This window comes from Pseudoalteromonas sp. NZS100_1, from assembly GCF_015864285.1.
In the GTDB taxonomy this organism is placed as follows: domain Bacteria; phylum Pseudomonadota; class Gammaproteobacteria; order Enterobacterales; family Alteromonadaceae; genus Pseudoalteromonas; species Pseudoalteromonas arctica.
The window spans coordinates 1-230,686 of sequence record NZ_JADYXN010000001.1 but is presented as its reverse complement, the minus strand read 5'-3'; the positions used below and the strand labels follow the sequence as shown (position 1 = coordinate 230,686).

Genomic DNA, 230,686 nt, shown 5'->3' with positions numbered 1-230,686 from the left:
ATATTTCGTCGACTCTACCTAGCGCAATTAGCTCCATTTGCTCTTCCCAGTCGCGCTGTAATAAAGCGTCCTGTTCAGGTGAGGGTTGCCACAAAAAGCCGCTGCCAATGGTTCTATCAAACGGGGCAATATCACGTTCGCTTAAAATTGGCAGCCATAAAACATGATTTAGTTTTTTACGTACAGAGCTGGTATGCCACGTCATTCCTGTAACGTTCATTAAGGGTGTAACCGATACAAAGGTCGTTTCTAGTGGCCTACCTTTATAGGAAATAGGGAGTGTTTTTAGCTCAATTCCTAAATCTTCAAAATCAGGAAGTGGTTTTGAGCCCGCAGTAGCACCTAGTACATATTCAATTAACTGACCAGTCCAACCTTTTTCGCGCAGTAAATCATCTGGCGTTTTAAAATTATACTTGTTAGCAAGCTGCCCTAGAGTTAATCCGGCAATATTATTAACGCGTTGCATTAAATCGTTTATTGAGTGTGGTTTTGTAGGTCGCATGTCATGCCAATTTTATTAAAATATGAATATTATAGAGGTTTAACAACTCACTAACTACGTTGAAATTACTTATGCGGAGAAACTGCATATGATAGTTTTTTGTTATTGAGCTACTTTTTATTGCGATTATAAATATCAATTCAACGTAATTAGTATTCTTAATTTCGGTTGTATAAATATCATAGCCATGATAGCAAATAGGCTAAGCCGTGGATATCACTAGAGCTGTATGTTTTTTGCTCACTTGTTGTTTGAGTTAATTTTGAACATATCGAAATTAAGCTGCTTTACTTTAAGTTACTGACTCAGTTGGTTTTTTTAATGTTGTACATTCAGTTTTGATTAAGCAATTTAAAAGTTGTAAGGATAAATACAACTATATGAACATGTTTATCCACAGAATCTGTGGAGAAGCCAAGTTTTTAGATCTAATATTGTGGATTTGTTTGCAAAATGAGCGTGTTTTACAAAAGTTATGCACAAACTGTGAGTAACTAGAGGAAAACAAGAACCGCAATAGCCTTGTTAAGTTATTTTCCAAATATTTACCCACTCTCCATAATTTATCAATGTACTAAAAGCTCAAACTTAGCTTACTAATCGGGTTGGGTATAATAGTATTTGCCGTATTGCGGCTAATGTGGAACAATCATAAAAAATCGACTTACAAATGAGGCACTAAGGTGATTGATGCCGAAGGTTTTCGTGCCAATGTCGGAATTGTGATTTGCAATAATCAGGGACAGGTTTTTTGGGCCAGACGTTATGGTCAACACTCTTGGCAATTTCCCCAAGGTGGTGTTGATGATGGCGAAACTGCAGAACAAACCATGTACCGTGAATTACACGAAGAAGTAGGGTTGCGACCAGAAGATGTAGAAATAGTCGCAAGCTCAAAACATTGGTTACGCTATAAATTACCCAAACGATTAATCCGCCGAGACTCTAGTCCGGTGTGTATTGGGCAAAAACAAAAATGGTTTTTACTAAAGTTACGCTGTAAAGACGAAGATGTAAATTTACTCAAAACCCATCACCCTGAATTTGATGATTGGCGCTGGGTAAGTTATTGGTATCCTGTAAGACAGGTTGTATCGTTTAAACGGGATGTTTATCGACGTGTAATGAAAGAGTTTGCTCCTTTCGCGATGCCTTTTAATAAGAGAGAACAACATAAAGATCATTGGCGAAGCAAAAGGTAGTTAATTTAGAATAAGTAAAGGAGCAGGACATGCTGGCTACACTGAGATCTATTGCGGAGTCTGTATCGCGACAAGCGAATTTAGACAGTGCATTAGTGTGCTTTGTGCAAATGGTTAAAGATGCCATGAAAACCCAGTGCTGCTCCATTTATTTTGCAGATTACAGCCAGGACAATTTTGTACTTATGGCAACCGAAGGGCTAAACCCCGATGCGGTAGGTAAGTTTAGAATTGGTTTTACCGAAGGTTTAGTTGGCCTAGTAGCGCAACGCGAAGAACCTATTAATATTGCATTTGCTAAATCGCATCCTCGTTTTAAGCTCTCCCCCGAAGTAAACGAAGAAGGCTATAACGCTTTTTTATCTGTACCTGTTGTTCATCAAAAAAAAGTACTGGGCGTTATTGTTGTCCAACAAAAAATGGCACGTGTATTTAGCCAAGACGAAGAGTCGTTTTTAATAACGCTTTCTGCCCAACTTGCTTCACAGTTAGCGCATGCTGAAATTAAAGAAATACTACGCCAAGATGAATCATCTCATCAAACATCTGTTTTAAAAGGTGTATCGAGCGCGCCAGGAATAGGTATAGGACAAGCATTTGTTGTATTACCAAAACTTGATTTTAAATCTATTGAGCTTTTAAAAGACAGTGACGTCACTGAGCAGCGTCGTTTGTTTACTCAGGCTGTAGCTGCAACGCGCAAAGAATTTAATACCCTATCGATGACGCTAAGCGATTCTATTCCGCACGAAGCTCTTGCGGTATTTGATGTGTATCAACAATTACTTGATGCTAAAAGCTTAGGTCATAATGTTGAAATGCAATTACAGGAAGGCTGGTGTGCTAAAAGCGCCTTAAAAATTGTAATAGAGCGTTTAATATCTCAATTTAATGCCATGCAAGACCCATATATAAAAGAGCGTGCTGTTGATGTTAAAGACATTGGCCTTCGTGTATTGCATCATCTTGTAAATACCGAGCACGCTGTTAAAAACTATCCACCCAATACAATTTTAATTGCTAACACTTTAACACCCGCCATGCTTGCTGAAGTGCCAAAAGGTCACTTAACTGGCGTTGTTAGTGTAAATGGCTCTGCAAATAGCCATGCGTCTATATTAACGCGTGCGATGGGCATTCCTGCTATTTGGGGTATAGAGGATTTACCCTTACTGCAGTTTAATGGCAAGCCGATGATTTTAGATGCATTTGCTGGGCGTTTATATATATCGCCTTCACAAATGCTGATGGACGAATACACAGAGTTACAGCATCAAGATAACCTACTAAATAACCGCTTTTTAGCAGAGCAAGATTCAGAATCAATTACGCTTGACGGTGAGCATGTTAGCTTATTATTAAACGCAGGCCTTGAGCTTAATACTGAGCAAAGTAGCGCGCATATTTGTGACGGTGTGGGGCTTTATCGAACCGAAGCGTGGTTTATGCAAAAGGGTCAGTTTCCTTCGCAAGCAGAGCAAGAAAACTGGTACCGAGAAGTACTAACTAGCTATCATCCTAATCCTGTGGTTATGCGTACATTGGATATTGGGGGCGATAAGGTACTTGATTACTTTAATATTACCGAAGAAAACCCATTTTTAGGTTGGCGTGGTATTCGTATTAGTCTTGATCATCCAGAGTTATTTTTAGACCAACTAAAAGCGATGCTTAAAGCAAATATTGGTTTGGGTAATTTAAAAATAATGCTCCCTATGATCAGTGGCACTGAAGAAGTTGATGAGTCACTTGCGTTATTTGAGCAGGCTTATTTTGAGTTAAGTGAAAAATACCCAGAGCAAACCATAGAAAGACCTGATATAGGAATAATGCTAGAAGTACCTTCAAGTGTATTTATGCTTCCAGAGTGGTCAAAAAAAGTCGATTTTTGCTCAGTAGGTAGTAACGATTTAACACAGTATTTATTAGCAGTAGACAGGGCTAACGCACGTGTAGCCGAACTTTTTAACCCTTATCACCCTGGTGTACTAAGAGTACTAAATAAAGTGGCGCACGAATGTGAGCAATATGAACTGCCATTTAGTTTGTGTGGTGAACTAGGCGGCGATCCTGAAGGGGCTATTTTACTTATTGCCATGGGTTACAGGCGCCTTAGTATGAACTTATCATCGCTTAATAAAGTAAAGTGGGTACTTAGGCGTTTAAATGTCAGTGACATGGAACAACTACTAAGTGAATGTTTAGCGCAATCGACAGCTAAACAAGTACTACGTTTAACGCGAAGCTTTATGCTAGAGCATAAATTAGGTGATTTGTTTTACACCCCCAAATAATACTGTACACCTAATTAATTTGCATACACAGATGCTATTAGTTTTATAATCCTTTAATATATAAACCTTCAAAGGGTACTTGAGATTACTATGTATGACTTAGGTTTGTTAGTCGCAAGCTGCGCACTACTAGGCTGTATTGTTGGGTTTTTAGCTGGGTTACTAGGCATTGGCGGCGGTTTAATTATCGTTCCAGTACTAAGCACTCTGTTACTCTCATTTAATGTAACGTCGGCTGAACATGTATTAGTAATTGCTATTGCAACCTCACTCGCTTCTATTTTATTTACTTCAACGTCTTCAGCGCTGGCTCATCATAAAAATGATAACGTGCCTTGGGCAATCGCCCCGTGGGTTATGTCGGGTGTGGCTTTAGGCGCACTTATTAGTGGCTTTGCAGCAAGTTTAATCCCTGAACAAATATTACGTACAGTGTTTGCTATAAGTGTTGTATTTATTGCAGCAAGAATGGTGCTCTCCGCGCGTAATAAACCGATGTCAGAAAAACCGTTGCCGGCAGGTCCTATTTTAGGGGGCGTTTCTGCAATAATGGGCGGGTTATCAGGTTTAATAGGGATTGGCGGCGGAGCTTTAATAGTACCGATGCTTAATTATTTTTCGGTTGATATAAAAAAAGCAATTGGCTGCGCAGCCGCATGCGGAATTGTTATCGCATTATTTGGTTCTATTGGTTACATCAGCGCAGGCTGGCAGGTTACCGATTTAGAACATGGTTTTGCTGGGTTTGTTTATTTACCTGCATTATTTGGAATTGTTATTACTTCGTGGTTTGTTGCGCCTATTGGCGCCAAAGCAACTCACTATTTACCTGTTAATACAATTAAGAAAGTTTTCGCGGTGCTGCTTGTAGTTATCGCAATTAAAATGGTTTTTAGCTAAAGGTTTATTTTTTATGGCACTTGAATTCCCTCAAATTGATCCAATTATTTTTTCTGTTGGACCGCTAAGCGTACGTTGGTACGGATTAATGTATTTAATTGGTTTTGCATTTGCAATGTGGTTTGCTAATCGTCAAGCATCAAAACCAAATTCAGGTTGGACTAAAGACCAAGTAAGCGATTTACTGTTTTACGGCATGTTAGGGGTAATATTAGGCGGGCGTATTGGCTACGTATTGTTTTACCAGTTTAGTTACTTTATAGAAAACCCATTATATTTATTTAGAATAGATCAGGGTGGTATGTCGTTTCATGGTGGAACGCTGGGCGTTATAACCGCCGTCGCAATTTTTTCGTGGACGCGTAAAAAGTCACTGCTTCAAGTGGGCGACTTTGTTGCTCCGCTTGTGCCTGTTGGCTTATTAGCAGGGCGTATTGGTAACTTTATAAACGGTGAGTTATGGGGCCGAGTTACCGACGTGCCATGGGCAATGGTATTTCCAACGGGCGGTCCGCTTGCGCGTCACCCATCGCAATTATACGAAGCATTTTTTGAAGGTTTAGTGCTGTTTTTAATCCTACAATGGTTTATTAAAAAACCACGTCCAGCAGGCAGCGTAGCCGGTGTGTTTTTATTAGGTTACGGCGTATTTAGATTCTGTATTGAATATTTCCGCCAACCCGATGCACAACTCGGTTTATTTGCCGACTTTATTTCAATGGGACAAATATTGTCACTTCCTATGATTGTAGGCGGCTTAGGTTTATTAATTTGGGCATATAAGCAACCACAACACGTTAAAACAGCTAAGGCATAATAAAAACAACATGAAACAATATTTAAAATTATGTCAGCGTATTGTTGACGAAGGTCAGTGGGTCGAAAACAAACGTACAGGTACGCGTTGTTTAACCGTTATTAATGCCGATTTAGAATACGATGTGGCTAATAATAAGTTTCCAATGATCACGACGCGAAAAAGTTACTACAAAGCAGCGATTGCTGAGTTACTAGGATATTTACGTGGTTACGACAGCGCTGAGCAGTTTCGTGAAATTGGCTGTAAAACATGGGATGCCAACGCGAACGATAACAACGCATGGCTTAATAATCCTTACCGTAAAGGCGAGGACGATATGGGCCGTGTTTATGGCGTACAAGGCCGTGGTTGGCAACGTCCAGATGGCTCAACGCTTGATCAGCTTTCCAAAGTTATTAATAACTTAAAAAATGGCATTGATGACCGTGGTGAAATAATCACGTTTTATAATCCAGGTGAGTTTGAGCTTGGTTGTTTGCGGCCGTGTATGCATACGCACACTTTTTCGCTACTTGGCGATACGCTATATTTAACGTCATACCAGCGAAGCTGTGATGTACCGCTCGGCCTTAATTTCAATCAAATTCAGTGTTTTGTGTTGCTTGCGTTAGTGGCTCAAATTACCGGCCACAAAGCGGGTAAGGCGTATCATAAAATTGCTAATGCACACATTTACGAAAACCAACTTGAACTGATGCGAGACGTGCAGTTAACGCGTGAGCCATTTGAATCACCTCAGTTAAAAATTAATCCAAAAATTAAATCATTAGAAGACATAGAAACGTGGGTAACACGAGACGACTTTGAAGTAATAGGCTATCAATGCCATGAAGCGATTCAATATCCATTTTCAGTATAATAAAAGATTAAGGAAAACATAAAATGAAAGCAGTGATCCCAGTAGCGGGCCTTGGTACTCGTATGTTACCAGCCACTAAAGCAATTCCTAAAGAAATGCTTCCAGTGGTAGACCGTCCTTTAATTCAATATGTAGTAAACGAAGCCGTTGCTGCAGGAATTAAAGAAATAGTGTTAGTAACGCACTCAAGTAAAAATTCAATCGAAAATCACTTCGATACAAGTTTTGAACTAGAAGCTACTTTAGAAAAGCGTGTTAAGCGGCAACTACTTGCCGAAGTGCAAGCAATCTGCCCTAAAGACGTAACCATTATTCACGTACGCCAAGGTGAAGCAAAAGGCTTAGGCCATGCTATTAGTTGTGCAGCGCCTATTATTGGTAACGAACCGTTTGTAGTTATTTTACCAGATGTAATTATTGATGATGTAGAGAGCGATCTTAAAAAAGATAACTTAGCAGAAATGATCGCTAATTTTGAGAAAACCAAGCACAGCCAAATTATGGTAGAACCAGTACCAATGGCACAAGTGAACCAGTTTGGTGTGGTTGATTTAGGTGATGTTGACTTAAAGCAAGGTGAAAGCTCGCCAATTCTTAATATGGTAGAAAAGCCGCCAGTAGATGAAGCTCCATCAAACTTAGCTGTAGTGGGTCGATACGTATTAAGCGAAAATATCTGGCCGTTACTTGCAAAAACTCCGCAAGGTGCAGGCGACGAAATTCAATTAACTGACGCAATTGCGATGTTAATGGAACACGAAAAAGTAGATGCATACGCTATAAAAGGCCGTAGCCACGATTGTGGAAGTAAAATTGGTTACTTAAAAGCAACGATTGAATTTGCACTTCGTCGCGACGAATTTGCCGATGAATTAAAATCATTTATCAAAAAACTGATTTAACAGTTAACGTAAAACATGAAAGGCGCCTATATCGGCGCCTTTTTTTATGAGTTTTATCAGGGCCTGTTTATCTTTCGAGGTTAAATTTGCAGCAGGCTGTTTGGTATTTAAGCAAGGCAGAGCCTATGTAGTGTGGTTATTCCCCATAAATAGGCGATAACGTAGCATAAATGCCAAACATGCGCTGCCCGAAGGGTTCTGCCTCGGGGCAATTTACTCTTTGTTGCCTACATGGATGTAGGTAAGGGGCGTGAGCAGGACGCGGAAGCTTTACTCGGTTTTTACTTATTCTTACATGGATGTAAGCCAGTAGAATAACGCAGGAGCAGTTATCGAGCCCACTAGGTTACAAACCTCGCGCCGCGATTAAATGGCCCCTAGATTGAACAAATTTTAATCCTGAAAGGTCAACAGGCCCTAGAATAAAATAAGAAAAGGAATAGCTCTAAAATAAAAGTTTTTAAGTCATTACAGACATATTGTTATTTATGTTGTAAAGTTTGTGTTAATTGGCATTGAATTTGTATTAAATAATGCTCTCAAGGAAGGGATGGAGTATGCAACGTTGTGTTTTACGAAATACTGACAAGCATGCGAAGAGCTAAGTTTTATAGCTCACAGCTTAAATAAAGTTAAACGCTTTCTTGTGAGAATGTTTAACTGAAATGTAGTGTAAAAACACTGCTTTCAGGACAACTAATACATGTTTATATATAAAAAAAATAACATTGGGCTTTTACTTAGCTTGCTAATGCTTTTATTTGGTACAGCATGCAGCGTCTCGCCTGAAATAAAAACCATTGATGAACAACCTCAAAGTAACTCGCCTGACTACGTATCAATTACAGCCCTTGAACTTGCACAGCTAAAAGATGCCGCAATGCAGTGGCAACAAGCTCGTGAAGGCATAGAGCGAATTTTAAGATTAGAAAAAGAAATAACTTACCTCGTAAATCATATCGATATTATAAACAGTAAAGCTATTGCACAGTCTAATCAAGGGTATAGCAGCAAGTCTGTACGCTCACCACGTAACACACGCAATGTTAAGTCACGCCAACAAGTTAAACAAAATTACAGTAATAAAAAACAAACTGTAAAATTAAATAAACCTAAACATGTATTTGCTTTACAGGTAGCTTCGGTTGACTCAGAGCAAGGTGTGGCTAAAGCATGGCAAGAGCTAAATACTAAAGCAGCACCGTTGTTTAGAGACAAAATATTGACTAACGTAGAAACCGCCAAAATAAACGACAAAATGTTTTACAGGCTGAAACTTGGCTCTTACCAAAACTTTAAAAATGCAAAAGCAGACTGTGACGTATTCAAACTGTACAAACTCGATTGCATAGTAAGTAACTACACTGATAAGCCAGTAAAGCTTTAGCGCACAGCATGTAATATCAATCTACAATAATACCTAATCAATTTGAAGGATTAGACCTGACGCTAACTTCGCTAATAATTTTTGATATACGACGGCATGTATGCCGGAGTTAGAGCAATGCAGCAACAATTAGTGATACCAACTAAATGATGAAATTTTGCCTTGTTATCGATATGGCTTTTCTTACCTCAAAATAAACTACTTAATTAAAAAGTTGCTATAAAGTGGCGCAAAATTTGCTTTGATTTATTATCTTGGTTAGTAGAGTGCATTTTGCAATGCGGTATTTTAAGTCTTGTCATTTAATATCAGTTTTATTCTTATCTTTTTATTTATATGGATGTAGCAGCGCAACTGTAAATAACGAGAGCGTGCAGCATTCTTTAATTACTGATAAACAAGTAAAAGAGTATGTTTCGCAGTGGCACTTACAGCAAGAAAGCATTGGTCGTTTAACTGCTATGGAAGATGATTTACAGCTGTTAATTATGGCGTTATCGTCTCGAAGTGAATTAACTGAAAACCCTCCTTTACTCATGCAAAGTAAAACCGATATCACCTATGGTAATCAGCCTTCACAGAATTTGGAACCGACGGCACTAAATAACACTCCCGAAGTAAAAACACCAAACTTACAAAATTCAGAACTCACCTTAACAGATGAAACTAAAATTGGAGCACAGCTTGGTTGGTATTTAAAGCCAGAGCTTGTTAAAGCAAGAGTCGAAAGGCTTAAGCAATTATACCCCAGTGCATTTACTCAATTTAATTTTACTATGTTTGAACGTAAAAATAATAATATGACTTTGTATGGATTACGTGTAGGTCCATTTAAAAACGATGCTCAAGTAAGTGCGTTTTGTTATTTAGCTAATCAGCTTGATCAAGTATGTAATATTGCTGCTTTTGTCGGAAAACCAATATAATTAATAAATTAGGCCTTTTAAACTTATATAGTATTAAAGTATTTGTACTAATAGTCGATACTAACTATAGTTGGGCAAATATTTGATAAAGCCCATTTTCTTATAAGGATTTAGCATGAAGTTTTATTTATCTGCATTAGCTGTAGCCACCGTGGTCAGCTCGTTTAGCACTTATGCTGCTACAGAGTCATTTGAAGCGAAAGTAACAGTACAAAATGCTGTAGTACTCACAAAAGATAACGATTTAAATTTTGGTACTATTCGTGCTATTTCAGATCCATTAGGCGCCGAACAAGCAACGCTGACAGTTAATCCTGATCCAGCTGCTAGCAATGTTACTTCACAAGATAATCCAACTGGTAACGCTGCGAGTATCTCAATAATTGAAGGTGGTGAAGCGGGCGCTTTTAGTGTTTCAGATGTAGTACCAAATTCTATTTTAACCATTAGCGACCCATTAAATACTTTAGTACAACCTTTAGCTGGTCAAGGGTTGAATGAACCTGATTTTACTGTAGGTGCTTGGACTTACTTTATAACGAGCGGCACTAATGCTGGTGGATTATATACAAGTGCTACGCCCAACCTACAAGCTGGCGTTGATGGCGCTGTATCATTTAATATAGGCGCGACTCTTTCTACTTCATCAAACGCATCAAGTGTGGATTACCCTGATGGTGAGTATTCTGGTAGCTTTAATATTGAAGTGTCATATTAATTAGTGTTTAAACAAACAATGCGCTTTTTGTATGTTTCTGCTTGGCTTTCGTTAATGTTTAGCGAGCAAGCCTATAGCGCAAGCATACAACAAGAAGCGCTTAATTTTGGCACTTTAGTTATCCCTCAAAATAATACTTTAAGCTCTATAACCATTAGCCATGAAGGTGAAATAATCACATTTGGTAGTATTTACGTATTAACTGAGGGTAATCCCGCAGAACTTTTATTTACTGATTTACCTCCCCTTACTCAAATATCGTTTAACAAAACGAGTGACTCTACATTGCAAAGTGAAGCGCTAGGAGCTAATAGTGCCAAGTTTTCGGTTGTATTAGTGGATTTACCAAGAACGCAAACTAGCGATGAATTTGGAGAGCTTTTACTCAAAGTAGGTGGCCGTTTAATAACGACAGGGACTAGCCAAAGTTACTTAGATGGTAGTTTTATTACTGACACCCAATTAGAAATTACGATTGATTACTAAAGGAAAAACATGCTTTATAAAGTTGTAGTGCTGCTCGCACTGAGTGTATGTATTTTAGGAAAAAATGCATACGCAAATTTACTTATCTCTCCAACCCGTATTAGTTTTGATGAACGTCAACGAACCGCTAAAGTTACCGTAATTAATGCGGGTGATGAATATCAAACATATCGTGTTTTATGGAGTGAGAAGCAAGCGCAACCTAGCGGTGGCTACATACAGTTGGCAGAGGCTACAAGCGAAAGTTTAAGTTCAATGGCACGTTTGTCACCAAAACAAATGCGTTTAGCACCTGGTGAAAAACAAACAGTAAAAATAGCAATACGTAAACCTAAAGGCCTAGCTTCTGGTGAGTACCGCTCTCATCTTCTATTTCAAGCATTGCCTGGTGAAAATACTAATAAAACAAGCTCAATAAAAGTTAATATGATTATGAGCTACAGTATACCTATTTTGTTACGTAAAGACATTAAACAGCCAGTAGTTGCCATAGAACAAGCTAAGCTAGTGCTAAATGAAAGCAATCAACGTCCTCAGTTTTTATTGAATATAAAACGAGAAGGTAAGTTTAGTAGCTACGGTAAATTAAGTGCTTACTTTGTTGATAGTAATAACGAGCAAGTTAAAATTGCAGAAATTGGTAATTTAAGTATTTATCCAGAAGTAGATAATGCGTTTGTAACCCTTAGTTTATTTAGTGACAAAAATTTAGATAAAGCAGGAAAAGTCATTTTTAAATATGAAGGCAGTCAAGAATATAAAGACCTTACATTTGCACAATACACTCTGCCTTTAACCTCACAATCACTTAATGTTTTAACAGTGAATGACGCTAAATAATTTATTGTATGCACTATTACTAAGCATAAGTAGTTTGCTTAGTAATAGTGTAATAGCTAATCCTTCCGTGGAGGATGCTTTAACAACACTACGCGCAATTGAACTAAAGCTAACTAAGCCCGTTGAAGTAATTGATTATAAAAACAAAGAAAATCAGCAACAGCGAATCGCCACAGGCGAGTTATTAATACTTTCGCTTTATTTAAACTCATACTACTTAGGTGAAGTTGCAGCAATTAAAAGCGAGCAAAGTGTACAAGTTAGTTTAAGCGACTTATTTGATATTCTACAATTTGCAATGAATGTTGATGCTAGCAATCGAATTGCTCAAGGTGTTGGAGCAAATCAACAACCTCTTTTTCTAAATGCAGCGGTTACACCCGCTGTATTTACTAGTCCTACACAGAGCTACTTATTAGCAAAAAATCAAATTACCATTGAAGATGATATTTATGTAGATATTCAAAGTTTACATAATGCTTTAAATCTAGAGTTTAATATTGATTACCCAGATTTAGAATTACTTATAAGCTCAGATAGCCCCTTACCGGTTGAACAACAAAGATACAGACAGTCGCGCAACCTTAAATCACCTAACAAAAGATCGCCACCTACGCTGCCATGGAAAGCTAGCCCATATAAAGCGCTATCTTCTCCGGTTGCCGACTTACAACTAAATTTTACCGCGAGCGATGATAGACATTCTACGAACTATTCACTTTTAGGCACTCAAGACTTTGCGTATTTATCTGCAGAGTATTTTTTGTCTGGACGAAGTACTGACTTACTTACCAACTCTAGGTTAACGTTTACAAAGCAAAACTTAGACAAAGAAATAAAAAACAGCTTCATGCCTACTGAAATATCTTTTGGTGATGTTATCGCCACGCAAGTTGGCAATAGCTACAGTAGTCAGTATGCCCGAGGTGTTAAAGTTTCTAATAATGTAACCAATAGAAAAATAGTCAATAATCAAATTAACTTAAGCGGTGCTATACAGCCAGGTTGGGATGTAGAGCTGTATCGTAATGAAATATTAATAGACCAGCAGCTTAGCCTCGCAGATGGGCGTTATATTTTTGATAATATAAACCTATTATTCGGAGCTAATAATTTTGAGCTTATTTTTTATGGGCCTCAAGGTCAAGTTGAGCGTAAAAGTGATTATTACTTTGTGGACGGAAATCAACTTAAGCAGGGACAAGGTAACTATGAATTGTCGGTTACTGAACAAGGCAAGCAATTACTAAATAACAATGTTTCAAGCTCGCAGGGGCAGGGTTGGCAAATTGCGGGTAGATATGAGCAAGGGCTTACAGATAATATATCTGTATACACTGCTACATCAGGTCAAAAAAACACAGATGACGATTTACTTAAGTATGCATTTGGTACCAACATAAGCTTATTTGACCGATTATTATTAAATGCGAATGTTGAAAAAAATAATAACAATGAACAAGAATTTGAATTTACAGCCCGAACTCAAATTGCCGAACAATCACTACTTTTTAGCGCTACAAATCGTACAGACGAACAGCAGCAAGATTTTAACAGCTACCAAATAAATTTAGCTGGTGGGCTAATGAATAATACCTATGGACGCCTTTCTTATCAAAATAACATCCTATATGACGATAGTGATACTAGAGGGCGCTTTAAACAAGTACGCAACCAGTTCAACTACTCATACTCAGGATTTGCACTAAGTAACCAATTGCTGTGGCAACAAGACGATAGCTCTAAGAGTACTTTTGGAACAACACGTTTTCAAAAGCGCTTTGGGAGAACCTACACAAGGTTTGGTATAGATTATAGTATATCGCCAGTAAGTGAGCTTGTTAGTTACGAGGCTGAGTTTAGCCGCAACTTGGGCCGAGATTTACAAGCGGAACTTACTTTAACTGATTCACTTCGTAATAATATTCAATCGGCCGAATTAGGGCTCAATTGGCAAAGCGACAAGTTTAGTTTAACGAGTAACTTAAACTACAACAGTAACGATGATTGGCGGCTCGGCATTTATAGCCGTTTTAGCTTAGGTTTTGATGTTGAACATAATACATATTTTGTCTCTAAGCGCACCTTAACTAACACGGGTAGCTTAATGTTACGCGTATTTTTAGATCAAAATAATAACGGTATTATGGATGATGATGAGCACGGCGTTGCCGGCGTAAAAGTAAAAGGCGTTCACAATTATCGTCAAGCAATTACAGACGAACACGGCGTTGCGCTATTAACTTCAATGCCAGCAAATCGTACAACAGATATAATACTTGATAGAAATAGTTTTGAAGATCCGTTTTTAATACCAGCTAATGAGGGTTTTTCTATTACACCAAGGGCTGGTTTTGTAGAGTATATGGACTTCGCATTAAATAATGCCAGTGAAGTAGAGGGAGTTGTTTATCAACAAAAAGGTGATACAACACAGATCCAACCCTTTGCAAATATAGCGCTGTTGAATGAGAAAGGGGATCAAGTTGCACAAACTCAAGCAGCATATGATGGCTATTACTTATTTACAGACCTTAAACCGGGGCAGTATAAAGCAGTAATTGATGATGAATATAAACAACGCAAGCAGCTAAAAAACACTCAAAATATAACAGTTAATTTATCGCCTCAAGGAGATGGAGTAATGGGCGTTGATTTAACATTAAAGGCGCTCAGTGCAACAACTGGAAGCATTGCCAATGCAGGAAGTTTTAGTTCGTTAAATATCTTAAAAATTTATTACCGTTTAATAGCACCACGAATAGAGCAGCAAGAAGCTTTTTATATGCATGATAAAGCTAAAAATAAATTTATTTTAGCCTTAGCGTACGCAACAAACAGTTCGCCAGAGCTTATTTCTGTATGCGACTCAGTAAAAGCGCAAGGATTAAAGTGTGTTGTTGAAACACATAAAATACTCCATTAAAGGAATTAGGATGAAAAGAGTTCAATGTATATTTTTAATCAGTGCAATGTTGCTAAGTTATGGTTGTGCGAATAATAAAGCAATTGATGGTAGTGCTACTCAGACCAACGTAACTGACGAAAAAAGCTACGTAAAAATAACAAAGCAAGAACTTGAAACTTTAAAAATAAGCTCCCAGCAGTGGCAAAATATGAAGCCAGAACTTGCGCGTTTATTACTTATTGAAGACGACTTAAGCTTACTAATATCGCAACTCAATACAATTGCAAAAGAAAATGAGCAGAAAAATGCACCAGTAATAAAAGCAGAAATCGTTAATACCAACACAATTAATCGCTCCAATTTACAAGTAACAAAACCAGTTGATCCTAAATTTGCTTTACAAGTGCTTTCAATAACGCAAAAAGAACAACTCTCTTTAGCTTTTAGGCAACTTCAAAAAAAGCTTCCTAGCTTACTAGGCGATAATTTTGTGATGAATGTTGAAACAATAAATGTAAAAGGAGTTATGTATAACCGCTTAAAGCTAGGCGCATACATAGACAAAAAAAACGCTATGGGTGACTGTCAAAAATTAAAGAGCCAAAATATAAATTGTTTAGTTAGTTATTACGTAGATCAGCCCTTTACCGCACAATAGCTAAGTCGGCATAAAAATTGCTTCATCCTCAGTATGTTTTGAAGAGGATGGCAATTATGCGCCTTTTACTGCCTTTATTATTTTTAAATTTAGCTGCTTGTAACTTGGTGCCGCCGCCAGAACCAAGTGTGCCTACAGATGCACCTAAAGCAGCCATGGCTCCTTTTACGGTTAATGACTATGTAGTTAATTTAACGTCGCAACTTAACCACCTAAACGGAGCATTAAATGCTAATGCACGTGTTGGCGTTAGTAGCTTCTTTTATGCAGATGCACTAGATACAAAATTAGTGACAGGGCAAGCCTCAGGCTTAAGTCAGCAGATCCAAGAAAGTCTGCTTACACAATTTACTCAACTGGGTTATCACACCGTTGAGTACAGACTTGGGAATAACCTCTCTTTATCAGAAAACTCAGACAGTATTTTAAGTCGCGATTTAAGTAAATTACGTAATCGCCAAAATATTGACTTAGTTATCACAGGAACAGTGACTCGTCAGCAGCATGCATACATAGTTAATGCACGACTTGTGAATATAGAAAATAAACAGGTGCTCTCTGCGGGAAGTACCGAGATCCCAATTAATGTAATGTGGGGCAATGAGAAAATTCAGCAGCGTGACGGACTTTTATACCGAAGCGAATACTAATTTGGAGCACAAAATGAAAAACCTATTAATTACATTATGCTTACCACTGGGCTTTGGTTGCTCTCAAATACTAGGCACAATGAATACAGACACCGCAACACCACAAAGTGAGCAAAGCAACCAACTGGTGAGTAACCAACGCGACGTTGCAGCGCCTGTTTCTGACGATAACTTATTTCAGTCAGGAATGGCTCCACAAGATAACTACACAAAAGCAACACCGCCAATGCGCAAAAATATTAACCATTATGTGCGCGGCATAATGCAAGACATGGTTGAAAACTTACAGTACGTAAGTGAACAAACACCGTTAGCTGTTTCTAGTTTTGTTTTTTTAGATGAAGACTACAATGATGGTAGCTTACTAGGGAACCAAATTGCAGAAAGCTTCATGCATGAATTACACAGCTTTGGTGTACCCGTTATTGACTTTAAAACAACTGATTATATGCGTGTTACCCCAACAGGCGACTTTGTATTTAGTCGCGACTATTTAGAGCTAAATCAAGATCAAAACTTTAAATATGTACTAGCCGGTACGCTTGTAAACCATCAAGGTGGTGTACTTGTCAATGCACGTATTGTTGGGCTAGAAAGTAAGGCCGTAGTAGGTTCTGCACAAGGGTTTATTCCACAGTCGGTTGTTGATGCGCTTAATAGTAGCTATCGCACTGATGGCATAATGTTAAAACAAGCAAGCAAGTGAGATAATTATGTATAGTAAATTATTTAACCGCTTTATCGTTTTTTTTGCTTTAGCTAACTTAACTGGTTGTGCCTTTACTCAAAATAGTGAAAGTGCTGAAATGAATGCATCTTCAACCACACAAGTAAATTATGACCTAGCAAGCATGCTTAAAACAGCCGAGCAACAATCAACTCAAGGTGATGTTAACGGCAATCAATTTACACCACTTAAGCACCATAAAACACTTGCTAACTATGTAGAACAAATGGCACTAGATTTGGTTGATACGCTTGAGTTTGAAAGTGATACCGACGCCAATATTAATATTGCTGTTACTACCTTGGTCGATCTTGATTCATCGCTTACTAAAAGCAATCAATTGGGTAATCAAATATCTGAGACGTTAATTCATCAGTTACAAAAGTTTGGTTATGGCGTGGTTGATTTTAAAACAACCCAAACAATAGATGTAAATAGCCGTGGTGATTTTGCTTTTTCGCGCGATATTGAAAAGCTTAGCGAAGATCAAATGGCGAGCCATGTATTAGCGGGTACATTAATTTATCGCAGTGATGCTGTTGTTGTAAATACACGTGTAATTAACGCGCATACAAAAAAAATTGTCGCGAGTAGTCAAAAACTAATCCCAATTTATGTACTAAATAAAGAAGATATATACTTATCAAGCAATTAAGTTCAGTTGTCGCTTGATATAAAAAACCAGATGCCGTTATAATTCACACTTCTAAGCACACAGCTTATTTGTGGCCTCTTAGTTAAATGGATATAACGGCCCCCTCCTAAGGGGCAGTTGCAAGTTCGATTCTTGCAGGGGCTACCAATTAAATCAATGGGTTACATTTTTTCAGTGTTGATGTTTCATTTCCGTGTAGCACATATGTAGCAGCGTAGATTGAATTTTAAGTATGCGCGAGCCGACCTTTATTGTCGAAACTTGGTATCTAATGAAGTACCATCATCATATAACCTTATCGGACTATAAGACCCTAAATAGATGAAAGAATATATTTTACCAAAAGGAACTTTGGTTAAGCACGGTACTACTCTATGCCAACTACCTAGTATTATGAAGTTAGGTATCAAAGGAGGGGGGGAATACCGAGATGAGAATAGAGTTAGGCGAGAGCTCATACCTGAAATTTCAGGTGTTTATGTTGGTAATGTAATTGCATATTTTGCAGCTTATTCTGCTTATTCATCTAAAATTTGTTCAGAATTAAATTTCAGTGATTATCAAAAAGCACTTAGGTTACATGAGAATAACCCTAAAGGGTTCGAATCGCTTGAGATACCTGTGCACCTTCCCGCAACATTACCAATAATATTAAATATTCGATTAGCTGAAGATTGCATACTTTATGCTGATGAAGATTTTGTTGATGATGGAAGGGCTCCTTTAGACAAAAAAATACCCAAAGATAGATTAGTTACTGAGGCTGAAAAGGTTTGGAAAAACTGGCAAACAGGATGCTTGGTTAGAGTTGGAGGAATACCTTCTAAATGGATAAAAAAAATTGAATACCCTGCTTTATTCAACCTACAAAATGTGAGTCGCACTCCTAAAGATTTAATTTCTGATTGTGACCATTTAGCATCGGGTTTGAAGCAATCTTATTTAAAGAAAAACCCTAAACCTATCCTAAAATATCTTCAAAAAAAATATAAAATAAAAGAGCTATCTAATAGTATTTCAGCAACTGAGAAAGAAATTAGTAATTTAATGTCTTGTGAGTTTATTTCGAATATTGAATGTCGATTATTTAATCATTTAAATATTCTTTTACTTACTCAGAAAATAGCCGAAGACTACGGCGTTAAATTGGAACAATAACAACAGAAATAATCATTGTAAGTATATCAAATACCTTACCTTCTAACCCATACGTCAATTTAGAGTTAGCTTTAGTGAGCTGTTAATACGAATGTTTTTAAAAATCAAGCTATGTAGATCAGTACAGTTATTTACAGAACTCCAAGTAAGATCTTTTTTGCCATTCTGGCAAATGGTAAGTTAAAGGTAATTTTTGGCTTTGTATGGGTGTTTGATATGAGCTAAAGCTTAATTAAGAGCTTTAGCTATTTGAAATGTTGTATTTAACTGCAATTTTATTTAACAGTGATAGCTTTAGCTCTTTTTAGATAATACTGAGCTTTAGCTGATACGTTATAGCTTTAGGTTATGCTTTTTCTACCTTCCATGAATAGTGCCTTGTGATTATAGCTTTACCAGCGAACCACAAGCCTTTTACTTTGAGTATGAGTTCACCATCGTAATAGCTTTGTAAGCACTCGCCAGTTTCTTCAACGATGTTTAAATCGTAATGTAATTTGATGGGTCTATCTTTTAGCTTTGTGTGTAAACCGCCCATAGCAAGTATGTAGCCTTTCCAATCGCTGTTATCAGCAGCAAAGCGCGCTTGTTCTAATAGATTATCTTTTTTATCATTAAATATAGAGCGTAAACGTCTAAGTTCGCGCCATACAGAAACGCTAGCACCGCCAATTTGCTGAAACTGGCGAATACACCAACACGATGCCCACGCATCAATACGCTGGGCTACAAGTAGCGAATCGTTACCGAATTTATCTTCGCCTACACCTTCACCATCTATATTCTTCGCTATGTATTTTAAAATATAGCCAGTTGCAGAGCCTTTGTTTGGGTCTATTTGTTTAAAGTCGCAACGGTTTTCCGCTGCGCCTTTTTCGTCACCATCAACTTCTAACGCGTAATGGCGAATAATTGCTTTTAATGCGTCTAGTTTTTCGCTCTCAATAAAAAACAGCATATGCCAATGCGGTGTGCCGTCATGCTGTGGTTCTGCTACGCGAAAACCATAAGGCGCTATATTTTGACGTTTAAACTCTGCACGGGCTTTTTGCCATTGGTGGTTTAAATAGCTATTGGCTTCATCAGGCATAAAACCTTCCCATTTCGGGTTAGCAGCGCCTGATTTAGAAAAAGCACGATGGTACTTAGAAGGGCACGTAACCGTAATAAAAAGTGCTTCATGTCCTAGCTCTTTCGCTAGGTCTTCAAAGCCTCTTGCTCTACATAGTAATTCATCTTTTCGTATCTTAGGGTTTGATACATTTAGGTCTGATATTTCTTTTAACGAATAGCGTTGCCCTTGCTCGTTAAGTATATAGGTTGAGCTAAGTAATTCGTCATTTCGTTGGCGCTGAGTAATGCGGTTTTGAGTTGTTATATTGCTCGCATATATTTCTCTTTTTCTGTTTACGAAATTTAAATGTAGGGCTGCTTTTTCGTTTGCTTGGGTAATGAGTTTACGAAACTTTCGTAGCCACCAACGGTTATCGATATAGCGCTTTATACAACCTGATATTTTAATGTTGTTATTTGGCTCTATAGGCGAAACACCAAACTTAATTGCATAGTTTGATAAAAAATCAAAAAGGGCTTTTTGCTTGGCATCAGTGAATTCGCTATTAATTTCGGTATTAGTAGAGCGAAACACAGCGGAATTTACGCTATTAGTTTCGCTATGAATCATTTCATTACTACGAAACTCATGCGAAACGGTTCGCTCTAGTTCGTTATCATTTTGCTGTTTGTGTTTAGCTTGATAGTAAAGAAAGTTAACTTTTTCGGGGTTTATAGCAATTTGGCGGCAATAGTTTGCACACTCTTTCGCTATGTTATTAATATCATCATCAAAGCAAAAGAATAGGTGAGCGAGTTTTTTAGGTAAGAGTTTATAAAGCTTATTCGTGGTATCTAAAACATGGCGATTGCGCTCAAAGTTATTAGGCTTTTTAAAAGCATCAGTTAAAATTGTACTTTTAATTTTATTGGAAAATGGCGCTAATTTTTTAGTTAAAAACGCCGCATCGTATCTATCAACTAATGCTAAATACGGCGTTAAAATATCGTCTTGTTCATTAATCGCTTTTGCAATTAATGTTTCTCTAAAAGTACCCATTGGCTATTTGGGGTTAGCGTAAGCAAATACAAAACCACGACCTTTTTTGGTCAAAAAGTAATGTTCATATTTAACGCCAAAATGATAAATTATTTCACTTGTTACAAGCTCTTCATCAACGAGTTTATCAAGTGTACGCGTATCAAATTTAAACGGCTGGCCATGCTTATTAACATAGGTATGTAGCCCATTCTTTTGCCGATATGAATAACCAATCTCACGGCAAATTTCGAAATACGTATTTTCTAACGATAACCAAATTAACAGGCGTGTTTGTTCTCTAGTTAACTTAGGCATGATCACCCCCGTTAGGGTTTTGACCCAAATGCTCTAAGCGACAAAAGTTATTTAACCAGTTATCTAAATCATCTTTTAAATAACGAACAGTGCGACCAATTTTAATAAATGGCGGGGCTGGGGTTCTATTTGTGCGGTTTCCTTCCATACGTGATTGACGTAAGAAAGAGCGACTCATACCGATATATTCGGCTGTTTCTATTTCTGATAGTGCGCGTTTGTTTGTGGTGGTTGGCATGATAGCCTCCATGTACGTTTAAGTTCATGGAGGACTTTAAGTGTGGTGTTAAGTCCTAGGAGTCCTTTGAGGAGTTATGACTTTAATCATTTTTTCAATCTACTGACTAAGTTATAAAAGCTCTTTCTTTTTATTTGTTGAATTTCAGCGCTATCGTCAAACCAATAAAGCGTATCTTTACCCACTTCATCTACTATCTCATCAGTATCGAACTTGCGCGGCTCATTACGTAAATCGTCTTTTAACCTTTCCCATATCTTACTAGGTCTATCATTAGGGAATTCAATAAGCATATTAATCAGCATGGTATCAATAGGCCGAAGTTTAGTATTACTTGCTGATTCTTCTTTATTGCCAAATAGGTAATGTTTAGCCCTTTCGAGTTCATCAGGCTCAATACAAATATCATCGAATGTGAATATTTTTGACGTTGGGAATAGTTCATCGGGAACGGGTTGTGATGGATCAAAAACAGCGGATGCTTTTTCTATTAGCTTTTCTTTATTATCAGATATGTCAAAAATCCCTTTGCAAAACTGCTTTAACATACTTTGTCGTTGTTCAGGCTGAAAATAGAAGGGAATAGTTGCTAGCGGTACTTTTTCAAAAGCCGCTGAGAGCCAACCTTCAAATATTTTGTTTGGTAGCTCTACGGTGAAGGGGTACTCACTATCATAGCCAGTTAATTTATCTTTTTGTAGGATGGTAGACTTAACTAAACTAAGCTTTTTACTTTCAAAAATTGTTGTTTGCTGTGGTTTAGTTAGTTTTATTAAACCTGAATAAGTAGCTTTACCAAAGCCAAAAAACTTAGATTCTTTGTAGCCACCTAAAATTATGTCTGAAGTTTTACAATATAAGCAAAAAGAAATGTCAGTTTCTGAATTAAGGTAATGAGTATCATCAACCGATATGTCAAAAGCCTTATCTAGCTCGGTCAGTCTGTAGTACTTCTTCACAGTGAAATCCTTTTTTAACTATATAGATTTTGGATATTTTATCTCAAGACACAAATTTACCATAGAGGGTGTATTACTTTTTATTATAAGGTTATGTTTACATCTGTTAGTTGAGTGGCTGGTAACTACAAACTTCGGATTAGGCCTTGTGAGTTATAAATTAATTGAAGTAGGAGAAAATCATGGATGACAAAAAAGTAATAGATTTGATACGCAATGGTCGATTCTCAATCTTAGACTTCTTCGAGGAGGATGATGTTTTAGGAAAAAATGAAAACTATTTGGGCTATCTCTATTTTATGAGAGATCTTAAATCTGAGCCTACAGCAGAGATTTTATCTAAAATATGTGAGGTTGAAGGTAGTATTGATCTTGCTTACGAGTATTTAGGTCAAATAGCTAAGAGAGTATTTTATTATGGAAACGAACGTTATATTTCGGATTCATTTTTTAAAATGGCTATTTCAAAAAATGATAAAAATGCAAATGCATGGTGGGCAATATTCACAAACACTAATGATGAAAATGCTTTCCTTAGGTCAATCATGATTGATTATGAGCAAGGTGATTTTTTAAACTTAAACAAGCGCTTGAGTGAGGTTTTAATTGAAAATTTCGACTTCAAAAAAGATGTATGGAACTTTTTAATTGAAACTTTAAATGACGAACGTGTAGATAAAAGTGAGTCTGTAAGTAATATTCTTTTTACAGCTTTCAGTAAAACAGGAAGGCACAACGAAGGCATTTACCTATTTGATGATGTTTCCTACTCTAAAGTAGGTGTATTGAAAAGCTATATTAGCTCTAATACTTTGTCATATGAATCAGCAATGTCAAAAGTTATAGATTATGATTTAGATGAATTTTTAGATTACAACTTTGCTCGCCTATTTGAAGAACTCATTAAGAGGAAGAATTCAGGTGCCATGTTCCTAAACAAAGCGTCAATTATTGAAACCGCTTTTAAAGCTGAGCTGTACAAGGAGGTTATAAAAATTTATAACGAAAACTGGGATGAACATATTATAAATAATTCAGAAACAAAGTGTTATTACTTGATGTCACAAATATTTCTAGGTGTTCATTTAGATCAAACTATTTATGATGAAGTAAAGCGAAGTAACTATGATGGTGCTTTAAAAAAAGCAGTTGAAGTTAAACTTCTCTTCATGAAGCTTATGTATAAGCTAGTTAAAGGGGGGGATTTAAAGTTTCGTATAGCAATCTGGAGTACATATCAAGCGGCGGAGAAGCTACTTGAAGATCCCGAGCTCATAGATCATTATTTATATAGCGATTTATACCATGAGTTATCAGCTATAGAGAAGCAGTGGAATAAAAAGTTTTATCAAGATGAGCTAGATATGCGGAAGCAGGATTCTTCCAATGATATTTCCACATTTGATACTTTTGTAGGCCAGTGTAAATCTTATTTGAGCAATCAGCTGTTTAAAGAATTAATTTATAGTATTCAGAATTACCATCAAACTAATAAACCTACTATCGTCACTTATAATTTGCTTGGGGTTGGTTTTGATCGAATGGGAGATCATGTTAAGGCTTGCGAATCATATTTAATGGCTCTGCAAATCATGGAAAAGTGCAAAGAATATGATTATATAGTCATAGGTAACTTTCTTTCCTCTGTCAGTAAAGTAAGTAAAGACTTGAAAAACGAAACATATTATTACTGGAGACGTAAGTTTAATATTGCTCTGGTTAATAGTTTTCAATTTAATAACAATCTTTCTCTTAAAAATACATCGCTGTTTAAATATTCACCGTTAAATCTGAACTATCTTGATTCACTGATTAATCAATATTTTTATCTTCCAGAAAAACAACAGTTAAACGATCCTATTGAGATGCCTAGCATTTCTGATATCGGAGAAGAGCATTTTATTGATAAAGATTATAGAATTTGTTCCTTTTCTAAAAATGATAAATCTATGCTGATGTGGTCACATTATACAGGTGATCATCAAGGTATTATGGTGGAATATGAGTTTGGGTATGGTTTACCTACAGGGTTTGGTATTAGTGAAGTAAAGTATACTTACGGTCAGAAGAGGCAAGTCGAGAAAGACAAATTTATCTTTGACCAATATTTGCTAACAAAAAATAAGGAGTGGGAGTATGAAGAAGAAGTTCGCTTGATATCTTATCAGGCAAGCAAGGTTTATTACGAAAGGTATAGCTTTCCAAATCCCGACAGAAGTAAAATAAACGCAAGAGTTTTAGGTATTACACTAGGATGCAACTTCCCGCTCTCTAAGCTTGATTTCATTAAAAAAATAATTATTGATCTTAATAAAAATAGAAATCAAGCTGAACCTAAAATCTACTTAAGAAAAGCTACAATATCAGAAGAGAAATTGTTTACACTAGAATATGACTATTTAGAAATATGAAAGTAATTTGATTAGTTATCATGGGATAAAAAGTTGAAACGTATAACAAAAGATTTCACTACATTATTTAATGTTCTATGGTATAGGGATTTCCCTTTAACAAAAGAGCACAAAGAAATAGCGTCAAGAGCTGAGTGGACAACACATATCGGTATTTGTGCTAGAACAGCCTCAGATCTTCTTGGTTATTTTATGTATTTCGAACACGGAAATAGGACTGATGCTGTAATTAAAGACAATGACGAGAAAGTAATTTCTAATTTAGAATGGGAGTGGACTGAACCTAGAAAAATTGAAAAGGTAAATGAGGTGCGACAACTTAAAGCTGCAAAAGAAAGCTGTGAGTTTTCTGTCTTTGTTTCGTATTCAGATAATCGTTACTACGAAGATAATTTAAATGCAGTTAAAGAGCAGTGGGGAGCTTCTCCTGAACCTCTTCTTTTTATATTAATTAGCTATAACCGCAAAGTTAAACGCGTTTTTGAGCTGATTGAAACATTTCATATCCAGAATGGTCGGTGCAAAAAAGTTAGAAGCCAACCAGCCCTACCATGGCATGCGAGAGGTAAGCGTTGGGAAGACTGGAGCTAATTAAAACTTATCCAATTAAATTAACTGCCGCAGCTTTATGTTCTGGCGCCAAGTGTGCATATCTTAGTGTCATTTTTAAGTCACTGTGACCTAGCAACTCTCGAACTGTATTCAAATCTACACTTGCCATGACGAGCTTACTTGCAAAGTGGTGGCGTAAGTCATGAAACCTAAAGTCGGTAATACTTGCATCTTCTAAAAGTGCTGCCCAATCATATCTAAAATCTAGTATTCGTTGCTGGTTACCATCTTTAAACACATGGCCACTATTCCCCGATAGTTTTTGCCAATCACTTAAAACATTAAATGCTTGTGTATTTAAAGGGATATGGCGAGTATTGCCTGATTTAGCATTTTGAAAATCAACAGTGAGCACTTTATTTTCTAGGTTAACGTCATTCCAATTAAGCGATAAAATTTCGCCTTTACGCATACCTGTATTTATAGCAAGAATAACGATAGTGGTTAGATGCTTAATATCAAACTTAGCAATACTTTCACGTAAACGTGATTCTTCATCTTTTGATAAATAGCGAACCTTTGCGTTATCTACAGTTTGAGCTTTTACTTTTTGTAAATCGTGGCTATCGATAACTTCCCATTCGATCGCGCGACTTAAGCAGCCTTTAATTAAATTTAGTTGGCGGTTTGTAGTTGCTGGTTTAATTCCATCTTCTAAACGTTTATTACGCCATTTTTCAACTTCCCATGCTGTAATAGCTGATAGCTGAAAATCCATGAATTTACTAAATGCTGATTGAAATGCCTTTTTTGTTTTATCTGCTGTTTTAGGGTTACGAGATTGCAGCCAAGGAAAGTACTTTTCATCTAAAAAGTGTTGCAAGGTAGATAGCTTTGATTCTTTTGTTTTAATGCGGTCTTGCTTTTTTACTTCGTGAACATTAGTACCCTGAGTTACCTCGGCAATTTTATTTTTTGCTAAATCTCTGGCTTGCGCTGGGGTAATTCGCCCATCATAGCCTAAGTGATAATTTACTTGTTTGCCTTTGTGCCTATAGAACAAGAAGTAAGATATTGCTCCTACACTAGATATTCGAGCATGAAAACCTGTTACTTCGGTATCATTTAATCGTTTATCGGCAGGTTTTAAAGCTTTAATACTCGATAATGTTATTTTGGCTTTGACTGGCATACTGTTTCTCACTGTGTAGCACATATGTAGCAAGTGCATTGTGCCGCAAAGAACAAGGGAGAACAATGGTGTATTTTTAGTTTTGTTTTTAGTTTATTTAAAACAATGGTTTATATTTGCTTTTTGTTTTTTGTTGTTCATTGGGGTATATAGGAATACATCTATAAAATGCACTCCTAAGGGGCAGTTGCAAGTTCGATTCTTGCAGGGGCTACCAATTAAATCAATGAGTTATATTTTAACCTCCCTCCCTTATACTTTGTGTATAGCGTATATGTAGTAGTGTTGCACTTTTTAATTGAAGGCGTTTAACACTTTTTGCTCACATTTTTCACGCTCTGTAATCATTGCTTCAAAGTCAGCTTGAATTTGCGTTAGAACGGCTGGTGGATTAAGTCGTTTGATTCTTTTAAATTGAATGCTTTCTTCTTCATCATAGGCGAGTATGGCTAAAGTGATTTTTTCGCGTTCAATACCATTTGAAAATAATCCTTCTGCATCTAATTGCATAAGTACTTTTTCCATTGCTGTAAGCCATTGGTGCCAATTATCCATCGCCTCTATATCTGATTGAAACAAATCAATGCTGTTTTCTAGTTTTTGGCATTCTAGCGTTGTTTCATCAAAGTATTCTGAATAATATTCAAGCGTCGGGTAGTCCTCAGGGTTCCATTTAGCCATGTAAAAGCTACTTACATCGTTGTTGTACTCTGTTTCAAATACTTCTTTTAAATCTGATAAAGTATTAAACATTGGCAGTAATGAGTAGCTACCTGTGTGGTAATAACCCATTACATAAAGATCGTTACCATATTTTTGAATGATGTCTTTAAATGCTTTTTTGGTATCTTGATAAAGTGTTTTTTCGAAGTTTTTAGTATCTAACATGAGGTCATTATTTCTTTTATGATTACAGAAATTTATATGAAAAAGAGAGTGATTAAAACTCACCCTGCAAAAAATAAAATAACCAGAGCTACTACTCTGGTTATTGTAAGTTAATATTAACCATCACTCGTAATTGTATTGATTAACTCACTCAGTACCGCTTCGGCCTTACTTGTTTCTACTTGGCAAGTACCGGCATTTAAGTGGCCACCACCATTATATTTTAAGCACAGCTCGCCAACATTGGTGTTCGAACTGCGGTTAGTGATAGATTTACCAACGGCATACACTACGTTTTGCTTTTTAAGGCCCCACATTTTATGAATCGAGATATTGCAGTCGGGGTACATTGCATAAATAACAAATCGATTTGTGGCGTAAATAGTTTCTTCTTGGGTTAAATCAAGGATCACTAAGTTTTTATGCACGGTAGCGCATTGAGAAATTTGCTCTTTTGCTTTTTCGTTATGCTCGTTATATAAAGCAACACGCTCGGCTACATCTTCCATTTTTAGAATGTCTTGTATGCTCTGATCTTTACACGCATCAATCAGTTTCATCATTAATTGGTAATTTGAAATTTTAAACTCGCGAAAACGGCCAAGTCCTGTACGCGCATCCATAATAAAGTTCATTAATACCCAATCGGTTGGGTTTAATATTTCGTCTTTTGAAAACTGAGCAGCATCGCCTTTATCTACCGCGTCCATCATTTCAACAGAAATATTTGGAAGTTTTTCAGCGCCGCCATAATAGTCATAAACTACGCGAGCAGCTGATGGGGCTTCTGGGTCAATAATATGATTTTTTATGTCGCTTGAGTTACGAACGGTTTCGCTAAGGTGATGATCAAATGCTATATGACAGCCTGCAACGTAGGGGAGGTTGGTCGTAATGTCATTTTCGGTAATGCCTATTTTGCCGTCTTGCATGTCTTTTGGATGAACAAATAAAATATCGTCAATTAGGTCTAAGTCTTTAAGCAATACGGCACACACTAAGCCATCAAAATCGCTGCGAGTGACTAGTCTAAATTTATTATTGGGCATAGCTATTCCATCTTTTTAATTGAATTATCAATTAAGTGTAACAGTTAAATTTTTTTTTGAGAGATCAGCTTAAAAAAATTATAAAAAAAGCCAAAACGTTAGTTTTGGCTTTTACTTAGCAAGTTTGTATGTGTAGTAAATAGGTTATGCGCCTGGGCCACATTCCATACATGAATTTACAATGTCTGGGCCAAATTTAAGTTTGGCATTTAAGTCGCGAAGGGCGGTACGTAACCCTTCTTCAATTACTGGGTGGTAAAATGGCATATCAAGCATTTCTGGTACGGTCATTTTGTTTTGTACAGCCCATGCTAGTAAGTGAGCGATGTGTTCGGCTTGTGGGCCAATAAATTCTGCACCTAAAAATAAACCTGTACCTTGCTCTGCGTATACTCGCATATGACCTTTGTTTTTAAGCATTACTCGGCTACGACCTTGGTTTTCAAAGCTGACTTCGCCTACTTCAAAACAACCGCATGGGCCTAATCGGTCAGTAATTTGCTTGTAGCTTTCGCCTACCATTGCTATTTGTGGGTCGCTAAATACAGCTGCAATTTTAGCTCTGCGCAGACCTATACGTACATCTGGGAAGCGCCCTGCATTTTGACCTGCAATAGCACCTTGGTCTGATGCTTCGTGTAACAATGGGAGCATGTTACTCGCATCGCCTGCTATAAATATGTTTGACTCACCACACTGCATTGTATGTGTGTCTGCGTGCGGTACGCCGCGTTCATCAAGTTCAATGCCTGTGTTTTCAAGGCCTAGTTTATCTACGTTAGGTACTCGGCCTGTGGCTGCAAGTACGTAGTCAAACTGTTCGGTGTGTTTTTCACCTTGTTTGTCGGTGTAAGTTAGCTGTGCTTTGTCGCCAACTTGCATCATGTCAGATACGTTTGAGTCGGTATCTACAAAAAATTCTTCAGCAAAAACAGTATTTGCGTAGTCTTTTACGACTGGATCTGTAAGTGGGCCAATTGCGCCGCCTACACCAAATAGTTTTACATTTACGCCTAGTCGGCTAAGTGCTTGGCCAATTTCAAGACCTATTACACCAGGGCCAAATACAGCGACTGATTCTGGTAGATCATCCCAATCAAATACGTCGTCGTTTATAATAAGTTTGTCGCCAAAGTTATTAAATACGCCAGGGTACGAAGGGCGTGAACCGGTGGCAATTACAAAGCGTTTTGCTGTAATAATTGTGTGGTCGTCTATTTGTATGCGGTTTGTGTCTAAAAATTTAGCGTAACCACGAATTTTATCACCATCTGGTAATTCATCTACGGCTTCTACTACGAATCCTGCAAAACGATCTCGTTCACTTTTAACGCGTGCCATAACTGCTTTGCCATCAATGATAGGCTTTGAGCTATGAACACCAAATGCAGGTGCCATTTCAATTGCGTGTGCAGCTTCAGCGGCTGCAATCAATAACTTACTTGGCATACAACCAACACGTGCACATGTGGTGCCGTATGGGCCTGATTCGATCATTAATACATTTTGTGTGAACTGTTTAGCATTACGATAAGCACTTAAACCAGCAGTGCCTGCGCCTATAACAACAACATCGGTTTGCAATTCTTTCATAGTATTTTTTCCTCTAATAAATAGGGGCATAAAAGCCCCTATTTTTTACCTACTAACGTTAGGTATTTAATTTACTTATTAATTAAGCAAAGTATTTTTCTAAGTCGTCTGAACCACCGATGTGTTTACCACCAATGAATATTTGTGGAACAGTGTCACGACCAGATACAGCTTTTAGGCTTGTTAGTGATGCGCCTGCACCCATAACAATCTCTTCATATGCGAAGCCTTTTTCTGCAAGAAGTTCTTTTGCTTTTTTACAGAAAGGACAGCCAGGTTTAGTAAAGATGCTTACTGGTTCTGGTTTAGCTTGCTTAGGGTTGATGTAATCAAGCATTGTGTCTGCGTCAGATACCTCAAACGGGTCACCTGGTAAATCTGGTTCGATAAACATTTTGTCAATCACGCCATCTTTAACAAGCATAGAGTATCTCCAGCTGCGCTTACCAAAGCCTAGGTCGTTCTTGTCTACTAACATGCCCATGCCGTCAGTAAATTCGCCGTTGCCGTCTGGTAATAAAGTAATGTTTTGCGCTTCTTGATGCTCAGCCCATGCGTTCATTACAAAGGTATCGTTTACTGATAAACATACAATTTCGTCAACGCCGTTTTGCTTAAGTACGCCTGCTAATTCGTTGTAACGTGGTAAGTGAGTTGATGAACATGTTGGTGTGAATGCACCTGGTAGTGAAAACACTACAACAGTTTTACCTTTAAAAATGTCATCTGTTGTTACTGATTTCCAATCGTTATTTTGACGAGTTGCAAATGTAACACTTGGGATTGTTTGACCTTCGATATTGTTTAACATAATTTTTGTTCCTCTTGATTTGTTGATAGCCATTATGGTGAATAATTAAATATAGTTCCAATCGTTTGTTTGTATTAAACTGATAGTTATAAACTATCACGTAGAGCTGAATATGAACTTAAAAGATTTTGAATATGTAAAAGCAATAGCGCAATATAAACATTTTCGCAAAGCTGCCGATGCATGTTTTGTAAGCCAGCCTACATTAAGTGGTCAAGTAAAAAAACTCGAAAATGAGCTTGGCGTTACTTTGTTTGATCGCTCAACCAAGCAAGTTACCTTAACAGCAAAAGGTGAACGTTTGTTGACGCAAATAGAGATTATTTTAGAGCAAACGCAAATACTCAAAGAACTTGCTGCTACTTCTAACGAGCCTCTACAAGGTAAATTAACTATTGGTATTATTCCTACCATTGCACCTTACTTGTTGCCTGCGTTACTAACATCGATGAAAGCGGCATTTATTGATAGCCAGTTTTCGTTTATTGAGATGCAAACAGCAACAATTTTAGAAGCTTTAAACAAGGGTGAACTCGACTTTGCTATTTTAGCCGATGTGCCAGAGCTTATTAATTACCATACGGTTGCTTTATACAAAGAAGATTTTTTAGTGGCGGTATCACACGATAACGCGCTGTCTAAGCATAAAAAAGTAGCGCTGAGCGATCTTCAAGGATGCAGCCTATTAATGTTAAGTGATGGCCATTGCTTTAAAGATCAAGCCCAAAAGTTTTGTTTTTCTGCAGGAGTCGATGTATCTAACCAGTATAAAGGTAATAGTTTAGAAACATTATTAGCGTTAGTGGCTATGGATGACGGTATTACATTTGTACCAAAGTTAGCATGTACCGACCGTGTAGGGATTGATTACTTGCCTATATTCCCTAATCAGCAGCGTAATGTGGTGTTTGCATGCAGAAAGCATTATCCGCATTTATCTGGTGTAGAACAATTGGGCGAGTGGTTATCGGCTCACCCTAATTTAAAAGCTAAATTAACTAAAAAAGTTAATTAAATATTTAAAGGTTTTGGCTGATTATTTCTACAACATCGTTAATTTGCACGCCAGGTAGTGGTTTGTCATCAATACTGACAGCTACTGCAGTTTGCTGATAAAGCTGCTCTACGCGAATTTTATTAAGCGTTGTGATGGTGTGTGGCATAACATTACCTGCCGCGTCGGTTAAATAGTTATGGTGCGCAATGCTTAGCATTTGGCCTTTTTTTAACCCATGAGCTTTACCTAAGTTAATAACGATTTTGCTATTTTCCATATGCATTATTTTACCTTGAGTAGGTAAACACGCCATAGCTGCTTGAATGTCATAACTTACTGATTGGTTGATATCGGTTATGCTTTGCCCATAAGGCGATTGCCAAAATCTATCACTATTAACATCAACTATGGTTGTTTTTTCAAATGGCCAAATTGCTTGAGTATGGTAACTATTTTGCCAAAGTTGCTCATAGGTAGTGCCATCAAATAATACAAATTCAATGTTGTAACTGCGCTCATACGCCTCGTCTTGCCAAAATGCATAATCGTTATTGAGTTTGTCGCTAGTCGAAAGGCTGGTTATTTGGCTAAGCAGAACATATTGAGCGTTACTGCGCGAAGATATTTCTTCTAATTGGGCATTTGAATAGTCGTGCTGCTGCGAAAAGTATTTATCAACGCTTATTGCATTATTATAGTAAGCAATAGGTACTGCGCTCATTTTTGATTTTTGCAGTGAGGTAAAAATATTTTTGCTAATCGCTTTGCTTACGTCAAATATTTGACCCATTTTGGCGTGTTCACGATGAACAAGTTGGCTTTGTGTAACGGCCACAAACTTATTAAAGCTATTTTGTGGGCATTGCTCTGTTTGAGAAAAAATATCGAGTCGTAATGTAACGGCAAATTTATTGTCGTATTTATTTTCGCTGATCAGTTCAATTTTTTGAATTTCGCCGTGGCTGCTAATTTTTAGCTGATCTTGCATTAACACGCCATCTACCAGGGTTTGTACAGAGCTAACCCGTGCGCCAGAGAACACTAACGCTTGTGTAATTGCATCTTTTATAGCGGCAGATTTAGCTGCGCTCGTATCACCATTTTGAACGTTCGCATGGCCTGTTGATTCATACCACTGCGCTTTAGTAAAAGGGGAGAACGTTAATAATGCCGTTGCACTTAACCCTGCAAATGCCAATAATAAAAACGACTTCATACTTTTACTCCAATTAAACGTTAGCTATTAACTAGGTAGAGCAAGGACTGTACCAATGTTATTTGGTAATTATTAGTAATGCTATAAATGGCATTAAACGTGCATATGTACTGCTAATTACTATACAAGGGCTAAATGCTATGCGAGCAATTTCATTACTTATTACACTTGGGTGTTTAACCTTAGGTGGTTGTAGCAGCGTTTTTGATAAGCATGTTGAATATAAATATGTAGAGCCAAATAATTACCCTGTTTTAAAAGCGATAGGGTATGCACCTATTAGCTTGCAAAAAGGCGCTAACCTGTCGCAAAAGCAACTTATGGCAATTAAGGCTTCTAAGCTTGAGGCTTATCGCGAGCTTACTGAGCAAGTATATGGGCAAAAAATTACCGCAGGAACAACGGTGGAAGGTTCAATTGCTCAAGACGATTACCTAGAAAGTAAAGTGCAGGGGCTTATTAAAGGTGCACAAATAATTAAAACTTACGCAGTAGATGACACTTACGTGACCGAGCTTGAGCTTAATATGAAGCGTGTGCACGATTTATACATAGGTGAAGTAAAACCACGCGAAGTTAAAAAAGTAACTTATTACTAAATAGCCCAGTTAATTAAAAAAGTTATTCAAAATATCTCATCCTCTTATATTGAGTGCTATGCTGTTGTTAGGATTAATTTTTAAGCAGATTGCGTAGTGCTCAACAGATGTATTTTATTGCCACTTATATTAACAGTGGCTCTGTAAATGGCGTTTAAGCCAACTTATTTAAATCCTAAATTATTTATATGGTGCAAAGCCAATTTGCGCTACCTATTACTGTTTTTTGTACTCTCTAGTGGTGTGCTTGCAAGCCGACTAACTATTCAATTTAATACCTTTATTGAGCTGATGGGTCAAAAATATGGACCTGCGCGAGCGGCTGTTGCACGTAACTGGCAAAGTATGTTGGTACAAACTCAAAACAAACCAGAGCAACAACAAATTCTTATTGTTAATGATTTTTTTGCGCGTAATTTACGCTATCAAACTGATATTTTGCTATGGAAACAAAACGATTATTGGGCAACCCCTTTAGAAACGTTAGGCAGAGGCTTAGGTGATTGTGAAGATTACGCAATAGCAAAGTATATAAGCTTGAGAGCCCTAGGGGTGAGCGACGACAAGTTACGTCTTATTTATGTAAAAGCAAAAATTGCGGGCACTAACAAAACGCAAGCACATATGGTGTTAGGTTATTTTGCTACACCAAACGCTCAGCCACTTATTTTAGACAGTTTAATAACAAAGGTTTTACCTGCTGCAAAACGTGTAGATTTAAGCCCTGTTTTTAGCTTTAACAGCCAAGGTTTATGGGCTAATAATTCAACCAAAAGTGTAGCCAGCCCAACAGCAAGACTTTCACGCTGGCGTAAAATTTTGGAGCAGACAACCAAAGAAGGAGTTATGTGGTAATGGCATCATTTTCCTTATCTAAGTACCTTAAAAAACGAAAAATAACACTCAGGCAAGAGCTGTGGATTGCATTATTAATTGTTATTTTTGTAGGCTTTATAAGTAGTGTTTTAATTAGCACTAATTCGGCTAAAAGTTATTTTTCGACCCAGCTGTACTTAAAAAATGTAGATAACGCCAGTTCACTCGCGTTAATGATCAGCCAATTAGACAAAGACCCCGTTGAGCTTGAGTTATTAGTATCGGCCACATTTGATACCGGTCACTATAAGCGAATCGAACTACAAAACCCTAATGGTGAGGTGATTGTTAAACGCACGTTTACCGATGAGCTTAAAGCGACGGCTCCGCAGTGGTTTAGAGCAATGTATGGATTAAATGTACAGCCAGGGGTTGGGCAAGTAAATGATGGTTGGCAGCAGTTTGGTACTTTGTTTATAGAAAGTCATAGTCAATATGCTGAGCAAGCCTTATGGGAAAGTGCGCTTAAACTATTTTTTAGTTTTTTAATTGTCGCTTTTTTTGCTTGTATAGTTAGCGCTTACTTTTTAAGTAGGATATTAAAACCACTAGATGATGTTGTGTATCAGGCTAATGCATTTGGTGAAAAACGTTTTATTAAATCCACCGTCCCTCGTACATTTGAGTTTGCACGTTTAGTGCAATCAATGAACCAATTATCTACCCGTTTTAGCCGTATTATTAAAGAAGATAATAAACGTTTAGAAGAGCTTAGATTTAAATCGCAACACGATGAGCTAACTGGTTTAGCAAATAGAGAATACTTTGGTGCAACGCTTGAGGCTCACTTACAAAAATCGAAAGATCATGCCCATGGTGCTTTGTTTTTATTTAGGGTTGTAAACCTCGATCGCGTAAGTGAGGAAGTGGGACGAGTAGAAATGGTTAACTTTCTACGTCGATTTTCACAGATGTTGGTTAGCTTCTTAGAGAGCAACCAAGAACACTTTTCTGAAAATTACATTGCACGTATTTCTCACAGCGATTTTACCGTTTTATTTAGTGATATTGATGATATTCAAGCAATCAGTGAACGTATTTTATTGATGCATCAATCGTTTGTTGAAGAGTATAAAAACGTTAAGCTAGCGATACCTCACAGCTGTACTTATATTCAAAAAGACGACACGCGATTTGATGTATTAAAGCGTGCGGATGAACTTTTAAAATCATCGGGTAAACAATCTGATGTACAAGCAAAAGTAGCTCAGATCAAGCAAGAAAGTGAGCTGTTTGATAATGCAACTAGCTGGAAAAATGCCATAGAAGAGGCACTCAATAATAATAATTTAGAAATAAATACTTACCCAGTAACTAGCTTTACAGGGCAGGTAATGCAAAATCAATTAGGGTTGAGCCTAAAGCTTGGTGGGCAAGTATACCGTGCTAGTTACTACTACCAGTGGGCTAACCGATTAAAGTTATTAGCGCGTTTAGATTGGGGTTTAATTAAGGCGTTGGTGGCTCATTATAGTATTGAGCCACCAAGTGAACTGATTTCGGTTGAATTATCTGCTCAAACGCTACTTGATGATGCTGCACTTGCTTCGATTCTTACGTACCTTTCGGCGTTTCCTGATTTAGCCTCTAAAATTTGTTTTGATATTCGTGAAAGTATTGCCGTTAGCGAAATTGAGATATTTAAAGATTTTTGTGAGCAGGCTCGATGTATGGGCGCTAAGGTAGCATTAAAACGTGTGGGCCCTGAATTTACTAAAATTAATAAAATTCAGGAATTTGGTCTTGAAATGATTAAGGTTGATAGCGTTTACGGACACAATATTAGTTACAGCCAAGATAACCAAACATTTCTGCGAGGAGTGTGTACGTTAGCGCATTCTATTGGTATTAAAGTGGTGGCTCAAGGTGTAACAAGCCAAGATGATATAGATACGCTTATTAACTTAGGTTTTGATGGGGTTATTAAAGAGTAAGTAATAGGCATTAACTGTGCGGTTAATGCCCTTTTACAACTAACATTAATTGAATTCGGTCGCGAACTTTTAGCTTATTAAATATAGAGCTCATATGCTCTTTAATTGTGCGTTCTGTAATATTTAAAGATTCTGCAGCTTGCTTATTAGTTGCACCTGTTACAACAATATCAACTACTTGACGTTCTCGCTTTGTGAGTACATCAAGCTCGCATGTGCTCGCATATTTAAACGGTGTATTTGATAAAGCTCCTACTAAGTTAGATAGTAATTGCCCTGGTAACCATATTCCGCCGGTAAAAATTGTCTCAAGTACTTGTTCAATAATTACTTTAGTAGCAAGTGCTTCTACGTACCCCCTAGCTCCTGCTTCAAGCGCACTTCTTAGTTGATTTATTTCTAGTTCGTTGGTCATAACTATAACCAGTAAACGTTGCTGAGAATACTTTTTAACAAGCTCAAGCCAATTAGGTGTGCCGGCCAAAACCCAAATAATACTTGATGCCGTGACTCTGTGTGGTTCTTTTGTGAATATCAAACAACCAGGAAACGCTGTATGCCAGTGTTTCGATTCAAATTCAGGCTGTGTAATAAAAATACTTTGGCGCATTACTTCTCCATTTATAAAATGTTTTAACGCTCTGTCATTGCTTGCGATGTAGCTCTAAGAACCGGTTTTAAAATATACTCAAGTACGGTTTTTTTACCGGTAATAATATCCACTTGAGTGGTCATTCCTGGAATAATAGTCAGCTCTTTTGAAAAATTATTTTTGGTGGTTTTTAGCTGCACCAAATAAAAGGTGTTTTCGCGGTCATCCGTAATTGTATCGGCACTTATATGTAATACTTCGGCTTCAAGGCCACCATATACGGCAAAGTCGTAGGCACTAAATTTTATCATTGCAGATTGCCCAGGGCGTAAAAATGCAATGTCTTTAGGCGGGATTTTTGCCTCTACTACAAGTTGATCGTCAAGCGGGACAATTTCCATAACATCACTACCTGGCTGTAAAATACCGCCAACAGTATTAACTAATAATCGTTGTACAGTGCCTTTAACAGGAGAGCGTATTTCAGTTTGAGTTACTTTATCGGCTAAGCCAGATTCAGTTTCTTTAATTGAATCTAGTCGCAGTAGCGCTTCGGAGAGTTCATTGTTCCAGCGGTTAATCATAACGAGCTCAACTTCGGTTACCTTATTTTTAGCTTCGTTAATGGCCGAAAGACTCCTATTTATAACTGCTTTGGTTCTGTTTATCTCGCCGTTTAAATCAACTATTTGGCGCTCTAAACGAATAATATCTATATCCGAAATAGCACCGGTGCGTAACAATGGGCGGGTCACTTTAAGCTCCCTGTTTGTTAAGCGTAGCGCGCTGGTATGCTGCTGAAGTGCCGCTTTTGCTTCAATATAATCTTGGTGTCGCTGCTCTAGTTGGCGTTTGTGAATACTTACCTGTTGCTCCAACTCTTGGCTGTTACTCAAATAAAGAGAGCGTTCGTGTTGAACCACCTGAGGTGCGTTTTTTATAACATCTTCGCTAAATATGAGTTCTTTTTTTTGAGTAAGAGCTCTGAGTCTTGCAACTTTTGCACTTAACGATTCAACCTTGGATTGATTTTCTCTAAAGCTAGAAATAAAGCGGGTAGGGTCTATTTTAATGAGTACATCCCCCTCGTTTACTATTTGGCCTTCTCGGACATTTATTTTTTCGACCATACCGCCGTCATAAGATTGAATAAGCTGTAATTTATTAGAGGGAATAACACGGCCCTCGCCACGAGCAACTTCATCCAAATTAGCAAAGCCAGACCACACAATAAGGCATATAAACGTTAAACAAATTAGATAAAGTAGTAACCTAGCGCTTGCTGGTTCCTGCTGCATTTTTTCCCACTGTGCATCGACTACCCAGTCTTGAGTATTTGGCGGTGAAATCCATCCTTTAAATAGTTTATTAAATACGGATGGCTTACCTTGTTTTCTTGCTTCTATTGCTTTGCTAACAGATTCAAAAGAGCGTTGTTCAAGTGGTTTTTTGTTATCACTCATGAGGCTTGCTCCACGGTTTTATTATTTAACGCCGCAATTACTTTTTGTTTTGGTCCATCAGCAACTACTTTTCCGTTATCTAAAACTATAATACGGTCAACAAGCTCGAGTAATGATGAGCGGTGAGTCACTACAATTAGGGTTTTATCTTTAGAATAATTTTTTAAATTGTTAATAATTTTACTTTCACTGTTGTGATCTAGCGATGAGGTCGGTTCATCTAGTAATAGTATTGGTGGGTCGTTAATTATGGCTCTTGCCATACCTACAGCTTGGCGTTGCCCTCCTGATAATTGGCGGCCTTGCTCGCCTACTTGTAGATCAAACCCGTCTGGGTGCGAATTAATTAAATCAAATAATTGGCTTCGCTCACAGGCTTCAATAATTTGCTCGTCTTTGGCATGCCAAGCGCTTATCGTAAGGTTGTCTTTTAAGGTCCCATAAAACAGGGCAACGGTTTGCGGTACATAACCAATATTATGGCGAAGCTCTGCAGGGTCAATTTGATGTATATCGTTATTGTCCATCAAAATTGCTCCTGAACAGGGTTCATATAGCCCTAAGATAAGCTTTTCTAATGTACTTTTACCTGAGCCATTACGTCCTAAAATTGCAACTTTTTCACCAGCTTTAATTTTAAAGCTAACGCCGTTGAGTGCATTATGAGATTCGTCAGAGTATTTAAAGCATACATCTTTAAATTCTATATCGCCCTTTAAAATAGGGTGGCTTAACCAATGCTTACCAGGTGGGCGCTCGACCTCTTTTTCCATAATCTCATTTAGTGATTGCATTGCTATTGCGGCATGATGATATTGCGCTAAAACAGCGGCTGACTGCCCAATAGGGCCCATAGCACGAGATGATAATAAGTAGGCTGCAATTAATCCGCCTTGAGTTAGCTCACCTTCAATAACGAGGTGTACGCCTATTATCATTATTATCACGCCTACACATTGCTGTATCCAAGATGCTGTATTTGATATAGAGCTAGAAACGAGTCTGCTTTGTGCGTTTACTTGCGCAATGTAAATGGTCGACTTTTCCCATACAGATTGTGTTTTACACTCTGAGTGAAAGCTTTTTACATCTTCAATATTGGTTAAACTTTCTACTAATACTGCATTTCGCATTGAGCTTGCTTTCATTGTTTGCTCTGAAAGGGCTTCAAGTTTGCGGTGTGCGGCTATAGCGTAAGCTAATAATATAAGTGCGCCCGCTATAATAGGTAAACTTAGAGGTACGCCAATAATGGCGATAACAATTAAATATAAAACTACGAATGGTAAGTCGACTAATGCGACAAGCGTTATGGAACTAAAAAAGTTACGTACAGCTTCAAATGATTGAATATTGCTAGCAAAGGAGCCAGCTGATGATGGACGGTTTTTTAGTTTCATACCTAATACCCGCTCCATAATTACAGCCGATACTTTTACATCTATTCTGCTTGCAGCAAGCTCTACAAAATAGCCTCTTACTAAGCGTAAAACAAAGTCAGCAGTGAGTGCTATCAAAATACCAATAGCAAGTACCCAAAGGGTTTCTGTTGCATGGTTAGGCACTACGCGGTCATATACGTTCATTACAAATAAAGGCATAGCAACCGACAAAAAGCCCAACGCAATAGCTGAAATAATTACGTCTTTATAAAGTGAGCGGCACTCTTTAATTACTCCCCAAAACCATCCGTCTTTTGATAGTTTTTCAAGTACGGGTGTTCGCTCATCAAATGCAAATTCTGGTTGTGCATAAATAATTAAACCAACACTGTTGCCTGCTAATTCATCAATGCTTTGTTCGATAACTGATTCGGTAAGCTCTGGGTAAATTACACTCACCAACTGCTTATCGTAATCAATAGAGTTAATAACACAGGCTTGATTGTCTTTTAAAATTAAGATGGCAGGTAGCAGTGCTGTATTAATTTTTTGTAGTGGCTTATTAACTACTTTCGATTTAAAGCCAATGCGCTTAGCTGCGCGCGAAAAACCTGATGGAGTAAGGTTTCCATCAGTTAGAGGAAGTCCATTTAATAGTGCTTCTCTTGAAAACTCTTTATCATGATGGCGACATAAAACTGCTAGGCAGTCAACGAGTATGCCACCATGATCAAGTACATCGTTTAATTCCATAAACCATCCAATGTTATGTAGAACTGCATGCGGTTGTTACTACTAAACCTAAACTCGAGAAATAAATTTAGCTTAAATATTTCAAGCCGAGTTTAGGGTCTGTTGATCTTCCAGGTTAAATTTGCAGCAGTCTGTTTGGTATTTAGGCAAGGCAGAGCCTATGCAGTGTGGTTATTCCCCATAAATGGGTGATAACGTAGCATTAATGCCAAACAGGCGCTGCCCAAAGGGTTCTTCCTAGGGGCTATTTACTCTTTGTTGCTCGGTTTTTACTTAGCCCACTAGGTTACAAATCTCGCGCCGCGATTAAACAGCCCCTAGTTTGAACAAATTTTAATCCGCAAAGATCAACAGACCCTAGTTATTTACATAACGTTAATTGACTTAGCTATCAGTAATTACAGCTTCGATACGTCGATTCGCAGCATTTGCTCTTACTGATATTTCGTTTACTCGAGGTTGATCAATACCGTACCCGAACGATTTAACACGTTTTGGTTTTATATCGAATTGTTTAATTAGAATTTCAGCAACGGCAAACGCACGTTTTTCAGATAGTTTGCGGTTATATGTTCGATCTCCATCTAGAGAAGCATGACCTTGTATTTCAACCTGCTTATTTGGGTTTTCTTTTAAAAAATCTGCAAGCCGACTAATTTCTTGAATATATTGAGACCTTACATCGCTTGAGTCAGCAGAAAAAGGGATACCAATCTCTATATTTGAGGTTGATGCGCTATAAATTGTACAGCCAGATAAATCAACATTAGTTGACAGCGGCGTACTCGGACAAGTGTCTTGCTCGTTTGGTACGCCGTCACCATCATCATCTAAAAAGTTACTTGGTGTAGTGTCGGTTTCCAACGGTATATCTAAGTACCTTGGCATAGCGGTTACACTCATGTAGGCATTATCTTGCTTCGCTTTTTTTTGTAGAAATGCCTTGCGGCTAAAGGTGGTTGCTACATCGTAACTCGGACAAATATTTTGTGCGTTATGCACAATAGGATCGTCAGTTAGCTCTTTTAATGTAGGGTATTTACCTGACATTACGTCAAGTGCTGGCAATAATTTCCCCATTTCTTTTAGCATAGTTAAAATAGCCGATTGGCGGTCGTATAGCGCAACTATGTATGAACGTGTTGATTGGAACGATTCGTTTTCGGCATCAAGCACGTCTAGTAGAGTTCGTTGGCCTATATCAAATTGATCTTTATATGCAATTTTAACTTTAGTTGATGATTCGCGGTGTTGATTAAGCGCTGGCAACTTTTGCTCTAGTATAGTGACGTTGTAGTAGGCAATTTGCAGACTTTGACGAATATCAATACAGGCTTGATCTCGTTGATATTTTGCAATGTTTATATCTTGATAAGCTTGTTCTAAATTAGCGCTATCAAGACCACCGTTATACAAGTTATAACTAATATCTATGCCGACTCGCGCTTCTGTTCTGGTTTCATTTTGACCAAGCTCATCTCTATCTTGGCTACCGTAGCGGGCAGATAAATCTACGTTAGGATGAAAGGCCGCTTTTTGTGCTTTGGCGTTCGCCTTTTGCGCTTCAATATTATACAAAGAGGCATAAAATGAAGGGCTGTTTTTGTAGGCGACGTCTAGCGCTTGGTTAACCGAAATTGGTATATTGTTTTCATCAAGGTCAGCTTGCTTTATATCGTTCATAGGTAGCTCACCTACAACTCTTAGGTAGCGAGCGCTTACATCATGTAAATTTGAGTACTCCGTTAATACATTAGATTGCGCTAGAGATAAACGGCCACTAATTTGTTCTAGGTCTGCTGCGCGCGCTACACCGGCGCTTACGCTTTGCTCTATTTGTTGGTATACAGACTCGTGCTCTTGTAAATTAGCTTCTGCAAGTTGTACTAACTCTTTGAATTTTTGTACGTCAAGTAGTGCAATCGAGGCTTCAAGTGCTGTTTGTTCTGTTTGAGAAATAAGCTCAAAGTACCTAATAAGTTGAATACGTTTAAAACGGTCAACTGTATTAGATGTTCTAAAACCGTCATAAAGCATTTGAGTAACGCTTAATTCGGCTGTATTACGGTTATATTCTTCTTCAATACCGTAATTTCTTCTTTCATATCCTGCACTTGCTGATACATCAACACTTGGTAAATAACCTGAACGGGCAGCATCCACTCCATAAATAGAAGATTTAAAAGCATGCCATGCTTCTTGTACTTCAGGATTGTTTTCAATCGCTTTACTTGAGACGTATGTAAGTGGCATTGCTGATTGTTCGTTTGCATGCACGTAGTTTGATAAAGTTACGGATGTAATCGCTAATCCGATTAACATAGTCCCTTGATGCTTTTTAAAAGTGTTTTTTATAATCATTTCTTCCTCTTAGATCCTGTTAAGACCGAAAATACTCTTTTAAATATTTAGTAAAGGAGTGCTAATTTTGCAAGTAATCTTTTCGGGTAGCATGAAAAAAAATTTCTACCACTTTTTTGTTGATTTTTTATTTTTGAATTTTTCTTCTAAACCTGTACTTGAGTCCAGTATCTATGTGCTTTTTTTGTTCTACCTTTAATTTATTAGATTGTTATTTTAAAAAGTTTGAGGGTACCTAAATGGAAGCAAATCAACTTGTAGTTATTGATATTCAGGGTTCGGCGGGTGTTGTGTTGGATGATGGCTCAATAAGAGCGTTAAACGTTGGTGACATTATTACCGTAGGTGATTTAGTTGTTACTGCTATTAAGTCGTCGTTACAAATAGATGTGCAAGGTGAAACCTTATCTATACCCGCAAATCAAAAGGTAAAAATAACACCAGACCTATTAGCTAAAGAAGCAAGAGACTCTAGCGAAACAACTGTTTTTGATGAAAGTTTAGATGAAGCAATCGCAAGCTTAGATTTTGGTACAGAACAAGACTCATCAACGGCGGCTAATTCAGATGTAACAGATTTTTTAGATGCATTAGAGGGTGATGAGGACATTTTAGATAATTTAGAGGCAACAGCCGCTGGTGGCGGTAATGCAGCTGGTGCAGATGGAGGTAGTTCGTTTGTACAGTTAACCCGAATTTCTGAAAGTGTTGATCCTAGTAGTGTTACTTTTGATTCTTCTTTTGATCAAAGCGCTACTGAAGCTTTTAATTTAAGAGATACCTCTGATGGTATTGTGCCTGACGCAACTTCGGCTTCTATTTCACTTAATGAGCTGGGCGTTACTAATTCATCACAACCAACAATTACCGGTACGAGTGAAAACTTAATTGGCGAAACGGTTAATGTGACGGTAACTGATGTTGATGGAAATTCTCAAGTAGTTAGTGTTGTGATTGGCCCTGATGGTACCTTTGAAATAACCCTACCAACTCCAGTTGCGGATGGCCCTGTGACCGTTGTTGTTGAAGCAACAGATCCTGTTGGCAACCCTATAAACGACACTATTTCTATAGAAATTGATACAACACCTCCGCTTATTGCTATTGATCCTGTTGCCGATTCTGCTTCGCAAACAGTGACAATAACAGGGACTGTATCTGGGTTGAATACTGGGGATAATGTGTCAGTCACGTTAACGGATAGTGCAGGTACGGTACAAACAATTGTTACTCAGGTTGATGCGCTAGGAAATTGGGTTATTACTACTACCTCACCTTTATCTGAAGGAGAGTTTAACGTAAGCGCAGTGGCGATTGATGCCGCTGGAAATCAAGCTGTAGACCAAGCTTTAGCTAATGTAGATTTAACTGCTCCGGTAATCACAGTAAATGTAACTGATGAAACAAATAACGCAACACCACCACTTGTTGGAACAACAAATGGGGTTCCTGAAGGCACGCAAGTAACAATTACTGTTACAGATAGTGCAGGACAAATACAAACATTAACAGCGGTTACTCAAGCCGATGGAAGCTGGAGTGTAGAAGTTGGGACTCCTTTACCTGAAGGTGATTTTACTGTTGATGCACAAGTAAGCGACAGTGTAGGAAACTTAGCATTAGCAAGTGATTCAGGAGTAGTTGATTTAACGGCGCCTACGGTACAAATTAATAATATTAACGACACTCAAGACACCACGCCAACTATTACAGGTAACGCGCAAGATGTACCTGCAGGCTCTATTATTAGTGTGGTTATTACCGATTTTAATGGTCAAACTCAAACATTATTAACCCAAACTAACGCTGATGGTGATTGGTCTATTGACGTAACTACGCCATTGGCTGAAGGGCAGTTTGAGGTTGATGCAAGTGTAAGTGATGCTGCGGGTAATCAAGCCCAAGCAAATAACCAAGGTGTTGTTGATTTAACAAATCCAGATATTACCGTTACTGCAATTGCTGATACTAACGATACTACACCAACATTTGTAGGTAGGGTAGAAGACGCCCCAGCAGGCTCTGTAATTACAGTATTAGTAACCGATATAAACGGTAGCGTACAAACTTTAACTACTTTATTAAATGAAGATGGCACATGGAGTGTTGATGCTAATGAAATCTTGCCAGGTGGTGAGTTTACAGCAACTGCGTCAGTAACCGATCCAGCGGGTAATGAGGCTACTGCGCAAACAAACGGCGAAATAACGTTTGCTCCTATTTCAATTCAAATCGATGCAATTGCTAATACTAACGATACCACTCCATTTTTAAGTGGTAACACCGGTAATGTGCCTGCAGGTACTACCATTACTTTAACTATTACGGCAAGCGATGGCAGTACATTTACATTACTAGCAGTGACGCAAGCAGATGGTTCATGGACTGCACAAGTAACAACTCCTCTGCCTGAGGGCGACTTTACTGTAGTTGCAGCGGTTATAGATGACTCGGGCAATGAAGCGCAAGCAAGTGCAGTAGGTAATGTTGATTTAACGGTAAGCATTAATTTTATTATTGATACTAACGATACAACACCAACAATTAGCGGCTCTACCCAAGACGTAGAACCTGGTGCGTTAGTAACCGTTACATTTACAGGAAGCGATGGCGTAGCAGAAACCGTGCAAGTAGTTACAGGTGCTGACGGAAGTTGGTCTGTTGAGGCAAGTAATGAATTGGTTGAAGGTCCGTTTAGTGTAATTGCAACAGTGACTGATGCTGCAGGTAATACAGCTTCTGCAAGTGAAACTGGAGAGATTGATTTAACCGATCCTGCAATCACGATTAATCCTATTGAGGATACGAATGATGTAACCCCATCTGTAAGCGGTAATGTAATTGATGTACCTGCAGGGACCGAAGTTACATTAGTAATAACTGACAGTGAAGGTAATGAACAAACACTTACAACAACTACAAATACAGATGGTACATATACAGCGGATATTATTGCAGATCTCAGTGAAGGTGATTTCACAGTAACAGCAAGTGTTAGCGACACTGCAGGCAATAGCAGTACGGCAACTGTTACAGGTACGGTCGATTTAACCGCACCAAGTGTCACTATCAACAATATTGCTGATACAAACGATACAACACCTACTCTTACCGGCTCTACTCAAGGTTTAGCATCGGGCAGTGAAGTAACTTTAATTGTTACCGATAGTCTAGGAGCAGAGCAACAGTTAGTGACTACTATAAGTGCTGATGGTACTTGGAATATTGAGATTTCAACTGCTTTAAGTGAGGGGGATTTTACCGTAACTGCTAATGTATCTGATAATGCAGGTAACGCAGCTCAAGATTCACAACTAGGCACAGTTGATACCACCCCTCCTTTAGTTGCAATAAATGACTTTGCTGATTCAAACGATACAACGCCTACATTTAGCGGAACAACAAGTGATGTAGCTCCGGGTAGCCTTGTTAGTGTTTTAGTTACTGATGCAAATGGTGAGTCTCAAACATTGACGGCGGTTGTGTCAGAAGATGGAACTTGGCAAGTTGGTGCAACTCAAGCTGTTGCTGAAGGCGACTTTACAATTACGGCAACAGTAACAGACGCTGCAGGTAATGAAGCAAGCGATACCGGTACTGGAACAATTGATTTATCAGCTCCAATTATAGCAATTAATGTAATCCCAGATAGCGCCGATACTACTCCAACAATTTCAGGTTCAGTACAAAATGTGCCAGCTGGAACAACGGTTACATTAATATTGACGGATGCTGGTGGTAATACACAAACAATTACAACACAAACGCTAGCTGATGGTAGCTGGACAGCTGATGCTATTAATGAGTTAGTTGAAGGTGACTTTAGCGTTAATGCCATCGTTAGCGATGAAGCAGGTAATCAAAGTGAAACCTCAGCACAAGGAACTATCGATAATACCGCACCAACTATTACGATTGATGCACTCGCTGATAGCAATGATACAACACCGACAATTTCTGGCACTGCAACGGGCGAGCCAGAGGGCACCGTTGTTACTATTACCGTGACTGATGAAGCAGGTAACCCACAAACCATCACCACAGAAGTACTCGCTGACGGCACTTTCACTGTTGATGTACCAGGTGAATTAAGCGAAGGTGAGTTTACTGTTGAAGTATCGGTTACCGATACCGCAGGTAATGAAACTACTACAACGACTACAGGCGAAGTTGATACCGCTGCGCCATCAGTGATTATTGACCCTGTAGGTGATACTAATAACAACACCCCAACAATTTCAGGGACTGCGACGGGTGAGCCAGAAGGTACAGTTGTTACTATTACGGTAACTGATGAAGCAGGTAACCCACAAACTATTACCACAGAAGTGCTAGCTGATGGCACCTTTAGTGTGGATGTACCAAACGAATTAAGTGAAGGTGAATTTACCGTTGAGGTATCGGTTACAGATACTGCGGGCAATGAAACCACAGCAACTACGACTGGCGAGGTTGATACTTTAGCACCGGTTATCACGATAGATGCACTGGCTGATAGTAACGACACCACTCCAACTATTTCAGGCACCGCGACGGGTGAGCCAGAAGGCACGATTGTTACTATTACAGTAACTGATGAAGCAGGTAACCCACAAATAATCACCACTGAAGTACAAGCTGATGGCACCTTTAGTGTTGATGTACCGAACGAATTAAGTGAAGGCGAATTTACTGTTGAAGTATCGGTTACAGATACTGCAGGGAATGAAACTACCGCAACAACAACAGGCGAAGTTGATACTGCCGCGCCAACAGTTATTATTGACCCTGTAGGTGATACTAATAATAACACCCCAACAATTTCAGGCACCGCAACGGGTGAGCCAGAAGGCACATTAGTTACAATTACGGTAACTGATGAAGCAGGTAATCCACAAATCATTACCACTGAAGTACAAGCCGATGGCACCTTCAGTGTTGATGTACCAAACGAATTAAGTGAAGGCGAATTTACTGTTGAAGTATCGGTTACCGATACCGCAGGTAATGAAACCACAGCAACTACGACTGGAGAAGTTGATACTTCAGCACCGGTGATCACGATAGATGCACTGGCTGATAGTAACGACACCACCCCAACTATTTCAGGCACTGCAACGGGTGAGCCAGAGGGTACAGTTGTTACTATTACGGTAACTGATGAAGCAGGTAATCCACAAATAATTACCACTGAAGTACAAGCCGATGGCACCTTTAGTGTGGATGTACCAGATGAATTAAGTGAAGGTGAATTTAGCGTTGAGGTATCGGTTACCGATACAGCAGGGAATGAAACAACCGTAACAACAACGGGAGAAGTTGATACCACAGCGCCAATAGTTACTATTAATGCGCTAGGCGATACGAGTGATACAACACCAACTATTTCAGGCACAGCTAGCGGTGAGCCAGCTGGTTCAACCGTAACTTTAACAGTGACCGATGCTAACGGTATAGTACAAATAATTACAGCAGAAGTAATTGCAGATGGAAGTTGGACTGTAGAAGTGTCCGCGGCTTTAGCTGAAGGAAGTTACTCTGTAGATGCAAGTATTAGTGATAGCGCTGGTAATGAAGGTACAGCAAGTGCTTCAGGCACAATTGATACAAGCGCATTGACCATTACCATTGATATTATTGGCGAAACTAACGATCAAACACCTCAAATAAATGGTGATACTTTTAATGCACAAGCTGGCTCTCAAGTTGAAGTTCAGATCACTGACTCAGCGGGTGCAATAATTACTTCAACCACAGTTGTTGATGAAAACGGTCTTTGGAGTGTTACTCCGCCTGCAAATTTAGCTGAGGGCACCATTTTAATTAGTGCAACAGTAACAGACATAGGTGGTGGAACGGCTAATGCAGAGCTTGATGCTGTAATTGATATTACGCCTCCAACAATACAAGTAAATGAACTAGAGACAAGTAATGATACAACACCGGTTATTTCTGGTAACACAACTGACGTAGCTTCAGGCACAGTTATAAATTTAACGGTTACTGATTCTCAAGGAGTTGTTCGCACATTTAGCACAACAACAGATGCCGATGGTAATTGGAGTGTTGAACTTTCTCAAGAGTTGGCCTCGGGCGATTATTCTGTAGAAGCTGAAGTATCTGATGCTGCAGGAAATAGCGCTTCAACTACGGCTACCGGTAATATAGACACATCAGGACCTAGCTTAACCGTTGACTTTGAAGCTGTAACCAACGACTCAACGCCTACTATTTCAGGCACTAGTGATGCAGACGTTGGTACCAGTATCACGGTTGTTATTACAGATGAAAATGGAGTTGAACAAACACTTACCACTACAGTTGATACAAATGGTAACTGGGAAGTAATTCCACAAGCAGATTTAAATGAAGGTGATAACACCATAGAAGTGAGTGTGTCTGATGAAGCAGGAAATACGACAACAGTTACAGATACAATTACGTTAGACACACAAGCGCCAATACTCACCATTCAAAATGTAGGTGATATCAGCGATTTAACACCAGAGCTGCAAGGCACCAGTAATGAAATTGGTGGCACCGTTACACTCACCATCACCGACAGCCAAGGCGCTGTGCAAACCATTGAGACCGTTATAGGCAGCGATGGACATTGGGCAATCGAAGTATCGACAGCCCTTGCACAAGGTGAGTTTAGCGTTGTTGCCAGCATTACTGATGCTGCAGGCAACGAGAGCACAGCAAACAGCAGTGGCAATGTGGATACCATTACACCGGTTGTCACCGTTGATGCACTGGGCTTAGGTAACGACAGCACTCCAGTGATTAGTGGTACCTCAACAGAGCCTGCAGGCACTGTTGTAAACATTGTTATTACCGACAGCAACGGTGATGAACACCCAATTACCGCTACTGTGGATGCAAATGGCGATTGGCAAGCAACCAGCCCTGAATTACCGGATGGCAGCTACAGCGTGCAAGCCAGTATCACCGATGATGCAGGCAACACAGGTGGCGCAATTCAATCAGGCACTCTTGATACCTTAGCACCGACATTAACACTGGATACCGTGGGCGCCACTAACGACAGCACCCCAACAATCAGCGGAAGCAGCAATGCGCCAGTGGGCACAGTGATAAACATCAGTGTAAGCGACGGCACCACAACAGAAACGTTTACCGCAACAGTGCAAGCCGATGGCAGCTGGTCAGCAGATGTACCGAACGCGTTAACTGATGGTCCATTAACTATTGAAGCAAGCGTCAGTGACAGTGCAGGCAACACCACCACGTTAAGTGAAACCGCAACACTCAACACCACGGCCCCAAGCATCAGTATTAATGCATTGGTTGATACCAACGACACCACCCCAACCATTAATGGTACAAGCGATGCGGCCGATGACACCACCATTAGCTTAACGTTTGAAGACAGTGCAGGGAATATTACGACTGTTGATACGACCGTAACGGGTGGTGTATGGAGCGTCGATGCACCAAGCGTGCTAGCCGAAGGCGAATATACTGTCACCGCAGAGGTAGACGATGGCCTAGGTAATATCGGCAGCGCCACAGAAGCAGGCGAGATTGACTTAACCGCACCAAGCCTTGTTATTGTAGACAATGGTGTTAGCAATGACACGACACCGACTATCTCGGGTACCAGCGATGCACCGCAAGGCAGTGAAGTAACCATTGTTGTCACCGACAGTGCCGGTGCACAGCAAACCATTACCGCGACAGTTGGCGGAAGTGGCGCGTGGTCAGTCCCTGTTACGACAGCCCTTGCAGAAGGTAACTTCACCGTAAGCGCAAGCGTGAGCGATGCCGCTGGCAACGAAGCCAACGGCACAGGCGCAGGAGAGGTGGATACAATTGCACCGACCCTTGTACTTACCAGCCCTGGTTCAAGTAATGACATCACCCCGACATTTAGCGGCACAAGCGATGCGGTTGAAGGCACGGTTATTAACTTCACCGTAGTGGATGATTTTGGTAGCTCACAAACGTTCACCACCACTGTGGATGCTGATGGCAACTTCTCAGTGGAAGTACCGACTGCACTGGCAGAAGGGCCGTACACGATCACCGCCAATATCAGCGATGTGGCAGGTAACAGCACCGATATTACAGGCAATGGCACCATTGATACCACAGCACCAAGTGTGAGTGTGGATGCGCCAGTACTCACCAACGACACCACACCCACGGTTACGGGCACCAGTGATGCACCTAATAGCACTATCACAGTTACGTTTACAGATGCAGCGAATACCACTCAAAGCATTGATGTACAAACCGATGCTAATGGTAACTGGAGTGCGACACCAACAGGTACATTAGCTGAAGGTGACTACAGCGTCAGCGCCAGCATCACTGATGCTGCAGGCAACACAGGCACCGGCACGGACAGTGGCGAAGTAGACGTAACCCCGCCAGCACTTGCCTTTACGCCAACGTTTGAGCTTGGCTTATTAGTCACATTAAGTGGTACGTCTGACTTGCCAGCAGGCAGTGAAATTATTATTACCGAGCAACTTGTTAACGGTGGTATTGGTGCAACATATACCACTACAACGGATGCGGATGGCAACTGGTCATTAGTCGGGTTGGATGTATCTTTACTTGATGTTGGCTCAGTGATCGCAACAGCGACCGATGCCGCAGGTAATACCCGTACAATTAGCTCAGATGACTTTGATAATACACCGCCGACACTCACTGTTGATGTTGCAGCACAAAGCGACAGCAATACACCGGTTATTAGCGGCACAAGCGATGCGGGTGAAGGCGCGCAAGTCACTATTGTAGTGACCGACAGCGCAGGCAACCCGCAAACCATCACCGCGCTTGTGGATGCAAACGGTGATTGGAGTGCCACACCAGCGACACCATTAAGTGAAGGTCAAAGCACCATTGAAGTAAGTGTACGCGACAGTGTCGGCAATGAAACCACCGTGAGTGATACCACGACTATCGACACGCAAGCGCCACTACTCACCATTCAAAACGTGGGCGATGTCAGCGATTTAACACCAGAGCTTCAGGGCACCAGTAATGAAATTGGTGGCACTGTAACACTCACCATCACCGACAGCGAAGGCATCAATCAAACCCTTAGCACTGTTGTAGGCAGCGATGGTCACTGGAATATTGAAATTCCAGGTGCCCTTGCACAAGGTGACTTTAGCGTTGTTGCCATCATTACTGATGCGGCAGGTAACGAGAGTACAGCGAACAGCAGTGGTAATGTGGATACTATTACGCCAATCGTCACCGTTGACGCACTAGGCTTAGGCAACGACAGCACCCCAGTGATTAGTGGTACCTCAACAGAGCCTGAAGGCACGGTTATAAACATTGTTATTACCGACAGCAACGGTGATGAACACCCAATCACTGCCACCGTGGATGCAAACGGCGATTGGCAAGCAACCAGCCCTGAATTACCGGATGGCAACTACACCGTGCAAGCCAGTATCACCGATGATGCAGGCAACACAGGTGGCGCAGTTCAATCAGGCAACTTAGATACCTTAGCGCCGACACTGACGTTAGACACAGTCGGTGCCACGAATAACAGCACACCAACAATTAGCGGGACATCGAACGCGCCAGTAGGCACGGTTATAACGATTAACGTCACGGATGCAGATAATACAGAAACGTTTATCGCAACAGTGCAAGCCGATGGCAGCTGGTCAGCAGATGTACCGAACGCACTGACTGATGGTCCACTCACTATCGAAGCAAGCGTAAGCGACAGTGCAGGCAACACCACCACGTTAAGTGAGGGCGCAACATTGGATACCAATGCACCGAGTATTAATATCGATGCATTAATGGATACAAATGATACAACGCCGAATGTGAGCGGTACCAGCAGTGCAGCAAATGGCACTATTATCACCGTCAGTATCACGGACAGTAATGACATAACAAACACGGTACAAACAACTGTTACAGACGGTATCTGGAGTGTTGAAGCTCCTGTTGACTTAGCTGAAGGCAGTTATGAAGTTGAAGCGAGTGTTACAGATGGAAGCGGCAATACAAGTACAGCAACAGAAAATGGTGTAGTGGATACGACCATTCCTAATATTGCCGTAAATGATGTAACCGTGACTGATGACACAACACCTACGATCACCGGCACAGCGAATGCGCCACAAGGCAGCACCGTGAGCGTTGAAATCACCGACAGTAATAATATTACTCATACCGTAACGACCACATTAGGGGTTAATGGCACATGGAGCGTAGCAGCCACGCAAGTACTGGCTGAAGGCACCTTTACAGTGAGCGCCAGTGTGAGCGATGCCGCAGGCAACGAAGCCACTGCCACAGGCACTGGTGAAATAGATACCATTGCACCGACACTTGTACTTACCAGTCCAGGCTCAAGTAGCGACATCACCCCGACACTTAGCGGCACAAGCGATGCCGTTGAAGGCACCGTTATTAACTTCACCGTGGTGGACGATCAAGGCAATACACAAACCTTTACGACCACTGTGGATGCCGATGGCAACTTCTCTATAGAAGTACCGACTGCCTTGGTAGAAGGGCCGTACACGATCACCGCCAGCATCAGCGATGCAGCAGGTAACAGCACCGGTATTACAGGTAACGGCACAATAGACACGACCGCGCCAAGCATTACCGTGGATGCGCCAGTACTCACCAATGACACCACACCCACAGTGACTGGCACCAGTGATGCACCTAATAGCACTATCACAGTTACGTTTACAGATGCAGCGAATGCCACTCAAAGCATTGATGTACAAACCGATGCAAGTGGTAACTGGAGTGCAACGCCAAGCGGCGATTTAGCGGAAGGTAATTACAGCGTCAGCGCCAGCATCACCGATGCCGCAGGCAATACAGGCACCGGCACGGACAGTGGCGAAGTAGACGTAACCCCGCCAGCACTTGCCTTTACGCCAACGTTTGAGCTTGGCTTATTAGTCACATTAAGTGGTACGTCTGACTTGCCAGCAGGTAGTGAAATTACTATTACCGAGCAACTTGTTAACGGGGGTATTGGTGCAACTTATACCACTACAACCGATGCGGATGGCAACTGGTCATTAGTCGGGTTGGATGTATCTTTACTTGATGTTGGCTCAGTGATCGCAACAGCGACCGATGCCGCAGGTAATACCCGTACAATTAGCTCAGATGACTTTGATAATACACCGCCGACACTCACTGTTGATGTTGCAGCACAAAGCGACAGCAACACGCCAGTCATAAGCGGCACAAGCGATGCGGGTGAAGGCGCGCAAGTCACTATTGTAGTGACCGACAGCGCAGGCAACCCGCAAACTATCACCGCCCTTGTGGATGCAAACGGTGATTGGAGCGCCACACCAGCGACACCATTAAGTGAAGGTCAAAGCACCATTGAAGTAAGTGTACGCGACAGTGTTGGCAACGAAACTACAGTGAGTGACACCACCACCATCGACACGAAAGCGCCAACACTCACCATTCAAAACGTGGGCGATATAAGTGATTTAACACCAGAGCTGCAAGGCACCAGTAATGAAATTGGTAGCACTGTCACACTCACTATCACGGATAGCGCAGGTGCTGTGCAAACCATTGATACAATAGTTGACAGCGATGGCCACTGGGTTATTGAAGTATCAAACGCGCTTGCCCAAGGTGACTTCACAGTTGTTGCGAACATTACCGATGCCGCAGGCAATGAGAGCACAGCGAATAGCAGTGGCAATGTTGATACGGTTACACCAATCGTCACTGTTGACGCATTGGGTCTAGGTAACGACAGCACCCCAGTTGTTAGTGGTACCTCAACAGAGCCTGAAGGCACGGTTATCAACATTATTATTACCGACAGTAACGGTGATGAGCACCCAATCACTGCCACAGTTGATGCCAGCGGTAATTGGCAAGCAACCAGCCCTGAATTACCAGATGGCAGCTACACCGTACAAGCCAGTATCACCGATGATGCAGGCAACACAGGTGGCGCAGTTCAATCAGGCACTCTTGATACCTTAGCACCGACATTAACACTGGATACCGTGGGCGCTACGAACGACAGCACCCCAGCAATCAGCGGAAGCAGCAATGCTCCAGCGGGCACAGTGATAAACATCAGCGTAAGCGACGGCACCACAACCGAAACGTTCACCGCGACAGTACAAGCCGATGGCAGTTGGTCAGCAGATGTGCCGACAGCATTAGCTGATGGAGAGCTTACTATTGAAGCCAGCGTGAGCGATAACGCCGGAAACACCACCACATTAAGTGAAACCGCGACACTCAACACCATCGCGCCGAGCATTAACATTAATGCCTTGGTTGATACCAACGACACCACACCAACCATTAATGGTACAAGTGATGCAGCCGATGGCACCACTATCAGCTTAACGTTTGTAGACAGTGCAGGAGCTGAAACCACCACGACCATCACGGTCACCGGTGGCCTATGGAGCGTTGCAGCGCCTGTTGAGTTAGCTGAAGGCGAATACACGGTCACCGCAGAAGTAGATGATGGACTAGGTAATATCGGCAGCGCCACCGAAACAGGCGAGATTGACTTAACCGCACCAAGCCTTCTTATTGCAGATAATGGTGTTAGCAATGACACGACACCGACTATCTCGGGTACAAGCGATGCGCCACAAGGCAGTGAAGTCACTATTATTGTGACAGACAGTGCCGGTGCAGCGCAAACAATGAGCGCCACCGTGCTTGCTAATGGTACGTGGTCAATTCCTGTACCGGTAGCACTTGCAGAAGGCGCATACAGCATTAGCGCGAATGTTGAAGATGTGGCAGCCAACGACACCACTGCCACAGGCACTGGTGAAATAGATACCATTGCACCGACACTTGTGCTTACCAGTCCAGGCTCAAGTAGCGACATCACCCCGACACTCAGCGGCACAAGCGATGCGGTTGAAGGCACGGTTATTAACTTCACCGTAGTGGACGATCAAGGCAATACACAAACGTTCACCACCACTGTGGATGCTGATGGCAACTTCTCAGTTGAAGTACCGACTGCACTGGCTGAAGGGCCGTACACGATCACCGCCAACATCAGCGATGTGGCAGGTAACAGCACCAATATTACCGGCAACGGCACCATTGATACCACAGCACCAAGTGTGAGTGTAGATGCGCCATTATTAACAAACGACAGCACACCGACGGTTACTGGCACCAGTGATGCGCCTAACAGCACCATCACGGTTACGTTTACCGATGCAGCGAATGCAGTGCAAACTATTGATGTACAAACCGATGCAAGTGGTAACTGGAGTGTAACGCCAAGCGGCGATTTAGCGGAAGGTAATTACAGCGTCAGCGCCAGTATCACCGATGCCGCAGGCAACACAGGGACGGGTACAGACACTGGCGAAGTCGATATAACCGCTCCGGATCTTGAAATTATTCCATCGTTTTTATTAGGTAATTTAGTTTCTCTTTCGGGGGATTCTGATCTACCAGGGGGTTCTGTAATCACTATTACAGAGTACCTAGTTGGGGGATTAGTTGGTGCAACTTATACAGCAACGACAAATCCTGATGGTACGTGGGGGCTTGCAAACATAACAGTACCTTTACTAAACCTTGCCTATGTGACTGCCAGTGCAACGGATGCAGCTGGTAATGTCAGAACAATCAATACACTTGATTTTGATAACGTAGCACCAGAATTAACCGTTAGTGTCGATGCTTTATCTAATGACAGTACGCCAGTAATTAGCGGCACCACCGATATGGGGCAAGGCACTGTAATTAATATAACCGTGACTGATAGTGAAGGAGAAAGCCAAGCGTTTACTGCGACAGTTCAAGCCGGTGGCGACTGGTCTGTTGCTGTACCTGCAGAGCTAGCGCAAGGTCAATATACCGTTGTTGCAGAGGTTAGAGACAGTGTTGGTAACTTAACAACGCAGCAGGCTCAAGGTGAAATAGACAGTGTTGATCCTACATTAATTGTGAACGAAGTTAACGCGACAATAGATACAACACCTACAATTTCAGGCACAAGTAATGAGATAGGTGCAGATGTAAGCATTATTATTGGTGGTCAAACACTAACAGCAACTGTGGGTACTGATGGCAATTGGCAAGTAGATGTCCCCGTAGCACTTGTTGATGGTGATTATACGGCGCAAGTAAGTATTACCGATGACGCTAATAATATCAGCAGCACGACTATTGATTTAACAATTGATACCCAAGTACCTGTTATTGTACTTAATGATATAACTGTATTTAACACTAATACACCAATTGTAAGTGGTACTTCAACTGAACCACAGAATACGGTGGTCGATATAGTCATTACAGATAGCAACGGTGATATACATACTTTAACCGCAATAGTTGATGCTAGCGGCGATTGGCAAGTTACAGCGCCAAGCTTGCCAGATGGCAATTATGATGTAGAGGTAAGTATTACCGATGATGCTGGTAATACAGGCTCTGATACAGGTTCGAGTTTTGTTGATACTCAAGCACCAAGTATTACTATAAATGCATTAGGTACAATTAATAACAGCACGCCAACTATTTCAGGCACATCCAATGAACCTGAAAACACGAGTATTACAGTAACTGTGACCGATGGAGATAGTACCGAGACTTACACAACTGTTGTTGGTGCAGGAGGTGCTTGGACTGTAGATATTACAGATGTACTGACTGATGGTGAAGTTACAGTTTCTGCAAGTGTTACTGATGCCGCAGGGAATGAATCAGTTGCAAATAGTACCGCAACTTTAAATACCAATGCGCCTACAATTAATATTAATACAATTGTTGATACGAACGATCAAACACCAGCAATATCAGGCACAAGTAGTGCAATAGATAACTCGGTGATCACAGTCGTTATAACTGACGTTAATAACGTTTCACATACTGTAACTACGACGGTAGTAGGCGGGATTTGGAGTGTTGATGCGACAACTATTCTTCCTGAAGGTGAATTTACTGTTTCGGCAAGTGTAACTGAAGGAAGCTTAACGAGTAATACAACAGGTAGCGGTGTTATCGATTTAACCGCGCCAACGCTTAGTATTACGCCGCTTGTAACTTTAAATGATACAACGCCTACAATTTCAGGCACAACAACCGCACCGCAAGGCGCATTAGTTATTATTTTAATTACTGATAGCTTAGGTGCAGAGCAAACGGTTAATGCTACGGTTGGTGCAAATGGCACATGGTCAGTCGCTGCAAGTACAGAGTTGAGCGAGGGCACTTACACGGTTTTAGCTTCAACAACAGATACTGCCGGTAATCCTGTAAACACAAGTATTACAGGGGAAGTTGACATAACAGCGCCAGTTGTGACCATTAACGATATTGCTGGAAGTACCGATCTAACTCCAAGTATTTCAGGGAATGTGACAGGTGCCATGGTAGGTGATGCAGTTGCTGTGGTATTTACCGATGCACTAGCGAATAAGCATACTGTAAATACAACAGTTCAAACTGGTGGTGTATGGTCTGTAGAGGCAACTAGCTCTCTATCACAAGGAGATTATTCAGTTGAAGTCTCTGTTACTGATAGCGCTGGTAATACCGGGGACGCAACAAATACAGCAACCATTGATACAATTGCTCCTGAGATTAGTATTAATCAAAGTTCATTAATACTGACTCAAGATAGCACTCCATTAATTACAGGCACATCTAACGAAGCAAATACAAACGTTATAGTTACCTTTACTGATTCTGCTGGAGTTTCTCATCAAATGACCGTTCAAACCGATGGCAATGGAGACTGGCAAGCGGCTGCTAATAATATTTTAGCTGACGGTGTTTACAGTGTTAGTGCAACTATTAGCGATGCTGCGGGCAATACTTCGGTCGACAATAAAACCGGTGGTGAGGTTGATACCGTGGGACCAGAGCTAACAATTGTGCCTTCGTTCCTATTAGGTCAGTTGGTTTCTTTATCTGGTACATCTGATTTGGGCGAAGGTAAAACCGTTACGGTTACTCTAGAGCTTGCAGGTGATTTACTCGATTTAACATACGATGTAACCACAGATGCAAATGGTGATTGGGAGCTATTAGGCCTAGCCGTTAATGTTATTGGCTTATCAGTTATTGAAGCCTCTGCAACCGATGATGCGGGTAACACCACCACTATTACGACTGCTGATGTAGATGCTTCAACCCCAGTACTAAATGCGGTAGTTGACTTTGCTACTGGTGAGGGCGATTTACCAATAATTAGTGGTACGACCGACCAAGCATCAGGCACTGAAGTGCTAGTTAAAGTGGTAGATAGCGAAAATGTAGTACAAGAGCTTACGGCTATAGTGCAAGCCGATAATACGTGGGCTGTGCAGGTTCCTCAATCATTAGCTGAGGGGGCATTTAGCGTAACAGTTGACGTGTTAAGTGAGGTCGGTATTACTACCACGCAACTACTTACCGCAGTGGTGGATACAATATCGCCAACACTTGGCTTACAGGTTATTGGCACAACATCAGACTCCACGCCAATAATCCAAGGTACCAGTGATTTAATTAATGGTGTTGTTGAAATACAACTAGATGGCGGTTCAGTTTTAACCACCACGGTTAATGCAGCTGGGTTATTTTCACTCGAGGTAGATGCACTAACTGAAGGGCAGCATGTTGCGAATGTGAGTATTACTGATGATGCAGGTAATGTAGTTACCGATACGCTTGAATTCGTCGTTGATACGCTAGTACCAGTGGTTGGAATTTTACCACTGAGCATTAGCAATACAGATATATTAGAGCTTTCAGGTACATCACCAGAAGCTGAAGGCACAAATATTGATGTAACTGTTATTGGTAGTAATGGTGAAAAAACGGTATTTAATACTTTAATTGATGCCAATGGCAAGTGGTCTTTAGTAACTACTAGCTTATCAGATGGTGTATATACTGTTTCTGCAAGTATAACTGACGCCGCAGGTAATACAGGGCAGTCGGCCATTGAGCAAGTAACCATAGATACTATAGCGCCAGCGCTAGGAATTGATGCGTTTGGTGTACTTAATACGCTAACACCTACTATTGAAGGGACAAGCGATGAAGAGGTAGGAAGTTTAATTACCGTAAATATTACTGACTCTACAGATACATTATATGTAGTTACCACTTCGGTATTAGGAGACGGAACATGGCTTATTGTTACTCCTTTACTTGCTGAAGGTGACTTAACAATTGAGGCAATAAGTACAGATGATGCTGGGAATATAGCAACAGTTACGCAAACGGGCACTATTAGTACAACCTTACCAGGTTTGTTAATTAATCAAATTGTAGATACAAGCGATACAACGCCAACAATTACAGGTACCACAGATATATTAGCAGGTGACGTACAGGTAGTTATTACCGATAGTAGCGGTACAGCAACGACATATAACACCCAAGCTATTGCAGGTGTATGGACTCTAATACCTACAACACCATTAGCTGAAGGTGCCTTTACTGTAAGTGCTACAGTTGAAAACTTAGGGCTTACAAGTTCTACAAGCCTAGGTGGCATTATTGATTTAACACCACCAACAGTTGAAGTTAACCAGTTACCTGTTACTAATAACCCGTTACCAACAATTACAGGTACAAGTGATGCACCAGCAGGTACAAATGTGAGTGTTGTTATTACCGATGCTAATAATGATTCACAAACTATTACCGCTCAAGTTTCAGGAAGTGGCACATGGTCAGTAACAGCTACCACCGCGCTTAGTGAAGGTAGCTTTAGTGCAACAGCATCAATAAGCGATACAGCGGGTAATTCTGCTAGCGATACTATGGTGTCAAGCACAGACTACACAGCGCCAACTGTAGTCATAGATCCAATATTGGTAGGGCAAGATACAACGCCTACTGTTACGGGGTCAGTTACTGGAAGCTTTGCAGGTGCAGCGGTTATAGTTATGTTTACTGATTCAGCTGGTGCCACTCACAATGTTCAAACAACAGTTGGAGCTGATGGGACGTGGAGTGTGACATCAGCAGAAGTACTTCCTGAGGGCAACTACAGCGTTGATGTAAGCATTGTTGATGGTGCAAGTAATACTGGTACGCAATCATCAAGTAGCGCAATTGACTCAGGTATTACAATTGATTCAGGATTGGTACTAACTACAGATCAAAACCCAGTTATAACAGGTACAGCCGCTCCAGGTGAGTCAGTAACGGTGATCTTTAGTGGCGCTACAGAGGCAACTGAAACAGTATTTGCTGATGCATCTGGTGAGTGGAGCGTAACAGCTAATACTACCTTAGCTGATGGGGCTTATACAGTAACAGCTGTAGCGACCGATAGTTCTGGAAACGCAACATCAAGCGGTAGTTTATCTGGATTGGTTATTGATAATACACCGATCAACTTTACAGTAGAACCTGAGTACTTACTTAATTTATTGGGTATAGGGATATTGGTTGGTTACGAAGGTACATCTGATGGCGGTGAGGGAAGTAAGGTCTATATTTTCGACTCATTAGTTTTAGGCATTGATTTAGCATTAACTTCAGCGCCATATGCAGTTGTAGATGCTCAAGGTAATTGGGACTCTACTAATTTAGATCTGAATCTTTTAGGTTTACTGGGTACAGGTCTTGAAAACACGCATTTCTATACTGTGGACGAAGCTGGTAATTATCAAGTTAAAAATGGAAATGATGTGTTTATCGAGTCCGGCAATATTTACACCTCTGAATCAGGCTCAGCCTCTGGCGATACAATCCCTGCATCATTTAGCGAAGAGTCGGCTCTAGGCGATACAATTCCTAATGAAGTTTCAAGCAGCAACGTATTAAGCACTGAAACAATTGACTTAGGTAACTTGAGTGGTCTGTCAACACCTGAGCAAACGGTCCAAATGAGTTCGGCGGAACCGCTTAATATTGATGACGTTATTATTAGCGAAGATGCAGAGCAGCTTATAGCGCTAAATACACTGGTTGAGGACGAAGGCTCTGCAATTGCTTATACTCCAGCTCAAAGTGGGGGAAGCATTGATGCAGCAGCACCTGCGGTTGATGTGCAAAATCAATCGGAAGAGATGATTAAACACTTAATTGAAAGTAGTAATAATCAAACGGATATTTAATATTAATAGAGCCCTCTTAATTATTTATTAAGGGGGCTTACATTATTAAGCAAATGGATATTATTTATAACGAAATTTAAGAACAAAGGACATTAAAAAAGCCTTATTGATATATCAATAAGGCTTTTTTAATGTAAAATTTGGGGCTTACGCTTTTAAATTACGAACCAATTTACTCTCGGTATTTACAGATTTACCGGCTTGATCGTAGGTCATTGACGTTGGTGCGCCAATTAATATCTCTTTTAATTGTTTAACACTAAGTTGCGCTTGGCGGGCAGCATGAGCATTAACATTATTTTGTTTTTGGCATTGCGCAAGTTGAGTTTTAACTTGGCTTATTAGCTCAGATATTTCAGGATTTTGTGTATCGTTACTGGCAATAAGCTTACTTAGCTCTTTATCAAGAGTGCTTAGCTTAGTTAAAAAAGACATTTTTTGTTGGGTAATTTCTTTTAAACCAGCACCACGTCGTGAAGCAATAGCAGTAAGCTCGTCGTTTAATAGCGTATGCAAAGAATCTAAACAACTTACTTGTTGGTTTAGTTTTACGCTAATTAAACTATTATGATCAGCCATACACATTAAACTCAAAATCAGCTAAGTTTTTAGCAAGCTTTTCACTGTCCACTTGATATTTACCTTCGGTTATTGCTTTTTTAAGCTCAGCAACTTTATCGCTGTCAAATCCAGACGATTGCTGTGCTTTATCTTGAAGCGTTTTTAATTGCTGCGCTTGCGGCGTTAAGCTTACAGAGTCACTTGCTGCTTTAGGCGAAGGAGTCTGCGTCGCTTGTGTATTTGCGTTATCTTTTTTTAAATCAACTTGTTGTTGCTTTGCATTTGTTAACGCATTAGCTTGTTGATTACTGCCATTAACTTGATTAACCATAATAATAAACCCGTATATTACCCAACTTATGCCATGTTATCGGCATATACGTAGGATACTTTAGTATAAATCTAAATTAAATATTCACCTGAACAGACTCTACACCATCTACTCGCGCATTTAAAACTTTACCTGATTTTTTGTTTTTTATTTGTATTTGTTCGCCCAAAGTACCGTCTTCTAAAGCAATACCTGTGGTTTTAATTCTAAGGCCTCTAAGGTTAGCGTAAATATTAACAGAGTCACCTTTACACACCATACAAATTTGGTTTAGTAATACTGGCATACCACTTCTAATATTTCGTTTACTTCTGCTGCCTATTAGCATTGTGGGGTCATCTAAGTACTGTATTCGTACAAAGTGAGTTGGTTTCATTTCAATACTTAAATGCGATTTAGTTATTACTTCACCGCGGGATAAATTAGCGGTGGCAACAACAACTGGGGCCATTTCAACAACTCTTACATGAACGTATTGAGCCCACGTTTGCGCATCATTGCACTTAGCTTGTAAGGTTACTTGGCGGTTAAATGGTGGCTCATCGGATGTTGATAATTCAAGCTCAGTATTACAGACACGATCAGGAATGCGACTATCTAAAGGCAGTGCACTTAATTGAGTATTAGTATTTTGCAATGTACCAATCTGCTTAGCTATATAAGCAACGGCCATGTCTTGTAATAAATCTTTACTAAACACTTTAGCTTGCAAAGGGAATACAAAGCACAAGCTAGTAACAAAATAAAAAACACTGTATCTTCTGATTTTTTTTAACAAACTCATAATGTTTCGACTATGCTTATGGTTTCAAACAGGGTATAAATATTTTGCGTCAAAAAGTAGACGCACCCGCGATGTTATGTAGCTTTATAAATAGAAAGCAATTATCGTTCCGTATTATTTGTTTTCTTTAGGAGATTTGAATGGCAGGCATTTTAGACTCAGTAAACCAACGCACACAGTTGGTTGGGCAGAACCGCCTAGAATTACTTTTATTTAAGCTCAGAGGGCGTCAGCGTTTTGGTATTAATGTATTTAAAGTGAGAGAAGTGCTGCAATGCCCTCCACTAACAAGCATGCCAAAATCTAATCCGTATATTCGTGGTGTTGCACATATTCGTGGTCAAACTATTTCAGTAATTGATTTATCAATGGCTGTAGGTGGGCGCCCAATCGACAACATTAAAGACAGCTTTATAATCATTGCTGAATACAATCGCTCTGTGCAAGGGTTTTTAGTGGGCGGAGTTGAACGTATTGTAAATATGAATTGGGAAAAAATAATGCCACCACCATCAGGCGCCGGACGTTATTCATATTTAACAGCAGTGACCGAAATCGAAAATGAATTAGTCGAAATTCTCGATGTAGAAAAAATTCTCAACGAAATTTGCCCAGTAAACACAGAAGTAAGTGCTGAAGTTGCACAAAGCGGCGATATTCAAAAAGATTTAGGCGAACGTATCGTATTTATTGCAGACGACTCTGCTGTTGCGCGTAATCAAGTTAAACGTGCCCTAGAGCCGTTAGGCGTGCAAACAGAGCTTGCCAAAAATGGTAAAGAAGCACTTATAAGATTAAAAGAAATAGCAGAGCTTGATTGTAAAAACGATATTACTGAGCGAGTAGCGTTACTTATCTCAGACGTTGAAATGCCAGAAATGGACGGTTATACCTTAACAGCTGAAATAAAAGCAGATCCCAAACTTGCACCTTTGCATGTTATTTTGCATACCTCTTTGAGTGGTGTTTTTAACCAGGCTATGATTGAAAAAGTCGGGGCAGATGACTTTATTGCTAAATTTAACCCAGACGAATTAGCAACAGCGGTTAAAAAGTGGGTTCATTGTGATTAACAAAAATAGGTGCTACTAACTTGAATAATAAAGATTTGCAGCAAAGTGAATACGACCAGTTTCGTTCGTTTTTAGAGCAGCAATGCGGCATTGTTTTAGGTGAAAACAAACAGTATTTAGTTAAAAGCCGACTTGCTCCGTTAATGACTCGATTTAATGTGGGATCTTTATCGGAGTTGGTTAGTAAAACTCTCGGGCCTCACGAGCGGCAATTAAGAGCCGCAGTGGTTGATGCAATGACCACAAACGAAACGTTGTGGTTTAGAGATCAATACCCGTTTGAGTTGCTCCAAAATAAGCTTTTTCCTGAGTTTAAAGACTTAAGAAGGCCTTTAAAAATTTGGTCTGCTGCCAGCTCATCAGGACAAGAACCCTATTCAATAGCTATGTCAGTAGCTGAATTTAATACTAAGCAACCTGGTGTGCTTCGTATGGGTGCACAAATTATTGGTACCGACATATCTAATACCATGCTTGATATGTGTAAAAATGCAGAATATGACGCGCTTGCACTTGCCAGAGGGTTATCTGCAGAGCGTCGTAAAAAGTTTTTTAAAGACAGCGGCAATGGTATGGCACAAGTAAACGATACAATAAAAAAACAAGTTAGTTTTAGGCACCTGAATTTGCTTGATTCTTACGCGTTAATGGGCAAGTTTGATATTATTTTTTGCCGTAATGTACTTATTTACTTTGCGCCTGAAATAAAAGCTAAAATTATTAATCAGTTTGCACAAGCATTAAACCCAAAAGGGTACTTATTTTTAGGAGCGTCAGAGTCCCTAACTGGTCTAAGTACTGAATTTGATATGGTTAGATGCAACCCCGGTATCATTTACCAAAAGAAATAACTAAGTTAATTCATTTCCCTAAAACGACGCACCAAGCGTCGTTTTTCTATTTAGATACATAGTCTTATAAAAATATAACACATCCTAATATTAATGGCTTATTTTTTGCTTTATTCATGGGTAAGTCAATTTTTTGGAGAAGGTTATGGCTATCAGTTTTGATAAAGCATTAGGTGTGCATCCGCAAGCCATGTTGATCCGTTCACAGCGAGCTGAATTAATTGCAACTAATATAGCTAACGCTGATACGCCTGGCTATAAAGCAAAAGATATTGATTTTGCCTCTGCATTAAAAGCGGCAAGGTCAACCCAGCAAAGCGGCAATACTATGGTAAGAACTAATGATAAACACATTGGTGGAGGTACTCATAGTATGGGCAGTTCAGAATCATTTCGTTTGCCAAATCAATCAGATACAGGTGATGGTAACTCGGTTGATATACAAGTGGAACGAAACTTGTATACACAGAATGCTATGGAGTATCAGGCCAGCTTGCAATTTTTAAGCGGCAAATTTAAAGGCCTGAATAAAGCTCTCGGTAGTCAAGGATAAAAATTATGAGTTTATATAATGTTTTCGATATTGCAGGTTCGGGTATGAGCGCACAAAACGTTCGCTTAAATACTACAGCTAGTAATATTTCTAATGCTAATACCATTAGTTCATCTCAAGACAAAACGTACCGAGCGCGCCAACCTGTATTTGCGGCTGAGCTAACAAAGGCTTCAGCATCAGTAAGTAACCAACAGGGCTCCGCAGTTGGTGTGAAAGTTTTGGGCATTGTTGAAAGTAATGCACCATTACAAATTGAATATAACCCAAACCATCCAAGTGCGGATGAAAATGGCTATATCTATAAACCCAACGTCAATGTTGTAGAGGAGATGGCAAATATGATTTCTGCCTCTCGTTCTTACCAAACAAACGTGCAAGTTGCTGATGCAGCAAAGCAAATGCTAAGTAAAACACTGTTGCTAGGGCAGCGGTAACCGAGGGTAGGTTATGAGTAACGATATTAGTACATCTTCATCCTATTTAGACTCTATACGCTGGCAAGAATCGCAAGTAGCGACCAGTGACAATGAGAGTGATGCGTTAACACAAGAAGACTTTTTCTCTTTGTTAACTCAGCAATTATCGTTTCAAGATCCCAGTAACCCTGCGGATAACGATCAAATGATTGCGCAAATGACTAGTTTCACAATGGCGCAAGGCATTAGCGATTTAAATTCAAATTTTGATAGCTTAGCGTCTTCTATGACATCAAATTCAGCATTGCAAGCATCAACACTTGTTGGCAAGCAAGCTTTACTTGAGTCAAACACCCTGGATTTAAATGAAACGGGTGATGCCAGAGGCTCTGCAGTGGCAGAAGAAGCCGTTGATAACTTAAAAATTAAAGTGACAGATGCATCAGGTCAGCTAGTGAGAACTATTGATATGGGTTCTCAATCAGCAGGTGCAGTACGTTTTGCGTGGGATGGCAAAAATGAAGCCGGTGAGCGTTTACCTGAAGGTGAATACTCAGTAACCGCCGAAGGAAGTACTGACGGCGAATTTTCAAGCTTGCCCATTGCTACATTCAAGAACATTGAAAGCGTTAATATTAATGGCTCAAGTGGCATTATTATTAACACTAAAGAAGGTGCGGTTAGGCTGACAGATGTAGCAGAAATCGCGTAATAAATTTTAGTATTTTTCGCCTGCTAGCAGGCCACAGACTAACAGGTTAGAGGTGAATTATGAGCTTCAATATTGCATTAACCGGCCTTGCTGCCGCGCAAAAAGATTTAGACGTAACGGCAAATAATATTGCAAACGTTAATACCACAGGTTTTAAAGAGTCACGCGCTGAGTTTGCCGATGTTTACGCTTCATCAGTATTTAGCTCTGGTAAGACTAAAAATGGTGACGGTGTGCAAACAACCATGGTTGCGCAGCAGTTTCATCAAGGCTCACTGCAATTTACAAATAACTCACTTGATTTAGCAATCACTGGTGAAGGTTATTTTGCGATGACCGACGATTTATCTTCGCAAGATTTAACATATACACGTGCAGGTGCATTTAAGCTTAACCAAGATAACTTTATGGTTGACGCAAAAGGTAACTTTTTACAAGCATTCCCAGTTGATTCATCTACAGGTGATACAACGTCGGTAAGTTTGAGCACAACTGATCCAATTCAAATCCCTGATTCGTCTGGTTCACCTCGCGCAACAGAAAATGTATTTTTGTCGTTTAACTTAGATGCAACGGCGGATCCAACAGGTCTAGATTTTGACCCTGCTTCTAGTGGTACTTATAACTCATCTACGTCAACAACGGTATATGATTCACTGGGTGAACCACATATTTTACAATACTTTTTTGCTAAAGAAGATGATGCCGCAGCAGGTGGTACAGATAACAGTTGGGAAGTATACGCAACACTCGATGGCAAAGTAGTTGATGGCACAACTGGTGGAGAACAAACCGCGCCTTATACACCACTTACCACCCTTGGTTTTAACTCAAGTGGTTTACCATCAACAACAGGTGGTGTGGCAAATACAAATACAACTACTTTTGATGAAATACTACTACCAGCGGGTTCTGGTGCTGGTTTATCAACATTACTAGACAATGGTGCAACTTTCCCAGGTACTGGTATTGAGCTTAACTGGCGCGATGAAAATAACACGGCAGGACGTATCCCAACTCAGTATTCAAGTGGTTTTGAAGTAAAAGCACTCGATCAAGATGGCTCAACGGTTGGTCGTTTAGCCGGAATTGATATAGGAACAGACGGTAAAATTGTCGCTTCTTACAGTAATGGTGACTCAACATTCCTAGGCCAAGTGGCTATGGTACGTTTTCCAAATTCACAAGGGTTATCACAAGTGGGTGATACAAGCTGGAAGCAAAGTATTGATTCAGGTGAACCTGTAGCGGGTGAAGCTGGTTCGGGTACATTTGGTGGAATTAACTCATCAGCGCTTGAGCAATCAAATACAAACCTTACTAATGAACTCGTAGACTTAATTACTGCACAGCGTAATTACCAAGCAAACTCACGTGCGCTTGAGGTTAACTCAACTATTCAGCAAAGTATTTTGCAGATTCGATAAGCTAAACCCCATTAAATATATTAGGCTGCATTTTTGCAGCCTTTTTTATAAGTCCTCTTTGTAAACCCTTCTAAATACCTCTCAATGTTGCGTCAAATTTAATCTGGCACCTATTTTGCATTTATAAGTTCAGAGATTTTTTATGTGAGTCGATACTATGGACAAAATGGTCTACATTGCGGCCTCTGGCGCTAAGCAAAGCCTACAAGGGCTTGCTTTAAAAGCCAATAATTTGGCAAATGCAAATACAACGGGTTTTAAAGCCGACTTTGCGCAAGCACGTTCTATGCAAGCGTTTGGCGAAGGTTTGCCTACACGTGTATTTTCAATGCAAGAGCGTCCGGGTTCAAACATGGTATCGGGTGGCATTGTTCAAACCGGGCGAGACTTAGATATCGCGATGAGCGATAACGCATGGCTTGCTGTGCAAGATGCCTCCGGTAATGAAGCTTACACAAAAGTGGGTACGTTAAACGTTACTGCTCAAGGCATGCTCGTAACCAGCCATGGTCGTCAAGTTATTGGCGAAGGGGGACCTGTTATTTTACCTGTCCCGGTTGAAAAAATAGGGTTTAGTCAAGATGGCGCTATTCAAGTTCGACCACAAGGCGCTCCCGCTAATTTTTTAGAAGAAATAGACACGCTTAGAGTGGTAGAAGCAAATAGCTCTCAGCTCGAAAAAGGTAACGATGGTTTATTTAGGCCAAAAGCCAATGTAACAGTAGATACCTCTGCCAATGTAAAAGTTTTAAGTGGTTCGCTTGAAATGTCGAATGTGAACCCTGTTCACGAAATGGTCGACATGATAAGCCACCAGCGCCAATTTGAATTACAAGTGAAATTAATGAAAACAGCTGAAGAAATTGACGAGCGTCAAGATCAGTTATTACGCATAGTTTAACTTTAAAATGAGGATACGATTATGAATCCAGCATTGTGGATCAGTAAAACTGGGCTAGACGCTCAACAAACCGATATATCGGTTATCTCAAATAATTTAGCGAATGCGAGTACCGTAGGTTACAAAAAAAGCCGCGCTATATTTGAAGATTTACTTTATCAAAATATTAATCAACCAGGTGGCCGTTCATCGCAAGATACCGAAATGCCATCGGGCTTAATGTTAGGTGCGGGTGCTAAAGTTGTAGCTAACCAAAAAGAGTTTACGCAAGGCAACATGTTGACCACCGAAAATTCACTAGATTGGATGATTTCTGGCGAAGGTTTTTTTGAAGTACTGCAACCAGATGGCAATATTGCTTACTCGCGCAACGGCCAGTTTACTACCGATGGCGATGGACGAATTGTTACATCGGGCGCAGGTTATGTGATTCAGCCAGAAATGAATGTACCAGATGACGCGCAATCAATTACGGTTTCGCAAGACGGCGAAGTATCTGTACGTGTTGCAGGCCAAGCCGATAACGTGGTCATTGGTCAGCTGACTATTAGTGATTTTATTAATCCGTCGGGTCTTGAGCCAATCGGTCAAAATCTTTATACCGAAACAGCTGTAAGTGGTGCGCCGGTACAAGGTAACCCTGGTGTTGAAGGGTTAGGTAGCATTATTCAAGGCTCACTCGAAACTTCAAACGTAAATGTAACTGAAGAGCTCGTAAACCTAATAGAAACTCAGCGTATTTACGAAATGAACTCAAAAGTAATTTCGGCCGTTGACGAAATGATGAGTTATATCAATCAACAGCTTTAATAGAGTAGGGGGAATTATGCGTAATATTATTTTATTTGCAGCGGGCACATTATTTTTAAGTGGCTGTATGTCTACGCAAAATAGTGAAGTAGTACAGGACGATCCTTACTACGCACCTATGTACCCCGAGCCTATTTTAGAGCCGCTGGTAGCCACAGGTTCATTGTTTAATACTCATACATCAAACGACTTATATTCTGATAAAAAAGCGCTACGTACTGGCGATATAATTACGGTTAAATTGCAAGAGTCTACTCAAGCAACAAAAGCCGCTAAAACAGAAACAGACAAAGAAACCGACGCAAGTTTAGACCCAGTGATTGGCTTAGGTGGTCTACCTGTAAATATAGGTGGCGATAGTATTCAGTTTGGTATTGGTAGCGATTCGTCGTTTACGGGCGATTCAAAATCAAACCAGTCAAACAGCTTAGTGGGTGATATTTCGGTTAATGTAATGCGCGTTTTACCTAATGGTAACTTAGTTATACGCGGCGAAAAATGGCTAACGCTTAATACCGGTGAAGAGTTTATTCGTTTAGAAGGGCTAGTACGCCCTCAAGACGTAAGCGCCGATAATACGGTTGAATCAAATCGTATTGCTAATGCACGTATTCAATACTCAGGTAAAGGGCAAACGCAAGAAGCGCAAAGTCCTGGTTGGCTTACACGTTTCTTTAGCAGTTCGCTGTTTCCATTTTAGAGGGTAACAACATGAATAGCCTTAAAGCTTTATGTTTAGTTGCGTTATTGGGTTGGCAGTTTACTGCCAGTGCTGAGCGCATAAAAGATGTGTCTATGGTTGAGGGCGTGCGCTCTAACCAATTAGTTGGTTATGGCTTAGTGGTTGGTTTACCGGGCACTGGTGAGCAAAACTCATATACACAACAAAGTTTTAGAGGCATGTTGAACAGCTTTGGTATTACGCTGCCTTCAACTCAAAGTCCTAAAATTAAAAATGTTGCCGCTGTTGCTGTGCATGCAGAATTACCCGCATTTAGAAAGCCCGGGCAAACAATAGATATTACGGTTTCTTCTATTGGTAGTGCAGGCAGTTTACGTGGCGGTACTTTACTACAAACTTTTTTAAAGGGTGTAGACGGTAACGTGTATGCAATTGCACAAGGAAGCTTAATTGTTGGTGGCTTAGGCGCACAAGGCCTTGATGGTAGTAAGGTTGTAATTAACACCCCTACAGTTGGTCGTATACCAAATGGCGCAACAGTTGAACGCACTGTAGAAAGCCCATTTATGCAAGGCGATTACATTACCTTCAACCTAAACCGTCCAGACTTTACAACGGCAAAACGCCTAGAAAAAACAATTAATGACTTAGTTGGCCCAAATAGCGCACAAGCAATTGATTCTGTTTCTATCCGTGTTATTGCACCACGCGATGCATCCCAGCGTGTATCGTACTTATCGACACTCGAAAACTTAGAATTTAAACCAGCTGACATGGCCGCTAAAATTATAGTTAACTCGCGCACCGGTACAATTGTTATTGGCAAAAACGTTAAGCTTCAGCCTGCGGCTATAACTCACGGTGGCTTAACAGTAACAATTGCAGAGCAACAAAATGTGTCACAACCAAACCCGCTAGCAAACGGTGATACAGTTGTCACACAGCAAAGTATTATTGATGTAAACCAAGACGACTCGCGCGCCTTTGTATTTAATCCAGGTGTAAGCCTTGACGATTTAGTTCGCGCAATTAACGAAGTAGGCGCAGCGCCTGGTGACTTAATGGCTATTTTAGAAGCACTAAAAGAAGCCGGCGCAATTAACGGACAGTTAGTTGTTATATAAATAACCCAAGCCAATAAATAACGTATTACTTAAGCCCTATATTTTTGAAATTAGATATAGGGCTTTTTATTTACAGCAACTCAAGTTTATTATTTTTATCTTCCTCGTTTTATCGGTAGTGGCTCAATTTTTGCATTTTTAATTACATTATTCATTTTGTGTCAAAAAGCCGATGGAAACTAACCACCTCGATAAGCAAAACTTTTTTGATTTAGGCAACTTAGATTCACTTCGTAAAGAAGCCTTAACCAGTGGCGATGCATCAACTGATGCCTCTAAAGCTGCGCTTAAAAAAGCGGCCGCACAATTTGAAGCTATTTTTACGCAAATGCTGCTCAAAGGAATGCGCAAAGCCAACGAAGCATTTGAAGACAAAGACAGTCCATTTAATTCAAGTGGCGTAAAGTTTTTTGAAGAAATGCACGATCAGCAACTTTCTACAGAGCTTTCATCAAATGGCTCTTTAGGCCTTGCCGATTTAATTGTTCAGCAGTTATCGCCTGAGTCTAAAAACTTTATGCCAGGCTCTGTACTTAGAACAACCAACGATATTTTTAGCGATATGCAAGTTGGATCCGCTCTTCCTCATGAGCAAAAAAATAATCAACCCGATCTTATCGTTAAGAGCACTAAAGCCGATATTGCTGAGCCTAAGGTTAATACTGCAGAGTCTAAAGCCGATAGCCCAACATTTAAAAATGCAGAAGAGTTTGTAAGTTCAGTGTGGGAACACGCTAAAACTGCAGCGCAAAAAATTGGTTTAAACCCTGCGGTAATGGTTGCACAAGCGGCACTTGAAACCGGTTGGGGTAAGCACATTATTAATAAAAGTGACGGTGGCAGCTCAAATAACCTATTTAATATTAAGTCAGATAAAAGCTGGGAAGGTGACAAAGCAAGTAAAGTAACGCTTGAGTTTGAACAAGGCACACCCGTTAAAAAACAAGCCAGCTTTAGAGCCTACGATTCAATTAAAGATAGCGTGAACGACTTCGTTGATTTTTTAACGCAAAACCCACGCTACAAAGAAGCATTACAAAATACAGCAAAACCAAACGACTTTTTAGATTCATTACAAAAAGCAGGTTATGCAACCGATCCAAATTATGCCAGCAAAATAAAAAAAGTACTCAATAGCAGTCAGCTAAAAGACATTGCGGCAAACGTGATCCGCCAAGGAGTAGAGTAACATGTCGTTTAATTTATTAAACATTGCCAGTTCTGGGGTTAGAGCAAGCTCGGAGCTATTGCAAACGACAAGTAAAAATATCGCCAATGTAAATACCGTAGGCTACGTACGTGAGCGTACAGAGTTTACCACTATGGTTGATAACCAAGTAGGGCGGGGCGAAACATACCGATTACTAAACGAGTTTGCTCAGTCACAGCTAAATCGTGACACCTCTAATAAATCGTTTTTCGATCAGTTTATTACTGAGGCAAATAGAGTTGATACTATTTTTTCTGAAGAGTCGAACAACCTTTCGACCGGAATTAACTCTTTATTTAATAACGTACAAGAAGCGCTTAATCAGCCGTCATCTACCGTTGCCCGCTCATTAGTAATGACAGATGCGCAAAGCTTAATTGATCAAATGGATAGGCTTTCGGGCATCGTGCTTGATCAAAAAAGTGTAGTGAACGAGCAGCTCGAAATATTTTCAGATGAAGCAAACTCACTAATTCAAAGTATTAGCACGCTAAATCAAAATATTGCAGCAGTTAATGGCACTAATAACGCCGCAGATGCGAGCTCTACCTATAACGAACGCGATAAAGCAATACGCGACTTATCAGAGCTAATAGACATAGAAACGCTTGATGGTCCAAATGGCGAAAAACTCGTTTTTATGGGCACAGGCGAAGCGGTTGTTATGCAAAATGGCGCATTTAACTTATTTTCGATGACAGGGGATCCTGATCCTAATTTTAAAGAATTCACGCTTGACGTTAATGGTGGCAAAGCTGTGCCGCTTGAAGTTGATGTAAGTAAGCTTAAAGGCAAAATTGGCGGCTTACTCGCTTTTAGAGATGACATATTAGTCCCTGCTCAAAACCAAATTGGTCAAATGGGCTTAGCGATAGCTGATGCATTTAACGAACAAAACAAATTGGGTATGGATGCAACAGGTCAGCTGGGTGGTAATATTTTTAATATTCCTACCGTTGGCGCTTATGCGTATCAAGCGAATACTGGTGATGCTGGTATGACTGCAACTGTAGAGCCCGGTAAGGGCAGTGAACTTCCTGCCAGTGACTTTATTATTACTTATACAGCTAATGCTAATGAAGTAAGTATTCAGCCTATAGATAACAAAGGCGATCCGTTAGGGCAGCCTTCACTTGCTGATATATCGACAGGTGTTATTGATTCATCGACTATTACTACCGGAGAATCATTTGGTCTTCAAGTAAATGTATCTGGGGCAGGTGTTGAGGGTGATCAGTTTCAAATAAAGCTTAATTCAGATGCCGCTTCAAGTATTACACTTGCAACAGGGCGCGCAGAAGATTTAGCACTAGCATCGCCAATTCGTACTGCTAACGATTTAAATAATATAGGTACCGCTACTATTTCAGCTGGAGAAGTAACAAGTGTTACCTCTGGTGGATTTACTTCAACACCAAGCTTAACAAACGGTGAAATAACGCTTGTTAAAACAGGTAATGCTAATGAATATCAAATTACTGATAATAGCGGAACGAGTACTTTTACTATTACGCCTCCTGCAAAAGGAATGTTATCGCAAGCGGGTGCTCCATTTGATACCTACGGATTCGATTTTGATATAGAAGGTACGCCAGCAACAGGCGACACCTTTACACTTGAGTTTAACGAAGGCGGCTTTGATGATAACCGTAATGGTTTAAAATTAGCTGATTTACAAAATGGCGAGTTAGTCCGTTTAAACGTAGAAACAACAGCAACGGCCGACAACCATAAAACGTTCAACCAAGCTTATTCAGGATTAGTGAGTGATATAGGTGTTATAACTGGCCAAGCAATCACAAGTGGGGCTGCATTTGACGCTCTAGCACAGCAATCTGAGGCATGGTACGAGTCGTTATCTGGAGTAAACCTAGATGAAGAGGCCGCAAATTTACTGCGTTTTCAGCAATCATACTCAGCATCAGCACAAGTTTTAGCAGCAGCTCAAGAAATTTTTGACACCTTATTAAATGCGGCGAGGTAATTATGCGTTTATCAAATAATTTAATGTACCAAAACAACATAAATAAAATACTCGACAACCAACAAGGTGTTGCAAATGCTCAAGAGCGAGTAACAACAGGTGAAAAGTATTTAACCACCTCAGAAGCGCCAGCTGCTATTTCGCAAGGAATGCTATATTCAAATAAAATACAAACAAACGAGCAATACACTAAAAATATTAACCAGCTAAGTGGACGCCTCGAAACAGAGGAAACCATATTGCAAAGTATAAATACCAATATTCAACAAGCGCAAGAACTCACTATTCAAGCTGGTAATGGTGCGTACACTAAAGACGATTTAAAATCGATTGCATCAGAACTTAGCGGCATTCAACAAACGTTAGCTAACTTAATGAACACCCGATCAGAAGACGGTAAATTTATATTTTCAGGATACCAAGACAGTACGCAGCCATATCAGTTTGATTCTGCAGCGGGTGAGTACACCTATAATGGCGACCAAGGCCAGCACCAAATAACTATAGCTGAAGGTGTATCGATTAAAGCGAGTGATAACGGTTTTGATACGTTTGAAAAAACTAACGCGCGATTAAATGTAGAATCTAACACGGCAAGTGTTTCAGGCTCTATTACAGCGGCAAGTGTATATGTTGACGGCCAAGCTGAGTTTGATAAATTTCATCAAGCAAATTACAACGCAGACCCAACAGCTTCAGCAACAGCAAATACTTATAGTGTATTAGTAAGCCCAGGTGCTACAGCAACTGATCCACAAACCTACGAAATATACCGAGACGGCGCAGCACTAACCCCCGCAGTAACGGGTGAGGTTACAGATGAGCCAATCGATTTTGCAGGTATGAAGATTGAATTTGAAGGTTCAGCACCTGGGCAGCTTGATTTTAGCCTTGAAAAGCCAGGCAAAGAAAACGTACTCAATACATTACAATCACTTATTACAGGTTTAAATGATGGCACACTTGAAGGTGATGATTTTCAAGAAGTGTTAGCCGATGGCTTAGTGCAATTACAAAATGCCAGTGAACAAGTTGTGTTTACCCAAGCAAGTTTAGGTGGGCGTATGAACGCAGTTGATAGCGTTAGCGACTCTAACCTTGCACAAGATATTCAAAACAAAAGTAACCTTTCTGATTTAGTCGAAGTAGACATGGCAGAAGCTATTAGCGAACTAACCAAACAAGAAACGGCACTGCAAGCATCGCAAGCAACTTTTGGCCGTTTAACTAACCTCTCGTTATTCGATTACTTATAAGCAAGTTATAAGCAGATTATAAGCAGAAATACCTTGCCGCTTTACCTACTTTAAAGCGGCAATAACTATCTACAAAATTGCGGCAAAAAAATGTCACTCCCACCGAAACAACTTCACTCTTTATTTACAATTTAACAAGCTGTATATTTATCATTAAAAACAATGAGTTAGAAATAAATTAAAGTTGGCACAGTAAATGCTTTTCTTATTATAAGAAATTATCGAACAGTGGTTCCTGTTAAATCGTGTTGAACCACACTCTGTTTAAACCTAGGAGATGGTAAAATGGCATTAACAGTAAATACTAATGTGTCGTCACTAAACGCACAACGTAACTTAACTAAATCAGGTGAAGGCTTAGCAACTTCGATGGAGCGTTTATCATCAGGTATGCGTATCAATAGCGCAAAAGATGATGCCGCCGGCTTACAAATTTCAAACAGATTAACGTCGCAAATTAATGGCCTAGCCGTTGCTCAGCGAAATGCTAATGATGGTATTTCAATGGCGCAAACCGCTGAAGGTGCAATGCAAGAGTCGACTAATATTTTACAACGCATGCGTGAATTAGCACTTCAATCAGCAAATGGTTCTAATAGCTCTGAGGATAGAGAGTCACTCCAAAAAGAAGTATCTGCATTACAAGAAGAATTGACTCGTATTTCAGAAACAACCTCTTTCGGTGGTCAACAATTATTAAATGGTGACTTTGGCACTAAACAATTTCAAGTTGGTGCAAATGCAAATGAAACTATTTCACTTTCTTTAAGTAGTACTTCAGCAACAGAGATTGGTAATAATACTGTTTCAGGTGCAGGTAGTGCTTATGGAGTGGTTGCTACAACGGATTTAGCTACTGCTTTTTCGGCCACAACAGTACCTGGTGATGCAACTTTTGAGATTCAAGGTCCATCAGGCAACGCTATTATAGGTGTTATTGCAGGTGCAATGACTACTGATATGGCAACTGCTATTAACTCTGCAAACACAGGCGTTGAAGCTAAGGCAACAATCTCTACAACGATAGGTTCACTGAATTCCGCTGATGATGGTATTTTAAATATAGGTTCAAATAGCTTTGATTTATCATCTTATACTGGTGATATGAAAGAGCTAGCTTCAGATATATCAAAAGCTGGATATGATGCTTCTTATAATACATCTACAGGTGTAATTGATCTTACTGTTGAAGATGAAAATGGGATCGAGATTACAGGTTCAACTGCTGGCGGTGTAACTTTAGGTGGTACAGCAGCAGGCACTGGAAACGTGAGTGTTACTTCTGAATTATCATTGTCATCATCGGATGATTTTACAGTGGTTGGTACTTCAGTTGACGATATTTTAGCTCTTACGGCAACAGGTGGATCATCTACACTTGACCAAGTTGCTCAAATTGATATATCAGGAACAACAGGAGACGGCTCTCAAAAGGCAATCGCGGTTATAGATGCGGCTTTAGCTCAAATAGACAGTCAACGATCAGATTTAGGTGCTGCTCAAAATCGATTTGGTCACACAATTAGTAACTTAGCTAATATCGCAGAAAATGTATCTGCTTCACGTAGTCGTATTCAAGATACTGACTTTGCAACTGAAACAGCACAAATGACTAAAAACCAAATACTGCAACAAGCGGGCACTTCCATTTTGTCGCAAGCCAACCAAATACCACAAGCAGCGATTAGTTTATTGGGTGGCTAATTATTGGTTTGACTAATAACTAAATATGTGAGCGCACTTAAGATGTTAAGTGCGCTTTTTATTTTTAGGTTATTAAAATTACTAAAAGCATAATATTTAAACTGTATTTTAAACTGATTTTAAATAACTAATCTTTTAAAACAGTCAGTTAGCTTTTTGTTTATAAATAAACTAATTTATTTATAAAATATTTCTAAAGATAATTTATCTCCTGCCGTTAACTTAATCAGTACGGAGCTGAGCATACATTTGTGACAGCTCTTGGTTAAATTAAAATAGCAACATTACGAAAGTAATCAGGAGTTTTATTATGATTTCAGTGAACACAAATGTATCTTCATTAAACGCTCAACGTAACCTATCGCAATCAGGTTCTGACTTAGCAACTTCTATGGAACGTTTATCATCGGGTATGCGTATTAATAGCGCAAAAGATGATGCGGCAGGTCTACAAATTTCAAACCGTTTAACATCACAAGTAAATGGTTTAGCAGTAGCACAACGAAATGCCAACGACGGTATTTCTATGGCGCAAACTGCTGAAGGTGCAATGCAGGAATCGACTAATATACTACAACGTATGCGTGAATTAGCACTACAATCAGCTAATGGATCTAATAGCTCTGACGACAGAGCTTCTCTTCAAAAGGAAGTGTCAGCACTTCAGGAAGAATTGACTCGTATATCAGAAACGACTTCTTTTGGTGGTCAGCAGTTACTTAATGGTGACTTTGGTACTAAGCAGTTTCAAGTTGGATCAAACGCTAACGAAACTATTTCACTCTCTTTAAGTAGTACTTCGTCAACAGATATTGGTAATAATACTGTTTCGGGTGCAGGTACTGCTTATGGTGTGGCTGCAGGAACAACTTTGGCTGCTGCTTTTTCGGCCACAACAGTACCTGCTGATGCAACTTTTGAGATTCAAGGTACATCAGGCAACGCTATTATAGGTTATGCTGATGGCGCGACAACTACTGATATTGCAACCGCTATCAACAGTTCAAATACAGGTGTTGAAGCTAAAGCAACAATCTCAACGACGATTGGTTCACTGAATTCCGCTGACGATGGTATTTTAAATATTGGCTCGGATGAATTTGATTTGTCAACTTACAATGGTGATATGAAAGAGCTAGCTTCAGATATATCTAAAGCTGGACATAACGCTTCATATAATACATCTACAGGTGTAATTGATCTTACTGTTGAAGATGAAAATGGAATCGAGATTGCAGGTTCAACTGCTGGCGGTGTAACTTTAGGTGGTACAGCAGCAGGTACTGGAGACGTGAGTATTACTTCTGAATTATCTTTGTCATCATCGGATAATTTTACAGTTGTCGGTGCTTCAGTTGACGATATCTTAGGTCTAACAGCAACTGGTGGTTCATCTACACTTGACCAAGTCGCTCAAATTGATATTTCAGGAACTACAGGTGAAAAATCTCAAAACGCAATCGCGGTTATTGATGCTGCTTTAGCTCAGATTGATAGTCAAAGAGCTGACTTAGGTGCTGTTCAAAACCGTTTTGACCACACTATTAGTAACTTGGCTAATATTTCTGAAAATGTATCTGCTTCACGTAGCCGTATTCAAGATACAGACTTTGCAACTGAAACTGCACAAATGACGAAGAACCAAATCTTGCAACAAGCGGGTACGTCAATCTTATCGCAAGCGAACCAGTTACCACAAACAGCACTTAGCTTATTAGGTTAATAAGTTAAAAGTTATAGCTTAATGGTTAGCTAACTAATACATAAAGTCAGTATTAGTATTTAAAAAAAGGAGGTGGCTTTAGCTACCTCCTTTTGTGGTTTAAGAATATAAACTAAGCTATTGTTGGTTTAATTAAGTACAAATAGGAATCTGTTATGAATACAATTACTTCAAACGCAGAAATTACAACATTACCGACTCCTACTGCTGGTGATGATAAGCAAGTAGGGCAAGCCGCTCGCTCTTTAACTGAGCGAGCGGTAGATGATGTAAAGCAGCTGGATGCACAAAATCAACAAAAGTTACAGCAAAATCAATACAACAATAACAATCAAGATGAAAAAGCTCAGCCGCTAGAGCGCGAACAGCTAGAACAAATGGCGCAACAATTGCAGGACTTTATGGGCGAAATGAACCGAAGCTTGCAATTTAAAGTTGATGAAGATTCAGGCCGCGATGTCATTAAAGTGCTAGATAAAAACAGCGGCGAAGTAATTAAGCAATACCCTTCTGAGGAAGTGTTAAGTTTAGTGTCTAAATTATCTGAATCGGCAGGTATTTTGATTGATCAAACAGTTTAGTGAGCGGTTCTAACTACTAATACTAAGTTAGTTTATTTTTGAGTATTTAAGAGGTGAAGTATGTCTATTACATTTAATGGGTTAGGTTCTGGATTAGCAGTATCAGATATTGTTGATGCACTAGTTAATGCTGAACAAGCACCTGCTGAATCTCGCTTAAATACTACTGAAAGTAAATTAACTACAGATATTTCTGCCGTTGGCGCACTCAAGTCAGCGCTTGAAAAAGTACAAACCTCAATGGAAGCATTGGGCGATAGTGATAATTATCAAAAGCGAACAGCATCTGGCAATGATGATTTTATATCTATAAGTGCAGACGAAGATGCTCAACCAGGTGGTTATGATGTAAAAGTTAACAACTTAGCCACGGAGCATAAAATACTGTCGCAAGCATTCGATGCTGATGCAGCGGTAGGTGAGGGAACAATGACCCTAACCTCAGGTGATAATAGCTTTGATATTGAAGTATCAGATACTGCAACACTTAGTGAAATTCGTGATGCGATCAACGATAGCAGCGATAACGACAGTATTAATGCGACTATTATTACTGATGATAATGGCCAGCATTTGGTAATGTCCGCTAAAAATAGTGGTGCAGAAAATGAAATTAAAATAGAAATTGCTGATACAGATGGTAATAACACCGATGTAAATGGTCTTTCTCGTTTGGCATTTGATTCTGCTGGCGTGCAAAATGCGAGTGAAATAATTGCAGCAACTGATGCATCAATTACCATTGATGGCTCGCTAACTGTAAGTAGTTCATCTAATGAATTTGCCGGAGTGATTGACGGTATTACAATCACAGCTAAAAAACCGCATGATACCGATGACGACATAAGCGATATATCGGTTACCGAAAATAATAGTAATATTAAAACGGGTTTAAATAATTTTATTAGTAGCTACAATGAGTTATTAGAGCTGAGTAATAATTTAGGTGCTTCAAGTGAAGCTGGAGCCGGAGTAATGGCTGGTGACTCACTACTTCGTGGTGTTATGTCAAAACTACGTAGTGAAATAACTGAGTCAGTTGACTTAGGTGATGGTAACTCATTATCACTTTCGCAATTAGGTGTAGAAACAGACCGCTACGGTGTTTTAACACTCAATACAGAAACACTAGATGAGCAAATAGATGCAGATGTAAATTTAGTGCAACAGTTTTTTGTAGGTGATGACGATGATGGCTTTGCACAGTCATTTGATGAGCTAATGAGCTTTTATACAGATTCCGACGGTATTATTCAAAACCGAATAGACAGTAAAACGAATCAGCTAGATGATTTAGATGATGAACGCTTGGACCTTGCCAGTAAAATGGAGTCACTATCATCTCGACTATATGCTCAATATAATGCGATGGATTTATTAGTAGCGAGCCTTAATAACACCAGTAGTTATGTTCAAGCTCAGTTAGAGAACATGCCAGGCGTAGTTAGGCAATCAAATTAATAGCTGAGTAAGAATATTATAGATTTAATAAAAAACCGCTAAGTTTAAACTTAGCGGTTTTTTTGTGTATTGCTCTTTGATTCAAATAGTAAGATATAGCCATGTATTTAGTTTGAATAAAGGTAGTTTATTAAACCTATTCATTAGATGGCTTTATAAGCTTTTATCGCCTTTCCTGACTTTTTATGTTTAATAATAGCTTTTGATGATTCGTTTTTTGCACTATTCGCTTTAACTAAAATAGTATTAATACGAAGCTGAATTAATTCTAATTGCTCTGTACTTGGACCTTCGCTACTTTCGCACCATTGCTTTAGTTCAGTATTTAAAGTGTCTAAAAAAGGCTGAGCTTCGTCTGCATTATCATCATTTACTAACACTTCAATTTTACTAAGCAACGTTTGTATGAGCTCAGAGTAGTTCGTTAGTGGCTCTGAAGGTGTTGGCGAGTCCATAATTAAATTTAAACCGCAGGACTGCGTTGATCTAGCGGGATGTTATCCCAGCCTTCTTTAATTTCTTTAACAATACTTGATACTTCAATAACTGCTTCAATATCGTTGTTTATGTTCGCTTGCGTTAAACGGCGCTGGCAGTAATCGTAAAGTGCCAATAAATTGTTAGAAATACTAGGGTCTTGTTCTACTTCTAAATTGAGTGCGTCTTGCAGTGCACCAAACAATAAAACACAGGCTGAAATGTTTTCACCTTTTTTTTGTATTTCTTTGCGCTCAATAAACCCTTTTGTTGCTGCTAAGCGACCGATAATATTACTGAATATAAGGTTTATTTGTTCGTAAGGAGCCATTTCGGCAATACTACTAGCACGAACTTGACCGTATTTTTTTACTGAGACATGAGCCATGGGGAAATCCTAAAATTTAAAACGATAAAATTATGTGAAAGCTAATATAAAAACTTATATAAAAATCTAATAAAGCTTTTATACTTTTATAAAAACAAAGCAATATTAATGCCAAGCATTTTCACTTATTTATGTATCGGCATTTGTAACTTCAACTTAAATTTATAATTGAGTTTATTTACTAACAATAGCATTTTTATTGCCGAGTAAATTAATTTTTAAGGCTAAGTTACAGTTAAGTAATAGCTAGGTAATGGCTAAGTAATAACTAAGTTAAAACTATAACCCATACTTAATGATTAACTATTAAGTATGATTGACTTAACTAACCCGTCTGTTTTTTGGCGTTTATGTCAAAAAACTGCCGCTATCACTTGCATCCATGCTGAACTGGCTTACAATTTAACTAATTATACAAATTAGTGAAAGTACGGCTCGCTAAATATGATCTTGATTTTAGATAATAATAACAACCGCGCAATAGGATTAAATGCTTCGCTTGGCTTTATTGGTGAGGCTGCTCAACTATTAAGCGAAGACTGCTTTGAACAAGAATGCAAAAAATATCAGCAGCAAGAATGCATGATTATTTTAGGAGCGTTGCAATCACTTGACCACGAAAGCTTAATTAAACGCTATCCAACATTACCGTTTTTATTAATTGGCGAAACGCTAAAACCACTATTAAGTATAGCTAATGTGGTGGGGCTTATTTGCGAGCCATTTAATCACGAAGTGACAACTCAGTTACTTCACGATTGCCAGCAGTATCAGCGTATGCTGCCAAACGAGCATAAGCATACTAAACCACATAAAATTTTTGATGGACTTGTTGGTGAAACAGAGGCCGTAAAAGATGTTCGCTTTTTAATTGAACAAGTGGCAAAAACCGACGCTAATGTTTTAATTTTAGGCGAATCAGGCACAGGCAAAGAAGTGGTTGCCCGTAATGTACACTTGCTTTCAAAGCGTATTAATGGACCGTTTGTACCAGTTAACTGTGGTGCTATACCGGCTGAGCTGCTCGAAAGTGAACTATTTGGCCACGAAAAAGGCGCGTTCACTGGTGCTATATCGGCTCGTAAAGGGCGGTTTGAACTAGCTCAAGGTGGAACGCTATTTTTAGATGAAATAGGCGATATGCCACTGCAAATGCAAGTTAAGTTGCTGCGAGTATTGCAAGAACGCAGCTACGAGCGTGTTGGTGGTACAAAGGCCATTCAGGCTGATGTACGCGTTATTGCGGCCACGCATCGTAATCTTGAAACAATGATTGAAGAGGGCAGTTTTAGGGAAGATTTATATTACCGCTTAAATGTATTTCCTATCGAAAACCCATCGCTGAGTGAACGTGCTGATGATATACCGCTGCTTTTAAAGGAGTTAATGCGCCGAGTTAACGACCAGACTGGTTCTACCGCTAAGTTTACTGAGCGCGCAGTTGAGAGTTTAAAAGAACATGCTTGGCCTGGTAATATTCGTGAGCTTGCTAACTTAGTGGAACGTATGGTTATTATGTTTCCTGAGAAAGTGGTCGATATACCTGATTTACCTAATAAATATCGTTACATTGAAGTTGAAGCCTACGAGCCTGAATACCCTGAAGAGTTAATGGAAAAAGACGCCTTTAACGATATATTTAGCACCGGTTTTAGCGATTACGAAACTGAGCCTGACGCTGAGTTTAGCCAAACGGGTAGTGGGCTATTGCCAGATGATGGTATTGAACTTAAGGATTATTTAGCCGAGCTCGAAATAAGCTTAATAACCCAAGCGTTAGAGCGCTATGATTACGTTGTGGCTCGCGCTGCAGAGATATTGGGTGTACGCAGAACAACACTCGTTGAGAAAATGAAAAAGTATAATCTTTCAAGAGATTAAGGTTTAAAAGCAGCTGTCAGTGTTTAGTTATAAATTGGCCAAACACAGTAGATAAATAACCCCTCGTTTTGTAGGTGCGGTTTTATACCGCACTTTACTTAAAAATATTAGCAAGAGCGCGAAGTAAATTCGCACCTACACGGTTTTTACTTTTGTTGTAGACGCTAGACTTGCTCGCGTGAAAAGCGTAGCTTTTAATTATTTAAATAAAACGTTATTTCACAAAGAGAAAAACGAAGGTAAATGAGAAGCCATTGTCAACTTACGCGTCACTTATCTAAAGCGCAGCGTCTCTTAACCTCTTTGTGAACAAATCACTTTTATGGTTTTTAATCACTTACCGCTTAAAGCCTTAATAATTTCTTCTTTTCTAAAACAATCATTACTGTGATCGTTAACCATACCGCAGGCCTGCATATGAGCGTAAACCGTGGTTGGTCCTAAAAACTTAAACCCCCGTTTTTTTAAGTCTTTAGCAAATGCAGTTGATGCCTCTGTAATTGCTGGGTAGTCCTCAGCGTTATTTAAATTACTTATAATCGGTTTATTATCGACAAACTGCCATTGGTAGTTACTAAAACTTCCAAATTCTTCTTGTATTTCTATAAAGCGTTTTGCGTTGTTAACAGTTGCCGCAATTTTTAATCGGTTGCGCACAATACCCTCATCAAGCATTAATCTCTTAACGTCATCTTGTGTGAATTGGGCTACTTTTTTTACATCAAAATTAGCAAATGCTTTTTTGTAACCGCTGCGTTTTTTTAAAATTGTGTACCAGCTTAAGCCTGCTTGCGCGGATTCTAGAGTGATAAATTCAAACAGCTTTGTATCACCATAAAGAGGGACGCCCCATTCTTTATCGTGGTAAATAACGTAGTCGGGTTTAGTGGTGTCGAGCCACGGGCAACGGCACTTTATTTGCTCACTCATTATTATTCCTTTTTGTGTGCGTCATTTTTATGTCGCTCAAATTATTGATGTAACTTAATGATAAGTATGTAAATAAATTTTGGTATAAATCGTGCATTCAGACATGTATCTACATCAATTCGAGATTTGATTATGGCCCTTGCTAGCGTGCTAAAACCACAGTTTTTTTCTGCAAATCAGTATAACCCATGTTTACTTCAAGAGGAGTACATTGGTGAATTAAGCGATCTGCGCAAGCAAGCAAGTTGGCTTTCGCATTTGGTTGATACCATGCCAGCAGGCGTGGTTGTACTTGATGGCAAAGGGTTGATTGCAAAAGCGAATCAAATAGCGATTGATATGCTTGGCGAGCCACTTGAAGGCGAACGCTGGTTTAACGTAATTCAGCGCTCTTTTAGGCCACATCAAGATGATGGTCATGAAGTGTCTTTAAAAGACGGGCGCTTAATAAAACTTGATATTACAGCTTTAGCACCAGAGCCTGGGCAACTTATTTTAATGACGGATTTAACCGAAACTCGCCGCTTACAAAAACGTGTTGCACATATGCAGCGTTTAAGTGCGCTGGGTAAAATGGTTGCGTCATTAGCGCATCAAGTCCGTACGCCGCTCTCAGCCGCTATGCTTTATGCTGCTAATTTAGGGTCAAAGCGCTTACCCGAAGCATCTCGTGACAACTTTCAAACAAAGTTAATGTCGCGTTTAAAAGATTTAGAAACTCAAGTAAACGACATGCTGTTATTTGCTAAAAGTGGCGATCAGCAAGTTGTTGAGCAAGTTTCAATGCAGCAGCTTTTAACAGAAGTTAAAGCAGGTGCTGATGCGATGGTCGCACTTAATGAAAGTGAGCTGGATGTAAGCTTACCAGAGCCAGATATACAAATAGTCGGTAATAAAACGGCATTGGCCAGTGCTATTCAAAATCTTGTGCACAATAGTATTCAAGTTATTGGCGGCGGTGCAAAAGTAAAAATTAGCGCACAAAGAGATTTAAAAGATTTAGATATGGTTCGTATTAGTGTGAGCGACAATGGCCCAGGTGTTGATTTAAGCCAAAGCGATAAAATTTTTGAACCATTTTTTACGACTAAAAGCCAAGGTACAGGTTTAGGGCTTGCTGTAGTTAGCTCAGTGGCTAATGCGCACCAAGGTCGTGTTGATGTGACCAATAATACGCAGGGTGGTGCCTGCTTTAGTTTGTTACTGCCTATTAAAGCAACATCTAAACTAGAGGGTTCATTATGAGTAACACTATTTTAGTTGTCGAAGATGACGCAGGGCTTCGTGAAGCCTTAATAGATACCCTTGAAATGTCGGGTATTGAATGTGTTGCAGCCAACAGTGCTGAGCAAGCAATGTTACTGCTTAAAAAAGATCAATTTTCGCTTGTTGTAAGCGACGTGCAAATGGGCGCAATGAGTGGACTGGATTTACTACGCAGTATTAAATTAAACCACCCTGATTTACCTGTATTGATGATGACGGCGTACGCCACAATTGACGATGCGGTAGAGGCCATGCGCCTAGGTGCAATTGACTACATGGCTAAACCATTTGCACCTGAAGTGCTGTTAAATATGGTGAGTCGTTATTTGCCTGAAAAAGCAAAAGAAACCGACGGCCCCATTGTTGCCGACCCAACTAGTATTCAATTATTGGAGCTTGCAAGTAAAGTAGCACGCTCTGATGCAAGTGTAATGGTACTTGGCCCAAGTGGTTCAGGTAAGGAAGTACTCGCTCGTTATATTCATGATAAGTCGAGCCGATGTAATGAGCCATTTGTGGCGATTAACTGCGCGGCTATTCCTGAAAATATGCTCGAAGCCACTTTATTTGGTTATGAAAAAGGGGCTTTTACGGGGGCGATTCAAGCATGTCCGGGTAAGTTTGAGCAAGCACAGGGCGGGACTATTTTACTTGATGAAATTACTGAGATGGACTTAGGGCTACAAGCAAAGCTGTTACGCGTACTGCAAGAACGTGAAGTAGAGCGTTTAGGGGGTCGTAAAACAATCCAGCTCGATGTACGTATTTTGGCAACCAGTAATCGTGATTTAAAAGAAGCCGTGTCTGAAAATCAGTTTAGAGAAGATTTATATTACAGGCTTAATGTTTTTCCACTAATGTGGCGACCATTGTGCCAACGCCCTGGCGATATTATTGTATTGGCTAAGCATTTAATTGAGCGCCATATAAGTAAAAGCAAAGAGCCCATGGCATATTTAGATAAAGCTGCTGAGCAAAAGTTATTGGCTCATGCGTGGCCTGGCAATGTGCGCGAACTTGATAACGTTATACAGCGTGCACTTATATTGCGAAGTGGCGATACAATAAACGAGCATGCTATTTTTATCGAAAACTTAGTATCTAATAACTTTGTTATGGAGCCATCATTGGCACCAGCGCAAACAGTATCGCCAACAGAATTAGCTCACGCAGATAAAGGCGTTGATAAAAGCACGCTAAGCTCTGCATATTATGATGAAAAATTGCATGCCGAGGATGAGCCTAAGCAAGGTTTACTAGCGGCAGATACCGGTAGCTATAAAGATGAGCTTAAAGACAAAGAGCATCGCATTATTTTAGAAACTCTTGCGCGTTGCCAAGGCAAGCGTAAAGACGTTGCCGAAACGTTGGGCATAAGCCCACGAACTTTACGTTATAAACTAGCGCAAATGCGCGATTTAGGTATTTCACTTCCTGCATAACCTCCTATAAACCCTAAGTTTGCAGTGCAAGCTTAGGGTTGTCAAAACTCTGACTAACACAAATTAAAGTTAACCTATTGTATTTTAATGATTAATTATTTGGCATGCTTTGTGCTTTATTACTTATAAGAGTTCACTGCGTGTCAGAGATAAATTATGAAAATTCAAAACAGTGCTGTATTTCAAGAAATGCAATCAATGGCTTTAGAAGCCGGCCGTAATAATCAAATAAATAAATTGCCGACTCAAGTTCAACCTACTTCTACTTCCCAGTTTGGCGACATGCTAAGTGATGCACTAAATTCAGTGCACGGATTACAACAAGATGCCGCTCAAAAAGTAACAGCAGTTGAGATGGGTGATCGAAGTGTATCGCTTGCTGAGGCGATGATTGCTTCTCAAAAATCGTCAGTTGCTTTTGAGGCTACAGTACAGGTTCGTAATAAACTTGTTGAAGCTTATAAAGAAATCATGAACATGCCTGTTTAATTAGGTAGTGGAGAATTATTGTGGCGCAATCTAACCAATCTACAGACCTAGCACTTGCTGGTGGCGGTATTGACCAAAGTGGTGGTGATGATCAACAAGAACAAAAGTCAGGCTACTTAAGTGCTTTAAATGGTGTTGATGTATTGCGCCAAGTAACATTGGTTATAGCATTGGCTATTTGTTTAGCTATCGCGATTTTTATTATTATTTGGGCTCGTCAGCCAGATATGCGCCCGTTAGGCAAAATGCAAACTGAAGAGCTTATTCAAACGCTCGACTTTTTAGATGCGCAACAAATTGAATATCAACTAGATGGCAACGTTGTGTCGGTTGATGAAAGCGAATACCAAAATATTAAATTGTTAATGACCCGCGAAGGGTTAGAGCAAGGGCCAGCATCTGGCTCTGATATAATTATGCAAGATATGGGCTTTGGTGTAAGCCAACGCTTAGAGCGCGAACGCCTAAAACATGGCCGTGAACAGCAATTAGCACGGACCATTGAAGAGCTTAATAATATTACTCGCGCTAAAGTATTGTTAGCCATTCCTAAAGAAAACGTATTTGCCCGCAGAGAGAAAAAACCATCCGCTACAGTTGTATTAACACTCAAACGTGGACGCTCACTTGACCGTGAAGAAGTAGACTCTGTTGTTGATATGATTGCTTCGGCAGTACAGGGTTTAGAGCCTATGCGAGTTACTGTTACCGATCAAAATGGTCGATTACTAAATTCAGGTTCGCAAAGCTCATTAGCAGCACGCTCTCGTAAAGAATACGATTTAGAACGTAAGCGCGAACAAGAGTACCTTGAAAAAATAGACAGTATTTTAATACCGGTTGTTGGGCTTGCAAACTATACAGCTCAAGTTGATTTGAGTATGGACTTTAGCTCGATTGAGGAAACTCAAAAGCGTTATAACCCAGACCTACCAGCGGTTAGAAGCGAAACCACATTTGAAGAAAATAACATTGGCGGCCTAGCTGTTGGTATTCCAGGTGCGCTTACAAATCAGCCACCGTTAAACTCGAACATTCCTGAGGTTGCGGGGCAAGGTGGTGCAGGCACAGCTACATCACCAACACGCAGCCACAAAGAGGCAACGCGTAATTATGAACTCGACACTACAATTTCTCATAAGCGCCAGCAAAGTGGTGTAATACGTAGAATAAGCGTATCAGTTGCTGTTGACTACATTGCTAAAGTGGGAGAAAACGGTGAAACAACCATGACTCCACGCTCGGTAGAGGCATTGTCAAATATCCGTCGCTTACTACAAGGTGGTGTAGGTTTTGATATGCAACGTGGTGATGCACTTGAAGTAGTGACAGTGCCGTTTGTACGTGAAGAAACAAATTTAGCAATAGAAGTGCCACTGTGGGAACAAGACTGGTTTATGAAAATAGCCCGCCTTGTATTAGGCGCCTTAGTTATCATTGTATTGATAATGGCAGTAGTAAAACCAATGCTTAAACGCTTAATTTACCCAGACGATACACTAGAAGAATACGACGAAGATGCATTAAGTTCAGGCGTAGATATTGGCGACAATACACTTGATATGCTAAATAAAGACTTTGATTCTGCTTCGGTTGGTTTCTCAAGTGATGGTACACTGCAGTTACCGGATTTACATGGCGACGAAGATTTACTTAAAGCAATTCGTGCCCTTGTAGCTAACGAACCAGAACTATCATCACAAGTAGTCAAAGCGTGGTTAACAGAAGATGACTGATCAAGAACAAAAACAACTCCCGCCAGCCTTTGATGTTGATAAGCTAGATGGGGTAGATAAAGCCGCTATATTACTTTTGAGTTTATCAGAAGAAGATGCCGCGCAAATCCTTAAACACTTAGAGCCTAAACAGGTACAAAAAGTGGGTATGGCTATGGCTGGGTTACAGGACTTATCACAAGCTAAGATTAGCGCTGTACACAACTTGTTTATAGAACAAATTCAAAGCTTTAGTACCATTGGTTTTCAGTCAGAAGATTTTATTAAAAAAGCGCTTACTGCAGCACTTGGTGAAGACAAAGCCGCTAGCCTTATTGACCAAATTGTTATGGGCTCAGGCGCTAAAGGCTTGGATTCATTAAAATGGATGGACTCTAAGCAGGTAGCAAACATTATTCGTAATGAGCATCCACAAATTCAAACCATTGTATTATCGTACTTAGAGCCAGAGCAGTCAGCTGAGATTATTGCTCAGTTCCCTGAAAAAGTGCGCTTAGATTTAACCATGCGTATTGCAAACCTTGAAGAAGTTCAGCCAGCAGCACTGCAAGAGCTAAACGAAATCATGGAAAAACAATTTGCCGGCCAAGCAGGTGCACAAGCCGCTAAAATGGGTGGCTTAAAAGCTGCTGCAGATATTATGAACTACCTAGATACTAATGTAGAAGGGCAGTTAATGGACTCTATTCGTGAACATGACGAAGAGATGTCGCAGCAAATTCAAGACTTAATGTTTGTGTTTGAAAACTTAATGGATGTTGAAGACCGTGGTATTCAAGCAATCCTACGAGAAGTACAACAAGACGTATTAATGAAAGCAATTAAGGGCACCGACGATGCCCTTAAAGATAAAATACTGGGCAATATGTCTAAGCGTGCAGCCGAAATGCTTGCTGATGATTTAGAGGCTATGGCCCCTGTGCGTATAAGCGAAGTAGAAGCGGCGCAAAAAGAGATTTTATCAACAGCGCGTCGTTTATCTGACTCAGGTGAAATTCAGCTCGGCGGCGGCGGTGGCGAGGAGTTCCTGTAAACCATGAGCAAACTCAAAGGACGCACACTTCGAGCTGATGAAGCAGATGAATTATTAAAAAACTGGGCTATTCCAGATGTAGCACCAGATGAGAGCAGCTTTGGCAATCGCTCTACAGCTTATGGCACTCCACTTAGTGAGCTGTACAAAAAAGAATTAGCCGAAGAAATGCCTATTGATGAGCCGCAAGAACCAGAACTTCCTGCCCTTACGATGGTTGAGCTTGAACGCATTAGACAAGACGCGTACGAAGAAGGCCTTAAACAAGGTCATGAGCAAGGCTATATAGACGGTTTTGAAAAAGGCGTTGGTGAAGGTAAAGAAGCTGGCTACAAAGAAGGCTTAGAGCAAGGTAAAACACAAGGCCTTGAAGACGTAAAACCATTAATTGAAGAGCAGTTAACAAGTTTAAAAGCTATTTTAGAAGGGTTAACTGCACCGCTAGATAAAGTGGACGAACAAGCTGAAAAGCAATTAGTACAACTTGCTAGCATGTTAGCGGAAGCTGTTATTTATCAAGAAGTAAAAACATCGCCAGATGTGATTTTACATACGTTAAAGCAAAGTATTGATTCACTTAATGCGGAACAAGAAAAAGTACGAATACATTTAAATCCCGAAGATTTAGAACTCATAAAAGAGAGCTACGGCGAACAAACCATTATTGATAATAACTGGCAATTAATGGCAGAGCCCACTCTTGAGCGCGGTGGCTGTGAAGTTAAAACAGCGCAATCGTCACTCGATATGACTCTTAAAACACGTGTCAAAGAAACGTTGGATAGTTTTTTGCATAATAGTGGTATCTAACTACTTTATTGGCGTGTTATGTCAACTCAACGTGCACCTTTAAGCGAACGCTTATCTCAGTATCAACAACATATTAAAACCCCAGCGCCTGCTGTGGCCGGTATTTTAACGCGTGTTGTTGGCCTTACGCTTGAGGCTAGAGGTTTACGTGCACCCGTTGGTAGCCAATGTAAAATAGAAACCATGAACGGCTTTGTAGACGCCGAAATAGTCGGTTTTAACGATCAAACTTTGTACTTAATGCCTAACGACCACATTTCTGGTGTACTTCCTGGTGCACGTGTTATTCCCCAAGTTAATAACTTAGGTTTGCCTGTAGGGATGAGCTTATTGGGACGCGTGGTAGATGGCTTAGGTCGACCGCTAGATGGCCTTGGTAAAATTAATGCTGAGCATCATTTAAAGTTTGCGCAAAACACTATAAACCCGCTATCAAGAAGACCAATCACTAAGCCTATGGATGTAGGTGTGCGTGCTATTAACTCAGTTATCACAGTAGGGCAAGGCCAGCGTATGGGCTTGTTTGCAGGCTCTGGTGTGGGTAAATCAGTACTTCTCGGTATGATGACCCGAGGTAGCGAAGCTGATGTCATTGTTGTTGGCTTAGTGGGGGAGCGTGGCCGCGAAGTAAAAGAATTTATTGAAGAAATACTCGGTGTAGAAGGGCGCAAACGTTCAGTAGTTGTTGCAGCGCCAGCTGATTCATCACCGCTTATGCGTTTAAAAGGCTGTGAGAGCGCCGTAACTATTGCAGAGTATTTTAGAGATCAGGGTTTAAACGTATTATTGTTACTCGATTCGGTAACACGTTACGCAATGGCGCAACGTGAAATTGCACTTGCTGTTGGCGAGCCGCCCGCTACAAAGGGTTATCCGCCTTCGGTGTTTGCTAAATTACCTGCGCTGGTGGAGCGTGCTGGTAATGGCGGTGAAGGGCAAGGTTCAATTACTGGCTTTTTTACGGTGTTGAGTGAAGGCGATGATATGCAAGACCCTATTGCTGATGCAGCGCGAGCTATATTAGATGGCCACATTGTACTATCGCGTGATTTAGCTGACAGTGGGCACTATCCCGCTATAGATATAGAAAAGTCGATTTCGCGTGTTATGCCTCAAGTTGTTTCTGAGCCGCATATGCAACAAGCCCGAGTGCTTAAACAAGTGTATTCAATGTATCAACAAAACAAAGACATGATTACCTTAGGCGCTTATCAAAAAGGGACCGATCAAATGCTCGACCAAGCTATAAATATGATGCCAAGAGTGAATGCATTTTTACAACAAGGTATGCGAGATATCATTAGTTACGATGATGGTCTGCAAGGTCTTGCTCAGTTACTAGGACAAGCATAATGGCTAAAAACAAGCTCGATTTATTGCTCAAAATTGAAAATGATAAAGAAGAAAATTTGCGCATGAGTTACTTACAAGCCAATCAAAACTTGCAAGCAAATCAACAAAAACTACAAGGTTTAAACAATTTTAGACTTGAATACTCTCAGCAGTTACACCTAAAAGGTAAGTCGGGTTTATCTAGTGCAGGGTTTGGTCAGTACCATGCTTTTATAGCTAAAATTGAAGAAGCAATTCGCCAACAAGCAAGTACCGTAAATACCGCTAAGCAAGTTGTTACTCAACGTAAAACTCTATGGCTTAAGCAGCAAATTAAAGCTAAAGCAGTTGCCAAATTAATCGAAAATCAAAAACTCAAAGCAAATGCGTTAATGGCAAAAAATGAGCAAAAAATGTTAGATGAATTTTCAGCTAATCAGTTTTTTCAACGTCGTAAAGCTTTGTAATTCAGGCACGTTAATTGCTTTATTACTTAGTGGAATTCAACTTTTGGCGGTATGCGGTGGCATATTGCCGTAATGGTATTAGGTGATTTATGGCGATGAATAACATTTCGTTTTTAGTTTCTTCTGAAAAAGACTCACTGTTAGCTTTTAAAGACAATAGCTTAGCTAATGGAGAAGAAAATTTAGGCGATGAATTTTTAAGTCAACTAAACGAAGCGCATAACTCTATGGAGCCTTTGCTTAAAGGCAATAAAAATCCCAATGCCGAAAACTCTATTGCCATACCTAAGCATAAACAGCCAGAAGAAAATGAAAATCTGAGCGTAAAGCTAGATGAAGTAACAACAGATGAAGTTACTTTTGTGTCTGTTGAGATGCTTGATCAAATTAATTCAGCACAAGCAATGAGCACTTCGGTCAATAAGCCGTTCGATGCAACTAACAGTTTAGAATCAGAAAATGCAGAGCTAGAAGCTACACAAGCAGAGAATACCAAAATAGAGAATACAGAAATAGAGAATACACAATTACAAAGCACACCAATAATTGCATCCACTAATACAAGTGATGAAGTATCGGCTAAAGAAGCGAATACAGCCAGTGTAGTGCAAAATCCAATTGCCACTAATGTAGACTCTAAAACGGCTAAATTAACTGATTCAAAAAGCGATAACTTTAGCTCACTACCTTTGAATTCGTTACCATTAAATGAAGGCAAACATCGTAAAAGTGGTGTTGCTGAAGCTATTGAAGGGCCATTAAATTCTATAAATAAAAAGCCCGATGACAGCATTGGCCCTATATTAGAAAAACCTGAAGTTGCATCAATGAGTTTTAAAGAGCAGCTAGGACAAAATAAGTCTGCTGATGAAAATAATATAGTTTTGCCAACACTCACCGACAAAGCGGGCGTTACTCAGTCTTCTTTAGCCGCAACTGAAGCTGATAATAATGCAGCAATAGATACGTTAATGACTAAAGATGCAAGCTTAATTAAAGCTAATGATGTTATTGCTAGTTTAACGCCTGAGCAGCGCTCACAACTTAACGCGCAAGTTAAGGTATTAGAAAATACTGATTCAACCAGTAACGCAACTAGTAGCACTTCAAATCTTAAGCAAATGCTTGCGCAATTTATTACTGATAACGAAAAAACGCAGAGCACGAGCACAAAACAATCTTTTAGCGCAGAAATCAATTCACTTAATACAACTGAAAAACAAAGCTTATTAACGCAGTTAAACGCTTATATTAAAACAGAGCAGCCTAAAGGCGAGCAATTGGCAGTGCTTAAGCAAACAGTTAATGAATTAAAAGCTTCAATTGAAATAGGACTTGCCGATACCGCTAAGACAGACTCAAAAACGTTTGTAGCGTCAGAGACTCCTAACACAGTATATAATCCACAAAAGTTAAGCTTAAAGACATCGACAAACGAAGGGGCTGATTTAAATAAAGCCGTAACAACCTCAACTAAGGGTGATGATTTATTAAAATCACTTGAAGAATTACAAAAAGATGGCCTTAAAAAAATAACTGCAGAACAAACTCCTGTACGCGTGGCACAAGTATTTACGCAAATTACAGCTGCTTTAAATACTCAGCAAACGAGCACATTAAGCCAATACGACTCATTAAGTTACGAGCAGAGCTTACTTGATACCCAAATAATACAAACTCAACAATTACAAAGTACATCGCAAGTTAAGCAAGTAAGTATTGATCCTGGTGTAATGCAGGCAATTAATATTGTTAAAAGTGATGCAGCTAAATTACTGCAAGAGCGCGTTAGCTCAATGTTGAGCATTAATAACAAAGAAGCAGAAATTCGCCTAGATCCTCCTGAAATGGGCAGTATGCAAATACGTATTCGTAGCGATGCAGAACAAGCACATATAAACTTTGTAGTACAAAACCAGCAAGCCAAAGAAGCACTTGAACAATCAATGCCGCGCTTACGTGAAATGTTAGCGCAACAAGGGTTAGAGCTTGGTGAAAGTACTATTTCTTATGGGCAATCAGGTGGTGAAACTGCCGAGCAAAGTGAGAGTGGACCCCAAGGTAATATGGCTAATAATAAGTCAGTTAATGATGAAAACGACGAGCAAGCAAATAACACTGCACAAAGTTCTCGACAACAAACTTCATCATCAATAGATTACTATGCCTAAGTGCTGCTATTATAATAACTAAAACAAGCAAGTACCTTTGCGATTAAAGGAATCATGATGGCTGAAGAAACAAGTTTAGAAATTGAAGAAACCGGTAAAAGCAAAAAGAAACTAATAATAATCATAGTAGCTGTACTACTTATCGTAGGCGGTGCTGCAGGTTACTTTTTTATGTCGGGTTCGGATGCGCCAGTTGAAACCTTAGATGAAGAGACTGCGATGTCAGCAGATGCTCCTTCTGCTGCTGTTGGTGATTCAGCTGAAATAGGCAGTGCTTTATATGTGTCAATGCCACGCCCATTTGTATTTAACGTTCCCGGTTCAAGTCGCGACAGAATTGTGCAAATTAAAGTACAGTTATTAGTACGTGGCGAAGTAAATGAAGAAACAGCCAAAAAACACATTCCACTAATAGAAGGGACGCTACTCAGCGTGTTTTCTACTACAACTGCTGATGAGTTAAGTACGAGCTCTGGTAAAGAAACACTTCGTTTTTCTGCACTTGAAAAGGTACAAAAAGCCTTAATGGATGTTGAAGGCAGCAAAGTAATTGAGCGGGTATTGTTTACCGGCTTTGTGATGCAATAAGGGGTTAGCGTGAGCGATTTATTATCCCAAGACGAAATTGATGCGCTATTACATGGCGTTGATGACGTTGAAGAGGAAGATATACACGAAGGTGAAGATGGCGGGGGAAGTACGCTTCAGTACGATTTTTCTTCGCAAGATCGGATCGTGCGTGGTCGTATGCCGACGCTGGAAATTGTTAATGAACGCTTTGCTCGTCATATGCGAATTAGCCTATTTAACATGATGCGCCGCACCGCAGAGGTGTCTATTAACGGCGTGCAAATGATTAAGTTTGGCGAGTATATTCATACTTTATTTGTTCCAACCAGCTTAAATATGGTGCGTTTTAGACCTTTAAAAGGCACTGGCCTGATTACCATGGAAGCACGACTTGTGTTTATTTTGGTAGATAACTTTTTTGGTGGTGACGGGCGTTATCATGCAAAAATAGAAGGCCGAGAATTTACCCCAACAGAGCGCCGAATTGTACAAATGCTCCTTAAAATAATCTTTGAAGATTATAAAGAAGCTTGGGCACCGGTTATGGATGTATCGTTTGAATATCTCGATTCTGAAGTAAACCCAGCTATGGCTAATATTGTAAGCCCAACTGAGGTTGTGGTTATTAGTTCTTTCCATATTGAGCTCGATGGTGGCGGTGGCGATTTTCATATAGCACTTCCGTATTCAATGCTTGAGCCAATTCGAGAGCTGTTAGATGCGGGTGTTCAGTCTGATACTGAAGATACTGATTTGCGTTGGAGCAAAGCGCTTCGCGATGAAATAATGGATGTAGAGGTTGAAATATCAACTCAGTTGCTTGAAGTTGATTTAACCTTAAAACAAATTATGGAACTCAAAGCCGGTGATATTATTCCGGTTGAAATGCCTGAGCATATAACCGTATTTGTTGAAGAACTCCCTACATTTAGAGCCAAAATGGGTCGCTCTCGCGATAATGTTGCGCTTCAAATTAGTGAAAAAATTAAACGACCTGATTCAGTTAAATCTGAGCTGCATGTATTTACCAAAGGCGGCAAGAAAATTGACTCAGATGCAGAATTAGCAGAACTAGAAGATGATTTACACCTCTCTGACGGTGTAGACTTAGACTGGTAATTGATTAAAAGGTTAAAAGTATGAGCGATGATCAAGACACAATGGATGAATGGGCAGCAGCATTAGCAGAAGCCGAAGCTCCAGATGATAGTAGCGAAGCACATGTTGCAGAGCTTGATGAGTTAAGTGATTCAAAACACGAAATGAGTGGCGATGAAAAACGAAAACTCGACACTATTTTAGATATCCCCGTTACTATTTCAATGGAAGTAGGACGCTCTAAAATTAATATTCGTAACTTATTGCAACTTAACCAAGGCTCTGTTGTTGAGCTTGACCGTGTTGCGGGCGAGCCGCTAGACGTGCTAGTTAATGGTACTTTGATAGCCCATGGTGAAGTAGTTGTAGTAAACGACAAGTTTGGTATTCGCTTAACTGACGTGATAAGCCAAGTAGAGCGGATCAAAAAACTACGATGAGCTTATTAGTTGCTTTAACGAGTTCCGTTTTTTCAAAAGCAGATGTGGCAACACCCACTGGAGATATACTCTCTATGGTGCTGTCGCTTGTAATGGTGCTAGTACTAATTATTGTGCTGGCATTTTTTGTTAAAAAGCTTAATCCAAATTTAGCAAACAGCGATGAATTTAAAGTAGTCAGAAGTCTACCTTTGGGTTCTCGCGAGCGTTTAATGGTTGTTGAGATAGATAATGCTCAGCATTTACTTGGTGTAACTCCCCACAGTATTAATTACTTACACAAGTTAGAAACTCCATTAAGTGAAAAAGAACTACCTGAACTCGCTAAACGATTTGGTAAACTTTTAAACCCGCAATCAAACCAAAATAAAAAGAATTAAACCTATGACAAAGTGGCTGCTTATTATTTTTGCCATGGTGTTTGTACCAAATGTAAGCGCAGAAGGAATTGATGCGCTTACTATTACAACAAACGCTGATGGCACACAAGATTACTCAGTAACGTTACAAGTTTTAGCAATTATGACGGCGCTGAGTTTTATACCGGCTGCCATAATTATGATGACCTCCTTTACACGAATAATTGTTGTACTCGCCATTTTGCGCCAAGCGATTGGTTTGCAGCAAACACCGTCGAACCAAGTGTTATTAGGGATGTCGCTTTTTCTAAGTATTTTTATAATGTCGCCTATTTATCAGCAGGTAAACGAGCGAGCTATAGAACCTTACTTAAATGAGCAGGTTACTTCAGTACAAGCTTTAGAGCTGGCTAAAGAGCCAATGAAAGCCTTTATGCTTTCTCAAGTGCGTCTCAAAGACTTAGAAACGTTTGCTAAAATTGCAGGTTACGATCAGCTAGATTCGCCACAAGATACACCGTTAATAGTGCTTATACCCGCCTTTGTAACCAGTGAATTGCAAACCGCATTTATAATAGGGTTTATGTTTTTTATCCCATTTTTAATTGTTGATTTAGTGGTCGCCTCAGTATTAATGGCGATGGGGATGATGATGCTTTCACCCATGATTGTGTCCTTACCGTTTAAAATTATGTTATTTGTACTTGTAGACGGCTGGAGCTTAGTGATGGGTACCTTAGCCAAAAGCTTTGGTTTAGGGACTTAGTATGCAAAGCATTAACATGACCCAACAATAGGAGTACAACATGGAACCGGAAATTTTTGTTGATATCCTAAGTGACGCTCTTTTTTTAGTTATTAAGCTTGTGTCTGCAATTGTAGTCCCAGGCTTAATTATTGGTTTAGTTGTGGCTGTGTTTCAGGCCGCAACGTCTATCAATGAACAAACATTGAGCTTTTTACCTCGTTTATTAATTACCATTAGTGCGCTTATTGTGGGTGGGCATTGGCTTACTCAAGAGCTAATGGACTTTTTTACTCGCCTAGTATTACTTATTCCTGAAATTGCAGGTTAAACGTGGAATACCCCTTTGCTGTCGTTATTCAATGGTTGAGCGATTTTTTGTTGCCGCTGGTACGCATTAGCTCAATGATTATGATTATGGCTGGTTTGGGGGCTAAAAATGTTCCTACACGTATAAAAATGGGTTTATCGGTTGTTGTAACTTTTGTTGTAGTTCCTGTTCTGCCGCCAGCTACATTCACTAATTTATTTTCGTTTGAGATGATTTTAGTCGTTATTCAACAAATGCTGATTGGTGTTGCTATTGGTTTTGCATCTATACTTTTATTAAATACCTTTGTGTTAGCAGGGCAAATACTCGCGATGCAAACCGGTTTAGGTTTTGCTTCGGTTATTGACCCTTCTAATGGCGCGAGTGTGCCTGCTGTGGGCCAGTTTTTCCTTATTTTGGCCACCCTATTATTTTTTGCTTTTAACGGTCATTTAATGATGATTCAAATGGTGGTGCATAGTTTTCAAGTGCTACCCATTGATGGCACATGGTGGTCTGTAGATCATTACTGGGACATAGTGACCTGGGGTGGCTGGATGTTTACTACAGCACTTGTACTCTCACTTGCGCCGCTTACCGCGATGCTCGTTATTAATATGTCGTTTGGTATTATGACGCGTGCAGCACCGCAATTAAATATTTTCTCTATTGGTTTTCCGTTTACCTTGGTAGCGGGACTTATTATTATTTGGGCGACACTAGGTAACTTTGTTACTCAGTTTGAGTTTCAATGGTTAAAAATGGTTGAGCTAATGTGTACTTTAGTTGGTTGCTCACCTTAGGAGAAAGTCATGTCTGAAGACTCAGGACAAGAAAAAACAGAAGAACCCACATCCAAAAAACTTGAAGAATCTAAAAAGAAAGGCCAAATAGCGCGCTCAAAAGAGCTAGGCACCATGTTTGTACTTATTTTTTCGGCTATATCGCTTTTGATGTATGGGCCAGAAATTGGCAAAGGTTTATACAATGTAATGGGCCGAACCCTTAGCTTAAATCGCAACGAAGCCTTTGATACCACTAAAATGTTTGCCGTATGGGGAGAGGTTGCAGACGCTTTAATGTTTCCTATGGCTATGTTTGTATTAATTATAGTTTTGGCTGCATTTATTGGTAATACGTTATTAGGTGGTTTTAATTTTAGCTGGGAAGCCGCTGCACCTAAAGCAAGTAAAATGTCGCCAATGAAAGGCTTTAAACGTATGTTTGGCCCGCAAGCGGCTATTGAGCTTGTAAAGTCACTTTTAAAATTTGGTTTGGTTGCAAGTTTTGCTATATTTTTAATTAATACCTATTTTGATGAAATACTGCATTTAAGTTTAGAAAGTGCACCAGGTAATATTATCCATGCCTTAGAGATTTTAGGCTGGATGTTTTTAGGCCTTTCATGCACTTTAATTATTATTGCGGCTATTGATGCACCATTTCAAAGTTATAACCATAACAAACAACTTAAAATGACAATGCAAGAGATTAAAGATGAGTATAAAAACTCTGAAGGTGACCCACAAATAAAAGCGCGTATTAGGCAAACACAAAGGCAAATGTCGCAAAATCGTATGATGCAAGATGTCCCTGACGCTGATGTTATTGTTACCAACCCAACTCACTACTCAGTAGCATTAAAATACGATACAGAGCGCGCAGGAGCGCCAATAGTGCTTGCTAAGGGTATCGATGAAATGGCGATGCAAATTAGAAAAGTAGCAATAGGGAATGAAGTACCTATTTTAGAATCCCCTATGTTGACCCGAGCGCTTTATCATACGGCTGAAGTAGGAGAGCAAATACCCGATCAGCTATTTACTGCAGTAGCGCAAGTTTTAGCGTATGTATTTCAGCTTAAGCGCTTTAATAAAGGGCGCGGTAAACGTCCAACTAAGCTCAATAACAAGCTCCCAATCCCCGATGCCTACAAGTATTAAACCGTTAACTTAGTAACTTGGAATAGTTATTGCTAATTCTACGTAGTGTCAATTTTTTGAAATTGTAGAATTATGAGTTTTAAAGCGGTATTACAACAACTTAACAGAGACAAAAAAGACTATGCCAAAGGGGTAGGTACTCCTTTGCTTGTGCTTGCAGCCTTGGGAATGGTGATCTTACCGTTACCGCCATTTTTACTCGATATCCTTTTCTCGTTTAATATTGCCCTCGCATTAGTGGTTTTACTCGTGACTGTTTACACGATGAAGCCGGTTGAGTTTGGTATATTCCCCTCTGTATTACTAATCGCTACGATTATGCGTTTAGCGCTTAACGTTGCCAGCACTCGAGTTGTATTACTTGAAGGTCATAATGGTGGTGATTCTGCCGGTAAAGTAATTGAAGCGTTTGGCTCAGTTGTTATTGGTGGTAACTACGCAGTTGGTTTGGTCGTATTTTTAATCCTTATTATTATTAACTTTGTGGTAATTACCAAAGGTGCTGGGCGTATTTCTGAGGTATCTGCACGTTTCACCCTTGATGCAATGCCGGGTAAACAAATGGCAATCGACGCCGATTTAAACGCTGGTTTTATCAGTGCTGAGCAAGCGCGTGACCGCCGCGAGGAAGTAACTCGCGAAGCCGATTTTTACGGCTCAATGGATGGTGCGAGTAAATTTGTAAAAGGCGATGCCATTGCAGGTATTGTTATATTAATCATCAATATTGTTGGTGGTTTATTTGTCGGTATGATTCAACATAATTTGAGTTTTGGCAACGCAATGGAAGTATATACATTACTTACCATTGGTGATGGCTTAGTTGCTCAACTCCCTTCTTTACTGCTTTCAATTGGTACCGCGATTGTTGTAACACGTCAAAATGAGTCGCTCAATATGGGTGATCAATTTAAGAAACAACTAGGTAACGAAAAATCACTCTTTATTGCTTCAGGTATTTTGATCATCATGGGTTTAGTGCCTGGTATGCCGCATTTTGCTTTTTTAAGTTTAGGTGCGTTATTGGGTTATTTAGCTTACTACACACAGCAAACTAAGTTAAAAGCCGCTGCAGCAGAAGCCGAAGAAGCCGCCAGTGGCGGAAGCGCTGCAACAGGTATTGCCAATAAACAAGAGCAAAAAGAACTTGGTTGGGATGATGTTCAGCAGGTTGACGTAATTGGCCTAGAAGTAGGTTACAGATTAATTCCGTTGGTAGATCAATCTCAAGGTGGTGAGCTACTTAATCGTATTAAAGGTGTACGTAAAAAGCTTTCTCAAGAACTTGGTTTTTTAGTACCACCTGTTCATATTCGCGATAATTTAGAGCTTGATCCAAATGCTTACAGAATAACGCTAATGGGTGTTTCAACCGGTGAAAGCGAACTTAAACATGGCGACGAGCTAGCGATTAACCCAGGGCAAGTATTTGGTCCTATTAAAGGGGTTGAAACTAAAGATCCTGCGTTTGGCCTTGATGCAGTATGGATCAAGCCTGATCAAAAAGATGAAGCGCAATCACTAGGTTATACCGTTGTAGATTCAGCCACGGTAGTCGCCACTCATATTAGCCAGTTATTAACTAACAGTGCGGCATTGCTACTAGGGCATGAAGAAGTTCAAAACCTGCTTGATATGCTTGCTAAAAGCCATCCTCGCTTAGTAGAAGGACTAGTACCTGATGTGTTGCCATTAACTGCAATTGTAAAAGTACTGCAAAATTTATTGAATGAAGGTGTAGCTATTCGCGATATGCGCTCAATTGTTCAAACCCTTGTTGAGTATGGTCCGCGTAGCCAAGACCCTGATGTATTAACGGCTGCAGTGCGTATTTCTCTGCGTAGGTTAATTGTTCAAGATGCGGTTGGTATGTCATCAGAAATCCCTGTCATAACCTTGGCACCTGAGTTGGAACAGATGTTGCATCAGTCATTACAAAATGCAGGCGATGAAGGTGCCGGTATTGAGCCTGGACTTGCAGAGCGACTTCAAGTGTCATTGACACAAGCGCATCAAAATCAAGAAATGGCCGGTGAACCTTCTATATTGCTAACGTCAGGAATGTTACGCACTGTGTTATCTCGTTTTGTTAAGTACACCATTCCAGGATTGAGAGTGATGTCTTATCAAGAGGTACCAGACGAAAGACAGATCAAGATTGTTAGCTCTGTAGGCCAACAATAAGATTTTAACAGGGGTTGAATCATGAAAATTAAACGTTTTTTTGCTAAAGATATGCGCACAGCACTTAAAGAAGTTAAAGATGAGTTAGGTGTTGATGCGGTTATTATGTCAAATAAGAAGCTGGCTAACGGTGTAGAAATTGTAGCGGCAGTTGATTATGACAAAGCAGCCCCTAAAGTAGCAGCGCAACCACAACGTACTGCAGAGCCGCGTGCTCAAGCACCACAGCAAAGTATGCATAATTTTGTAAAACCAGAGCCTCAGCGTGCCAAACCAGAGCCGCAGGCAAAAGTGGCTGACAGCCTACAGGCTTTGTTAGAGCGCCAATCACCGCGTCCTCGCTCCCCTGAACTTGCATCAATGTTTTCACAATCAGGTATTGATACTACAGATAACTATCAAGAACCAGTTATGGAACAGCGTACTAAAAATATGTTTGCTCCTGAAAATGCAGCGCCAGTTCGTCCACAAACTCAAGCGGATAGCTTAGGTTTTGATGATTTAGACAGCGACTTTGATGATTTAGATAGTCCAGTAACGGCTCGCCAACAAACACCCAATAATGAAAGCGAAGAAATGACAACAATGCGTGAAGAAATGAACGCAATTCGTCAATTACTTGAGCATCAAGTATCAGGCTTAATGCAGCAAGATATGGCGCGTCGCGATCCAACACGCGCTTGCATGGTTGACCGCTTAGTCGGTATGGGTATTGATAAAGAAGTAGCGCAACAAATGGCATGTTTTGTACCTGATGATGTATCTCGTAAGCAAGGCTGGAAAGCGTTGTTAACGATGGTCGAAGATCAAATGCAAACAACCAATAATGAAATACTTCGCCAAGGTGGTGTATATGCGTTAGTGGGTCCAACAGGTGTTGGTAAAACAACAACAGTTGCTAAGCTTGCAGCTTTAGGCGCACAAAAATATGGCGCTGATAAAGTGGCCTTAATAACCACTGATACATACAGAATTGGTGCTTATGAACAGCTTGCTACTTACGGCCGTATTATTGGTTGTGGTGTAAAGCAAGTTAAAGATGCTAATGAATTAGCTGAAGTTTTATATCATTTACGAAATAAACGTCTAGTATTAATTGATACAGCAGGTATGAGTCAGCGAGATTTACGTTTAACTGAGCAGTTAAACACGTTAATGCGTAACCAACGTGTGGATATTCGCAGCTACTTAGTACTAAGCGCGACGGCACAAATTAATGTATTACAAGAAACAGTACGTCACTTTAAAAAAGTACAGTTAAGTGGTTGTATTTTCACTAAGTTAGATGAATCATTAAGTTTGGGTGAGATTATTAGTATTGCGATTCAAAATCGCCTTCCAATAGGGTATCTTACTAACGGTCAACGAGTGCCAGAAGATATTCGTGTTGCAAATGCTGAAAAACTAGTGAAAAAGGCTGAGCAGTTATATTTAAAAAGAACAAAAGCACAACATTCAAGGCACCAAGCAGTGGCGCCAAGTACAGTAGGGATGTATGATTAACACAGTATTAGATCAAGCAAGCGGCCTGCGCAAAATGAGTCAAAACAATAACAACGGCGTAAAAGTTATCGCTGTAACCGGTGGTAAAGGTGGCGTGGGGAAAACAAATGTTTCTCTAAATACCGCTATTGCACTAGGGCAACAAGGTAATAGAGTATTAGTGCTGGATGCTGACCTAGGTTTAGCAAACTGTGATGTGATGCTTGGTTTACGTGTAGAGCGCAATTTATCACACGTTTTGTCAGGTGAATGTGAGCTTGACGAGATTTTAGTTGAAGGGCCTGCTGGTATTAAAATTGTACCTGCTACATCGGGCTCGCAAAGTATGGTTGAATTATCGCCATCTGAGCATGCCGGGCTAATTCGTGCATTTAGCGAATTGAATACCGAATTTGATATTTTAATTGTAGATACAGCCGCTGGTATTTCAGACATGGTGCTAAGCTTCTCACGAGCAGCACAAGATGTAATGGTTGTAGTGTGCGATGAACCAACATCAATAACCGATGCTTACGCACTTATTAAAGTATTAAGCCGCGAGCACGGTGTTTATAAGTTCAAAATTGTTGCCAATATGGTCCGCAGTATGCGTGAAGGCACTGAATTGTTTGCAAAACTATCTAAAGTTACCGATCGCTTTTTAGATGTTTCAATGGAGCTAGTAGCAACGGTTCCTTATGACGAAAATATGCGCAAAGCAACACGTCGCCAAAAGGTGATTGTTGAGCTCTTTCCAAGTTCGCCAGCCGCTCTCGCGTTTAAAGCGCTGGCGACAAAAGCAGTTAAATGGCCAATACCAAATCAACCATCTGGGCATTTAGAGTTTTTCATTGAGAAACTAGTAAACGGCTAATTATGACAACATTGGTGAATAGAGCTATGGGATATCAATCAACACAAAACTTAAATGTGATTGTTGAGAAACATGCATCACTTGTTAAAAAAGTGGCATGTCATCTAATTGCTCGATTACCACCTAGCGTTCAGCTTGATGATTTAATTCAATCAGGAATGATAGGTTTAATAGAAGCTTCAAAAAACTTTGATGCAACAAAAGGCGCAAGCTTTGAAACCTTCGCCGGTATTCGTATTCGCGGGGCTATGCTTGATGAAATGCGCCGTGGTGATTGGGCTCCTCGTTCAGTACACCGTAAAAGCCGACAAGTTGCAGAAGCAATTACTGGGCTCGAAAGCAGTCTGAATCGCGAACCAACAGATACAGAAGTTGCTGAAAAACTTGAAATTTCACTCAATGAGTACCATCATATTTTAAATGATGTTAATACCAGTAAAGTATTAGGTATAGAAGACCTTGGTGTAGATGAGGATGTTATTACTCCCGTAGGCCAAGATTTAGCGCTAGACAAACCTTTTAATAATGTTAAAAATGATCGGTTTAATGAGTCTTTGCTAAATGCAATAAAGTCATTACCAGAGCGTGATGCAATGGTACTTTCTTTATACTATAACGATGAAATGAATTTAAAAGAAATAGGACATATACTCGATGTAAGTGAATCGCGTGTAAGTCAGATACATGGTCAGGCGATGATTAAGCTTAAAGCTAAAATCAATGACTGGATAAACTAGTAGTAAGTAAACTAAGGTTAATACCTCACTGGGGGATGTTTTGGATAAAAACATGAAAATTCTTGTAGTTGATGATTTTTCAACGATGAGACGAATTATAAAAAACCTATTACGTGACTTAGGTTTCACTAACGTTCAAGAAGCTGATGACGGGTCTACAGCTCTGCCTATGTTACAAAATCAAGTATTTGATTTTGTGGTTACAGATTGGAATATGCCGGGAATGCAAGGTATTGACCTTCTAAGAGCAATTCGTGCAGATGATAAGTTAAAACATATCCCTGTATTGATGGTAACGGCAGAAGCTAAAAAAGAACAAATAATTGCTGCAGCGCAAGCTGGCGTTAATGGTTATATTGTTAAGCCATTTACGGCTGGAACATTAAAAACTAAATTAGAAAAAGTATTTGAACGCTTAGGCTAATGATGGGGGAGAGGCTTATGTCAGCACCAGCTGCGCCTCAAATAACGTTAGAACAAGCTCGTCAACTCGTCATTTATTTAGAAAACGATGAGCAAGATAAAGCTAATCAGTTGATTTTAGAGACAGCTTCGCAAGAGCAGTCTAAATTATTTGCTGAAGTTGGGAAGTTGACTCGTCAACTGCACGAAGCACTTAAAAGCTTTGAGCTTGATACTCGCTTAACTAACATAACGACAGATGCGATTCCAGATGCTAAAAAGCGGCTTAATTATGTTATAGAAATGACAGAAAATGCGGCTAATAAAACAATGGATGCTGTTGAGGCTAGTTTACCTATAGCTCAGCAACTTGCAGATGAAATATCTCATATCAAACCGACATGGGATCGTTTAATGAGCCGGGAGATTGAGCTTGGTGAGTTTAAACAACTTTGCCATAGTATCGATAAGTTTATGAATAACTCTCATCATAAAACGGATGAGCTTCAAAGCTTAATGACAAATGTACTAATGGCTCAAGACTATCAAGACTTAACAGGTCAAGTTATTCGCCGTGTTATAGAACTTGTTAGAGAAGTAGAAGAAAGCTTACTTCATCTTTTAACAGCGTTTGCTGAACAAGATGACAGTGACAACACAGCGAATAAAGTAGAACAACAAAAAATAAAAGAACCAGTTGCCACACAAACTTTAGCAGGTCCTGAAGGCCCTATTATTGATAAAGAATCGCGTAATGATGTTGTATCTGATCAAGATGAAGTCGATGATCTTTTATCAAGTTTGGGCTTCTAAGAGGAGAGTAACTGCATGTTTGAAGTCGATGAAGATATTTTACAAGACTTTCTTGTAGAGGCAGGAGAAATCCTAGAGCTTTTATCTGAACAGTTAGTTGAACTGGAAAATAATCCAGAAGATACCGAGTTACTAAATGCCATATTTAGAGGCTTTCACACTGTAAAAGGTGGTGCAGGCTTTTTAGCTATGACAGAACTTGTTGATGCTTGCCACGGCGCTGAAAACGTATTTGATTTACTACGTCAAGGCGTGCGAACGGTCAATTCAGAGTTAATGGATGTTATTTTACAAGCGCTCGACACCATTAATGAAATGTTCGCGACTATCCAAAATAGGGATAAGCCAGAACCAGCAGATCCTGAGTTACTTCAAACCCTCCACATTTTGGGCCTACCTCCAACAGAAGCCGAGCTTAACGGAGTCGCTTCAGAAACTGACGTTGAACAACCTCTTGATGAAGTAGTTGATACGCCAATAGCTGATGAGGAAGATCCATTTGCATTTGATGAAATGTTTAGCGGAACTCCTTCGGTTAGTGATGCTGAAATAAACGAAATCACTGAAGATGAATTTGAAAACTTACTTGATGAACTACACGGTAAAGGACAAGGTCCTGCAGTTGAAAAGCCAGTAGCAAGTAGTAGTGATTTTAATGGTGATATTACTGATGATGAATTTGACAGCTTATTAGACGAGTTACATGGAGTTGGCAGTTTTGGTGAGGTTGCGAGTAAAGCACCTGAGCAAAGTAGTGTAGTTAAAGCACCTGTAGAACCAGCTAAACCAGCGTCAAATACTGCTAATTCATCAGATGATGAAATTAGTGATGATGAATTTGAAGCGCTTCTTGATGAACTTCATGGTAAAGGCACTGCACCTAAATCAATAGAAAGCACTCCAGCTGTGAAACAGCCCAATATCCCAGCTAAACCAGCTGCAAAAGCGAGTGTGCCTGTAAAAAAACCAGAACCTGTAAAAGCACCCGCTTCTAAACCGGTAGAAAAACCGGTTGCTAAAGCAGCGCCAGCAACGCCCAAAAAATCAGCGCCACCAGCAGCAGAGACGACAGTTCGCGTAGATACAAAACGACTTGACCAAATTATGAATATGGTTGGTGAGTTAGTACTTGTGCGAAATCGTTTGGTTAGTTTAGCGACCAATTCAGACAGTGAAGCAATGGGTAAAGCAATCTCTAACTTAGATGTAGTGACTGCTGATATTCAAGGCGCGGTTATGCAAACGCGAATGCAACCAATTAAAAAGGTATTTGGTCGTTTCCCTCGCGTAGTACGCGATTTAGCACGCAGCTTAAACAAAGACATTGACTTACAACTTGTAGGTGAAGAAACCGATTTAGATAAAAACTTAGTGGAAGCACTAGCCGATCCGCTTGTGCATTTAGTTCGAAACTCAGTTGACCACGGTATTGAAATGCCAGCTGTTCGTGAGGCTGCCGGTAAGCCTAGAACAGGTAATGTTACTTTATCAGCGTCTCAGGAAGGCGACCATATTTTGTTGACCATTAAAGATGATGGCGCTGGTATGGATGCTGAGAAACTGAAAAAAATAGCAATTAGTAAAGGCGTGCTCGATCACGATCAAGCGAGTCGACTTTCTGACACTGAAGCATACAACCTAATTTTTGCACCTGGCTTTTCTACAAAAGAAGAGATATCTGATATTTCAGGTCGTGGTGTTGGAATGGATGTGGTGAAAACTAAAATCACCCAATTAAACGGCTCTGTAAGTATTCAATCTGAGTTAGGTGTAGGTACTATTTTAGAGATAAAAGTACCACTTACCTTAGCCATATTACCGACCTTAATGGTAATTGTTGGCGCACAAACATTTGCGTTACCACTTGCAGGTGTTAGTGAAATATTCAACTTAGATTTAACGAAAACAAATGTGGTTGATGGGCAATTAACAATTATTGTGCGTAAAAAGGCAATACCGTTATTCTACCTCGAGCACTGGTTAGTTAAAGGCTCAGATCGTTCACAGCGAAAAGCAAAAGGCCATGTAGTTATTGTGCAAATTGGTACGCAGCAAATTGGTTTTGTTGTTGACTCATTAATTGGCCAAGAAGAAGTAGTGATTAAGCCGCTTGATGCGTTACTTCAAGGAACACCAGGTATGGCGGGTGCTACAATAACTTCGGATGGTGGCATTGCACTGATTTTAGACGTTCCAAACATGTTAAAACATTACGCAGGCTAATAATAAAGTAGGTATATATTTAATATATACCTACGCATAAATTTAATAAGAGAGCTAAATGGCCGTTAAAGTTTTAGTTGTTGATGATTCAAGCTTTTTTCGCCGCAGGGTAAGCGAAATTCTTGAGCAAGATAGCGACATACAAGTTATAGGCTTTGCTGTGAATGGCAGAGAAGCTGTTGAAAAAGCAGCTCAGCTACGTCCAGATATGATCACTATGGATGTCGAAATGCCTGTGCTTGATGGTATTAGCGCAGTTAAAGAGATAATGGCGAGTAATCCAACGCCTATCTTAATGTTTTCATCACTAACACGTGATGGCGCAACAGCAACGTTTGATGCGCTAGATGCTGGAGCAATGGATTTTTTACCGAAAAAATTTGAAGACATCGCTCGCAATAATGAAGACGCTATAAAGCTTTTACAAAATAAAGTGAAAGATATAGGGCGAAGACGTTTACCGCGAACGTTTAAGGCTGCAACACCACCTAAGCCAGTAATATCAACTAAACCGATAACAAGCTCACTTTCGCAAAGAACAAACACACTAACGCCTTCGATAAAACAACCCGATAGAAGCTTTCAAAGAGCAGCCCCTACAACATCGTCAGGTTCAAATATTGCCTCAATGCGAGCAAGTGGAAAGCAATACCAGCTTGTGGCTATTGGCACTTCTACAGGTGGCCCTGTTGCACTACAAACTATACTGACTCAATTGCCAGCTAATTTCCCTCACCCTATTTTACTTATTCAGCATATGCCTGCGGCTTTTACACCTGCTTTCGCAGCACGCTTAAATGGTCTGTGCCAAATAAAAGTGAAAGAAGCGCAACAAGGTGACCGCTTACAACCAGGAACGGCTTATCTAGCGCCTGGCGGACAGCAGATGATGGTAGAAGGGCGTGGTGCAAATAGAACACTGCGCGTATTTGAAGATCATAGCGAGAGAATAAGTTATAAACCGAGTGTAGATGTAACGTTTGCCAGTGCAGCAAAAACGTATCAAGGCGATGTGCTTGCTATTGTTTTAACAGGCATGGGCGCTGATGGACGTGACGGTGCAAGAATGTTAAAGCAAACGGGTGCAACTATTTGGGCACAGGATGAGAAAAGCTGTGTTGTTTATGGAATGCCTCAAGCCATTGCTAATGCGGGGCTTTCGAGTGAAAGCTTAGCATTAAGCGATGTTGCAGCACGTATCAAGAGAGAGGTAGGTTGTGGATAAACTCTCAATATTTGGACTATTTGTAGCACTGGGTGCAATAGGTCTAGGTTACTCTTTAGAAGGCGGCGTTGTTTCTGCTTTATTTAATGGTCCTGCCCTTATTATTGTATTAGGCGGCACGCTTGGCGCTGTTATGTTACAAACATCAGCAAGTACCTTTAAAAAAATGCTAAATATGAGCTCTTGGGTTTTTGTTGCGCCACAATATGATATTGAAGATGCAATAGAGCAAGTTAAGCGATGGTCTCATAAGGCACGTCAAGAAGGTTACTTAGCGCTTGAAAACGAAGCGCTAGCTCACCCAGATGCATATGCAGCAAAAGGTTTAAGCTTGCTTGTAGATGGCTGCTCAGAGCAAAAAATACGTGACACGCTTGAAATTGATTTACTGCTAGAACGCGATCGTTTACTTGAAGCTGCGCGTGTTTATGAAGCGATGGGGGGCTACAGTCCTACCATTGGTATTTTAGGTGCTGTGCTTGGTTTAATACAGGCAATGTCGTTTATTACCGATCCACAAATGCTTGGTGCAGGCGTTGCAACGGCATTTATCGCGACCATTTATGGTGTTGGTTTAGCTAATTTATTGTTTTTACCTATGGCAAATAAGTTAAAACAGCGTGTAGAGCAAAAAATGCTTTACCATGAAATGCTTGCCGAAGGTGTGATTGCAATAAGCGTTGGCGAAAGCCCAGTAAATATAGAATTAAAGCTTGAAGCCTACCGTGTAGAGCGTCCTAATTTAGTGGACGAATAACATGCTACGCCGACGACTTCGTCACTCTGCTCCAAAAAATCAACATACAGAGCGTTGGCTTGTATCGTATGCCGATTACATGACCATTATGTTTGCTTTTTTTGTGGTGCTGTATGCGATAGCGATCAACAAAGAAGAACAATTTCAAATATTGTCAGACTCCCTTGAACACGTTTTTGATAAATCTGCCCGCCAGCACTCCCAGCAAGGTGAGGGCGTCAATGGTAATGGAATATTGACTGATAGAGTGACACCTGAACAAGAAGTTCTTTATGGTGAAAGTATTTTAAAAGAAGAACAAGGTCCAGAGTTACTCGATGGTCAAAGTGATACAAGTAACATACAACAGAAATATTTAGGTAAACCACTTGATAGCTTACTTACTAAACTGCAGTCAGCGCTCATTGATGAAATTCGTGATGGAGAAGCCAGTTTAGAGCTTAATCAAGATTGGCTGATTATAGAGCTAAGCTCAGGTATGTTATTTTCAAGTGGTAGCTCAGTTGCACACTCTAGGGCAAAGCAAGTCGTCAAAATTGTTAAAGATATTATTGCTCCAGTAGATAACTATATTAGGGTGCGTGGCTATACTGATGATGAAAGTATTCGCAATGAAATATTTCGCTCAAATTGGGAACTCTCGGTTGCTAGAGCAACATCTATTTTAGTAGAGTTGGAAGCATTAGGTATTAATTCTGCCAGAATGGCGATAGAAGGTTATGGTCAATATTCACCTTTTGTAAGTAACGATACAGAACAAGGGCGAGCAGAAAATCGTAAAGTTGTTATTGCACTTTCTAAGTATGGTTTACCGCCAATACAAGACATTAAAGGTGATGAACAGGCCGTCAAGCCAGTAGTGGCAGAGCCTGAAATTGAGCTCCCTTCAGATGACGATACAATAAAAATAATTCGTTTGCCTCATGGTGGTATTCGCATAACAACGCGCAATGAACAGTAATTAGGATGTAATGTGAAGATTTGGACTGTCGCAAATCAAAAAGGTGGTGTTGGTAAAACAACAACAGCAGTGAGCCTTGCTGGTATTTTAGCTTTGCAGGGTAAGCGTGTGTTGCTTATTGATACAGACCCTCATGCATCACTCACTTATTACTTTGGCATTGACTCAGAAGATTTGGAAGTCAGCGTATATGATATTTTTGCGCGTGGCACGAGCATGCAAAGTGAAGAGATACTTCAAGCTTTATGCCCATCAACACTTGAAAACCTAGATATTTTACCCGCAACAATGGCGATAGCCACGCTTGATAGAAGCATGGGTAATAAAACAGGTATGGGATTAATACTAAAAAAAGCGCTTGCAAAAATCAGTGAACATTACGATTATGCCATTTTAGATTGCCCCCCAGTTTTAGGAGTGTTAATGGTTAATGCGCTTGCAGCAAGTGAGCGAATTTTAGTGCCAGTGCAAACGGAATTTTTAGCACTGAAAGGGCTTGATAGAATGATGCGCACTATGGAATTAATGCAAACCTCTCAAGCGAAAGATTATCAATATACTATAATCCCTACTATGTATGATAAACGTACTAAAGCATCGTTAGAAGCATATAAAACACTGCAAAGTACGTATGGTGATAAAGTCTGGCCAGGTGTGATACCGGTAGATACTAAATTTAGAGATGCAAGCTTTGCGCAAAAAGTGCCTGTAGAGTATTGTCCTCGTTCGCGTGGTGTATACGCATATAAAGCACTGCTAGAATATTTAATTGAACAAGGTTAATGAATGAGTAAGCAATTATTTGCTAATGAAAAAGTAATGAAACAATACCTAGGGGCTTTGTTATGTGAAGACGAGCCTGTAGATAACCTTGAGCCAGTCGCAAAATTACTTGAGCAAATGCCACACGACTCGCAGCAAGAACATATTCATTTAAAACCAAAAGAACAGATAAAAGCGGCAGAAAAAATATTTGATCAAGACTTACTTAATTCTGAAATTAAGCCAATAGTTGAACCTATTTTTGAAGCCGAAAAAGTTAATAAAGCCATTGACGATGAAGTAATAGAGCCGATAAGTACGATTACAGAAGAACCAGAACCACAGATTATAACCACTAGCCAATCTGACTATTTTGATGGTGAATTTCAGGCATTATTTTTTGAAGTTGCTGGTTTAACATTGGCTGTGCCATTAAAAGCATTAGGCGGTATACATCAACTAGGTGAAGTAAATCATTTATTTGGTAAGCCAAAGTGGTTTAAAGGCGTTATGCTCAACAGAGAAGAAAAGCTTAATGTTGTTGATACTGCTCGTTGGGTAATGCCAGAAAAGTATGATGATAAATTAGAGGCGTCTTTAGATTATCAGTATTTAATTACCTTAGGTGATAGCCAGTGGGGCTTATTAGCTGAAAAGTTGATAAATAACATTACATTGAGTAAAGAAGATGTAAAATGGCGTACAAATAAAAGTAAGCGCCCATGGCTTGCTGGTGTTATAAAAGAAAAAATGTGTGCTTTAATAGATGTAGATAATTTAAATATATTATTAGAGAAAGGCTTAGATAGCCGTCAGTAGTAATGACCATTACGGGGTAATAGCATGAATCAAGATAAATTACTGTCAGCAAATAAAAACGCAGATAATAATGATGAAATTTTACAGTGGGTTACGTTTAAGCTAGAGGAAGAAACCTACGGCGTAAATGTAATGCAAGTACAAGAAATACTTCGTTATACAGAGATAGCCCCTGTACCAGGTGCACCTTCTTACGTTATTGGTATTATTAACTTACGCGGTAACGTTGTAACTGTTATTGATACTCGTGCACGTTTTGGTTTGTTAGCTGCTGATGCAACCGATAATTCTCGTATATTAATTATTGAAGCTGAAGAGCAAGTTATCGGCATTTTAGCCGACAGCGTATCTGAAGTCGTTTATTTACGCAGCTCTGAGATCGATAGTGCACCAAATGTTGGTACTGAAGAAAGTGCTAAGTTTATTCAAGGCGTTTGTAATCGTGATAATGAGCTACTGATTTTAGTCGATTTAAACAAGTTACTCAGCGATGATGAATGGGATGAGTTAAGCGATATATAAGCTTTACCAAATAAATTATGCTGTTACTTAGTATAGCTATATCAGCGTTAGCGGTAGGACTTATATCGCTTGCGCTAATAATTGCATTAAAAAACAAACAAGTGAATGAAGTTAATGCTGTATTACAGCAGCTTAAAGATAGCTCAGAGCAAACTCATATTTTGCGAAGTGAAATTTCAGAGCTTAGAACAGGGCTTTTAAGTATTGGTAAGCGAGTGCTTGAGGTTGAGCAACAAAATCAAGATTTAATACAACAACAAGCTGCGCAAAAATACGATGACCCTGATGCTAAAATTTACTCTCGTGCAGTAAAAATGGTTGAGTTAGGTGCGGACCTCGATGAGGTGATACGCGAATGCGAATTACCGCGAGCAGAAGCCGAATTACTATTTTCACTACATAAAAAAAAAGGCGCTTAGCGCCTTTTTAGTTATAAGCGTGTAAATAATCTCACGCTTTAATATTTAACTTACCTTGAAAGTCTTGCCAGCCTGGCGGAAATTGACCTCTTAATACATACGAAAACGCAATAAGCTCTGCAATTACATAATAAAGCTCTTTAGGGATTTCTTCCCCTAAGCTTAAATGCGACAACGTTTTAGCAAGCGCTGCATCTTCGTGGATCATAATTCCTTTTAATTTTGCCGCTGCAATTATTTCGTCAGCTAACTCACCAAACCCTTTTACGCTTACAGTGGGGGTGTTGCCAGCTTCGTATAAAAGCCCAATGGCTGACTTATTAATAGGTGTATCACTCATTACTAAACCTTAATATTAATAATTGCATGAGATTTATAAAATGCCTGATTATTTGCATCGCCTCGCTTTAAGTTGAGCTCTCCAACCTGTAAACCATGCTTAGCTAGTTTGGATCTTAAATTATCTAAGTGAGGGTGAGCAATTGCGCTTACTTCTTGGCTTGAGGCTAATAGCTGGCAATCGAGTGCTTTATCCATTAACTCAGCGGTAATCTGTAATTGCCCAATCTGTGCATAATCAAAGTTTAGCCTGACAAACCATACATTTTTATCTTCTAATTTATCTGCGCTTGGCTTTTTATATTGCCCCAATGTTATTTCTGTTTGGGCGGCCTCAGGCGGCAATTTCATTGGTAATAAAAATTGTGCAAGCGGGTTTGTGTCTGGTTGTTGACTTGGTGTTGAAACACTTACTTGGGTAAGTGTGTTTTTAACTTGTACGATTTCGCTAGCCAATGCTTGAACTTGAGCTTGCTGCAGTTGCTCAAGTATTTTTGCTCCCGCGTTTCCTGTTTTAAAAGTAGGTATGAGTACTTGTAAAAGTGCATCTAAGCCAGTTTGGTTATTAAAGCTTATCGGTGTTACTGATTGGCTAATTATAGGGGCTGCTAAAATACTCACTGCAACTTGTTCAAGTCCTTTAGTGAAGCTACTTTGTAGTGTATCACCCGTTAATTGAGATGGTTGTAAGGTGGCTAATACTTCACGCTGTATGGTCGCAGGGTTAACATTATTACTTGAGACCATGCGATTAAATGCTTGGTTAATTAAGCGAGTTAAATCGGGCGTGTCTTTTGTTGCTCTATTTGTAATGTCAGTAATTTGACTACTTAAAAGCTGTTTGTTACCAGCTAATCTATCCGTAGGGATTGTGGTATCAGGAAGCTTTAATAATGTGCTTAATAGCTTTGCTTCTATTGGTTGTAGCATTTGACTACGAGAGGCAATATTAGATAACGGCTCTGCTAATGGGAGAATGTTTTTAATCGTGGCTGAGTTTGCACTGTTTTGATTGTTGCCGTTTATTACTGGTTGCACTGAAGAGGTTATTTGCCCTTTAGTAACAATTTCACTTGTAGGCTTAATTAACGTATCAACTTTACTGTTAGTACTAATATTCAGAGCACTCAATTGACTCGCGTTTAAATTACTTGGCTTAGCGCTCGCCACTCCATTTTGAGTAATATTATTTGGCGTTGGCGTGTTAGCTGTTGTTATATTTGTAGATGATTGCCAAACACTAACACTTCCTTTTATTTGCTGAGTTAATTGTACAAGTGGCGGAAGTCTTGAAAAGTGCTCTGGTAAAGTATTGCTCGTATTACTATTTAACGCAGTACTTACATTTTGGGTAATATTCACTCTATTCAACGGTGATACTGTTAATTGCATAACTAAGCTCGGCCTTTGTATCGCAGATGATGCAGACAGCGGCATTAACTCAGATTTATTTGCTGCTGCAAAGGGCTTACTTTCAAAATATTTAACTGCATCATTAATTCGCGTTTTTAAATCACTAAAGCTATTTTGTAGCCACGATTTTATTGGGCTATTAGGTGTAAGCAGTGGGCTTGCTTTAATAGTGGACGCAGAAAAAGGTATTTCAGGGACACTGCTTTTTTGAGCTAAAAGTAACTCGTTAAACGGTTTAGAAAATGAGTTATTAAGCGTCACTTTTATATTATTAGTATCGGTTTTAATAAGTAATTTATCAGCCTGATTTATTAAATTTACCTTAATGGGGGTATTGGGTAGTTCACTAACTTGTTGATTAGTAATAGGCGTTGTAAACGAACCTGACTTTTGAGGATGGGTCAAAATAGCTAGTTTAGGTGTTGCTTGAAGTTGCGCACTAGGTAATAAGGCCACGAGTAATTTAGTAAGTTTAGTTTGGCTAAGTGGTTGCGTATGAATTGTATCTGCAAAGCGATTAATAACATTAAGCTGTGCGCCTTTGTTAGTAGTACTAACAACTACTTTTAAAGGCTGCTCGGTTAAAAGTAACTGCGCTACGTCTTTATTTATGGCAATACTGGCGTTAAGTTTATCAATTACTAATTTTGGGGTAGGGGACATAACCACTTGTAAATCCATTGGTTGGCTTTGTACCTCAGTGCCCGTGCTTACATAATTTAATAAACGCTGTAATTGTACTGGTTGATTTAAAGTAAGGGTTGTAGTGTTTGGCGTGATGTTGAGCTGTTTGCCATCGGGATTAAGTTGTATGTTAGCACTGGCTATTTTTTGTAAATTTTGAGGTGCGCTTGTAGTGCCAAGTCTTAATGTCTGCCAATGTTTATCAATAAATACATCAAGCGTAATCGAGTCTTTCGAAAATTGAATGTTTTTAGCCGCAAGTACCTCATTAGGTAATTGCGATAACTCATTGGTTTGAGGGTTCGTCGATTGATTGATAACCAATGAATTAGATAATGTTATTTGCGTTGGCGTATTCATTATTTTAAATCAAGTTTTCTCTATTTTAAGTGAATCGATTTTAAAGCAATATTCGTATTACCCTATCATTATGGTAGACTAACGCCTAATTTTTGGCAGAGAGAATCGTCATCTTGTTACACATTAAGTCCGTCACCTGCATCAAGCAAGATCGTTGTTTGTTTGCGGATCTTAATTTTAGCCTTAATAGCGGTCAAATCATGCAATTAGCGGGCCCTAATGGGGCTGGTAAAACATCGCTATTGCGTATTATCGCAGGCTTTTCTGTGCCTGATGAAGGAGCTGTTTTATTTCAAGAACAGCCTATATCTAAGTATTACGAAGAGTATGCCAGAGAACTACTCTTTATAGGCCACAAAACAGGTGTAAATACTCAGCTTAGTGCCGTTGAAAATGTTCGTCATTGGTTACAAATTAATGGCTACATAAACCAGCCTGACTTGTATCCCATTTTAGCGCAACTTGGCCTTGTTGGACTTGAAGATGTACCGGTTAGAATGTTATCTGCTGGACAACAAAGACGTGTAGCTTTGGTTAGGCTTTGGTTAAGTGATTCTAAATTATGGGTACTTGATGAGCCATTTACCGCGCTTGATAAAAGCGGTGTTGCTTTTTTGCAGCACCGATTTACTGAACACTTACAAAGCGGTGGTGCTATTTTATTAACGACTCACCAAGACTTAACGACCCATTTTAGTAACTTGCAAACGGTTACACTGGAGTATCGTCACTAATGACTCGTCAACATTCTTATTGGTTGCTATTTAGTGCGGTATTTACCAAAGATGTAAAACTTGCGTTTCGCCAGCGCGCTGAAATTGTAAATCCTATTTTGTTCTTCTTAATTGTAATTTCATTATTTCCGTTAGCAATCGGGCCTGAGCCTGGTTTACTAGCGAGAATGGCACCGGGAATTATTTGGGTTGCCGCATTACTTTCTACCATGCTGGGCTTGGATAAACTGTTTAGAGATGATTTTAATGATGGCTCATTGGAGCAGTTAATTGCATCGTCTTACCCGTTATCGTTAACCGTACTTGCTAAAGTGGCTGCTCACTGGGTGGTAACAGGTTTACCGCTTGTATTAATGACGCCGCTATTTGCATTGTTGTTAAACCTAGAAAGTACGGCGTTAACAGCGACTGTTTTAACATTATTATTAGGCACTCCACTATTGAGCTTTATTGGCGCAATAGGCGCAGGGCTTACTGTAGGATTACAAAAAGGGGGTATTTTGATGAGTTTACTCGTACTGCCTTTGTATATTCCTGTTTTGATTTTTGCAACGTCGGCTATCGATACCAGCTCTATGTCGCTGGATTATAGTGGGCAGCTTGCCATCCTTGGTGCAATGTTACTTATTGCTATTATTAGCGCACCAATTGCCATATCGTCAGCTTTAAAAGTGAGTGTAAGTTAATGTGGAAGTGGTTACATCCCTATGCTAAAGCAGAGCGTGCATACCAGTTATGCAATACGTTACTGCCTTATTTTGCCGTAGTTACTGTAGTTAGTATGATTGTTGGATGGGTATGGGGGCTTGGTTTTGCACCTGCCGATTACCAACAAAAAGACAGCTACCGTATCATTTTTATTCATGTTCCTTCCGCCATTTTATCTATGGGCGCTTACTCATCAATGGCTATTGCAGCTGTTGTTGCACTTGTATGGCAACTACGAAATGCCGAACTTGCCGTTATTGCTATAGCGCCTGTTGGTGCTTGTATTACAGCTATAGCGCTTATTACTGGCGCTGCATGGGGTAAACCTATGTGGGGTGCTTGGTGGGTATGGGATGCGCGTTTAACGTCGGAACTTATTTTATTATTTTTATATCTTGGCGTGCTTTCGCTTTATCATGCATTTGAAGATAAGAAGTCAGCAGGGCGTGCGGCTTCTATTTTAGCTATTGTGGGCGTAATCAACTTACCTATTATTCATTACTCAGTTGAGTGGTGGAATACGCTACACCAAGGCGCAAGCATTACAAAACTAGACACCAAAGCAATAGACCCAAGTATGTTTTGGCCACTTATGGTTAATATTTTAGCCTTTGCTGCTTTTGTAGGAACAGTAACTTTAATTCGTCTTAAAAATGAAATTTTGCAACGCGAAAAGCACCGACCGTGGGTGCGTTTGTTGTTAAATAAGGGGTAATTATGCAGTTTGACTCTTTTTCTGATTTTATTGCAATGGGAGGCTATGGGTTCTATATCTGGCTTTCTTTTGGTACATGCGCTCTTATTTTACTTGGTATTTTAGTGAACTCTTTAAGAGATACTAAACGTATTATGGCTTCAGTTGAGCAACAAATAATACGTGAAGCGCGAATTAAAAAAGCTAAACAGGAACAAGCCTCATGAATCCAAGACGTAAAAAGCGCCTATTGGTAATTATTGCCGTACTGTTTGGTATTGGTGGATCAATTGGTTTAGTGCTTTATGCACTTCAAGAAAATATTAATCTTTTTTATACGCCAAGCGAACTTATTGATGGCAAAGGGCCTAATAAAGAAAAACCATTCATTGGCCAAAAGCTACGTATTGGTGGCATGGTTGTACCAGGCACGGTTGAGCGTAATGAACAGAGCTTACAAGTAAGCTTTAAGCTAATTGATACAGGTCCATTAGTGACCGTGCGTTATCAAGGCATATTGCCAGACTTGTTTCGTGAGGGGCAAGGCATTGTAGCGCAGGGCGTATTAATCGAACCTAATGTTATTGAAGCATTTGAAGTACTTGCAAAGCATGACGAAGAATATATGCCAGCAGAGGTTGCAGAGGCAGTTAAAGGTATTAAGCACGAAAAACCAAAATACAACTTAGATAGTGGTAATTAGCTATGATCCCAGAAATTGGTTATTTTTCTTTAACGCTTGCCATGGTGCTAAGCGTTTTACTGTGTATTTTTCCTCTTTGGGGCGCGCATACCGGTAATCTTCGATTAATGCGTGCAGCTCCCTCTTTAGCAATTGGGCAATTCGCTTTTGTTTTAATCTCTTTTGCAGCACTTATTTACGCCAGTGTAACGGATGATTTTACCGTATCATATGTGGCATATCATTCAAGTAGTACACTGCCTTGGTATTACAAAATCACCTCTACATGGGGCGGCCATGAAGGCGCTATTTTACTGTGGTTAGTAATGCAAGCTGGTTGGACTGCCGTTGTCGCTGCGCGTTCTAAATCATTACCTTGGGTGCTACGTGCTCGCGTATTGGGCGTACTTGGTTTTTTAGGTGTAGGTTTTATGATGTACACCTTACTACTTTCAAGCCCGTTTGAGCGCCTACTCCCTTATTTCCCTGTTGAAGGGCGTGATTTAAATCCGTTACTTCAAGATCCGGGCATGATTATTCACCCGCCATTACTGTACATGGGTTATGTAGGGCTATCAGTTGCTTTCTCTTTTGCTATTGCTGCGTTGTTAACCGGTAAGCTTGATAACACATGGGCTAAGTGGTCACGTCCGTGGACAATGACTGCATGGGGCTTTTTAACTCTAGGAATCACAATTGGTAGCTGGTGGGCATATTCAGAGCTTGGCTGGGGCGGCTGGTGGTTTTGGGATCCAGTCGAAAACGCATCATTAATGCCATGGCTTGTAGCTACAGCATTACTACACTCATTAAGCGTAACCGAAAAACGTGGTGTATTTAAATCGTGGACCGTACTACTTGCTATCGCAGCATTTTCATTAAGCTTGTTAGGCACCTTTATTGTGCGCTCGGGTATTATTGTATCGGTGCATGCTTTTGCAACAGACCCTGATAGAGGCTTATTTATACTCGCCTTTTTAGGCATCGTTGTAGGTGGTGGCTTAGCGTTATATGCACTGCGTGTATCGCAAGTACATAGTGAAGGCCGATACAAGTTTGTATCACGCGAAGTGGCGTTATGGCTCAATAATATATTTTTAGTAGTTGCTACATTAATCGTATTGCTGGGTACGTTATTACCTATGGTTCATAAAGAAATGGGCTTGGGCAGTATTTCTATTGGCGAACCATTTTTTAATAAGATGTTTGCAATAATTTTAGTACCATTTGCTATTTTGATGGGTATAGGACCATTTTTACGCTGGAAGCAAAATAAATGGGCTTTCTTACAAAACAAAATATTAATGGGCGTATTAGCCAGTGTAGTGATTACCTGTGCTTGGTTGTTTTCAAGTTACGATTTAGTAAAACCACTTACGCTACTGGCCACTACGCTTGCGGTTTGGATTGCAATATCAACTGGGATCGACATTTACACTAAAGCCGCAGTGCATGGCACCTTAAAAGAAGGTTTAAAACGCTTAGGTGTAAGTTACTGGGCTATGGTGCTTGGGCATATTGGTATTTCGTTTGTTATTGTAGGTGTAACGCTTACATCGGCGTATTCAGTTGAGCGTGACGTATCGATGAAGCAAGGCGATACAGTTCAGCTTAACGAGTATGAATACCGTTTTGATGGTGTTAAAACTATTCGCGGGCCGAACTACAGTGGTCATGCGGGTGTTGTATCGGTGCTTAAAAACAATGAGCTAGTAACACGCTTACATGCCGAAAAACGTAAGTATGATATTGGTATGCAGTTTATGACCGAGGCGGCCATAGATGCAGGCTTTACACGTGATTTATACTTAGCGTTAGGTGAGCAGTTGAGCCAAGGTGCATGGTCACTTCGCATTTATCATAAACCGTTTGTTCGTTGGATGTGGATTGGTGGTGTGCTTATTTCCCTAGCTGGATTTATGATTTTATTTGATAAACGCTACCGCACATCAGCTAAAACAGCGCGTAGAGCTGCATCGGAGAATGTTTTATGAACCGTAAAATTTTAGCTATTGCGCCGCTTTTAGTATTTGCTTTTGTATGTGTATTTTTATACCAAGGCCTTTTTGCTAATCCTCGTGAAATTCAAACGGGTCGGTTAGGTCAAGAAATGCCAGCATTTAATCTACCTGATTTAATGCAAGATATTAAGCCGTGGACCAACGAGTCTTTAAAAGGCGAAGTTTACTTACTAAATGTATGGGGTACTTGGTGCCCAACATGTTTAGTTGAACTTGGTTATTTAACTAAGTTACGTGAGCAAGGCGTTAAAATTATTGGGCTTTATTACGTACAAGGTTACGATGCTGACTTTGATGGCCCTTTTGATATGCAATCACTTCGCAGTGAAGTGAGCGATATGCTGCAACGTGCGGGTGACCCATATCAATTTAATATCTTAGATTTACATCGTACTTTGTCGTTGGATTTAGGTGTTTCAGGTGCGCCTGAAACATTTTTAGTCGATAAAAACGGCACTATTTTATTGCATCACACGGGCGATATAAACCCGCGAGTATGGCGTGCTAAATTTGCGCCAATTATGCAGGAGCTTAAATAATGAAATGGTTACTACTTACGCTTAGCCTTTTTGTAAGCATCTGTGCGTTTGCAGAGCAAGATCGCTATCAATTTGATAACAACAAACAAGCAATATTGTTTGAAGAGCTAACTAAAGAGCTGCGCTGTCCTAAGTGTCAAAATCAAAACATTGCGGACTCTGACGCTGTGGTTGCTAAAGACTTGCGCGATAAAGTACTCGTATTGGTTAAAGAAGGTAAGAGCAAAGACGAAGTGATTGATTACATGATTGACCGCTTTGGCTATTTTGTTCATTACGACCCACCAGTTACACCAGCGACTTTAGTACTTTGGGTATTACCTGTATTAATTGTCATAGTCGGCTTTGGTTTTATTGTTATTCGCCAGCGAAAAGCATCAGTAAAACAAACGTGGAGCAGTGACGACGAAATGTTGTTAGCTAAGCTAATTGAACAAAATAAACGTCAGGAGCAAAGTTAAATGATTTTAATGTGGGCGTGTTTTGCTTTACTCACACTGGTTGCTCTTGGGTTTGTGATGTTGCCTTTTTTAAAAAAAGAGCGCGTTCAAACAATTACTCATAACGCCAATGCTGAGTTAATTAGCATTTATGAGCAGCGTTTAGTTGATTTACAAACCGATTTAGACAATCAGCGTATTGATACCGTAAATCATGCAGAATCAATTATTGAATTAAAACGCCGTTTATTGAATGAGTTATCACCAGAAAAATCACTAAACAGCAAAGGTAATAATCGTATTTTTGCTTTAACTGGTGGCGCATTTGTTCTTGCTCTAACAGGTGTTTTTTATGGTTTAACGGGTAGTCAGCAGCAAATTTCGGCTTGGCATGATGCAATGGATAATTTAGCTGATTACGGCGAGCGTGCTGTAATGCAAAAAGGTGAGCCGCTTAGCCAAAATGAGCTGCAGGCTTTTGCATTGGCACTTCGTACAAAGCTTAGCCGCTCAGGTGATGATGAAGTTGCTTGGATGCTACTTGGACGAGTTGCTATGTCGCTTAATGAATTTGACATGGCGCAGCAGTCATTTGATAAAGCACTTCGTATGAATCCTGATAATATGCAGGTACTTATTAGTTATAGCCAAGTTTTATTACTAGAAGGTAGCGAAGCTAATATGACTCGTGCGGCAGGTATGCTCTCAAAAGTACTAAAAGTTGAGCCTACCAATTTAGATGCAATTTCGTTATTAGCACTCATTGCTTATGAACGTAAAGATTGGCCTCAAGCCAAAGCTGCATTTGAAGTTTTACTTGCGAGTATGGAAAAAAATGATTCTCGTTATAGCATGATCTCTGAGCGTATCGCTGATATAGAGAAGCAAATGCAAACGGAAGGCTCTGTTATGCCAGTTACTACAACGGGTGCTATTGCAGTTACAGTCGACATTGCAAAAGAGCTTATAGATAAACAGCCAAAAGACGGTATCTTGTTTATATTTGCAAAAGCAGCAAGTGGTTCGCCAATGCCATTAGCTGCTGTTAAACTCGCTAATTATTCATTTCCAATTACAGTTGAGTTGAGTGATAGTAGTGCAATGGTTGCAGGGCTTAACTTATCTAGTGCAGAAAATATTATTATTTCGGCGCGTATTTCTATAGATGACTCGGTTATGCCAAGTTCTGGTGAGCTAGAAGGTCATTCAGAGTCGTTAAAGCGTGAAAGTGTAAGTGACTACCAACTTCAAATTGATACATTAATACCTTAAGGACGTTAGATGTTAAAACACAGTTTTACTTTTTTATGTTTATTGATACTAGCCGGGTGTGCTCAAGTACCACAAAGCAAAGTAGATGACAGAGATCCGCTGCAAAGTATTAATCGTCCGTTATACGACTTTAATATGGATGTACTGGATGCTTATTTATTGCGCCCAGTTGCTGTAGGTTATGTTGAAGTAACGCCTGTACCGGTAAGAAACGGTATTGTTAATTTTACAGGTAATATTACAGCACCTGTCGATATGATTAATGCGGGTTTGCAAGGTAAACCGGGTAATGCAAGTGTGAGCTTAGCGCGTTTTTTAGTTAACTCTACGGTTGGTATTTTTGGTATTTTTGATGTAGCCAGTTCACTTGGTCTTGAAATTGTAGATGAAGACTTTGGACAAACGTTAGGTGTATGGGGCGTGGGTGATGGTGCTTATTTAATGCTACCTGGCATGGGTCCTACAACAGCACGTAACCTGACCGGTGATGTAGTCGACAACTTTGTATTACCTGAAGTTGCGCTAACGACTCCACAAACTATTCTAGTGTTTGTTTTAAAAGCAGTTGAGGCGCGTGCATCATTAATCCCACAAGAAGGGTTATTAAATGATTCACTTGATCCGTACTTATTTGTAAAAGATATTTACTTCCAGCGTCAGATTTATGAGCTGTACGATGGCAACCCACCAATAAAAGAAGAGCCAGCTGATTTTGATGAAGACTTTTTAGAAAGTTTATAATTGAAAAGCCACTCATAAAAACGCCAGCTAAATGCTGGCGTTTTTATTTGCTGTTTATATATTTAACCTGAACTCTGGATAATAAATCTATCTCGAGCAGTTATTTTCAGCGCTAACTACGTTGAATTTACTTGCAATAGGCTAACTATTGACGCGTAAGTTCGCCTTGTTTTCACTGAAAATCTCTGGCTAGAGAAAAATAAATTTAAATATCATTATGATTTAATATATTAGTAAATATCTTAACCAGAGTTCAGGTAGTTTATTTTTCGTTCACTACTAACTGCATTTGTTCATTAACCCAAGCTAGCGCTTCATGATAAGCATCGGGAACTTTTTCACCTAGATTTAGCTCTTTCGTTAGCTCGTTTGCAGCTGACCAGTTTGCTTGTTCGTAGTATTTAACTAAGTTTAAATATTTTGCTAGCAAGCCTTCATCGTTTAATAGCGCTGCTTTTATATCATTAGAAAGTGGAAGCTTTTTCATTACGCTTTCCATACTCTCATCTAAAATAGCATCCATTAGCGACATCATACCGGTTAAAAATGCCATGCCGGTATCTTTAAACTGCCCATGGGATATAGCGAGCAATTCAGCAAATCGAGCGCGCGTAAGCGATAGCCTAATTAGCTCTACAGGTTTGTCTGCTGATACTTGTGCTGCAAACAGTAGTGACAATAGCTTTTTAATTTCATTGGCGCCAAGCACTATAAGAGCTTGCTTAATGGTACTTATTTCTGCGCGTCTTGCAAATGCGGCAGAATTTGAATACCTAAGTAATTTATAAGATAGGTTTACATCACGTTCAAACACATCAGTGATTTTCTTAAGATCCATATCAACACTTGATGTTTCGTAAAGTAATTCAGCTAATGCCATTTCTGAAGGTGGTAGAGCCTTACTTTGTACCATTTCAGGTTTTGAGAAGAAAAATCCTTGGAAATAATCAAACCCAAGCTCTAAAGCTTGTTGGTAAATTTCATAGGTTTCTACTTTTTCGGCAAGTAACTTAATATGTGAGTGCGGTTTTAAATCGTTTAGAACCGTTTTTATTGTATCTATATCGGATGCTAAAAAGTCTATTTTAATAATATCAATAAATGGGTAAAAATGACGCCATACAGGTTGATGAATATAGTCATCAAGAGCAATAGTGTAACCTTTATCTTTTAAATCTTTAACGATAGCTAATAAACGCTTACCAGGCTGGATAGTTTCAAGTATTTCTACAACTATAGTGTCTTTACCTAGTAGTGTAGGGTAACCCTTTGATAGTGTTTCTAGGGTGAAGTTTATATAGGCAGGTTTATTGTCAGTTAAATCTTCTAAACCAAAATTAAACTGGCTACCCTCTATAAGTCGTGTTGTTGCTTCGTCACCATCTATATCGGGAAATACGTTATCAACGCCATCACGAAATAAAAGCTCATAACCGATAAGTTCTTTATCTCTATCTAAAATCGGTTGACGTGCAGCGTAAAAATACATAAACAGTTCCGTAAGAGTGATGTAATTGGGTATTGTAATAATATATGGCAAAAGATTCAAAATAGCATTACGTATATTTGCATGATTAATAAATTATCATTATAAATTAAGGTGTTTCTTCTATTTAATTCATTATATTTTACCAATTCGCTTTAAAATTATTCAACATGAGTGTTTTTGTATCAGCTGGAAGCAACAAGTTGGAGATTTTATTGTTAGGCATGATATAGTCAGCGAGAATGGTTTTTATCCTAATAGTGTCTTTATTATAATATTTTAAGAGTCAATATTCGGATCAAGAGCCTGTTATTAATAATTATGCGGAGGCTAATTTGGAAACAGGAATGATTATTTCACTAGCATTATATTTTGTTGTAATGTTAGGTATCGGACTATATGCATATAAGCAATCTACTGGCGATGTATCAGGTTACATGTTAGGTGGACGAAATCTATCACCAAGTGTTGCTGCACTATCTGCAGGTGCATCTGACATGAGTGGCTGGATTTTAATGGGCCTACCTGGTGCGATGTTTGTTACTGGTTTTAGTAGTACATGGATAGCAATTGGTTTGGTGATTGGTGCTTGGTTAAATTATCTGTTAGTTGCACCTAGATTACGTGTGTACACTGAAAAAGCAAATGACTCTATAACAATCCCAGATTACTTCTCAAATCGCTTCAATGATAAGTCAAACTTATTACGTGTTGTATCAGCTGTTGTGATTATAGTCTTCTTTACTCTTTACACGTCATCTGGTGTTGTAGCCGGCGGAAAATTGTTTGAAAGCTCATTTGGTTTAAGTTATGAAGTGGGTTTATACATTACAACGGGTGTCGTTGTTTTATACACTTTGTTTGGTGGTTTTTTAGCGGTTAGCTTAACTGATTTCGTGCAAGGTTGTATTATGTTCATCGCACTGATTCTAGTGCCTACTGTTGCATACTCTTTACTTGAACAACCTCTAGAATCTACTTTACATAGTGTAAATCCAGATATGCTTAACTGGATTGGAGCAGGCTCTGCATTGGGTATTATTTCTGCAATGGCATGGGGTTTAGGTTATTTTGGTCAACCACATATCATCGTTCGTTTTATGTCGGTACGTAGTGTTAAGGATATGCCTAAAGCTCGCCGTATTGGTATGACATGGATGATTGTTGCTGCCCTTGGTGCTGTTGGTACTGGTATATTTGGTGCTGCTTATACTTATGAAAATAATATTGTAGTTGAAGATCCTGAAACGATTTTCCTAATTCTTTCTGAGTTATTGTTCCACCCACTTATTGCTGGCTTTTTACTAGCTGCAATTTTGGCTGCTATCATGAGTACTATCTCATCGCAATTGCTAGTAAGCTCAAGTTCATTGACTGAAGATTTATATAAAACATTTTTACGTAAAGATGCTAGCGACTTTGAATTAGTTACTGTTGGTCGAATTAGCGTTGCCGTAGTGGCTATGTTTGCTATTTACTTAGCTTACGACAGAGATAGCTCTATTTTAGACCTAGTAAGTAATGCATGGGCAGGCTTTGGTGCTGCTTTCGGTCCATTGGTACTGTTCAGCCTTTACTGGAAACGTATGAATTTTGCCGGTGCGTTATCGGGTATGTTAGTAGGTGCGTTTACAGTGCTTGTTTGGGTTTATGGTCCGTTTACTATTAATGGTGAAAGCTTAAGTAGCTTTATGTACGAAATAGTACCTGGCTTTATTTTATCTAGTATCGCAATTGTTGTTGTTAGCTTAGCTACAAAAGAGCCAGAGCAAAACATTACCGCTTTATTTGATGAAGTAGAAAAAGAGCTTTAAATAGCAATTACTACTCATTTTTGAATGAGTAGTAATTAATACCAATCCGCAATAATACTTAATCATTTTGCGGGGCTAATGTGTCGCTACTGGCGTTAAAAAATTATCATTTAGAACAACTAAATATCGAATTTTTTGCCTAGCTATCAACACGTTTTTTTACCCTCAAAATAGATCACTTAATTAAGTGAATTGGTATAATAAAAAAGGGAGCAACTTAGTTGCTCCCTTTTTTATTTAGTTTGTCCCGTCCGAGGAAAGGGCAATCTACGAATTAACTTGCTTTTTTATCGTTGCTATCTTCAATTGATGCAACATTATCTGACTTTTTACTTTTTGTTGGCGCTTTGGCAACAACGGGATCTTTGCCGCCCTTTAATATAGTCATAAAGTCATCTTTGCTTTTCGCTATTTCTAAAGCAAGTGATTCAATTTGTTGCTCACTAAGCGGTACGTCTACCTTTTCTAGCATTAGCTCAAGTGATTCTGCTATATCGAGCATCTTGTCATAAGCATCAGCTTCTTTTTTGGTAGTAAACGTCATACGCTCGACTCCGTTTCGTTCTACAACATATTTAACAACAACAGCCATGATTTCTCCTGCAAAATTGCTTGGCACCGTGGTTTGTAAAAACCATTAGATTACTGTTTTTATGTACAGTAATGGTTTGTAAGTAAATTTGCAAGCGTGAAGTATTAATTTTTAGGTGTCTTAAATTTGACAAAAAACGGTAACTTTACTTTAGTTAAGCAATCACTTGTTGTACCAGCTGCATTTTCAGGATTTCGGATCATAGTGATAATGCGCTTAGGTACACTTTAAGTGATGAACTTTACAGTTCCTTATTTATTGATTTCCTGAGCAATACTCAAAATTAAGAAAAGAAGAATAAGGGCAAGTTTAATGAAAACGTTAAAAAATTTACTCATCATAAGCTTATTATGCTTACTACCTGCAACTACCGTATATGCACAACTATCGGAAGTAACCAAGCAAATGCCTCAAGTTGAGACAATTAGTATAAATAATGCTGATGCAGATATGCTTGCTAAGCTACCGGGTATAGGTAAGAAAAAAGCGCAGGCAATTGTGGATTATCGTGAAGAAAACGGTGAATTTAAAAGCGTCAGTGATTTATCGCAAGTTAAAGGAATTGGTAAAAAACTATTAGCTAAATTAGAGGGGAAAATTTCACTTTAAAGCTATTAAGTAATAATCAGGGCGCTATGCGCCCTGATTAAATTGTTTTAATGCATCGCTTAAGTGCTTTTTAGCAAAGTTAATTTCAATAGGTGTTGTTAATAGCGGATAGCAAAGCCCACCAAGTATCAAAAACGGGATTAATATCCAACCTTTAAATACCGTGAATATTAAAAATAGTGGACTTAGTAATATTAATTTAATAATACGTAGTAACACTTTATCAGTTGGCGATAACATACTTAACGAAAGTGCTATTACGTCCTGGCGCTTGCGCACTTTTAAGTGTTTAAGATCATCTAATTGGCTTGAAAAAAAGGTAAACATATTAAATCGATTTTTTTGTTATTAAGCGGCTAATCACTAAAGCAAACAAAGTGATTGAGAATAGCGCAAATATAATTTCCATCCAAGCAGGCATGCTCAAACCAATAAACTGCCAATCTATATTTCCACAATCCCCGGTCGCCTGAAAAAAGCTAGGTATCCATTCGTGTAACGGCATAAACGATGGGAAGTTTGGTTCAAACTCACAGCTAAATGCAAAAGGGTCTGTGGTGGTTTGCATATCAATATGCTCGCGAGCTATAAGGTATCCCCAAACACTCGATACACCCCAAATTACATACGCTAATATACGAACTGCTTTGCTCTGTGGTTTAGTCGAACCTACAATGCCTGCACCTAATAAACCCAGTACAGCGGTACGTTGATATATGCACATTATGCAAGGCGCCAATCCCATTTGGTATTGAAAGAAAAGGGCGGTCACTTCAAGTAAAAAAACGATAGCTGTAAATAAAAGCCACGGGGTACGTTGGGTGGGTAATTGCGCAAGCCAGTTCATAAAAATTCCGCGTTTAAATAAGATGTTAGATTATGACCTAGGATAATGTATGCGGCAACAAAAAGGAAAAAAAAGCTACCGAAGTCGCTTTTTATAAGATGAAATTATTGACTACTCAATACAGCCTCAGCAGAGGTTACATGGCGCTCTACTTAGTTCCCATTGATACATAAGCTAAGTTATATCGCTTACTTATACAACATTGGTGCATTGCCTAATCACTTCTTTAAAGTTGCTGTTAGAACGCTCTGTTGCATAGGTGTTCCTTTTTAATGTACTTATGTGTATTAAGTTGATTCAGCTAAGTATGGTGTAAATAAAAATACCAATAATTACAATGTACCTACAATGAATATTGCTCTGTATATTTATACATTGTAGCGATATTAGAAAAACCTAAATTTTATTATTTATTAATCTTTAATTTCTACTCATTTGCTTATTAATATATCTGACTTTACTTGTTAGTTATGCTTCGTCTGGTACAATCAGTCAGTTATTCGTGTAAAACGATGAGTGTTGATTAATTCGAGTGGGAACTGGATGAGAATTTTTAAAGCGAAAAGCCCAGCAGGATTTGCTGAAGAATATATAGTTGAATCTATTTGGAACGGCGATTTCCCTCCAGGTTCAATTCTACCTGCCGAGCGAGAACTTTCAGAGTTAATTGGTGTAACAAGAACGACCTTGAGAGAAGTATTACAGCGTTTAGCACGTGATGGTTGGTTAACAATTCAGCATGGTAAACCAACAAAAGTAAATAACTTTTGGGAGACGTCTGGCTTAAATATTCTTGAAACACTAGCGCGCTTAGATGAAGACAAGATGCCAGAGCTGACAGATCAGCTTTTATCTGCACGTACTAATATCAGTGCTATTTATACACGTGCTGCAATTAAGTTAAATCCTGAACGTGTAATTGAAATTTTATCACAAAGTCATGAGCTAGAAGACACTGCGCAGGCATTTGCTGACTACGATTATAAAGTTCATCACGAATTAGCCGTTGCGGGTAATAACCGTATTTATGTATTAATACTCAACGGTTTTAGAGGCTTTTATTCAAAGATTGGTTGTCATTACTTCTCTGATGCCGGAACTCGTGAACTTGCTCGTCAGTTTTATAAAGATTTAACAATCTTGGCAGAAAATAAAGAGCACGATGGTGCTATTTCGATGATGCGTAAATACGGTCATCAAACAGGTGAGATTTGGCAAAAAATTCGAGGCGATATGCCCTCAGATATAATGGATTAAATTTAAACGAAAAACCTGCATTTGCAGGTTTTTTTGTAGCTGTAAAAATTAATACCGCATTATATGAATTTTTAAACAATTTAATGTATTAAGCTTTCTTCAGTAACGTCAAAAGTTCTATCTAATTACAACGCAATTTACACTTCAAAATAGACCTATTATTCAAGCAGATTAGTGCAAGTTGTAAGTGTTCGTTATTTTCGATTGCTCACATCGTTAAATGCGATTATTCTTTTGTAGTGAATAACTTTAGAATGCCAATTAATTATATGTGTTCGCTATTGGTTTTTAATTTTTAGCGCCCATATAAGTACCAGCATTGCGAAAGCAATTGAAAACAAACTCAAAATATTTGGAGAATAAAATGGGTGTATTAGTAGGCCGCCAGGCACCAGACTTTACCGCTGCAGCTGTTCTTGGTAACGGTGAAATTGTAGATAGCTATAACCTTCATGAAACAATTAAAGGTAAAAAAGCAGTTATCTTCTTTTACCCACTAGATTTCACGTTTGTATGTCCTTCTGAACTTATTGCATTTGATAAGCGTTTTGAAGAGTTTCAAAAGCGTGGCGTAGAAGTAATTGGTGTTTCTATCGATTCACAATTCTCACATAACGCATGGCGTAACACTGCTGTTGCAGACGGCGGTATTGGTAAAGTTCAATACGCACTAGTTGCAGATGTTAAACACGAAATTTGTAAAGCGTATGACGTTGAGCATCCAGAAGCAGGTGTTGCATTTCGTGGTTCATTCTTAATCGACGAAGAAGGCAATGTACGTCACCAAGTAGTGAACGATTTACCACTAGGTCGTAACATCGACGAAATGCTTCGCATGGTTGACGCGCTAGCGTTCCACACTGAACACGGTGAAGTATGTCCTGCTGGTTGGACTGAAGGTAAAAAAGGTATGGACGCAAGCCCTGAAGGCGTTGCTAAGTTCTTATCTGAAAACGAAGGCGATCTATAATTTAGCCCTTAGTTTTAAATAAAAAAACCGCCAATTGGCGGTTTTTTTGTGTCTTTTATTTAGAAAGAAAAGCTTACTTTAGTGTACAAGTAGCGGCCACGAGGATTATGCACAGCTGATGCATAACCGTATAAATCGCCATCGCCATCACCAATTGCAAATGGTGGCTCTTCATCAAATAAGTTATTAACACCTAAAGATATTTTAGCTGATTCAGTAATACGGTACGACGTTTGTAAATCAACAAGCGTTTGCGAGTCAATCATACGTGAAGTATTGCTATCAAAGTCTAAATTGCCATCAAAGTCGATATCAGGCGTATCTTCAAATTCGCCTACATAACTGATATTTACATTGGTGTTAAACTCACCAATTTCCCAGTTGGTTGAGAAAATAAAGCGATGCTCTGGGTAGCCATATTCACCCGTGTAATCACGACCATCTTTTTCAAACTTATCTTGATATGCCCACTCTAAATTAAATTTAAGTAAACCTAAGTCATCAAGAGAGTGGTTATAGTTTGCTGAAACATCAACACCAGACACTTCTTGCGATGATAAATTTTTAAATGTGCTGTGTATTTTTTGTATTGTGCCTAAGCTTGCTCCGCCTGTAGGAGCTAAACGAACACATACGGTACTATTTTGGTTACCACATTCTGCAGCATAAATAGGACCAAATTCTTCTTCATCGATTTTATTATCTTGAGTAATGCTCCATACATCAACACTTAAACCAAACTCAGCTGTTGGTGCCCAGATAACGCCCACGTTCCATGATTCTGACTCTTCTGCTTGTAAATCAGGGTTACCAGAGAACTCAATGTTGTAATCAAGTGCTTGGCAATCTAATCCTGTTTGTTCACAGCGCTGTGTATCAACAAAAAATTGGCTTTTTTGTGATGGACCTAAGCCTATTTGCGCTAACGAAGGCGCTCTAAAGCCTTGCGCCCAAGAACCACGAACCGTTACTTCATCAGTCGGTGCCCAGCGCAGAGCTATTTTTGGATTTGTTGTTGTACCAAAGTCGCTATAATCATCGTAACGACCGGCTAATTGTAGTTCGAGGTTTTCAGCAAGTGGGATTGAGAACTCAACATATGCAGCGTATTGTTCACGATCAGCAGAAGCTGATACTGATTCAGTACCAAATATTAAGCCACGTTGAAATTGATCATCAGGGATATCATTTACATCTTCTTCACGGTACTCAATACCGGCGGCCATCATTACAGCTTCGCCACCAAAACTAAACGCTTCACCTGTAATGTTAGCGTCAAAAGAGGTCATATGAGACTCACCGCGACGCACTAAGCTAGTTGTGATTCTGTCAATTACAGCTGGGTCGTTATATGTGCCACCGAATGGATTATAGTTACCGGCATCAATTTCTTGTTGTAAGAAATCGGTGCGTACCCAGCCTTGTGTACGATCGCCTGTTTGTAGTGATTTACTGCGACCTTTTTGTACCGCTGTCTCCCAGCTCCAATCGTTTATTTCGCCTTTTAACCCTGCAACAAAGCGTAAGGTGTCTGACTCAATGTCCCATTGGCGAGCGCCTGCATCTACTGTACGGTAACGACCAATTTGAATGTCTTCACCAAATGGATTGTTTGGGTGATTAGCGGGTACCGTATGGCCTGCATCTTCATCAAGTGGTGTTGGTGCACCTGCAGCGACAGAGCTGTTATGCTGAACAGCCATTTCTAAAAAGCCAGTAATGCCGTTATCAAAGCGGTATTCAAATTGTGAAATAGCGCCTACACGCTCAGATGCTGGGGCAACATATCCATATGGGCCGTAATCAAATAAACAGCTACCACTTGAAGTTGCATTTTCAGCAGGACAGGCAGGGTCGATTGTTTTAACGCCATCCACATAAAAGTAGCCTGGGAAACCACGAGATGAACGGAAATCTTCACCACCATAAGGTGCTTGGTTTGCAGTGCCAAGGCTGCCCATTTCATCAGAAGAAAGAGATGTGTTTTTAAAGTAATCGATAATAACAGATGCACTACTTTTTTCGCTTGTTGTACCCCAAACTAGGCTTGCTGTTGTTTCTTCATAATTTGGACCATCCGTACCGCCATAGCCTAGGTTAATCTCAACCATCAATATCTTTCTTTAAGATAACGTTAACTACACCCGCTACTGCATCTGAGCCATAGATAGCTGAAGCGCCATCTTTTAGTATGTCGATACGCTCAATAGCAGAAACAGGAATACTGTTAATATCTACAAATGAGTTGGTGATACCTTCAGCAAAGGCACTAATTGATACACGGCGACCATTAATTAATACCAGTGTTGCATCGGCTCCTAAGCCACGTAAGCTTACTGCAGCTGAACCGTTAGCGGTTGAATCTTGGTTGTTACCACGAGTAGAGAAAGTACCGCTACCTGCTACAGGCATTCTTTCTAGAAGTTGCTGTAAATTATCGTAACCCATGTTTTCGATTTCAGCTCTACCGATTGATTGTACCGGAGAAGGCCCTTCAATATCAGTTCGCTTAATACGAGAACCAGTAACCTGAATTCGCTCTACTTTTTTAGCTTCTTCTGCTGCGTAGGCTGTTGTTGTAAAACCTGCTGATAATGCGAGTGTTGCGCCCACAATAATGCTTGGTGTAAATGCAGTTGATTGCTTCATCCTTAAGTCCTTGTTGATATATTATAAAATTATTTGCTTAACAAGCGCGGGTATTAATATCATGTAACTTAAGTGTTAGCAATTGGCTTAATTTGTGATTTAAGTATTAGTTTCAATGCTTTTTTGTGGGTTTTATGACCTTATTTATACTTTGTTTTCTAGGTGAAACTAAGCGTGAATAGGACATAGGGTTAATAATTGTCATATAGCTACATGAAGCCATGTGTGGAATAGCTAATGATAGAAATAATTTGTAATAATTTATTTCTATAAATTAAAACTTATGTTTGTTTTTATACTTTTAATTTATTCAATTATGTAATACCAATTCGCAGTAATACTTAATCAATTTGAGGGGTTAAAATTGATGCTAAAGGCATTGAAATTTTCTGATTTACGACTGCTAGATACAGGAGGTGGGGTAATGCAGGAGTAATTGCTGATAATGGCTAAGTAATACCAACCTGCATAAATCTTTGATCAATTTAACGAATTAAATTGCACTATAACGTCGTTAAAAATTTTTTATTTAGAACAACTAGATATAAAAATTTTTGCCTAGTTCTAGCGTAATTTTCTTAACGTTAAATAGACCCCATATATAAGCAGATTGGTATAACAAGTTTTGTCTTGTTATCGATACGATTTTCTTATTTCAAAGTAGATTATTTAATTAAGAGAATTGGTATTATTTGAGCTTTTATATAGGTGAAATTAAAAACGCCTAATAAATTAGGCGTTTTTAATTATGCTTTATGCTTCATTAAGCGTTCTTTTTCACGCGACCAGTCTTTATCTTTACCGTCTTCGCGTTTGTCGTGTAATTTCTTACCTTTTGCCAAATGAAACTCAAGTTTTACCCAGCATTTTTTCCAGTACATCGCTGTAGCTATTAAAGAATAGCCATCGCGCTCTGTTGCACCGAATAAACGGTCAAGTTCGCGTCTGCTTAATAGCAATTTACGATAACGTAGCGGGTCGCAAATTACATGGGTCGATGCACTTATAAGTGGCTGAATTTGACTGCCAAGTAAAAATGCTTCGCCATTTTTAAGATGAATATAAGTTTCTGTGATATTTACTTTACCAGCTCGGATACTTTTAACTTCCCAGCCTTGTAGTTCAACACCCGCTTCAAACTTATCGTGTAAAAAATACTCATGTCGCGCTTTTTTGTTTAGCGCGATGGTATTACTTGTCGATTTTGATGAATTTTTCTTAGCCATAGTGCCCTATAATATACGTAATGTGAGATGTTTTACATCGATTTTTTTAATAATGCTTTTAAAAATTTAGCTTTAATTTAAGCAGCATGAAAATTTGGGGAAACGCGCAAAGCTTGCTAAAATTCGCCCACACAGTTGGGAGTGAGTATGCCACAAATAGAAAAAAGTGCGCTGGTTATGTACAGCACTAAAGAGATGTTTGATCTAGTTAATGATGTAGAAGCTTATTCACAGTTTTTACCAAATTGCTCAGACTCAAAAATTGTTTCACAGCACGATAATAACATGACCGCGAGTTTAGAAATATCTAAGGCGGGTATAAAAAAGTGGTTTACCACCGAAAACACCTTTGTTGATGAGCAAACCGTGTTACTGCGCCTTGTTGATGGTCCGTTTAAGACCTTAAAAGGGCGCTGGCATTTTCAAGAGCTTGACGCCAAAGCATGTAAGGTTCATTTGCACCTAGAGTTTGAATTTTCAAGTAAGTTAATAGAGCTTGCCTTTGGAAAGATTTTTAACGATGTAGCAAAAAATATGGTGAGTGCATTTACTCAACGTGCAAAACAGGTTTATGGAGCGCGAGTATGATTAATGTTGAAGTGGTCTTTGCATTACCGACCACGGCCACGTGTTTATCAATTGAAGTGCCACAAGGGACTACAGTCGAGCAAGCTGTTATTCAGTCAGGTATTATAGAAAAGTGCCCAGAAATAGATGCCACATCGCTAACGTTAGGTGTGTGGAATCGAACTGTAAAAGCTAACTATGAATTAAAAGACGGTGACCGTATAGAAATATACCGTCCACTAATTGCAGATCCTAAAGATGCCCGCAGAAAACGTGCAGAAAAAGCAAAAGAAGAGGGGCGTGCAAATAAAATAACGGGTGGTCGCCCACTCGAGAAGTAATACCAATCGGCATAAACTTCGAACAATTTAACAGATTAAATCACACGCTAACGTCTTTTAAAATGGTAAAAGCTTTTTAAGTAAACCAATAAAAAAGGTGAGCCATGCTCACCTTTTTTACTACCTGAGACGTTTATTGCTCTAGCGGTGTAGTAAAGTTTTCAGGTTGGTCATAATCACCTGAGATTGAAACTAACTTTTCATTTTCAAAGTTAATTACTAACTCTTTATTTTGTTCGTTTTTACGGCCTTTATTAAAGCTGTAAATATAGCGCCAAGTATTGTTATCAAAGGCGTCCTCGGCAATAGGTCTACCTAATACATAAACAACTTGCTCTCGGGTCATATTTACACGAAGTTTTTCAACATCCGATTGCTCTAAAAAGTTACCTTGTGGAATGTTAATTCGGTATACCCAGCTAGAGCAACCTGCTGCTGAGCTAAGTGTTAAAGCGACGATAAGCCAAAGAGAAAAAGTTTTTAACGACTGCATTGTTAGTTGTGATCCTTATTTTTTATAATCTGCATGATACCGATTAGTCACTGAAGGTAAAACCCTTTTAAGCAATTGTTTTATGTTAAGGGCGTTAAGGTAATGTTTTGACCACTGATAATGAAAAAAGTTTACAGCATATTGAAACGAATATTTTAAAAACTGAGTCTACTTGGTTTTTATATATAGTTGAAACACGATTTGGTCATTGGTACACAGGGATCACGACTAATGTTGAAAAACGCTTTGCAACTCATCAAGCTGGTAAAGGGGCTAAAAACCTTAGAGGAAAAGGGCCTCTTTTACTTATCCATCAACAACAAGTAGGTAATAAAAGTGAAGCAAGTAAGCTTGAGTATCAATTAAAAAAGCTCCCTAGAGCTAAAAAGGAAGCGTACGTTTTAGCATTTAATACTGGCGATAGCAAAAGTACTTAGTTTGTGTAAATTAAGCATATTCGTTATGAGCAAAAACTATCTTCGAATATAGCTTATGCTCATAGCTGGCGTGTAATATCAGAGCTGCTTAGCGATGCTGTTCAAAGGTAGCTACAAGCGCATCAAGTGTTTGTGCACTGTTGGCTAAGTCGCGAATCGCTTGCTCTGTATTGATTTGTTCGCTCATTGCTTTATCGCTAATTTCGCTAATTTGCTCAATATTACGACTTACATCGGCAACCACATTACTTTGCTGCTCAGTTGCAGTCGCTATAAGCGTAGCCATATCGTTTATTTGATTTGCTGTTTCGGTTATCGTATCAAGTAATTCAACAGAGCTTTGCATTGCACCAACGCTTTGCTGAGCTTTATCTTTCGATTGGCTAATATCATTAACTACATCATCAGATATTTTTGTAAGCTCTTCAATCATAGATTGAATTTCGGTGGTTGATTGCGATGTACGGTTTGCCAGTGCACGTACTTCATCAGCAACAACAGCAAAGCCGCGTCCGTGTTCACCTGCGCGAGCAGATTCAATTGCAGCATTTAAAGCAAGTAGATTAGTTTGATCCGATATGCCTCTAATTGAGTCAACAATACTTGCAATATCAACCGTTTTTTTAGAAAGCAAAGTAACTTGCTCTGTTATGCCATCAATATCGCTGGCAAGGGCTGATATAGTTACTTGGCTTTGGAGTACTTGTTTATGGCTTTGAATAGTATTTTCGCGGCTGTTATCGGTTAACTTAGCTGTATTTGCTGCGCTTTGCGCTATTTCTTGTACTGTAGCGCCCATTTCGTTGATTGCTGCTGCGACAGATATTGTTTGTTCTTTTTGGTTGTCTATTGCTTGGGAGTTCCGTTTTGCTTGTTCAAATACATGATCAGAGCTTTTTCTAATATCGTGACTTTCGCTCGCAACTTGAGTAATCGCTGTTTCTATTTTATTTATAAACTGGTTAAAGCCGTTACTTAGATTGTTAAGCTCTGGTTGGCTCGATTCTGGTAAGCGGTATGCTAAATTTGCATCGCCAGAGCCTAAGCGTGAAAATAACTCAGCCATTTTAGAAAGTGGAGATGAAAGTGAGCGAGCAAGCAAATAACTGATTAAACTCGCAACCAATGCTGTAATTACCGTAAAAGTAAATATTTGCCATTGCAGGGTGTTTACGCTTGCGAAAACTTCACTTTTTGGCACTTGGGCTACAACATATAAATCGGTGTTTTTAATAGGCATAGCAGCTACAAGTGTCGGTTCGCCATTTAAATTAATTTCTTCTAGTGCAAAGCCATTACTATTAAATAGTTGGCTGTGAATATTTGCAGTATATAAATCATCAATGTTTGCTTTAGCTACTTTACTTGCATCTTTATGAAGCTGAATCAATCCACTTTTATCTGCAATGAATACAAAGCCTGTTTGCTCAATTTTAAATTGCTGTAATAGCTTTTGCATATCAGTGATGCTTTTTGCAAGACCTGCTAAACCAGTCCCATTAGCTTGCTGATGATTTACAAACATTTTCACATCATTGGCTGACTCTTGATAAATACTGATAGAGTAAGGTTGTTTTGATTGCTTAAAAGCAAAGAACCAGCCATCGGCTGCATCGTTTTTTAACACACGCAAAAACCCATTCTGGTTCCAGTACTGTGCAGTGTCTCTATTTGCCCAAGATGCTGTGGCTAAATCGTATTGCTGGGCAACGCGATTTAATTCTTTTAATAGTAATGTATCGTCTTGGTTGTTTGATTGAGCCCATTGTAAAATAAATTCGTTTGATGATAGTTGCTGAGCAGCACCGAGTAACTCGTTGATTTCACCGCCTATGTGATTGCTGATTGTTTGCAGTTTACTAGGGAGCTCTGACTCAATCATACGTCGCTCAATAATATCCTCTGAGCTGTGTAGGGAAGTCAAACCAATCAGTGCGGCTACGCATATAGCAATAACACTGCCTAAAGCTGTGATTTTTTGAGTGATCGAAAGATTTTGTATCGTCATGATATTAATTAATTTTACAACTAAATAGAAAAACATATTAGCACATTATTTATTTGGAACTAAATATTGGCTAAGCAGAATAGGCAAAGATATACCAGATTGATTAAAGTTTTATTAACAGGCATAAAAAAGCCCACATGCAAAAAGCATACGGGCTTGGTTTCTAACAAGCGAAACATTTATTGTTTAGGGTTAAACAATCTTTTTCATTGCTGACATGTAGCCACGTAATTTAGCACCTACTTTTTCAACTGGGTGTTCGCGCAATGCAGCGTTAATTTGAATTAATGTTTGGTTATCAACTTGGTTACTGTGCTCGCCAAGGCCTTTACCGATAATGTCTGTATCAACGTTTTTCATAAAATCAGCAAGTAATGGTAAACATGCATGGTTATATAAATAACAGCCGTATTCTGCAGTATCAGAGATAGTACGGTTCATTTCAAAAAGCTTTTTACGCGCAATAGTATTGGCGATTAATGGCGTTTCGTGTAATGACTCGTAGTAGGCCGACTCTTCAATAATGCCGGCTGCTGTCATGGTTTCAAATGCAAGTTCAACACCTGCTTTAACCATTGCTACCATTAAAATACCGTTATCAAAAAATTCTTGTTCAGAGATTTCTACATCGCCAGCAGGGGTCTTTTCAAAGTTAGTTTCTGCTGTTTCTGCGCGCCATTTAAGTAAGTTTACGTCATCGTTATTCCAGTCTTCCATCATAGTGCGTGAGAAAGTGCCGTCGATGATGTCATCTTGATGCTTATTATAAAGCGGGCGCATAATTAGTTTTAGCTCTTCACTTAGTTCAAACGCTTTTACTTTTGCTGGGTTTGAAAGGCGGTCAAGCATGTTAGTAACGCCGCCGTACTTAAGTGCTTCGGTAATTACTTCCCAGCCGTATTGAATTAGTTTTGATGCATAACCCGCATCAACGCCTTTTTCTACCATTTTATCAAAACATAAAATAGAGCCAGTTTGTAACATGCCACATAAAATGGTTTGCTCGCCCATTAGGTCAGACTTAACCTCAGCAATAAATGATGATTTAAGTACACCTGCGCGATGTCCGCCAGTACCCGCTGCATACGCTTTAGCTTGTGCTAAACCAAGGCCTTGAGGGTCATTTTCTGGGTGAACTGCGATCAGAGTTGGCACACCAAAACCGCGTTTGTATTCTTCACGTACTTCAGAACCAGGACACTTAGGTGCAACCATGATTACAGTAATGTCTTCACGTACTTGCATGCCTTCTTCAACGATATTAAAACCATGAGAGTAAGCAAGTGTAGAGTCTTTTTTCATAAGTGGCATAATTGCACTTACTACAGCGGTATGTTGTTTGTCTGGTGTTAAGTTAAGTACTACGTCAGCGGTAGGAATTAATTCTTCATAAGTACCAACAGTAAAGCCGTTTTCAGACGCATTTAAAAATGATTGGCGACGCTCAGAAATAGCTGAAGCACGTAATGTGTAAGAAACATCTAAACCAGAGTCACGTAAGTTTAAGCCTTGGTTTAAACCTTGTGCGCCACAGCCTACAATAACTAGTTTTTTACCTTTAAGTGCGTCAACGCCATCGGCAAATTCGCCTGCGTCCATAAATTCACATTGCGCTAATTGCGCTAATTGCTCGCGTAAAGGTAAGGTATTGAAATAATTCGCCATTGTTAGTGTCCTATAAAGTCATGTTTGTTAGATGCGCAAGGTTTATTGCGCTTACAAACACCATATGTAAAATCGTTGCTTGCGTAAAATGATATATTTGAATTAAAGTGTTTCATAATATGAAATACTGGGTTTGGCATGGATCATAAACATTTAAACTACTTTTTAGCACTGGCTAAAACACTTCATTTTGGACGCGCAAGCGAGCTTTGTCATATAAGCGCACCCACTTTGAGCCGCAATATAAAACACTTGGAAGAAGAGGTAGGTGTTGCATTATTTGTACGCGATAACCGCAGTGTTAAATTAACGCGTGAGGGTGAGTCGTTTATTGATTACGCCACAGCAACGCTTGCTAATTGGCAGCGTTTTAAAACGAATGTGAAAGACCCACAACAACATATTTACGGCAAAGTAAGTATTTATTGCTCGGTTACTGCATCTTATAGTTTTTTACATCAAATATTAGAGCAACTTCGTGCGCAGCATCAGTATATAGAAATAACATTAAATACAGGCGACCCTGCACTTGCTATAAACCGTGTGTTAGATGGGCATGAATTAATGGCTATTGCAGCTAAGCCAAATAAGTTACCGGCGCAAATTGCTTTTGTAGATATAGGGCATTCTCCACTTTTATTAATTGGACCAAAAATTCAATGTCCGATCACAGAAAAATTAACACACAATAGTGATGGCATTAATTGGTCTGATTTAGAATTTATTGTGCCAGAACAAGGTTTTTCTCGCCAAAGGTTAGAACACTGGTGGCGCAAAAATAATATTCACGGGAAAATTTACGCACAAGTTGCTGGGCACGAAGCAATGGTATCTATGGTGAGCTTAGGATTAGGTGTCGCAATGGTCCCTAAAATAGTGCTAGATAACAGCCCGCTGCAAGATAAAGTACAAATACTAACACCAAAAATGCAAGCGCCTGATGGGTTTGATATTGGTTTGGCAGTATTAAGGAAAGAGTTAAATGACCCTGCAATCAGTGCTTTGTGGAATATTGCGCAAACTTTAGATGCAAAAGCGATTTAATGCGCGCAGAGAATAAGCAAGTTAGTTAAATAGTATGAATATAGGTTGCGTATAAGTTTACTATTACTTAACATTGAGCGCTAATAATAAAAACAATGACGCTTGAGAGTTTATTTATGAACCACGCCGTATCACTTGCTCATTCTGCTCAATGCCTAAAAAAGGCGATTCCTTTGATGGTAAAATACCGAATGCCGGTTACACCCATCAACTATGCAATTTGGTACTGTTATATTCAAGGAAACAAACCTTCATTAAATGCTGAGTTAGACCATGTTATTGCTCTGCAACAAACATGTTCACAAGACAAAGCAAAAGAAATTTTTGATAAATATTTAACGCAAGACGATCTCGTTTTTTTTCAAGAAATGACTGAAAAATTTCATACAACTATGGAGCAAGTTCAGCAAGATATAAGCACAACGCTTGATCACTCTAAAAGCTTTACGACGAGTTTAGTCGACTCACAAAATGAATTAAATATGCTTGTTGATGTAAACTCTTACAATGAGATACTAGGTTGTGTTGAGCGTTTAACCGACGATTCTATTGCAATGCAAGATTATGCTCGGGAGTTTCAGACTAAATTAGCCGTTGCCTACAATGAAATAAAAGATTTAAAAGAAGCACTCAATATTTTAAAGGAAGCAGCCGATACCGACACGCTTACGGGTTTTTATAATCGAGGTAAGTTTGATTCTGATATTGTAAACTTTTGCCTCGAATACTCAGAGCAAGCGCAAGAAGACTCTCTTGCCGTACTCATTATGTTTGATATTGATCATTTTAAGCGCTTTAACGATGATTTTGGCCATCAAAAGGGTGATGAAGTCCTTAGGCTAGTTGCTAAAAAAGTGAGAGAAAATACAACTGAAGCTGCAAATGTGTATAGATATGGTGGCGAGGAGTTTTGCATAACAGCCTACTTTGACACTATTAACGATATAATAGCATTTGCAGATTGTATTCGTTTAGCAATAGCAAAATTGGCGATTCGTAAAAAGCATGATGTAACTGCAAAACGTGCTATTTCAGCAAGTTTTGGCTTAGCAATTTTACGGCCATTTACAAATAGTTCTGTTTTAGTTGAGCGTGCAGATAGAGCCTTATACATTGCCAAAACACATGGACGAAATCGTATAGAAATAGCCCCTGATATTTAATAAGTGCCAGAGGTTTCTGATTTATTTGGGTTAAAGCCGCTCAATTTAGGGCGATTTAATCCAACTTCAGTTTTGGTAAACAAGCAGGTAAAACCCAATAGAGCTTTAGCGAGTTAGCTCTTAGTAATTTTTTATTTGAATAATTGCATTTGCTACGTAGTGCCTCATTTTCAAAGGATCTTAAAGTACTATTAGTCAAAAATTACACAAGCAACTCAAAATATAGTCCTTAGACACAACTACCTTGAAAGATAAATAGTCCGAAAAGCATAAAGTTAACATTTTTGTATACAAATTGTGAATAATTGTAACCAGCTAGAGCTAGTTTAAAAAGACCTTGCTAGTATGGGGAACTCACTTATTTTGATACTTTGATTTACGCTGATGCGGTATGCCTTCTCATTATTAACAGCTCTATGTTTTAGCACTTTGTTTGTTTGCCTTTCGGTGCAAGCAACACAGGCAAGCAAGCATGCTGATGATTATACAGAGCAAGATATAACAACCGATCGTCTGCATTTGAGTTTAAGCGTGGGGGCTGGAGTTATAACCAACCCTTTGCATGGTGGAGATAATATTCCGCTCGTGCTTATTCCTCAAGTTGCGTTTTATGCAGAGCAATGGTTTTTTGATAATGGCCGTCTTGGTTATTCATTTTTGCAAACCCCTAAGCATCACTTTAATCTAGTTGGTGAACTCAACTCTGAGTCTCGCTTTTTTATAGACTGGCACCCTAAAAATGTATTTACACTACAAAGTAGTGCCCTCAACAATCAGTTCGTAATGCAAGATGAAGCCTCGTCCTCTCGCTATGTTAATATTGATAATTTACATAAACGGCAAATTGCACTGGATGCGGGTATTGCATATCACTATGTAAATGAAGACCATGTTTTTTCGGTTCAGGCTCTGCATGATATAACCGATGTTTATCGAGGTGTACGCGCAGCATTACAGTGGCAGTATCATACTGTGATAGGAAAGCTCAAAATAAAGCCAACACTTGGAATAAACTATAAATCTGCGGAACTAAATAGCTATTTTTATGGACTTAATGAGGGTGAAACTCAATTTGGCAAAATAGACGTTGGTAGTAGTTGGCAACCTTATGCTAAAATCGACGCCCGTTGGCCACTGAGTAAGGCTGACTCTCTTCGTTTTCATGTAGCATATTACGACTATTCGGCTATGGATGGCAGTCCGCTCTTCGAACGTACTTATTCAATGACTGCATTTATAGGATTCGATCGTACTTTTTAATATGAAGTATTTAATATTAGTTGTCTTTATTACCACTTTTTTTAGTGGTTTTAGTGTGGCACAAACCCCTTTTTTTAGCGTTTCTCCAAAAGTCTGCGTTGTCTCTGAACAGCAGGGTTTTTGCGATCTTGATTTACAATTTAAATGGCAATTAAACGCCTACAGTGATGTCTGTTTGTATCAGCAAGAGCAACGGCTTCAATGCTGGGAGCAACAACTTTCTGGGCAATTTAATTATAAAGCGCGTGTTCAGGTGGAGACCATATACTCCTTAATCAATCCTCATACGGGTGTGTTAATAGCAAAAACACAGGTTGAAGTACAAAGCGCCCATGCTAAAAAAAATAGGCGTAGGCTTCGCTCTCCGTGGAGCTTTTTTTAATTTAGGAGCAACTAATGCCAAAAATTTTACTTGTTGAAGATGATCTCGGTTTACAACAACTAACAAAAGATTACCTTGAACATAATGGCCTTGAAGTCGAAGTATTAGACCGTGGTGACGAAGTGTTTAATTACTTAGAAAACAATACACCCGATTTAATGATTTTAGACGTTATGCTGCCAGGTAAAGATGGCTTTAGCGTTTGCCGCCAAGTAAGAGATAAATTTACTCTACCAATTTTAATGTTGACTGCTAAAGGTGAAGATTTCGACCAAGTACTTGGCTTAGAGCTTGGCGCTGATGATTATGTAATAAAACCAGCAGAGCCACGTGTATTACTAGCGCGAATTAATGCATTACTGCGTCGTGGACAACCCATGGTAAAATCAAGCGAAGAGCTCCAGTTTGGTGATTTAGTCATTGATAAAACAAGTCGTATTGTAAAACTAAGTGATTCGGAGATTGTATTAACTTCGCACGAGTTTGAGTTACTATGGCTATTAGCGTCAAATGCGGGTGAAGTACTAAGTCGAGAACATGTGCACCAGCATATGATTGGCCGCCAATACGATGGACTTGATAGAACTGTGGATGTACGCGTATCACGAATTCGTAAAAAATTAGGCGACAACAGCGATAAGCCATATCGTATAAAAACTGTATGGGGACAAGGCTACTTATTTGTTTCTGATGCATGGGATCTTTAGAACTATTTAAGGTTAGTCGGCTTTAATGGGAAAACTGTTTACCAGCTTATATTTATATATCATCGTTTCTTTGTTTGTAGTAAGCGGTGTTATAGAGCAATTGTGGCCTTACGAAGAGTCGCAACAACAGGTCTTCTTAGATGATGAGTTTGGGCAATCACTCTGGTTGCTCTCACAAACTCCAAATGGTCTTAAAAAATTAAAGCACAACTTTGAAAGTAAAGTGATTGAACGACGTGATTTAATACTCCCTCAAAAACAACAATCGCAGCTCAACCAAAACCACTACTTATACTTATACGATAAGCAACAACGCATTGTTTGGTATGTAGATCTCGGTAATGATTCATTACTTCAAGTAGGACCGGTAGGTGTATTAACGCAGGAATCATCTTCTGTTTGGCCGTATTTATTACTACTTATTATTGTAGGTATACCTGTTGGGCTGTGGAGCTTTTTACTATGGCGCGACTTTGCAAAGCTACGTAAAGCGTGTGAAGCGGTAGAGGGTTTGCAAGACTTTCAACTAAACGACTCTTCTAAGTCTTTCTTTTTACCTATTACTGATACATTAAAGGTAATGCAGCAACGTATTGAGTTTTTACTTAGTGCGCAGCAAGAACTTACCTCATCGGTGTCGCATGAGTTTAGAACACCACTAGCACGTTTAAAGTTTGCAATTGTAATGCTGCAAGAACAAATGCTTGACGAAAAAGGTGAGAAATACTTAACAAACATGCAAACAGACATTAGCGAGCTTGAGTCACTAGTTTCTGAAATGCTCGAATACGCGCGATTAGACTCTCAACAACCTAGTTTACAGCCAATAAACTGTGACTTAGCTGGGCTGGTAAAAACAACTGTTGAAAAGCTAAACTTTGAAGCCCGAACAACGCTCTCCGTAAACCTCCCTGAGCATTTAAGTTATTACTGTGATAGTCACTTTATGGCGCGAGTATTTCAAAATTTAATTGGCAATGCGCTCAAATACACTCATAAACAAGTTAAAATTTCATTGCTACAAGAGACAAAACACATCGTATTGATTGTTGAAGATGATGGTGAGGGGATAGCTCCCGCTGAGCGAGAAAATGTATTTAAACCTTTTACTCGACTAGATAAAAGTAGAGGCAAGGATACCGGTGGTTTTGGTTTAGGACTCGCTATAGTTGCTAAAATTGTGTCGTGGCACCAAGGAGAGTGTAAAGCAGAAAGCTCAAGCTTAGGTGGTGCTAAATTTATTGTATATTTACCCCTCAAATTAAAGACATAAAAAAAGCGCCTAGAGGCGCTTTTTTTGTGGTTAAAAACCAAAATCAACAAGTAGCAATACAATAGACCGCAAGTACTTAAAAAAGTTCTCAACTATTTTTATTTTTTTCAAGTAATGGCATTAACATTTGCTCAAGGCCATTTAGTTTTACCTCATACATCATCGCAAGTTGACTACCTAGTTTTGAGTCAGGAAACCCTTGCTGATTAAACCAGACTAAATAAGGCTCTGGCAGTAAAAGCAATGGCCGTCCTGCATATTTTCCAAACGGCATTATGGTATTAATAGCTATTTTTAGTTGTTTTGGATCCATAAAAACTACTTATGTATTTAAAGTATGCGTAAGTGTAAGGGATTTTAGAGATATAAAATAGGCTGTGACGGGCAAGAAACAGCCTATTTTGCGAGGGAGTAGGCCCTCTGATTTAATAATTTTATGTTGATTGATATAAACCTAGTTGAACTTTAATTAGCTGGGATCTAATTAAGTTATTATTAGAACATGGGTTCTTATTTAACCAACACAGTTAGTCTACCTGTTTTTCATTGTTGTGGTGAATTGGCTTGTAAAGGAATGTAAATAGAATTGCTTTTTATTTAAAAACTAATAACAAAGCCTTAACTAATTAAGGCCTTGTTATTTATAGACGTTATAAAAAGTAATTATTCGTTAAATAGCTCTTGTTTAACGTGCTCTGCAAAACCACTACCGGCTTCTAGGTAAAAGTTATAAGTAGAATGAACACCCATTTCTTCTAGTTCTTTTTGTTGATCAGGGTAGTTTGCAATAGCTGTTACTTGGCCTTTATAACCAGAGGCTTGTAGCTGCTCTAGAGCAAAGATATTTTGCATATGCTTTGGCATTGCAAGCATAACCATTTCTACTTGTGAGTGATTTACTCGTTGCCAAAAGTCAGGGTCGGTTGCATCAGCAATTAAGACGTTGCGGCCTCTGTTAACGTGCTTATCTACCACCTCAGGTTTTATATCTATACCTGCAACAACATTTGGGTGAGTCGCGTTGATAGTCTCATAAGCACCAGTACCAATACGTCCCATACCAAAAATGACTATTCTAGTATCGTTAAGGTTAACAGGTAGCTCTTCAGCTAAACGAGTTTTGCTTTCGAACTTTAATAACCAGTGCTCAATTTTGACGTACAACTCGTTTGAACGTTTATTTAATGGGGAGGCAATTATAAAGGTAATAGAAACAGCAATTGCCATTACAGCTAGCCATTCAGAGGTGATCATGCCTGTAGTTGCAGCCACTGCACATACAATTAAACCAAACTCACTGTAGTTAGATAAGCTAAAAGCAGTAAGTAATGATGTACGCGCGCGTAGTTTAAATATATTAGTGAACACATAATAAAGCGCTATTTTAACGGGTAATACTAAAATAAGTATAATAGCAACAATCAAGGAGTTAGTGGTTAGCTCTGCGCTCAAACCAATACTTAAGAAGAAGCCAACTAGCAATATGTCCTTTAAATTAAGCAGGGATTTTGATAGCTCGCCTGCCTTTTTGTGAGGGGCAAACATCATTCCTATTATTAATGCACCTAAATCGCCTTTTAGGCCTGCAAATTCAAATGCATGATAACCAGCAACTAGAGCAAAGAAAAAACCAAACAATGGTAATAGTTCACCATGTTTAGATCGGTTCAATACGCCATACATTACAGGTCGTAATAAAGGCAAAGCAATTATTAGTGCAATTGCCCATAAATTTGGGACTTTGCCGGTGCTAATAGCTAAAAAGATAACAGCAAAGATATCTTGCATTACCAATATACCAATGGCTATTTTACCGTGTAAGCTTGCCATTTCCCCGCGTTCTTCAAGCACTTTCACTGCAAATACAGTACTTGAAAAGCTAAGCGCAAACCCAACTAATAAAGCACTTTGCCAACTTAAATCAACAAATAGTGGAATAGCGAATACGCCAAGTAACAGCATAAAGCCACTAAATAACGCACTGCTAAAAATGATATGCAATGTTGCAGGTGCCCAAACTTGAGGTTTAATTAAACTGTTAACTTTAAGTTTCAAGCCAATACTAAAAAGAAGAAGGGTAACGCCAAGGGCTGCAATTGTATCGAGCAACTCTGTACTTTTATATCCCGATAAATTTAAAGCAAAGCCTGCTAATAAAAATCCAATAAGAGGAGGTAGTTTTAATTGATAAACGGCAAAACCACAAACAAACGCGGCAGCAAAATAGATTAGTTCCATAATTCTTAATATCACTTCATTTGGTGTTGCAGTGTAACGAAAAATTTATGCCATTGAAAATATAATAGACCTAAAAATGAACGCGTCTAATCAATTACTTGCCTTGCTGCGTATGAAAAATGCGCATTAAACACTTATTTAATCGTAAATAGTATGTAAATAACATTTTTTCACTGACATTAGCTTTTAAATATGGTTAAGATGCGATAACGAAGAAGTTTAAGCCAGAGCAAATAATAGAGCAGCTCAGCTTAAGGAGAGAGATATGTTTAAAAAGATTTTAGCGTCGGTAGGTATTGGTGCTGCAAAAGTAGACACTATTTTAGAAACTGAACACCTACAACCAGGTCAACTTTTTAACGCACAAATAGTTATCACAGCAGGGGATGTTAGCCAAGATATCGCAGGCTTAGATTTATTATTAATGACTCGTGTTAAAGTTGCGGGTGATGATGGCGATTATTTTACTAATCATGTAATTGAGCAATGGCGAATTACAGATATTGGTACAATTGAGCCAGGCGAAGTTAAAAACATCCCTTTTGAAGCACGTCTTCATTCTGAAACACCTATTACAGAAATTAATGCAGGTTATAATCAATCACATGTATGGCTAGAAACAGGCCTAGATATAGACTTAGCACTTGACCCAACAGATAAAGATCATTTACACATTTACCCTAATGAAGCGGTTAAAACGTGTATGCAAGCGATGGAAAAGTTAGGTTTTAGTTTAATGAAAGCTGACGTAGAAAAAGGCCACTTACGGGCTTCAACTTTTCAGTCATTATCTGGGTGTTACCAAGAACTTGAGTATAAACCTAATAGCCGCAGCTTATTTGGCATTCAGGAGATTGAATTATCGTTTGTACCAGAGGCACATAAAACACATGTGCTTATAGAGCTAGACAGAGCCTTTAAAGGCGATGGTTATGTAGATTTGACCATAGAGCACGATCATGTGAATCTATCGCAGTTGTGTGATCAGCTAGAGCGCTTATTTACTTAGTATAAGCTAACTAAGCTAGCGAGTGATTTTAATAAACCCAGCCTAAGCTGGGTTTTTTGCTTATAGGATTTAATATGCAGTTTAAATGTGAGCAGTTTGACGCTCTTGATACACAGACTCTTTTTACTATTATGCGTGGGCGGGTTGATGTGTTTGTTGTAGAGCAAAAATGTCCTTACCCTGAACTTGATGATGTAGATATTGCTTCAAATACACAGCATTTATATACATTGGATAATGAGCAACTACAAACTTATGCGCGTTGTTATGACAAAAGTGAGCAATACAGCGCAATAGGTCGCGTGCTAGTGAGTGAAGGAGCGCGTGGTAATGGGTATGCTACTTTACTTATTACTAAAGCTATAGACTGCTGCAAAGCACAATGGCCTGAGCGAGATATTTATATAGGTGCACAAACTTACTTACTTGATTTTTACCGCTCTTTTGGCTTTGAGGATTATAAAAGTGAATATTTAGAAGACGGTATACCTCATCAAGATATGATTTTAAAACTCACTAAATAAATCCAATTTAAGCAGCTATAAAAAAGCCCACTAATGTGGGCTATTTTAATTTAAGACTATTTTAAGGTTAAGGTATTATTTAGCTCAAGAGTGAGTGTAAAAACACCATACCAATAGCAAGTGGACACACAAACTTGGTATACCAAGGCCATATTTTCCAAAACAATGTGTTATGGACCTCAGGATTACCTTCTTTAATTGCTTTAAGTAATGAGCTTCTGTACCAAATCCAGCCTACAAATATACAACACATCAGGCCAAGCAAAGGTTGAGCTACTTTTGTAGTTAAAGTAATCACTAAGCCAAATAAGCTGCTAAGGTTACACACAATTATAATGCTAACGATAGCAATTAAAGCTCCAATCAACCAGGTTGCCTGAACGCGTTTCATCCCAAAGCGTTCTACAGTGTATGATACTGGCGCCTCTAACATTGAAATAGATGACGTTAAAGCGGCAATACTCATTAACGCAAAAAATGAAAAGCCCACAAATAAGCCAACTTCGCCCATTCCATCAAATAAAGCAGGGAGTACCTGAAATACTAACGTATCTTCAGAGAGTAATTTACCTGTTGAGGCCGAGAATATTTCAACGCCTTGAGCTTGCGCTACATACATAGCCGGAATAATCAGTAAACCCGCTACAAAGGCTATAAATACATCAATAAGGGTTACATAGGCACCTAAAGAAACAAGATTTTCTTTTTTGCTGATGTACGAGCCGTAAATAATCATTACGCTAGTACCTAGCGATAAAGAGAAAAAAGCTTGTCCTAGTGCGCTAACTAATAGTTTTGCGTCAAAAATAGACGAAAAATCAGGAACTAAGTAAGCCTTTAAACCTTCCATTGCGCCATCTTGGGTCATTACATAAGCAATAAGTGCAAATAAAATCCCCAAAAGAGCGGGCATTAAACGTTTTGACCATTTTTCAATACCGTTCTCAACGCCTCTACTGATAATAGCGACAGTTAGTACGATAAAGACGAGAGTGAATATAATGTTTCGGGTAAGTGATTGCTCGCTTAACCATGTAGATGCTGTGTTGGCACCAACTAAAGTGGCTATGGGTTCAGCTGTAGCGCTGAGCATCCAACCAGCAACAATGGCGTAAAAACTTAATATAAAGCCAGCACATAAAATACCGCCAAAACCAACAATAAAGGCAAAGTGTTTTTGCCATGGCTTATTAGATATTTTTTGAAGTGATGAAACCGCATTTGCTTGGCCATGACGACCAATCATAAGTTCAGCCATTAAAGCGGGGTAGGCTAAAAAGAACGCAAGCACTAAATATGCGACTAAAAATGCAGCACCGCCATTACTTGCTGTTTGTGTAGGGAATCCCCAAATATTGCCCAAACCAACGGCAGAACCCGCGGCGGCCATAATAAAACCAAAGCGAGAGCTGAACTCGCCTCTAACTGCGCTCATATTATTGTACTTCTCTATTGTGTGACGGCGGTGACAATCTACTGGAAATGTTAAAAAATAAAAAGTGCTTATTTGCTGATCTAGCACAATTTAATAAGTAAAGTGTGTGTTATAACCATCGATTTTAATTGTTGTTATCGAGTCGTTTAAAATAACGAGTTGATTTTGTTTAATAATTGTTAATTACAGTCTGTAACTATTGCTTTACGAATTATGATGCTGTGCAATAGTGAAAGTAAAACACGCACCACCTAGCTGGGTACTTTTACTTACTTTAACACTGCCATGATGCCAGTCGGCTACTTTTTCAACAATAGCTAGACCAAGGCCGTAACTTTTATCAGCTCTGTTACGGTGATCTTCTTCCCTAAAAAATGGGCTAAATACATTACTAAAATTTTCTCGAGCGATACCCGGGCCGTCATCTTCTACTGTTATTATAAGCTGTTGCTCGTGTAACTTTGCGCTCAGGTAAATATGTTGGCTTGCAAAATCACATGCGTTAGTTAATAAGTTAGTAATTGCGCGAGCAAGCCAGTGAAGATCTGCATTTATTATTTTATCTGTACTATTGAGCTGTACGTTAAGCATTTGCATTTCAAGTTTTGGTGCAAGTTGAACTAAAATATCTTCAAGGTAGGACTTAATGTTTGTTGATGAATAGGTCAGCTTATTAGCATTTTGTTCTAAAGTAGCAAAAGCTAAATAGCTACTAAGCATCGATTCCATATGGTCTAAATCATTTTCCATACGGGTTAAATACTGTTTTACTTTTTGCTCATCATGGCTATCTAATGCCGCATCTAAACCAAATCGCAGGCACGCGATAGGGGTGCGTATATCATGAGATAAACTTGAAGCCATTAGTTTATTTTCAGCGACAAGTTTCTCTATTTGGCTGGCCATGCGGTTAAAGGTAAGCTCTACGTCTTTTATGTAAGTAAAATGCGATACTTTTATTCGGGCTTGAACATTACCAGAGGCAAACTTTTTAGCGGCTTCATTTAACACGGTTAATCGTTTAGCTAAGGGCGCAATAATAAACCCCATAAATACACATAAGCCTGCGTAAAAGAGTAAGGTTAATATAATGTCGTTATGTTGCTCGCTATCAAAAATTTTATCTAAACGCATTGATAAGTGAAAAGGATTTAAAACAGCGCTGCTATAAAGCATATAAAAGCCTTGCTGATCTTCTAAAATCAGCCCACCCGGCGTATGCATTTGTAATAATAAAGAAGGCGGTAAAGCAAGTGATTCATTAGGTTTATAATCAATTAAAACATCAAATTCTAGCGCCAGTTGTTTTACATAATCGCTGCGCTCAGATGTGGGTATGTTAGCTAATTGCTTGCTAAAACCCATAATCATTTTACTTTGCTGACTAAATTCATCCTGTGGGGTATGCGCTTGTTGACTAAAAGCATCAATAAGCCAGCCCAATACCACAATAGATAAAAGTGCACTGCCTAAAAGCGATATATAAAACTTTTTCATTTATTTATTCATCACTTTATTACCACGCAGTAGAAACAAGTAAATATCCACGGCCCCAAATAGTTTTAATTTTTTCAGGGTTTTGTGGATCATCATTAAACTTTTTACGAAGTGCAGAAATAAGTACATCAACACTTCTATCAAGCCCATCGTATTCTCTGCCTTTGGTTGCTTTAAATACAGCGTCACGCGAGACCACTTGGCCTGCATTGCTCGCAAGGTAATGAAGCAGTAAATACTCAGCACTTGATATGTTTACGTCTTGCTTGTTGAGTTTTACATTTCTAGATTCGGTATCAATACTAAGCGTACCAACATTAATAACACTCTCGTTAACGTGTGGGGTATTTGGCTCATTGTTTTGGCGAAGGGCTGCTTTTATACGCGCTAGCAATGCACGAGGGCGCACAGGTTTCATTATGTAGTCGCTTGCACCTACTTCTAGACCAATGACCTCATCCATTTCTTCATCGCGTGCGGTGAGCATTATGATGGGCGAATTATAAAAACTACGAAGTTCTCTACACACGCTTATACCATCTTGCCCTGGAAGCATAATATCAAGGAGCACGATATTTGGATTTAACGTTTTGACTTGGCTAATTACTTCGTCACCTCTGTGACAAACATGCGTTGTGTAGCCTTGCTCTGTTAAGTATTCAGCAACCCATTGAGCAAGTGATACATCGTCTTCAACGAGTAAAATAGTGCCATAGTTATCCATGAAAATATCCTTAATGCGATTGGTATTAAAATAGTCGCCAGCGGCGCTTTTTTTGCCTGTTTTGATATACCCATTGAAGCTTTACTTCGGCAATACTAATTATTTTAGAGGTATTGCTGTCAAATAGTTCAAATGAAATACTTTGCTGTGAATCAAATGCATAATTAAAGGTACCGCTCTGTTGCTTGAGCCAACATTGCATTATGTACTTTGAGGTGGCGTCACGTAGGCAGTAATTACCAATGATAGGTTGCTCCCACGTTAGCGTTACGTCAGCATAGCAATTTCGCCCTTCGCGCAATGCAACGCAGGTGTCTGGAACTGCTATAAGTGCTTCAGGAGGTTCCTGAGCTTTAACAGTAAAAGTACTGGGGAAGATCAGTAATACACAGATCCATCTAAAATACATAACGTAGGCCTACCTTGGCTTTGTGTTGATATCCTTGGGAAATAATTGGACTGTCGTCAATCTCTTTTGAAAACCATGTGGTAAGCCAGCCGGATAAAAACACCCAATCTTGGCTTATTGGGTACTCAGCATGGAACTCAAAAATAATACTAGTACTGGCATTGCTGCTATAAATCGGGCGAAGGCTGGTGGCTTCATCGCTATCAATGCCAAAGTAATAATTGGTAAAGTCAGCAGAGTAGGCGCTTAAACCAACACCAGATCTAAACTCCCAGTTTCGCCATGGTAAAATGTGACTAAAAAAGCTGTTTATAACCCAGCCATTGTGCGCGCCAGATACATCATGAAGGTATTCAAAAGAGAATTGAGAATTTTCAAATCGACGAGAAAGTCGAAGGCCGACGTCAAAGTCGTAATTACGTTTTTTTATACCTTGGAGTTCTTTTATAACACCATGGTTATAGAATCCGAGGCCTTTTTCGTCAAATCCAGCTTGAGTATTTGTGCCTAATATATCTAGGCCCCAATCAAATTTATCTATAAGACTGTAGCCTATTACAAGGCCGCCACTGAGTTGATTGTGATCGAAATCAAGGTAAAATTTATCGTAGGAAACAGCAAGACTTAAGTCGAGCTCAACGCCTTTATCGTAAGACTCAATGCCGACAAGGTAAGAATCTTCAATATAAAAGCCCGCACCAGCACTCCAATCCCACGCAAAGCCTTGGATTGGCTCTAACGTATTATCTGCATAATAGCGGTTACTTGCCATACTCGACGTGCTAAAAATGCAGCAAAAAAGCAGTGTTATGCTCAGTAAAGTATGGTTAAGCAAAGCGTTTCTCATCCCTTAGGGCCTAATTATTATTTGTTATTAAGCGTAGTATATTGTTAATTCGTTCCTTTAATCTGTAAAAAAATGTAGTAAGTGTTAGGTCTGTTGATCTTTCAAGGTTAAATTTGCAGCAGTCTGTTTGGTATTTAGGTAAGGCAGAGCCTATGCAGTGTGGCTATTCCCCATAAATGGGCGATAACGTAGCATTAATGCCAAACAGGCGCTGCCCAAAGGGTTCTTCCTAGGGGCTATTTACTCTTTGTTGCTCGGTTTTGACTTAGCCCACTAGGTTACAAATCTCGCGCCGCGATTAAATAGCCCCTAGTTTGAACAAATTTTAATCCGTAAAGATCAACAGACCCTAATTTACTGAACTTTAATTTTATCGATTAATATACTACTCAAGTAAAACTGCATCATAGGTGTTAATGCACTTACTTCTGTTCTATTACATGGACCGCTAAGTTTGGTAAGGCTAGATAGTTTTGACAACGTTTTGTACTGAGGTATTTGAATATCTTTGCCAAGTCTTTCAATTCGGGCCTCGTCAGTGTTTTGCTGATGAATAAAAGCGACAACCTCAAGCTCATTTGTTATTTTTTGCTCTTCGGTGAAATTGTAAATTAGTGGTTCACGATGAAAACTTGCACTGTCGATTGAAGATTTAGCAAACCAAACAACATCACCCGATGACTTGTGCGTGAGACGCATACTAACTTGTGCAAATATTGCAGCGCACTGTTGTGTTGGGTATTGCTGGGCAACATTTGAATATAAAGTAAATGGCTTCTCTGGTTGCTTTATTGCGTACTTAGTATCATCTGTGAAAGTTAAATCGAGTTGCTGAATAGTCAGTGTGTAGTCACTGTTATTTTTAGTTGTTACTTTTAGTTGTTTATCGTTCAGTGCTTGGCTAATTTGCGATAGAAGTTTATCGGTTACGCTTGCCTTATCGGTAATGATTTTTACTGTTTGGTTTCTAACTACTTTATGTGCAGGAAGCTGAACCGATTTAACTTTTGGAGATGAGTGCTCTGTAGTGTACTCAAGTTGATAGGTCTGACTTTTTAATGTTGGCTTTAATGGCATAGCCAGTGGTTCGGCCGGTTGCTTTGTAATAGCACAACCAGTTGATAATAAAATAAAAAGTGACACAACTAAAAAACGCATAAGTACTAAACACTCGCTTAAAACCAAATAATCGTCGTATTGTACGTTAGTACAAACAAAACTTCATGATATTATCTGCGCAGATGTAGTTAAAAAGATAAATTTTATAAAAAATGAAGTATCTCAACTCTTTATCGTATTGCCTATCTGCTTTGTGTTTGCTGTTTAGTTCTATGGGTTTTGCAGCAAAAGCGGATCCTGATTGGGATGCATTTGTAAAAAAGTACGGCCGTTACGCACAAAAAAAATTAAAAAGTAAAGGTATACCCGGTGCAGCGCTTTCGATTGTAAATATAAACAATTCAGACTACATCCACACCATGGGCGTAACTAAATCACGAAATGGACAAAAAGTTAATAAGCATACTCGGTTTAGACTCGCGTCTGTTTCGAAGACATTTGCAGGCTCGTTATCAGCTAAATTGGCTGCTAACGGCCTACTGGAATTAGATAAGCCTGTTAGCGAATACATAACTGATTTTAAAGGGACTGTTTATCAAGATGATTTAAAGGTGTTTCATCTTTTGAGCCATTCAAGTGGATTAGTTCCTAATGCATACGACAATTTAATTGAATCTCGTATGGATTACCCAGGTATTGTTGAAAAGCTGCTTAGCGTCAAACCAATTTGCAAACCCGGCGAATGTTATGGCTATCAAAACGTTATGTTTAGTCTTATAGGCGATGTGATATTACAAAGCACCGATAAAAGTTACGGACAGTGGTTACGAGAAGCTATTTTTGAGCCATTAAAAATGAGTGATGCGAGCTTAGGTTTTGAACAAATGGTGCATGACAATAATTATGCTCTACCTCATGTGCGGGGTAAAAAACGCTGGTATAGCGCTAAACTTAAAAAAAATTATTATAAAGTGGGACCTGCAGCTGGTGTGAACGCTAGCGCAAGTGATATGGCTATTTGGTTAAGAGCGCAGCTGGGCCAATATCCTGATGTTTTGTCATTGGATACTCTAGCAAAACAAACACGCCCTTATACACATACAAAAAAAGAAATGCATCGCAGGGTATGGAAAAAACACCTCAATGAAGCCTATTACGGATTAGGCTGGCGCGTTTATAACTATGCTGATGAAACACTTTACTATCATAGTGGCTGGGTGCAAGGTTATAGAAGTGATGTGGTTGTATTTCCTCACTTAAATATTGGTTTTAGCTTAATAGTTAATGCTGAAACCGGCGTAATCAATGAGCTAACGACTGAATTTATCGACAGGCTATTAGAATACAAACGAGGTAAAAAAATATGAATAATAAAATAATATTAGCAATCACTTTTTTAATCATGTCATTCAATTGTAGTTTAGTGTTTGCAGCACCTGATGAGATATATTTGTTTCGTCATAGCGAAAAGTTAACGGGTAAAAATCCAGCGCTTTCAGAAGAGGGGAAGGCACGTGCAAATAATTTAGTTACGTTGTTTAAAGAACATCAAAATATACATCTTTTTAGCAGCAACTATAAACGCACGTTGCAAACAGCCGCACCTTTGCAGGCACATTTTAATACCAAAATAAATGTGTATAACGCAGGTAAGCTAAGTGATTTAAAAAATGAGTTACTAAAACTAAAAGGTGTAGTTGTTGTTATTGGGCACAGTAATACAACACCGCAACTAGCCGAGCTACTTTCGAATGAAAAAGTGCCAGCAATGAGTGAAACACAATTTTCTCAGTACTTTATATTGAATAAGAAGCGCAGTAGTAATGGTAGCGAATATGATGTAACCCATCATAAAATGAGTTTTTGATTTAAAATGTTAAATAATAAAAAACCAGCATTAAGCTGGTTTTTTTAATTTAAACGCACTAAATCCTTTAACAGGAATAATTAGTTACGCGGTAAATGTATTTTTTTCTCAACGCTTTGACGATAAAGCACAATAGTGTGACCTATCGTTTGTAGCTTAGTCGCACCAGTTTCACGTACGATTGCTTCAAAAATTAATGCTTTTGTTTCACGATCGTCAGTTGGAACTTTAACTTTGATTAATTCGTGAATTTCTAATGCACTTTGAATTTCTACTACTACGCCTTCGGTTAAACCGTTAGAACCTAGTAAAACTACAGGCTTAAGGCTATGTGCCTGACCTTTTAAAAACTGCTTTTGTTTGTTTGATAATGTCATGTTTATACAAATTTTGCTGAATATGGCTTGAATTAAGGGTATTCTAACGCCATCTAGAGAATATTACTAATTAGTTGCGTGTTAATTTATGACAAATAAAAAACAGTCAGCCAGTTCACAGCGATGGCTGAAAGAACATTTTGATGATAAATATGTTCAAGAAGCGCAAAAAAAAGGCTGGCGTTCCCGAGCGGTTTTTAAATTAGATGAAGTACAAAATAGAGATAAAATACTTCGTCCAGGTATGACAGTTGTTGATTTAGGGGCGGCTCCAGGAAGTTGGTCTCAATATTTGGCTGAAAAAGTAGGTGACAAAGGCCAAGTGATCGCGTGTGATATATTGCCGATGGATTCACTTGCGGGTGTTGACTTCTTACAAGGTGACTTTCGTGAGGAGGCTGTATTAAATGCGTTGTTAAAACGTATTGATGGTAAAAATGTTGATGTGGTACTCTCTGACATGGCACCAAATATGAGTGGCAATAACTCAGTAGATCAAGCGGGTAGTATGTATTTGGTAGAACTTGCGCTGGATATGTGTAGTCAAGTACTAAAGAAAAATGGCGCATTTATTGTTAAAGTTTTCCAAGGAGAAGGCTTTGATCAATACTTGCAAGATGTACGTAATAGTTTTAAAGCAGTGAAAATACGCAAACCTGATGCCTCACGTGCCCGTTCTCGGGAAGTATATATAGTAGCGACTGGATACAAACTGTAGTACAGTTGCTTGGCGTTTAGTTGAATTTAAATTAATTGGATACAAGAGGTTAACCCCTTGAGCGATATGGCGAAAAATTTAATACTATGGCTGGTGATTGCAGTTGTGCTGATGTCAGTCTTTCAGAGCTTTAATGGCGGCGAGCAAGTTGATCGTCAAACAAGTTACACTCAATTTGTAAAAGATGTCCGCAGTGGCTCTTTACAAGAAGTTATTATCGACCGCGGTACAGGAAATATTACTGGTACTAAGAGCAGTGGTGAGCGTTTTCAAACAACGATGCCAATGTACGATGAAGACTTAATAAATGATTTACTTAAAAATGATGTAAATGTGAAGGGTGTACAACCTGAAGAACAATCATTCTTAGCAAGTATATTTATTTCTTGGTTCCCGATGATACTGCTTATAGGTGTATGGATATTCTTCATGCGTCAAATGCAAGGCGGCGGCGGTAAAGGCGCTATGTCATTTGGTAAGAGTAAAGCTCGCTTAATGAGTGAAGATCAAATTAAAACAACGTTTGCTGATGTTGCAGGTTGTGATGAAGCGAAAGAAGATGTTACTGAGCTGGTAGACTTTTTACGAGATCCTTCTAAGTTTCAAAAACTTGGCGGTAGTATTCCTAAAGGTGTACTAATGGTTGGTCCTCCAGGTACCGGTAAAACGTTACTTGCGAAGGCTGTTGCTGGTGAAGCTAAAGTGCCATTTTTTACAATTTCTGGTTCAGATTTTGTTGAAATGTTTGTGGGTGTTGGTGCGTCACGTGTACGAGACATGTTTGAGCAAGCTAAAAAAGCGGCGCCTTGTATTATCTTTATAGATGAGATTGACGCTGTTGGTCGTAAACGTGGTGCTGGTATGGGCGGCGGTAACGACGAACGTGAGCAAACACTTAACCAAATGCTAGTAGAAATGGATGGTTTTGGTGGTAACGAAGGTATTATTGTTATCGCAGCAACTAACCGACCAGATGTACTAGACCCTGCATTACTTCGCCCAGGTCGTTTTGACCGTCAAGTTGAAGTAGGTTTACCTGATATTCGTGGTCGTGAGCAAATACTTAAAGTACACATGCGTAAAGTGCCATTAGGCGATAACGTAGAAGCTGCTCTTATAGCACGTGGTACTCCAGGTTTCTCTGGCGCGGATTTAGCTAACTTAGTAAACGAAGCTGCACTTTATGCAGCGCGTGGTAATAAACGTGTTGTAAGTATGGCTGAATTTGACGCTGCTAAAGATAAAATCATGATGGGCGCAGAGCGCAAGACCATGGTGATGAGCGAGCAAGAAAAAGCAATGACAGCGTACCATGAAGCTGGCCATGCTATTGTTGGTCGTATGGTGCCAGAACATGATCCAGTTTATAAAGTATCTATTATTCCACGTGGCCGTGCGCTGGGTGTAACAATGTACTTGCCTGAGCAAGATCGTGTTAGTCATTCAAAAGAGCTTTTAGAATCAATGATTTCTAGCCTTTATGGTGGCCGTATTGCTGAAGCGCTTATTTACGGCGCAGATAAAGTAACAACGGGTGCAAGTAATGACATTGAACGAGCTACAGATATAGCGCGTAAAATGGTTACACATTGGGGTTTAAGTGAAAAACTAGGTCCGTTACTTTACGCTGAAGATCAGAACGAAATGTATATGGGTGGTGGCGGTAGTCGTTCATCTAGCATGTCGGACGACACGGCAAAAGTAATTGATGCAGAGGTTCGATTACTTTCAGATCGTAACTATCAAAGAGCAGAAGAAATATTAAAAGAAAATATTGATATTCTTCACTCAATGAAAGATGCGTTAATGAAATACGAAACTATTGATGCTAAGCAAATTGATGATTTAATGGCACGCCAACCAGTACGTGAACCGCGTGATGCACATGACCGTCATGAAGCTAAACCGGTAAAAGCGGAAGAACCTCAAGAACCAGTTGCTGATGAAAGTCAAAAGACTGATGATTCATCAAAAAAAGATGAAACAAACCTTGATGACAAAGCTGAATAATCGTTAAAATAGTAATGAAAGCCCCGAACTTCGGGGCTTTTTTGTATCAGCTATTTAGAAAAAGAATAAAGGTTGGCAATGACTAACATATTAAAGCTTCCGAGAGGGCGTACGCTTAATCTTGAAAAGCCCGTTATTATGGGAATACTAAATGTAACGCCGGATTCATTTTCTGATGGTGGGCAGTTTTTAGATCCCAAAATAGCGCTAAAGCGCGCAATGCAATTATTAGATGACGGTGCGACAATTTTAGATATAGGGGGAGAATCTACTCGCCCAAGCGCGCCAGATGTTAGCTTAGAAGATGAACTTGCTCGAGTAATCCCCGCTATTAAAGCGATACGTCAGCACAGTGATTGCGTTATTTCAATTGATACCAGTAAAGCACAGGTAATGGAACAAGCAATACTTGCAGGGGCAGATATAGTCAATGATGTTAGAGCTTTACAAGAAATAGACGCCTTAGAAACGGTTGCGCAGTATGAAGATGTAGCAATTTGTTTAATGCATATGCAAGGGCAGCCCCGGAACATGCAATCGTCACCTCATTACGTTAATTTGTTTGCAGATATAAGTATGTTTTTTAGTGAACGTATTAAAGCATGTGAAACAGCTGGGATTAAGTTTGAACGACTTATTCTAGACCCAGGTTTTGGATTTGGAAAAACGCTTAGTCATAACTATCAAATATTGGCTAAGTTTGACGATTTTAATAAATTAGGTTTGCCATTATTGGCCGGATTATCTCGTAAATCGATGATAGGTAATTTATTAAACAGAAATACAAATGAACGGTTAGCGGGCAGCTTAGCGGGTGCGTTAATCGCAGCGCAAAATGGCGCAAAAATTATTCGTGTACATGACGTAAAAGAAACCGCAGATGTACTTGGTGTATATCAAGCCTGCGAACAAGGAATTTCACAATGAAAGAAAGAAAATATTTTGGCACCGATGGCGTGCGTGGACTTGTAGGCGCTGCTCCAATAAACCCTGAATTTGCAATGAAGCTAGGCTGGGCTGCTGGGCGTGTATTATCGCAAAGTGGTACTAAAAAAGTAATTATTGGTAAAGATACGCGTATTTCGGGCTATATGCTTGAAACCGCACTTGAGGCTGGTTTAATTGCTGCTGGTATTGATGTTGTATTATTGGGTCCTATGCCTACACCGGCCGTTGCTTATTTAGCGCAAACATTTCGTGCTGAGGCAGGTATTGTAATTAGTGCCTCACATAATCCATATTACGATAACGGTATTAAGTTTTTCAATGGTCAAGGCTTAAAGCTTGATGATGCAGTAGAGCTTGAAATTGAAGCGATGCTTGATGAGCAAATGACATGTGTTGCTTCAGATAAATTAGGCAAAGCATCGCGTTTAGTCAGTGCGGATGGCCGCTATATAGAGTTTTGTAAGAGCCAGTTCCCGCAAGGCCTGTCTTTAGAAGGTCTTAAGATTGTTGTCGATTGCGCAAATGGCGCAACTTATCATATTGCACCTTCTGTTATGCGTGAACTTGGCGCAGAAGTAATAACACATGCGTGCGAGCCTAACGGCGTTAATATCAACCATGAATGTGGCGCTACTCACGTAGATACCCTTAAACGTAAAGTGCTTGAACTTAAAGCCGACGTAGGTATTGCATACGATGGTGATGGTGACCGCGTGATGATGGTTGATCATAATGGCCGTGTTTTTGATGGTGATGATCTGGTTTATATTATTGCTTGCCAAGCAGCCCAAGATGATAATTTGGGTGGTGGTGTAGTTGGTACTGTTATGTCTAACATGGGCCTTGAAAACGCTTTAAAAGCAAAAGGTATCGAGTTTGCTCGCAGTAAAGTGGGGGATCGCTATGTTATGGAATTACTACAGCAAAAAGGCTGGAAAATTGGCGGTGAAAGCTCAGGCCATGTACTAAACCTAGACTTAATTAGCACGGGTGATGGTATTATTTCAAGCTTACAAGTACTTGCTGCTATGGTTGCACAAAATCGTACATTGCAAGACTTAGGCGCTGGTTTTACCAAGTATCCAATGAAGATGATTAACGTGCGTTATACAGCTGGAACTGACCCGACAAAAGCACCAGAAGTGCTTTCAGCTGTAGCAGAAGTAGAGCTTGCTTTAGGCGATAAAGGCCGTGTTTTACTGCGTAAGTCAGGCACTGAACCTGTGGTTCGTGTTATGGTTGAAGCCGAGCAAGAAAAGATTGTAATAGACAGCGCTCAAAAAATTGCAGCTGTTGTAGAATCTATGAGCAAACAAACTGATTAATAACAATAATCTCTTGTAACTTTGGGCGAGAAAAGTTAATATCTCGCCCGCTTTCTAATGTGGAGTGGATAATGGCAATACGCAAGGCGATGGTCGCAGGCAACTGGAAAATGAATGGCTCTTTAGAGTTAGTTAAACAAATGTCTGACGCTATTAACGATGTAAAATCACAAGAGATGGACATTGTTTTATTTCCTCCATTCCCACTTGTACCAGCAATGGTAGCTAGCGGTGTTTCTACAGGAGCTCAAACTGTTTCTGAAAATACACCTGGCGCATTTACTGGTGAAGTTGATGCGCAGCTTATAAAAGATTTAGGTGCAACTTACGTACTCGTTGGTCATTCTGAACGCCGCAGTATTTATAACGAAAGTAATGCAACAGTCGCTGAAAAGTTTGCTAGAGCACAGCAAGTTGGGTTAACACCAATATTATGTGTAGGCGAGAGTGAAAGTGAGCAAGAAAGCGGTCAAACCGAACAAGTAGTTGCTGCACAAATTGATGCAGTAATAGAGAAATTAGGTGTAGCAGCACTGAAAGATTCTGTGATAGCATACGAGCCCGTTTGGGCCATAGGCACAGGTAAGACTGCATCGCCAGAGCAGGCACAAACTGTTCATAAATTTATCCGTGACAAAATTGCATCACTTGATAGCAATTTAGCACAAGGGCTTACCATCTTATATGGTGGTAGCGTTAATGAAAAAAATAGCGAATTATTATTTGCACAAACAGATATAGATGGCGGCTTAATTGGCGGCGCAAGTCTAAAAGCAGAATCTTTTACTGCAATCTGTAACAGTGCAAAAGGGACTGTATAAGATGTACGAAATTTTATTAGTAGTTTATTTAGTTGTGGCTTTGGCTCTAGTTGGAATGGTTTTAATTCAACAAGGTAAAGGCGCAGATATGGGTTCTTCATTTGGCGCTGGTGCATCAGGCACAGTTTTTGGTTCGTCAGGTGCAGGTAACTTTATGACAAAAACAACCACAAGCTTAGCAACGGTATTTTTTGTATTAAGCATTGTGTTAGGAAACCTAACTGCTGGTCAAATTAAAAAGACTGACGAATGGGAAAACCTAGAAGCAGCTCCAGCAGTAGAAACAGTAGTTCCTGTTGAAGAAGATGTTCCAGTAACATCTACTAAAGAGCAAAGCTCTGACGTACCAAACTAATTTAGCGTAAAGCTATCGTTAAACGATTTATAGTCCTCAAATAAATCACATGTTTAACAATTAAGCGAAAGCTTAAAAAATGCGGATGTGGTGGAATTGGTAGACACGCCACCTTGAGGGGGTGGTGCTTTAGGGCATGGGGGTTCAAGTCCCCCCATCCGCACCAAATTTAGAAACCAGTAGCAGTGATGTTACTGGTTTTTTTGTATCTGTAATTTATTGTGATCGTTTTATGAGCGATGTGTGTTTATTGTTAAATAATTCTTCTATTTGTTAGAAAAAACTAGAAATATTACAAATTTAGCTCACACTTATAGATATCAAGCCGATAATAGATATAGACAATAAAATAAGGTAGCACAGTATGGCTTCAGGCTTCTCTTTTCAAAACCTAAGCATAACAAAAAAAATACATGCAATAACATGCATTGCGGTAGTGGCTTTCATAGTGATCGTATTGATAAACTATTTAGCTATGAATGATAATAAGGTTTCTCTCGATGAAATGAGTAACTCATCGTATAAGGTTGTAAAAATAACGTCGCAAAACGTAGGGCTTTTAGAAAAACTTGATGAACTTTATACCCAAGCGGTTACGTTTGGTGAGCAAGATCTTATAGTTAAAGCAGACGAGGTATATCAAACTTTAGAGTCTAATATTACCTTAATAACGCAACTTAATAACTCCTACATTAATAACGATATTATTAATGAGTTGTCAGATTATGAAAAAATATCCTCAAGTATTGCTACAGGTATGGTTAACGGTACTGCTGATTTTAGTAAGATTCAGCAACAAGCGCAGCTTAAAACAAGTTTATATGGATCTGTTTTAGAAAGTTTTAAAGGCGCTCAACAAAAAGCGGATAATCGTTTTTTTGAACTGGTTGCCAACACTAAAGCGCGCTCTGATGAAGCATTAACTCTAATGTTAGCTGTATCCATTATTTCATTAATTTTATTATTGTTTATGGCTATTTGGATTGCTAAGAATATAGGTTCATCTGCGAGTGATGCAGCTAACAACCTTAGTTTATTAGCAAGCGGCAATGGTTCTTTAAGCACACAGCTATCTGTTAACTCAGAAGACGAAATTGGCCAAGTCTCTATTAATTTTAACGCATTTATTTCCTTACTAAGAGAAACAGTTCTTGAAGTTATTGCTGTATGTGAGCCTTTAATGGAAAACTCAACACGACTAGTTCAAGGTATGGAACAAGCTGAGCGTGCTACAACAAAGCAAACCACTGATGCTGAAATTGTTAAGCAATCTATGGAAGAAATGAAGCAGAGTGTTGGTGATATATCAGAATCTGCAGCTAACGCTTCTCACGCTGCTGAAACGGCCGAGAAAGAAGTTGAACAAAGTCGTACACAAGTACAGATGTCAGTTACCGCTTCTCGTACGCTCAGTGATGAAATTAATCGAGCTGCAGGGACTATTAATAAGCTTGCGGACGATACAAAAAATGTATCGCAGATTTTGAATGTAATTACGTCTATTGCAGATCAGACAAACTTACTTGCTCTTAATGCTGCTATTGAAGCTGCACGAGCAGGTGAACATGGAAGAGGCTTTGCTGTAGTGGCAGATGAGGTTCGTGAACTGGCTTCTCGCACTGCACATTCTACTAATGAAATACGTGAACTATTGGGATCATTAACGACTGCCGCAAATGAATCTGTAGCTGCTATGACTTCAGCACGTGATATGGCAACAGATAATGCTACAGCCGCAGAAAAAACAGGTATTTCAATAGAGAAAATCGCAGAGCAAATGTTAGAAATTAATGGTATGAATTCGCAAATAGCAGCAGCGACTGAGGAACAAACATCCGTTGCAGCTATGGTAGTAGATAATGTGTCAAATATGCATGTATCGTTCGAAGATACTATGGACTCACTACTTGCTGTACGCGACGTAGCCAAAAACCTACATTACCTATCTGATAACCTATTAGATGCAACCGCTAAGTTTAGAATTGAGTAAAGCTCAGTACTGAGTCAGTATATAAATCTACCCTAGGGTGATGCCAGTTAGTTAACCGCTGACTGGCTTTTTTGTTTGGGTATTTGGTTTGACATACCTAGTATATGTCCACTCTCGCTTTATTAGTAATATGTGATGCTCTACTTTAGCTTACTATTACTCTATTTATATAGGGATACTCCCTGAGTTCTCAATAAACATAGTCTGAATTAAATTAATAATATTAATTGCACAGTTCGCAACACTCAGCTGACAGAAGTCTTCTGAATTGGGTTCGTAACTATTGGCTAGAAAAAGTGTTGTAGTGGGCTGCAAAAAAAGGCCTCTGAATAAATTCAGAAGCCTTCATAAACAGACCAGAAGGTCGGTTTATTGATTAGTTAAATATTTATTAACCTATCAGTATTAACCTCTAGGTGGTTTTTATATCAATTTCACTGCTAAAAGGTAGCAATTACTTTTACTTTATCGGTCACTTTAGCGCTATCAACATAGCCAATAGCATCGTTATTAGCAGCAACAAAATCAATAACAGCTTGGTCAGTTGTTAGTTTTTCAGGCGGGGTGCCTTTACCTGTAAATACAAGCTTTGACCAATATGCATTTAACTGACTGCTAGACTTACCTACTACTTTGTCGTTAAATTCATCAGCTACAGATGTACCATCTTGATTTATAGGATTAACTTTATCGCCATTACTAAATGACTTACTTTTTCCCAGATAAATCTTTTTTATTGTGTCAGCATCTACTGTGCTAGCATTGCTTGGATTAATAATCACAGCAACTTCTGCAAATACATTAATTGAGCACAATGAAAGTGCACTTACTAAAATTAATTTTTTCATCATAAGCTCCAATTAAAAGACAAGATCTACACCAACAGCTACAACATCCGTCTCTGTATCGGTTATATCATCTTCAAAACGACTAAAGTCGATTTTGAAAGCAGCGGAAGGGTGAAAATCATAACGTGCACCAATTGTGTATACGTTACTTTGTGCACGAAGACCTTCAAGAGCACCATTTACAGCCGAGTTTAAGGTTGGTATTGACTCAATGGTATTAAAACGTGATGAGTCATGTTTGTCATCATTGTCTTCATAAGTAAAATGAACAATTACACTGTCAATACGGTAACCAACTGATGCGTAATACTGTGACTGTTCTGGTAGTATACTGTCTTCAACCTCAAATTGTGTATATTCGGCATCAAACAAAAAGTTTTCATAATCAACAGAAAAACCAACGCCAACGAAACTCGTTTTATCTTCTTCAGTGATTAGGTCATTCGCAGTATTAGTTAAGCCACTATCAGACAATACACTTACGAGACCAATTAGGCCGCTATCATCTGATGAAATGCTAGTGTCGGCCACAATGTATGCAGCTCGCGCACTGAACCAGTCGTATGATAGACTCCAGTTTATACCGGCTAAATTATTTAATTCAGCAGGTAATTCTGTTCCAAATACGTCAATATCACCATCGAATGCACCATAAAAGCCTTGAAGCGTAGAATCCCAATCACCTAATTGAGAGCTGTAAACTACACTAACTCCTTCATAAGTTGAAAATGGGATACCGTATACTGATTTTGGCGGACGTACCCAGCGATAAGCATAACCTACATCCAAGAAATCAGAATACTTGTAAAAAGGAACACGCATTTTACCAGCGCTAAATTGCAGTTCATCGCTGTATTCATAAGTAATGTATGCCCATTCGAATGTAGCGTCAAAGTCATCCTCTCCACGCGCAATAATTTGAGCCGTAGCTGTTAGCTTTTCATGTAGGTCTGCAGATAATTGTAAAGCGAATTTACTCTCATTTTTAAAAGAGATATCGTCATCATAGCCGTACAAAGTACTGTCACTATCCAGACTTTTACCACCGACAATTGATGCAAAACCATTAATTCTTACCTCAGCACTAGCATAGCTAGATGCTAAAACTGCACATACAGCCACTGCTACAGATAGCTTTTTCATATGTTGTTCCTATTTGTTATTTAAATGTTGATTTCTTTATTAGTATAAGTGCATAACGAGTATTTATCTAATAAACAGAACTGTTTAAGGTTTTTATTTTATTTTTAGTCAATATTATTTTGTTTTTTAATTAATCAGGTGCGAATGTTTGTGTTTAAAAATGTTTAGTACTGGGGTTGGATATAAAATATACGCCTGGTGATTTTTGTTTATAACGTCTTAATGTAACTTACAAGCCGTAAGTATTGTATTTACTACCATATAGATTTGTTAACATTTAATTATAAGTGTTTTACATAAGTTATTTAGTTTAAATGTTTATATTTTATATTGTTACATAGTCGAAATTATCAATAAGTAAAGCTAATCATAAGCAAATAACAACTTTCTAAACTGCAATTTTATCATAGTATCAGTCCTGTCTTAGCGAGGTCGGTCAAAGGAGATGGCGCGGATGAAGAAGGTAATATGGTTTTTATTATGTTTCTTTGCAATGAATGCATACAGTAACGATGAAGTAAGTTTAACTCTGGTAGGTCATATTTCACCAGTGTGCGGCTTTACTACTCAAAATAACAACCTTCAGTTTTCTTCAGATGGCCTTGCGAGTACAAAGCTAGTGATTAATTGTAATTCACCTATGCGAGTATCAATGCAATCTGAAAATGGTGGCCTGCGCCATCAGCAAAGTACTCAAATAAATGCTTATAACATTAATTGGTCAATAGAGGGGGTTTCAAGCGACGTTTCTGCAACAGCACTTGAGCTCAAATCTATGTACAATTTTGATGTTGATAAGATTTTATTTAACAGCGTAGCTAAATTACAGTTAAAACTAGATGAGCCTTTAATTTATGCCGGAAGTTACCAGGATGTGCTTCGCATAGAAATGACACCATCGGTTGTATCTGGTGGAGTTTGGTAAAACACTAACTATTAAATATAAACAAATATGTCACATGGATAAGGAATATTAAAATGAAAAAGTTAATCGTGTTATCAGCAATCGCAACTCTAACATCTGGCGCAGCATTTGCTGAAAATCTAAATGTAGGTGGTGCAGTGTCATCGATTTGTGGGGTGAGCAACATTAACACTACACAATTCTTTCAAACATTATCAGATGGTGCAACTAAAAATGTAGGCTTTGATTTGCAGTGTAATGATGTTGATGGTGCAACAATGTCATTAACAACATCTGAAGGGCACTTGCAAAATGCTGACCATGAAGATCGTGGTGTCGGCTACACTGCCAAGTTAACTGCAGGGACATTTGATTTTACGCTTTCGGCTGAGAATGGCCAAAATGATAAATCTGAGTCGCAAAGCCGTGCTGGTTCTCCAACGCTTGCAGCAGGTGGCGTAGCTGGAAATATTTTACTAACTGTAACACAAGCACCCGTTTATGCCGGTACTTATGCAGATACGCTGATGTTGGCAATAACAGCTAACTAATTAGCATAATAAAAGGCAGTAATTACTGCCTTTTAATTTAGCAGGAGGGACTCTATATGCGTTATATCTTTTTAATGATACTTTTACTCAGCTCTTATTCTACACTGGCTTTTCAAGTTAAACCAATGGTCGCAGAGCTTGAATCATCAGGTAGCCAATCACAACAAACAATTCGTATATCTAACCCTTCAGATAGTTCTTTAACTATTGAGATATCAGCTTTTGATTTACTAATTGCTTCCAACGGTGATGAAACATTAAAAGCGAATGAAGAAGACTTTTTAATTATTCCCATGACTACAATTATTCCGTCCGGGAAAAGTCAATCAGTAATTGTTCGATATATTGGGGAACCAATATTAGAAAATTCGAAAGCGTACCGTGTAGCCATTGATCAGGTATCTGTTGATTTAGAGAAAGCGGGGCAGTCAGGCGTTGGTATGTCAGTTAGCTTTAGGACTTTATTTAATGTGGTGCCTAAAGGTGCTGAGGCAAAATTATTAATTAAAAATAAACGCCAAGTAGATACAGAAACATGGAATGTGCTTCTGGAAAATACAGGCAATAAATATATTCGCTTATCGCAGGCACAGTGGCTTATTAAAGGCGATGATCAAGAGCTATTATTAGAAGGGGCTGAATTGAGTAAAGCACTGACTGGAAAAATTTTATTACCAAAATCTAGCCGTGAGGTCTCAATAAAAATTCCAACAAAATTTAATGCAGCAAGCAGTGATCTTGAGGTCAATTTTTAATGCTGCGGATATGCAGTTACTTTCTTATATATGTAATTGTAATTGCACCGACCTTTGGTGTAGAAGTAACGCCGATGGTGGTCACTTTCTCTCCTGATAGTCGTTCAAGTAATGCCACTAGCTTGGTTCATAATCAATTACCAAGAGACATTGCTTTTGATATCCAAATTTACGAAATTGACTTTTCTCAAGGCACGCCTAAATTAATTTCTTTAGATGACTCACCATTGTGGGTTTTTCCTCCATCGTTATTTTTACAACCAGGGCAAAGCCAACAGTTGCAATTTAGATGGTTAAATAAAAAACTTCCTAGTACTGATAAAAGCTATCAAGTTAGTTTGATTGAGCAGCCCATTGCAAACCAGTCTATAAATAAACAGTCACAACTTACGATGTTGTTAAATATAAATTTAATTGTTCATTTGGATCAACCTCGATTAGTTCCTAAACTGACTATAAAAGAACCTCATGTTGAGGATGGCTTTATCGTCACTGAAGTATTAAATGAAGGAAAAGGGGCAGGACGATTAAGTGATTATGAAATAAAAATCACTAAAAATAAAACCCTGAGCGATCGAATTTTAAAAGATCAATTAAAAGCAAACGGATACGATGTTTTTTTTGCTCCTCATAGCACCAGTGTCATAAAAGTCCCTATGCCACAATCTTTACAGGAAGGAAGTTTAAATCATCTACGTTTAGTGCTGGCTCGCTAGTTATGCGAGTTTTATTATGCATATTTTTATTGAGCTTTACTCAATTATGTTATTCAAAAATTAACCCGTCTAAAAGAACCATCGAACTCAGTGTTGAAGCAGAACTGAATAAAAATGCTATTGGTAAATTAACTCTTGCAGTTGACCCAAATGATAATTTATCACTCAAATGGAGTGAAATTAAAGTTTCATTCGAACGACTTTTATTTTCAGAAGATTTTGATTCTTTAGAGTCTAAAGTTAATAAGAATGTCATTGATACAAAAGCATTAGAGTCATTTGGATATAATATTTCATTCGATATGAGTGATTTTAGCTTAGAAATATCAGTACCTCTTACACTGACTCGCCCTCAACAGCTAAGTTTAAAATCTGATTCAAGGAATTTAACAGCATCGGAACCCGCTAAACTAAGTGGATTTGTTAATGCTTATTCAAGCTATTTTTATCAGCAAGATAAAGGCGAGGACACAACAGATGAGCTCTTAGCTATTCGCTCTGAAATGGTAGTGAGCTGGGAAGGCTGGGTTTTAGAAAACGAAGTGGAGTATTTATCTGAAGTAGCTCCTACCTCATCAAATATTAGGCGCTTAGGTACTCGTATAATACATGACCTACCGCTTAGTGGGTTACGTATATCAGTCGGTGATAATTATAGCTCAGGTAGTTATTTTCAATCAACAGCACGGGTACTAGGTTTGTCGCTTTCACATGATTTTTCGCTAGTTTCTGACAGACCTATCAGACCCAGTGCTTCTCGTAGCTTTACCTTAGAGAGTCCATCCTCTGTAGAGGTGTTAGTTGGCGAGCGGATAGTACAAAAACTTAATTTAGCCGCAGGTATATATTCTCTTGATGATATTCCCCTTAATGAAGGAAGCAATAATATTACTTTGAGGATCACTGATATAGCAGGAGTTGTGCGTTTTGTTGATTTTGACGTAACGACAGGTTTAGATCTTTTTGCTCAAGGGCAACTTGAATATGAGTTTCATTTAGGCGTTCCTTCACGCTTAGGTAGTGAGCTAGATTATGATTACGACGAGCCACTAGCCAGCTTTTATCTTGATTATGGCATTACACCTAGCTGGACAGCTGGTGCGGCAGTACAGGGTGATGAGTATTCTCAGCAGGTTGGTTTTAAAAATATTTATGCAGCTAAAATTGGACAGATTGCGTTTGAAAATGCGATAAGTTTCAATGAAAAAACAGGCCATGCTTATCGCATTGTTTATAGTAACTATAGAAATCATAGTGATAATAACACTGACATTACGGTGGGTTATGAATACTCATCAAGATATTTTACAGGCCTTGGTTATCGGCCTGATTCTCAATCTAGTTCTCGCTTAAGAGAGCATTATATTCAGGCTAATTATAGTTTTTTTTGGGGCGATAATACGCAAACATCTTTTTTTACAAGCTTATCAAGGTCATATGATGAAGCTCAATTTGATAAATCAATTGGGGTTAGTCTTTCTGGTGAGATCGATAATAGCCAATGGAGATATAGTTTAGGTGGGCAGTGGGAGGGTCTCGCTGAAGAAAGTCAATGGGATGTAAGGTTGTCTGTCACTTATAAGTTTTCTAATACTCGACGGGCTAAATTATCTCATCAATCTAGGCGTGAAAAAACACGTTTAGAATTCTCTCAAGATAGTAATCAGCGCTATGTTGGAGCTTTGAACATAAGAGCTGGGCTTGAAAAAAATGATCAAAATGAAGCTATTTTTGATCTAAATACTCAATATAACGCGAATCGTTTTGTTATGAACTTTGATCATGGGAGTTTTTACGAGCAATTTAATGAGGACTCAGCTTACCATCAGAGCCGATTAAGCTTGGCGTCAAGTATAGCATTTGCAGATAATAGTTGGGCTGTTGGGAAACCCATATACGATAGCTTCGCTTTAGTAAAACCTCACTCTAGCCTTAAAGGAAAAAAAGTTATATTGGGGCAATATGAAGATGAATATAGGGCAGATAATGAAGACTTCGAGACTATTTTATTGAACGATATAAGTTCATACGCCTCAACCAACGTTGCAGTCGATATTGATAACTTAGCGCCAGGGTATGATATAGGTTCTGGTATTATTACTCTTTATTCACCTTATCGAACGGGTCATGCAATTACAATAGGGACTGCCGCTAACATATCAGTCATTGCAACGCTGTACGACCAACAAAAAAAGCCACTATCGTTACAGGTTGGAACGGCTATTTGTTTAGATAATAGTAGTAAGAAAGAGCATACATTTTTTACGAATAAAAAAGGACGATTTGCATTAACAGGTTTAACCGCCTGTAATTATGAAATTACACTTAAGAATGCAGAAAAGTCACATTTTACGATTGAAGTATCTGAAGGTGAACAATTACAGCGCAAAGGAGCTATTTATGTACAATAAAAAAGTAAGTTTATTATTGGGTGGTTTAGCACTATTTATTTTTACGCCTTTAATTCATGCGCAATGTGCTGCTAGGTTCGATAAGGTTGAACATATTTATGATGATTTTGAAAGCTACCATGCCTTACAGCAAATAGACTCTAAGAAAGAGTTACGTATAAGCGTTATTAATGATGAGAGTTGTCAATTACAGCTCGTGATTACAAGTGAGAACCAAGCTCAGTTAAAAGGGCAATTTCAAAGTGTTCCGTACCAAATGCAAAGTATACAGAGTCAGTTAGTTAGCACATCAACTTTAAAGTTGAGCTTTACTAATTCTTCGACGATATTGTCATTACTAATACCATCAGGAACACCGATTAAAGCTGGTGTCTATACAGATAGACTCCAAATGAAATTATACGATCAGGGGAGCAAGTTGTTAGATGAACGAGAATATAGCATTCAAGAAAATATTGTGCCTAGAACAAGTCTTTCTGTACTTGGGTATAATACATTTTCAAATACTATTAATTTGGGAGAGCTAATACCGGGTAAGGAATACACTATGTTACCTAGTTTACAAGTTGTTACTAATTCAGATATTCAATTATCTGTAAGTTCAGATAATAATGGTAAATTAATACACAGTCTCTATAGAGATAAATATGCAATTAATTACAGTCTAGATCTGGCAGGAAGTTGGCTTGAACTAAATAACGTATCACAACATAAATTCTCATATTCAGGGCAAACCGTTTACTTATTACCTTTAAAAATTCAGCTAAATGATTTTGAAAGGCAAGCTGCCGGTGAATATTCTGACATAATAAGGTTTCAAATAAGCCCACTTAACTATTAATTCTATTTAAGTTTTTTTGACACCAAAGTAATGCTTGTTGCTTATTTTTTACAGCAATTTTTTGGTAAACCTTGTGTAGGTGAACGCGAACAGTAGCTTCACTTATAAATAAAGTGTCGGCAATTGCACTTGAATGTAAGCCAGAAAATAATAAGTTTAATACTTTCATTTCTTTGCAGGTTAAGTTGTTTGATTGCAGCGTAGTTTGTTGTTCACTCGCTAGCATTTGCCTCATCCAATCATCGGTTACTGCACGAGGGAACCATAACTTTCCTTGTTCAATAGCTTCTAATCCTTGTTGAAGTAGTACTTCGTCAGTGCCTTCGTAAAACAATCCTTTTAAATTTGGCCACTCTTTTAATGCTAGTACATCGCAGTCTTTTGGGACATCAAAAATTACCAGTCCTTGGTGACCATTTTTTAGCATGAATTGATTAATAAGTTCATAATTGGTAATGACGTTTAAAGCTTGATAATTAACAAGTAAAACGTTGAAGTCAGCTGCAACACAAAAAAGTGAAGTGTAATTTGGATTTGTGAAGCATTTGAGGCTTTTATCAGCTGTGTTTTCAATATTCATAATATTCTATCCATAGACTACATTTTAGTACTATATTCTTATTTTTAGTTAATTTCAATGATAGGAGAATGTGTTGTAGCTCTTTTTTTATACACTAAAGTACATGTGTAAAGTACGTTTTATGTGCTTTTTAAAATTGTATTTATGCGGTTTTTTGTTTTAAAACAGCTTTTTAGTGAGGTTGATATTAATGTTCTTTATTTATGATAATCCACCTAAAGCTAACAATGTCTAAATTGCTTTTATTCTTTATACATTTATTCAAATAATTTATACATTTCTTCACAATTCTGTCATATAATACCCATCCAGAGGAAAGATGCATTACGCATCTTTTTTTATGCCTGAAATTTATACTCTTAAGTATAAATGCATAACTAAATCACACGGTATCCTTTGGAGAATATTTTGAAATTACGTAACCTCTCACAGCTAAGTCTAGCAATTTTTGCTGCACTCACTACCTCTGTAAACGCCGAAGAAACTAAAAAAACAGCTAAACAAGACGCATTTGAAAAGATAGAAGTCACAGCTCGTAAACGTACAGAGAGCCTGTTTGAATCTCCAACCGCTATCACTTCAATTGGCGCTAACCTAATTGATAAAGCCAATATGAGTAACCTAGAAGATATTGGTAAATATGTTCCAAATTTAAATATTACCCGCTATGGCGTGGGCAATTCTGCGCATGCGTCTGTATTTATCCGCGGTATAGGTTTGCAAGATCACATAATAACTACCGATCCGGGTGTGGGTGTGTATCTTGATGGTGTGTACTTAGGTCGTCAAATGGGTTCTAACTTATCATTACCTAATGTTGAGCGTGTTGAAGTGCTTCGTGGCCCGCAAGGTACTTTATATGGTCGTAATACATTAGGGGGCGCTGTAAATGTAATTACAAAGCAACCTGGTGATGAAGGGATTGTTACTACTACAGCTAAGCTGGGAAGTCGTGGACGTATTGCCGGTGATGTTTATTTTAATAACTCACTAACAGATGATGTAAGTATGTCTGCAAGTGCATCGTACAAAACACGTGATGGTGTGGGCGAAGCTGTTAATTTAGCAAACCCAGAAAAAGAAATTGGTGAAGAAGAAGAATTTAGTGGTCGTGTTGCACTTAAATGGCAAGCAAATACCGACTTAGCATTCACTTTTTCTTTAGATGGTGTTGATAACGAATCTGGCCAATCGCCTTATACAATTGAATTGACAGACCCACTAGACTCAAATGATGTTTTTAATGGCGACTTCCCATTATTGACTCAAGATTTAATTCCATCAGACCCTGATGATTTAGGCACAACTGTTGCGGGTATTGAATCTACCTCTTACTCAGGTTGGGGCACATCGTTTTCAGCCGATTGGGCAATTAACGATACTTATACCACTAAGTTTATCTCAAGCTACCGTACATCTGAGTATGAAGGTGGCCTAGATGATGATGCATCACCTTTAAACTTGTCTGAGTTTCCAGAGGAAGGCGGTGCTGATCAGTACTCATTTGAAGTTCAGCTAAATGCAACATTCGATAATATGGACTTTGTATCTGGTCTTTACTTTTTTAATGAAGATGGCTTTACACGTTCAGGCCCGTTCGTATTTAGCCCATTTAATACACCTAATGGCTTGTTGAATGATGGTGTAACAGAATCATTTGGCGGTTACGGCGAATTTGAAATTAACCAAGAAACTAATTCGTATGCAGCATATATAAATGCTAGCTACGATTTAACTGACGATTTAACGGTAGGTGGTGGCCTTCGTTATTCAAAAGATGAAAAAGATGCAAATGCTATATTCCCATCATTTCCAACTCGTAAATATGTAAGTGCAGATTTTGATGCGGTTACGTGGGATGTAAATGCATCTTATCAGCTTAGCAATAATATGAATGTTTATGGCCAGATTCAAAAAGGCTATCAAACAGGTGGTTTTCCACCGCGTCCATTTGGTGGACCAGATCAATTTGTATCGTTTGACGAAACAAAAGCGATTAACTACGAAATGGGCTTAAAAGGCCAAGTACACGAAAATGTATCTATGATGCTTGCGGTATTTGTGACTGATTACACCGATTTAGCATTACCATTTTCAGATCCAACAGCGGGTGGTGGCTTTGTAACAATTGTAGAAAATGCGGGTCAATCTAAAGCGCAAGGTATTGAGCTTGAAACAACTGTTGCTATTACCGATGACTTTACTATTCGTAGTGCAGTTGGTTATTTAGATTCTGAAATAACAGAAGTGGCTGAGGGTGTACAAGGCATAGGTAAAGGCGATTCACCAGCACTGACGCCACGCTGGACTGTCATGGTTGCACCGTCTTACTTTATGGATTTAGAGAGTGGCGCAACACTTGCGTTTAATGCTAATTATTCGTATCGCAGTGAAATGCAAGGTCAATCAGTTTACAACCAAAGTGAGACCATTGATTCTCGTGAACTAGTTGGTTTTAATATTTCGTACACTAATCCATATGGCGATATGGAAGTTACACTGTATGGTGAAAACGTTCTAAACGAAGTTTACGATGTTGGTCGCCTACAACAATCAGGTTTTGTTGGTGTAATGCGCAGTAATGACCGCAGTGAATTTGGTTTGAAATTCAAAAAAGATTTTGAGCTATAAACTAAAATCAAGTAAATAAAATTCAATGTAATTGAAGTTTATTTTTCATAACAAAGGCCGAATCATGCTGTGATTCGGCCTTTATATATTCAATAGTAAAATTATTATCCACATAATTTAAATCCCTAATTTAAATTGCTGATTTAAAACAATCAACATAACCACTTTTAAGTATTTGTATCAGCTAAAATGCGCCTTTTTAGTTTGTGTAAAGGCTTGGTTGTTCGTTACAATGGCGCCACTTAATTGCCAAACGGACTCAGTGATGAAAATTCTTGCCGATCAAAATATGCCTTTAGTTGAGCAGTACTTTGCAGACTTTGGTGAGGTTGAGCGTTTTGATGGTCGTAAATTAACGCCTGAACAATTAATAAATGTAGATGTACTCCTTACTCGTTCAGTGACTAATGTTAATCATGAACTATTGGCACAAGCTAACAAGCTGAGCTTTGTGGGCACTGCCACAATTGGCATTGACCATATTGATACGCAATTACTACATGATAGAAATATTGCTTTTACCAGTGCTCCTGGTTGTAATGCAGTTGCTGTAGCTGAATATGTAATTAGTAGTTTATTTGCGTTAAGCCAAGAAAATGCGCGCCCATTGTGTGGTCAAACAATTGGTATTGTAGGAATGGGTAACATTGGCACGTGTTTGTCGCAAAAATTAAAAGCATTAAATGTCGACGTACTGTTATGCGATCCAATTAAGCACGAACAGGGCTTACTACAAGAGCATGTAGCGCTTGATGAGTTATTAGCGCAATCAGATGTTGTTACTTTTCATGTTCCACTTATTAAAGGTGGCGAGCACAAAACGCTGCACATGATGAATAAAGAGCGATTACAATCACTTAAACCAGGAACCACGCTAATTAATGCAAGCCGAGGCGATGTAATTGATAACCAAGCATTGCTTGAGGTAATGGAAGCTGGGGCTGATTTAGATATAGTACTTGATGTATGGGAAAAAGAGCCCAATATTCTAACTGAATTACTAGAGCATGTGCGTTATGCCAGTGTGCATATCGCAGGGCATACACTTGAGGGGAAAGCACGAGGTACACAAATGTTGTATCAAAAATTGTGTGACCTAAAAGGTGTAGAAGTGAGTAAATCGTTAGGTGATTTTTTACCAATACCTGCTATTACAAATGCAACTGTTACGCAAAGCCTAAGCGAGCAAGATATTGCCCGTTTGGTGCATTTAATTTATGACGTACGCCGCGATGACGGAATTTTACTTCGTCATTTAGAAGGTGAGGGCTTTGATAGTTTACGTAAAAACTATCCGGTAAGGCGAGAATTTAGCACCTTATTCCTACAAGGTGATAGCCCACAACTAGCAGCACTTAGTCAACTTGGCTTTAGCATAGCTAAATAATTATTTAACTAACGATGTTGTTTTAATGTCGTTTATAGAGGAAGAAATATGTCGCAAAAATATAACGTTGCCATACTTGGCGCTACTGGTTTAGTAGGCCGTCAAATCATTGAAACGCTAGCAGATCGTAAGTTTCCTGTAGATCAGCTTTTTTTACTTGCGAGCAGCCGCAGCGCAGGTGAAGACATAAAGTTTCGTGGTGAGACCATTGAAGTACTTGACGTTGAAGGCTTTGATTTTAGCCAAGCGCATATAGGTTTGTTTTCTGCTGGTGGTAGTGTATCTGAAAAATATGCTCCTATTGCTGCTGATGCCGGCTGTATTGTAATCGATAATACATCGCACTTTAGAAATGATTTTGAAATCCCACTAGTGGTGCCAGAAGTTAATGCTTCAAGCCTAGCTGATTTTAGGAATCGTAATATTATTGCTAACCCTAACTGTTCAACTATTCAGATGATGTTAGCACTTAAACCAATTTATGATGCTTACGGAATAGACCGTATTAACGTATCTACTTACCAAGCTGTATCGGGCGCAGGTAAAGAAGCGGTTGATGAACTTGCAAAGCAAACAGCTAACTTGATGAATGCACGCCCTATGGATAATAAAGTATTTCCGAAGCAAATTGCATTTAACGTTATTCCTCAAATTGATAGCTTTGAGGATAATGGCTATACACGCGAAGAAATGAAAATGGTAAATGAAACTCATAAAATTTTGGGTGATACCACTATTGCAGTAAATCCTACATGTGTACGTGTTCCCGTGTTTTTTGGTCACTCAGAATCAATTAATATTGAAACGCGCATGCCTTATGACTTTGAACACGTTAAGCAACTTTTAAAAGACGCGCCTGGTGTCGAGCTAATTGATGATGAAGGTGATTACCCTACAGCAGTGTCTGACGCTAGTGGTAACGATACTGTTTATATAGGCCGATTACGTGCTGATATTTCTCATCCTCATGGATTAAACATGTGGGTTGTAAGTGATAACACTCGCAAAGGTGCTGCAACTAACAGTATTCAAATTGCAGAAGAGCTTATTGCTAATTATATGTAATAGTTAATAGCGCTGAACACACTTTCGAAGCGGTAAACATTATTTGTTTGCCGCTTTTTGTTTATAGAGCTTGTCAATTTTTTGCCGTTTATTTTTGAAAGTATAAAAACTGATTGATAACAATCAATAAATTAATATTTATAAAGATGTTTTAAGGCATTTATTTTCAAGGTGTTGCGATGGATATTAAGCCTTAACTGGTTTATAGTTTGTAATTGGAATAGAGCTTGCAATAAAAATAGATTGTAATAATAAATGCGAGTCAGTCATTTGGCTGATAACAGCAATAATCAACAATATTTATGCACTTAAGCTTTAAGTGTTTTGTTAATATTTAAATATTAAAGGATCAGCATGCGCGGTTTAGTTACACTTATTATATTAGCGTCTGCATTGATAGTAACGCCAGTTTACTCTCAAGACAGTACCCAATTAAAGGGGCCTAAAGGCGTTGACTATGGTGCGCAAGGACGATCTATTGGGCCAATTAAACCAACAGACACACTTTGGCGTATAGCGGCTAAAGTGCGCCCAGATAACTCCGTCAGCATTTATCAAGTTATGCAGGCCTTGTATAACAAAAACCCCAACTCATTTTTAGAACAAAATCTTAATCATATTCAAAATGGTGCCTATTTAAAAATCCCTACTTTAGCCGAAATAAAAGGTGTAAATACACAGCTTGCAAAACAACGCTCAGAGCAAGATGATGCATTATGGGAAAAGAAAAAAAATGGCACACTTACGCAAAGCGAAATTACCTCAGCACAAACAAAAGTAACCCAAGCTCGTAAAGTCGACGTAGACGATGCCAAAAAAGAGATACAGAAAGAATTAAATGAAATAAAAACAGAGCAAAGTACTAAGCTGGTTGAGTTACAACAACAATTTAAAAATTCTGTAAGCAATGTAGAAGAAATTTTAGTTGAGAATAATAATCTTAAAAAACAATTATCAGGTATTTCAAACGAACTCGAAAACTTACGCTTACAGTTAGGACAAGACAGTGAAATTCAAAATCAATTAAAAGAACTAATTGTTAAGCAAAACGAGATTATTGCACAGCAAAAAAAACAAGAGATAGTACCAAAAGAATCGTTTGATTTAAGCTCATTATTTTCAAATCCGATAGTGCTGGGTTTATTAATGTTTATTCCTGGGCTACTGATTATTTTTGCAATTGTTATGTTTTTACGCAAACGAGCAAGTAATCAAGAAGAGCCACAAAACGATGATGACTTTTTACCACAAACCCCAATTTACACTGGCGATGATGATTTAGGCCCAAGTTTAAATGACGATCCAATTGTACCCGACCCTTTAGATGACTTGAGTGTTCAACTTGATGATAATCTCGAAAATGATATGTTGCCTGATGATGATTTAGATGACGGCCTAGATGATTTTTCAGGTGGTGAGAATTTACTCGATCAGGATGAGCTTGAAAGTCTACTAAGTGATGACATTGTTTTTGATGATGAAAATACCGATGACGATGATGAACTCGATATTTTTATGCAGCAAGGGTTTGATCAACCTTCAGATGAAAACGCTGAAGATATTGATTTAGACTTATCTGATGACTCAATAAACAATGATGAAATTCTAACTAATGACGATTTAGATAGCTTGTTTGATGAAGACGATAGTCTACCTGAGTTTGATGCACAGCAAACAAGCGAAGCTTTAGAGGATGATAGCTTAGAGTCTCATGATGAAATGGCGGCTTTAAGTGAGGAGCTTGCAGATGATGATAATTTTGATATAGATGAATTATTAGATCAAACATCAACAGAATTAGATACCTCAAATAACACTTCAGCTGAACTTGATACAAGCGACGACTTTGATTTAGACGATATAGATAGCTTAATTGATGAAGCGAATGACCCAAAAAGTGATGTGGTAGATGACTCAATTGATGCAGAGTTACTCGACGAAGATGAACTTCTAGAAGAAAGCGACGATTTTGATTTAGATGACATAGATAGCTTAATTGATGAAGCAGCGGTTGACACTGCAGATGATTCATTAGTTGAGGAAAGCGACGATTTTGATTTAGATGACATAGATAGCTTAATTGATGAAGCAGCGGTTGACACTGCAGATGATTCATTAGTTGAGGAAAGCGACGATTTTGATTTAGATGACATAGATAGCTTAATTGATGAAGCAGCGGTTGACACTGCAGATGATTCATTAGTTGAGGAAAGTGATGACTTTGATTTAGACGACATAGATAACCTAATTGATGAGGCAGCAGTTGATACTGTAAATGATTCATTAGTTGAGGAAAGTGACGACTTTGATTTAGACGACATAGATAGCTTAATTGATGAGGCAGCAGTTGATACTGCAAATGATTCATTAGTTGAGGAAAGTGATGACTTTGATTTAGACGACATAGATAACCTAATTGATGAGGCTGCAGTGGATACTGCAAATGATTCATTAGTTGAGGAAAGTGACGACTTTGATTTAGACGACATAGATAGCTTAATTGATGAGGCTGCAGTAGATACTGTAGATGATTCATTAGTTGAACAAAGCGATGATTTTGATTTAGACGACATAGATAACCTAATTGATGATGAACTAAAAAATTCAGATGTAAGAGATTCAGAAATTGATAATGCATTAGCAGACTCAGTTGAGGATTTAGCAGATGCTCAAGAAGAATTAAATGTTGATGATATTGAGTCGCTTGCTTCATCATTAAATGAAGAACCCGAGCTTGACGATGAGCCTGAACTTGCAGAAGAACCTGAGCTTGAAGAAGAACCTGAGCTTGAAGAAGAGCCTGAGCTTAAAGAAGAGCCAGAGCTTGAAGAAGAGCCGGAGCTTGAAGAAGAGCCAGAGCTTGAAGAAGAGCCAGAGCTTGAAGAAGAGCCAGAGCTTGAAGAAGAGCCAGAGCTTTTAGAAGAACTTGAGCCTTTAGAAGAGCCTGAGCTTGAAGAAGAACCAGAACTTGTAGAAGAGCCAGAGCTTGAAGAAGAGCCTGAGCTTGAAGAAGAGCCAGAGCTTGAAGAAGAGCCAGAGCTTGAAGAAGAACTTGAGCCTTTAGAAGAGCCTGAGCTTGAAGAAGAGCCAGAGCTTGAAGAAGAACCAGAACTTGTAGAAGAGCCTGAGCTTGAAGAAGAGCCTGAGCTTGAAGAAGAACCAGAGCTTGAAGAAGAACCAGAACTTGAAGAAGAGCCAGAGCTTGCAGAAGAGCCAGAACTTATAGATGTAACGGTTGATGATTTTTCAGACACATCAGAGTCGCTTCTTGATCCTGAAGATGCACTTGAAGAATACACAGATGATACTTTAAAGAGCGTTGATGAGCTTTTAAGTGAGCTACAACAGGCCACTGATGACGACTATATAGAAACACCTGATTGGTCTTTAGATGAGCTTGATGATGATCTTGAAGAAATAGAAGTTGATCTTGGTGACGATCCGCTAGCGGGCGACGATGACTCAGATCTTACTGAAATTGAAGAGCAGCTTGATAGCGAGCTTGTAACGCCAAGTGAAGAGTTGGATGAATATCCTGAACTTGAATTAGACGATGATCAATCATTATTAGAGAATGAGCCTTCGTTTGAGCCGCAAGAGCTTAAAGGAGATGCATCGGGTGATGAAAATGCAGTAGCACTTAGTCAAACAGAGAAAGATCTCGCAAATGCGCTTATGGCAGATGGTGATTTAGATAGTTTAGAAGATGATTTTGATGATGAACTATTAATTGATAATGACTTCTCTGAATTAGAAACTGAAACGGAGATTGAAGATGAGTCGCTTGATGATGATTTACTTCAAGAAATTAATAATGAGGTTGATTCTGTTGAACCACCAAGTATTGAAGATGACATCAAACCTCTTAACCTTGATGAAGTTCAAGAAACATTAGAAAGTGAGTTGCCATTTATCCCTGAAGAATTACAAGGGGATGATTTAGATGGTGAGGCACCGGGAGTCGCTTCCAGCCAAGCTGAGCAAGATTTAGCAAACGCACTTATGGCAGATGCTGATTTAGATAGTTTAGAAAATGATTTTGATGATGAGATTTTAATTGAAAATGATTTTTCTGAATTAGATGTTGAATTTGACGAAGATAGTTTAGAGCAAGCGCTAACTGATGAGTTATCAGACGAATCGCAAGAGCAAACAAATGCAGAGCGCGAAGCACAGTTAACAAGCTTAGATGAAGTGGGTAGCACTGATATTAGCTCTGACGATGAACTTGATGAAGAGTTTATGTCGAATTTGACGCAAACTGATTTTGATTCATTACTTAGTGAGTTAGCAGAGCCTGAAGACTTAAGTGTTGATGACAGCAGTGAATTTGATGTTGACTTTGACAGCTTGCTAAAAGAAGACTTAGAGACAGATGATTCATTAACTACAACAGAGTCACTTGTTGAAGGTAGTGATGTTGAGCAACTTGATAATGACGAATTTGTAGATATTGATTCATTATTAGAAGAAAGTGACGACGCTGAACTTGAACACGAACCTTACACCGACGTTAATATGGATGTCGGTTTGAGTGAGTTTGATGCATTACTTGCAGGTGATAACCCAACGGATGTTGATGCTGAAAGTGGTGGCTACTCAGCTAAACTTGATTTAGCGCGTGCTTATATTGAAATTGATGATTTTGATTCTGCGCTTAAAGTTATTGAGGATGTCATTAACAAAGGTCCTGAAGAAGTTCAAGAGGAAGCACTTAGCTTAAAAGCTAAACTAAAATAATTAAAATGTTTATAAGAACCCGTATCTAGCTTAGCTAAATACGGGTTTTTTTATGTGTATTGGTTTGATTACGACAGGTCTCCTTTTATTGCATCGTTAGATAGCATAAAATGCCTCGTTCATTAGCACAGTAGGTAAAACGGTAATTATGCGAGTAGCACTTGGAGTTGAATACAACGGCGCACGTTATAGTGGTTGGCAGCGTCAATCACATGTAAATAGCGTACAGCAAGAAGTAGAAAAAGCGTTGTCGCGTATTTGTAATCATCCTGTTGAAGTTATATGTGCAGGGCGTACAGATGCTGGTGTGCACGGTACAGGCCAAGTAATACACTTTGAAACGCAAGCCGATCGCGATATGGTCGCATTTACACTAGGTATGAATACTTTAATGCCTAAAGATATTGCTATTCGCTTTGCCCAACCGGTTGCTGATGACTTTCATGCCCGTTTTAGTGCTACAGCTCGTCGTTATCGCTATGTTATTTATAACTCCCCCCTACGAGGTGCGGTATTAAACGAGGGGGTTACGCATTTTCATCATCATCTTGATGAAACAAAGATGCAAGAGGCGTGTCAGTACTTAATAGGTAAACACGATTTCACCTCTTTTAGAGCGATACATTGCCAAGCGAATACACCGACAAGAACAATTCATCATCTGTCGGTACAGCGCCAAGGTACTTACGTTATTATTGATATTAAAGCGAATGCATTTTTACATCACATGGTACGTAATATCACAGGCAGCTTAATGGATGTTGGTTTACATAAACAACAACCTATATGGATAAAAGAGCTACTTGATTGTAAAGAACGCGCAAAGGCCAGTGCTACCGCTAAGGCTGCTGGTTTGTATTTAGTGGATGTTGACTACCCTGAGCAATTTAATATTCCTCAAACACCTTTAGGCCCTTTATTTTTGCCTGATATAGATGTGGTATAAGTACTTTTTATGAGCACTTTTAACTACTAAGACCAGTTTTTTATACCGCGTTAGTGTAATTCATGTTTTAATTGAAAAAATTTGTCTGCTAATTGCTATTAGCAGGCTCGCGACACAGAACAGTATTAAGAGAGTTGCAAATGAGTTGGCTAGAAAAAATCTTACCTAAAACGACAAAATCATCAGGTCGTAAAGAAATCCCAGAAGGTGTTTGGGCTAAGTGTACATCGTGTGATTCAATTTTATATAAAGCTGAATTAGAAAAGTCATTAAACGTATGTCCTAAGTGTGACCATCACATGCGTGTTAGTGGCCGTAAGCGCCTAGAGCACTTTTTAGATGAAGGTGATCGTCAAGAGCTTGGTACACAACATGAGCCTAAAGACATTCTTAAGTTTAAAGATTCTAAAAAGTACTCTGACCGTATCAGTGCAGCCCAAAAAGCAAGTGGTGAAAAAGATGCACTTGTAGCTATGAAAGGCCGATTAAAAGGTATTCCAGTGGCAGCGGTAGCATTTGAGTTCTCATTTATGGGTGGTTCAATGGCTTCTGTTGTTGGCGCTCGCTTTGTTGATGCTGTTGATCAATGTTTAGAGCATAACATGCCGCTTATTTGTTTTTCTGCATCAGGCGGAGCACGTATGCAAGAAGCGCTTATGTCGCTTATGCAAATGGCTAAAACAAGTGCTGCACTTGCAAAAATGACGGAAAAAGGTCTTCCATTTATTTCAGTAATGACCGACCCGACAATGGGTGGTGTATCTGCATCACTTGCTATGCTGGGTGATATTAACGTTGCTGAACCTAAAGCGTTAATTGGTTTTGCAGGTCCTCGTGTTATTGAGCAGACTGTTCGCGAAACATTACCTGAAGGTTTTCAGCGTAGTGAATTTTTGCTAGAACATGGTGCAATTGACATGATTATTGACCGCCGTGAAATGCGCGATACCCTTGCACGCATTTTAGCTAAATTTATGAACTTGCCTTCTACGGAACAAGAGCATAGAGTAGCGTAAATTTCAGCTTTACTGATTACACGCTATGACAAAAACAATTCCTAGCCAATCATCAAGCCTTGATGATTGGCTTTTTTATTTAGAAAGTGTTCACCCAGCTAACATTGCAATGGGTTTAGAACGAGTTGCTAATGTTGCCAACAATATTGGCCTTTTAAACACTCCAAGTAAAATTATTCTTATTGCCGGTACAAACGGTAAGGGCACCACTGCACGTTGCTTAGAGTCGCTATTACTAGCGCAAGGTTTTAGCGTGGGCACTTACGCATCTCCTCATTTAATTCGTTATAACGAGCGTGTACGAGTTAATGGCGAAGAACTGGCAGACCAACTCCATATAGATTCTTTTCACCAGCTTGAGCAAGGCCGTAAAGACACTCCTCTGACTTATTTTGAATATGGTACTTTGGGTGCGTTGGCAATTTTTAAACGCTGTAAGGTCGATTATGTATTACTAGAGGTTGGTCTAGGCGGGCGCTTTGATGCTACAAATATAGTAACTCCCTTTGCAAGCGTGATCACCACTATCGATTTAGATCATAAAGAGTACCTAGGTGATACACGAGAGTTAGTGGCTTATGATAAAGCCGGTATTTTTCGTGAAAATACGCCTGCTATTATAGGGGATTTAAATATTCCTCACACAATGACTGATTACGGCAAAGAAATTAATGCCAATATGACGTTGTCGGGCAGTGACTTTATTTTCAAAGAGAATACTGAGAGCTTTAATTGGCAATATAAAGAACATAATCTTGTAATAGATAAGCCAGCAATACCGTGTCAAAATGCAGCAACGGCGTTAACTGCGCTAAGCGTTTTAAACTTATTACCAAGTGAGCAAGTCATACGAAGTTGCCTCGCTAATTTAGTTGTAGAAGGGCGGTTTCAGCAGTTAAGCGCTGAGCCTTTAGTCTTTACCGATGTAGCACATAACCCTGAGTCGGCGCGTTATTTAGCCAATAAGTTATCAAGCTATAAAGATAAAGGCTTTAAAATTCATGCATTAGCCGCTATGCTTGCTGATAAAGATAAAGTGGGTGTACTTAAAGAAGTAAGTCACTTGGTCGATGAGTGGTCATTAGCGAGCTTAAGTGGTCCGCGAGGCGACACTGCAAGTAATTTACAAAATGCGCTGCAGGGTATATCTCATCATAATACTATCAATAGCTATGATAGTGTGGCACAGGCACTGAGTGTAATTTTACCAAAACAACAAAGTGATACTATGTTGATTGTATTTGGTTCATTTTTTACAGTGGCCGGCGCTATTAATTACTTTAAAAAATAGAGAGGATGTCGGTGAACTCAAGTTTTATTAATCGCTTAGTCGGAACAAGTATAGTAGTGATCGCAGCAATTGTGTTTATCCCTAATATACTCGATGGCGAAAAAGTGCATTATAAAGAAGGCTTTAAAGCGATACCTGATCGCCCTGAGTTCAAAACAATCGATCTTCAAGAGTCAATTGATGAAAACATGGCTAATGCTGAGCCACTAAAACAAGATGAAATTGAAGATATTCAAGCTGACGATGAAGCTTTTGAGCAGCAAAACGCTATGGATGAGAGTGACTACGCTGTAGAGAATAAAGTTGTTGAAGCGACTATTGAACCCAAAGCTACACCGAGCACTAAGGCACCGGTTCAAGCTAAACCAAAACCTATTGCGCCTCGTAAAAGTGATGAAAACCTAACAAGTATGGCTTACGTTATTCAATTAGGTAGTTTTTCACATGTTGCAAATGTAAAAGCATTACAGGCTAAATTAAAAGTTGAAGGGTTTAAAACGTTTACTAAACCGATTAAAACCCCAAATGGGACGTTAACCAAGGTATTTGTTGGTCCTTCGCTTGATAAAAATGAATTACAAAAGCAGCTTCCCCAGCTGAAAGAGCTTACTAAATTAAATGGTAAAGTTACGCAATACGAAGTAACAAAATAATTAAAAAAAGGCTTGTATCACAAGCCTTTTTTTATTTATTTATATTTGTTTTTATCATTATCTTTATCTCACAATACCCATTCTATAATGTTAATTTTTTGTATTGACTACAACCCAGTAATCTCCCGTTTAAACTTGCATACTAACGATGTTTGGGTATAGAATGCGCCCCAAATTAGCGACTAATTGGTTCTTATGATCTGGGTTGATTACGCCATTATTGGCATCATTGCATTGTCTACCATCATCGGTTTAATACGCGGCTTTGTAAAAGAAGCAATGTCATTAGCGGTATGGGCTGGCGCCTTTATCATCTCTAGCTTATTTTACCAATATTTAGCTTCCTTCCTAACAACCATTTCTGAACCCCTTTTAAGAAATGCTGCGGCCATAGCCATATTATTCTTTGCGACGCTACTGTTAGGCGGTTTACTAAACTATATTTTAGGTGAGCTTGTACATCGTACTGGTTTATCGGGTACCGACCGTGTCTTTGGCATAGTGTTTGGTGCTCTACGAGGCGTGTTGGTCGTGAGCGCGTTACTCTTCTTTCTTGATGCTTTTACTGGTGCACCCAATACGCACTGGTGGGGCAATTCTATTTTGATTCCAGAATTTGGCTTTGTTGTTGAATGGTTCTTTTCGTACCTAGAAAACAACTCGAGCTTTTTAAATTCAGTAAACCGTTAATCGGCGAGGATAAATTACATGTGTGGTATCGTTGGAATAGTCGGAACATCCCCTGTGAATCAGGCGATTTATGATGGCTTAACTGTTTTGCAGCACCGTGGTCAAGATGCCGCGGGTATCATTACCATTGAGAATAATACGTTTAGCTTGCGCAAAGCAAATGGCTTAGTGAAAGATGCCTTTCACACACGTCATATGAAACGACTACAAGGTACAATTGGTCTTGGCCATGTGCGCTATCCTACAGCAGGATCTTCAAGCTCATCTGAAGCACAGCCTTTTTATGTTAACTCACCGTTTGGTATAGCACTTGCCCATAATGGCAACCTTACTAATGCAGAAGCTTTAAAAGAGCAGTTATTCTCAGAAGCACGTCGTCACGTTAATACAACATCAGACTCTGAAATTTTACTTAATATCATGGCACATGAATTAAGCAAATCTGATAAGTTGCATTTAGACCCTGAAGATATTTTTACTGCGGTAACCGAAGTAAACAATAAAGTAAGCGGTGGTTATGCAACTATTGCTATGATTATCGGCCACGGCATTGTTGCTTTTCGCGACCCTAATGGTATTCGCCCGCTTGTATTTGGTAAACGCGAAACCGAAAAAGGTACTGAGTACATGTTTGCCTCAGAAAGCGTTGCATTGAAACCGGACGGTTTTGAGTTTGTACGTGATGTAGCCCCTGGTGAAGCTATATATGTTACAGAAGAAGGTGAATTCCATTCACTTAGTTGTGCTGATAAGGCATCTTACTCGCCGTGTATTTTTGAATTTGTTTATTTTGCTCGACCTGACTCAACAATAGACCGTATGTCTGTGTACGCAACACGCGTAAACATGGGGACTAAACTAGGCGAAAAAATTGCACGCGAATGGGCTGATAAAGATATTGATGTAGTTATCCCAATCCCAGAAACTTCATGTGATGTAGCACTGGAAATCGCACGTGTACTTGATTTACCGTATCGCCAAGGTTTTGTTAAAAACCGTTATATTGGTCGTACATTTATCATGCCTGGCCAAGAGATGCGTAAAAAATCAGTGCGTCAAAAGCTAAACGCAATTGATCGCGAGTTTAAAGGTAAAAACGTATTATTGGTTGATGACTCAATTGTTCGTGGTACAACATCAGCACAAATTGTTGAAATGGCCCGAGAGTCTGGCGCTAAAAACGTTTACTTTGCATCAGCGGCACCTGAAATACGCTTCCCTAATGTGTACGGTATTGATATGCCTTCAGCAGCTGAGCTTATTGCTCACGGACGTGAAGTAGAAGATATTAATGCAAGTATTGGTTCTGACGGTTTAATCTTTCAATCGTTAAAAGATTTAATTGCTGCGGTTAGCCAAGAAAATCCTGAAATTACTAAGTTTGAAACTTCAGTATTTGATGGCCAATATATTACTGGCGATATTGATCAAAACTATTTAAATCGTATTGATAAGCTACGTAACGATTCAGCAAAAAGCACCCGAGAAAGTGCGATGTCTTCAGGTTTAGAAATACACAACCAAGACGAAAACGAAGCTGATTAATGATTAGTTAATAAAAAGTCGTTACACAAAAAAAAGGAGCTAATTAGCTCCTTTTTTGCGAAGGAAAGAAAGGGAACATTTCTATCAAACATGACTCTTTTTTTAGGTGAAATTTATTAAGTAAACATTGGGCTAACAATCCCATTAGTCCAAAGCATAGCTGTTACAGCTAAAATAATAACCAGTAATATTAATCCACACGTTACTACCGAGCTGGCGTAAATAAAGCCGCGCTCTTCTGGGATATGCATAAGTATTGGTACGCCGGTGTAGAGTAAATAAACCGAGTAAGCCAGTGCAATAATTCCAATACACACTACAAACCAAAGTACAGGCCAAAAAGCGGCGAGTGCCGACATAAACACTGGTGTTGCAGTATATGCTGCAAGTTCAAGTGTTTGTGTAAATGTAGGTTTAGAGCCAAATGTAACCGCCATCCAATGGGCTAAATACGCCAATGCAAAAACACCCGCTATTAAAGCAAAATACATTGCACCTGCAATTAGCAGTGCACTATCGTGCGTTAAAAATACGGGATTGCCTGCACCTATGCTCCATCCTAAATAAACAGATGAGTAGTAGCCCATTATTGAAGGAAATAAAGCAATCAGTAAAATATGCGACAAACTATAGGTTAAACTTTCATGGCGATTATCTATTGTTTGCCATTCTTCAAGTGGGTGAGCATAAATGCCCCAGAGGTGATTTAGTATCATAGTACTTACTCCATAAAAGGAACGTATTATTGTTTTGGTTGATTTATTTTTATACAGTCTATGTACAGTTATGGTTCACTTATTTTGCAAAGTCAAGTTAACTCGTTATTAACATTTAGACGCAGATAAGGGCTTTGATTTATCCCAAGCAAAATTTCGTGTTAAAATAACGGTCTATCAAATTTATTTAGTAATGAGCAGTCAACGTGCCACATAGCCAACTTTTAGAGCCGATTAATAACTTTTTATTGTGTACCACCCCAGAGCAATGGGTGGAGCAAGCAATTAAAAAAGAAAACTTATCAGTCATTTTAATAGATCACTTAATTTGTGAATTAAAAGCAGCTCAAAGTGCGATGTTTTTAATACGTAAATACGCGGTAGATAAAGAGGGTAGTGATGCATTACTCGAGTGGCTAAAGCCATTTGAAACGCTTATTTACAAACGAGAAGGGAATTGGCGCGATCTGGCTGCTAAAAATAAGCTCACTAAATCAATAATTCCTAAATCGAGTTCTCCATACGGGCAAGGTCTAATCGATAAAATGGTTTTGCTGATAAAAGAAGAGCTGCATCACTTTTATCAAGTGCTCGAAATTATGGACGAGTACGGTGTTGAGTATCAAAGTATTACACCATGTCGTTACGCAAAAGGTATGCTTCGTCATGTTAAAACGTTCGAGCCCGATGCATTAGTCGATAAGCTAATAGTAGGCGCTTATATTGAGGCGCGTTCGTGTGAGCGTTTTGCAAAGCTTGCACCGCATGTTGACAAACGTTTAGGTGATTTTTATATTTCGTTGTTACGTTCAGAAGCGCGTCATTACCAAGATTATTTAACTCTAGCGCAAGAAATTGCTGATTTTGATATTACCGATCGCGTAAACTTTTTTGGTGAAAAAGAAAAAGAGTTAATTTCGACAACCGATACTGATTTTAAATTTCACAGCGGTGTTCCCACTGTTTAAATACCCTCATTTTCTTTTAAAAAATTAATATATTCTGCTATTTTCTGATTGCTGAAATTATGTTTTTTCATAATTTTAGCAATGCGTCCATTTTTAGTTATTATATCAATTCCTCTATTAAATTTTTGTAAGTATTCTTTGGCTCTATAATTTGATTTAGAGACAACTAAATATAGTTTATGAGAAGCAAGATCTGGCGATAAGTACTCAATATTATTATCATCTGAATCTTCGGTTTTAGTGTGTTCAAGCCAATAATTTCCAACCTCTTTAGTACCCGCGACTAAATCAATACGCCCTTGTTGTAGTAAATATAAGCTTGTAGGAAGGCTTTTAGTGGACGTTATTGCCAGCTCCCTATTTCTAGCAAACTCTTGGCTTACAAAGGCATTGTCTTCTGTGCCAATACTATAAGGTGTTAATGATTGAACTGTACCATCGAAACTAATAACACTCTCTTTTCGTTTGAAAACTCCTGAGTGAGCAACTGCAAGTGGACGAGAGTAGTAAAAAACTTCATTTCTTTTTAATGAATAAAAAGCACCTAAAATAGCGGTTTTTCTGTTTTTTTCTAATAGCTTTAAAGCGCGATCCCATGTCGTGAATTCTGGTTCGCTATTAATACCTTGCGTTTTAAGCGCTGATTCGGCTATTTCATATAGCCAGCCATTACTAGGTAGGTTTTCGCTAAAATAGGGAGGGTAGTTTTCTGTAACAATTTGCCATGTTTGCTTGCTAAATACTTGTGTAGGAATGGCAATTACTACGATGAAAATTAACAGCTTAATCATTCAACCTCTCACTATTATTCATATATATAGATAAATAATAGTCAGAATTTTAAATTATGCGAAAGGCGTGCTAATTAATTCTTGTGATTGAGGGGTAACGACTAAATAAGAGCCTTGGGTATACCAGTCACCTAGCACTGTGCGAGTAAGTGTTTGTTCATTAACTTTATACGTATGAACATTAGGGCGGTGAGTATGACCATGAATCATATTCGTAACGTTATGTTTGGCAAAGGTGGCAAGTACAGCCTCATCGACAACGTCTAAAATTTCGATAGGTTTATCAGCTTGGCTTAACTTACTTTTTTCGCGGGCATTACGCGCTATTTTTTTACGATACCAAAGCGGCATTGCAAGCATCAATTTTGGCCACCACCAACCACGGCTCTTTTTACGAAAGTTTTGATATTCAGTGTCTTGAGTGCACATTTCGTCGCCATGTAAAATAACGGTAGGCGTGCCATATAAATCAATGACTGTTTGTTCATCGAGTAATGTCATTGCGGCCATGTCGGCATATTGCTTGCGCATAATGAAATCACGATTGCCATGTATAAAATAAACAGGTGTGCCACCATCATTAACGGCGCTTAAATGTTTTGCTACATCGGCACTCAGTGCAGTAATGTAGTCATCTCCAACCCATACTTCAAAAAAATCACCCAAAATATAAAGTGCATCTACATCTTTATTTAATATATGTGTATTTAAAAAGTCAAAAAATGCAGCGCTAATGTCGGGGCGGTTTTCGCTTAGGTGTAAATCTGCAATAAAGTAAGTTTGGCGAGTCATAGGTCAGTCTATTCTAGTTTTAAAAAAACGGGCATATACTAATAGTACACACCCGCTTATATACTCACATAATATGAGTAAACGTTACTAGTTAACAGTAACGCTTTCGATGATCACATCTTCAAGAGGTACGTCTTGGTGAAAACCAGTACTACCTGTTGTAACTGCTTTAATCTTATTTACAATGTCCATGCCTTCTACTACTTCAGCAAAAACACAATAACCCCAACCTTGCGATGTTTCGCTGCTGTGGTTTAAAAAGTCGTTGTTGTTCACGTTAATGAAAAACTGTGCTGTAGCTGAATGAGGATCAGGTGTACGTGCCATAGCTAAAGTGCCTACTTTATTAGACAGGCCGTTATTAGCTTCATTCTGAATTGGGTCGTTTACGTCTTTTTGTTCCATACCTGGAACAAAACCACCGCCTTGAACCATAAAACCATCGATTACACGATGAAATATAGTGCCGTTGAAAAAATCAGCATTTGCATACTCTAAAAAGTTTTTAACTGTGTTTGGAGCTTCTTTCTCAAACATTTTAATGGTGATGTCACCAAAATTAGTGTGTAGAACAACCATGTGTTTTCCTATATCCGGTTTAAATATTGGCGCTATTTTATCGTAGTTGGCTAAGATTAACAAAGTAGATGTTTGGTTTGTTATAAAGCGCTAGAGCAGGGGCTTTTCAAGTGGTAACATAACTGTTCAAGTAAATAGTCAAGGACTCAAAGTAAATGGTAAATATATACAACACACTCACGCGACAAAAAGAGCAATTTAAACCTATGGTCGAAGGAAAAATCGACATGTATGTGTGTGGTATCACCATTTATGATTACTGTCATATTGGACACGCACGTACTTTTGTTGGTTTTGACGTTATTGTGCGCTACTTACGTCATATTGGTTACGATTTAAAATATGTGCGTAACATTACAGATATCGACGATAAAATAATTAAACGTGCGAACGAAAATGGCGAGTCAATAAACGACTTAACTGTGCGCATGACTAAAGCAATGCATGAAGATTTTGATAGCTTAAACATGCTGCGCCCTGACGTAGAGCCAACAGTTACAAGCCATATGGACGAAATTATCGTTATGGTTAAACGTTTGATTGAAAAGGGTCATGCTTATGTTGCTGCCGACGGCGATGTATTGTTTGATGTATCAACGTTTGAGCAATACGGTGCGCTTTCTCAGCAAGATTTAACGATGCTGCAATCAGGTTCTCGCGTTGAAGTAGCGCAAGACAAAGACGATCCACTTGATTTTGTTTTATGGAAAAAAGCAAAAGCAGGTGAGCCATCATGGTCATCACCTTGGGGTGAAGGGCGACCGGGTTGGCATATCGAATGTTCGGCAATGAGCTCAAAGCATCTAGGTGAACATTTTGATATTCACGGTGGGGGTTCTGACTTACAGTTTCCACATCATGAAAATGAAATTGCGCAATCGTGCTGTGCCAATAACGGCAAGTATGTGAATACATGGATTCATACTGGCATGGTGCAAGTAAACAAAGAAAAAATGTCTAAATCGTTAGATAACTTTTTTACTGTACGTGAAGTTTTAAAAGCATACGATCCTGAATCTGTTCGTTACTTTTTAATTTCAGGCCATTACCGCAGCCAACTAAATTACTCGCAAGAAAATTTAGACCAAGCGCGTTCATCACTTGAACGTATTTATACAGCGCTTCGTGATGTAGAACCTGTAGAGTGTGATTTAGAAGGCAATGAGTTTGTTGCTAAATTTAGAAAAGCAATGAATGACGACTTTAATACACCAGAAGCACTACCTGTGTTGTTCGAACTTGCTAAAGAGTTAAACCGCGTGAAAGACACTGATGCAGGTCAAGCTGGCAAATTAGCGTTTATACTGCGCAGCCTTGGTGAAGTGCTAGGGGTTGCTCAACAAGCACCGGAGGCTTTTTTACAAGGCGGACAAGATGACGATGAAGTTGCGACAATTGAAGCATTAATTGTAAAACGTAATGAAGCACGTGCGAGTAAAAACTGGGCTGCTGCTGATGAAGCACGTGATGCGCTTAATGCGTTAGGTGTAATACTTGAAGATTCAGCCGGTAAAACAACGTGGCGTAAAGCATAAGCGTTTAAAATAATACACGTTAAACTAAAAAAGGGTTGCCAAATGGCAACCCTTTTTAATTTTTTAACAGCTTAGCTGTGATATTTCTCACACGCTTCAAGTGTGTTTTCAATTAAGCTAGCGACCGTCATCGGGCCAACGCCACCTGGTACAGGTGTAATAAAATGCGCTTTTTGTTCAGCCACACTGTATTGAACATCACCAACTAATTTACCCGTATCTAAACGGTTAATACCCACATCGATAACGATAGCGCCTTCTTTTATCCAATCTCCAGGTATAAATTCAGGTTTACCTACAGCCACAACTAATAAGTCAGCGCGGCGAACATGCGTTTCTAAGTCTTGAGTAAACTTATGGCATACTGTGGTAGTACAACCCGCTAATAAAAGCTCTAGCGACATTGGACGACCAACAATATTTGACGCGCCAACGACAACTGCATGCATCCCTTTATAACGTACACCCGTTGAATCAAGTAATGTAATAATACCTTTAGGGGTACATGGGCGAAGGGCAGGCATACGCTGTGCTAATCGACCAATGTTATATGGATGAAATCCATCAACATCTTTATGTGGGGTAATGCGTTCTAAAATCTTTTCAGCATCAAGACCTTTTGGCAGTGGTAACTGCACTAAAATTCCATCAACTTCGGCATCATTATTTAGCTCGTCAATTAAATCTAAAAGAGTTTGCTCTTGCGTGTCTGCTGGTAAATCAAATGATTTGGAGATAAAACCTACTTCTTCACAGGCTTTACGTTTTGAACCAACATAAACTTGGCTTGCTGGATCAAGTCCTACAAGTACTACTGCAAGTCCTGGTGCACGTAAACCATTTGCTACACGTTCACTTACGCGTTCTGCTACAGCGCTACGTACTTGTTTTGCGATTGCCTTACCATCAATGATGTTTGCCGTCATGGGTGACCTTTAATTGGGGTTAATTAACTAGATACCGATACTCTAAAAACGAATGCATAATAAAATAGGGGTAAAAATGCTAATAAAGAAAACATACTCTTTATTTAACTCGTTTTATAATGTGCCTACCATTTTCGCAGAAAAGCATAGCAGCGCCAAGTTGCTTTTAATGTATATAACATTTGAGTTATTAAATAGTTTAAATTTCAGCCTACTATTGTAATATTTAACCATTGTGCACTAAAAATGAGCACTTGATTGGTTTTATTAAAAAAACGTTTGACCTAACCCCGTCAAATCACTATTATGCACCCCGTTGTCAACGAGGTCACTCGCTAACAATAATAAGTTTCGGCGATTAGCGCAGTTTGGTAGCGCACTTGGTTTGGGTCCAAGGGGTCGCAGGTTCAAATCCTGCATCGCCGACCATTTTCTTAAAATGGTCTTAAACTCTCAGTTTAAGTGTTCAGTATGAAAAAAGAAGTTAACTCTTCAATGTCGGCGATTAGCGCAGTTTGGTAGCGCACTTGGTTTGGGTCCAAGGGGTCGCAGGTTCAAATCCTGCATCGCCGACCATTTTCTTATCTAATAAGAATAATAAGTAAATTCCTCTAAGTTATAAATCTAAATCTGTTAGCCTATAATTCTATTAAATAATTTCTACTTTAATCCATTCAATGCCTAGTTAGCCTGTTTTTTATTCAGTTAGTCTCTATAGTCCCTTATCTAGTCCAAATAATTGCCCCCTATACTCGACTATCATAAATATTAGGTTATAATGCCGCGTCTATTGTTTAACATAGTGCCCGAAGGGCAAAGCAGCAATGGTATCTCATGGTAGCGACGGATGCTTTTAAGTGTGAAAAACCGCTTAAACTTTATCAAGACTCATGCAGATCACTTTGTTTGTAAAGGAAGGCGAACAGTCGCCAAAATTGAATATTGAGGTAAATCATGCAAGTTTCTGTTGAGACGACCCAAGGCCTTGAGCGCCGTATAACTATCACCGTTCCTTCAGAGAACGTTGAGACCGAAGTAAAAAAACGCCTACAACAACTGTCAAAAACACAGCGTATAGATGGTTTCCGTGCTGGTAAAGTTCCAGTATCTGTAATTAACAAGCGTTTTGGCCCTGCAGTTCGTCAAGAAGTTGCTGGCGAAGTAATGCAACGTAATTACATTGAAGCAATCGTTTCTGAAAAAATCAATCCAGCTGGCGCGCCTACATTCGCACCTAAATCACTTGAAGCAGGTAAAGATTTAGAATTCTCAGCAACGTTTGAAGTTTACCCTGAAGTTGAAGTTCAAGGTTTAGATAAAATTACTGTTGAGAAACCAGCGGTAACAGTGACTGACGAAGATTTAGCTAACATGCTAGAAACACTTCGTAAGCAACACGCAGCGTGGGCTGATGTTGATGCAGCTGCTGGCGAAAACGACCGTGTAACAGTTGATTTCGTAGGTACTATCGACGGTGAAGTATTTGAAGGCGGCAAAGCTGAAGACTTCCCATTAGAACTTGGCCAAGGTCGTATGATCCCAGGTTTTGAAGATAACATCGTAGGTAAAAAAGCAGGCGAAGAAGTAGTTGCTGATGTAACTTTCCCTGATGATTACCACGCTGAAAACTTAAAAGGTAAAGCGGCTCAATTCACTATCACAGTGAAAAAAGTTGAAGCGCAAGAATTACCAGAATTAAGCGAAGAGTTTGCAACTAAATTCGGTGTTACCGAAGGCGGCGTAGACGCGCTTAAAGAAGAAGTTAAAAAGAACATGACACGTGAGCTAGACCAAGCGGTTAAAGCAAGCGTTAAAGACCAAGCAATCAAAGGTCTTTTAGCTAACAACGAAATCGAAGTGCCTAAAGCACTTGTTGATCAAGAAGTTGATGCTCTACGTCAGCAAGCAGCTCAACGTTTTGGCGGCGACGCTCAAAACATGCCAGAGCTTCCAGCTGAATTGTTCCACGAGCAAGCTGTAACACGTGTTAAAACTGGCCTTTTATTAGGTGAAGTGATTAAAGCTAACGAGATTAAAGTTGATGACGCTAAAGTTGAAGCATTAATCGCAACGGTAGCTTCTGCATACGAAGATCCAACTGAAGTAGTAGAATACTACAAAGGTAATGATCAACTTATGCAGCAAATGCGTAATGTAGCAATGGAAGAGCAAGCTGTTGAAGCTATTTTAGCTAAAGCAGTTGTTACTGATGTTGAAAAAGCATTTGATGACATCATGAATCCACAGCAAGGTGCTTAATAAGTCATTGACTTAAGCTCTCGCTAACGATTAAATGGCTCGTGCTACTCTGTTTATACAGCGTGCCCGGGCCATTTTAGTTTTTGGCTCTAAATTTGCGAAAAACGATAACTATGCTTCCTTATAATAAGGATAAGTATAAGCGCATAAGGAATTAAATAAGTATGAATACTGGTATTACAGATCCCCTAAATGCATTGGTCCCAATGGTTGTTGAACAAACACCGAAAGGCGAGCGCTCGTATGATATTTATTCGAGATTATTAAAAGAGCGTATTATCTTTTTAACAGGTCAAGTTGAAGACAACATGGCAAATCTGATTTTAGCGCAAATGCTATTTTTAGAATCAGAAAATCCTGATAAAGATATCTTTTTATACATCAACTCACCAGGTGGTTCAGTAACTGCGGGTATGGCTATTTACGACACAATGAACTTCATCAAACCAGATGTAAGTACAATATGTGTAGGTCAAGCTGCAAGCATGGGTGCTTTTTTACTTACTGCTGGCGCTAAAGGTAAGCGTTTTTGCCTACCAAACTCACGTGTGATGATTCACCAACCATTAGGTGGTTTCCAAGGTCAAGCATCTGACTTTGAAATACATGCTAAAGAAATTCTGTCTATTAAAGATAAGCTTAACCGCTTAATGGCTGAGCATACAGGCCAACCATTAGATATTATCTCTAAAGACACAGATCGTGATAACTTTATGAGTGCCACGCAAGCTGTAGATTACGGCTTGGTAGACTCTGTGTTTACAAATCGCGACAAAAAGTAAGCGCTTGGCGAACAGGATTGCCTGTTTGCCACTTTGAGTTACTATGCGAAAACCAATAAATTTTGGTATAGTTAAAGCGTATTGAAATAGCCGCCAACAGTTTTGGTGGCCAACGTAATAAAATGAGGTAGCTGAATGTCTGACACTCCTACAGACGGCGACAAAAGTAATAAATTGTTATACTGCTCTTTTTGTGGCAAAAGCCAACATGAAGTGCGTAAATTAATTGCAGGCCCTTCAGTATACGTTTGTGATGAATGTGTAGAGTTGTGTAACGATATTATCAGGGAAGAGATCAAAGACATTGCTCCTAAGCATGATACGTCTGACAAACTACCTGTACCAAAAGAAATTCGTAAACACTTAGATGATTATGTTATTGGTCAAGATCATGCTAAAAAAGTATTGTCTGTTGCCGTTTATAACCATTATAAACGCCTACGTAACCAATCGACTAAGCAAGACATTGAATTAAGTAAAAGTAATATTTTGCTTATCGGCCCAACAGGTAGTGGTAAAACATTACTTGCAGAAACATTAGCGCGTCTACTTGATGTGCCGTTTACTATGGCCGATGCCACTACATTAACCGAAGCAGGTTATGTAGGTGAAGATGTTGAAAACATCATTCAAAAGCTTTTACAAAAATGCGATTACGATGTTGAAAAAGCGCAACGTGGCATTGTTTACATTGATGAAATTGACAAAATTTCTCGTAAATCAGATAACCCGTCAATTACACGTGATGTATCGGGTGAGGGCGTTCAACAGGCGCTACTTAAACTGATTGAAGGCACCGTTGCTTCTGTTCCACCGCAAGGTGGTCGTAAACATCCACAACAAGAGTTTTTACAAGTAGATACGTCTAAAATCTTGTTTATTTGTGGTGGTGCATTTTCAGGCCTAGATAAAGTAATTGAGCAACGTAGCCATAAAAATACCGGTATCGGTTTTGGCGTTAGCGTAAAAGAATCTGCGGCGAGTCGTTCTTTAAGTGAAACTTTTAAAGACGTAGAACCAGAAGATTTAGTTAAATACGGCTTAATTCCTGAGTTTATAGGTCGTTTGCCAGTAGTTGCTACGTTAACAGAACTTGACGAAGCTGCTCTTGTGCAAATATTGAGTGAACCTAAAAACGCGATTACTAAACAGTTCTCAGTATTGTTTGGTATGGAAGACGTTGAACTTGAGTTTCGCGATGATGCCTTAGCTGCGATTGCCCACAAAGCAATGGAGCGTAAAACAGGTGCACGTGGTCTTCGTTCAATCGTTGAAGGTGTGTTACTTGATACTATGTACGAACTTCCTTCAATGGATGACGTAAGCAAAGTGGTTATTGATGAAACCGTTATTAAAGGTGAGTCAGACCCAATCTTGATTTATGAAAATAATAAACAAGATAAAGCTGCATCAGAATAGTTTTTAAGCTATTTGAATGAAAAAAGGAGCCTTAGGCTCCTTTTTTTATAATTAATTTAATCGAGTATGGGAAAATTGTTGAACTTTAATTAGGTTATCCCCATATACTTGAGTAATCTTTAAAATAAATGAAGTGCGAAGAGAAACTATAATGACGCTTGAGAGAACCGACCGAGTCGAAATCCCAGTCCTTGCACTGCGCGATGTTGTGGTATACCCGCACATGGTGATCCCGCTTTTTGTTGGCCGTGAAAAATCAATAAAATGCCTAGAAGCGGCAATGGACAAAGACAAACAAATTTTCTTGGTTGCACAAAAAGATGCAACTGTAGATGAACCAGAGCAAGATGATATTTATCGTATCGGTACTATTGCCACTGTACTTCAGTTATTAAAATTACCAGACGGTACAGTTAAAGTTTTAGTTGAAGGTACACAGCGCGCACAAATTGAAGAATTTGTAGATAACGATGACTTTTTTGTTGCTAATGCTCAATTTATTGAATCTGATTCGGTAGATGAGAAAGAACAAGATATTTTTATTCGTAGCGCAATTAGCCAGTTTGAAGGCTATGTAAAGCTAAACAAAAAAATTCCACCTGAAGTACTAACTTCAGTTTCAGGTATTGATGAGCCAGCACGCCTTGCCGATACAATGGCAGCCCATATGCCGCTTAAAGTACCTGAAAAGCAAAAAGTGCTCGAAATTTCAAGCGTTACAGAACGTCTTGAATATTTAATGGCATTAATGGAAGGCGAAATAGACTTACTGCAAGTTGAGAAGAAAATTCGTACCCGCGTTAAAAAGCAGATGGAAAAGTCTCAGCGCGAGTATTACCTCAATGAGCAAATGAAAGCCATTCAAAAAGAGCTGGGTGAGCTTGACGATGTACCTGATGAATTTGAAGCACTTAAAAAACGCATCGAAGAATCGGGTATGCCAGCAGAGGCACAAGACAAAGCGACGACAGAGCTTAATAAGCTTAAGATGATGTCGCCAATGTCTGCAGAAGCGACTGTAGTGCGTTCATACATTGATACATTAATTAATGTGCCATGGAAAAAACGCTCTAAAGTGAAAAAAGACTTAGCGGGCGCGCAAAAAATTCTTGATAGCGATCACCACGGCTTAGATAAAGTAAAAGAACGCATTATTGAGTATCTCGCAGTACAACAGCGTACTAATAAGCTTAAAGGGCCAATTTTATGTTTAGTTGGGCCACCAGGTGTTGGTAAAACATCACTTGGGCAATCTATAGCGCGTTCAACTGGTCGTAAGTATGTTCGTATGGCGCTTGGCGGCGTACGTGATGAAGCTGAGATCCGTGGTCATCGTCGTACATACATTGGTTCAATGCCAGGTAAGCTAATTCAAAACATGACAAAAGTGGGCGTTAAAAATCCATTATTTTTGTTAGATGAAATCGATAAAATGTCATCAGACATGCGTGGCGATCCAGCATCAGCACTATTAGAAGTGCTTGATCCTGAGCAAAACAGTCACTTTGCCGATCACTACCTCGAAGTAGATTACGATTTATCTGATGTTATGTTTGTAGCTACATCAAATAGCTTTAACATCCCAGGCCCATTATTGGATCGTATGGAAGTTATTCGCTTATCGGGTTACACCGAAGATGAAAAGCTAAACATTGCAAAAGAACACTTAATCACCAAGCAAGTTAAGCGCAATGGCTTAAAAGAGCATGAGATTGTAATTGATGATAGTGCAATTATTGGCATTATCCGTTACTACACACGTGAAGCGGGTGTACGTAACCTAGAGCGCGAAATTTCAAAATTATGCCGTAAAGCAGTTAAAAATATCTTAATTGAAAAAGACACTAAAACAGTAACTATCAATCAAGATAACCTAGAAGACTTTTTAGGTGTACAACGCTTTGACTATGGTAAAGCTGAAGATGGCGACCGCATTGGTCAAGTTACAGGCTTAGCATGGACAGAAGTTGGCGGTGATTTGCTAACAATCGAATGTGCAGCTGTACCAGGTAAAGGCAAGTTAACTTATACCGGTTCACTGGGCGATGTAATGCAAGAGTCGATTCAAGCGGCAATGACGGTAGTACGTAATCGTGCAGATACATTTCGTATTAATAGCGACTTTTACGAAAAACGTGACATTCACGTACACGTACCTGAGGGCGCTACACCAAAAGATGGTCCAAGTGCGGGCGCAGCAATGGTAACGGGTCTTGTATCTAGTTTAACAGGTAATCCTGTACGCGCAGATGTTGCAATGACCGGTGAAATTACGCTACGTGGTGAAGTACTTCCTATTGGTGGCTTAAAAGAGAAATTATTGGCAGCGCATCGTGGTGGAATTAAAACAGTCATCATTCCAAAAATTAACGAACGTGACTTAAAAGAGATCCCAGAAAACGTACTGGCAGGCTTGGATATTCACCCAGTTACGTGGATTGACGAGGTGTTAAAGCTTGCTTTAGTGCATCCTGTTGAGAGTTTTTCGGTCGAAACACCTAAAAACCAAGAAAAAAGCTAAAAAAAGTGCTTTTTAGGGCTTTTCAAATCTAAACGGTATGATAAGTTAAGCACTGGTTTTCAAGCATAGCCCTTATGGGGCGTAGGCTTAAGAAAAATATAATCATGTGAGCATTAAAAGTTTGCTCTAAAATTTTCAAAACAGTGATGTTAGTTTAAAAAACCATCGCTCTTGATAATAACAATGAAAGAGGATGATATTGTGAATAAATCTCAATTAATCGATCAAATCGCAGCTGATGCTGACATTTCTAAAGCGGCTGCAGGTCGTGCACTAGATTCATTCATCGAATCTGTATCTGGCGCGCTAAAAGAAGGCGACTCAGTTGCACTTGTTGGTTTTGGTACTTTCTCAGTACGTGACCGTGCTGCACGTTCAGGCCGTAACCCGCAAACTGGTGAAACAATCCAAATTGCTGCTGCAACTATTCCTGCTTTTAAAGCCGGTAAAGCGCTTAAAGACGCAGTAAACTAATCACTGTTTTAAACACATTAGTTATGGCGAGTGTAAAGTTACTGATTCACCACAACAGATGAATTAAGTAACTTTACCGCCAGTTACTTCAAGTGAAAAAGCGTATCTGGTAAGATACGCTTTTTTTACATGTGACAAGGTAAAATACCTTGATCAAAAAGAGATAAACAAATGCTTGAGAAAATCAGAGAAGGTTCGCAAGGACCTGTAGCCAAAATAATTTTAGGCGCGGTGATTTTATCTTTTGCCTTAGCAGGGATTGGTAGTTACTTAGGTCAAACCACAGAACAACCCGTTGCTGAAGTAAATGGAATTAAAATTAGTCAAACCGATTTTAACCGTGCTTACCAAAATGAACGTAGCCGTTTAGAGCAACAATTTGGTGAATACTTTACACAAATTGCTGCTGATCCAAATTACATGGCGCAAATTCGCCAAGGTGTAGTTGACCGCTTAGTACAACAAGAATTGCAATCACAGCTAGCGGCTGATTTAGGCCTTCGCGTAAGTGATGAAAGTGTACGTAAAACAATTTTAGAACTACCGTACTTTCAAATTGGTGAAAAATTTAATAACGACCGTTACTTACAAGTAATTCGTCAAATGAACTTTCAACCAGATGCTTTTCGTGAATACTTACGTAAAGATATGACACGCAGCCAAGTAGTATCAGCTGTTGCAGGTACAGACTTTGCACTAGAGAGCGAGCTTAAAAGCGCAATTGCTCTACAGCAGCAAACTCGTAGTATTGATTATGTAGTAGTAAACAAAGAAGCGCTTACCGCGAACGTTGAAGTATCAGATCAAGAAGTGTCTGATTACTACGACCTAAACGCATCACAATTTTTGTCCCCAGAGCTTATTTCGGTAAGTTACATTGAGCTTAAAGCAGCAGATATTAATGTTGAATCGGTAACCGAGGATGACGTTAAAGCGTATTACGAGCAAAATAAAGCACAATACGTTGAGCCAGAAAAGCGTCGCGTATCACATATCTTAATTGATAACAGTGAAGACGATGACGCAGCAAAAGAAAAAGCTAATGCACTTCACGTTCAACTAGAGCAAGGTGCAGACTTTGCTGAGTTAGCAGAATCATCATCTGACGATATCGTTAGTGGCGAAATGGGCGGCGATCTTGAATGGATAGAACGTGACGTAATGGACCCTGCATTTGAAGACGCGACTTTCGCACTTCAAAACAAAGGTGATATTTCTGAAGTTGTTGCTTCTGAGTTTGGTTATCACATAATTAAACTGACAGATATTCAACCACAACAAGTTAAAGCCTATGATGATGTTAAAGCTGACTTACGTGCTGAACTAGAACAAGCTGAAAAAGTAGATGCGTTTTACGAAAAGCAAACTGAGATGGGTGCACTTGCATTTGAAATTTCAGACCGCTTAGACGACGCTGCAGAAGTTGCTGAAGTAGAAGTTAAATCTACACCTCTTTTAGCACTTAATGCTTTACCAGAGCCGTTAAACAGTCCTGCAGTTGTAACAGCACTAACATCAGTTGATTTACTTGAAGATAAAGTAAACTCTGAAGTTATTGAACTGGGTGAAGAGCACGCAATTATTGTTCGTATTAACGAGCATAAACCTGCTGCGACTAAACCACTGGATGAAGTAAGCGAGCAAATTAAAGCGCGTTTAGTTAACGAAAAATCATCTGAGCTTGCTAAAGAAAAAGCGCGTAGCTTATTTGCGGAAGTACAAGCAGGTAAGAGCTTAAACGATGTAGCAAACGAACAAAGTTTAACGGTTCGCCAAGAAGCGCAGTTAACGCGTCAAAGCTACACTGTTTCACCTGCTATTGTGACTCAAGCATTTAAGATGGCTCACCCAGCAGATTCGGCAGTAGTTGAGCTTGTTAATTTAAATAATGGTGATGCAGCAATTGTTGCGCTTAAGTCGGTAACAGATGCACAAGTTGCAGCTAATATTGACCCTCAAGCAAAACAAAGCATTACTATGGCGCAAGCTAATAAAAACTACATGGTATTTATTGAAGCGCTTAAAGCCAATGCTGAACTTAACTTACCAACGGCTACACAAACTGTTGAATAATTAATTTTAGCTCATAAAGAAAGGCGCTTTTAAAGCGCCTTTTTTATTGTCTTAAATAAAGTTGGTATATTACCAATTCGCTTAATTAAGTATTATTGCGGATTGGTATTAATTACCTCTGGCAATAAACTCAATCCGATTGCCGCTAGGCTCTCTTATCATCATATGTTGGGTTGGACCTTTACCTAAGTTTTCTGGTGCAAACTCTATAGTAATATTATTTTGCATTTCTAAGTGTGTATGTAGCTCGCTTAACTTTTTGATACTTTCTACACTGAGTGCTAAATGGTGTAAGCCCACATTTTCTGCCCGATTAAACTCCACACGTTTTTCATCATTTTTTACGCGCCATAATGTAATGGTTATTTTATTGTTTGATAAAAAATAAGCGGGGTAGGTTGGATCACTTCCTAGCGTTTTAAAACCAAGTACATCAGTAAAAAATGCTTTGGATGCATTTAAGTTTGATACGGTTAAACCTAAATGATCAACGCCACCAACCCAACTTTTAGAGGTAGAGTTTTCGTCAGCTATTGAGGTTGTTGATAGCAGTAGTAACGCTAATGATGAAATGCCTGTGAGTAATGTTTTTTTTAGCATAGATCCTCTTTATGGTTTTAGTTGTTAAATTGCGCATTTAACAAAGACCTTCATAAAGGAGATTACATTACACGCTAGGCTGCGTTTAGCAGCTAAGTAATCGCTGCGTTACTTTTGATTGGGGATTTTGAAAAACATCTTCAGTAGGGCCGTATTCAACTACTTCGCCTTTATCGAGTACAACCACATAATCACTGATGTGGCGCACTAGACTTAAATGATGGGTGATCATCACATATGTAAGGCCTGTGTCGCGCTGCAGCTTAAGTAATAAATTCACTATTTGCGCGCGTATAGAAGGGTCTAAAGACGAAACGGCTTCATCAAGCACAATCACCTTAGGATCTAAAATTAATGCACGAGCAAACGCAACACGCTGTAGTTGCCCCACACTAAACATATGCGGGTAGTAGTGTTTATGATCGATTAACAAACCCACCTTTGAAAGCGTTGCATCAATCTTTTCAGTGCGTTCACTAGCATCAAGTTCAGTATTATATTGCAGGCAATCATCAAGCATTTCGCCAATGGTTAACCCCGGGTTGAGCGATGCAGCTGAATCTTGAAAAATCATACGAATATCCCGGCATTGATTATCGCGTACGCCATTATCTTCGATAATATTATTCTCGAGCAAAATTTGCCCGCTATCAGCAGTATCAGCTCCTGAAAGTAGTTTTGCTAATGTACTTTTACCTGCACCTGTTTCACCAATTATGGCAATACTTTCGCCTTTACCGACACAAAACGAAATATTTTTAAGTACTTCAAACTTTTTACGTGAAAAAAGCCCTGCTCGCACATTGAATGTTTTTGAAAGCGCTTGTACTTTTAACAGTGGCTGCATTATTTCATGTCCTTAATTAACGGAAAATGGCACGCATAACTATGACCATGATGCTTAGTAAGGGTGGGAGTTACTACGCAGGCTTTTTGTGCTTGCGGGCAGCGTGGCCCTAGGCGGCAGCCAATAGGCAAATGTTGCAGAGTAGGGATAGTCCCTTTAAGTGCATAAAAAGGTTCTTTATGCGCTAAACCTTGTTCGTAGTCAGGCAAGCTTTTTAGTAATGCTTGCGTGTATGGATGGCGAGGCTGTTTAAATATTTCATGGGTTGGGCCTGCTTCAACCATTTGCCCGCAATATAAAACATGAATGCCATGCGACCAATGTGCAATCTCTTCAAGTTCATGAGAGATCATCAAAATAGACATGTTTTTAAGTTGGTTTAAGCTTTTTAGTAGTCTAAATACTTGTGCGCGAGTTGTGCTCTCAAGCGCTGTAGTTGGCTCATCAGCGATTAATAACTTAGGCGTGCGAGCAATGGCCATCGCAATCATTACTTTTTGACATACGCCCTCTGAGAGCTCATGTGGGTAACTACTTAATACCGCTTCGTGGTTTTTAATGCCCACCTTATGAATAAGCGCTTTTACTCTGTCTTTTCTCTCGCGGTTGCGCTTTAAAAAGAAACCTTTAGTTGCGATCTCTGGGAGTGTTTCGGCAATTTGGTCAAATATTTTAGCGGTTGGGTCAAGGCAGCGACTTGGATCTTGATAGATCATCGCTATATCTTGGCTTACTGTTTTACGGCGTTTCTCTGGGCTTAAACGCATTAAGTCTACGCCGCGCCAATGAATACGGTCGGCAGTAATATCCCAGCGTTCGTTCAATACACCAATAATCGCTTTTGCTATTAGGCTTTTACCAGAGCCAGACTCGCCTACAAGCGCATGTACTTCGCCTTCTTTTAAGCTAAAACTCACTCTGTCTACGGCTCTAATTACTGTTTCAGAGGTACGTAGTTCAATTGTTAAGTTACGAACATCGAGTAATTGCATTTAATCAGCCTTACGTGCTTTAAGCACTTGTCGCAGGCCATCGCCTACTAAATTAGTAGATAACACGGCTAAAAATAACAGCACACCAGGTAGCGCTACAGTCCACGGCGCTAAATAAATAAGGCCTAAGTTTTCGGCTAATATTGCGCCCCATTCGGTCGTCGGTGGCTGAGCCCCTAATTTTAAAAATCCCAGTGCTGAAATATCTAATATAGCGGTAGAAAGCGCCATCGTGAATATAACCACAATGTGCTCATAAATATTAGGGAAAATACCGCGCGATATAATATGCCAGTTAGACGCACCATCGAGTCTAAACGCAGTAATGTAGTCTTTACTTAATTCATCAACAATCAAGTTGCGCACCGAGTGAATAAACTGCGGCAGTAGCGCTAAAATAATGGCCCATACGGTATTCATTAAACCCGGGCCGAGTATAGCGATTATTATTATTGCCAATAACAAAGAAGGAATAGAAAGCGTTATATCAAGTAAGTGATTTAAAAAGCTTGAACGCAGTCCTTTACTAATCCCTGCAAAAGTACCCACTAATACACCAAAAATAGTGGTGATTAGGGCGGCTACAACAGAAAGGCCAAACGTATATGTAGCACCATTCATTAAGCGCGAGAGTACATCACGGCCTAAATCATCGGTACCTAAAAGAAAGCGTACATCGCCCATTTCTCGCCACGATGGTGGAATAAGTAGTGCATCACTGTGTTGTTGGTTTACACCATACGGGGCTAAAAAAGGAGCGGTGGCGGCTAATAGTGCAAACGCTATAAATATCCATAAACCAACCAAAGCAGGGTGGTTATTTTTAAACTTTCGCCAAAGTCGCGCGAGTGGCGATTTATTCGACTCTTCAGAAAATAAATTAAACTTTGCCATGAGCCTGATTCCGCGAGAGTGGATCGAATAAAGTGTAAGTAAGTTCAGCTGTAATAGAAGCTAAAATAACAAATAAAGATACCGCCATTAATCCGCCTTGAATTGCAGGAAAGTCACGCTGATAAATACTATCGATTAACCATCGGCCAATACCCGGCCACGAAAAAATAACTTCGGTAATCATCGCAAGCGTTATTAGCGTACTAAATTGCAAACCAATTTGCTTAATTACCGGCAGTAATGCATTACGCAGTGCATGGTGCATGATAAGTTGACGGCGGTTAAGGCCTTTTGCCCTAGCTGTTTTAATAAAGTTTTGATCCATTACCTTAAGCATCGACTCGCGAGTAAAGCGAATTAATACGGTTGTAGGATACATAGCAAGTACAATTGTAGGGAGCGTTAAATGGCGCAGCGCATCAACAAAAGCCATGCCTTTATACGGAAAGCCAGCAAGTGCAATATCAATTAAAATAAACCCAGTATTTGCGGGTATTTCGTAAAGGAGCCCCATTCTCCCCGACATAGGAAACCAGCCAAGCTTTAATGAAAAAACCATTATTAATAACAATGCGAGCCAAAATACAGGCATTGAATAACCCAACATAGTGGTCGAGTTTATAAGCTTGTCGGGCCAACGTTTATGATAGCCTGAGCCTAAAATGCCAGTCGGTACACCAATAACAACCGATACAATTAATGCGTATACGCTTAGCTCTAAAGTGGCCGGTAGCAAATCAACAATATGGCTAAAGACACTGTTACCTGAGGCAAACGAAAGCCCCCAATCACCCTGAAATATTCGCCCTAAAAAGGCAATGTATTGCATAAAGTAATTGCTGTTGTATAAATATTTGTCTTCAAGCTCACTATGCTGTGCAAAGTTACTGCTCGGTATGCCACTTAAATTACTGAGTGGATCACCGGGAAATAAATACGCCAGCGAAAACGTAAATACACTAAGCATTAGTATCATAAAAAGGAATAAACCAAGGCGGCGTAAAATATAATCTAAGATCATTATTTTTTCCTCGCATTGGCAAGTGAAATAGCGCCAAACGGGCCAAGTGTTATGCCTTCCACATCGGCGCTACTCGCTTGAAAGCGCAGGCCATGAGCAATAGGCAATAACGGCAGCTCTTTAATAATCAAACTTTGTGCATCGTCGTAGTATTTTTTACGTTTGTTTAAATCAGTGGTGTCGAGTGCTTGAGTAAGCAATAAATCAAATTGGGGATTACACCAGTTTGCTGGGTTTTTGCCACTAAAAGTAGCGGTACAACTGAGCAGTGGGCTAAAAAAGTTATCAGGATCGGGTGTATCTGCCGCCCAACCAAGTAACACGCTGTCGTGCCTGTGCTCGCCAATACGCTGAATAAACGTGTTCCACTCATATTCTACAATACTTACATTAACGCCTACTTTGCGCAAATCGCTTTGCATAAGCTCAGCCATTTTACGTGCGTTAGGGTTATAAATACGACTCACAGGCATAGCCCATATTGTCATATCAAAGCCATCAGGTAAGCCTGCTTCAATAAGTAACTTTTTAGCAAGTTCTGGATCAAACGTAGGAATATCTTCTTGTGGCTCAAACGCCCAAGAGGTTGGCGGCAAAATAGATTGTGCGCGAGTACCGTTACCGTAATAAACCGCCTGCATTATTTTATCTACATCTATTGCATGCGCGAGTGCTTGGCGTACGCGTAAATCGTCAAACGGGGCACGTTCTGTATTAAACGCCCAATAACCTATGTTTAAGTTTGTTTCTTTTTCGATATTTATATCATCGCGTTGCGCTAAAATACTTAATTGCGCACTACTTGGGTGAGCCGTTACATCGCACTCTTTAGTCAGCATTTTGGCTATGCGCGCAGTGCCATTAGGCGTTATGTCGTAAACCAATTGTTCAAGAGCAACGTCATGCTTCCAATAAAGTGGATTACGATAAAAGCGTACAAGGTGATCTCGACGATATTCTTTATAAATATACGGACCGGTACCAATTGGGTACTGATCAAATAAGTTTTCTTGATTGTTTTTCTTAAGTTTCATGGCGTATTCTTCTGAAAGCACCACGGCAAAGTCGGTAGCCATATTGGCTAAAAAGCTACTTTCAGGATTAAACAATTCAAAACGCACTTGATAGTCAGACACGCGCACAATTTTACGAATAAGTTGATCAATCCCCACACTTTGAAAATACGGGTAATTGGCATCGCCCACAAAGTGATATGGATTATAGACATCGAATAATCGGCTAAAGGTAAATATAACGTCGTCGGCGTTAAAATCCCGCGAGGGGGTAAAATAAGAAGTTGTATGAAACTTTACATCTTTACGCAAGGTAAAGGTAACCGATTTACCATCTTTACTAATTTTCCAATCGGTCGCCAGCTCACTTTGAAACTCTGCCGTAACAGGGTCAATACTAATTAAACGGTCGTATAATTGGTTAGCAATTATATCAATAGTTGAACCGGTGGTCGTGACTTGCGGATTAAACGACACAGGGTTGGCTTCAGCGCAGTAAACTAAGCCTTGGTTTTTTTCTTCTATGATTTCTTCTTTGCTATCAAGGCAACCAACCAAAGTGGTGGCAAGCAAAACAAGTAATAATTTATGCACCCGCATAACCTCTGACTATTGTTGATCCAACAAGTTGTATTTTTTAAGATAACCACGTAATTGATGATACGTTAAACCAAGTACTTCTGCAGTTTTCTTTTGATTAAATTGGCTATGTTCGAGCGCTTTATTAATCATGTTTATTTCAAAGTCGTTTGAACGTTCTTTTAAGCTACACGGAAATTGAATATCAAGGGTTATATCTGCGCTTGCTTGAGCAATCGGCTGTGCAACTACAATAGGCTCGACATTAACAGTTTGAGTCGCTACAGGTGCTTTAATGCGCGCTTTTGGTCTAAATGGGCTGTCGAATGGGTCTAAAATAATCTGGTGAACGGGGATATGTTCACTACCGTGGCGATATAAGCTTCGTTCAACCACATTTTTAAGTTCGCGAATATTACCAGGCCAATCATAACTAAGCAGTGTTTCTGTTGCGCTTCGGGTAAAACCGCTAAAGAGTTCCCACTCTAAATCGCGCGCCATATTCATCGCAAACTGCTCAGCAAGCAACATAATATCGTCTTGGCGTTCGCGCAGTGGCGGCAGGGTAATTACGTCAAAGGCAAGGCGATCGAGTAAGTCACTTCTAAATTCACCTTGCTCAGCCAAATAAGGGAGGTCTTCGTTTGTAGCACACACTAAGCGTGTATCTACTTTTACAGTTTGTTTGCCGCCAACACGCTCAAACTCACCGTATTCTATAACGCGCAGTAGTTTTTCTTGTACCATAGCTGAGGTGTTTGCTAATTCATCTAAAAACAGTGTGCCGCTGTTAGCGCGTTCAAAACGACCTTCGTGGCGTTTACTTGCCCCCGTAAAGGCACCGCTTTCGTGGCCAAACAATTCACTTTCGAGAAGGTTTTCGTTAAGCGCTGCACAGTTAAGCTTTACGTAGTTTTGATCCCAACGTTTTGATAAAAAGTGTAAGCGCGCTGCTATTAGCTCTTTACCTGTGCCGCGTTCACCAATAATAAGTACCGGTTTATCTAAATTAGCCAGTTGCGATACCTGATCTAATACAGACAGAAAGCTATCTGATTGGCCGAGTAAATTATCCTGTTGGCGATATTGGCTCATATTTCCTAACTCTTGGTCATTTTTACTAACAGTTAGTGTATTTCATAAGTAGGGATAACTAAAGAAATTTGTATATTTAGTTTAACGTAATGAAAATAAAGTGTATTTTAACTTTTAAAAAGTTGGCAAGCATATTGATACTAGTTATAGCAGACTAACTAAGTTTTAATTACAGAGGTAAATGTTATGGGAATTTTTTCACGTTTTGCAGATATTGTTAATTCTAATATCAACGCCATTTTAGATAAAGCAGAAGACCCAGAAAAAATGGTTCGTCTGATTATTCAAGAAATGGAAGATACGCTTGTTGAAGTACGTTCTACATCAGCTAAAACATTGGCTGAGAAAAAAGAAATTGTACGCCGCTTAGATACGCTTAAAGCACAGGTAAGCGATTGGCAAGATAAAGCCGAACTGGCTTTAAGTAAAGACCGCGACGATTTAGCGCGTTCAGCCCTACTTGAAAAGCAAAAGTCGGCAGATGCCGTTGCTTCAGTCGCTAGTGAACTTGAACATGTAGAGTCTCATATTGAGAAATTACAGCAAGAAGTAACGACACTACAAGAAAAGCTAGCAGATGCGAAATCACGTCAAAAGGCAATTATACTTCGCCAACGTTCGGCTGAGTCGCGCCTTGAAGTGAAAAAGACACTTGATAGCTCAAAAGTAGAAGACGCACTTAATCGCTTTGAACGTTACGAAACTAAAATTGATGGACTAGAATCTCAAATTGAGTCTTACGATTTAGGTAAAAAGACGTTAGCGGACGAAATTGCTAATCTACAAAAAAATGAAAAGATAGATGATGAGCTAGCCGAACTTAAAAAGAAGCTAGCTGATAAATAACTTATAAAGGGGTACTTAAAGTACCCCACTGCTTAAAAACATCAAAACGGATTGTCAGGAGAGGATTATGTTTGATCCAGAGATACTAGTTGCACCATTTATCTTGTTTATGATTTTTGTTGCACCGCTGTGGTTAATTTTACATTACCGTAGCAAAAAACAAGTAAGCCAAGGTTTAAGTGAACACGAACATCGCCAGTTACTTGAGCTTGCACATAAAGCCGAAAAAATGGCCGACAGAGTCGAAACACTAGAAGCATTGCTTGATCAAGAGTCACCACAATGGAGACGCAAAGTATGAGTGCCAAACGCGAATTATTAAGAGACCCACAACGCGGTAAAATAGCCGGCGTATGTGCGGGATTAAGTGACTACTTTAATATGGAGTTATGGTTAGTTCGCATTATATTTGTTAGTGCGGTACTGCTAACGGGTGGCCCATTATTTGTGGTAGCGTATATTGCAGCCTGGTTTATTTTAGATAAAAAAGAGCCCGCAACAGCGCAAACTAACAGCTCAACTAAAACTGACGATCCGCTAGAAGTAAAATTTAAAGTATGGCAAAAGGGCGAGCCACCGCGCCGCGCATTGCAAGATTTAAAAGAGCGTTTAACGCGTGTAGATACTCGCCTTCAAGATATGGAGCGCCATGTTACTTCAAGTGAGTTTACGGTGAGCCGTGAAATTAACAAACTTTAAAGGATTTAATAGCACCTTATTTGCAGCGTGATAAATTACGGCAAATTAGGTGCAAGACACTTTATGAGCCAATCATTTGCAAAAAAGACCTTTAAAAGTATTAAAGGCAAAGCACAAAAAGCCCTTCATCGCAGTTTAGACCAACACGTAAAACTTGCCGTAACAGGCCTAAGTGGTAGTGGTAAAACAGCCTTTATTACCGCGCTTGTTAAACACTTAACAACCCAAGCGGACGATAAAAACTTACCTTTTTTTGATGTAATGCGCGAGCACCGCCATGTTGCCACTAAAGTTGTGCCGCAAGAGGCGTTAAAAGTCCCTACATTTAATTATACGCGCGCGCTAAATTCATTATTACCAAGCGATGGGAAGCCTACGTGGCCTGCATCAACCGAGCGTATTAATACACTACGCTTAGCAATAAAGTATCAAAGTAATGCAGGGCTGCGTGGGCACTTTTCGCCGCAATCAACGCTTTATTTAGATATTATTGACTACCCGGGTGAATGGCTTCTTGATTTACCTATGCTTGAGCAAAGCTATTCTCAATGGTGCGAGCAGCAATATCCGTTACTAACTCAGCCTTCGCGTGTAAATACATCAAGTGATTTTCTAGATGCCGTTGAGCAACTTGATTTAAATGCACCTGTAGATGAAAACGCACTTGCTCATATTGCTCAGCTTTATCAAAGCATGTTAGTAGGGCTTAAAAAAGATACAAAACTTGCCATGTTACAACCCGGGCGCATGCTTATGCCTGGCGACTTACAAGGCGCGCCATTGTTATTGTTTTTTCCGGTATCGGGTGAAATAAACAGTGACGATGTCGTTGCGGGCTCTAATTTAGCGCATTTAATTAAGCGTTTTAACGCCTATATAAAAGAAGTTGTAAAACCATTTTATAATGAGCATTTTAGGCACTTTGATCGCCAAATTGTACTTGTCGATGTACTGAGTGCATTAAACGAAGGGCATGAAACCTTACAAGAGCAAAGCAGTGTAATAAACCAATTACTCGCGCACTTTAATTATGGTGAGTCAGGCTTTTTTAAACGTTTATTTAAGCCCAACATAGACAAAATATTATTTGCAGCTAATAAGTCAGACCACATAAGTGCAAAACACCATAAAGATTTAGCACTACTACTTGATTCGCTCGTGCATGAGCAAAGTAATCATTTAAAGTTTGATGGTGTGCAAATAGAAACCATGGCTATGTCGTCAATTACAGCAACGCAACCGCGCCAAATTATCGACAAAGGCCAAACGCTTGACTGCATTTACGGCAAACCATTATACGAGCCTGATTGGCTTACCTATTTACCGCCGCAACCTCCCTCGCGGATGCTTAATAAAAGTGAGTGGCCAGCACAGGGATTTGAGTTTTTATCGTTCTCTCCAATGCCGAGCCCCGATAAACAACTAAAACATATTCGATTAGATCATGTCATGCAGTACCTGCTAGGAGACAAATTAACATGAGTGAGTCAAACCAACCATTTCAAGCAGGGCGTCGTATAGATACGCAAAGCATTGAGCAAAACGAACCTGTTTTAGCACCTGCAAAAATTATTCAGCACGGACAAAGTGATTACGAAGAACTTGAAGATGAAGCACTAGAGCCAGAAATAGATCTGGAACCTGTGTACAAAAAGTCAAAGTGGCAAACACTTAAAGGTGTTTTTGCTATTAGTTTTATAGTACTGGTTCTTTTAGAGTTTGCGTACTCGTTAGTATTTGCATTTCAGCAGTCAATTATTTTAGGCAGTGTTTATTTAACTGCGGTTGTAAGTGGCGTGCTGCTAATAGGGCGCTTATTGTGGCGAGAGTACCGAATGCTGCGCAGTTTAAAGCGTAACCAATTGCACCGAATTGAAGCCGACAGGCTTTTAAACAGCGAGCAAGTAGGCGGTGCATTACCTTGGCTCGAAAAGCTTAATAAACACCAGGAGCTTGATAACTTTGAAACCTTTAAAAACCAAGTAGCGATGCATCACAGCGACAAAGAAATCATGACGCTGTACGCCAATAGTTTATTAATAACCCAAGACACCAAAGCTAAAAAGCTTATAAATCGTTTTGCGACCGAATCTGCACTGCTAGTTGCCCTAAGCCCACTGGCGCTGGTGGATATGATGGCTGTGCTTTGGCGAGGTACTAAACTGATTGAACAAATTGGTAAAATTTATGGCATTGGTTTTGGCTACGCAAGCCGTATAAAGTTATACCGCATGTTAATAAGGCAAGTGATGTTTGTAGGCAGTGCAGAGCTTGTATCTGATCTTGCAGCAACTGCATTAAGTGCTGAGCTACTAGGTAAGCTTTCGGGTCGGGCTGCGCAGGGCGTAAGCGCCGGTATTTTTACAGCGCGTATTGGTTACAAAGCAATGGAGCTTAGTCGCCCATTACCACGGCTTGAAAACAAACGCAGCTTACTAAAAGGCACTGTGCAAAGCATCGCAGGTAAAATTATGAGCCGCAAAAAGGCGGAACCAACGCAGTAAAATACGAGGGCGTGTTGATCTTTGATGGTTGAATTTGCAGCAGTGTGTTTGGTATTTAGGCAAGGCAGAGCCTATGTAGTGTGGTTATTCCCCATAAATAGGCGATAACGCAGCATAAATGCCAAACATGCGCTGCCTGTTGGGTTCTTTCTAGGGGCGATAAACTCTTTGTTGCCTACATGGATGTAGGTAAGGGGCGTGAGCAGGACGCGGAAGCTTTGCTCGGTTTTTACTTAGCCCACTAGGTTACAAACCTCGCGCCGCGATTTAATCGCCCCTAGATTGAACAAATTTCAATCCGCAAAGGTCAACACGCCCTGGTGGCAATATTTGTGTACAAACGTGCGCTGCACGGTTTTTACACAAATAGCCATCTGAGCATCCGGCATGCTTGCTGTTTGTAAGAGCATACGTTTTGATTGTTGAATCGCAAAAACATAATAATCAAAAAACGAGCCTACAATGAGCAAGCATCATATAAACACCCAGTGTATTCACGGACCACAAAAAGCAAACGACCCGCATGGCGCACTTACTTCTCCTTTGTATCAAACCTCTACCTTTCATTTTGAAAACGCAGCACAAGGTGCTGCGCGTTTTGCTGGCGACGAACCTGGCTATATTTATACGCGCTTAGGAAACCCTACAACCACAGAGCTTGAACAAAAAGTTGCCCAACTAGAGAGCTGTGAAGCAGCTGCTGCAACTGCAACAGGTATGGGCGCAGTATCTGCCTCAGTACTGAGCTTTTTATCGCAGGGAGATCACCTTGTTGCCTCAAGTGCTTTGTATGGTTGTACCTTTGCGTTTTTCTCGCATATGTTGCCGCGCTGGGGAATCGAAGTCACGTTTGTTGATATGACCAACGAGGACGAACTACGCGCTGCCATTAAACCTAATTCAAAAATGATATTTGTAGAAACGCCAATTAACCCCACTATGGCGGTTATTGATTTGGCACTCATTGGCGCAGTTGCAAAACAGCACAACTTAATTAGTGTGGTCGACAACACCTTTTTAACGCCGCTACTGCAATCACCTAAAAAATACGGTATCGACATTATAATGCACAGTGCGACCAAGTACTTAAATGGTCACGGTGACGTAGTCGCCGGTATTGTATGTGGATCGCTTGAGCACATAACACACATTAAAATGACCGTACTAAAAGATATTGGTGCAACCATAAGCCCGCACGATGCATGGCTAATTAATCGAGGCCTAAAAACACTCGCCATTAGAATAGAGCGCCATTGTCAAAGTGCACAAACAATAGCCGAGTATCTAGAAGCGCATCCACAAGTAAGTACCGTATATTACCCTGGGCTTAAATCGCATCCAGGTTATAAGTTTATTGGTAACCAAATGAAAGCCGCTGGTGGTGTTATTGCATTTGAAATAAAAGGTACGCTACAAGATGGCGCGCAATTTATTGATAGTATGAAACTTTGTACACTTGCTGTAAGCCTAGGCGACGCTGAAACACTGATTCAGCATCCTGCATCTATGACCCACTCGCCTTATACGCCAGAGGAGCGAGCTGCCGCTGGAATAAGTGATGGGCTGATCAGGCTCTCGGTTGGGCTTGAAGATGTTAACGACATTATTAGTGATTTAAACCAAGCTTTTACTCAAATTGGCTAGGTGTATTTAATTGTGTACGTTAAAAGTCAGGCTGCAGGCCTTTAATTTAAGGCCTGTATTTTTAATGTTCCACAGGTGTAGCTTTAACTTTACGATTATAGTGATCGTGCCAAATACTGATGTTAGCCTATCTATTAAACTTTTCTTCACTTTTGCATAGTATGGGGTCATTCGATATTCATTAGGTTTGAGTATCACACTGACACCGATTTAGGGCTCACACCCAAGAAGGTACTTATGGCTAAAGCAAGTAAATATACATCCAAAACACCAGACGAAAATGGTGTTATACATTGGAGTGATGAAGAAAATAAAATTTGGTCTGAGCTTGTAGCACGCCAACTTGCGTGCATAGAAGGCAAAGCCTGCAATGAGTACATGCAAGGGTTAAAAAAGATTAACCTGCCGCACGATCGTATTCCTCAGTTAAGCGAACTAAACGAAGTATTACTTGCCACTACCGGATGGCAAGTTGCGCCAGTGCCTGCGCTTATCGACTTTGATGAGTTTTTTAGATTACTGGCAAACAAGCAGTTTCCGGTAGCTACATTTATTCGTAGCCGCGAAGAATTTGACTACCTACAAGAGCCAGATATTTTTCATGAAATATTTGGCCATTGCGCCATGCTAACTAATCCTGACTTTGCCGAGTTTACGCATAAGTACGGACAATTAGGTTACGCAGCGCAGAAAAAAGACCGTGTATACCTTGCACGTATATACTGGTTTACGGTTGAATTTGGTTTAATGCAAACCGAAGATGGCCTGCGTATCTACGGCGGCGGTATTTTATCAAGCCCAGGTGAAACTCAGTACGTATACTCAAACACGCCAGAAATCAGCCCAATGAATGTGCTTGATGTACTGCGTACGCCGTACCGTATTGATATTATGCAACCACAGTACTACACCATAAATTCGATTCATGATCTGTTTGATATATCGCAAATGGATATTATGACTTTGGTTGAGCGAGCTAAAGAGCTTGGTTTGCACGACCCAAAATTTCCACCAAAAGAAAAATTAGCCAGTTAAACATTAATGCTAAAAAAGCTAAAAGTAAGGATTTAGAATGTCTTCATTAAGTGCACAAAAATGCGAAGCCTGTCATGTAGATGCGCCAAAAGTATCTGACGAAGAGTTAGCACAATTAATTACTAAAATCCCAGACTGGGTTCCAGAAGTACGCGACGGCATTATGCAGCTTGAGCGTGTTTATAAATTTAAAAACTTTAAACAGGCTATCGCGTTTACTAACAAAGTAGGCGACATGGCAGAAGACGAAGGCCATCACCCAGGTTTATTAACCGAGTGGGGCAAAGTAACCGTTACATGGTGGAGCCATTCAATTAAAGGCCTACATAAAAACGACTTTATTTGCGCAGCTAAAACAGACGACGTATTTAACGCGCTGTAAACTTTTTAAAGATTTAACCTTCGCAACAAAAAGCCCGCTAAAGTTATTTAGCGGTTTTTTTTTATATACCGTTGTCACTGGAAATTATAGAAATTGAATGAACCTTTAACTGCTTATCTGAAAACTTACTTTTAAGCATGTCGATGGTTTTTTCTTGTTGCCTACAAGGCGGGCAGGGGCCTATACCTTCATCTATTGAGGTGTAAAACAACGTATACTTTTGCTGGGTAAAATCGGGCAATGTTGTTAATAGCTGCTCTAAATTACTTTTAATTAAATCAGGATCAGGATGGCTTTGTTTATTTTTAAAAATGGATAAAATATTTGGTAAATATTTATCAGAGTAATGCATCAACTCGCCTTTGCTGTTAAATAAAAACATTTGCGGTGCGGTATTATTAATGGGCGATTTAACCATTTGGTAATGAGAGAAACTGTACTGCTCAGCGTATGTATTTCCGCCGTATATAAGTAGTGTAGCTAGTAGTAATTTGTACATGTTTATCCTTAAGTTAAGTGATTCCACGAGTTGTTAAGTGTTTTTTTAATCTCTATAGCAATAATACATATAACCACTAACAAAATGACTAAATGCACTATCAGTATAATATTTAGGTCAAAAACGGATTGTTGAAATAAAAAAGTTTGTAGTTTTTCATGTTGGGTGAAAAATAGTGCAACAATAACTATGTGGGCTATCACAAATGCAGTGAAAAAGAGCTTTAAAAATAAATAGCATATTTGGTAGCTGCGAGCGCCCATAGCACGTCTTAACGCAAGCTCTGTGGATGATTTAGCCGTAAGTTGTTTAATACTACTGTAGTTGTATAAAAACGCAGAGAGTAGAAGAATTGAGGAGCACACAACGGTAATTATAAGTAATGCATTTCTAGGGGCTTGCTCATTTTTTACTAAAGACGAAAGGGGGGTAAGTGATAAATCGTTAAAGTTTACACTTAATGCCTTTACTGCCGTTTGGAGTTCACTTTCAACTTGTGTGATGGGCGCATAAGTTTTAATTATGATTGTTTCAAAACCTGTCAGGGCGCTTATTACACTGTACACAGTGGGCTGAACTGGTGTATCGGCTCCTTCATTATAAATATCATTAACAACGCCAACTACTTTATGCTTTACTTTTCCAGTATCAAATTGGGCTAATAAATAAGCTTGGCTTAGTTCTGTGCCTGCAAAGTATTGATCCCATAAAGCACTGTTAACAACAATGCTTTGATACTGTTGCCATTGCACGCTTTGCCCTGAGATAAGCTTAGCGCCAATAGTTTTAAAGTAATGCGGGCTCACTCTATGGCTTGCGGTACTGGCGCTTTTCCCCGAACTGATAGCTTGTCCGGTAACGGTGTACCATGCACTAAACCCACTGCGATCTGATAGTGGCGGAGCAGAGCTAAGTGATACTTCTTCAATAATGGGCAGTGAATTTAATTGCTGAATTAATTGTTGAGCAGAGTTATTTGCATTAAAGGCCTCGCTAGGTGATTGTGGAAAACTAAAGCTGGCAATTAGAATATTATCTGCATTAAAACCCATACTTTTATTATTTAAATTAATCTGGCTGTAAATAACCAAACTACTAATGTAAACACTTGTAATAGCAAGGCTAGTAAGTAGCGAAAGCAATGAGAACACTTGTACTTTTTCGCTTGTTGTTGCACTTTGGCCGCGTCCAATACTGCTGTGTATCCACCTTCGTTGAAAATAACTAAGCGCCGATAAAAAAGTAATAATAACAATGTAAAATACCGCCAGCGTAAATAATGAAAAAGAGCTGCTTAGCTGATTCAGGCTTGGTAATAAAATTGTGCTGATGCGGTCGCTCAGTGGATACAAAGCGCACATTACAATAATAAGTAGTAGGCTTGTGAGTGCAATATCAATAATTTGCTGCACAAAAATGTGTTTGTTATTGGCTCCACATAGTTTGCGTATAGTTTCTTCTTGTTGCTTTTTAATTGACTCTGCACAGTAAAATGCACAAAAGGCTATAAAGCTAAATGTGAGTAAAATATAATAAAGTAACTGCAATAAGTTTAGACGCTTCAATATTTTATTAAAGTGAGTAGGGCTAACGCCAATACCATCACTAAACTTAAGTTCGGTATTATCAAATATAAAAATTTCGTTTTGTAAGTGCTTATTTATAAAGCTTAAAAAGAGTTTTTTATTTTTAACGTGCCCTAAAATATACGTAAATGTATCAGGGGTCAGGCTACTTTCTTGAGGCAAAATACGCTTGAGTTGCGAGTAAGGAATAACAAGTTTAGGTTCATAGGCACGTTTAAAGCTTTTAAACTCTTTTGGCATTACAGCAACAATGTTTATGCTTTTATTATTAACAACAAGCTGTTTGCCAATAATATCAGTGACACCTTTAAAATGAGTATGCCAAAACGAATAGCTAATGGCGGCACTTAGTGCGCTGCCTTGTTTTGGGAAATCTAATTTCTCAAAGCTGCCTAAAGCAGGAATGATACCTAATTGTTTATAACCCCCCGATATAAAGCTTACCTTAACAGGCTCGCTATCATGATTAACCGAAAGCTTTAATGATAAATCAATAGAACGCTCAAAAACGCCGACTAAATCTTGGTGCAATACAGTTATTTCATCAAAAATGTACTCATCAACGGGTAAGTCATTTTGAGTATCACTTAAGTAAACTTGTTTAATGTTGTGGATGTTATTTATTGCCGTGTAATCGGCTGATAAAAACTGACTATGAATATTACTTATATTTAAAATTAAACATAAAGGAATACTCAGCAACAAACAGCTAAGCCATAATTTAGTATTTTGCTTAGCATATTTTAGCCAGTTTAAGGTCAGATCAGTAATTAAGTTCAGCATCAAAAACCTTGCGCACTAAGCTGTCCGTCTTGAATATACAAACGCGTTTTTGCTGTTTTAGCATGGTTTTCATCATGTGTTATTAAGCAAATTGTTTTGCCATCGTCGTTTAGCTTATTGAGTAACTGATATATTTGTTCGCTATTACTCGAATCTAAATTACCAGTAGGCTCATCGGCTAAAATAATAGAGGGCTCATTTATTAATGCTCTAGCAATAGCAACTCTTTGTTGTTGCCCGCCTGACAATTGGCTTGGCTTTCTATCAATAAATTCAAGCATATTTACTTTATTAAGCGCAGCTTCTACTTTTTTTTGGTAATCCTTTCTAGGCACCGATTTGTTGTAACTGAGTGGCAAAGCTACGTTATCAAATACGCTTAAATGATTTAATAAATTAAAGTTTTGAAATATAAAACCAAGTTCTCTGTTTTTAATGGCTGCAATAGAGTCGGATGTTAAGTCTGCTGTGTTAGTGCCTAAAATAGTGTACTGCCCTTGGCTAGGTAAGTTTAGTAAACCTAAAATAGAAAGTAGGGTACTTTTACCACTGCCAGAAGTACCAGTTATTGCAATGTAGTCACCACTGTTTATTTTAAAACTTACAGCTTTGAGAGTATCAATTTTGGTATTAGGGTATTGATAAAAAACATTATTAAACTCTATTAACGGATAACTCATAACTGACATCTCATTAAAATACTTCTTTCAAATCAAGGTAACTTTGAGTGGCATAAGCTGCTGGTAGTAATAAAACATAGTTACCTTGTAGCGATCCATCAAAGCTTAAAGTGTCCTGCTCTGTCGTTTTGTAATTTATATGAGTAAGAATAGCTTTGCTTGAGGGTGTTATTTCATATATTTTCCACAGACTGTAGTTATCAAAATCATTCGGTTTTTTAATGTTTTGAGCTACTAAAGATTGCTCCAAATAAATATGGGCTTCTATTGCTTGGCTGCTTCTAAGCCATGATGGTGGGGGGGCGTTTAATACTAAAAACACATTAATAGCGCCATTTCTTATTACTGTATCTATATAATCAACCTTAGCTGCAATTGTGCCACTGGGTGTAACTATGTCTGCTTTTTGGCCTATTCGTAACTGATTAGATGAATACTGAGGGACTTGTATTTTAGCCAGTAAGTTGTCGGTCTCTATTAACTCAAACAGTGATTGCCCTTGAGTAACCGCTTGACCTAATTTAGCTAAGTTTTGGCTTACGGTACCGTCAAAGTTTGCTGTGAGTGTTAGTTGCTCTTGACGCCTTTGTAAATAGCTAAGTTTGTTTTTTGCGATGTTTACTTTGTTATCAAGCGCAATTAATTGCTGATCAAATGCCTCTTTAAATAGACTCAGTTCACCATTTTTGGCATTAACTTCAAGTTCACTTTGCTTGTAAAGCATTTCGCTTTGTTTAAAGCGAATTGCAGAAATAATACCTTGTTCCATTAAAACTTTATTAGCATTTAATTCAAGTGCTTGCTGCTGCAATGCCATTTTAGCTTTTGATAAGTCGACTTTAATTTGCGAGAGCTTAATTGCTAAATTACTTTTATCAATAGCTACTTGGGATTCTAAATTAAGCTGCTCATAACTCGCATTATGTATATCTTGCTCCAATTCGTAGTTAGTCAGCTTTGCTAATACTTGGCCTTTTTTTATAGCTTGCCCTTCACGAATTGTAAGTGTGTTGATATTGCCTTTTAGCGGCGCAGACAAAAGCTCTCTTTGCGTAGGCTCTATTGTACCAATCCCTTTTAATACGTTGGGTAATGATACTTGAGAGACTAATATTGGCTTTAAATAACGCTCAGGAATATCATCAGAGAACAGCACTACTTTAATTAAATAGCCCAAAACCAATAACAGCAATAAAGCCGCAATAGCGATAGGGTATCTACTTTTTTGTTTAACGATTAAATACTCTTCCATTAGTACAACCTATTTGTGCTTTTGTTATTTTAAAATGTGGTAAACGCTGTTTTAGTTAGGGTTTTTACTTTCCTTAAGTAAAGGGTGTGAGGGTAAGCTAGTTGAGTAATATTTTTTAGCTGGCAGCTAACGGTTTGATTTATCACCAACTCCGTTCCCAAAACACATTCAGTTATATCACCACTAAGTTAACTATGTAAATTTTATTTTAATGGGGTTTAGTGAGAGAAAGGTTTGATTATCTTGTTTGTTGATGAGATGGGGCAGAGTAATTGTTACGTTGCTATACAAAAGCACTTATTTTATCAGTGTTTTTTTGTTTTTTGGGAGGCTATTGCTAGCAATGAGCAGCAGCTCGGTAATAATTTTATCGGCGTAGGTTGGGTTGAGTGAAACGAAACCCAACAAAGCTGCTAGTTTATTATTAAGTTTAAATTAAAAAATTTAATTTCTAAAGCATAGCTTTAACGCTAAAGTTGTAATTCATTTGGTATTAGTCAGCAGGAACATAGGTGAAATTTTCAGGAAGAGATCGAATTCAACTTTTATCTTATCAATATCATATTAATAAGCTTCAACTTAAGACTGCTCGATTATCAGCGACAGAGCAATGGCAATTAGATTATTGTAAATCTCCATATCTGTTTTTAGAGGAGAAAAATACCATTCTCGAAAGGCTATCTGATATTTTTACAAATAGCTTGGATATTGATGCGAAAGGGGAAATAAGTTTTAAACCGCTAATAGAGAATGAGCATCGTTTAGCTCGTATATTTACTGAAGTCTTCTTTGAGGCTCAGGGAAAAGGTATTTTAGATGGCGGACCTAATAAACAAAGTTTGGAACAAATTAATGCATATTATAAAAATGGAGAACCTATAGGCATAAAAATGTTTGATGAGAGTTTCCCTAACCTCTCGGACAACTCTTTAGTCAAGTTTTCTCAAAAGGAATTTATTAATGATATGCACCAATTAGGTCGCTTTAGAATTTCGCCAGCCTCTTTTTATAAACAAGGAAGTTTATTAAAGGCGATAAAAGATCTCGAAATGAATAGAAATTATAGAATTAAAGCAATAAAAGAAGCTATTAGAGGGGAACAGTTTGTAGACTTTAATGCTGGAAAGGCTGAAATTATAAATGGTATCATTCCAATAGAGATAATTATGAATGATTACTTCTTATTTAGCTCCTGTAAAAATATATCGCGAAGAATGCCAACAGATTTTGATGCTAATTCAGCTTTAATCATAAAAGATAAAAAGCAATTTATTGAACGTTTTAAAAATAAGCTTTTAACCAAGCACCCTGGCTGGGAGTTCATTGAAAAGGATGTTTATTATTATGATCCTTATAACGATCTCCCCACTGAATTTAATCAAGAGTTTTGTAAACACCTATCTTACCCCCCTGTGTCAGGATAGTTGTCGCCTCTAACTTTTAATAGAGGCAGATAAAATGAGACGTCGATTTACACAAGAAT

199 protein-coding genes, 4 tRNA genes and 2 pseudogenes (1 of these 205 cut by a window edge) are annotated in these 230,686 nt (G+C 39.2%); 145 read left to right on the top strand and 60 right to left on the bottom strand.

Annotated elements, in window-relative coordinates:
- Positions 1-505, bottom strand: the 5' portion of a protein-coding gene (gene mutH, locus I6F66_RS01025) for a DNA mismatch repair endonuclease MutH (RefSeq protein ID WP_024589993.1). It extends 167 nt beyond the left edge of the window; 505 of the gene's 672 nt are visible here — the first part of the coding sequence; it begins with the start codon at positions 503-505; its stop codon lies off the left edge, out of view.
- Between the two features lie 683 nt (positions 506-1,188).
- Between mutH and rppH the strand changes: the two genes are divergently transcribed.
- The 18 genes from rppH (at position 1,189) to I6F66_RS00935 (ending at position 18,595) form a co-directional block, all read left to right on the top strand.
- Positions 1,189-1,707: an RNA pyrophosphohydrolase gene (rppH, locus tag I6F66_RS01020; protein WP_002958704.1), complete on the top strand. Its 519-nt coding sequence runs from the start codon at positions 1,189-1,191 to the stop codon at positions 1,705-1,707.
- Positions 1,708-1,736: 29 nt separating this feature from the next.
- A complete protein-coding gene (gene ptsP, locus I6F66_RS01015) occupies positions 1,737-4,001 on the top strand; it encodes a phosphoenolpyruvate--protein phosphotransferase (RefSeq protein WP_166420203.1) in 2,265 nt (754 codons plus the stop codon).
- A gap of 90 nt (positions 4,002-4,091) precedes the next feature.
- On the top strand, positions 4,092-4,901 hold the full coding sequence (locus I6F66_RS01010) for a sulfite exporter TauE/SafE family protein (RefSeq protein ID WP_197118685.1): 810 nt from the start codon (positions 4,092-4,094) through the stop codon (positions 4,899-4,901).
- A gap of 13 nt (positions 4,902-4,914) precedes the next feature.
- On the top strand, positions 4,915-5,718 hold the full coding sequence (gene lgt, locus I6F66_RS01005; protein ID WP_007583122.1) for a prolipoprotein diacylglyceryl transferase: 804 nt from the start codon (positions 4,915-4,917) through the stop codon (positions 5,716-5,718).
- A gap of 10 nt (positions 5,719-5,728) precedes the next feature.
- Positions 5,729-6,580 (top strand): thymidylate synthase, encoded by an 852-nt coding sequence (locus I6F66_RS01000; RefSeq protein WP_197118686.1) that lies wholly within the window; start codon positions 5,729-5,731, stop codon positions 6,578-6,580.
- A gap of 23 nt (positions 6,581-6,603) precedes the next feature.
- Entirely contained in the window at positions 6,604-7,482 is an 879-nt protein-coding gene (galU, locus tag I6F66_RS00995) for a UTP--glucose-1-phosphate uridylyltransferase GalU (RefSeq protein WP_007583126.1), read from the top strand.
- Positions 7,483-8,185: 703 nt separating this feature from the next.
- Positions 8,186-8,869 (top strand): SPOR domain-containing protein, encoded by a 684-nt coding sequence (locus I6F66_RS00990; protein WP_024592961.1) that lies wholly within the window; start codon positions 8,186-8,188, stop codon positions 8,867-8,869.
- 371 nt (positions 8,870-9,240) lie between these two features.
- The gene (locus I6F66_RS22795; protein ID WP_165721033.1) at positions 9,241-9,795 is read left to right on the top strand and encodes an SPOR domain-containing protein; all 555 of its coding nucleotides are present in this window, start codon (positions 9,241-9,243) and stop codon (positions 9,793-9,795) included.
- Positions 9,796-9,910: 115 nt separating this feature from the next.
- Positions 9,911-10,513, top strand: coding sequence for a DUF4402 domain-containing protein (locus I6F66_RS00980; protein WP_165727552.1), 603 nt, complete (start codon positions 9,911-9,913; stop codon positions 10,511-10,513).
- A gap of 3 nt (positions 10,514-10,516) precedes the next feature.
- Positions 10,517-10,999, top strand: a complete 483-nt coding sequence (locus I6F66_RS00975) for a DUF4402 domain-containing protein (RefSeq protein WP_197101082.1) — start codon at positions 10,517-10,519, stop codon at positions 10,997-10,999.
- Positions 11,000-11,008: 9 nt separating this feature from the next.
- A complete protein-coding gene (locus I6F66_RS00970; protein WP_165740786.1) occupies positions 11,009-11,839 on the top strand; it encodes a molecular chaperone in 831 nt (276 codons plus the stop codon).
- Positions 11,826-14,765: an MSCRAMM family adhesin SdrC gene (locus I6F66_RS00965; protein WP_231611810.1), complete on the top strand. Its 2,940-nt coding sequence runs from the start codon at positions 11,826-11,828 to the stop codon at positions 14,763-14,765. The genes I6F66_RS00970 and I6F66_RS00965 overlap by 14 nt, the downstream gene beginning before the upstream one ends.
- Positions 14,766-14,775: 10 nt before the next feature.
- Complete coding sequence (locus I6F66_RS00960) at positions 14,776-15,405, top strand: SPOR domain-containing protein (protein ID WP_197160393.1); 630 nt, start codon at positions 14,776-14,778, stop codon at positions 15,403-15,405.
- A gap of 56 nt (positions 15,406-15,461) precedes the next feature.
- The gene (locus I6F66_RS00955) at positions 15,462-16,055 is read left to right on the top strand and encodes a FlgO family outer membrane protein (protein WP_007583140.1); all 594 of its coding nucleotides are present in this window, start codon (positions 15,462-15,464) and stop codon (positions 16,053-16,055) included.
- A 13-nt stretch (positions 16,056-16,068) separates the two neighbouring features.
- The gene (locus I6F66_RS00950) at positions 16,069-16,761 is read left to right on the top strand and encodes a FlgO family outer membrane protein (RefSeq protein WP_197175350.1); all 693 of its coding nucleotides are present in this window, start codon (positions 16,069-16,071) and stop codon (positions 16,759-16,761) included.
- Between the two features lie 7 nt (positions 16,762-16,768).
- Positions 16,769-17,437, top strand: a complete 669-nt coding sequence (locus tag I6F66_RS00945; protein WP_197208496.1) for a FlgO family outer membrane protein — start codon at positions 16,769-16,771, stop codon at positions 17,435-17,437.
- Between the two features lie 72 nt (positions 17,438-17,509).
- Positions 17,510-17,584: transfer RNA gene (locus tag I6F66_RS00940), tRNA-Arg, on the top strand.
- A 174-nt stretch (positions 17,585-17,758) separates the two neighbouring features.
- Positions 17,759-18,595: a hypothetical protein gene (locus I6F66_RS00935; protein WP_197208494.1), complete on the top strand. Its 837-nt coding sequence runs from the start codon at positions 17,759-17,761 to the stop codon at positions 18,593-18,595.
- Positions 18,596-18,941: 346 nt separating this feature from the next.
- Here the strand turns inward: I6F66_RS00935 and I6F66_RS00930 are convergent, their stop codons facing one another.
- The 4 genes from I6F66_RS00930 to I6F66_RS00915 all read right to left on the bottom strand — a co-directional run bounded on the left by I6F66_RS00930 (position 18,942) and on the right by I6F66_RS00915 (position 22,202).
- A complete protein-coding gene (locus I6F66_RS00930; protein ID WP_197208492.1) occupies positions 18,942-20,708 on the bottom strand; it encodes a replication endonuclease in 1,767 nt (588 codons plus the stop codon).
- 3 nt (positions 20,709-20,711) lie between these two features.
- Complete coding sequence (locus I6F66_RS00925; protein ID WP_197208490.1) at positions 20,712-21,005, bottom strand: hypothetical protein; 294 nt, start codon at positions 21,003-21,005, stop codon at positions 20,712-20,714.
- Positions 20,998-21,243, bottom strand: a complete 246-nt coding sequence (locus I6F66_RS00920; RefSeq protein ID WP_008170945.1) for an AlpA family transcriptional regulator — start codon at positions 21,241-21,243, stop codon at positions 20,998-21,000. Before I6F66_RS00920 ends, I6F66_RS00925 begins: the two co-directional genes overlap by 8 nt.
- An 86-nt stretch (positions 21,244-21,329) precedes the next feature.
- Positions 21,330-22,202: a hypothetical protein gene (locus tag I6F66_RS00915; RefSeq protein ID WP_197208482.1), complete on the bottom strand. Its 873-nt coding sequence runs from the start codon at positions 22,200-22,202 to the stop codon at positions 21,330-21,332.
- A 182-nt stretch (positions 22,203-22,384) separates the two neighbouring features.
- On the opposite strand from I6F66_RS00915, the gene I6F66_RS00910 reads away from it, so the two are divergent.
- Together I6F66_RS00910 and I6F66_RS00905 are read left to right on the top strand one after the other, a co-directional pair.
- The gene (locus I6F66_RS00910; RefSeq protein WP_197208480.1) at positions 22,385-24,613 is read left to right on the top strand and encodes a DUF2971 domain-containing protein; all 2,229 of its coding nucleotides are present in this window, start codon (positions 22,385-22,387) and stop codon (positions 24,611-24,613) included.
- Positions 24,614-24,646: 33 nt separating this feature from the next.
- Positions 24,647-25,204, top strand: coding sequence for a hypothetical protein (locus tag I6F66_RS00905; RefSeq protein WP_197208478.1), 558 nt, complete (start codon positions 24,647-24,649; stop codon positions 25,202-25,204).
- A gap of 7 nt (positions 25,205-25,211) precedes the next feature.
- Here I6F66_RS00905 and I6F66_RS00900 read toward each other — a convergent pair whose 3' ends face one another.
- Positions 25,212-26,357: a site-specific integrase gene (locus I6F66_RS00900; RefSeq protein ID WP_197208476.1), complete on the bottom strand. Its 1,146-nt coding sequence runs from the start codon at positions 26,355-26,357 to the stop codon at positions 25,212-25,214.
- A 134-nt stretch (positions 26,358-26,491) separates the two neighbouring features.
- On the opposite strand from I6F66_RS00900, the pseudogene I6F66_RS00895 reads away from it, so the two are divergent.
- A pseudogene (locus tag I6F66_RS00895) lies at positions 26,492-26,574 on the top strand.
- A gap of 77 nt (positions 26,575-26,651) precedes the next feature.
- Here I6F66_RS00895 and I6F66_RS00890 read toward each other — a convergent pair.
- The 4 genes from I6F66_RS00890 to I6F66_RS00875 all read right to left on the bottom strand — a co-directional run bounded on the left by I6F66_RS00890 (position 26,652) and on the right by I6F66_RS00875 (position 30,698).
- Positions 26,652-27,245 (bottom strand): DUF4303 domain-containing protein, encoded by a 594-nt coding sequence (locus I6F66_RS00890; protein ID WP_197175347.1) that lies wholly within the window; start codon positions 27,243-27,245, stop codon positions 26,652-26,654.
- A 116-nt stretch (positions 27,246-27,361) separates the two neighbouring features.
- Complete coding sequence (locus tag I6F66_RS00885) at positions 27,362-28,294, bottom strand: exopolyphosphatase (protein ID WP_165740789.1); 933 nt, start codon at positions 28,292-28,294, stop codon at positions 27,362-27,364.
- 144 nt (positions 28,295-28,438) lie between these two features.
- On the bottom strand, positions 28,439-29,887 hold the full coding sequence (locus I6F66_RS00880; RefSeq protein WP_039484710.1) for a dihydrolipoyl dehydrogenase: 1,449 nt from the start codon (positions 29,885-29,887) through the stop codon (positions 28,439-28,441).
- 82 nt (positions 29,888-29,969) lie between these two features.
- On the bottom strand, positions 29,970-30,698 hold the full coding sequence (locus I6F66_RS00875; RefSeq protein ID WP_010553231.1) for a glutathione peroxidase: 729 nt from the start codon (positions 30,696-30,698) through the stop codon (positions 29,970-29,972).
- A 112-nt stretch (positions 30,699-30,810) separates the two neighbouring features.
- Between I6F66_RS00875 and I6F66_RS00870 the strand changes: the two genes are divergently transcribed.
- Positions 30,811-31,713, top strand: coding sequence for a LysR substrate-binding domain-containing protein (locus I6F66_RS00870; protein WP_024589976.1), 903 nt, complete (start codon positions 30,811-30,813; stop codon positions 31,711-31,713).
- A 4-nt stretch (positions 31,714-31,717) separates the two neighbouring features.
- Here I6F66_RS00870 and I6F66_RS00865 read toward each other — a convergent pair whose 3' ends face one another.
- Positions 31,718-32,911, bottom strand: a complete 1,194-nt coding sequence (locus I6F66_RS00865) for a flagellar assembly protein FlgT (protein ID WP_197175343.1) — start codon at positions 32,909-32,911, stop codon at positions 31,718-31,720.
- Between the two features lie 140 nt (positions 32,912-33,051).
- On the opposite strand from I6F66_RS00865, the gene I6F66_RS00860 reads away from it, so the two are divergent.
- From I6F66_RS00860 to I6F66_RS00850, 3 genes are all read left to right on the top strand, one after another.
- Positions 33,052-33,510 (top strand): LPP20 family lipoprotein, encoded by a 459-nt coding sequence (locus I6F66_RS00860; protein WP_024593173.1) that lies wholly within the window; start codon positions 33,052-33,054, stop codon positions 33,508-33,510.
- Positions 33,511-33,657: 147 nt separating this feature from the next.
- Positions 33,658-34,365, top strand: a complete 708-nt coding sequence (locus I6F66_RS00855) for a transglutaminase-like cysteine peptidase (protein ID WP_007583156.1) — start codon at positions 33,658-33,660, stop codon at positions 34,363-34,365.
- The gene (locus tag I6F66_RS00850; RefSeq protein WP_197160387.1) at positions 34,365-36,320 is read left to right on the top strand and encodes a LapD/MoxY N-terminal periplasmic domain-containing protein; all 1,956 of its coding nucleotides are present in this window, start codon (positions 34,365-34,367) and stop codon (positions 36,318-36,320) included. Before I6F66_RS00855 ends, I6F66_RS00850 begins: the two co-directional genes overlap by 1 nt.
- Before the next feature lie 22 nt (positions 36,321-36,342).
- Here I6F66_RS00850 and I6F66_RS00845 read toward each other — a convergent pair whose 3' ends face one another.
- From I6F66_RS00845 to I6F66_RS00830, 4 genes are all read right to left on the bottom strand, one after another.
- Complete coding sequence (locus I6F66_RS00845; protein ID WP_197208474.1) at positions 36,343-36,930, bottom strand: response regulator transcription factor; 588 nt, start codon at positions 36,928-36,930, stop codon at positions 36,343-36,345.
- A 23-nt stretch (positions 36,931-36,953) separates the two neighbouring features.
- Positions 36,954-38,375 (bottom strand): HlyD family type I secretion periplasmic adaptor subunit, encoded by a 1,422-nt coding sequence (locus I6F66_RS00840; RefSeq protein WP_165740753.1) that lies wholly within the window; start codon positions 38,373-38,375, stop codon positions 36,954-36,956.
- Positions 38,372-40,510, bottom strand: a complete 2,139-nt coding sequence (locus I6F66_RS00835; RefSeq protein ID WP_024593177.1) for a type I secretion system permease/ATPase — start codon at positions 40,508-40,510, stop codon at positions 38,372-38,374. The genes I6F66_RS00840 and I6F66_RS00835 overlap by 4 nt, the downstream gene beginning before the upstream one ends.
- Before the next feature lie 384 nt (positions 40,511-40,894).
- Positions 40,895-42,871, bottom strand: a complete 1,977-nt coding sequence (locus I6F66_RS00830; protein ID WP_197208472.1) for a TolC family outer membrane protein — start codon at positions 42,869-42,871, stop codon at positions 40,895-40,897.
- Positions 42,872-43,110: 239 nt separating this feature from the next.
- Here I6F66_RS00830 and I6F66_RS00825 point away from each other — a divergent pair, with 239 nt between their 5' ends.
- Positions 43,111-61,920 carry an Ig-like domain-containing protein gene (locus I6F66_RS00825; RefSeq protein ID WP_197208470.1) on the top strand — a complete coding sequence of 6,270 codons (18,810 nt, stop codon included), beginning with the start codon at positions 43,111-43,113 and terminating at the stop codon, positions 61,918-61,920.
- A gap of 147 nt (positions 61,921-62,067) precedes the next feature.
- Here the strand turns inward: I6F66_RS00825 and flgN are convergent, their stop codons facing one another.
- The 3 genes from flgN to flgA form a co-directional block, all read right to left on the bottom strand.
- Positions 62,068-62,499, bottom strand: a complete 432-nt coding sequence (flgN, locus tag I6F66_RS00820; protein WP_024589967.1) for a flagellar protein FlgN — start codon at positions 62,497-62,499, stop codon at positions 62,068-62,070.
- A complete protein-coding gene (gene flgM / locus I6F66_RS00815) occupies positions 62,492-62,812 on the bottom strand; it encodes a flagellar biosynthesis anti-sigma factor FlgM (protein ID WP_007581856.1) in 321 nt (106 codons plus the stop codon). The genes flgN and flgM overlap by 8 nt, the downstream gene beginning before the upstream one ends.
- Before the next feature lie 76 nt (positions 62,813-62,888).
- Positions 62,889-63,596, bottom strand: coding sequence for a flagellar basal body P-ring formation chaperone FlgA (gene flgA / locus I6F66_RS00810; RefSeq protein ID WP_165729499.1), 708 nt, complete (start codon positions 63,594-63,596; stop codon positions 62,889-62,891).
- A 140-nt stretch (positions 63,597-63,736) separates the two neighbouring features.
- Between flgA and I6F66_RS00805 the strand changes: the two genes are divergently transcribed.
- The 17 genes from I6F66_RS00805 to fliD all read left to right on the top strand — a co-directional run bounded on the left by I6F66_RS00805 (position 63,737) and on the right by fliD (position 82,067).
- Entirely contained in the window at positions 63,737-64,669 is a 933-nt protein-coding gene (locus I6F66_RS00805; RefSeq protein ID WP_007581858.1) for a chemotaxis protein CheV, read from the top strand.
- A 20-nt stretch (positions 64,670-64,689) separates the two neighbouring features.
- On the top strand, positions 64,690-65,520 hold the full coding sequence (locus I6F66_RS00800) for a protein-glutamate O-methyltransferase CheR (RefSeq protein WP_007581859.1): 831 nt from the start codon (positions 64,690-64,692) through the stop codon (positions 65,518-65,520).
- Between the two features lie 145 nt (positions 65,521-65,665).
- A complete protein-coding gene (flgB, locus tag I6F66_RS00795) occupies positions 65,666-66,073 on the top strand; it encodes a flagellar basal body rod protein FlgB (protein WP_002959431.1) in 408 nt (135 codons plus the stop codon).
- A 5-nt stretch (positions 66,074-66,078) separates the two neighbouring features.
- Entirely contained in the window at positions 66,079-66,510 is a 432-nt protein-coding gene (flgC, locus tag I6F66_RS00790) for a flagellar basal body rod protein FlgC (RefSeq protein WP_007581860.1), read from the top strand.
- A 13-nt stretch (positions 66,511-66,523) separates the two neighbouring features.
- The gene (locus tag I6F66_RS00785; RefSeq protein ID WP_007581861.1) at positions 66,524-67,204 is read left to right on the top strand and encodes a flagellar hook assembly protein FlgD; all 681 of its coding nucleotides are present in this window, start codon (positions 66,524-66,526) and stop codon (positions 67,202-67,204) included.
- 59 nt (positions 67,205-67,263) lie between these two features.
- Positions 67,264-68,631: a flagellar hook protein FlgE gene (gene flgE / locus I6F66_RS00780; RefSeq protein ID WP_024592770.1), complete on the top strand. Its 1,368-nt coding sequence runs from the start codon at positions 67,264-67,266 to the stop codon at positions 68,629-68,631.
- A 157-nt stretch (positions 68,632-68,788) separates the two neighbouring features.
- Positions 68,789-69,532, top strand: coding sequence for a flagellar basal body rod protein FlgF (locus tag I6F66_RS00775; RefSeq protein WP_007581863.1), 744 nt, complete (start codon positions 68,789-68,791; stop codon positions 69,530-69,532).
- 21 nt (positions 69,533-69,553) lie between these two features.
- Entirely contained in the window at positions 69,554-70,342 is a 789-nt protein-coding gene (gene flgG, locus I6F66_RS00770) for a flagellar basal-body rod protein FlgG (protein WP_002959420.1), read from the top strand.
- Positions 70,343-70,358: 16 nt separating this feature from the next.
- Entirely contained in the window at positions 70,359-71,042 is a 684-nt protein-coding gene (gene flgH / locus I6F66_RS00765; RefSeq protein WP_002959418.1) for a flagellar basal body L-ring protein FlgH, read from the top strand.
- 11 nt (positions 71,043-71,053) lie between these two features.
- A complete protein-coding gene (locus I6F66_RS00760) occupies positions 71,054-72,148 on the top strand; it encodes a flagellar basal body P-ring protein FlgI (RefSeq protein ID WP_165729500.1) in 1,095 nt (364 codons plus the stop codon).
- Between the two features lie 172 nt (positions 72,149-72,320).
- On the top strand, positions 72,321-73,337 hold the full coding sequence (gene flgJ, locus I6F66_RS00755) for a flagellar assembly peptidoglycan hydrolase FlgJ (protein ID WP_165729501.1): 1,017 nt from the start codon (positions 72,321-72,323) through the stop codon (positions 73,335-73,337).
- Position 73,338: 1 nt separating this feature from the next.
- On the top strand, positions 73,339-75,342 hold the full coding sequence (flgK, locus tag I6F66_RS00750; protein ID WP_197208468.1) for a flagellar hook-associated protein FlgK: 2,004 nt from the start codon (positions 73,339-73,341) through the stop codon (positions 75,340-75,342).
- 2 nt (positions 75,343-75,344) lie between these two features.
- Positions 75,345-76,598: a flagellar hook-associated protein FlgL gene (gene flgL / locus I6F66_RS00745; RefSeq protein ID WP_197208466.1), complete on the top strand. Its 1,254-nt coding sequence runs from the start codon at positions 75,345-75,347 to the stop codon at positions 76,596-76,598.
- A gap of 285 nt (positions 76,599-76,883) precedes the next feature.
- Positions 76,884-78,302, top strand: a complete 1,419-nt coding sequence (locus I6F66_RS00740) for a flagellin (RefSeq protein ID WP_197208464.1) — start codon at positions 76,884-76,886, stop codon at positions 78,300-78,302.
- Positions 78,303-78,609: 307 nt separating this feature from the next.
- A complete protein-coding gene (locus I6F66_RS00735; RefSeq protein ID WP_368668185.1) occupies positions 78,610-80,025 on the top strand; it encodes a flagellin in 1,416 nt (471 codons plus the stop codon).
- Between the two features lie 155 nt (positions 80,026-80,180).
- Positions 80,181-80,606 carry a flagellar protein FlaG gene (locus tag I6F66_RS00730; RefSeq protein ID WP_166108937.1) on the top strand — a complete coding sequence of 142 codons (426 nt, stop codon included), beginning with the start codon at positions 80,181-80,183 and terminating at the stop codon, positions 80,604-80,606.
- A gap of 60 nt (positions 80,607-80,666) precedes the next feature.
- On the top strand, positions 80,667-82,067 hold the full coding sequence (fliD, locus tag I6F66_RS00725; RefSeq protein ID WP_197208460.1) for a flagellar filament capping protein FliD: 1,401 nt from the start codon (positions 80,667-80,669) through the stop codon (positions 82,065-82,067).
- A 143-nt stretch (positions 82,068-82,210) separates the two neighbouring features.
- On the opposite strand, the gene I6F66_RS00720 is transcribed toward fliD, so the two are convergent.
- Positions 82,211-82,522 carry a hypothetical protein gene (locus I6F66_RS00720; protein WP_197208458.1) on the bottom strand — a complete coding sequence of 104 codons (312 nt, stop codon included), beginning with the start codon at positions 82,520-82,522 and terminating at the stop codon, positions 82,211-82,213.
- An 8-nt stretch (positions 82,523-82,530) separates the two neighbouring features.
- The gene (gene fliS, locus I6F66_RS00715) at positions 82,531-82,932 is read right to left on the bottom strand and encodes a flagellar export chaperone FliS (protein WP_197208456.1); all 402 of its coding nucleotides are present in this window, start codon (positions 82,930-82,932) and stop codon (positions 82,531-82,533) included.
- Between the two features lie 444 nt (positions 82,933-83,376).
- On the opposite strand from fliS, the gene I6F66_RS00710 reads away from it, so the two are divergent.
- Positions 83,377-84,813: a sigma-54-dependent Fis family transcriptional regulator gene (locus tag I6F66_RS00710; RefSeq protein WP_197110951.1), complete on the top strand. Its 1,437-nt coding sequence runs from the start codon at positions 83,377-83,379 to the stop codon at positions 84,811-84,813.
- A 333-nt stretch (positions 84,814-85,146) separates the two neighbouring features.
- Here I6F66_RS00710 and I6F66_RS00705 read toward each other — a convergent pair whose 3' ends face one another.
- A complete protein-coding gene (locus I6F66_RS00705; protein ID WP_197208454.1) occupies positions 85,147-85,743 on the bottom strand; it encodes a DNA-3-methyladenine glycosylase I in 597 nt (198 codons plus the stop codon).
- A gap of 132 nt (positions 85,744-85,875) precedes the next feature.
- Here I6F66_RS00705 and I6F66_RS00700 point away from each other — a divergent pair, with 132 nt between their 5' ends.
- The 31 genes from I6F66_RS00700 (at position 85,876) to I6F66_RS00550 (ending at position 116,134) form a co-directional block, all read left to right on the top strand.
- The gene (locus I6F66_RS00700; protein WP_197208452.1) at positions 85,876-86,988 is read left to right on the top strand and encodes a PAS domain-containing sensor histidine kinase; all 1,113 of its coding nucleotides are present in this window, start codon (positions 85,876-85,878) and stop codon (positions 86,986-86,988) included.
- The gene (locus I6F66_RS00695; RefSeq protein ID WP_024589951.1) at positions 86,985-88,451 is read left to right on the top strand and encodes a sigma-54 dependent transcriptional regulator; all 1,467 of its coding nucleotides are present in this window, start codon (positions 86,985-86,987) and stop codon (positions 88,449-88,451) included. Before I6F66_RS00700 ends, I6F66_RS00695 begins: the two co-directional genes overlap by 4 nt.
- A gap of 156 nt (positions 88,452-88,607) precedes the next feature.
- Positions 88,608-88,940, top strand: coding sequence for a flagellar hook-basal body complex protein FliE (gene fliE / locus I6F66_RS00690; RefSeq protein WP_007581879.1), 333 nt, complete (start codon positions 88,608-88,610; stop codon positions 88,938-88,940).
- 20 nt (positions 88,941-88,960) lie between these two features.
- A complete protein-coding gene (gene fliF, locus I6F66_RS00685; protein WP_007581880.1) occupies positions 88,961-90,676 on the top strand; it encodes a flagellar basal-body MS-ring/collar protein FliF in 1,716 nt (571 codons plus the stop codon).
- The gene (fliG, locus tag I6F66_RS00680) at positions 90,669-91,709 is read left to right on the top strand and encodes a flagellar motor switch protein FliG (RefSeq protein ID WP_007581881.1); all 1,041 of its coding nucleotides are present in this window, start codon (positions 90,669-90,671) and stop codon (positions 91,707-91,709) included. The genes fliF and fliG overlap by 8 nt, the downstream gene beginning before the upstream one ends.
- A 3-nt stretch (positions 91,710-91,712) precedes the next feature.
- On the top strand, positions 91,713-92,519 hold the full coding sequence (fliH, locus tag I6F66_RS00675) for a flagellar assembly protein FliH (protein ID WP_024589950.1): 807 nt from the start codon (positions 91,713-91,715) through the stop codon (positions 92,517-92,519).
- An 18-nt stretch (positions 92,520-92,537) separates the two neighbouring features.
- Positions 92,538-93,872: a flagellar protein export ATPase FliI gene (fliI, locus tag I6F66_RS00670; protein ID WP_197208450.1), complete on the top strand. Its 1,335-nt coding sequence runs from the start codon at positions 92,538-92,540 to the stop codon at positions 93,870-93,872.
- On the top strand, positions 93,872-94,318 hold the full coding sequence (gene fliJ / locus I6F66_RS00665) for a flagellar export protein FliJ (RefSeq protein WP_002959337.1): 447 nt from the start codon (positions 93,872-93,874) through the stop codon (positions 94,316-94,318). The genes fliI and fliJ overlap by 1 nt, the downstream gene beginning before the upstream one ends.
- A gap of 89 nt (positions 94,319-94,407) precedes the next feature.
- Positions 94,408-96,489, top strand: coding sequence for a flagellar hook-length control protein FliK (locus I6F66_RS00660; protein WP_197208448.1), 2,082 nt, complete (start codon positions 94,408-94,410; stop codon positions 96,487-96,489).
- A 57-nt stretch (positions 96,490-96,546) separates the two neighbouring features.
- Entirely contained in the window at positions 96,547-97,077 is a 531-nt protein-coding gene (gene fliL / locus I6F66_RS00655; protein WP_007585800.1) for a flagellar basal body-associated protein FliL, read from the top strand.
- A gap of 9 nt (positions 97,078-97,086) precedes the next feature.
- Entirely contained in the window at positions 97,087-98,178 is a 1,092-nt protein-coding gene (gene fliM / locus I6F66_RS00650; RefSeq protein ID WP_007585802.1) for a flagellar motor switch protein FliM, read from the top strand.
- A 20-nt stretch (positions 98,179-98,198) separates the two neighbouring features.
- Entirely contained in the window at positions 98,199-98,597 is a 399-nt protein-coding gene (gene fliN / locus I6F66_RS00645) for a flagellar motor switch protein FliN (protein ID WP_007585803.1), read from the top strand.
- Positions 98,594-98,977 carry a flagellar biosynthetic protein FliO gene (fliO, locus tag I6F66_RS00640; RefSeq protein WP_007377952.1) on the top strand — a complete coding sequence of 128 codons (384 nt, stop codon included), beginning with the start codon at positions 98,594-98,596 and terminating at the stop codon, positions 98,975-98,977. The genes fliN and fliO overlap by 4 nt, the downstream gene beginning before the upstream one ends.
- 4 nt (positions 98,978-98,981) lie before the next feature.
- Positions 98,982-99,722, top strand: a complete 741-nt coding sequence (gene fliP, locus I6F66_RS00635) for a flagellar type III secretion system pore protein FliP (protein ID WP_165725378.1) — start codon at positions 98,982-98,984, stop codon at positions 99,720-99,722.
- Positions 99,723-99,762: 40 nt separating this feature from the next.
- Positions 99,763-100,032: a flagellar biosynthesis protein FliQ gene (fliQ, locus tag I6F66_RS00630; protein WP_002959325.1), complete on the top strand. Its 270-nt coding sequence runs from the start codon at positions 99,763-99,765 to the stop codon at positions 100,030-100,032.
- A 2-nt stretch (positions 100,033-100,034) separates the two neighbouring features.
- Positions 100,035-100,814, top strand: coding sequence for a flagellar biosynthetic protein FliR (gene fliR, locus I6F66_RS00625; RefSeq protein WP_007585805.1), 780 nt, complete (start codon positions 100,035-100,037; stop codon positions 100,812-100,814).
- A gap of 9 nt (positions 100,815-100,823) precedes the next feature.
- A complete protein-coding gene (flhB, locus tag I6F66_RS00620; protein ID WP_007585806.1) occupies positions 100,824-101,954 on the top strand; it encodes a flagellar biosynthesis protein FlhB in 1,131 nt (376 codons plus the stop codon).
- A gap of 72 nt (positions 101,955-102,026) precedes the next feature.
- Complete coding sequence (gene flhA / locus I6F66_RS00615) at positions 102,027-104,138, top strand: flagellar biosynthesis protein FlhA (RefSeq protein WP_010553901.1); 2,112 nt, start codon at positions 102,027-102,029, stop codon at positions 104,136-104,138.
- A gap of 21 nt (positions 104,139-104,159) precedes the next feature.
- Positions 104,160-105,641, top strand: coding sequence for a flagellar biosynthesis protein FlhF (gene flhF, locus I6F66_RS00610; RefSeq protein WP_007585808.1), 1,482 nt, complete (start codon positions 104,160-104,162; stop codon positions 105,639-105,641).
- A complete protein-coding gene (locus I6F66_RS00605) occupies positions 105,634-106,494 on the top strand; it encodes a MinD/ParA family protein (protein WP_007585809.1) in 861 nt (286 codons plus the stop codon). The genes flhF and I6F66_RS00605 overlap by 8 nt, the downstream gene beginning before the upstream one ends.
- 26 nt (positions 106,495-106,520) lie before the next feature.
- Positions 106,521-107,231 (top strand): RNA polymerase sigma factor FliA, encoded by a 711-nt coding sequence (locus I6F66_RS00600; RefSeq protein ID WP_007585810.1) that lies wholly within the window; start codon positions 106,521-106,523, stop codon positions 107,229-107,231.
- A gap of 40 nt (positions 107,232-107,271) precedes the next feature.
- Positions 107,272-107,655, top strand: a complete 384-nt coding sequence (gene cheY / locus I6F66_RS00595) for a chemotaxis response regulator CheY (RefSeq protein WP_008132609.1) — start codon at positions 107,272-107,274, stop codon at positions 107,653-107,655.
- A gap of 17 nt (positions 107,656-107,672) precedes the next feature.
- Positions 107,673-108,446 carry a protein phosphatase CheZ gene (locus I6F66_RS00590; RefSeq protein WP_007585814.1) on the top strand — a complete coding sequence of 258 codons (774 nt, stop codon included), beginning with the start codon at positions 107,673-107,675 and terminating at the stop codon, positions 108,444-108,446.
- A 15-nt stretch (positions 108,447-108,461) separates the two neighbouring features.
- Complete coding sequence (locus tag I6F66_RS00585) at positions 108,462-110,669, top strand: chemotaxis protein CheA (RefSeq protein WP_165721591.1); 2,208 nt, start codon at positions 108,462-108,464, stop codon at positions 110,667-110,669.
- A gap of 58 nt (positions 110,670-110,727) precedes the next feature.
- Entirely contained in the window at positions 110,728-111,894 is a 1,167-nt protein-coding gene (locus tag I6F66_RS00580) for a chemotaxis response regulator protein-glutamate methylesterase (protein ID WP_165721592.1), read from the top strand.
- A complete protein-coding gene (locus I6F66_RS00575) occupies positions 111,887-112,651 on the top strand; it encodes a flagellar motor protein (protein ID WP_165739544.1) in 765 nt (254 codons plus the stop codon). The genes I6F66_RS00580 and I6F66_RS00575 overlap by 8 nt, the downstream gene beginning before the upstream one ends.
- 1 nt (position 112,652) lies before the next feature.
- Positions 112,653-113,612: a flagellar motor protein MotB gene (locus I6F66_RS00570; protein ID WP_165739541.1), complete on the top strand. Its 960-nt coding sequence runs from the start codon at positions 112,653-112,655 to the stop codon at positions 113,610-113,612.
- Positions 113,613-113,624: 12 nt separating this feature from the next.
- Complete coding sequence (locus I6F66_RS00565; protein WP_007585827.1) at positions 113,625-114,395, top strand: ParA family protein; 771 nt, start codon at positions 113,625-113,627, stop codon at positions 114,393-114,395.
- Between the two features lie 3 nt (positions 114,396-114,398).
- The gene (locus tag I6F66_RS00560; RefSeq protein WP_007585828.1) at positions 114,399-115,193 is read left to right on the top strand and encodes a chemotaxis protein CheW; all 795 of its coding nucleotides are present in this window, start codon (positions 114,399-114,401) and stop codon (positions 115,191-115,193) included.
- A 24-nt stretch (positions 115,194-115,217) separates the two neighbouring features.
- Positions 115,218-115,715, top strand: coding sequence for a chemotaxis protein CheW (locus I6F66_RS00555; protein WP_002959294.1), 498 nt, complete (start codon positions 115,218-115,220; stop codon positions 115,713-115,715).
- A gap of 17 nt (positions 115,716-115,732) precedes the next feature.
- Positions 115,733-116,134 carry a DUF2802 domain-containing protein gene (locus I6F66_RS00550; protein ID WP_197208446.1) on the top strand — a complete coding sequence of 134 codons (402 nt, stop codon included), beginning with the start codon at positions 115,733-115,735 and terminating at the stop codon, positions 116,132-116,134.
- Positions 116,135-116,165: 31 nt separating this feature from the next.
- On the opposite strand, the gene I6F66_RS00545 is transcribed toward I6F66_RS00550, so the two are convergent.
- Both I6F66_RS00545 and I6F66_RS00540 read right to left on the bottom strand, forming a co-directional pair.
- Positions 116,166-116,474, bottom strand: coding sequence for an EscU/YscU/HrcU family type III secretion system export apparatus switch protein (locus I6F66_RS00545; RefSeq protein WP_024589934.1), 309 nt, complete (start codon positions 116,472-116,474; stop codon positions 116,166-116,168).
- Between the two features lie 2 nt (positions 116,475-116,476).
- On the bottom strand, positions 116,477-118,930 hold the full coding sequence (locus I6F66_RS00540) for a flagellar hook-length control protein FliK (RefSeq protein WP_197208444.1): 2,454 nt from the start codon (positions 118,928-118,930) through the stop codon (positions 116,477-116,479).
- Between the two features lie 113 nt (positions 118,931-119,043).
- Between I6F66_RS00540 and ccmA the strand changes: the two genes are divergently transcribed.
- Genes ccmA through I6F66_RS00490 form a run of 10 tightly spaced genes read left to right on the top strand, consistent with a single transcriptional unit; the run spans position 119,044 to position 126,761 of the window.
- Positions 119,044-119,664 carry a cytochrome c biogenesis heme-transporting ATPase CcmA gene (gene ccmA / locus I6F66_RS00535; RefSeq protein ID WP_165728705.1) on the top strand — a complete coding sequence of 207 codons (621 nt, stop codon included), beginning with the start codon at positions 119,044-119,046 and terminating at the stop codon, positions 119,662-119,664.
- Positions 119,664-120,350, top strand: coding sequence for a heme exporter protein CcmB (gene ccmB, locus I6F66_RS00530; RefSeq protein WP_024608159.1), 687 nt, complete (start codon positions 119,664-119,666; stop codon positions 120,348-120,350). The genes ccmA and ccmB overlap by 1 nt, the downstream gene beginning before the upstream one ends.
- Positions 120,350-121,087 carry a heme ABC transporter permease gene (locus I6F66_RS00525; RefSeq protein WP_007585844.1) on the top strand — a complete coding sequence of 246 codons (738 nt, stop codon included), beginning with the start codon at positions 120,350-120,352 and terminating at the stop codon, positions 121,085-121,087. Before ccmB ends, I6F66_RS00525 begins: the two co-directional genes overlap by 1 nt.
- A gap of 2 nt (positions 121,088-121,089) precedes the next feature.
- Positions 121,090-121,293, top strand: coding sequence for a heme exporter protein CcmD (gene ccmD, locus I6F66_RS00520; RefSeq protein WP_007585846.1), 204 nt, complete (start codon positions 121,090-121,092; stop codon positions 121,291-121,293).
- Positions 121,290-121,769, top strand: a complete 480-nt coding sequence (gene ccmE, locus I6F66_RS00515; RefSeq protein ID WP_007585848.1) for a cytochrome c maturation protein CcmE — start codon at positions 121,290-121,292, stop codon at positions 121,767-121,769. Before ccmD ends, ccmE begins: the two co-directional genes overlap by 4 nt.
- A 2-nt stretch (positions 121,770-121,771) precedes the next feature.
- Entirely contained in the window at positions 121,772-123,742 is a 1,971-nt protein-coding gene (locus I6F66_RS00510) for a heme lyase CcmF/NrfE family subunit (RefSeq protein WP_197175319.1), read from the top strand.
- Entirely contained in the window at positions 123,739-124,308 is a 570-nt protein-coding gene (locus tag I6F66_RS00505) for a redoxin family protein (RefSeq protein WP_165728706.1), read from the top strand. The genes I6F66_RS00510 and I6F66_RS00505 overlap by 4 nt, the downstream gene beginning before the upstream one ends.
- Positions 124,308-124,769, top strand: a complete 462-nt coding sequence (locus I6F66_RS00500) for a cytochrome c-type biogenesis protein (RefSeq protein ID WP_165739534.1) — start codon at positions 124,308-124,310, stop codon at positions 124,767-124,769. The genes I6F66_RS00505 and I6F66_RS00500 overlap by 1 nt, the downstream gene beginning before the upstream one ends.
- Positions 124,770-126,020, top strand: a complete 1,251-nt coding sequence (gene ccmI, locus I6F66_RS00495) for a c-type cytochrome biogenesis protein CcmI (RefSeq protein WP_197141425.1) — start codon at positions 124,770-124,772, stop codon at positions 126,018-126,020. It begins immediately after the preceding gene.
- Between the two features lie 9 nt (positions 126,021-126,029).
- Positions 126,030-126,761 carry a VacJ family lipoprotein gene (locus I6F66_RS00490; RefSeq protein ID WP_007585858.1) on the top strand — a complete coding sequence of 244 codons (732 nt, stop codon included), beginning with the start codon at positions 126,030-126,032 and terminating at the stop codon, positions 126,759-126,761.
- Positions 126,762-127,023: 262 nt separating this feature from the next.
- On the opposite strand, the gene I6F66_RS00485 is transcribed toward I6F66_RS00490, so the two are convergent.
- Positions 127,024-128,250, bottom strand: coding sequence for an EAL and HDOD domain-containing protein (locus I6F66_RS00485; RefSeq protein WP_197208442.1), 1,227 nt, complete (start codon positions 128,248-128,250; stop codon positions 127,024-127,026).
- Positions 128,251-128,582: 332 nt separating this feature from the next.
- Between I6F66_RS00485 and putP the strand changes: the two genes are divergently transcribed.
- Positions 128,583-130,061 carry a sodium/proline symporter PutP gene (putP, locus tag I6F66_RS00480; protein ID WP_165728709.1) on the top strand — a complete coding sequence of 493 codons (1,479 nt, stop codon included), beginning with the start codon at positions 128,583-128,585 and terminating at the stop codon, positions 130,059-130,061.
- Between the two features lie 274 nt (positions 130,062-130,335).
- Here putP and I6F66_RS00475 read toward each other — a convergent pair whose 3' ends face one another.
- The gene (locus I6F66_RS00475; protein ID WP_165742291.1) at positions 130,336-130,653 is read right to left on the bottom strand and encodes a YebG family protein; all 318 of its coding nucleotides are present in this window, start codon (positions 130,651-130,653) and stop codon (positions 130,336-130,338) included.
- A gap of 312 nt (positions 130,654-130,965) precedes the next feature.
- Here I6F66_RS00475 and I6F66_RS00470 point away from each other — a divergent pair, with 312 nt between their 5' ends.
- On the top strand, positions 130,966-131,262 hold the full coding sequence (locus I6F66_RS00470; protein WP_165728711.1) for a helix-hairpin-helix domain-containing protein: 297 nt from the start codon (positions 130,966-130,968) through the stop codon (positions 131,260-131,262).
- 24 nt (positions 131,263-131,286) lie between these two features.
- Here the strand turns inward: I6F66_RS00470 and I6F66_RS00465 are convergent, their stop codons facing one another.
- Positions 131,287-131,589: a DUF6170 family protein gene (locus I6F66_RS00465; protein ID WP_165728712.1), complete on the bottom strand. Its 303-nt coding sequence runs from the start codon at positions 131,587-131,589 to the stop codon at positions 131,287-131,289.
- A gap of 1 nt (position 131,590) precedes the next feature.
- Positions 131,591-132,109, bottom strand: a complete 519-nt coding sequence (gene dsbB, locus I6F66_RS00460) for a disulfide bond formation protein DsbB (protein WP_165728713.1) — start codon at positions 132,107-132,109, stop codon at positions 131,591-131,593.
- 543 nt (positions 132,110-132,652) lie between these two features.
- Here dsbB and fadR point away from each other — a divergent pair.
- Positions 132,653-133,366 (top strand): fatty acid metabolism transcriptional regulator FadR, encoded by a 714-nt coding sequence (gene fadR / locus I6F66_RS00455; RefSeq protein WP_004335692.1) that lies wholly within the window; start codon positions 132,653-132,655, stop codon positions 133,364-133,366.
- A 364-nt stretch (positions 133,367-133,730) separates the two neighbouring features.
- Positions 133,731-134,336, top strand: coding sequence for a peroxiredoxin (locus I6F66_RS00450; protein ID WP_166421016.1), 606 nt, complete (start codon positions 133,731-133,733; stop codon positions 134,334-134,336).
- 59 nt (positions 134,337-134,395) lie between these two features.
- Here the strand turns inward: I6F66_RS00450 and I6F66_RS00445 are convergent.
- Together I6F66_RS00445 and smpB are read right to left on the bottom strand one after the other, a co-directional pair.
- Positions 134,396-136,985, bottom strand: a pseudogene (locus tag I6F66_RS00445) (TonB-dependent receptor).
- Positions 136,986-137,731: 746 nt separating this feature from the next.
- Entirely contained in the window at positions 137,732-138,211 is a 480-nt protein-coding gene (smpB, locus tag I6F66_RS00440) for an SsrA-binding protein SmpB (RefSeq protein WP_010553883.1), read from the bottom strand.
- A 147-nt stretch (positions 138,212-138,358) separates the two neighbouring features.
- Between smpB and I6F66_RS00435 the strand changes: the two genes are divergently transcribed.
- A complete protein-coding gene (locus I6F66_RS00435) occupies positions 138,359-138,799 on the top strand; it encodes a type II toxin-antitoxin system RatA family toxin (protein WP_007584120.1) in 441 nt (146 codons plus the stop codon).
- Positions 138,796-139,119 (top strand): RnfH family protein, encoded by a 324-nt coding sequence (locus I6F66_RS00430; RefSeq protein ID WP_007584122.1) that lies wholly within the window; start codon positions 138,796-138,798, stop codon positions 139,117-139,119. The genes I6F66_RS00435 and I6F66_RS00430 overlap by 4 nt, the downstream gene beginning before the upstream one ends.
- Positions 139,120-139,252: 133 nt before the next feature.
- Here I6F66_RS00430 and I6F66_RS00425 read toward each other — a convergent pair whose 3' ends face one another.
- Positions 139,253-139,612 (bottom strand): outer membrane protein assembly factor BamE, encoded by a 360-nt coding sequence (locus tag I6F66_RS00425; RefSeq protein ID WP_004335706.1) that lies wholly within the window; start codon positions 139,610-139,612, stop codon positions 139,253-139,255.
- 107 nt (positions 139,613-139,719) lie between these two features.
- On the opposite strand from I6F66_RS00425, the gene I6F66_RS00420 reads away from it, so the two are divergent.
- Positions 139,720-140,049, top strand: a complete 330-nt coding sequence (locus tag I6F66_RS00420) for a GIY-YIG nuclease family protein (RefSeq protein WP_165728714.1) — start codon at positions 139,720-139,722, stop codon at positions 140,047-140,049.
- Between the two features lie 88 nt (positions 140,050-140,137).
- Here the strand turns inward: I6F66_RS00420 and I6F66_RS00415 are convergent, their stop codons facing one another.
- Both I6F66_RS00415 and ilvC read right to left on the bottom strand, forming a co-directional pair.
- The gene (locus tag I6F66_RS00415; RefSeq protein ID WP_165740782.1) at positions 140,138-142,057 is read right to left on the bottom strand and encodes a methyl-accepting chemotaxis protein; all 1,920 of its coding nucleotides are present in this window, start codon (positions 142,055-142,057) and stop codon (positions 140,138-140,140) included.
- Positions 142,058-142,249: 192 nt separating this feature from the next.
- On the bottom strand, positions 142,250-143,722 hold the full coding sequence (gene ilvC / locus I6F66_RS00410; RefSeq protein ID WP_024589917.1) for a ketol-acid reductoisomerase: 1,473 nt from the start codon (positions 143,720-143,722) through the stop codon (positions 142,250-142,252).
- Between the two features lie 138 nt (positions 143,723-143,860).
- Between ilvC and ilvY the strand changes: the two genes are divergently transcribed.
- The 6 genes from ilvY (at position 143,861) to I6F66_RS00380 (ending at position 149,551) form a co-directional block, all read left to right on the top strand.
- A complete protein-coding gene (gene ilvY / locus I6F66_RS00405; RefSeq protein ID WP_165728716.1) occupies positions 143,861-144,766 on the top strand; it encodes an HTH-type transcriptional activator IlvY in 906 nt (301 codons plus the stop codon).
- A gap of 116 nt (positions 144,767-144,882) precedes the next feature.
- Entirely contained in the window at positions 144,883-145,929 is a 1,047-nt protein-coding gene (locus I6F66_RS00400; RefSeq protein ID WP_197208440.1) for a GGDEF domain-containing protein, read from the top strand.
- Positions 145,930-146,376: 447 nt separating this feature from the next.
- Positions 146,377-147,189, top strand: coding sequence for a MipA/OmpV family protein (locus tag I6F66_RS00395; protein ID WP_165728717.1), 813 nt, complete (start codon positions 146,377-146,379; stop codon positions 147,187-147,189).
- Between the two features lies 1 nt (position 147,190).
- Complete coding sequence (locus I6F66_RS00390) at positions 147,191-147,571, top strand: DUF3019 domain-containing protein (RefSeq protein WP_197116694.1); 381 nt, start codon at positions 147,191-147,193, stop codon at positions 147,569-147,571.
- Positions 147,572-147,585: 14 nt separating this feature from the next.
- Entirely contained in the window at positions 147,586-148,278 is a 693-nt protein-coding gene (locus I6F66_RS00385; protein WP_007584133.1) for a response regulator, read from the top strand.
- Positions 148,279-148,303: 25 nt separating this feature from the next.
- Positions 148,304-149,551, top strand: a complete 1,248-nt coding sequence (locus I6F66_RS00380) for an ATP-binding protein (RefSeq protein WP_165740783.1) — start codon at positions 148,304-148,306, stop codon at positions 149,549-149,551.
- Positions 149,552-149,639: 88 nt separating this feature from the next.
- Here the strand turns inward: I6F66_RS00380 and I6F66_RS00375 are convergent, their stop codons facing one another.
- Positions 149,640-149,864, bottom strand: coding sequence for a DUF3820 family protein (locus I6F66_RS00375; RefSeq protein ID WP_007586607.1), 225 nt, complete (start codon positions 149,862-149,864; stop codon positions 149,640-149,642).
- 350 nt (positions 149,865-150,214) lie between these two features.
- Positions 150,215-151,789, bottom strand: a complete 1,575-nt coding sequence (locus tag I6F66_RS00370; RefSeq protein ID WP_007586608.1) for a cation:proton antiporter family protein — start codon at positions 151,787-151,789, stop codon at positions 150,215-150,217.
- 265 nt (positions 151,790-152,054) lie between these two features.
- On the opposite strand from I6F66_RS00370, the gene I6F66_RS00365 reads away from it, so the two are divergent.
- Both I6F66_RS00365 and I6F66_RS00360 read left to right on the top strand, forming a co-directional pair.
- A complete protein-coding gene (locus I6F66_RS00365) occupies positions 152,055-152,798 on the top strand; it encodes a sporulation protein (RefSeq protein ID WP_007586609.1) in 744 nt (247 codons plus the stop codon).
- A 74-nt stretch (positions 152,799-152,872) separates the two neighbouring features.
- The gene (locus I6F66_RS00360) at positions 152,873-153,322 is read left to right on the top strand and encodes a GNAT family N-acetyltransferase (protein ID WP_165728719.1); all 450 of its coding nucleotides are present in this window, start codon (positions 152,873-152,875) and stop codon (positions 153,320-153,322) included.
- A gap of 79 nt (positions 153,323-153,401) precedes the next feature.
- Here I6F66_RS00360 and I6F66_RS00355 read toward each other — a convergent pair whose 3' ends face one another.
- The 6 genes from I6F66_RS00355 to I6F66_RS00330 all read right to left on the bottom strand — a co-directional run bounded on the left by I6F66_RS00355 (position 153,402) and on the right by I6F66_RS00330 (position 159,392).
- The gene (locus tag I6F66_RS00355) at positions 153,402-154,757 is read right to left on the bottom strand and encodes a sodium-dependent transporter (RefSeq protein ID WP_165739754.1); all 1,356 of its coding nucleotides are present in this window, start codon (positions 154,755-154,757) and stop codon (positions 153,402-153,404) included.
- Between the two features lie 204 nt (positions 154,758-154,961).
- Positions 154,962-156,254 (bottom strand): HAMP domain-containing sensor histidine kinase, encoded by a 1,293-nt coding sequence (locus I6F66_RS00350; protein ID WP_101216201.1) that lies wholly within the window; start codon positions 156,252-156,254, stop codon positions 154,962-154,964.
- Between the two features lie 19 nt (positions 156,255-156,273).
- On the bottom strand, positions 156,274-156,978 hold the full coding sequence (locus I6F66_RS00345; RefSeq protein WP_024590954.1) for a response regulator transcription factor: 705 nt from the start codon (positions 156,976-156,978) through the stop codon (positions 156,274-156,276).
- Between the two features lie 25 nt (positions 156,979-157,003).
- Entirely contained in the window at positions 157,004-157,387 is a 384-nt protein-coding gene (locus tag I6F66_RS00340) for a DUF3019 domain-containing protein (RefSeq protein WP_007586617.1), read from the bottom strand.
- Positions 157,377-158,159, bottom strand: coding sequence for a MipA/OmpV family protein (locus I6F66_RS00335; protein WP_231609340.1), 783 nt, complete (start codon positions 158,157-158,159; stop codon positions 157,377-157,379). Before I6F66_RS00335 ends, I6F66_RS00340 begins: the two co-directional genes overlap by 11 nt.
- Positions 158,160-158,588: 429 nt before the next feature.
- Entirely contained in the window at positions 158,589-159,392 is an 804-nt protein-coding gene (locus tag I6F66_RS00330) for a hypothetical protein (RefSeq protein WP_007586622.1), read from the bottom strand.
- A gap of 113 nt (positions 159,393-159,505) precedes the next feature.
- Between I6F66_RS00330 and I6F66_RS00325 the strand changes: the two genes are divergently transcribed.
- Together I6F66_RS00325 and I6F66_RS00320 are read left to right on the top strand one after the other, a co-directional pair.
- Entirely contained in the window at positions 159,506-160,660 is a 1,155-nt protein-coding gene (locus I6F66_RS00325; RefSeq protein ID WP_165728721.1) for a serine hydrolase, read from the top strand.
- Positions 160,657-161,160 carry a histidine phosphatase family protein gene (locus I6F66_RS00320; RefSeq protein WP_165728722.1) on the top strand — a complete coding sequence of 168 codons (504 nt, stop codon included), beginning with the start codon at positions 160,657-160,659 and terminating at the stop codon, positions 161,158-161,160. Before I6F66_RS00325 ends, I6F66_RS00320 begins: the two co-directional genes overlap by 4 nt.
- An 80-nt stretch (positions 161,161-161,240) precedes the next feature.
- Here the strand turns inward: I6F66_RS00320 and yhbY are convergent, their stop codons facing one another.
- Positions 161,241-161,537 carry a ribosome assembly RNA-binding protein YhbY gene (gene yhbY / locus I6F66_RS00315; protein ID WP_002963153.1) on the bottom strand — a complete coding sequence of 99 codons (297 nt, stop codon included), beginning with the start codon at positions 161,535-161,537 and terminating at the stop codon, positions 161,241-161,243.
- An 88-nt stretch (positions 161,538-161,625) separates the two neighbouring features.
- On the opposite strand from yhbY, the gene rlmE reads away from it, so the two are divergent.
- The 8 genes from rlmE (at position 161,626) to I6F66_RS00275 (ending at position 169,704) form a co-directional block, all read left to right on the top strand.
- On the top strand, positions 161,626-162,255 hold the full coding sequence (rlmE, locus tag I6F66_RS00310; RefSeq protein ID WP_007586629.1) for a 23S rRNA (uridine(2552)-2'-O)-methyltransferase RlmE: 630 nt from the start codon (positions 161,626-161,628) through the stop codon (positions 162,253-162,255).
- A 66-nt stretch (positions 162,256-162,321) separates the two neighbouring features.
- Positions 162,322-164,265: an ATP-dependent zinc metalloprotease FtsH gene (gene ftsH / locus I6F66_RS00305; protein WP_032827068.1), complete on the top strand. Its 1,944-nt coding sequence runs from the start codon at positions 162,322-162,324 to the stop codon at positions 164,263-164,265.
- Positions 164,266-164,343: 78 nt separating this feature from the next.
- Positions 164,344-165,192, top strand: a complete 849-nt coding sequence (gene folP, locus I6F66_RS00300; RefSeq protein ID WP_197141439.1) for a dihydropteroate synthase — start codon at positions 164,344-164,346, stop codon at positions 165,190-165,192.
- Positions 165,189-166,538, top strand: a complete 1,350-nt coding sequence (gene glmM, locus I6F66_RS00295; RefSeq protein WP_007586638.1) for a phosphoglucosamine mutase — start codon at positions 165,189-165,191, stop codon at positions 166,536-166,538. Before folP ends, glmM begins: the two co-directional genes overlap by 4 nt.
- A 71-nt stretch (positions 166,539-166,609) precedes the next feature.
- Entirely contained in the window at positions 166,610-167,359 is a 750-nt protein-coding gene (gene tpiA / locus I6F66_RS00290; RefSeq protein ID WP_165728725.1) for a triose-phosphate isomerase, read from the top strand.
- A gap of 1 nt (position 167,360) precedes the next feature.
- Positions 167,361-167,714 (top strand): preprotein translocase subunit SecG, encoded by a 354-nt coding sequence (gene secG / locus I6F66_RS00285; RefSeq protein ID WP_002962769.1) that lies wholly within the window; start codon positions 167,361-167,363, stop codon positions 167,712-167,714.
- An 81-nt stretch (positions 167,715-167,795) separates the two neighbouring features.
- Positions 167,796-167,880 (top strand) — tRNA-Leu (locus tag I6F66_RS00280).
- A 198-nt stretch (positions 167,881-168,078) separates the two neighbouring features.
- A complete protein-coding gene (locus I6F66_RS00275) occupies positions 168,079-169,704 on the top strand; it encodes a methyl-accepting chemotaxis protein (RefSeq protein WP_024590962.1) in 1,626 nt (541 codons plus the stop codon).
- A 440-nt stretch (positions 169,705-170,144) separates the two neighbouring features.
- Here the strand turns inward: I6F66_RS00275 and I6F66_RS00270 are convergent, their stop codons facing one another.
- Positions 170,145-170,552, bottom strand: a complete 408-nt coding sequence (locus I6F66_RS00270; RefSeq protein WP_024594050.1) for a phosphate ABC transporter substrate-binding protein — start codon at positions 170,550-170,552, stop codon at positions 170,145-170,147.
- A gap of 12 nt (positions 170,553-170,564) precedes the next feature.
- Positions 170,565-171,695, bottom strand: a complete 1,131-nt coding sequence (locus tag I6F66_RS00265; protein ID WP_197208438.1) for a porin — start codon at positions 171,693-171,695, stop codon at positions 170,565-170,567.
- 454 nt (positions 171,696-172,149) lie between these two features.
- On the opposite strand from I6F66_RS00265, the gene I6F66_RS00260 reads away from it, so the two are divergent.
- From I6F66_RS00260 to I6F66_RS00235, 6 genes are all read left to right on the top strand, one after another.
- Positions 172,150-172,620, top strand: a complete 471-nt coding sequence (locus I6F66_RS00260) for a hypothetical protein (protein ID WP_024594052.1) — start codon at positions 172,150-172,152, stop codon at positions 172,618-172,620.
- 53 nt (positions 172,621-172,673) lie between these two features.
- Positions 172,674-173,150 (top strand): hypothetical protein, encoded by a 477-nt coding sequence (locus I6F66_RS00255; protein WP_024594053.1) that lies wholly within the window; start codon positions 172,674-172,676, stop codon positions 173,148-173,150.
- 56 nt (positions 173,151-173,206) lie between these two features.
- Positions 173,207-173,905, top strand: a complete 699-nt coding sequence (locus tag I6F66_RS00250; protein WP_197208436.1) for a molecular chaperone — start codon at positions 173,207-173,209, stop codon at positions 173,903-173,905.
- 74 nt (positions 173,906-173,979) lie between these two features.
- Positions 173,980-174,621: a hypothetical protein gene (locus I6F66_RS00245; RefSeq protein ID WP_231611809.1), complete on the top strand. Its 642-nt coding sequence runs from the start codon at positions 173,980-173,982 to the stop codon at positions 174,619-174,621.
- A 2-nt stretch (positions 174,622-174,623) separates the two neighbouring features.
- Positions 174,624-177,032, top strand: coding sequence for a fimbria/pilus outer membrane usher protein (locus I6F66_RS00240; protein WP_197141444.1), 2,409 nt, complete (start codon positions 174,624-174,626; stop codon positions 177,030-177,032).
- On the top strand, positions 177,022-177,873 hold the full coding sequence (locus I6F66_RS00235; protein ID WP_024594058.1) for a hypothetical protein: 852 nt from the start codon (positions 177,022-177,024) through the stop codon (positions 177,871-177,873). The genes I6F66_RS00240 and I6F66_RS00235 overlap by 11 nt, the downstream gene beginning before the upstream one ends.
- On the opposite strand, the gene I6F66_RS00230 is transcribed toward I6F66_RS00235, so the two are convergent.
- On the bottom strand, positions 177,863-178,453 hold the full coding sequence (locus I6F66_RS00230) for a LuxR C-terminal-related transcriptional regulator (protein ID WP_010553852.1): 591 nt from the start codon (positions 178,451-178,453) through the stop codon (positions 177,863-177,865). The genes I6F66_RS00235 and I6F66_RS00230 overlap by 11 nt on opposite strands.
- Before the next feature lie 408 nt (positions 178,454-178,861).
- Between I6F66_RS00230 and I6F66_RS00225 the strand changes: the two genes are divergently transcribed.
- From I6F66_RS00225 to purF, 10 genes are all read left to right on the top strand, one after another.
- Positions 178,862-181,084 carry a TonB-dependent receptor gene (locus I6F66_RS00225; RefSeq protein WP_197118718.1) on the top strand — a complete coding sequence of 741 codons (2,223 nt, stop codon included), beginning with the start codon at positions 178,862-178,864 and terminating at the stop codon, positions 181,082-181,084.
- Between the two features lie 265 nt (positions 181,085-181,349).
- Entirely contained in the window at positions 181,350-182,471 is a 1,122-nt protein-coding gene (locus I6F66_RS00220; RefSeq protein ID WP_197208432.1) for a 4-phosphoerythronate dehydrogenase, read from the top strand.
- A 48-nt stretch (positions 182,472-182,519) separates the two neighbouring features.
- Positions 182,520-183,536 carry an aspartate-semialdehyde dehydrogenase gene (locus tag I6F66_RS00215; RefSeq protein WP_197160121.1) on the top strand — a complete coding sequence of 339 codons (1,017 nt, stop codon included), beginning with the start codon at positions 182,520-182,522 and terminating at the stop codon, positions 183,534-183,536.
- A 354-nt stretch (positions 183,537-183,890) separates the two neighbouring features.
- Entirely contained in the window at positions 183,891-188,276 is a 4,386-nt protein-coding gene (locus I6F66_RS00210) for a FimV/HubP family polar landmark protein (protein ID WP_197208430.1), read from the top strand.
- A gap of 148 nt (positions 188,277-188,424) precedes the next feature.
- On the top strand, positions 188,425-189,222 hold the full coding sequence (gene truA, locus I6F66_RS00205) for a tRNA pseudouridine(38-40) synthase TruA (protein WP_007584098.1): 798 nt from the start codon (positions 188,425-188,427) through the stop codon (positions 189,220-189,222).
- Positions 189,223-189,362: 140 nt separating this feature from the next.
- A complete protein-coding gene (gene accD / locus I6F66_RS00200; protein ID WP_007376856.1) occupies positions 189,363-190,238 on the top strand; it encodes an acetyl-CoA carboxylase, carboxyltransferase subunit beta in 876 nt (291 codons plus the stop codon).
- Between the two features lie 25 nt (positions 190,239-190,263).
- A complete protein-coding gene (gene folC, locus I6F66_RS00195; RefSeq protein ID WP_165728735.1) occupies positions 190,264-191,529 on the top strand; it encodes a bifunctional tetrahydrofolate synthase/dihydrofolate synthase in 1,266 nt (421 codons plus the stop codon).
- 11 nt (positions 191,530-191,540) lie between these two features.
- Positions 191,541-192,182 (top strand): SPOR domain-containing protein, encoded by a 642-nt coding sequence (locus I6F66_RS00190; RefSeq protein WP_165725402.1) that lies wholly within the window; start codon positions 191,541-191,543, stop codon positions 192,180-192,182.
- A 195-nt stretch (positions 192,183-192,377) separates the two neighbouring features.
- Positions 192,378-192,872, top strand: a complete 495-nt coding sequence (locus tag I6F66_RS00185; protein ID WP_007376853.1) for a CvpA family protein — start codon at positions 192,378-192,380, stop codon at positions 192,870-192,872.
- A gap of 18 nt (positions 192,873-192,890) precedes the next feature.
- On the top strand, positions 192,891-194,417 hold the full coding sequence (purF, locus tag I6F66_RS00180) for an amidophosphoribosyltransferase (RefSeq protein ID WP_007580920.1): 1,527 nt from the start codon (positions 192,891-192,893) through the stop codon (positions 194,415-194,417).
- Positions 194,418-194,533: 116 nt separating this feature from the next.
- Here the strand turns inward: purF and I6F66_RS00175 are convergent, their stop codons facing one another.
- Positions 194,534-195,133, bottom strand: coding sequence for a Yip1 family protein (locus I6F66_RS00175; RefSeq protein WP_007580923.1), 600 nt, complete (start codon positions 195,131-195,133; stop codon positions 194,534-194,536).
- 206 nt (positions 195,134-195,339) lie between these two features.
- Between I6F66_RS00175 and miaE the strand changes: the two genes are divergently transcribed.
- The gene (gene miaE, locus I6F66_RS00170; RefSeq protein WP_010553847.1) at positions 195,340-196,101 is read left to right on the top strand and encodes a tRNA isopentenyl-2-thiomethyl-A-37 hydroxylase MiaE; all 762 of its coding nucleotides are present in this window, start codon (positions 195,340-195,342) and stop codon (positions 196,099-196,101) included.
- Here the strand turns inward: miaE and I6F66_RS00165 are convergent.
- The 3 genes from I6F66_RS00165 to I6F66_RS00155 all read right to left on the bottom strand — a co-directional run bounded on the left by I6F66_RS00165 (position 196,098) and on the right by I6F66_RS00155 (position 198,263).
- Positions 196,098-196,892 (bottom strand): ABC transporter substrate-binding protein, encoded by a 795-nt coding sequence (locus tag I6F66_RS00165; RefSeq protein ID WP_165741005.1) that lies wholly within the window; start codon positions 196,890-196,892, stop codon positions 196,098-196,100. The genes miaE and I6F66_RS00165 overlap by 4 nt on opposite strands.
- A gap of 54 nt (positions 196,893-196,946) precedes the next feature.
- Positions 196,947-197,684, bottom strand: coding sequence for a UDP-2,3-diacylglucosamine diphosphatase (locus I6F66_RS00160; RefSeq protein WP_007580929.1), 738 nt, complete (start codon positions 197,682-197,684; stop codon positions 196,947-196,949).
- An 87-nt stretch (positions 197,685-197,771) separates the two neighbouring features.
- The gene (locus tag I6F66_RS00155) at positions 197,772-198,263 is read right to left on the bottom strand and encodes a peptidylprolyl isomerase (protein ID WP_197208428.1); all 492 of its coding nucleotides are present in this window, start codon (positions 198,261-198,263) and stop codon (positions 197,772-197,774) included.
- Positions 198,264-198,418: 155 nt separating this feature from the next.
- On the opposite strand from I6F66_RS00155, the gene cysS reads away from it, so the two are divergent.
- Positions 198,419-199,798, top strand: coding sequence for a cysteine--tRNA ligase (cysS, locus tag I6F66_RS00150; protein WP_197118723.1), 1,380 nt, complete (start codon positions 198,419-198,421; stop codon positions 199,796-199,798).
- Positions 199,799-199,869: 71 nt separating this feature from the next.
- Here cysS and folD read toward each other — a convergent pair whose 3' ends face one another.
- Positions 199,870-200,724 carry a bifunctional methylenetetrahydrofolate dehydrogenase/methenyltetrahydrofolate cyclohydrolase FolD gene (gene folD / locus I6F66_RS00145; RefSeq protein ID WP_002958348.1) on the bottom strand — a complete coding sequence of 285 codons (855 nt, stop codon included), beginning with the start codon at positions 200,722-200,724 and terminating at the stop codon, positions 199,870-199,872.
- Positions 200,725-201,076: 352 nt separating this feature from the next.
- Between folD and I6F66_RS00140 the strand changes: the two genes are divergently transcribed.
- The 8 genes from I6F66_RS00140 to I6F66_RS00105 all read left to right on the top strand — a co-directional run bounded on the left by I6F66_RS00140 (position 201,077) and on the right by I6F66_RS00105 (position 210,252).
- Positions 201,077-201,153: transfer RNA gene (locus I6F66_RS00140), tRNA-Pro, on the top strand.
- A 70-nt stretch (positions 201,154-201,223) separates the two neighbouring features.
- A tRNA-Pro gene (locus tag I6F66_RS00135) sits at positions 201,224-201,300 on the top strand.
- 378 nt (positions 201,301-201,678) lie between these two features.
- Positions 201,679-202,983, top strand: a complete 1,305-nt coding sequence (tig, locus tag I6F66_RS00130; protein WP_007580935.1) for a trigger factor — start codon at positions 201,679-201,681, stop codon at positions 202,981-202,983.
- 164 nt (positions 202,984-203,147) lie between these two features.
- Positions 203,148-203,765: an ATP-dependent Clp endopeptidase proteolytic subunit ClpP gene (gene clpP / locus I6F66_RS00125; protein WP_007580937.1), complete on the top strand. Its 618-nt coding sequence runs from the start codon at positions 203,148-203,150 to the stop codon at positions 203,763-203,765.
- Positions 203,766-203,900: 135 nt separating this feature from the next.
- Complete coding sequence (gene clpX / locus I6F66_RS00120; protein WP_002958344.1) at positions 203,901-205,184, top strand: ATP-dependent protease ATP-binding subunit ClpX; 1,284 nt, start codon at positions 203,901-203,903, stop codon at positions 205,182-205,184.
- A 151-nt stretch (positions 205,185-205,335) separates the two neighbouring features.
- A complete protein-coding gene (gene lon / locus I6F66_RS00115; RefSeq protein WP_165741432.1) occupies positions 205,336-207,705 on the top strand; it encodes an endopeptidase La in 2,370 nt (789 codons plus the stop codon).
- 183 nt (positions 207,706-207,888) lie between these two features.
- The gene (locus I6F66_RS00110; protein ID WP_157823336.1) at positions 207,889-208,179 is read left to right on the top strand and encodes an HU family DNA-binding protein; all 291 of its coding nucleotides are present in this window, start codon (positions 207,889-207,891) and stop codon (positions 208,177-208,179) included.
- Between the two features lie 171 nt (positions 208,180-208,350).
- Positions 208,351-210,252, top strand: coding sequence for a SurA N-terminal domain-containing protein (locus I6F66_RS00105; protein WP_197208426.1), 1,902 nt, complete (start codon positions 208,351-208,353; stop codon positions 210,250-210,252).
- Between the two features lie 108 nt (positions 210,253-210,360).
- On the opposite strand, the gene I6F66_RS00100 is transcribed toward I6F66_RS00105, so the two are convergent.
- From I6F66_RS00100 to pspF, 7 genes are all read right to left on the bottom strand, one after another.
- The gene (locus tag I6F66_RS00100; protein ID WP_007580948.1) at positions 210,361-210,852 is read right to left on the bottom strand and encodes a VOC family protein; all 492 of its coding nucleotides are present in this window, start codon (positions 210,850-210,852) and stop codon (positions 210,361-210,363) included.
- Positions 210,853-210,937: 85 nt separating this feature from the next.
- Positions 210,938-211,699 carry an ATP-binding cassette domain-containing protein gene (locus tag I6F66_RS00095; protein WP_101163094.1) on the bottom strand — a complete coding sequence of 254 codons (762 nt, stop codon included), beginning with the start codon at positions 211,697-211,699 and terminating at the stop codon, positions 210,938-210,940.
- Positions 211,699-212,691 carry an oligopeptide/dipeptide ABC transporter ATP-binding protein gene (locus tag I6F66_RS00090; protein WP_197208424.1) on the bottom strand — a complete coding sequence of 331 codons (993 nt, stop codon included), beginning with the start codon at positions 212,689-212,691 and terminating at the stop codon, positions 211,699-211,701. Before I6F66_RS00090 ends, I6F66_RS00095 begins: the two co-directional genes overlap by 1 nt.
- On the bottom strand, positions 212,692-213,585 hold the full coding sequence (locus I6F66_RS00085; RefSeq protein ID WP_165728514.1) for an ABC transporter permease subunit: 894 nt from the start codon (positions 213,583-213,585) through the stop codon (positions 212,692-212,694).
- Positions 213,572-214,606, bottom strand: a complete 1,035-nt coding sequence (locus tag I6F66_RS00080) for an ABC transporter permease subunit (protein ID WP_165740563.1) — start codon at positions 214,604-214,606, stop codon at positions 213,572-213,574. The genes I6F66_RS00085 and I6F66_RS00080 overlap by 14 nt, the downstream gene beginning before the upstream one ends.
- Positions 214,606-216,213 (bottom strand): ABC transporter substrate-binding protein, encoded by a 1,608-nt coding sequence (locus I6F66_RS00075; protein ID WP_165740564.1) that lies wholly within the window; start codon positions 216,211-216,213, stop codon positions 214,606-214,608. The genes I6F66_RS00080 and I6F66_RS00075 overlap by 1 nt, the downstream gene beginning before the upstream one ends.
- 15 nt (positions 216,214-216,228) lie before the next feature.
- Positions 216,229-217,293 (bottom strand): phage shock protein operon transcriptional activator, encoded by a 1,065-nt coding sequence (gene pspF, locus I6F66_RS00070; protein WP_165740565.1) that lies wholly within the window; start codon positions 217,291-217,293, stop codon positions 216,229-216,231.
- Between the two features lie 186 nt (positions 217,294-217,479).
- Between pspF and pspA the strand changes: the two genes are divergently transcribed.
- From pspA to I6F66_RS00030, 8 genes are all read left to right on the top strand, one after another.
- Positions 217,480-218,139 (top strand): phage shock protein PspA, encoded by a 660-nt coding sequence (gene pspA / locus I6F66_RS00065; RefSeq protein WP_002958333.1) that lies wholly within the window; start codon positions 217,480-217,482, stop codon positions 218,137-218,139.
- Between the two features lie 67 nt (positions 218,140-218,206).
- On the top strand, positions 218,207-218,440 hold the full coding sequence (pspB, locus tag I6F66_RS00060) for an envelope stress response membrane protein PspB (protein ID WP_024612319.1): 234 nt from the start codon (positions 218,207-218,209) through the stop codon (positions 218,438-218,440).
- Complete coding sequence (gene pspC, locus I6F66_RS00055) at positions 218,437-218,838, top strand: envelope stress response membrane protein PspC (RefSeq protein WP_149591832.1); 402 nt, start codon at positions 218,437-218,439, stop codon at positions 218,836-218,838. Before pspB ends, pspC begins: the two co-directional genes overlap by 4 nt.
- A 63-nt stretch (positions 218,839-218,901) precedes the next feature.
- Complete coding sequence (locus tag I6F66_RS00050) at positions 218,902-220,320, top strand: YcjX family protein (RefSeq protein ID WP_197208422.1); 1,419 nt, start codon at positions 218,902-218,904, stop codon at positions 220,318-220,320.
- A complete protein-coding gene (locus I6F66_RS00045; RefSeq protein ID WP_197208420.1) occupies positions 220,317-221,342 on the top strand; it encodes a TIGR01620 family protein in 1,026 nt (341 codons plus the stop codon). The genes I6F66_RS00050 and I6F66_RS00045 overlap by 4 nt, the downstream gene beginning before the upstream one ends.
- A 462-nt stretch (positions 221,343-221,804) precedes the next feature.
- Positions 221,805-222,986: a methionine gamma-lyase gene (megL, locus tag I6F66_RS00040; RefSeq protein WP_197208418.1), complete on the top strand. Its 1,182-nt coding sequence runs from the start codon at positions 221,805-221,807 to the stop codon at positions 222,984-222,986.
- A 237-nt stretch (positions 222,987-223,223) separates the two neighbouring features.
- The gene (phhA, locus tag I6F66_RS00035) at positions 223,224-224,021 is read left to right on the top strand and encodes a phenylalanine 4-monooxygenase (RefSeq protein WP_002958327.1); all 798 of its coding nucleotides are present in this window, start codon (positions 223,224-223,226) and stop codon (positions 224,019-224,021) included.
- A gap of 37 nt (positions 224,022-224,058) precedes the next feature.
- Complete coding sequence (locus I6F66_RS00030) at positions 224,059-224,403, top strand: 4a-hydroxytetrahydrobiopterin dehydratase (protein ID WP_002958326.1); 345 nt, start codon at positions 224,059-224,061, stop codon at positions 224,401-224,403.
- A 61-nt stretch (positions 224,404-224,464) separates the two neighbouring features.
- On the opposite strand, the gene I6F66_RS00025 is transcribed toward I6F66_RS00030, so the two are convergent.
- Genes I6F66_RS00025 through I6F66_RS00010 form a run of 4 tightly spaced genes read right to left on the bottom strand, consistent with a single transcriptional unit; the run spans position 224,465 to position 229,203 of the window.
- Complete coding sequence (locus I6F66_RS00025; protein ID WP_197160151.1) at positions 224,465-224,902, bottom strand: hypothetical protein; 438 nt, start codon at positions 224,900-224,902, stop codon at positions 224,465-224,467.
- Positions 224,903-224,910: 8 nt separating this feature from the next.
- The gene (locus I6F66_RS00020) at positions 224,911-227,271 is read right to left on the bottom strand and encodes an ABC transporter permease (RefSeq protein WP_197160153.1); all 2,361 of its coding nucleotides are present in this window, start codon (positions 227,269-227,271) and stop codon (positions 224,911-224,913) included.
- A complete protein-coding gene (locus I6F66_RS00015; RefSeq protein ID WP_197160155.1) occupies positions 227,271-227,951 on the bottom strand; it encodes an ABC transporter ATP-binding protein in 681 nt (226 codons plus the stop codon). The genes I6F66_RS00020 and I6F66_RS00015 overlap by 1 nt, the downstream gene beginning before the upstream one ends.
- 13 nt (positions 227,952-227,964) lie before the next feature.
- Entirely contained in the window at positions 227,965-229,203 is a 1,239-nt protein-coding gene (locus tag I6F66_RS00010; protein ID WP_197160156.1) for an efflux RND transporter periplasmic adaptor subunit, read from the bottom strand.
- Between the two features lie 512 nt (positions 229,204-229,715).
- Between I6F66_RS00010 and I6F66_RS00005 the strand changes: the two genes are divergently transcribed.
- A complete protein-coding gene (locus I6F66_RS00005) occupies positions 229,716-230,627 on the top strand; it encodes a hypothetical protein (protein ID WP_197208416.1) in 912 nt (303 codons plus the stop codon).
- The last annotated feature ends 59 nt before the right edge of the window (positions 230,628-230,686 follow it).

Excerpts from the sequence above, each read along its gene's own strand:
- I6F66_RS00590 (WP_007585814.1), top strand. The coding sequence starts at position 107,673 with ATGTCAGCACCAGCTGCGCCTCAAATAACGTTAGAACAAGCTCGTCAA.
- I6F66_RS00220 (WP_197208432.1), top strand. The coding sequence starts at position 181,350 with ATGAAAATTCTTGCCGATCAAAATATGCCTTTAGTTGAGCAGTACTTT.
- I6F66_RS00605 (WP_007585809.1), top strand. The coding sequence starts at position 105,634 with ATGATTAACACAGTATTAGATCAAGCAAGCGGCCTGCGCAAAATGAGT.
- I6F66_RS00465 (WP_165728712.1), bottom strand. The coding sequence starts at position 131,589 with ATGTTTACCTTTTTTTCAAGCCAATTAGATGATCTTAAACACTTAAAA.
- I6F66_RS00240 (WP_197141444.1), top strand. The coding sequence starts at position 174,624 with ATGCGAGTTTTATTATGCATATTTTTATTGAGCTTTACTCAATTATGT.
- lgt (WP_007583122.1), top strand. The coding sequence starts at position 4,915 with ATGGCACTTGAATTCCCTCAAATTGATCCAATTATTTTTTCTGTTGGA.
- I6F66_RS00955 (WP_007583140.1), top strand. The coding sequence starts at position 15,462 with ATGCGCCTTTTACTGCCTTTATTATTTTTAAATTTAGCTGCTTGTAAC.
- I6F66_RS00370 (WP_007586608.1), bottom strand. The coding sequence starts at position 151,789 with ATGGAACTAATCTATTTTGCTGCCGCGTTTGTTTGTGGTTTTGCCGTT.
- I6F66_RS00265 (WP_197208438.1), bottom strand. The coding sequence starts at position 171,695 with ATGAAAAAGCTATCTGTAGCAGTGGCTGTATGTGCAGTTTTAGCATCT.
- I6F66_RS00330 (WP_007586622.1), bottom strand. The coding sequence starts at position 159,392 with ATGCGTTTTTTAGTTGTGTCACTTTTTATTTTATTATCAACTGGTTGT.
- I6F66_RS00360 (WP_165728719.1), top strand. The coding sequence starts at position 152,873 with ATGCAGTTTAAATGTGAGCAGTTTGACGCTCTTGATACACAGACTCTT.
- I6F66_RS00015 (WP_197160155.1), bottom strand. The coding sequence starts at position 227,951 with ATGAGTTATCCGTTAATAGAGTTTAATAATGTTTTTTATCAATACCCT.
- I6F66_RS00990 (WP_024592961.1), top strand. The coding sequence starts at position 8,186 with ATGTTTATATATAAAAAAAATAACATTGGGCTTTTACTTAGCTTGCTA.
- clpX (WP_002958344.1), top strand. The coding sequence starts at position 203,901 with ATGTCTGACACTCCTACAGACGGCGACAAAAGTAATAAATTGTTATAC.
- flhA (WP_010553901.1), top strand. The coding sequence starts at position 102,027 with ATGAGTTTTAAAGCGGTATTACAACAACTTAACAGAGACAAAAAAGAC.
- I6F66_RS00215 (WP_197160121.1), top strand. The coding sequence starts at position 182,520 with ATGTCGCAAAAATATAACGTTGCCATACTTGGCGCTACTGGTTTAGTA.
- I6F66_RS00550 (WP_197208446.1), top strand. The coding sequence starts at position 115,733 with ATGCTGTTACTTAGTATAGCTATATCAGCGTTAGCGGTAGGACTTATA.
- ccmD (WP_007585846.1), top strand. The coding sequence starts at position 121,090 with ATGCAGTTTGACTCTTTTTCTGATTTTATTGCAATGGGAGGCTATGGG.
- I6F66_RS00435 (WP_007584120.1), top strand. The coding sequence starts at position 138,359 with ATGCCACAAATAGAAAAAAGTGCGCTGGTTATGTACAGCACTAAAGAG.
- fliP (WP_165725378.1), top strand. The coding sequence starts at position 98,982 with ATGACAAAGTGGCTGCTTATTATTTTTGCCATGGTGTTTGTACCAAAT.
- ccmI (WP_197141425.1), top strand. The coding sequence starts at position 124,770 with ATGATTTTAATGTGGGCGTGTTTTGCTTTACTCACACTGGTTGCTCTT.
- I6F66_RS00105 (WP_197208426.1), top strand. The coding sequence starts at position 208,351 with ATGCTTGAGAAAATCAGAGAAGGTTCGCAAGGACCTGTAGCCAAAATA.
- I6F66_RS00865 (WP_197175343.1), bottom strand. The coding sequence starts at position 32,911 with ATGAAGTCGTTTTTATTATTGGCATTTGCAGGGTTAAGTGCAACGGCA.
- I6F66_RS00475 (WP_165742291.1), bottom strand. The coding sequence starts at position 130,653 with ATGGCTGTTGTTGTTAAATATGTTGTAGAACGAAACGGAGTCGAGCGT.
- I6F66_RS00045 (WP_197208420.1), top strand. The coding sequence starts at position 220,317 with ATGAGTGAGTCAAACCAACCATTTCAAGCAGGGCGTCGTATAGATACG.
- I6F66_RS00050 (WP_197208422.1), top strand. The coding sequence starts at position 218,902 with ATGAGCCAATCATTTGCAAAAAAGACCTTTAAAAGTATTAAAGGCAAA.
- fliO (WP_007377952.1), top strand. The coding sequence starts at position 98,594 with ATGAGCTTATTAGTTGCTTTAACGAGTTCCGTTTTTTCAAAAGCAGAT.
- I6F66_RS00870 (WP_024589976.1), top strand. The coding sequence starts at position 30,811 with ATGAACTTAAAAGATTTTGAATATGTAAAAGCAATAGCGCAATATAAA.
- I6F66_RS00090 (WP_197208424.1), bottom strand. The coding sequence starts at position 212,691 with ATGCAATTACTCGATGTTCGTAACTTAACAATTGAACTACGTACCTCT.
- I6F66_RS00910 (WP_197208480.1), top strand. The coding sequence starts at position 22,385 with ATGGATGACAAAAAAGTAATAGATTTGATACGCAATGGTCGATTCTCA.
- I6F66_RS00980 (WP_165727552.1), top strand. The coding sequence starts at position 9,911 with ATGAAGTTTTATTTATCTGCATTAGCTGTAGCCACCGTGGTCAGCTCG.
- I6F66_RS00160 (WP_007580929.1), bottom strand. The coding sequence starts at position 197,684 with ATGACTCGCCAAACTTACTTTATTGCAGATTTACACCTAAGCGAAAAC.
- fliH (WP_024589950.1), top strand. The coding sequence starts at position 91,713 with ATGAGCAAACTCAAAGGACGCACACTTCGAGCTGATGAAGCAGATGAA.
- clpP (WP_007580937.1), top strand. The coding sequence starts at position 203,148 with ATGAATACTGGTATTACAGATCCCCTAAATGCATTGGTCCCAATGGTT.
- I6F66_RS00020 (WP_197160153.1), bottom strand. The coding sequence starts at position 227,271 with ATGCTGAACTTAATTACTGATCTGACCTTAAACTGGCTAAAATATGCT.
- I6F66_RS00935 (WP_197208494.1), top strand. The coding sequence starts at position 17,759 with ATGAAAGAATATATTTTACCAAAAGGAACTTTGGTTAAGCACGGTACT.
- folC (WP_165728735.1), top strand. The coding sequence starts at position 190,264 with ATGACAAAAACAATTCCTAGCCAATCATCAAGCCTTGATGATTGGCTT.
- fadR (WP_004335692.1), top strand. The coding sequence starts at position 132,653 with ATGAGAATTTTTAAAGCGAAAAGCCCAGCAGGATTTGCTGAAGAATAT.
- I6F66_RS00785 (WP_007581861.1), top strand. The coding sequence starts at position 66,524 with ATGAGTAACGATATTAGTACATCTTCATCCTATTTAGACTCTATACGC.
- I6F66_RS00945 (WP_197208496.1), top strand. The coding sequence starts at position 16,769 with ATGTATAGTAAATTATTTAACCGCTTTATCGTTTTTTTTGCTTTAGCT.
- fliL (WP_007585800.1), top strand. The coding sequence starts at position 96,547 with ATGGCTGAAGAAACAAGTTTAGAAATTGAAGAAACCGGTAAAAGCAAA.
- lon (WP_165741432.1), top strand. The coding sequence starts at position 205,336 with ATGACGCTTGAGAGAACCGACCGAGTCGAAATCCCAGTCCTTGCACTG.
- I6F66_RS00415 (WP_165740782.1), bottom strand. The coding sequence starts at position 142,057 with ATGACGATACAAAATCTTTCGATCACTCAAAAAATCACAGCTTTAGGC.
- I6F66_RS00230 (WP_010553852.1), bottom strand. The coding sequence starts at position 178,453 with ATGAATATTGAAAACACAGCTGATAAAAGCCTCAAATGCTTCACAAAT.
- I6F66_RS00580 (WP_165721592.1), top strand. The coding sequence starts at position 110,728 with ATGGCCGTTAAAGTTTTAGTTGTTGATGATTCAAGCTTTTTTCGCCGC.
- I6F66_RS00540 (WP_197208444.1), bottom strand. The coding sequence starts at position 118,930 with ATGAATACGCCAACGCAAATAACATTATCTAATTCATTGGTTATCAAT.
- I6F66_RS00545 (WP_024589934.1), bottom strand. The coding sequence starts at position 116,474 with ATGAGTGATACACCTATTAATAAGTCAGCCATTGGGCTTTTATACGAA.
- I6F66_RS00710 (WP_197110951.1), top strand. The coding sequence starts at position 83,377 with ATGATCTTGATTTTAGATAATAATAACAACCGCGCAATAGGATTAAAT.
- flgG (WP_002959420.1), top strand. The coding sequence starts at position 69,554 with ATGAATCCAGCATTGTGGATCAGTAAAACTGGGCTAGACGCTCAACAA.
- I6F66_RS00210 (WP_197208430.1), top strand. The coding sequence starts at position 183,891 with ATGCGCGGTTTAGTTACACTTATTATATTAGCGTCTGCATTGATAGTA.
- I6F66_RS00385 (WP_007584133.1), top strand. The coding sequence starts at position 147,586 with ATGCCAAAAATTTTACTTGTTGAAGATGATCTCGGTTTACAACAACTA.
- fliE (WP_007581879.1), top strand. The coding sequence starts at position 88,608 with ATGAAAATTCAAAACAGTGCTGTATTTCAAGAAATGCAATCAATGGCT.
- I6F66_RS00450 (WP_166421016.1), top strand. The coding sequence starts at position 133,731 with ATGGGTGTATTAGTAGGCCGCCAGGCACCAGACTTTACCGCTGCAGCT.
- fliQ (WP_002959325.1), top strand. The coding sequence starts at position 99,763 with ATGGAACCGGAAATTTTTGTTGATATCCTAAGTGACGCTCTTTTTTTA.
- I6F66_RS00490 (WP_007585858.1), top strand. The coding sequence starts at position 126,030 with ATGTTAAAACACAGTTTTACTTTTTTATGTTTATTGATACTAGCCGGG.
- I6F66_RS00485 (WP_197208442.1), bottom strand. The coding sequence starts at position 128,250 with ATGTATTTTTACGCTGCACGTCAACCGATTTTAGATAGAGATAAAGAA.
- I6F66_RS00320 (WP_165728722.1), top strand. The coding sequence starts at position 160,657 with ATGAATAATAAAATAATATTAGCAATCACTTTTTTAATCATGTCATTC.
- I6F66_RS00365 (WP_007586609.1), top strand. The coding sequence starts at position 152,055 with ATGTTTAAAAAGATTTTAGCGTCGGTAGGTATTGGTGCTGCAAAAGTA.
- I6F66_RS00080 (WP_165740563.1), bottom strand. The coding sequence starts at position 214,606 with ATGATCTTAGATTATATTTTACGCCGCCTTGGTTTATTCCTTTTTATG.
- I6F66_RS00255 (WP_024594053.1), top strand. The coding sequence starts at position 172,674 with ATGAAAAAGTTAATCGTGTTATCAGCAATCGCAACTCTAACATCTGGC.
- I6F66_RS00350 (WP_101216201.1), bottom strand. The coding sequence starts at position 156,254 with ATGAAAAAGTTTTATATATCGCTTTTAGGCAGTGCACTTTTATCTATT.
- fliG (WP_007581881.1), top strand. The coding sequence starts at position 90,669 with ATGACTGATCAAGAACAAAAACAACTCCCGCCAGCCTTTGATGTTGAT.
- I6F66_RS00235 (WP_024594058.1), top strand. The coding sequence starts at position 177,022 with ATGTACAATAAAAAAGTAAGTTTATTATTGGGTGGTTTAGCACTATTT.
- smpB (WP_010553883.1), bottom strand. The coding sequence starts at position 138,211 with ATGGCTAAGAAAAATTCATCAAAATCGACAAGTAATACCATCGCGCTA.
- I6F66_RS00110 (WP_157823336.1), top strand. The coding sequence starts at position 207,889 with ATGAAAGAGGATGATATTGTGAATAAATCTCAATTAATCGATCAAATC.
- I6F66_RS00185 (WP_007376853.1), top strand. The coding sequence starts at position 192,378 with ATGATCTGGGTTGATTACGCCATTATTGGCATCATTGCATTGTCTACC.
- I6F66_RS00705 (WP_197208454.1), bottom strand. The coding sequence starts at position 85,743 with ATGAGTGAGCAAATAAAGTGCCGTTGCCCGTGGCTCGACACCACTAAA.
- I6F66_RS00970 (WP_165740786.1), top strand. The coding sequence starts at position 11,009 with ATGCTTTATAAAGTTGTAGTGCTGCTCGCACTGAGTGTATGTATTTTA.
- I6F66_RS00025 (WP_197160151.1), bottom strand. The coding sequence starts at position 224,902 with ATGTACAAATTACTACTAGCTACACTACTTATATACGGCGGAAATACA.
- pspC (WP_149591832.1), top strand. The coding sequence starts at position 218,437 with ATGAGTGCCAAACGCGAATTATTAAGAGACCCACAACGCGGTAAAATA.
- flgB (WP_002959431.1), top strand. The coding sequence starts at position 65,666 with ATGGCTATCAGTTTTGATAAAGCATTAGGTGTGCATCCGCAAGCCATG.
- flgE (WP_024592770.1), top strand. The coding sequence starts at position 67,264 with ATGAGCTTCAATATTGCATTAACCGGCCTTGCTGCCGCGCAAAAAGAT.
- I6F66_RS01000 (WP_197118686.1), top strand. The coding sequence starts at position 5,729 with ATGAAACAATATTTAAAATTATGTCAGCGTATTGTTGACGAAGGTCAG.
- ftsH (WP_032827068.1), top strand. The coding sequence starts at position 162,322 with ATGGCGAAAAATTTAATACTATGGCTGGTGATTGCAGTTGTGCTGATG.
- I6F66_RS00345 (WP_024590954.1), bottom strand. The coding sequence starts at position 156,978 with ATGGATAACTATGGCACTATTTTACTCGTTGAAGACGATGTATCACTT.
- I6F66_RS00920 (WP_008170945.1), bottom strand. The coding sequence starts at position 21,243 with ATGCCAACCACCACAAACAAACGCGCACTATCAGAAATAGAAACAGCC.
- I6F66_RS01010 (WP_197118685.1), top strand. The coding sequence starts at position 4,092 with ATGTATGACTTAGGTTTGTTAGTCGCAAGCTGCGCACTACTAGGCTGT.
- I6F66_RS00250 (WP_197208436.1), top strand. The coding sequence starts at position 173,207 with ATGCGTTATATCTTTTTAATGATACTTTTACTCAGCTCTTATTCTACA.
- I6F66_RS00900 (WP_197208476.1), bottom strand. The coding sequence starts at position 26,357 with ATGCCAGTCAAAGCCAAAATAACATTATCGAGTATTAAAGCTTTAAAA.
- flgA (WP_165729499.1), bottom strand. The coding sequence starts at position 63,596 with ATGAGTTTGTTAAAAAAAATCAGAAGATACAGTGTTTTTTATTTTGTT.
- ilvY (WP_165728716.1), top strand. The coding sequence starts at position 143,861 with ATGGATCATAAACATTTAAACTACTTTTTAGCACTGGCTAAAACACTT.
- I6F66_RS00335 (WP_231609340.1), bottom strand. The coding sequence starts at position 158,159 with ATGGCAAGTAACCGCTATTATGCAGATAATACGTTAGAGCCAATCCAA.
- flhB (WP_007585806.1), top strand. The coding sequence starts at position 100,824 with ATGTCTGAAGACTCAGGACAAGAAAAAACAGAAGAACCCACATCCAAA.
- tpiA (WP_165728725.1), top strand. The coding sequence starts at position 166,610 with ATGGCAATACGCAAGGCGATGGTCGCAGGCAACTGGAAAATGAATGGC.
- I6F66_RS00825 (WP_197208470.1), top strand. The coding sequence starts at position 43,111 with ATGGAAGCAAATCAACTTGTAGTTATTGATATTCAGGGTTCGGCGGGT.
- I6F66_RS00430 (WP_007584122.1), top strand. The coding sequence starts at position 138,796 with ATGATTAATGTTGAAGTGGTCTTTGCATTACCGACCACGGCCACGTGT.
- I6F66_RS00760 (WP_165729500.1), top strand. The coding sequence starts at position 71,054 with ATGAATAGCCTTAAAGCTTTATGTTTAGTTGCGTTATTGGGTTGGCAG.
- fliS (WP_197208456.1), bottom strand. The coding sequence starts at position 82,932 with ATGGCTCATGTCTCAGTAAAAAAATACGGTCAAGTTCGTGCTAGTAGT.
- I6F66_RS00700 (WP_197208452.1), top strand. The coding sequence starts at position 85,876 with ATGGCCCTTGCTAGCGTGCTAAAACCACAGTTTTTTTCTGCAAATCAG.
- I6F66_RS00010 (WP_197160156.1), bottom strand. The coding sequence starts at position 229,203 with ATGGAAGAGTATTTAATCGTTAAACAAAAAAGTAGATACCCTATCGCT.
- I6F66_RS00155 (WP_197208428.1), bottom strand. The coding sequence starts at position 198,263 with ATGGTTGTTCTACACACTAATTTTGGTGACATCACCATTAAAATGTTT.
- I6F66_RS00555 (WP_002959294.1), top strand. The coding sequence starts at position 115,218 with ATGAATCAAGATAAATTACTGTCAGCAAATAAAAACGCAGATAATAAT.
- fliI (WP_197208450.1), top strand. The coding sequence starts at position 92,538 with ATGTCAACTCAACGTGCACCTTTAAGCGAACGCTTATCTCAGTATCAA.
- flgJ (WP_165729501.1), top strand. The coding sequence starts at position 72,321 with ATGGAAACTAACCACCTCGATAAGCAAAACTTTTTTGATTTAGGCAAC.
- flgN (WP_024589967.1), bottom strand. The coding sequence starts at position 62,499 with ATGGCTGATCATAATAGTTTAATTAGCGTAAAACTAAACCAACAAGTA.
- I6F66_RS00840 (WP_165740753.1), bottom strand. The coding sequence starts at position 38,375 with ATGAGTGATAACAAAAAACCACTTGAACAACGCTCTTTTGAATCTGTT.
- I6F66_RS00965 (WP_231611810.1), top strand. The coding sequence starts at position 11,826 with ATGACGCTAAATAATTTATTGTATGCACTATTACTAAGCATAAGTAGT.
- rlmE (WP_007586629.1), top strand. The coding sequence starts at position 161,626 with ATGACAAATAAAAAACAGTCAGCCAGTTCACAGCGATGGCTGAAAGAA.
- fliD (WP_197208460.1), top strand. The coding sequence starts at position 80,667 with ATGTCTATTACATTTAATGGGTTAGGTTCTGGATTAGCAGTATCAGAT.
- I6F66_RS00510 (WP_197175319.1), top strand. The coding sequence starts at position 121,772 with ATGATCCCAGAAATTGGTTATTTTTCTTTAACGCTTGCCATGGTGCTA.
- I6F66_RS00175 (WP_007580923.1), bottom strand. The coding sequence starts at position 195,133 with ATGATACTAAATCACCTCTGGGGCATTTATGCTCACCCACTTGAAGAA.
- I6F66_RS00570 (WP_165739541.1), top strand. The coding sequence starts at position 112,653 with ATGCTACGCCGACGACTTCGTCACTCTGCTCCAAAAAATCAACATACA.
- flgL (WP_197208466.1), top strand. The coding sequence starts at position 75,345 with ATGCGTTTATCAAATAATTTAATGTACCAAAACAACATAAATAAAATA.
- pspF (WP_165740565.1), bottom strand. The coding sequence starts at position 217,293 with ATGAGCCAATATCGCCAACAGGATAATTTACTCGGCCAATCAGATAGC.
- flgC (WP_007581860.1), top strand. The coding sequence starts at position 66,079 with ATGAGTTTATATAATGTTTTCGATATTGCAGGTTCGGGTATGAGCGCA.
- I6F66_RS00260 (WP_024594052.1), top strand. The coding sequence starts at position 172,150 with ATGAAGAAGGTAATATGGTTTTTATTATGTTTCTTTGCAATGAATGCA.
- I6F66_RS00400 (WP_197208440.1), top strand. The coding sequence starts at position 144,883 with ATGAACCACGCCGTATCACTTGCTCATTCTGCTCAATGCCTAAAAAAG.
- I6F66_RS00730 (WP_166108937.1), top strand. The coding sequence starts at position 80,181 with ATGAATACAATTACTTCAAACGCAGAAATTACAACATTACCGACTCCT.
- I6F66_RS00950 (WP_197175350.1), top strand. The coding sequence starts at position 16,069 with ATGAAAAACCTATTAATTACATTATGCTTACCACTGGGCTTTGGTTGC.
- I6F66_RS00340 (WP_007586617.1), bottom strand. The coding sequence starts at position 157,387 with ATGTATTTTAGATGGATCTGTGTATTACTGATCTTCCCCAGTACTTTT.
- megL (WP_197208418.1), top strand. The coding sequence starts at position 221,805 with ATGAGCAAGCATCATATAAACACCCAGTGTATTCACGGACCACAAAAA.
- I6F66_RS00835 (WP_024593177.1), bottom strand. The coding sequence starts at position 40,510 with ATGGAATTAAACGATGTACTTGATCATGGTGGCATACTCGTTGACTGC.
- pspA (WP_002958333.1), top strand. The coding sequence starts at position 217,480 with ATGGGAATTTTTTCACGTTTTGCAGATATTGTTAATTCTAATATCAAC.
- I6F66_RS00505 (WP_165728706.1), top strand. The coding sequence starts at position 123,739 with ATGAACCGTAAAATTTTAGCTATTGCGCCGCTTTTAGTATTTGCTTTT.
- flhF (WP_007585808.1), top strand. The coding sequence starts at position 104,160 with ATGAAAATTAAACGTTTTTTTGCTAAAGATATGCGCACAGCACTTAAA.
- I6F66_RS00845 (WP_197208474.1), bottom strand. The coding sequence starts at position 36,930 with ATGCGCCAAAGTATTTTTATTACACAGCCTGAATTTGAATCGAAACAC.
- I6F66_RS00030 (WP_002958326.1), top strand. The coding sequence starts at position 224,059 with ATGTCTTCATTAAGTGCACAAAAATGCGAAGCCTGTCATGTAGATGCG.
- I6F66_RS00885 (WP_165740789.1), bottom strand. The coding sequence starts at position 28,294 with ATGCCCAATAATAAATTTAGACTAGTCACTCGCAGCGATTTTGATGGC.
- purF (WP_007580920.1), top strand. The coding sequence starts at position 192,891 with ATGTGTGGTATCGTTGGAATAGTCGGAACATCCCCTGTGAATCAGGCG.
- flgK (WP_197208468.1), top strand. The coding sequence starts at position 73,339 with ATGTCGTTTAATTTATTAAACATTGCCAGTTCTGGGGTTAGAGCAAGC.
- I6F66_RS00880 (WP_039484710.1), bottom strand. The coding sequence starts at position 29,887 with ATGAAAGAATTGCAAACCGATGTTGTTGTTATAGGCGCAGGCACTGCT.
- I6F66_RS00525 (WP_007585844.1), top strand. The coding sequence starts at position 120,350 with ATGTGGAAGTGGTTACATCCCTATGCTAAAGCAGAGCGTGCATACCAG.
- ccmB (WP_024608159.1), top strand. The coding sequence starts at position 119,664 with ATGACTCGTCAACATTCTTATTGGTTGCTATTTAGTGCGGTATTTACC.
- I6F66_RS00325 (WP_165728721.1), top strand. The coding sequence starts at position 159,506 with ATGAAGTATCTCAACTCTTTATCGTATTGCCTATCTGCTTTGTGTTTG.
- I6F66_RS00245 (WP_231611809.1), top strand. The coding sequence starts at position 173,980 with ATGGTGGTCACTTTCTCTCCTGATAGTCGTTCAAGTAATGCCACTAGC.
- tig (WP_007580935.1), top strand. The coding sequence starts at position 201,679 with ATGCAAGTTTCTGTTGAGACGACCCAAGGCCTTGAGCGCCGTATAACT.
- I6F66_RS00660 (WP_197208448.1), top strand. The coding sequence starts at position 94,408 with ATGGCGATGAATAACATTTCGTTTTTAGTTTCTTCTGAAAAAGACTCA.
- ilvC (WP_024589917.1), bottom strand. The coding sequence starts at position 143,722 with ATGGCGAATTATTTCAATACCTTACCTTTACGCGAGCAATTAGCGCAA.
- galU (WP_007583126.1), top strand. The coding sequence starts at position 6,604 with ATGAAAGCAGTGATCCCAGTAGCGGGCCTTGGTACTCGTATGTTACCA.
- I6F66_RS00860 (WP_024593173.1), top strand. The coding sequence starts at position 33,052 with ATGCGAGCAATTTCATTACTTATTACACTTGGGTGTTTAACCTTAGGT.
- truA (WP_007584098.1), top strand. The coding sequence starts at position 188,425 with ATGCGAGTAGCACTTGGAGTTGAATACAACGGCGCACGTTATAGTGGT.
- I6F66_RS00855 (WP_007583156.1), top strand. The coding sequence starts at position 33,658 with ATGGCGTTTAAGCCAACTTATTTAAATCCTAAATTATTTATATGGTGC.
- I6F66_RS00805 (WP_007581858.1), top strand. The coding sequence starts at position 63,737 with ATGGCAGGCATTTTAGACTCAGTAAACCAACGCACACAGTTGGTTGGG.
- I6F66_RS00600 (WP_007585810.1), top strand. The coding sequence starts at position 106,521 with ATGGGATATCAATCAACACAAAACTTAAATGTGATTGTTGAGAAACAT.
- yhbY (WP_002963153.1), bottom strand. The coding sequence starts at position 161,537 with ATGACATTATCAAACAAACAAAAGCAGTTTTTAAAAGGTCAGGCACAT.
- I6F66_RS00960 (WP_197160393.1), top strand. The coding sequence starts at position 14,776 with ATGAAAAGAGTTCAATGTATATTTTTAATCAGTGCAATGTTGCTAAGT.
- fliN (WP_007585803.1), top strand. The coding sequence starts at position 98,199 with ATGAGCGATGATCAAGACACAATGGATGAATGGGCAGCAGCATTAGCA.
- I6F66_RS00390 (WP_197116694.1), top strand. The coding sequence starts at position 147,191 with ATGAAGTATTTAATATTAGTTGTCTTTATTACCACTTTTTTTAGTGGT.
- I6F66_RS00930 (WP_197208492.1), bottom strand. The coding sequence starts at position 20,708 with ATGGGTACTTTTAGAGAAACATTAATTGCAAAAGCGATTAATGAACAA.
- ptsP (WP_166420203.1), top strand. The coding sequence starts at position 1,737 with ATGCTGGCTACACTGAGATCTATTGCGGAGTCTGTATCGCGACAAGCG.
- I6F66_RS00890 (WP_197175347.1), bottom strand. The coding sequence starts at position 27,245 with ATGTTAGATACTAAAAACTTCGAAAAAACACTTTATCAAGATACCAAA.
- I6F66_RS00775 (WP_007581863.1), top strand. The coding sequence starts at position 68,789 with ATGGACAAAATGGTCTACATTGCGGCCTCTGGCGCTAAGCAAAGCCTA.
- I6F66_RS00830 (WP_197208472.1), bottom strand. The coding sequence starts at position 42,871 with ATGATTATAAAAAACACTTTTAAAAAGCATCAAGGGACTATGTTAATC.
- I6F66_RS00425 (WP_004335706.1), bottom strand. The coding sequence starts at position 139,612 with ATGCAGTCGTTAAAAACTTTTTCTCTTTGGCTTATCGTCGCTTTAACA.
- ccmE (WP_007585848.1), top strand. The coding sequence starts at position 121,290 with ATGAATCCAAGACGTAAAAAGCGCCTATTGGTAATTATTGCCGTACTG.
- I6F66_RS00380 (WP_165740783.1), top strand. The coding sequence starts at position 148,304 with ATGGGAAAACTGTTTACCAGCTTATATTTATATATCATCGTTTCTTTG.
- I6F66_RS00095 (WP_101163094.1), bottom strand. The coding sequence starts at position 211,699 with ATGCAGCCACTGTTAAAAGTACAAGCGCTTTCAAAAACATTCAATGTG.
- I6F66_RS00720 (WP_197208458.1), bottom strand. The coding sequence starts at position 82,522 with ATGGACTCGCCAACACCTTCAGAGCCACTAACGAACTACTCTGAGCTC.
- I6F66_RS00270 (WP_024594050.1), bottom strand. The coding sequence starts at position 170,552 with ATGAAAAAATTAATTTTAGTAAGTGCACTTTCATTGTGCTCAATTAAT.
- fliJ (WP_002959337.1), top strand. The coding sequence starts at position 93,872 with ATGGCTAAAAACAAGCTCGATTTATTGCTCAAAATTGAAAATGATAAA.
- I6F66_RS00695 (WP_024589951.1), top strand. The coding sequence starts at position 86,985 with ATGAGTAACACTATTTTAGTTGTCGAAGATGACGCAGGGCTTCGTGAA.
- I6F66_RS00850 (WP_197160387.1), top strand. The coding sequence starts at position 34,365 with ATGGCATCATTTTCCTTATCTAAGTACCTTAAAAAACGAAAAATAACA.
- glmM (WP_007586638.1), top strand. The coding sequence starts at position 165,189 with ATGAAAGAAAGAAAATATTTTGGCACCGATGGCGTGCGTGGACTTGTA.
- I6F66_RS00560 (WP_007585828.1), top strand. The coding sequence starts at position 114,399 with ATGAGTAAGCAATTATTTGCTAATGAAAAAGTAATGAAACAATACCTA.
- I6F66_RS00585 (WP_165721591.1), top strand. The coding sequence starts at position 108,462 with ATGTTTGAAGTCGATGAAGATATTTTACAAGACTTTCTTGTAGAGGCA.
- phhA (WP_002958327.1), top strand. The coding sequence starts at position 223,224 with ATGGCTAAAGCAAGTAAATATACATCCAAAACACCAGACGAAAATGGT.
- pspB (WP_024612319.1), top strand. The coding sequence starts at position 218,207 with ATGTTTGATCCAGAGATACTAGTTGCACCATTTATCTTGTTTATGATT.
- I6F66_RS00740 (WP_197208464.1), top strand. The coding sequence starts at position 76,884 with ATGGCATTAACAGTAAATACTAATGTGTCGTCACTAAACGCACAACGT.
- I6F66_RS00375 (WP_007586607.1), bottom strand. The coding sequence starts at position 149,864 with ATGGATCCAAAACAACTAAAAATAGCTATTAATACCATAATGCCGTTT.
- I6F66_RS00085 (WP_165728514.1), bottom strand. The coding sequence starts at position 213,585 with ATGGCAAAGTTTAATTTATTTTCTGAAGAGTCGAATAAATCGCCACTC.
- I6F66_RS00165 (WP_165741005.1), bottom strand. The coding sequence starts at position 196,892 with ATGATTAAGCTGTTAATTTTCATCGTAGTAATTGCCATTCCTACACAA.
- secG (WP_002962769.1), top strand. The coding sequence starts at position 167,361 with ATGTACGAAATTTTATTAGTAGTTTATTTAGTTGTGGCTTTGGCTCTA.
- folD (WP_002958348.1), bottom strand. The coding sequence starts at position 200,724 with ATGACGGCAAACATCATTGATGGTAAGGCAATCGCAAAACAAGTACGT.
- I6F66_RS00500 (WP_165739534.1), top strand. The coding sequence starts at position 124,308 with ATGAAATGGTTACTACTTACGCTTAGCCTTTTTGTAAGCATCTGTGCG.
- I6F66_RS00470 (WP_165728711.1), top strand. The coding sequence starts at position 130,966 with ATGAAAACGTTAAAAAATTTACTCATCATAAGCTTATTATGCTTACTA.
- flgH (WP_002959418.1), top strand. The coding sequence starts at position 70,359 with ATGCGTAATATTATTTTATTTGCAGCGGGCACATTATTTTTAAGTGGC.
- accD (WP_007376856.1), top strand. The coding sequence starts at position 189,363 with ATGAGTTGGCTAGAAAAAATCTTACCTAAAACGACAAAATCATCAGGT.
- I6F66_RS00100 (WP_007580948.1), bottom strand. The coding sequence starts at position 210,852 with ATGCTAAAAAAAACATTACTCACAGGCATTTCATCATTAGCGTTACTA.
- I6F66_RS00355 (WP_165739754.1), bottom strand. The coding sequence starts at position 154,757 with ATGAGCGCAGTTAGAGGCGAGTTCAGCTCTCGCTTTGGTTTTATTATG.
- flgM (WP_007581856.1), bottom strand. The coding sequence starts at position 62,812 with ATGGTTAATCAAGTTAATGGCAGTAATCAACAAGCTAATGCGTTAACA.
- I6F66_RS00875 (WP_010553231.1), bottom strand. The coding sequence starts at position 30,698 with ATGTTAAACAATATCGAAGGTCAAACAATCCCAAGTGTTACATTTGCA.
- I6F66_RS00925 (WP_197208490.1), bottom strand. The coding sequence starts at position 21,005 with ATGCCTAAGTTAACTAGAGAACAAACACGCCTGTTAATTTGGTTATCG.
- cysS (WP_197118723.1), top strand. The coding sequence starts at position 198,419 with ATGGTAAATATATACAACACACTCACGCGACAAAAAGAGCAATTTAAA.
- dsbB (WP_165728713.1), bottom strand. The coding sequence starts at position 132,109 with ATGAACTGGCTTGCGCAATTACCCACCCAACGTACCCCGTGGCTTTTA.
- folP (WP_197141439.1), top strand. The coding sequence starts at position 164,344 with ATGACTAACATATTAAAGCTTCCGAGAGGGCGTACGCTTAATCTTGAA.
- I6F66_RS00275 (WP_024590962.1), top strand. The coding sequence starts at position 168,079 with ATGGCTTCAGGCTTCTCTTTTCAAAACCTAAGCATAACAAAAAAAATA.